Annotated in this window: 154 protein-coding genes and 4 pseudogenes; 84 read left to right on the top strand and 74 right to left on the bottom strand. The window is 66.8% G+C overall.

Annotation, left to right across the window (positions count from 1 at the left end; translation table 11 throughout):
* The 13 genes and pseudogenes from HZI36_RS12000 to HZI36_RS11940 form a co-directional block, all read right to left on the bottom strand.
* Positions 1–692 (bottom strand): aldehyde dehydrogenase family protein (locus tag HZI36_RS12000; protein ID WP_179402864.1); only part of this gene is annotated, 692 nt, incomplete at its 3' end.
* Positions 679–840: a hypothetical protein gene (locus tag HZI36_RS11995; RefSeq protein ID WP_179402863.1), complete on the bottom strand. Its 162-nt coding sequence runs from the start codon at positions 838–840 to the stop codon at positions 679–681. The genes HZI36_RS11995 and HZI36_RS12000, both read right to left, overlap by 14 nt.
* Before the next feature lie 138 nt (positions 841–978).
* A pseudogene (locus HZI36_RS11990) lies at positions 979–1344 on the bottom strand (dihydrolipoyl dehydrogenase); the annotation flags it as partial.
* Positions 1345–1622: 278 nt separating this feature from the next.
* Positions 1623–1826 (bottom strand): hypothetical protein, encoded by a 204-nt coding sequence (locus tag HZI36_RS11985; RefSeq protein WP_179402862.1) that lies wholly within the window; start codon positions 1824–1826, stop codon positions 1623–1625.
* Positions 1827–1964: 138 nt separating this feature from the next.
* Complete coding sequence (locus HZI36_RS11980) at positions 1965–3119, bottom strand: hypothetical protein (RefSeq protein ID WP_218883815.1); 1155 nt, start codon at positions 3117–3119, stop codon at positions 1965–1967.
* Positions 3120–3231: 112 nt separating this feature from the next.
* Complete coding sequence (locus HZI36_RS11975) at positions 3232–3987, bottom strand: lipoate--protein ligase family protein (protein WP_179402861.1); 756 nt, start codon at positions 3985–3987, stop codon at positions 3232–3234.
* A gap of 49 nt (positions 3988–4036) precedes the next feature.
* On the bottom strand, positions 4037–4822 hold the full coding sequence (locus HZI36_RS11970) for an SDR family NAD(P)-dependent oxidoreductase (RefSeq protein ID WP_179402860.1): 786 nt from the start codon (positions 4820–4822) through the stop codon (positions 4037–4039).
* 106 nt (positions 4823–4928) lie between these two features.
* Positions 4929–5996, bottom strand: a complete 1068-nt coding sequence (locus tag HZI36_RS11965; protein WP_179402859.1) for a 2,3-butanediol dehydrogenase — start codon at positions 5994–5996, stop codon at positions 4929–4931.
* A 17-nt stretch (positions 5997–6013) separates the two neighbouring features.
* Entirely contained in the window at positions 6014–7126 is a 1113-nt protein-coding gene (locus HZI36_RS11960) for an acetoin dehydrogenase dihydrolipoyllysine-residue acetyltransferase subunit (RefSeq protein ID WP_179402858.1), read from the bottom strand.
* Positions 7126–8142 (bottom strand): alpha-ketoacid dehydrogenase subunit beta, encoded by a 1017-nt coding sequence (locus tag HZI36_RS11955; RefSeq protein WP_179402857.1) that lies wholly within the window; start codon positions 8140–8142, stop codon positions 7126–7128. Before HZI36_RS11955 ends, HZI36_RS11960 begins: the two co-directional genes overlap by 1 nt.
* A gap of 48 nt (positions 8143–8190) precedes the next feature.
* On the bottom strand, positions 8191–9192 hold the full coding sequence (locus HZI36_RS11950) for a thiamine pyrophosphate-dependent dehydrogenase E1 component subunit alpha (protein WP_179402856.1): 1002 nt from the start codon (positions 9190–9192) through the stop codon (positions 8191–8193).
* A gap of 14 nt (positions 9193–9206) precedes the next feature.
* A complete protein-coding gene (locus HZI36_RS11945; protein ID WP_179402855.1) occupies positions 9207–10307 on the bottom strand; it encodes an ATP-NAD kinase family protein in 1101 nt (366 codons plus the stop codon).
* Between the two features lie 211 nt (positions 10308–10518).
* Positions 10519–12519: a sigma-54-dependent Fis family transcriptional regulator gene (locus HZI36_RS11940; RefSeq protein ID WP_179402854.1), complete on the bottom strand. Its 2001-nt coding sequence runs from the start codon at positions 12517–12519 to the stop codon at positions 10519–10521.
* A gap of 421 nt (positions 12520–12940) precedes the next feature.
* Between HZI36_RS11940 and HZI36_RS11935 the strand changes: the two genes are divergently transcribed.
* Positions 12941–13636 carry a PadR family transcriptional regulator gene (locus HZI36_RS11935; RefSeq protein WP_179402853.1) on the top strand — a complete coding sequence of 232 codons (696 nt, stop codon included), beginning with the start codon at positions 12941–12943 and terminating at the stop codon, positions 13634–13636.
* A gap of 77 nt (positions 13637–13713) precedes the next feature.
* On the top strand, positions 13714–14514 hold the full coding sequence (locus HZI36_RS11930; RefSeq protein ID WP_343050120.1) for a siderophore-interacting protein: 801 nt from the start codon (positions 13714–13716) through the stop codon (positions 14512–14514).
* Positions 14515–14574: 60 nt separating this feature from the next.
* On the opposite strand, the gene HZI36_RS11925 is transcribed toward HZI36_RS11930, so the two are convergent.
* Positions 14575–15153 (bottom strand): phosphatase PAP2 family protein, encoded by a 579-nt coding sequence (locus tag HZI36_RS11925; protein WP_179402852.1) that lies wholly within the window; start codon positions 15151–15153, stop codon positions 14575–14577.
* 422 nt (positions 15154–15575) lie between these two features.
* On the opposite strand from HZI36_RS11925, the gene HZI36_RS11920 reads away from it, so the two are divergent.
* The 5 genes from HZI36_RS11920 to HZI36_RS11900 all read left to right on the top strand — a co-directional run bounded on the left by HZI36_RS11920 (position 15576) and on the right by HZI36_RS11900 (position 20100).
* A complete protein-coding gene (locus HZI36_RS11920; protein ID WP_179402851.1) occupies positions 15576–16316 on the top strand; it encodes an acetoacetate decarboxylase in 741 nt (246 codons plus the stop codon).
* Positions 16317–16363: 47 nt separating this feature from the next.
* Complete coding sequence (locus tag HZI36_RS11915) at positions 16364–17149, top strand: 3-hydroxybutyrate dehydrogenase (protein WP_179402850.1); 786 nt, start codon at positions 16364–16366, stop codon at positions 17147–17149.
* Entirely contained in the window at positions 17146–18360 is a 1215-nt protein-coding gene (locus tag HZI36_RS11910) for a patatin-like phospholipase family protein (protein ID WP_179402849.1), read from the top strand. The genes HZI36_RS11915 and HZI36_RS11910 overlap by 4 nt, the downstream gene beginning before the upstream one ends.
* A gap of 60 nt (positions 18361–18420) precedes the next feature.
* A complete protein-coding gene (locus HZI36_RS11905) occupies positions 18421–18885 on the top strand; it encodes a hypothetical protein (protein ID WP_179402848.1) in 465 nt (154 codons plus the stop codon).
* A gap of 129 nt (positions 18886–19014) precedes the next feature.
* Positions 19015–20100 (top strand): tartrate dehydrogenase, encoded by a 1086-nt coding sequence (locus tag HZI36_RS11900; protein WP_179402847.1) that lies wholly within the window; start codon positions 19015–19017, stop codon positions 20098–20100.
* 114 nt (positions 20101–20214) lie between these two features.
* On the opposite strand, the gene HZI36_RS11895 is transcribed toward HZI36_RS11900, so the two are convergent.
* The 3 genes from HZI36_RS11895 to HZI36_RS11885 are packed head-to-tail and all read right to left on the bottom strand — an operon-like array spanning position 20215 to position 22970.
* A complete protein-coding gene (locus HZI36_RS11895; protein WP_179402846.1) occupies positions 20215–20694 on the bottom strand; it encodes a nuclear transport factor 2 family protein in 480 nt (159 codons plus the stop codon).
* A 31-nt stretch (positions 20695–20725) separates the two neighbouring features.
* Positions 20726–21757 (bottom strand): L-threonine 3-dehydrogenase, encoded by a 1032-nt coding sequence (gene tdh / locus HZI36_RS11890; protein WP_179402845.1) that lies wholly within the window; start codon positions 21755–21757, stop codon positions 20726–20728.
* A gap of 13 nt (positions 21758–21770) precedes the next feature.
* Positions 21771–22970, bottom strand: a complete 1200-nt coding sequence (locus tag HZI36_RS11885) for a glycine C-acetyltransferase (protein WP_179402844.1) — start codon at positions 22968–22970, stop codon at positions 21771–21773.
* Positions 22971–23121: 151 nt separating this feature from the next.
* On the opposite strand from HZI36_RS11885, the gene HZI36_RS11880 reads away from it, so the two are divergent.
* The 3 genes from HZI36_RS11880 to HZI36_RS11870 all read left to right on the top strand — a co-directional run bounded on the left by HZI36_RS11880 (position 23122) and on the right by HZI36_RS11870 (position 25351).
* On the top strand, positions 23122–23757 hold the full coding sequence (locus tag HZI36_RS11880; protein WP_179402843.1) for a helix-turn-helix domain-containing protein: 636 nt from the start codon (positions 23122–23124) through the stop codon (positions 23755–23757).
* Positions 23758–23886: 129 nt separating this feature from the next.
* Positions 23887–24261, top strand: a complete 375-nt coding sequence (locus HZI36_RS11875; protein WP_179402842.1) for a DUF2471 family protein — start codon at positions 23887–23889, stop codon at positions 24259–24261.
* A 76-nt stretch (positions 24262–24337) separates the two neighbouring features.
* The gene (locus tag HZI36_RS11870) at positions 24338–25351 is read left to right on the top strand and encodes a tyrosine-type recombinase/integrase (protein WP_179402873.1); all 1014 of its coding nucleotides are present in this window, start codon (positions 24338–24340) and stop codon (positions 25349–25351) included.
* A gap of 187 nt (positions 25352–25538) precedes the next feature.
* On the opposite strand, the gene HZI36_RS11865 is transcribed toward HZI36_RS11870, so the two are convergent.
* Complete coding sequence (locus HZI36_RS11865) at positions 25539–26720, bottom strand: DNA-binding protein (protein ID WP_179402841.1); 1182 nt, start codon at positions 26718–26720, stop codon at positions 25539–25541.
* Positions 26721–28488: 1768 nt separating this feature from the next.
* On the opposite strand from HZI36_RS11865, the gene HZI36_RS11860 reads away from it, so the two are divergent.
* Entirely contained in the window at positions 28489–29853 is a 1365-nt protein-coding gene (locus HZI36_RS11860; protein ID WP_179402840.1) for a replication initiation protein, read from the top strand.
* A 52-nt stretch (positions 29854–29905) separates the two neighbouring features.
* On the opposite strand, the gene HZI36_RS11855 is transcribed toward HZI36_RS11860, so the two are convergent.
* Positions 29906–30976 (bottom strand): ParB/RepB/Spo0J family partition protein, encoded by a 1071-nt coding sequence (locus HZI36_RS11855; RefSeq protein ID WP_179402839.1) that lies wholly within the window; start codon positions 30974–30976, stop codon positions 29906–29908.
* A gap of 23 nt (positions 30977–30999) precedes the next feature.
* Complete coding sequence (gene parA, locus HZI36_RS11850) at positions 31000–31662, bottom strand: ParA family partition ATPase (protein ID WP_179402838.1); 663 nt, start codon at positions 31660–31662, stop codon at positions 31000–31002.
* A 665-nt stretch (positions 31663–32327) separates the two neighbouring features.
* Here parA and arsC point away from each other — a divergent pair.
* A complete protein-coding gene (gene arsC, locus HZI36_RS11845; RefSeq protein ID WP_179402837.1) occupies positions 32328–32684 on the top strand; it encodes an arsenate reductase (glutaredoxin) in 357 nt (118 codons plus the stop codon).
* Between the two features lie 65 nt (positions 32685–32749).
* Here arsC and HZI36_RS11840 read toward each other — a convergent pair whose 3' ends face one another.
* Both HZI36_RS11840 and HZI36_RS11835 read right to left on the bottom strand, forming a co-directional pair.
* A complete protein-coding gene (locus HZI36_RS11840) occupies positions 32750–32956 on the bottom strand; it encodes a zf-HC2 domain-containing protein (protein ID WP_179402836.1) in 207 nt (68 codons plus the stop codon).
* Positions 32937–33548: an RNA polymerase factor sigma-70 gene (locus HZI36_RS11835; RefSeq protein WP_179402835.1), complete on the bottom strand. Its 612-nt coding sequence runs from the start codon at positions 33546–33548 to the stop codon at positions 32937–32939. Before HZI36_RS11835 ends, HZI36_RS11840 begins: the two co-directional genes overlap by 20 nt.
* A 351-nt stretch (positions 33549–33899) precedes the next feature.
* Between HZI36_RS11835 and HZI36_RS11830 the strand changes: the two genes are divergently transcribed.
* Entirely contained in the window at positions 33900–34454 is a 555-nt protein-coding gene (locus HZI36_RS11830) for an NADPH-dependent FMN reductase (protein WP_179402834.1), read from the top strand.
* Between the two features lie 22 nt (positions 34455–34476).
* On the opposite strand, the gene HZI36_RS11825 is transcribed toward HZI36_RS11830, so the two are convergent.
* A complete protein-coding gene (locus tag HZI36_RS11825; protein WP_179402833.1) occupies positions 34477–36762 on the bottom strand; it encodes a hybrid sensor histidine kinase/response regulator in 2286 nt (761 codons plus the stop codon).
* 62 nt (positions 36763–36824) lie between these two features.
* The gene (locus tag HZI36_RS11820; RefSeq protein WP_179402832.1) at positions 36825–37742 is read right to left on the bottom strand and encodes an alpha/beta fold hydrolase; all 918 of its coding nucleotides are present in this window, start codon (positions 37740–37742) and stop codon (positions 36825–36827) included.
* Positions 37743–37952: 210 nt separating this feature from the next.
* Here HZI36_RS11820 and HZI36_RS11815 point away from each other — a divergent pair, with 210 nt between their 5' ends.
* The 5 genes from HZI36_RS11815 (at position 37953) to HZI36_RS11795 (ending at position 43392) form a co-directional block, all read left to right on the top strand.
* The gene (locus HZI36_RS11815; protein WP_179402831.1) at positions 37953–38285 is read left to right on the top strand and encodes a hypothetical protein; all 333 of its coding nucleotides are present in this window, start codon (positions 37953–37955) and stop codon (positions 38283–38285) included.
* A gap of 293 nt (positions 38286–38578) precedes the next feature.
* Entirely contained in the window at positions 38579–39427 is an 849-nt protein-coding gene (gene hpnD / locus HZI36_RS11810; protein ID WP_179402830.1) for a presqualene diphosphate synthase HpnD, read from the top strand.
* A 9-nt stretch (positions 39428–39436) separates the two neighbouring features.
* Positions 39437–40693 carry a hydroxysqualene dehydroxylase HpnE gene (gene hpnE, locus HZI36_RS11805; protein WP_179402829.1) on the top strand — a complete coding sequence of 419 codons (1257 nt, stop codon included), beginning with the start codon at positions 39437–39439 and terminating at the stop codon, positions 40691–40693.
* Between the two features lie 11 nt (positions 40694–40704).
* Positions 40705–42684 carry a squalene--hopene cyclase gene (gene shc, locus HZI36_RS11800; RefSeq protein WP_179402828.1) on the top strand — a complete coding sequence of 660 codons (1980 nt, stop codon included), beginning with the start codon at positions 40705–40707 and terminating at the stop codon, positions 42682–42684.
* A 24-nt stretch (positions 42685–42708) separates the two neighbouring features.
* Positions 42709–43392 carry a phosphorylase gene (locus HZI36_RS11795; protein ID WP_179402827.1) on the top strand — a complete coding sequence of 228 codons (684 nt, stop codon included), beginning with the start codon at positions 42709–42711 and terminating at the stop codon, positions 43390–43392.
* A 47-nt stretch (positions 43393–43439) separates the two neighbouring features.
* On the opposite strand, the gene HZI36_RS11790 is transcribed toward HZI36_RS11795, so the two are convergent.
* The 4 genes from HZI36_RS11790 to hpnN form a co-directional block, all read right to left on the bottom strand.
* Positions 43440–44672: a type II toxin-antitoxin system HipA family toxin gene (locus HZI36_RS11790; RefSeq protein ID WP_179402826.1), complete on the bottom strand. Its 1233-nt coding sequence runs from the start codon at positions 44670–44672 to the stop codon at positions 43440–43442.
* Positions 44669–44995, bottom strand: a complete 327-nt coding sequence (locus tag HZI36_RS11785) for a helix-turn-helix domain-containing protein (RefSeq protein WP_179402825.1) — start codon at positions 44993–44995, stop codon at positions 44669–44671. Before HZI36_RS11785 ends, HZI36_RS11790 begins: the two co-directional genes overlap by 4 nt.
* A gap of 148 nt (positions 44996–45143) precedes the next feature.
* Entirely contained in the window at positions 45144–46001 is an 858-nt protein-coding gene (locus HZI36_RS11780; RefSeq protein ID WP_179402824.1) for an MlaA family lipoprotein, read from the bottom strand.
* Positions 45994–48627 (bottom strand): hopanoid transporter HpnN, encoded by a 2634-nt coding sequence (gene hpnN, locus HZI36_RS11775; RefSeq protein ID WP_179402823.1) that lies wholly within the window; start codon positions 48625–48627, stop codon positions 45994–45996. Before hpnN ends, HZI36_RS11780 begins: the two co-directional genes overlap by 8 nt.
* Before the next feature lie 251 nt (positions 48628–48878).
* Between hpnN and HZI36_RS11770 the strand changes: the two genes are divergently transcribed.
* Positions 48879–49475: an MlaC/ttg2D family ABC transporter substrate-binding protein gene (locus tag HZI36_RS11770; RefSeq protein WP_179402822.1), complete on the top strand. Its 597-nt coding sequence runs from the start codon at positions 48879–48881 to the stop codon at positions 49473–49475.
* A 58-nt stretch (positions 49476–49533) separates the two neighbouring features.
* Here the strand turns inward: HZI36_RS11770 and HZI36_RS11765 are convergent, their stop codons facing one another.
* The 5 genes from HZI36_RS11765 to HZI36_RS11745 form a co-directional block, all read right to left on the bottom strand.
* Positions 49534–51090, bottom strand: coding sequence for a sensor domain-containing diguanylate cyclase (locus HZI36_RS11765; RefSeq protein WP_179402821.1), 1557 nt, complete (start codon positions 51088–51090; stop codon positions 49534–49536).
* Between the two features lie 321 nt (positions 51091–51411).
* Positions 51412–53586 (bottom strand): malate synthase G, encoded by a 2175-nt coding sequence (locus HZI36_RS11760; RefSeq protein WP_179402820.1) that lies wholly within the window; start codon positions 53584–53586, stop codon positions 51412–51414.
* A gap of 364 nt (positions 53587–53950) precedes the next feature.
* Positions 53951–55309, bottom strand: coding sequence for an aspartate aminotransferase family protein (locus tag HZI36_RS11755; RefSeq protein WP_179402819.1), 1359 nt, complete (start codon positions 55307–55309; stop codon positions 53951–53953).
* A 211-nt stretch (positions 55310–55520) separates the two neighbouring features.
* Positions 55521–56039 (bottom strand): GNAT family N-acetyltransferase, encoded by a 519-nt coding sequence (locus tag HZI36_RS11750; RefSeq protein ID WP_179402818.1) that lies wholly within the window; start codon positions 56037–56039, stop codon positions 55521–55523.
* Between the two features lie 44 nt (positions 56040–56083).
* Positions 56084–56713, bottom strand: coding sequence for an outer membrane lipoprotein (locus HZI36_RS11745; protein WP_179402817.1), 630 nt, complete (start codon positions 56711–56713; stop codon positions 56084–56086).
* Positions 56714–57128: 415 nt separating this feature from the next.
* Between HZI36_RS11745 and HZI36_RS11740 the strand changes: the two genes are divergently transcribed.
* Entirely contained in the window at positions 57129–58328 is a 1200-nt protein-coding gene (locus HZI36_RS11740; protein WP_179402816.1) for an amidohydrolase family protein, read from the top strand.
* 3 nt (positions 58329–58331) lie between these two features.
* Here the strand turns inward: HZI36_RS11740 and HZI36_RS11735 are convergent, their stop codons facing one another.
* Together HZI36_RS11735 and HZI36_RS11730 are read right to left on the bottom strand one after the other, a co-directional pair.
* Positions 58332–59195 (bottom strand): LysR family transcriptional regulator, encoded by an 864-nt coding sequence (locus HZI36_RS11735; RefSeq protein WP_179402815.1) that lies wholly within the window; start codon positions 59193–59195, stop codon positions 58332–58334.
* 84 nt (positions 59196–59279) lie between these two features.
* The gene (locus HZI36_RS11730) at positions 59280–60308 is read right to left on the bottom strand and encodes a GlxA family transcriptional regulator (protein ID WP_179402814.1); all 1029 of its coding nucleotides are present in this window, start codon (positions 60306–60308) and stop codon (positions 59280–59282) included.
* 177 nt (positions 60309–60485) lie between these two features.
* On the opposite strand from HZI36_RS11730, the gene HZI36_RS11725 reads away from it, so the two are divergent.
* Positions 60486–61094 (top strand): cysteine hydrolase family protein, encoded by a 609-nt coding sequence (locus tag HZI36_RS11725; protein WP_179402813.1) that lies wholly within the window; start codon positions 60486–60488, stop codon positions 61092–61094.
* Positions 61095–61143: 49 nt separating this feature from the next.
* Here HZI36_RS11725 and HZI36_RS11720 read toward each other — a convergent pair whose 3' ends face one another.
* Positions 61144–62073, bottom strand: coding sequence for a phosphatidate cytidylyltransferase (locus tag HZI36_RS11720; protein ID WP_179402812.1), 930 nt, complete (start codon positions 62071–62073; stop codon positions 61144–61146).
* 43 nt (positions 62074–62116) lie between these two features.
* Positions 62117–62746, bottom strand: a complete 630-nt coding sequence (locus tag HZI36_RS11715; protein WP_179402811.1) for a lysophospholipid acyltransferase family protein — start codon at positions 62744–62746, stop codon at positions 62117–62119.
* A 411-nt stretch (positions 62747–63157) separates the two neighbouring features.
* On the opposite strand from HZI36_RS11715, the gene HZI36_RS11710 reads away from it, so the two are divergent.
* The 8 genes from HZI36_RS11710 to HZI36_RS11675 all read left to right on the top strand — a co-directional run bounded on the left by HZI36_RS11710 (position 63158) and on the right by HZI36_RS11675 (position 71388).
* Complete coding sequence (locus HZI36_RS11710; protein WP_179402810.1) at positions 63158–63763, top strand: CDP-alcohol phosphatidyltransferase family protein; 606 nt, start codon at positions 63158–63160, stop codon at positions 63761–63763.
* A gap of 87 nt (positions 63764–63850) precedes the next feature.
* Complete coding sequence (locus tag HZI36_RS11705; RefSeq protein WP_179402809.1) at positions 63851–65620, top strand: bifunctional alpha/beta hydrolase/class I SAM-dependent methyltransferase; 1770 nt, start codon at positions 63851–63853, stop codon at positions 65618–65620.
* Positions 65617–67029 (top strand): phosphatase PAP2 family protein, encoded by a 1413-nt coding sequence (locus HZI36_RS11700; RefSeq protein ID WP_179402808.1) that lies wholly within the window; start codon positions 65617–65619, stop codon positions 67027–67029. Before HZI36_RS11705 ends, HZI36_RS11700 begins: the two co-directional genes overlap by 4 nt.
* Complete coding sequence (locus HZI36_RS11695; protein WP_179402872.1) at positions 67029–67481, top strand: hypothetical protein; 453 nt, start codon at positions 67029–67031, stop codon at positions 67479–67481. The genes HZI36_RS11700 and HZI36_RS11695 overlap by 1 nt, the downstream gene beginning before the upstream one ends.
* Before the next feature lie 9 nt (positions 67482–67490).
* A complete protein-coding gene (locus tag HZI36_RS11690; RefSeq protein ID WP_179402807.1) occupies positions 67491–68501 on the top strand; it encodes a TIGR04222 domain-containing membrane protein in 1011 nt (336 codons plus the stop codon).
* A gap of 196 nt (positions 68502–68697) precedes the next feature.
* Positions 68698–69027 (top strand): hypothetical protein, encoded by a 330-nt coding sequence (locus tag HZI36_RS11685; RefSeq protein WP_179402806.1) that lies wholly within the window; start codon positions 68698–68700, stop codon positions 69025–69027.
* Positions 69024–69509, top strand: a complete 486-nt coding sequence (locus HZI36_RS11680; protein WP_179402805.1) for a hypothetical protein — start codon at positions 69024–69026, stop codon at positions 69507–69509. Before HZI36_RS11685 ends, HZI36_RS11680 begins: the two co-directional genes overlap by 4 nt.
* Before the next feature lie 166 nt (positions 69510–69675).
* Positions 69676–71388, top strand: coding sequence for a thiamine pyrophosphate-dependent enzyme (locus HZI36_RS11675; RefSeq protein WP_179402804.1), 1713 nt, complete (start codon positions 69676–69678; stop codon positions 71386–71388).
* A gap of 62 nt (positions 71389–71450) precedes the next feature.
* On the opposite strand, the gene HZI36_RS11670 is transcribed toward HZI36_RS11675, so the two are convergent.
* Together HZI36_RS11670 and HZI36_RS11665 are read right to left on the bottom strand one after the other, a co-directional pair.
* On the bottom strand, positions 71451–72383 hold the full coding sequence (locus HZI36_RS11670) for a sensor histidine kinase (protein ID WP_179402803.1): 933 nt from the start codon (positions 72381–72383) through the stop codon (positions 71451–71453).
* A 58-nt stretch (positions 72384–72441) separates the two neighbouring features.
* Complete coding sequence (locus HZI36_RS11665; protein WP_179402802.1) at positions 72442–73098, bottom strand: response regulator transcription factor; 657 nt, start codon at positions 73096–73098, stop codon at positions 72442–72444.
* A gap of 288 nt (positions 73099–73386) precedes the next feature.
* Here HZI36_RS11665 and HZI36_RS11660 point away from each other — a divergent pair, with 288 nt between their 5' ends.
* Positions 73387–74196 (top strand): acetoacetate decarboxylase family protein, encoded by an 810-nt coding sequence (locus HZI36_RS11660; protein WP_179402801.1) that lies wholly within the window; start codon positions 73387–73389, stop codon positions 74194–74196.
* A 61-nt stretch (positions 74197–74257) separates the two neighbouring features.
* On the opposite strand, the gene HZI36_RS11655 is transcribed toward HZI36_RS11660, so the two are convergent.
* Entirely contained in the window at positions 74258–74659 is a 402-nt protein-coding gene (locus HZI36_RS11655; protein WP_179402800.1) for a response regulator transcription factor, read from the bottom strand.
* Positions 74660–75057: 398 nt separating this feature from the next.
* On the opposite strand from HZI36_RS11655, the gene HZI36_RS11650 reads away from it, so the two are divergent.
* Positions 75058–75429 carry a BON domain-containing protein gene (locus HZI36_RS11650; protein WP_179402799.1) on the top strand — a complete coding sequence of 124 codons (372 nt, stop codon included), beginning with the start codon at positions 75058–75060 and terminating at the stop codon, positions 75427–75429.
* 150 nt (positions 75430–75579) lie between these two features.
* Here HZI36_RS11650 and HZI36_RS11645 read toward each other — a convergent pair whose 3' ends face one another.
* On the bottom strand, positions 75580–75987 hold the full coding sequence (locus HZI36_RS11645; protein WP_179402798.1) for a DUF3331 domain-containing protein: 408 nt from the start codon (positions 75985–75987) through the stop codon (positions 75580–75582).
* A 192-nt stretch (positions 75988–76179) separates the two neighbouring features.
* A complete protein-coding gene (locus tag HZI36_RS11640) occupies positions 76180–77730 on the bottom strand; it encodes a PAS domain-containing protein (protein ID WP_179402797.1) in 1551 nt (516 codons plus the stop codon).
* Positions 77731–78003: 273 nt separating this feature from the next.
* Here HZI36_RS11640 and HZI36_RS11635 point away from each other — a divergent pair, with 273 nt between their 5' ends.
* The 3 genes from HZI36_RS11635 to HZI36_RS11625 all read left to right on the top strand — a co-directional run bounded on the left by HZI36_RS11635 (position 78004) and on the right by HZI36_RS11625 (position 82123).
* Entirely contained in the window at positions 78004–78642 is a 639-nt protein-coding gene (locus HZI36_RS11635) for a response regulator transcription factor (protein ID WP_179402796.1), read from the top strand.
* Between the two features lie 108 nt (positions 78643–78750).
* Complete coding sequence (locus HZI36_RS11630) at positions 78751–79698, top strand: aldo/keto reductase (RefSeq protein ID WP_179402795.1); 948 nt, start codon at positions 78751–78753, stop codon at positions 79696–79698.
* A gap of 616 nt (positions 79699–80314) precedes the next feature.
* Complete coding sequence (locus tag HZI36_RS11625; protein WP_179402794.1) at positions 80315–82123, top strand: ATP-binding cassette domain-containing protein; 1809 nt, start codon at positions 80315–80317, stop codon at positions 82121–82123.
* On the opposite strand, the gene HZI36_RS11620 is transcribed toward HZI36_RS11625, so the two are convergent.
* From HZI36_RS11620 to macA, 4 genes and pseudogenes are all read right to left on the bottom strand, one after another.
* Complete coding sequence (locus HZI36_RS11620) at positions 82120–83565, bottom strand: efflux transporter outer membrane subunit (protein WP_179402871.1); 1446 nt, start codon at positions 83563–83565, stop codon at positions 82120–82122. The two genes, HZI36_RS11625 and HZI36_RS11620, sit on opposite strands and share 4 nt — an antisense overlap.
* 10 nt (positions 83566–83575) lie before the next feature.
* Positions 83576–84790, bottom strand: a pseudogene (locus HZI36_RS27505) (ABC transporter permease); the annotation flags it as partial.
* Between the two features lie 149 nt (positions 84791–84939).
* Positions 84940–85624 (bottom strand): annotated as a pseudogene (locus HZI36_RS27500) (ABC transporter ATP-binding protein); the annotation flags it as partial.
* Between the two features lie 2 nt (positions 85625–85626).
* On the bottom strand, positions 85627–86814 hold the full coding sequence (macA, locus tag HZI36_RS11610; protein WP_179402870.1) for a macrolide transporter subunit MacA: 1188 nt from the start codon (positions 86812–86814) through the stop codon (positions 85627–85629).
* 343 nt (positions 86815–87157) lie between these two features.
* Here macA and HZI36_RS11605 point away from each other — a divergent pair, with 343 nt between their 5' ends.
* On the top strand, positions 87158–87943 hold the full coding sequence (locus tag HZI36_RS11605) for an ABC transporter substrate-binding protein (RefSeq protein ID WP_179402792.1): 786 nt from the start codon (positions 87158–87160) through the stop codon (positions 87941–87943).
* Between the two features lie 23 nt (positions 87944–87966).
* Positions 87967–88818, top strand: a complete 852-nt coding sequence (locus HZI36_RS11600) for a phytanoyl-CoA dioxygenase family protein (protein WP_179402791.1) — start codon at positions 87967–87969, stop codon at positions 88816–88818.
* A 72-nt stretch (positions 88819–88890) separates the two neighbouring features.
* Here the strand turns inward: HZI36_RS11600 and hutC are convergent, their stop codons facing one another.
* Positions 88891–89628 carry a histidine utilization transcriptional repressor HutC gene (gene hutC / locus HZI36_RS11595; protein ID WP_179402790.1) on the bottom strand — a complete coding sequence of 246 codons (738 nt, stop codon included), beginning with the start codon at positions 89626–89628 and terminating at the stop codon, positions 88891–88893.
* Between the two features lie 263 nt (positions 89629–89891).
* Between hutC and HZI36_RS11590 the strand changes: the two genes are divergently transcribed.
* The 3 genes from HZI36_RS11590 to HZI36_RS11580 all read left to right on the top strand — a co-directional run bounded on the left by HZI36_RS11590 (position 89892) and on the right by HZI36_RS11580 (position 92082).
* On the top strand, positions 89892–90434 hold the full coding sequence (locus tag HZI36_RS11590) for a cysteine hydrolase family protein (RefSeq protein WP_179402789.1): 543 nt from the start codon (positions 89892–89894) through the stop codon (positions 90432–90434).
* 184 nt (positions 90435–90618) lie between these two features.
* The gene (locus tag HZI36_RS11585) at positions 90619–91602 is read left to right on the top strand and encodes a GlxA family transcriptional regulator (protein ID WP_343050116.1); all 984 of its coding nucleotides are present in this window, start codon (positions 90619–90621) and stop codon (positions 91600–91602) included.
* Between the two features lie 21 nt (positions 91603–91623).
* Positions 91624–92082: an NlpC/P60 family protein gene (locus tag HZI36_RS11580; RefSeq protein WP_246327051.1), complete on the top strand. Its 459-nt coding sequence runs from the start codon at positions 91624–91626 to the stop codon at positions 92080–92082.
* 9 nt (positions 92083–92091) lie between these two features.
* On the opposite strand, the gene HZI36_RS11575 is transcribed toward HZI36_RS11580, so the two are convergent.
* Both HZI36_RS11575 and HZI36_RS11570 read right to left on the bottom strand, forming a co-directional pair.
* Positions 92092–93297 (bottom strand): CaiB/BaiF CoA transferase family protein, encoded by a 1206-nt coding sequence (locus HZI36_RS11575; RefSeq protein ID WP_179402787.1) that lies wholly within the window; start codon positions 93295–93297, stop codon positions 92092–92094.
* A gap of 96 nt (positions 93298–93393) precedes the next feature.
* Positions 93394–94374, bottom strand: a complete 981-nt coding sequence (locus tag HZI36_RS11570) for a 3-hydroxyacyl-CoA dehydrogenase NAD-binding domain-containing protein (protein WP_179402786.1) — start codon at positions 94372–94374, stop codon at positions 93394–93396.
* 328 nt (positions 94375–94702) lie between these two features.
* Between HZI36_RS11570 and HZI36_RS11565 the strand changes: the two genes are divergently transcribed.
* Positions 94703–95662 carry an AraC family transcriptional regulator gene (locus tag HZI36_RS11565; RefSeq protein ID WP_179402785.1) on the top strand — a complete coding sequence of 320 codons (960 nt, stop codon included), beginning with the start codon at positions 94703–94705 and terminating at the stop codon, positions 95660–95662.
* A 109-nt stretch (positions 95663–95771) separates the two neighbouring features.
* Here the strand turns inward: HZI36_RS11565 and HZI36_RS11560 are convergent, their stop codons facing one another.
* Positions 95772–96746: a GlxA family transcriptional regulator gene (locus HZI36_RS11560; RefSeq protein ID WP_179402784.1), complete on the bottom strand. Its 975-nt coding sequence runs from the start codon at positions 96744–96746 to the stop codon at positions 95772–95774.
* A 133-nt stretch (positions 96747–96879) separates the two neighbouring features.
* Between HZI36_RS11560 and HZI36_RS11555 the strand changes: the two genes are divergently transcribed.
* Both HZI36_RS11555 and HZI36_RS11550 read left to right on the top strand, forming a co-directional pair.
* Positions 96880–97560: a DJ-1/PfpI family protein gene (locus tag HZI36_RS11555; RefSeq protein WP_179402783.1), complete on the top strand. Its 681-nt coding sequence runs from the start codon at positions 96880–96882 to the stop codon at positions 97558–97560.
* A gap of 127 nt (positions 97561–97687) precedes the next feature.
* On the top strand, positions 97688–98458 hold the full coding sequence (locus HZI36_RS11550) for a ParA family protein (protein WP_179402782.1): 771 nt from the start codon (positions 97688–97690) through the stop codon (positions 98456–98458).
* A gap of 66 nt (positions 98459–98524) precedes the next feature.
* On the opposite strand, the gene HZI36_RS11545 is transcribed toward HZI36_RS11550, so the two are convergent.
* Positions 98525–99601 carry a porin gene (locus HZI36_RS11545; RefSeq protein WP_179402781.1) on the bottom strand — a complete coding sequence of 359 codons (1077 nt, stop codon included), beginning with the start codon at positions 99599–99601 and terminating at the stop codon, positions 98525–98527.
* A 244-nt stretch (positions 99602–99845) separates the two neighbouring features.
* Here HZI36_RS11545 and HZI36_RS11540 point away from each other — a divergent pair, with 244 nt between their 5' ends.
* Together HZI36_RS11540 and HZI36_RS11535 are read left to right on the top strand one after the other, a co-directional pair.
* On the top strand, positions 99846–101177 hold the full coding sequence (locus HZI36_RS11540) for an MFS transporter (RefSeq protein ID WP_343050114.1): 1332 nt from the start codon (positions 99846–99848) through the stop codon (positions 101175–101177).
* A gap of 60 nt (positions 101178–101237) precedes the next feature.
* Positions 101238–102056, top strand: a complete 819-nt coding sequence (locus HZI36_RS11535; RefSeq protein WP_179402779.1) for an IclR family transcriptional regulator — start codon at positions 101238–101240, stop codon at positions 102054–102056.
* 3 nt (positions 102057–102059) lie between these two features.
* Here the strand turns inward: HZI36_RS11535 and HZI36_RS11530 are convergent, their stop codons facing one another.
* Both HZI36_RS11530 and HZI36_RS11525 read right to left on the bottom strand, forming a co-directional pair.
* The gene (locus tag HZI36_RS11530; RefSeq protein WP_179402778.1) at positions 102060–103295 is read right to left on the bottom strand and encodes an MFS transporter; all 1236 of its coding nucleotides are present in this window, start codon (positions 103293–103295) and stop codon (positions 102060–102062) included.
* On the bottom strand, positions 103295–103828 hold the full coding sequence (locus HZI36_RS11525; protein WP_179402777.1) for a MarR family transcriptional regulator: 534 nt from the start codon (positions 103826–103828) through the stop codon (positions 103295–103297). The genes HZI36_RS11530 and HZI36_RS11525 overlap by 1 nt, the downstream gene beginning before the upstream one ends.
* Before the next feature lie 245 nt (positions 103829–104073).
* Between HZI36_RS11525 and HZI36_RS11520 the strand changes: the two genes are divergently transcribed.
* From HZI36_RS11520 to HZI36_RS11495, 6 genes are all read left to right on the top strand, one after another.
* Positions 104074–104778 carry a YceH family protein gene (locus HZI36_RS11520; RefSeq protein ID WP_179402776.1) on the top strand — a complete coding sequence of 235 codons (705 nt, stop codon included), beginning with the start codon at positions 104074–104076 and terminating at the stop codon, positions 104776–104778.
* A gap of 46 nt (positions 104779–104824) precedes the next feature.
* A complete protein-coding gene (locus HZI36_RS11515) occupies positions 104825–105943 on the top strand; it encodes a 3-deoxy-7-phosphoheptulonate synthase (RefSeq protein WP_281376269.1) in 1119 nt (372 codons plus the stop codon).
* Between the two features lie 470 nt (positions 105944–106413).
* Complete coding sequence (locus HZI36_RS11510) at positions 106414–108492, top strand: carbon starvation CstA family protein (RefSeq protein WP_179402775.1); 2079 nt, start codon at positions 106414–106416, stop codon at positions 108490–108492.
* Between the two features lie 15 nt (positions 108493–108507).
* Positions 108508–108714, top strand: a complete 207-nt coding sequence (locus tag HZI36_RS11505) for a YbdD/YjiX family protein (protein ID WP_179402774.1) — start codon at positions 108508–108510, stop codon at positions 108712–108714.
* 122 nt (positions 108715–108836) lie between these two features.
* Positions 108837–110294: an NCS1 family nucleobase:cation symporter-1 gene (locus HZI36_RS11500; RefSeq protein WP_179402773.1), complete on the top strand. Its 1458-nt coding sequence runs from the start codon at positions 108837–108839 to the stop codon at positions 110292–110294.
* Between the two features lie 88 nt (positions 110295–110382).
* The gene (locus HZI36_RS11495) at positions 110383–110742 is read left to right on the top strand and encodes a DOPA 4,5-dioxygenase family protein (RefSeq protein WP_179402772.1); all 360 of its coding nucleotides are present in this window, start codon (positions 110383–110385) and stop codon (positions 110740–110742) included.
* 98 nt (positions 110743–110840) lie between these two features.
* Here HZI36_RS11495 and hpnH read toward each other — a convergent pair whose 3' ends face one another.
* Together hpnH and ispH are read right to left on the bottom strand one after the other, a co-directional pair.
* A complete protein-coding gene (gene hpnH, locus HZI36_RS11490; protein ID WP_179402771.1) occupies positions 110841–112001 on the bottom strand; it encodes an adenosyl-hopene transferase HpnH in 1161 nt (386 codons plus the stop codon).
* Positions 112002–112013: 12 nt separating this feature from the next.
* Positions 112014–112955: a 4-hydroxy-3-methylbut-2-enyl diphosphate reductase gene (ispH, locus tag HZI36_RS11485; RefSeq protein ID WP_179402770.1), complete on the bottom strand. Its 942-nt coding sequence runs from the start codon at positions 112953–112955 to the stop codon at positions 112014–112016.
* Positions 112956–113413: 458 nt separating this feature from the next.
* Between ispH and HZI36_RS11480 the strand changes: the two genes are divergently transcribed.
* Positions 113414–114604, top strand: a complete 1191-nt coding sequence (locus HZI36_RS11480) for a glycosyltransferase (protein WP_179402769.1) — start codon at positions 113414–113416, stop codon at positions 114602–114604.
* Between the two features lie 49 nt (positions 114605–114653).
* Here HZI36_RS11480 and HZI36_RS27495 read toward each other — a convergent pair.
* Together HZI36_RS27495 and hpnA are read right to left on the bottom strand one after the other, a co-directional pair.
* Positions 114654–115364 (bottom strand): annotated as a pseudogene (locus HZI36_RS27495) (RNA-binding protein); the annotation flags it as partial.
* A gap of 221 nt (positions 115365–115585) precedes the next feature.
* On the bottom strand, positions 115586–116593 hold the full coding sequence (gene hpnA / locus HZI36_RS11470; RefSeq protein WP_179402768.1) for a hopanoid-associated sugar epimerase: 1008 nt from the start codon (positions 116591–116593) through the stop codon (positions 115586–115588).
* Between the two features lie 141 nt (positions 116594–116734).
* On the opposite strand from hpnA, the gene HZI36_RS11465 reads away from it, so the two are divergent.
* Positions 116735–117031 carry an acylphosphatase gene (locus HZI36_RS11465; protein WP_179402767.1) on the top strand — a complete coding sequence of 99 codons (297 nt, stop codon included), beginning with the start codon at positions 116735–116737 and terminating at the stop codon, positions 117029–117031.
* Positions 117032–117038: 7 nt separating this feature from the next.
* Complete coding sequence (gene rarD / locus HZI36_RS11460; RefSeq protein WP_179402766.1) at positions 117039–117935, top strand: EamA family transporter RarD; 897 nt, start codon at positions 117039–117041, stop codon at positions 117933–117935.
* A gap of 43 nt (positions 117936–117978) precedes the next feature.
* On the opposite strand, the gene HZI36_RS11455 is transcribed toward rarD, so the two are convergent.
* Positions 117979–118188 carry a hypothetical protein gene (locus tag HZI36_RS11455; protein ID WP_179402765.1) on the bottom strand — a complete coding sequence of 70 codons (210 nt, stop codon included), beginning with the start codon at positions 118186–118188 and terminating at the stop codon, positions 117979–117981.
* A 113-nt stretch (positions 118189–118301) separates the two neighbouring features.
* Positions 118302–119801, bottom strand: coding sequence for a peptide MFS transporter (locus tag HZI36_RS11450; protein ID WP_179402764.1), 1500 nt, complete (start codon positions 119799–119801; stop codon positions 118302–118304).
* 321 nt (positions 119802–120122) lie between these two features.
* Here HZI36_RS11450 and HZI36_RS11445 point away from each other — a divergent pair, with 321 nt between their 5' ends.
* From HZI36_RS11445 to HZI36_RS11415, 7 genes are all read left to right on the top strand, one after another.
* On the top strand, positions 120123–120713 hold the full coding sequence (locus HZI36_RS11445) for a cupin domain-containing protein (protein WP_179402763.1): 591 nt from the start codon (positions 120123–120125) through the stop codon (positions 120711–120713).
* Between the two features lie 63 nt (positions 120714–120776).
* Entirely contained in the window at positions 120777–122393 is a 1617-nt protein-coding gene (locus HZI36_RS11440; protein ID WP_179402762.1) for an ABC transporter substrate-binding protein, read from the top strand.
* Between the two features lie 11 nt (positions 122394–122404).
* Positions 122405–123343 carry an ABC transporter permease subunit gene (locus HZI36_RS11435; protein ID WP_179402761.1) on the top strand — a complete coding sequence of 313 codons (939 nt, stop codon included), beginning with the start codon at positions 122405–122407 and terminating at the stop codon, positions 123341–123343.
* Positions 123344–123356: 13 nt separating this feature from the next.
* Complete coding sequence (locus HZI36_RS11430; protein ID WP_179402760.1) at positions 123357–124259, top strand: ABC transporter permease; 903 nt, start codon at positions 123357–123359, stop codon at positions 124257–124259.
* Position 124260: 1 nt separating this feature from the next.
* Entirely contained in the window at positions 124261–125250 is a 990-nt protein-coding gene (locus tag HZI36_RS11425) for an ABC transporter ATP-binding protein (protein ID WP_179402759.1), read from the top strand.
* Positions 125247–126269 (top strand): ABC transporter ATP-binding protein, encoded by a 1023-nt coding sequence (locus HZI36_RS11420; protein ID WP_179402758.1) that lies wholly within the window; start codon positions 125247–125249, stop codon positions 126267–126269. Before HZI36_RS11425 ends, HZI36_RS11420 begins: the two co-directional genes overlap by 4 nt.
* Before the next feature lie 151 nt (positions 126270–126420).
* Positions 126421–127917: an OprD family porin gene (locus HZI36_RS11415; RefSeq protein WP_179402757.1), complete on the top strand. Its 1497-nt coding sequence runs from the start codon at positions 126421–126423 to the stop codon at positions 127915–127917.
* A gap of 37 nt (positions 127918–127954) precedes the next feature.
* Here the strand turns inward: HZI36_RS11415 and HZI36_RS11410 are convergent, their stop codons facing one another.
* From HZI36_RS11410 to HZI36_RS11400, 3 genes are all read right to left on the bottom strand, one after another.
* Positions 127955–128944 carry a DedA family protein/thiosulfate sulfurtransferase GlpE gene (locus HZI36_RS11410; protein ID WP_179402756.1) on the bottom strand — a complete coding sequence of 330 codons (990 nt, stop codon included), beginning with the start codon at positions 128942–128944 and terminating at the stop codon, positions 127955–127957.
* Positions 128945–129075: 131 nt separating this feature from the next.
* Complete coding sequence (locus tag HZI36_RS11405; protein ID WP_179402755.1) at positions 129076–129345, bottom strand: hypothetical protein; 270 nt, start codon at positions 129343–129345, stop codon at positions 129076–129078.
* A gap of 225 nt (positions 129346–129570) precedes the next feature.
* A complete protein-coding gene (locus tag HZI36_RS11400; RefSeq protein WP_179402754.1) occupies positions 129571–130974 on the bottom strand; it encodes a GntP family permease in 1404 nt (467 codons plus the stop codon).
* Positions 130975–131294: 320 nt separating this feature from the next.
* On the opposite strand from HZI36_RS11400, the gene HZI36_RS11395 reads away from it, so the two are divergent.
* The 4 genes from HZI36_RS11395 to HZI36_RS11380 all read left to right on the top strand — a co-directional run bounded on the left by HZI36_RS11395 (position 131295) and on the right by HZI36_RS11380 (position 135258).
* Positions 131295–131822, top strand: a complete 528-nt coding sequence (locus HZI36_RS11395; RefSeq protein WP_179402753.1) for a BON domain-containing protein — start codon at positions 131295–131297, stop codon at positions 131820–131822.
* A gap of 71 nt (positions 131823–131893) precedes the next feature.
* A complete protein-coding gene (locus HZI36_RS11390; protein WP_179402866.1) occupies positions 131894–132169 on the top strand; it encodes a hypothetical protein in 276 nt (91 codons plus the stop codon).
* A gap of 102 nt (positions 132170–132271) precedes the next feature.
* Entirely contained in the window at positions 132272–132559 is a 288-nt protein-coding gene (locus tag HZI36_RS11385; RefSeq protein ID WP_179402752.1) for an H-NS histone family protein, read from the top strand.
* Between the two features lie 338 nt (positions 132560–132897).
* On the top strand, positions 132898–135258 hold the full coding sequence (locus HZI36_RS11380; RefSeq protein WP_179402751.1) for a GNAT family N-acetyltransferase: 2361 nt from the start codon (positions 132898–132900) through the stop codon (positions 135256–135258).
* A 526-nt stretch (positions 135259–135784) separates the two neighbouring features.
* Here HZI36_RS11380 and HZI36_RS11375 read toward each other — a convergent pair.
* Together HZI36_RS11375 and HZI36_RS11370 are read right to left on the bottom strand one after the other, a co-directional pair.
* Positions 135785–136336 (bottom strand): hypothetical protein, encoded by a 552-nt coding sequence (locus HZI36_RS11375; protein WP_179402750.1) that lies wholly within the window; start codon positions 136334–136336, stop codon positions 135785–135787.
* Between the two features lie 66 nt (positions 136337–136402).
* On the bottom strand, positions 136403–137224 hold the full coding sequence (locus tag HZI36_RS11370) for an IclR family transcriptional regulator (RefSeq protein WP_179402749.1): 822 nt from the start codon (positions 137222–137224) through the stop codon (positions 136403–136405).
* Between the two features lie 587 nt (positions 137225–137811).
* On the opposite strand from HZI36_RS11370, the gene HZI36_RS11365 reads away from it, so the two are divergent.
* Positions 137812–138660 (top strand): ureidoglycolate lyase, encoded by an 849-nt coding sequence (locus HZI36_RS11365; RefSeq protein WP_179402748.1) that lies wholly within the window; start codon positions 137812–137814, stop codon positions 138658–138660.
* Between the two features lie 72 nt (positions 138661–138732).
* Here HZI36_RS11365 and HZI36_RS11360 read toward each other — a convergent pair whose 3' ends face one another.
* Positions 138733–140106 (bottom strand): alkaline phosphatase family protein, encoded by a 1374-nt coding sequence (locus HZI36_RS11360; protein WP_343050109.1) that lies wholly within the window; start codon positions 140104–140106, stop codon positions 138733–138735.
* 197 nt (positions 140107–140303) lie between these two features.
* On the bottom strand, positions 140304–142367 hold the full coding sequence (prpR, locus tag HZI36_RS11355) for a propionate catabolism operon regulatory protein PrpR (RefSeq protein ID WP_179402746.1): 2064 nt from the start codon (positions 142365–142367) through the stop codon (positions 140304–140306).
* Between the two features lie 172 nt (positions 142368–142539).
* On the opposite strand from prpR, the gene prpB reads away from it, so the two are divergent.
* From prpB to HZI36_RS11325, 6 genes are all read left to right on the top strand, one after another.
* Positions 142540–143430 carry a methylisocitrate lyase gene (gene prpB, locus HZI36_RS11350; RefSeq protein WP_179402745.1) on the top strand — a complete coding sequence of 297 codons (891 nt, stop codon included), beginning with the start codon at positions 142540–142542 and terminating at the stop codon, positions 143428–143430.
* Positions 143431–143480: 50 nt separating this feature from the next.
* Positions 143481–144653, top strand: a complete 1173-nt coding sequence (gene prpC / locus HZI36_RS11345; RefSeq protein WP_179402744.1) for a bifunctional 2-methylcitrate synthase/citrate synthase — start codon at positions 143481–143483, stop codon at positions 144651–144653.
* A 76-nt stretch (positions 144654–144729) separates the two neighbouring features.
* Positions 144730–147324, top strand: coding sequence for a Fe/S-dependent 2-methylisocitrate dehydratase AcnD (acnD, locus tag HZI36_RS11340; protein ID WP_179402743.1), 2595 nt, complete (start codon positions 144730–144732; stop codon positions 147322–147324).
* Between the two features lie 78 nt (positions 147325–147402).
* The gene (gene prpF / locus HZI36_RS11335; RefSeq protein ID WP_179402742.1) at positions 147403–148593 is read left to right on the top strand and encodes a 2-methylaconitate cis-trans isomerase PrpF; all 1191 of its coding nucleotides are present in this window, start codon (positions 147403–147405) and stop codon (positions 148591–148593) included.
* 158 nt (positions 148594–148751) lie between these two features.
* Complete coding sequence (locus tag HZI36_RS11330) at positions 148752–149222, top strand: excisionase family DNA-binding protein (protein ID WP_179402741.1); 471 nt, start codon at positions 148752–148754, stop codon at positions 149220–149222.
* Positions 149222–149449 carry a hypothetical protein gene (locus HZI36_RS11325; protein WP_246327050.1) on the top strand — a complete coding sequence of 76 codons (228 nt, stop codon included), beginning with the start codon at positions 149222–149224 and terminating at the stop codon, positions 149447–149449. Before HZI36_RS11330 ends, HZI36_RS11325 begins: the two co-directional genes overlap by 1 nt.
* 2 nt (positions 149450–149451) lie before the next feature.
* Here HZI36_RS11325 and HZI36_RS11320 read toward each other — a convergent pair whose 3' ends face one another.
* Positions 149452–149895, bottom strand: a complete 444-nt coding sequence (locus tag HZI36_RS11320) for a PaaI family thioesterase (RefSeq protein ID WP_179402740.1) — start codon at positions 149893–149895, stop codon at positions 149452–149454.
* Positions 149896–150039: 144 nt separating this feature from the next.
* Positions 150040–151149, bottom strand: a complete 1110-nt coding sequence (locus HZI36_RS11315; RefSeq protein WP_179402865.1) for an AGE family epimerase/isomerase — start codon at positions 151147–151149, stop codon at positions 150040–150042.
* Positions 151150–151418: 269 nt separating this feature from the next.
* Here HZI36_RS11315 and HZI36_RS11310 point away from each other — a divergent pair, with 269 nt between their 5' ends.
* The 3 genes from HZI36_RS11310 to HZI36_RS11300 all read left to right on the top strand — a co-directional run bounded on the left by HZI36_RS11310 (position 151419) and on the right by HZI36_RS11300 (position 153328).
* Complete coding sequence (locus tag HZI36_RS11310) at positions 151419–152405, top strand: flagellar hook-length control protein FliK (protein ID WP_179402739.1); 987 nt, start codon at positions 151419–151421, stop codon at positions 152403–152405.
* Positions 152406–152594: 189 nt separating this feature from the next.
* Entirely contained in the window at positions 152595–152750 is a 156-nt protein-coding gene (locus tag HZI36_RS11305) for a hypothetical protein (protein ID WP_179402738.1), read from the top strand.
* 95 nt (positions 152751–152845) lie between these two features.
* Positions 152846–153328, top strand: coding sequence for a GNAT family N-acetyltransferase (locus tag HZI36_RS11300; protein ID WP_179402737.1), 483 nt, complete (start codon positions 152846–152848; stop codon positions 153326–153328).
* A 55-nt stretch (positions 153329–153383) separates the two neighbouring features.
* Here HZI36_RS11300 and HZI36_RS11295 read toward each other — a convergent pair whose 3' ends face one another.
* On the bottom strand, positions 153384–156137 hold the full coding sequence (locus HZI36_RS11295; protein WP_179402736.1) for a heavy metal translocating P-type ATPase: 2754 nt from the start codon (positions 156135–156137) through the stop codon (positions 153384–153386).
* Between the two features lie 282 nt (positions 156138–156419).
* Between HZI36_RS11295 and HZI36_RS11290 the strand changes: the two genes are divergently transcribed.
* The 5 genes from HZI36_RS11290 (at position 156420) to HZI36_RS11270 (ending at position 165377) form a co-directional block, all read left to right on the top strand.
* Positions 156420–157838 (top strand): DUF1254 domain-containing protein, encoded by a 1419-nt coding sequence (locus HZI36_RS11290; protein ID WP_179402735.1) that lies wholly within the window; start codon positions 156420–156422, stop codon positions 157836–157838.
* Between the two features lie 142 nt (positions 157839–157980).
* Positions 157981–161769, top strand: a complete 3789-nt coding sequence (locus HZI36_RS11285; protein WP_179402734.1) for a DUF748 domain-containing protein — start codon at positions 157981–157983, stop codon at positions 161767–161769.
* A gap of 172 nt (positions 161770–161941) precedes the next feature.
* Positions 161942–163609: an alkaline phosphatase family protein gene (locus tag HZI36_RS11280; RefSeq protein WP_179402733.1), complete on the top strand. Its 1668-nt coding sequence runs from the start codon at positions 161942–161944 to the stop codon at positions 163607–163609.
* Between the two features lie 151 nt (positions 163610–163760).
* A complete protein-coding gene (locus HZI36_RS11275; RefSeq protein ID WP_179402732.1) occupies positions 163761–165077 on the top strand; it encodes a type II toxin-antitoxin system HipA family toxin in 1317 nt (438 codons plus the stop codon).
* 15 nt (positions 165078–165092) lie between these two features.
* The gene (locus tag HZI36_RS11270) at positions 165093–165377 is read left to right on the top strand and encodes a helix-turn-helix domain-containing protein (RefSeq protein ID WP_179402731.1); all 285 of its coding nucleotides are present in this window, start codon (positions 165093–165095) and stop codon (positions 165375–165377) included.
* 209 nt (positions 165378–165586) lie between these two features.
* Here HZI36_RS11270 and HZI36_RS11265 read toward each other — a convergent pair whose 3' ends face one another.
* Genes HZI36_RS11265 through HZI36_RS11255 form a run of 3 tightly spaced genes read right to left on the bottom strand, consistent with a single transcriptional unit; the run spans position 165587 to position 168198 of the window.
* Positions 165587–165748, bottom strand: a complete 162-nt coding sequence (locus HZI36_RS11265) for a hypothetical protein (protein WP_179402730.1) — start codon at positions 165746–165748, stop codon at positions 165587–165589.
* Positions 165720–166727 (bottom strand): cytochrome d ubiquinol oxidase subunit II, encoded by a 1008-nt coding sequence (gene cydB / locus HZI36_RS11260; protein WP_179402729.1) that lies wholly within the window; start codon positions 166725–166727, stop codon positions 165720–165722. The genes HZI36_RS11265 and cydB overlap by 29 nt, the downstream gene beginning before the upstream one ends.
* Before the next feature lie 46 nt (positions 166728–166773).
* The gene (locus tag HZI36_RS11255; protein ID WP_179402728.1) at positions 166774–168198 is read right to left on the bottom strand and encodes a cytochrome ubiquinol oxidase subunit I; all 1425 of its coding nucleotides are present in this window, start codon (positions 168196–168198) and stop codon (positions 166774–166776) included.
* Positions 168199–168704: 506 nt separating this feature from the next.
* Between HZI36_RS11255 and HZI36_RS11250 the strand changes: the two genes are divergently transcribed.
* The 3 genes from HZI36_RS11250 (at position 168705) to ltaE (ending at position 170753) form a co-directional block, all read left to right on the top strand.
* A complete protein-coding gene (locus tag HZI36_RS11250) occupies positions 168705–169022 on the top strand; it encodes a hypothetical protein (protein ID WP_179402727.1) in 318 nt (105 codons plus the stop codon).
* Between the two features lie 14 nt (positions 169023–169036).
* A complete protein-coding gene (locus HZI36_RS11245) occupies positions 169037–169567 on the top strand; it encodes a hypothetical protein (protein WP_179402726.1) in 531 nt (176 codons plus the stop codon).
* 172 nt (positions 169568–169739) lie between these two features.
* The gene (gene ltaE, locus HZI36_RS11240) at positions 169740–170753 is read left to right on the top strand and encodes a low-specificity L-threonine aldolase (protein WP_179402725.1); all 1014 of its coding nucleotides are present in this window, start codon (positions 169740–169742) and stop codon (positions 170751–170753) included.
* A gap of 43 nt (positions 170754–170796) precedes the next feature.
* Here ltaE and HZI36_RS11235 read toward each other — a convergent pair whose 3' ends face one another.
* A complete protein-coding gene (locus tag HZI36_RS11235) occupies positions 170797–171696 on the bottom strand; it encodes a LysR family transcriptional regulator (RefSeq protein ID WP_179402724.1) in 900 nt (299 codons plus the stop codon).
* Between the two features lie 211 nt (positions 171697–171907).
* On the opposite strand from HZI36_RS11235, the gene HZI36_RS11230 reads away from it, so the two are divergent.
* Together HZI36_RS11230 and HZI36_RS11225 are read left to right on the top strand one after the other, a co-directional pair.
* Positions 171908–173152 (top strand): hypothetical protein, encoded by a 1245-nt coding sequence (locus HZI36_RS11230; RefSeq protein ID WP_179402723.1) that lies wholly within the window; start codon positions 171908–171910, stop codon positions 173150–173152.
* A gap of 52 nt (positions 173153–173204) precedes the next feature.
* The gene (locus HZI36_RS11225; protein WP_179402722.1) at positions 173205–174077 is read left to right on the top strand and encodes a pirin family protein; all 873 of its coding nucleotides are present in this window, start codon (positions 173205–173207) and stop codon (positions 174075–174077) included.
* 50 nt (positions 174078–174127) lie between these two features.
* On the opposite strand, the gene HZI36_RS11220 is transcribed toward HZI36_RS11225, so the two are convergent.
* On the bottom strand, positions 174128–174340 hold the full coding sequence (locus HZI36_RS11220) for a DUF1059 domain-containing protein (protein ID WP_179402721.1): 213 nt from the start codon (positions 174338–174340) through the stop codon (positions 174128–174130).
* Positions 174341–174484 lie beyond the last annotated feature (144 nt).

Genomic DNA, 174484 nt, shown 5'->3' with positions numbered 1-174484 from the left:
GTCGCGAGCGCCTCGCCCGCCTCCTTGCCGAAGCCGTTCACGATGTTGATCACGCCGGCCGGGAACAGGTCGCCGATGATCTCCATCAGCACGAGCACCGACGCGGGCGTCTGCTCGGCCGGTTTCATCACGACGCAGCAGCCGGCCGCGAGCGCCGGCGCGAGCTTCCACGCGGCCATCAGCAGCGGGAAATTCCACGGAATGATCTGGCCGACGACGCCGAGCGGCTCGTGAAAGTGATACGCGACCGTGTTGTCGTCGATCTCGGAGATCGAACCTTCCTGCGCGCGCACGCAGCCCGCGAAGTAGCGGAAATGGTCGACCGCGAGCGGCAGGTCGGCGGCCATCGTCTCGCGCAGCGGCTTGCCGTTGTCGATCGTCTCCGCGACCGCGAGCAACTTCAGGTTCTGCTCCATCCGGTCGGCGGCCGCGAGCAGCAGGTTCGAGCGCTCGGTCACGGACGTCTTGCCCCACTTGCGGCGCGCCGCGTGCGCGGCGTCGATCGCGAATTCGATGTCGGCGCCGCTCGAGCGCGGCACGCGGCAGAACGGCTGCCCGTTGATCGGCGAAACGTTCTCGAAATATTCGCCGTTGGCCGGCGGCACCCACTTGCCGCCGATGTAGTTGTCGTACTGCTGGCGATACGGATAGTCGACGTCGAGGCCGAGTTGCTTCAGATCAAAGGGATTCATTTTGTATCTCCTGTCCATGATGCTGGCTTGGGATATTTCGCTTCCTGAGCAAAACAGTTTGCGCCCCACCAAACCGGGAGCGGTTCAGTGTCAGCGGCACGTAGTTTTCGTCGTTGTGGCCGAGCCCTCCTTCGAACAATTGCGTCATGATTTTCGTTTCCTCATCTCACGCTGATGTCGACCGAACTTGGCGCATTAGCACCTGGTTCGGTCATATGCAAAACTGATTCTGGGCAGTCGGCATCGGTCTGATCCGGGTCGTCAGGCGTTGTGGCACCCTCAGCGCCTACTTCTTCCGCTGCGGCGGCAGATCGGTACAGACGCCTTCGTACAGTTCCGCAGCCATTCCGACCGATTCGCCGAGCGTCGGGTGCGGATGGATCGTCTTGCCAATGCCCTCGGCGTCCGCGCCCATTTCGACCGCTAGGCACACTTCACTGATCAGGTCGCCCGCGTTCAGCCCGACGATGCCGCCACCGATCACTCGATGCGTTTCCTCGTCGAAGATCAGCTTCGTGAAGCCTTCGTCGCGACCGTTCGCGATCGCGCGGCCCGACGCGGCCCACGGGAACACCGCCTTGCCGAACTTGATCCCTTCGGCCTTGCACTGCTCTTCCGTCTTGCCGGCCCATGCGACTTCCGGATCCGTATAGCCGCCGGGGCCGGCGCCGAGCATGTCGCACTCGATTACGTCGGCACCACTGAAGTCGCCGATGTCGGGTATTTGGACTTCAATGAGACTCATCGACTTTCCCTTCTTGGAGATGGTTTTAAAAATCCCTCAAAACTGCTGACAGCAGCTTGCCCAGAAAAATGAGCACCTTGCCAAGTGTTTAAACGCATGCAAGGAGAGTCATACTTACTGCCCGCCATCTCGCTTTCGCCTCACTTGTTTGTGCTCTGGGTGGCGCTCGCAAATACGAACATTGCTTAGATCGCACGTCTTAGCCGGAGGATATCCGGCAAACCGAAATCAAAGACGTTAGGTTGGACAAGACCTCGCGCAATAGCGACGTTGACAGCAATCTCATAGGCGACTGATCGTTCCCGCAACAATGCACTCAGCGCCTGCTCAATGATTTCCCGGTCTGCCGCTGACAAAGCATCCGGTTGAATAAGATCAACTCTGGACACGAAAATCTCCTGTAATACAAGTGCGAGCCGACCAAAAACGACTGTCCCATGTCGAATCAAAGAGGGACATCACACTTGTACGGGATGTCCGATTTCCTCCACCGATCCGACACTTTCTTGCCGCATCACCCCTGCAAATCAATTAGGCATTCTAATCTTTGAAATTCCAAAAAATTCAAAATAGACAACGTAGATCAACATGACGAAGTTAAGCAGGTCGACCCATGTGAGCGGGTCTCCACCAAAGCCGGGAACGATCGCTGACTCATGTAGGACGACCCCCGAAAACCAGCGTGTATAAATCACGAAAGAGATGACGCCCAGACTCCAGCATGCGATCGCACGGATCACCCGATCCGTGAAAGTGCCGAACCGATGCGGAAAATTGCCCGTCACGTTGGCCCAGAAGATCAGCCAGAATACGATCCACACACCGAGTTGCGCAGCCCAGCTCGGCAGCATCGATCCGATCTTTCCTAGCGCCTCGTCCGGAATCAGAATCGACTTTAGCAGCGCGAGATGTCCGAAATAGATTGCCGTCCCCAGCAGGAAATTGCCTGCAAACGCGGCAAATGCGATGTGACTTCTGTGCTTCAGCATGTTCCATGGCCAATTGTCGAAAATAAGAAAGGTCGTCAGCCACGCGACAATGACGGAATAAAACCAACCAATCACAACGGGTAGCGTCAGCAAGACTCCATGCGAAACGGAAGTGGATGACAGGTTGGGATAGACGAGTAGGAAATAGCCGAGCACAGTCAGACAACAACCATTTGCCAGTTGTGCGAATCCTCCTATCGCCGGGCTCAATCCGGCATCGGACCAGGGCCATCCACCCATTCCGGTAGCCACGATGCCGAAGCCGTAGAAACCAATTAGAACGATTAGGCCGGCTGCACCGTATCCGGCATTGCTTGCCGCGCTGAATGCAGGGTCCAGAAACCCGTAGCCATGCGCGATCGTGCCGGCAATGGCAAAGGCAAACAGCAGCGTCATACCCGTGGCGGCAAAGCCTCGCAGTGGTTGCTTCAAAGAGGAAAATCCGGCCATGCCGAAATTGAAGCCAATAAAGACGAGAACGAGGATGCCCCAAAAGAGGTACATGCCGAACGGTTGAGGGTAATACCGCCAGACCGCTATGGCGGGGTCGACGAACAGACGCCACACGCCAAGACTGACGACATGCACAATCAGAAATACCGCAATTGGAAATACAAACGGCCTGAACGTGATTCCCGCACGCCCCGTTGCGTAGGTCGACGGGGTATCGACGCTGGATTTGATGGGTTCCATATCACTCGTCTCCATTTGATTGTCAGCATGGGAAGTCGGGGGCGAGACTCGCAAGAGCGAATCGCGTGGTCGACAATCCTCGCTTCGTTGGCGCTATTCCCACCGGCTGCATTCAATCGTCGTTATCGACAGGCGGTGTCGTAGCCATCACGCTCGCGCGCAGCGCCGACATAACCGAGTCGATGAGCCCGTCAGACGGTGCCGCACCGGTTCGGGAAAGCGCCTGCTGTACGCTAACCACACGCCCGGCGTCGTAGCACCTTCCACTTTCGATGGCGTCCTCGAAAGCATTGGCACGCTGGTTGATCTCCTCAGGATCGGCGCTAACCAGCAGCACCGCGTGAGCTAACACGGCATGCATCGGCGCATGGGAGCCCGCACCCGATCGCACGCCACGCCAGTATTGCGCGGTACCAGCGAGCTTTCGTGCATCGCCCGGCGGACCCCAGGCAAGGTTGAAGCGTCCGTCGCAAAATGAGCCTTCCACCGCCTGCCAATGCGTCTGAAGTCCCAACGTGCCCAGCGCCTCGCGCAAGATTTCGCACAGATGCCTATAAACCCCTTCAGAAAGCGCCCCCACGGTGCCCCGCACCAGGTAGGCCAGGCTTAGGTTGAGAATGCCCGGCCCCTGCGGCACCAGCCCACCGCCAGACATGCGCAGAAAAACCGGGCAACCGCGCCGTGCGAACTCGGCGCGAGCGCTCTCCAGGGCGGCGAACCGCCGGTAACTGCGCGGCACCACCAGCGACAGCGGTGCCTGCCACATATGCGCGACGCACCGGCCTGTCTCGGCCAGCGACAGCAGCGCCGTCTCCGCAGCAAGAGGATCCGCGGCGCCGGCCTCGAAGTCGACGATGTCAAATGGCATAGGCTCACGAAATAGGCTGGCTCGAGGGAGCGGGGCGGCGCTTCGCTGCTTAGTGGAAGGTAAATCCGCCGTCCACGTTGACCGACTGGCCGGTGACGTTGTCCATCGTCGCGAAGAACAGCGCCAATCGCCCCATGTCCTGCGGCGTCTGTGCGCGACCTTGCGGAATGAGTGTGAGCTGGTGGCGAGCCCACGAGTCCTCCACCGATTCTCCGTCGTTCTTCCACTCGTCGGCCAGACGGTCCCACATGTACGTGCGCACGATGCCGGGACAGATGGCGTTAACTGTGATGCCCTCCTGCGCCACCTCCTTGGCCAGCGCGTTGGTAAAGCCCACCACAGCGAACTTGGAAGCACTGTAGTGCGCAAGGTTGGGAAAGCCTTCCTTGCCAGCGATAGATGCCACGTTGATGATGCGCCCCGACTGCCGCGCACGCATCGGCCCCAGCGCGGCTTTGCAGCCCAGGAAGGTACCTTTGGCGTTGACGTCCATGACGAAGTCCCAGTCTTTCTCGGTGAGATCCGCGACCGGGTGGATGTTGATGACGCCCGCGCAGTTGACGAGGATGTCCAGGCCGCCCAGTTCGGTCACGCTCTGATCGACCATGGCCTGCACCTGCGCGGCGTCGGTCACATCCACGCGGCGCACCAGCGCCTTGCGGCCCAGACTTCGCACGGCCTCCTGCGTGGCGCGCATGTCGTCCTCCAGCAGGTCGGCGATGAGGATGTCGGCGCCGGCCTCGGCCAGCGCCATGACGATGCCACGGCCGATGCCGCGCGCGCCGCCGGTCACGACGGCCGATTTGCCGGCCAGGGGAAGAGAAGCTTGCTGCATGAAAGTCTCCTTGGTATTGGTGCCTTGGCTTCGCCTCATCCGGCTACGGCCCAGCCGCCGGAGGCCCGGATAGGCAGATATGCTCCTCCCACGGAGGAGCCCATACTCACTTCATTCTGGGCTGAACGATGATTTTCACGGCTGATTCATTGTTGTGGATCAGGGTGTCAAATCCTTGCGAAATCAGGTCATCCAATTGAATGCGTTGGGTGATGAACGGCTCCAGATTGATCTTGCCGCCCTCTACCAGCTTGATGGTTTCCTGATGGTCGTTGCAATACGCGATCGTCCCGCGCACGTCCAGCTCCTTCATGACCACGCTGTGTACGTTGACGGTGGCCGGATGGCTCCAGATGGACACGATGACCACCACGCCGGTCGATGTGGTCGCGGCCACCAAAGTGTCCAGGACCTTGTTCACGCTGGAGCATTCAAACGCCACGTCCACGCCCTTGCCGCCGGTGATCTTCATCACTTCCGCGACCACGTCCACTTCGGTCGGATCCAGGATGTAATCGGCGACGCCGGATTCGCGGGCCTTTTCCTTGCGCGCAGCACTCAGCTCCGTGACGATGACGCTCAGGCCCTTGGCTTTCAGAATCGCTGACAGCAGCAGGCCAATTGGGCCGGCTCCGCCGACCAAGGCCACATCGCCAGCCTTGGCGCCGCTGCGGGTGAAGGCATGGTGGCCCACCGACAGGGGTTCGATCAGGGCAGCCTGATCCAGCGGAATAGCGTTGGAGATCGGGTGCACCCAACGGCGCTTGACGGCGATCTTTTCGGACAGGCCGCCGCCACGGCCGCCCAGGCCGATGAAATTCATGTTCCTGGACAAGTGATACTTGTCGCCCGGCCCCGTGGGCACGTCGTCGGCCACGATGTAGGGCTCCACCACCACATGCTGGCCGACTTCGATATCTGTCACGCCTTCACCCACGGCATACACCACGCCGGAAAATTCATGGCCCATCGTGATGGGAGCGGACTCCTTGGAGATCGGATGCGGATGGCCGCAAGGCGGAATGAAAATCGGCCCCTCCATGAATTCGTGCAGATCCGTGCCGCAGATACCGCACCAGGCCACGTCGATGCCGACGGTGCCGGGCTCCACGACAGGCTCGGGTATGTCTTCGATGCGGATGTCTCCGCGATCATAAAAACGTGCTGCTTTCATGGTTCGAATTCCTTGATTCACGGGTTCAGATGCCGGCGCAGCAGTGCATTCACCTCGTTGGCCTTCTCCATCTGCGGCATGTGGCCGGCGCCGTCGAGCAGTTCCACCTTCGCGCCGGCGGGCGCGGCCTTGGCATGGCTGCTCGGAATGACCCGATCCTGGCTGCCCCAGATCACCAGCACCGGCTTGCCGAAGCTGCCCAGCGCCTTGCCGGGCTGTTCGCTCTGCTTGCCGCCACCGAACAGTTGGGTGCCCAGCGCGCCGAGCGCTTCGGTCACGCCGTCCAGGCGCTTGTACTTGAGCAGATCGTCCAGCAGTTGGCGGCTCACCAGCGCGGTGTCGGCGAACAGCAGCTCGGCCACGGGCTTGAGTTCGCGGCGTGAATCGGTGCGCACGAAGCCGTCGGTGTAGTCGGCGTTGACCTCATCGCCGAAGCCGGCGCTGTCGATCAGCGCCAGCGAGGCCGCCTTCTGCGGCGCGTCCACTGCGATCTGCGCGGCCACGCCGCCGCCCATCGAGTGGCCGACCAGGTGCGCCGACGCCACGCCAATGACATCCATGAACTTGCCGACGAAAGCCGCCTGCGCCTTGAGCGTGGCGCCGGCCAGCTTGATCGTGGACTGCCCGTGCGCCGGCAGGTCCAACGCGATCACCGGGTGCTTCTCAGCCACCGCATCGAGGTTGAACAGCCAGTTGTTCAGGTCGCCGCCGAAGCCGTGGATGAAGAGCACCGGCGTGCCCGACTCCGCCCCGCGCCGCGCATAGCGCACGCGAATACCGTCCACCTCTGCATAGTCGAACGCAGGGCCGGCGTCTTCGTCGTCGCTGTCGGCGGCCGGCACCTCGAACGCGGCGATGTAGGCTTCGATCTCGGCATCGCTCACGTCCGTCTCCGCGAGCACGCCGAGCAGCGCCTTGACCGGCAGCGTCTCGCCGCTCTGCGCGACGATGCGGCGCAGCAGTCCGGCATCCGGGGCTTCTACCGAGTTGGAAATCTTGTCGGTATCCACATCGACCAGCGCCGTTCCGACTTCGATGCGCTCACCTTCCCGCACCAGCCAGTCCTGCACGGTGCCTTCGCGCATCTCCAGCCCCCACTTGGGCATCACGATCGGGGTAATCGCGGCCATCAGTTCTTCCCTCCGTTCATCGTGCGGCGCGCCGCTTCCGCGATCTGCGCGGCACTCGGGATGTACAGGTCTTCGAGCGCGGGCGAGAACGGCACCGGGGTATGCGGCGGGCAGACCATCTCGATGCCGGCCTTGAGCGCACCGAAAGCGTGCTGAGCAACCTGTGCCGAGATATCGGTGGCGATGTTGCAGCGCGGGCTAGCCTCGTCCACTACCACCAGACGGCCGGTGTTCTCGACCGTTTCCAGCACGGTGTCGATATCCAGCGGCGACAGCGTGCGCAGATCCACGATCTCGGCCTCGATGCCCTCCTTGGCCAGCGTCGTGGCGGCCTCCAATGCCCGATGAACCATCAGGCCGTAAGTGACAATCGATACGTGTTTGCCGTCGCGCACGATGTTGGCCTCGCCGAACGGAACCGTATACGAGTTCTCCGGCACCTCGCCTTCGAGGCCATACAGGTTCTTGTGCTCGCAGAAGATCACCGGATCGTTGTCGCGGATGGCCTGGATCAGCAGCCCCTTGGTGTCATAAGGCGTGGACGGGCACACCACCTTGAGGCCGGGAATGTGCGTGAACAACGGCGTAAGCATCTGGCTGTGCTGGGCGGCTGCCCGAAAGCCGGCGCCGACCATCGCGCGGATCACCACCGGCGTTTCGGCCTTGCCGCCGAACATGTAGCGAAACTTCGCGGCCTGGTTGTAGATCTGGTCGAAGCACACGCCCATGAAGTCGATGAACATCAGCTCGGCAATCGGCCGCATGCCGCACGCGGCCGCGCCGATTGCCGCGCCCACGTAGGCGGACTCGGACAGCGGCGTGTCGAGCAGCCGGTCGCCGTGCTTGGCGTACAAGCCCTTGGTCACGCCGAGCACGCCGCCCCACGCGTCCTTTTCGCCGTTCGCACCGGCGCCGCCGACGATGTCCTCGCCCAGCATGATCACGCTCGGGTCGCGGCTCATTTCCTGGTCGATCGCTTCATTGATCGCCAGCTTCATGCTCAATTTTCGGGCCATGGTTAAGTCTCCTGATTGGATGATTGGATCGGTCGTCGCGAAAGGATTTCAATAGCTGACGTAGACGTCCGCGAGCAGATCCTCAGGTCCCGGCAACGGTGCCGCCTTGGCTTCCACGACCGAATGCTCGATCAGCGCCGCGACCTCGCGATCGATCGCATCCAGCGCATCGCGCGAAATCACCTCCGCTCGCGTCACCGTGTGCGCGAACTTCTTGATGCAATCCTTGTTGCTGCGAATGTCGTCGAGTTCGCCGGGCGCGCGATAAGTCTGCGCATCACCTTCGAAATGGCCGTAGAAACGCACCGTCTTGCACTCGAGCAACGACGGCCCGCCGCCCTCGCGCGCGCGCCGGATGACTTCGCCCGCGGCCTCGTGCACGGCGAAGAAGTCGGTGCCGTCCACCGTCACGCCAGGGATACCGAAGCCAGCGGCACGATCGACATAGCTATCCACGGCGGTGCCGTATTCGCGCGCGGTCGATTCGGCATAGCCGTTGTTCTCGATCACGAAGATCACCGGCAAATTCCAGACTGCGGCCAGGTTCAGGCTTTCGAGAACGGTGCCCTGGTTCGACGCGCCGTCGCCGCAGAAGGTGATGCCAATCTCGCCTTTGCCGCGGAACTTGGCAGCCAACGCCGCGCCGCATATCAACGGCGCACCGGCGCCGAGAATGCCATTGGCGCCCATCATCCCCTTGGACAGGTCCGCGATATGCATCGAGCCGCCCTTGCCGTTGCAGGAGCCTCCCTTGCGGCCGTAGATCTCCTTCATCATCGCCACCGGGTCCACGCCTTTGGCGATGCAATGGCCGTGTCCGCGGTGCGTGCTCGCAATACGGTCGCCGTCACCCAGGTGGTGCAGAATGCCGACCCCGGTCGCTTCCTCGCCGGCATAGAGGTGGACGAAGCCGGGAATGTCTCCACGGCCGAAGTCGACGTGCAGCCGCTCTTCGAACTCGCGGATCGTGCGCATCTTGCGATAGACCGAGAGCAGCGTCTCCTTGTCGAGCGGCAGCCGACCCTGCCCTGCTGCGATGTCTGCTTCCATGTTTGTCTCCTTTTTCAGGTTTGGGGGGTGGGGGTGCGGAACTCGGAAGCGGGCAGGCTCGTGCCTGCACCGCTGCGCATCAGCTGCGCGCCTGCCGCATAGCTCATGCAGGCGGCCACGTCGATGCTGCGAAAGGCGTTCTCGTTCAAGGTCACGAAAACTTCGTCATGCTGATCGAAGGCAAGCTCGCGCTCGCCGTCGAGCGCGACGATGCCGGCACGCTGTTGCACACGCTGCGGCACGGCATGCTCGAGGCGGTGCCAGTAGGCGATCGGCACCGGCCGCATCAGTCCGGGCGCGATCGGCGCAATCAACTCGAAAGCGCAACGGCCCGGCCTGCCCAGCTCGATGGCCAGACCGCCGGGTTCGTCTCGGCCAATCGGTTCGAGAAGGCCGGCGATGGCAGACAGGCCGATTGCTTGTGGACTGGCATATGACACGTAGACCGCAGTCAGTGTGTCGGTCTTCCACACGGCACGCGCGCCGATGTACTGCTCGCGGGAGATGACCGCGTCCACCAGAGCGATATCGCGGCGCACCGCTCCGTTCGGCTCGCGAATCGTCACGTCCAGGCGCTTGTTGCTCGCGAGCGCGCACCATGCCGGGATACGCCCGCTCGCGAACAGGCCGGTCGCCAGCCCGGTGATGGTGGGCTCGCGCATTTCGGGAAAGGCATTGTTGGTGCCGGTGGAGAGGCCGACGATCGGTACGTCGCCGCACTCGCGAACCACGGCACGATGCGTCCCGTCACCGCCGAGCACCACGATGGCGGCTACGCCCGCCTCGCGCATCATGTGCGCGGCACGCAGCGTGTCGTCCACGCTGCCGGTGACCGGCATGTCCAGGTAGTCGACTGCCGCTATCGCGGCATCAGGCCCTTGCGAGCGCGCCAGATGCCGCTGCAGCATGACCCGCAGGCCTTCCCGGTCCGGCATCATCAGCACGCGGCCAACGCCGCCGGCGGCCAGCGCCGCCAGCAGCCGCAGGACGATATTCACGCGATCGGCCAGTTGCAGGCTGTTCGCGTTGGCGATCACCCGGCGAATATCGCGTGCCGAAATGGGATTGGCGATGATGCCAACCAGCGGAGGACGAACCAGGAAAGGTTCGCGCATGCCTGTCTCCTAATGTGCTTGTTCTGACAGGCGTATGTACCGCAACTTCCATGCCAGTGCCGCATCACACCGGATGAGCAGAAAATTTAGGGGAATACCCCGAAAATATGAGCATGAAATACAGAGTGGGGACGTGCGGCCGTGACAGATGTCACAGCTGCAGTTGCATCACGGTGGACAGGTGTATCGACCGGACGCGACGGCCGTGCATTCAGCGCCGGATATCACCTGCACCTGTGTCGCAGCGGTTTGGCGGCTGAATGCCATAGCGCGCCATGCGGCGGTACAGTGTCATGCGGCTAATGCCAATCTGACGCGCGACGGCACTCAGGTTCCAACCAGAGGCGCGCAAGTGCTGCATGAGCAACGCGCCCTCAGGCGGCAGCGTGTGCTGCTCCAATGCATCGGCCGAATTCACCGCTATGTCGGACACCACGCGCGCTTCAACAGTTGCTGCGGCTGTCTCGCCGACGCCTTCGGGCAGGTCACCCGCTTCGATGTGGCCATCGCTGCAAACCGCGCGCGCATATTCGAGTGCATTGCGCAATTCACGCAGATTGCCGGGCCAGCGATGGCGATGCAGCCGCTCACGCGCCAGTTCCGAGATCGTGAAACCGGGCGCGCCCTCCGGCACGGCAAGCACCTTCTGCACGAGCCAGTCTAGATCGGTGCGCTCGCGCAGCGGCGGCAGCACGAAGCGCGCACCGTTGAGACGGTAATAGAGGTCCTCGCGAAACCGCCCGTTGCTGATCAATTGATCGAGCGAGTGGTGAGTAGCCGAAATCACCCGGACATCGACGGGCACCGGACGCGAAGCGCCGATCGCCAGCACTTCGCCTTCGGACAGCACTCGGAGCAGGCGCGACTGTAACTCGCGCGGCATGTCACCAATCTCGTCGAGGAACAGCGTGCCGCCGTTGGCCTCCTCAATCAGACCACGCTTGGATCTGGAACTGGCACCCGAGAAGCTGTTCGGCAGATGCCCGAACAACTCGCTCTCAATCAGCGTTTCGGGAATCGCCGCGCAATTGATCGCGACGAACGGGCCATTGCGGCGTGAGCTCGCTCGATGAAGCGCCTTGGCCAGGAATTCCTTGCCACTTCCGGTCTCGCCGTTGATAAGCAGGTTGATGGGCGAATCGATCAGCTTGGCGGCACGTTGCAATTGCTGCTGCAATGCCGCATCTCCGCCGCATAGCGCCGCCAGCTCGGCCGGCAGCGGAGGCGACACGCTGTCCTGTATTCCATGATGCAAGACCAGCACCGGCGGCATAACGCTCAGGTAGAGCCATTTTCCGCTGTGGCTCAGCCGCACGACGCGCTGCTCGCTAGGTCGCGAATAGACGAACCGGCCCAGCTCCTCCGGACGCGCATCAAACAACGCCTCGAACCGCACGCCGAGCAGCGACGGTCCCATCGCATCAACACCCGGCTCGGCTATCAGCATTTGCTGAGCGCGGCGGTTATGGCCGGAGATTCGGCCGGCGGCGTCGAGTGCGATCAGGTACTCCGGATTGACTTCAAGGAATTCGGGCGCCGGACTGAGCTTGAGTATCCAGTCCTGTCGGTGCCGGCGCAGAAAATAAGCGTCCTCGATCTGGTTGACGTACATGCGCACCACTTGCAGCGCAAGCATCTGACTGTACTTGGCCTGCGGTGAACTCAGCGCGGAGATATCGAGAATCGCGTTGAGCTGGCCATACGAATCGAACAGCGGCGCGGCGGTGCAAGTCAGCGGAATATGCGTCGCATCGAAATGATCGCCCTGATGCACCGTCAAGGCCTGACCGGTCGCCAGCGCGGTACCCACAGCACAGGTGCCAGCGCCGTTCTCGCTCCATTCGGCGCCCAGATAGAGGCCGGCGCGACGCAAGGCTGCGTCCGCATTGGCATGGCCCAGGTAGTCGACGGTGACGCCGTCGGCATCCGTCAACAGTACCACGTAGCCCATCTCCCTCACTTGGCCGTACAGGGTTTCGAGGCCATGGCGGGCAATCCGCGTGAAATCGTCGATGCGTTGCTGGTGTTCGCGCAGGCGCATCTGCGGCAGGATACGCGCTTCCTGCATGCGGGCCGGATCAAGGCCGTACTGGTGCACGCAGCGCTGCCACGAGCTCTGGATGATCGCATCGTGCGCCCGCGCGGCTGCCGGCAACTCGCCGGTGGTCGTCAGGACCACGGTCTCGATGTGATCGCGTTGCCGCACGTCCATCGTTGTCTCCTGTGTCGATCGGAGTGAGCGCTTCAGCGCTTACTCCGATCCCATGGCGCGGTTGGCTGGAGTTGGCGCTTCAGCGCTTACTCCAGCCCCGCGGCGGTCCGAAGCGCCTCATGTTGGGCGCAACGGTACCGACCGGCGCGCGACGCCGGCTGGGTGCGTCAGGCGGCTCCTCCGGGAGCACCTGCCATTCCCTAGGTTGGGCCGCTAATGTAGCTGAGGGCACCGGATGTCGCAATACTGGCTGCGGCATCGCATCTCCATGCGTACAGGATCGGCGACAGGCAAATAAAGGCCACTTTTTTGCAAACCTACACACACCCGCCAACCACCCGACCCCCAATAAATCGCATTGACTTTGTATCTTTCGATATATATCTTTAGATATGTTTTCCGATATATATGGGACACGATCATGCGACACTGCTACCCCTACGGCCCGGCCGGTTGCACCGGTTACGGCCTCTACGGCTACTCGCCGCTGCTGGCGTTCTGGGAAGCGATCGGGCGCCATCGCCAGGACCGGCGCGGCGGTTCGTACGGCGGCGATTCGAATGGCTACGGCGGCTTCAGCGGCGGCGGCGACGACTCGCTGCCGCGCGGCCGCCAGTTCAGCGCCGACGACCTGCAACTGATGCTGCTCGCGCTGCTCGCCGAACAGCCGAGCCACGGCTACGAACTGATCAAGGCGCTCGACACCCGCTCGAACGGCTTCTACAGCCCGAGCCCCGGGATGGTCTATCCGGCGCTCACGTATCTGGAGGAAGTCGGCTTCGTGAACGTGCAGGTCGAAGGCAACCGCAAGCGCTACTCGCTCAACGACGCCGGGCGCGCGCACCTCGACTCGCAGCGCGAACGCGTCGAGATGCTGTTCGCGCGTCTCACGCATCTCGCGCGAAAGATGGAATTCATGCGCCGCGCGTTCGCGGGCGAAGCGCCGCGCGACACGCCGGACGACTTTCAGGGCTGGCTGCAGGAATTCGTCGACGCCCGCCTCGCGCTGAGGCGCGCGCTGCTGCGCCGCAGCGGTGCCGCCACCGACGAACAGCGGCGGATCGCGGAGATCCTGCGCCGCGCGACCGACGAAATCGAACGCCGTTCCGACGCGTGATCCACGCGAACGCAACCCGGAGAACCGATTTGACCCAGACACCCACCCCAACCCAAACCCAAACCACGCCCTCGTCCGTGGCGCGCGCCGTGACCCGCGTGCGCCACGCGATCAAGTTCCGGCTGCTGCAGGTCACGCGCGTGCACGCGGTGACGCCGCATCTGCTGCGCGTCACGCTGAGCAGCCCCGATCTGGCGGATTTCGAATCGTCGTCGTTCGACGATCACATCAAGGTCTTCTTCCCGCCGCCCGGCGCCGAGCGCCCCGCGATGCCGGAGATGGGGCCGAACGGCCCGGTGTTTCCGGAAGGCGAGCCGAAACCGGTCGCGCGCGATTTCACGCCGCGCCGCTTCGATCGCGCCGCGCGCGAGCTCGATCTCGAGTTCGTGCTGAATCATCCGGGGCCGGCGTCGCAGTGGGCCGCGCAGGCGCGCGTCGGCCAGTGGCTCGGCGTCGGCGGGCCGCGCGGCTCGTTCGTGATTCCCGACGATTTCGACTGGCACCTGCTGATCGGCGACGACACGGCGCTGCCCGCGATCGCGCGGCGGCTCGAGGAATTGCCGGCAGGCTCGCGCGCGGCGGTCGTGCTCGAAGTCGCGGACCGTTCCGCGCGGATCGCGTTCGGCACGCGCGCGCACGTGCATGAAATCTGGCGTTTTCGCGATGCAGCCGACGGCGGCGACGCGCTGCCGGACGCATTGCGCGACCTGCCGCTGCCGCCGGGCGACGGCTACGTATGGGCGGCCGGCGAGGCGCTCGCGATGCGCGCGGTGCGGCACCATCTGACCACGGAACGCGGCATCGACAAGTCGCGCATCCGTGCGTCCGCGTACTGGAGGCGCGGCGCGAGCGCGGTGCACGAAACGCTCGACGATTGACGCGACACGACGCGACGCGAAACCGGCGCGCGCCGCATCGAACTTGTTCGTTACGCGTCCTTACGCACGCCGATGCCCCGGAACGAGCGCATGCACGCTCTCGCCGATCCGCTCGAGCAGCGCCGTCACGGGCCGCCCGTACAGATGCGCGGCGAGCGCGCCCGCGGTGCCGACGAGCACGCCGCCCGCCATGTCGAACGGCCAATGCACGCCGACGTAGATCCGCCCCCACGCGATCGCCGCCGCGCAGAGCGCCATCACGATACCGGTCGCGCGCGTCGTGCTGCCGAGCAGCATGCCGACCGCGAGGCTCCACGCGAACGTCATGTGATCGCTCGGAAACGATCCGTCCGGCGCATGCGCGATCAGTTGCGTGCCGACGCCGGCCATGAACGGCCGCGGCGAAAACCAGAAGGTCGAGAACACCTGCCCGAGCGCGAGCGCGACGCACGCGCCGAGCCCGGCCTCGATCGCCTGGCGCCGCGTCGGCCGCGCGCCGCACAGCCAGGTCAGCAGCAGCATCGCGGGAATCGCATAAACGAGCCAGTCGGCCGCGAAGACCGCCAGCTTGACGACGCCGGGCTGCGGCGCCGGTCCCGCGTTGATCGCGGAAAAAAGGGTGAGATTGAGATTCTGCATGGCGGAACGGAAAACGTGGACGGGGCGAGCGCGCGGATACGCGTGGTCACCCGATGCTAGGGCGCGCACGCTTAAGCGATACTTAAGTGACAGTTGCGTGACGCTCGGCGGCGGCCCGAAAGGCTGCATTGCAGCACACTTTCACGAATTTGCAACATTTCGCGCGGAGAGTCTCCCGCAAACCCTCACCCATGTTCCCGAAAACCCTCACCTCAGCCCCGATCGTGTCACCATCCGGACCTGCAGCGATTGGCGTTTCGAGAACAGATCCCCCTATTGCGCGTTTCGAATCAACATTTGCACCGTCGATTCTCCGATTCGCGCAACAATCAATTCCAGCTGCGGCGTCGCACAATGCGCACGCGCAGGCATAGGATAGCGACACCCTCATCCACGACACGATCAACAACCAGGAGTCTTGCATGAAGCCGAGTGACGTCCGATCGAAGGCGTTTGCGATGCCGCTGACGAGCCCCGCGTTCCCGATGGGTCCGTACCGTTTCGTCGACCGTGAGTTCCTGATCATCACGTACCGCACCGATCCCGCTCGTCTGCGCGAAGTCGTGCCGGAGCCGTTGAAGATCACCGAGCCGCTCGTGCACTACGAATTCATCCGGATGGCCGACTCGACCGGCTTCGGCGACTACACCGAGAGCGGCCAGGTGATTCCGGTCGAATACGAAGGCCAGGCCGGTGGCTACACGCTCGCGATGTATCTCGACGACCATCCGCCGATCGCCGGCGGCCGCGAGCTGTGGGGCTTCCCGAAGAAGCTCGCATCGCCGACGCTCAACGTGAACACCGACCACCTGCTCGGCACGCTCGACTACGGCAAGGTGCGCGTCGCGACCGGCACGATGGGCTACAAGCACCGCGAGCTCGACATCGCCGAGCAGTCGAAGCGTCTCGCCGGCCCGAACTTCCTGCTGAAGATCATTCCGCACGTCGACGGCACGGCGCGCGTGTGCGAGCTCGTGCGCTACTACATGCAGGACATCGTGATGAAGGGCGCGTGGACGGGCCCCGCGTCGCTGAAGCTCGACCCGCACGCGCTCGCGCCGGTCGCCGATCTGCCGGTGCTCGAAATCGTCGAGGCGCGCCATCTGGTCGCCGATTTGACACTCGGACTCGGCGAAGTCGTCTACGATTACCTGGCTCAGTAACGTCTGCTGTCCTCTTTTCACCTTTCAAGTACGAAGGAAATTCGATCATGAGCAATCTGACTGGCAAAACCGCAGTGGTCACGGGCGCCGCGAGCGGCATCGGCAAGGAAATCGCGCTGGAGCTCGCGAAGGCCGGCGCGGCGGTCGCGATCGCCGACCTGAACCTCGACGGCGCGAACGCCGTCGCCGACCAGATCAAGCAGGCGGGCGGCAAGGCAATCGGCCTCGTGATGGACGTGACGAGCGAGGACGCGGTCAATGCCGGCATCGACCATGTCGCCGAAACGTTCGGCTCGGTCGACATCCTCGTGTCGAACGCCGGCATCCAGATCGTCAACCCGATCGAGAACTACTCGTTCGCCGACTGGAAGAAGATGCAGGCGATCCACGTCGACGGCGCGTTCCTGACGACGAAAGCCGCGCTCAAGCATATGTACAAGGACGATCGCGGCGGCGTCGTGATCTACATGGGCTCGGTGCACTCGCACGAGGCGTCGCCGCTGAAATCCGCGTACGTGACCGCGAAGCACGGCCTGCTCGGCCTCGCGCGCGTGCTCGCGAAGGAAGGCGCGAAGCACAACGTCCGCTCGCACGTCGTGTGCCCGGGCTTCGTGCGCACGCCTCTCGTCGACAAGCAGATTCCGGAGCAGGCGAAGGAGCTCGGCATCAGCGAAGAGGAAGTCGTGAAGAAAGTGATGCTCGGCAACACGGTCGACGGCGTGTTCACGACCGTGCAGGACGTCGCGCAGACGGTCGCGTTCCTGTCGGCGTTCCCGAGCGCCGCGCTCACCGGCCAGTCGTTCGTCGTCAGCCACGGCTGGTTCATGCAATGAAGCCGCGCGCCCGCACCGAAAAACAGGCCGTCGACGCGATGGAACTGCAACACGAGGCCGGCGCGCCTTCCGCGCCAGCGCTGCCCTACGAGACGATCGCGCTCGTGCTGCAGGGCGGCGGCGCGCTCGGCGCGTATCAGGCCGGCGTGTTCGAGGGGCTGCACGAGGCGGGCATTCCGCTCAACTGGATCGCGGGCATCTCGATCGGCGCGCTCAACACCGCGCTGATCGCCGGCAATCCGCCCGAGCGGCGCGTCGAGCGGCTGCGCGCGTTCTGGGAGACGATCTGCCAGCCGGCGTTCTTTCCGTCGCTGCCCGCGCCGGTCGAGTTCGCGCTGTTCAACAGCACCGACCAGGTCCGCACGCTCTTCACCGCGTCGCAGGCCGCGAGCGCGGTCGTGCAGGGCCAGCTCGGCTTCTTCGTGCCGCGCTTCCCGCCACCGATGCCCGGCGTGTCGAACGATCCGGACAAGGTCAGCTGGTACGACACGTCGCCGCTGCGCGACACGCTGCTCAAGTTCTGCGATTTCGACCGGATCAATTCGGGCGAGATTCGCGTGTCGGTCGGCGCGGTCAACGTCGGCACCGGCAATTTCATCTATTTCGACAGCACGCGCACGACGCTCGCGCCCGAGCACTTCATGGCGTCCGGCGCGCTACCGCCCGCGTTTGCACCGGTCGAGATCGACGGCGAGTATTACTGGGACGGCGGCATCGTGTCGAACACGCCGCTGATGGAAGTGCTGCGCGCGTCGCCGCGCCGCGACACGCTCGCGTTCCAGGTCGACCTGTGGAGCGCGCGCGGGCCGCTGCCGCGCTCGATGCCCGACGTCACCGAGCGCCAGAAGGACGTCCAGTATTCGAGCCGCACGCGCTTCGTCACCGACACGATGCAGCGCGAGCAGCGCTACCGCAACGTGCTGCGCCACGTGCTCGAGCAGGTGCCGGAAGCGCAGCGCAAGACCGATCCGTGGTGCATCGAGGCGCAGCAGATCGCGTGCGGCAAGAAGTACAACGTCCAGCACCTGATCTACAAGCAGAAGGCGTACGAGCATCACTACAAGGACTATCAGTTCGGTCTGCAGACGATGCGCGACCACTGGAGCGCCGGGCTCGCGGACATCCGCCGGACGCTCGCGGTCAAGAACGGCCTCGCGCTGCCCGACAACGACGCGGGCTTCGTCACGCACGACATCCACCGCAGGAAGTAGATCCGTCAGTCGTGCGGCCGGCGCGTGCGCCGGCCTTTTTCTTTTTTCGATTCGACCGTCATGCCGATTTTCATCGTCCTGTTCGCGCTGATCGCCCTCGGATGGGGCGCGGTTCAAACGTTCCACGCGATCGCCGCGCGCTTCGGCGAACCGGTCGCGGTGACCGCCGCCGTACTGGCCGCCGCGATCGTGATCGCGCTCGTCGCGTGGTGGATCAAGCGCGTTCGCGACGTCGCGCCGAACACGAAGGAAGAGGGCTGGACGCACGTCGCGCATCGCGCGTGGGGCGAACTGCGCGTATCCGCGACGCAAGGCCTGCTCTGGCTGTCGCACGACGGCACGGACGGCCGCTACACGCTGTCCCAGCTCAACGGCTGCGATGCCGAGACGATCGGCGGCCGCTGGCATCTCGTCGTGCGGGTTCGCGACGCCGCACGCGGCGAGTGGACACTGCCGATGACGAACAAACGCGACGCGCAGCGCTGGGCGCGCGTGCTCACGCTCGCGAAAGCGCAGCGGCTGTGACGTCCGCGCACGCGGGCGCGCGGGTGGAATGCGAGGTCCCGTAAACTCTCACCTTTGCGCGTTTTGCGCGACGGCGTCGCGCTGCGACGACACCACGACGATAGGGTTCGGTTCCAAAGGAGCATTCGCATGAGCGACAAGATTTATCGGATCGCGGTGATTCCCGGCGACGGCATCGGCCGTGAGGTGATGCCGGAAGGCCTGCGCGCGCTCGACGCGGTGACGGCCCGCTACGGGATTCGCTTCGATTTCACGCACATCGACTGGGCGAGCTGCGACTACTATGCGCAGCACGGCCAGATGATGCCGGACGACTGGAAGGCGCAGCTCGCGGGCGTCGACGCGATTCTGTTCGGCTCGGTCGGCTGGCCTGCGACGGTGCCGGACCACATCTCGCTGTGGGGATCGCTGCTGAAGTTCCGCCGCGAGTTCGACCAGTACGTGAACCTGCGGCCCGCGCGGCTGTTCGACGGCGTGCCGTCGCCGCTCGCCGGGCGCAAGGCCGGCGACATCGATTTCATGATCGTGCGCGAGAACACCGAGGGCGAATACTCGGCCGTCGGCGGCACGATGTTCGACGGCACCGAGCGCGAGATCGTCGTCCAGCAGTCGATCTTCACGCGGCACGGCACCGAACGCGTACTGAAGTTCGCGTTCGAGCTCGCGCAGCGGCGCGCGAAGCGGCTCACCGTCGCGACGAAGAGCAACGGCATCGCGATCAGCATGCCGTGGTGGGACGCGCGCGCGGCCGAGATGGCCGCGCGCTATCCGGACGTCGCATGGGACAAACAGCACATCGACATTCTGTGCGCGCGTTTCGTGCTGCAGCCGGATCGCTTCGACGTCGTCGTCGCATCGAACCTGTTCGGCGACATCCTGTCCGATCTCGGCCCGGCGTGCACCGGCACGATCGGGATCGCGCCATCGGCGAACATGAATCCGGACCGCACGTTCCCGTCGCTGTTCGAGCCGGTGCACGGTTCCGCACCCGACATCGCGGGCCAATTCATCGCGAATCCGATCGCGATGATCTGGTCGGCCGCGATGATGCTCGACTTTCTCGGGCACGGCGCGGGCATCGAGCGCGACGCACATGATGCAATCGTCGCGGCGATCGAGGCCGTGCTGCGGGACGGGCCGCGTACGCGCGACCTCGGCGGCCAGGCCGGCACGCGGGAAGTGGGGGAAGCGATCGCGGCGCGCATCGCGCGTTGACCGACGCGTGCCACGGATGCGCTTGAGGTGAGATTTTTCGGGAGCGTATCGATTCGGGAATCGGCTCCTGAATCGGCTCCCGTATTTCCTCACCGTCGAGCCGGGAACGACGCACTACAGTCCGAGATCGGACAGGCCCGGATGATCGTCCGGGCGACGTCCGAGTGGCCAGCGGAACAGGCGATCCGCGTCGCTGATCGGCAAGTCGTTGATACTCGCATGACGACGCGCCATCAATCCGTTGTCGTCGAACTCCCAGTTCTCATTGCCGTACGAGCGGAACCAGTTGCCGGCATCATCGTGCCATTCGTATGCGAAGCGCACCGCGATGCGATTGCCGCCGCACGTCCAGAGTTCCTTGATCAGCCGGTAGTCGAGCTCGCGCGCCCACTTCCGCTGCAGGAACGCGACGATCTCGTCGCGGCCGTTGACGAACTCGGCGCGATTTCGCCAGCGGCTGTGCGGCGTATACGCGAGCGACACGCGCCGCGGATCGCGCGAGTTCCACGCATCCTCGGCCGCACGGACTTTCTGCTTCGCGGTGTCGGGCGAGAACGGCGGAACGGGCGGACGGATTTCGTTGGAATCGGGCATAGCGCTCTCCAGCTCCAGGATGTCGAAACGCTCAGGCCGTCGTCCAGTCGAGAATCACCTTGCCGCTTTCTCCGGACAGCATCGCGGCGAAGCCCTTCTCGTAATCGTCGACCGCGAAGCGGTGCGTGATGATCGGCGACAGGTCGAGGCCGCTTTGCAGCATCGCGACCATCTTGTACCAGGTCTCGAACATCTCGCGGCCGTAGATGCCCTTGATCTCGAGGCCCTTGAAGATCACCTGATTCCAGTCGATCGCGGTCTGCGCGGGCGGAATGCCGAGCAGCGCAACCTTGCCGCCGTGATTCATCGCCTCGAGCATGCCGGTGAACGCGCTCGGCACGCCGGACATCTCGAGCCCGACGTCGAACCCTTCGTTCATGTGCAGTTCGGCCATCACGTCGCGCAGCGACTCGCGCGCGACGTTGACCGCGCGCGTCGCGCCCATCTGGCGGGCGAGGCCGAGGCGATAGTCGTTGATGTCGGTAATCACGACGTTGCGCGCGCCGACGTGCTTCGCGATTGCGACGGCCATGATGCCGATCGGGCCCGCGCCGGTGATCAGCACATCCTCGCCGACGAGATTGAACGACAGCGCGGTATGCGTCGCGTTGCCGAACGGATCGAAGATCGCGGCGAGATCGTCGGAGATCTCGGGCGGAATCTTGAACGCGTTGAACGCGGGAATCGCGAGATACTCGGCGAACGCGCCCTCGCGATTCACGCCGACGCCGATCGTGTTGCGGCACAGATGGCGCCGCCCCGCGCGACAGTTCCGGCAGAAGCCACACGTGATGTGACCTTCGCCGGACACGCGGTCGCCGATCGCGAAGCCGCGCACTTCCTGCCCCATCTCGACGATCTCGCCGACGTATTCGTGGCCGACGTGCATCGGCACGGGGATGGTCTTCTGCGCCCAGTCGTCCCATTTCCAGATGTGGATGTCGGTGCCGCAGATCGCGGTGCGGCGAATCCGGATCAGGACGTCGTTGTGCCCGACCTCGGGACGCTTCACGCGCGTGAGCGTCAGGCCGGGCGCGCGATCGAGTTTGGCGAGTGCTTTCATGTCCGGGCCTCCGTCAGACGATACCGAGCGACTGGCCGACGCGCACGAACGCGGCGACGGCCCGATCGATCTGCTCGGGCGTATGCGCGGCGCTCATCTGCGTGCGGATGCGCGCGCGGCCGCGCGGCACGACCGGGAACGAGAAGCCGATCACGTAGACGCCCTCGGCGAGCAGCGCATCGGCCATCTTCGTCGCGAGCTGCGCGTCGCCGAGCATCACCGGAATGATCGGATGCGCGCCCGGCACGAGCGTGAAGCCCGCTTCGGTCATCCGCTCGCGAAACCTCGTGCCGTTCTCGCGCACGCGCGCACGCAGCCGCGCGCCTTCGTCGCTGCCGAGCAACTCGAGCACCTTCAGCGACGCGGCGGCGATGCTCGGCGTCAGCGTGTTCGAGAACAGATACGGACGCGAGCGCTGGCGCAGCAGCGCGACGATCTCGCGCCGCGCGGCGACGTAGCCGCCCGATGCGCCGCCGAGCGCCTTGCCGAGCGTGCCGGTGATGATGTCGACGCGCCCTTCGACGCCGCAATGCTCGGGCGTGCCATGGCCATGCTCGCCGATGAAGCCGACCGCATGCGAATCGTCGACCATCACGAGCGCGCCGTAGCGATCGGCGAGATCGCAGACGCCTTTCAGATCGGCGATGATGCCGTCCATCGAGAACACGCCGTCGGTCGCGATCAGCTTGTAGCGCGCGCCGGCCGCGTCCGCTTCCTTCAGCTTCGCTTCGAGATCGGCGAGATCGTTGTTCCTGTAGCGAAAGCGCTTCGCCTTGCAGAGCCGGACGCCGTCGATGATGCTCGCGTGATTCAGCTCGTCGCTGATCACGGCGTCGTTCTCGTCGAGCAGGGTTTCGAACAGGCCGCCGTTCGCGTCGAAGCAGCTCGAATAGAGAATGCTGTCCTCGGTGCCAAGGAACGCGGCGAGCGCGGCTTCGAGCTGCTTGTGCACGGTCTGCGTGCCGCAGATGAAACGCACCGATGCCATCCCGAACCCGTCCTGATCGAGCCCGGCCTTCGCGGCGGCGACGAGACGCGGATCGTCCGCGAGCCCGAGATAATTGTTCGCGCAGAAATTCAGCACGCCGGCGCCGCCGGCGAGCCGCACCGCAGCCGCCTGCGGGCTCGCGATCTCGCGTTCGGTCTTGTAGAACCCGTCCGCGCGGATCTGGTCGAGTGTGCCGCGCACATGGGCGAGAAAGGCATCACGCATCGCAAAGCTCCTGACTGGATTTGCCGCCGCCGCGCTCGTGGCGGCGCAGCGGCCTGCTACTGTTATAGTCGGTCGCTCGATCGACCGCTCATTTCCGGTATTTCGAACTAAAATTCGAAATACCGAACAACTCTAAGCGAACGGAACTCAAATGGCAAGCTCCACGGGATCGCGTCGCGGCGCCGCGACGGCCGCTTCGACACCCGCTTCGACACCCGCTTCGACACCCGCCGCCGCGACGCCGCCGCGCGTCGGCGAACAGATTCAGCGCCTGCGCAACGAGCGCCAGCTGACGCTCGACGACCTGTCGCGCGCCGCGGGCGTCTCGAAATCGATGCTCTCCGAGATCGAGCGCGACAAGGCCAACCCGACGATCGCCGTCGCGTGGCGCCTGACCAACGCGCTCGGCATCACGCTCGACGAACTCTTCGCCCCGCCGCGCGCGCCGGAGATGATCCGCGTCGACGGCCCGCACGACATCCCGACGCTGTCCGGTCACGATGGCCGATATCAGCTCCGCGTATGGGGCCCGCTCGATCTCGCCGGCAAGTTCGAGTGGTACGAGCTGACGTTGCCGGGCGGCGGCGCACTCGTGTCGAATGCGCACGAGCCGGGCACGCGCGAGCATTTGACCGTGCTGCAGGGCGCGATCGAGATCGAGGCGGCGGCGACCGTGCGCCGGCTGAAATCCGGCGACACCGCGCGCTACGCGGCCGACGCGCCGCACGCGATCCGCAATCCGGGCAAAGCCGAAGCAAAGGCGCTGTTGATCGTGATCCATCGCTGACGGGACGTCCAGTCGGCCGAACGGCCAGTTGCGCTCTGTACTGTATATTTGTACAGTATACGGACACTCAGCCTTGCACGGGACCGGAACGGCCGCGCAAGCGCCCACGCTGACCGACAGGAGCCCGTGATGACCGAACAGGATTTGGCCGCCCTCAGCTTCAAGGCTGCGGCACACGATCTGGAGCAGATCGTTCGCCACGTTGCCGCGCGATACATCCGCCAGCGGGTTCCGCTGACCTGGCGCCTGCTACACGCGATCGAGGCGGAAGCACTGGCGGATCTCGGTTTCGCCAGCCGGCACGACGCCGGCATGCGGCAGTTGTTCGAGCGCCCGGCGGACATGGCTTTTCCGGAAACCGACGATCCGATCGATTTCGGGCGGTCGAATGCGTTGCCGGCCGTGTTCTCGTTCGCGGTTGCCGCATACGAAGCGGCGTCCGACGTCTCCGGCACACGCAAGCCGGCTCGATCGGCCCGGCCGGCGAAAGCATGGGGCGACTGAGCAACGCCGCCGCGATTTCTCTGGCGAACGTCGCTTTCGTGGGGCTACCATAGGCGCAACTAACGGAATAAATAGCATGTCTCCGCCGACACCCCCGAACGCTTCTCCAACGTCCGACGCGAAGGACTTGTTCGATCGCAGCGCATCCGACTGGCTCACCGCGCCGGAAGCCGCATTCGATGCCTGGTTGGCCACGCAAGACTTCCGCCGATCGTCGGCCGACGTCTACCGCGCGCAATGGGGCGCCTTCCTGACCTGGCTGCGTGCTCATCAAAAAAATCTGGTCACCGTCGATACCGCGTCGATCGCACACTTCGTCGGCGAGCTACCGATCAGGAAAACCCAGCGAATGCGTTACCTGCGGCTGATCGAGCGTGTGCTCGACCATATCCGCCGCATCGAGTTCGCGTCGACGAATCCCGCCCGTTTCATCGCTCAGGATGGCGAAGCGACCTGGCGAAAAGCGCGCGACAACGAGCCGACCGGATTCCTTTCGCCGTCTGAGCGCGCGAAGCTGATCGCGCATCTTTTTTCGCCGATCGCGGTGTCCGGCGCCGCGCATTGGCGGGAGCGTCGCGACCGCGCGCTCGTCGCCGCATTTCTCGGTGCGGGCGTGAAGACGGGCGAAGCGCGTGCGCTCACCATTAGTTGCATTACTTCGAGCGGCACGTCGTTGATCATTCCGTCGACGCATCCGGATTTCACGCGGGAAACGCATCTCGCGTCATTCGCGATCGCGCTGTTCGATGCATGGCTCATGGAGCGCAGGCATCAGGAGATACCGGGGGACCTGGTATTTCCTGCGTCGCCCGCCGGCCGTCCGATGCACAAGGCGACGATGCTGCGCGCCGTCGACGCGATCATCGAGGCGGCCGACATCACCGCCTCCCGTGCGGCGCGCGCGAGCCCGCAGACGCTGCGCAACACGTACGCGGCGGAGCTGTTCGAAAACGACGTTCCGGTGGAACGGGTCGGCAAATGGCTCGGGTTCATGCAGCCCATTTCGTCGCATCGTCTGCATCGGGCCTGGAAGAATTGGCGCGACGATCTGACGGACGGTGAGCCGGGCATCGCCGCGGACGCTCACTGATCCATTCGCGCAACCGGTGAGTCGGTGACGTGCGTTCCGCACGATACGTGAACGGCATGAGCGCGGCCCGATCACCTGTCTCAAAGCCTTGAGCGGTCGAACGCGGCCGTCCGCAGGCTCCCGAAAAATCTCACCTTGAGCCTCCCGTACCGGCTCACCTTCGATCGAATCGCCGGTCCGGACAGGGTCAACCGTGACGAAAACGCGAAACGGCCTCGAAGCGGGACGGCCTCGGTCCGGATGCATGCTCGCATTCCGGGCAGGACACTTCGAAACCGTCGGCACCGTGCGACAGTTCCGGTTCGCCGTCGCAATGCGGGCACGCGTCGGGCAACGGAACGTCTTGATCGAGTATGGTGCCGACGATGGAAAATGCATCGGCATCGAGCTTGCCGGTATCCGCGAGGCGCCGAATCAGCGTCGCGATCGCCGGATCCATCCCGCGATTCGCGCGCAATGTGCTCACTTCACGCGAAGTGGCATCCAGCTCGTCGCTTTGGGTGCGCAGTTGCTCTTCGAGGCGATCCGCGCGCGCCTTGGCCGCGCTGAGCTGCTGCAGAAAATCGAATTCCTTGCGCTGCACGTCGCGTTGCCCGGCCTGATAGGTGGACGCCATGCTCCTTAACGAATCGAGCTCGACGAGCATCGGCTTGACGCGCCGTTCGGCTTCCGCCACCGCATCCTTGATCTGCTGCGCATAGTGCTCGGTGCGCTGCTGGAGCTCGGCTTGCAGCGCGTCGATTCGGTCCCGCAGCGCGGCCTTCTGCGTTTGCTCGGTCTGGACGCGATCGGTCGCGGCCGCCAATTCCCTTTCCAGTCGGCTGACGGAGGTGAGTAACGTCGCCTCGTTGACCGAACCGTGCGTGGTTTGTGACGCGAGCTGCACTTCGAGTGCGGTGATGCGAGCCTGAAGCTGTTCGTTGCGGGCATCGCTGCGGGCAAGCGCCGCCTCGAGCGTTTCCTGACGAATCGTCGCATCGCGGAGTTGCTGCCCGGCATCGGCGATGTCGACCTGAATCTGCTCGCGATCCGCATCGAGGCTCTCGCGCGCGGCCTTCAGCGCTTCTTCATAGAGCGCACCAAGCAGTGCGCCGGCTTTGTCTTCGACGGACTTCGGAATGGCGGCCCCTTCGAGACGGACTTTCGATGCGGTGCGAATGCGTTCCCAGAAATGGTCGATGTCTTTCGGGATGTCGCTCGCGCTGCCAGTCTGGGTCAAGTCCCGGACGTTCGCCGCGGACGGACGAATACCGAGATCGAAAAACAGTCGCTTGCACGCGTGAAGCGAGAGTTCCTGGCGTCGCGCACCGGTCGTGCGCAGGGATTCCAGTTCATCTCGAATGACTTGGCGCATCTCGTCCAGGGTCATGACGGCACTCTCGGGCAATGGAACGTCTCGATCATAACGAAATACGTACTGTTCAATACTATTTTTCGAGGGTCGTTGTGATTTTGCGTCGACAGTGCCGGAAAGCCGCGCTGTGTGTGTCCGATTCCGTTCCGGTCTGGAGATTTCGTGAAACAAAGCGAAGAAACACGCCTAACCGTTTGTATCGATTGATTTTTTACGGCTGTTGGAAAGATTCGTCATTGTTTCACATGGCGGTGGGTGTCGGGTTGGAGGGGGTCTGTGGAAAACTCGTCGGGGTGAGTCTTGAGAGTATTAGAAGTAAACACCCTTGAACCCTTAGTTAAAAACGTTAACGCCACGGCACATCCTTGTCCAGCAAGGGTTTCCGGCCGGGAAGGTGAAGGTCTGCGGGATGCAAGGTGACCCTCTACAGGAGCCGAAGTGATGGGGTTCGGGGCATTGCGTGAGCCCTTCCGGGAAAGATCGTGAGCGGATTCGGGATCACAGCGGATCGAGGGTTTTCCCAAAGGTGAAGGTTTGCGGGACCTCACAGCCGGCAAGCGATTGCCAGACTTGCACAGGATCGACGCCTGTGCACAGCACAAAGGTGAGCGTTTTCGGGGCCTGTGCACAGCCTGGATGTTGCCCTTCTTTTAGGCAAAATTCATGAAAGGTGAGATTCCACGGGACCCGGCGCCACTTTGATGTGAGGATTTCCGGGAAAGAAGCCCACTTTGACGCCTCAAATGGGGTCGTCGGGATCCAAAGGTGAGGCTTTTCGGGAGTGGCATGCGGGTTTTCCCGGCAGGATCGACGAAAGGTGAGTTTTTTCGGGATTTCCTGGATGAACGCACCTTAGGCTCAAAGGTGAGATTGTTCGGGAGCCTATCTCGGCCGAAAAGACGCCATAGGTGAGCTTTTTCGGGACCAATTTTCAGCCATATTCTCCGAAAGGCCCGTCAGAACTACATGGCGAGCCTGCGGAGGCGATCGAATTTTTCGGAAAGGTGAGGTTTTTCGGGATTGAGCCGCCGGTCACCGCTGGCTCCGACACGCATCAAAGGTGAGAACATTCAGGAGCCGGCCGGTTCGCGGATCGCTTCAGCATCCGCACTTAAGTATCGGAGCGCATTGGGATTTTTGAATGCGAGGAAAGAATGGTGAGGTTTTTCGGGAGCAGTAGCCAATGCGCTTTCCCGCTCCTTTCCCGGCTAAGGTGAGATTTTTCGGGATGCTTTGGCTGCGGATTCCACGTGCGTCGGGCGTTTGTTCATCGTCGATGTTCCGAGCCGCGGTTGCCATTGGTGAGGTTTTTCGGGAGTTGGCTTCGACGACGCTCGATGCGCGGCCGCATCCGTCGCAAATCCGTGCCGGCCGACGTCGTCGCTGCCGCTCGATTCGCGCATTCCGGTCGAGGATTCGCGATCTGTATGGGCATACAGGTGATATCGTGCGTGTCCGAACGACTCACGACTCACGCGTGCTGGTGAGATACACGTGACGGCCGCGCAAGTCGTAAATTTGCGACGACGCGATAGGTGAGCCGATACGGGAGATGATTGCGCACCGGCGGCGGTGACGTGAACGCCGGCGTGCGCCGCGCCTGCCCCGATCTGTCGCGGTGAGCCCGATTGACGTGGATTCCGGAGCGGTGAGCATTTTCGGGAAACGGATCGGGTGAGCCGTGTTTTATCGGCGCGCTTCACCGGATATGGTGAGCATGCCGTTCTGGACGCGCATCACCACAAGCGCTATCCTTCCGGAAACTTCTCTTCTGACCCGACGCATGGCCACGAAGCGCGCCAAGAAAACCGATGTGGATGTGGTGAGTGCCAGTTCGGCCGAATTGCGTAAGGCCGTCGAGGCGATCGCGATTCAGCCGAAAAGCGGCAAGATCACCCTGCTCACGCGCAAGCTGTTCAACGTCCTGCTGGCCGTGGCGCAGCAGGCCGACGATTCGGGCGACACCTATCGCGCGCTGCTGTCGGACATCGTTGCGAACTCGGCGTTCGACTCGAACGACACGGCGCTCGTCAAGGAACATCTGCGGCGCATGGTGTCGGTGCAGGTCGAATGGAGCACCGGCACGTCGAGCCAGAAGCCGGGCCGCAAATGGGGGATCTCGACGCTGATCGCCGACGCCGAAATTCTCGAAGATCCGACGACGCGGCGCGTCTGGGTCGAGTTCTCGTTCGCGCCGAAGATCAAGAAAAAGCTGCTCGATCCGGTGCAGTACGCGCGGCTGAGCCTGCAGTTCCAGAGCCAGTTGCGCAGCAGCGCCGGCCTTGCGCTGTACGAAATCTGCGTGCGCTACCTGACGAACCCGAGCCATCTGACGATGCGCGAGCCTTGGGAGTGGTGGCGGCCGATTCTGTCCGGCACACCCGATACCGAGGCTGGCGACGAGGCGAAGCGCGAGTACAAGTACTTCAAGCGCGATTACCTGCGCCCTGCGATCGCGGAAGTCAACGCGGTGACCAACATCTTCGTCGAGCTGATCGAGCATCGGGAAGGACGGCGTGTCGCGGAGATTCAGTTCCGCGTGTCCGAGCGCAAGCAGCCGATGCTCGCGCTCGACGAGCATCCGAACGTGTTCGACAGCACGCTGGTCGACCGGATGGTGAAGCTCGGCATTCCGTTGAAGGAAGCGCAGACGCTGTATGCCGACAGCGAGGAGAACCGCATTCGCGCGGCGCTGCAGATGACGGAGCAGCGGATGCGCAGCACGTCGCTGCCGCCGGTGCGCAGCGCCGCGGCGCTGTTCAAGGATGCGCTGAAGAAGGGTTATGCGCCGCCGGTGGAGACGGTCGAAGCGTTGCCGAGCGGCACCCTATCCGCGAAGGGTGCGGCGGTGCAGCCGGACGATCTGAAGGCGCGCCTGTTGAGCGAGTACGCGGCGTACCGGCGCAAGGAGGCGAAGGCGCTATACGACGAACAGGGCGATGCGGAGCGCGAAGTCGCGCGCGAATCGTTCGAATCGGAGGCGCTGCCGTCGATGGGCTCGCATATGCGCGACGACTGGCATAAGCGCGGCCTCGATTCCAAACTGGCCGAGACGGCTTTTTTCGACTGGCTGGCCCAGAAGACCTGGGGCGCGCCGACGGATGGCGATTTGCTCTCCTTCACGTTGAATCAATCCCGGGCGGCATAAGCCGCCCGGTTTGTCTGCGCCCCCGACATCGACGCGGGGCCGCCACATTCCATCAGTCCGACGCCAACATCCGTTCGAGTTGCTCGAGCAGTGCGTCGCGCTTTTCCTTCGGAAGTCCGCGCAGACGCAGTTCGATGCGATCGTCGCCGTACGATTTCAGATCACCGATCGAGACGCCGTCGAGCTTGATTTCGAGACGCTGCGCGTATCGCTGGCGGCTCGCGGGCTTGGCGTTTTCCTGAGCGGCGGCCCTGCCCTTCACGATATCGGCGACCTGCCGCGTGCTCAGATCATCCGAGACGATTTTGTTGATGAGGCGCAGCGTCGCGTCGGTGCCACGAGCATTGTGATAGCGGCCGACCTGATAAGCCATGTTCGAGCCGAACCGGTCGGGGCGCGCAACCATTTCCTGCATGATCGCTTCGGGCAGCTTGCCGATCGACAGCGCCACGGCGACTGTCGATTCGTCGATGCCGAGTTGCTCAGCCAGTTCCTTCTGGCTCTGGAAATATCGCTCGTCGAGGAAGCGTCGCCAGACGATCGCGTTGTCGAAGACGGTTTGGGAGTCGCGCTGAACGTTCAGGTCGTAGCCGAGCTTGTAGCTCTGAATGCCGATCGGTAAATCGATGACGATCGCCTTGACCGTTTCCTTGTTCGCTTCCTTCAGTGCGCGAACACGTCGACCGCCGTCGCTGACGAAATACGAGCCGGGATGCTCGTAGTCGGGAATCACATGAATCGCCTGCTGCTGGCCCTGCTTCGCGAGATTGACGGCCAATTCGGCGATCGACGATTTCAGATAGAAGTGCCGCGGGTTGAACGGGCTCGGCTTGATGGCCTTCAGTGCCAGCTCGATGACTTGGCCCGGCGCGTAGCGATTCTCGAGGCGCCACGCACGGTATTGTGGCGATTCATCGGCCGGGGCGTCGATGGCGTTGTTGGCGACGTTGTCGGCGACCGGGGCCGGCCCTTCCTTTTTAGGGGCTTTGGCAGCGACGGGAGACGAAGCGTCCGCTTTGACGAGACCGTCGATCGCATTGAGCCGGTCGAGTGCGGTGCGTTTCTCGCTCGTCGTCGTGTCCGGCCGCGCCTGGAATCCTTTGGCGAATTGGGAGGGTTTCATGGGAGTCCTTTATGCGCATAAAGTCAGGGCAGCAGCGCGACGATCTCGTCGGCGCATGCGCGAATTTCCGTCGCCGCGAGCTTCGCACCGCGATCGTTCATCTGCAGCACGGTTTGACCGAGCGCCATCGCCTGCTTATACGCTTCGCGCGTCGGAATTTGCGTCTTCAGTAACGGGAAGCCGAGTTCTTCGAGCGCCCGCTTCAGTTCGCGGGTCAACATACGCTTCTCTTCGGTCTTGTTGAGCAGGAACACGGCGCGCAGATCTTCGTTCATGACCTGGGCTTGCTGGATCAGTTTGACGAGACCGACGCTCGACCAGTAATCGGCCGGAGACGACGACGTCGGGATAACGGCAATCGATGCGGCCAGCAGGACGACGCCCGAAACCTTTTCCGTGATCGACGGCGGGCAATCTACAACGATGATGTCGTAGTCGTTGATGAACTTCTTGATTTCGCGATGGATCTGGCCGCCGGCTTCCGCGAGATTGACGACGGGGAATGGAATCCCCGTTTCGCTATCGCCCGATGCGCTCGACCAATGTATCAGCGTGTTCTGACCATCGGCATCGACGACGAGGACACGCTTTCCTTTTTCGTGAAAAGCCGCGCCAAGATGCATGGCGATCGTGCTTTTGCCGACTCCGCCCTTTTGTTGAGTGACTGCAATGATTTCCGCTGCCAATTTTCACTCCTGTTTTGGGTCGTTGGAATTCTACAGGACGATATTTATATTTCAATGAATTTGTTGTTCGCTAACTACGTGTTAGCCATTTGGCCGACCTCTTTATGCGCATAAACCGGCGATGTGATGATGCCGCGCTGCGGAGACATGCTCGTGCGCTTGCGGACGTTCGGGCGCATGCATCGTGCGAGAGTCTCACTCGGTCAAGAAAGTGGCTCGCGCCGGGCTCCCGGCGAATGACGTGCGTCTTCGGATAAGTATTGCGAGCACGGCTCGAACTCACGCCGAGAGATTTATGCGCATAAAGAGCCCGCGCTCAAGGTGCTGGATCAGCGGTAGCAAGAATGGGTCGTCACCAGAGGTTGCTCGGGAGTGCCGGACGTGCCAAACCTCGAGCGTTTCAACAGCGCATCACGAGGGCGGCAACTCAACGCGAGGTTTATGCGCATAAAGTTGGCGGCCGGCCGATCCAATCCGACACCGCTCGCAGACAAACGACTGTCGCCACAGAGCCGATGGTTAGCCAGCCGGCCAGTCCGTTCCTTTCGTCAACTTCGTACCGAGGTCACGTTTTTCACCCGCCTCCATAGACCTGTCACGCAACTCGATCGGCCGAGCTCGCGGAATCGCTACAATACGTGGCCCCATCAGTCCAAGGTCGAACGATGATCACGATTTATCACAATCCCCGTTGCTCCAAGTCGCGTGAAACGCTGGCGCTTCTCGAAACGCTCAACCAAAGCGGCGCGCCGGTCACCATCGTCGAATATCTGAAAACGCCGCCGACGGTCGAGCAGTTGCAAACGCTTCATCGTCAGTTGAGTCGTCCGGTCCGCGACATGCTTCGCGACAACGAAGAACCCTACAAGACGCTCGATCTCGGCCGCGCCGATTTGACCGATGCCGAAGCCTATGAAGCGATCGCCACGCATCCGATCCTGCTGCAGCGGCCGATCGTCGTCTATAACGACAGGGCCATCATCGGCCGTCCGCCGGAAGACATAAAGGAATTGTTCGAATAAATTTTATATTTCTGATTCTTCGAATCCCGGAGGGTGCAATTCGTCCAGACAGCCCTCCGGCGGCCTCACTCCTGCGCGTCGTCCCGCCCGGTTTCTCCCCCGCCCGCAACCTTCGCCGCATCACGCAACAGCGCAATCTGCTTGCGATATTCTCGGCACCCGCCGCAAGCCGGCAGATGGATGCGCACGCGCACCCGCTCGTTCAGCGTCAACGCGCGATCGAGCGCATCCGACAGCAGGCGCGTCACGTCCTTACATTTCCCCAGTCCCATCGTCGCTCGTCAGCCCCTTCTCGGTCAGGCACGTGCGCAAGCGCGTACGCGCGCGATACAGCAGCACGCTGCAATGATTCGTCGTCAGCGTCAATTCCGTGCAAATGTCGGCGATCTCGAAATCGAGAAACTCGCGCATCATGAACACGCGTCCGATCTGCTCCGGCAGATGGTTCAGGCACATCTCGAACAGCGTCCAGAATTGCTGCTGCTGAAGCAGCGTCTCCGGCTGCGGCCATGGGCGCGGTTTCGCGTAGGGCGTCCAGTGACCGTTGTCCTTGAACAGTTCACGGTCGAGCGCCGATTCGCCGTCGAGCTCGGCATCGAGCGCCGACAGGCTGACCATGCGCTGCCGTACGCGCAGACTGTCGATCAGCTTGTTGCGCAGGATGCCGAACACCCAGGTCTTGTGGGCGGACAACCCCGCGAAATCGCTCGAATGCGTCCATGCGGCGGCCAGCGCTTCCTGCACCGCGTCCTCCGCCGCGTCAGTGTCACGTAGTTGCAGGCGCGCGAAGCGCAGCAGGTCGCGCCGCAATTGTGCGAGATAGGCCGGGTCGTCGTATGCGGCGTGCGAAGGCTGGATCGGCATGAAGGTCTCGAGTGGCGCCGGTCGCGACGTCGCCCGCGGCCGGTGCGAGCAGCTTACTGGGCAACGCGCGCGCCCGCAACGCACGTTCCGTCCCGAATGACATCAACACGCGCGGCCGCCTGCGCTATGCTTGCCGATACGCACATCGCGCGAACGGCATACGGCCGGACGGCCAATCTGTAACGGCGCGGCGAATCGACAGACTTATCCACAAATTCTGTGGAAAACTTTGTGGAAAGTCTGTCGCGCGGCCCCGCCGGGCGGCTCGCGGGCTGGCCTGCCTATAAACAGACCTTTACTGACTATCCCGAATCAATCGCTTCGATTCCTCACCACCGGAAGGAGAAATTCATGGCACATCGCATTGCGGTCGTCGTGGGCAGCCTGCGGCGCGAATCGTTCAACCGCGCGCTCGCGCACGCGGTGATCTCGCTGGCGCCGGCGGACTTTTCGTTCGAGTTCCTCGATATCGGCTCGCTGCCGCTGTACAGCCAGGATTACGACGCGGACTTTCCCGACGTCGCGAAGCGTTTCAAACAGTCGATCGAGGCGGCCGACGCATTGCTGTTCGTCACGCCCGAATACAACCGCTCGATGCCGGGCGTGCTGAAGAACGCGCTCGACTGGGGCTCGCGTCCGTGGGGCACCAACTCGTGGGCGCGCAAGCCGGGCGCGGTGCTCGGCACGTCGCCGGGCGCGACCGGCACCGCGCTCGCGCAGCAGCATCTGCGCAACGTGCTCGCGTATCTCGACGTGAGTCTGCTTGGGCAGCCCGAGATGTTCATCAAGCACGACGCGTCGCGCATCGACGCGCAGGGCAACATCGTCAGCGACGATACGCGCAAGTTCCTGCAGGGTTTCGTCGATCGCTTCGCCGGATGGGTACGCCAGTACGAGGCGGCCTGAACGCCCAAGCGCTGAAACTGCGCTACCGCGCGGCGCGGGCATCGCGCGCGTCGTGAATGCCGCGCAGGATATCGTCGAGCAGCGCGATATCGAATGGCTTCGACAGCACGCGCACGTTGACGCCGCGCGTGCGGTCGAGCTCCTCCGCATAGCCCGTCACGAGAATCACCGGAAGCCGCTGCGGCCGCCGCTCGAGCGCTTCGGCGAGATCGATGCCGTTCAGCCGTCCCGGCATGTGGATGTCCGAGATCACGAGATCGAAGTCGCCGCCGGCGGACGTTTCGTCGATCAGCTGCAGCGCGTCGTCGGCGTTCGCCGCGTAGGTCACGCGATGACCGAGCAGTCCGAGCAGCGCCTCGGTGCCGGCGGCGACTTCGTCGTTGTCCTCGACGAGCAGCACGTGCAGCCCGTCGGCCGCTGGCGCATCGCTCGCCGCCGGCGCGGCGGTGAGCGCCGGGTGCGCCGGACGCTCCGGTGCATCGTTCGCGTTCGCGCGCGGCAGATAGAGCCGCACCGACGTGCCCGCGCCGACCGCGCTGTCGATCGTCGCGAGCCCGCCCGAGCGCTCGCAGAACGCGAACACCTGTGGCAGCCCGAGCCCGGTGCCCATCCCTTTCGCCTTCGTCGTGAACAGCGGCTCGAACGCGCGCGAGAGCACGTCGGGCGCCATTCCCGAGCCGGTGTCGTCGAACGCGATCTGCGCGAAATCGCCGGTCAGCGGAAAACCGTCCTCGCGACGGAACGTCATGTTGCGCGCGCTGACCGTGAAGCGGCCGCCCGCCGGCATCGCGTCGCGTGCGTTGACCGCGAGATTGATCACCGCGAGCTCGAGCTCGGCGACGTCGACGCGGATCGGCCACAGCCCGGGCTGGATGTCGACGGAGAGCGACGACTTCAGCCCCAGCGACGTCTTCAGCAACTCGCGGCACGTGCCGAGCCATTGCGTGACGTCGATCGTTTCGCTGCGCAGCGGCTGCTTGCGCGCGACGCCGAGCAACTGGCGCGTCAGCGACTGGCCGTTCTTCAGCGCGCGCTCGATCGCGGCGAGCTCCCCGTCCAGATGCGCGCCGCCGCGGCGACGCATCAGCTGCACGTTGCTCGAGATGATCATCAGCAGGTTGTTGAAGTCGTGCGCGACGCTGCCGACCAGCGTACCGAGCGCCTGCATCTTGCGCGACTGCCGGTACGCGGATTCGATCGAGCGGCGCATCGATGCTTCGGCCTGCCAACGATCCCACGCTTCCTCCTCGGTCGCGAGCCGCTTCAGCGACAGCCAGATCACGCACCAGAGCACGACCGACGGCGCGAACATCGACACGAACAGCACGCTCAGGTGCTCGTACCAGTCGTGCCAGATCGCGGACGTCGGATACGCGCACGACACGTAGACCGGATAGCTGCCGACCTGCCGATACGCGACGATCTCGCTGTCCGAGCCGTGGCTGGCGCGCACGATGCCGGCGTGCGCGTCGCTCGCCGGCGTGCCGAACGGCGAGCGCTCGGCCTGCGCGGCGCCGCGCGCCGCGCCGGTGGCCGCGCCGAGCGCGGCGGACGGCGTTGGCGGGTATGACGCGAGCACCGCGCCGTCGGCGCGCGTGAGCGCCATCGTCATCGGCGTCTTCGAGCCGCCGAGCAGGTCGCGGTAGAACGCATTGAAGTACGATGCCTTCAGCGCGACCGACACCATTCCCGCGAACGAGCCGTCGCTGTGCCGCCGCGCGACGCCGGTATTGAACACGGGCGTGCTCGCAAGGCGCTGCGGCCCCGGCATCAGCCGCGAGATGTGCTCGATCACCTTGCCGTCGCGAATGCCGACGAAATCGTCGCGATTCGCGATCGATGCGTACGGCACGGGATAGTAGAGGCTGTTCGCGAGCAGCGCCCCGCTCGCGCCGAAGATCGAGATCGCGGCGACCTGCGGATAGCCGCCGCCGATCGAATCGAGCGCTTCGTGGATGTCGGATTCGTCGTTGCGCACGGTGGCGTCGTCGAGATCCTGGACGAGATCGACGATGCGTGCGTCGAGCGTCTCGTTCAGGTCGAATACCTTCAGCGCGTGCTCCTCGGCGACGCGCACGGTGCGCATCGTCACGTCGCTCGCGGCCGCTTCGCGCGTGCGCAGATCGTCGTACGCCATCACCGACACGTACGCGCACGGCAGCACGATCGCGGCGATCAGCAGCACGATCAACGTCACGCGGCGCACCGCGAAATCGTGCTCGGGCGCGCCGGATGCGTAGGGCGCGTCGTCCTGCCAGTCGTCGGCGGAGGTGGGAGCGCGGGGAGCGGCGGGCCGGTCGGACGTCATGAAAAAAGCGGGCGGGGCGAGACTCCCATCATAAACGACTTGCGAGCCGTGCCCCGGCGCCTTCAATCCTTCGCGATGTCGGCCAGCACGCCGGCCAGCACCGCCGGTTGCGACACGAACGGCGAGTGGCTGCTGTCGAGCAGATGCACGCGCGTCGGATTGGCCGGCACGAACGCGTCGGCTTCGTCGATGAAGCGCTGCTGCAGCGCGGGCAGGATCACGCGATCCTGCAGACACTTCACGTAATGACGCGGGATCGCGCCCCAGCGCGCCGCCGTCGTCGGGATCGCGGTCGCGAACGGCGCGGCCGGCACGTCGCAACTCATCAGGTTTGCGATCGCGTCGTAGTCCGCTTGCGATATGTCGTCGTACAGCGCGCGCTTCGCGCTCGCGCGATACGCGGCGTCGTCGCTGCGCGGATCGAGGCGCAGCGCGCCGGCCGTGCGCGGGCTCGCGAGCATCAACTGGCCGAGCATCTCGCCCTGATTTTCCGGTGCCCGCACGTAATCGAGCGCCGGCACACCCGATGCCGGCATGAACGCGGACAGATAGACGATCTTCGCGATTTTCTCCGGGATCTGCTCGGCGGCCGCGGTGATCGCGATGCCGCCCATGCTGTGCCCGACGACGACGACCTTGCCACGGCCGAGCGCGTACGCGTCGTCGATCGCCTGCATCACCTGCGTCGCATAATCGTCGAGGGTCGTGTTCGCCACCGGCGACGGCTCGGACGCGAACGCGTCCTTGTCGAGCGGCCGCTTCAGGTACGACGCGGGGAAGCGCGCGTTCAACCCGTGCGCGGGCAGGTCGCGCGCGATCGACAGATGGCCGCGCGCGGCGAGCGCGGCCGCGAGCGGCGCGTAGCACCACGCGCCGTGCCAGGCGCCGTGCACGAGCACGAAAATGGGGTGGGCGGAGCCGTCCGGGCGGGCGGCGGATTGCGTCGAGGCGGCTGAGGCGGCAGTCACGTGCGTCTCCATTCGAGTGTCGGACCGGCCCGCGGGCCGGTCAAACCGCCATATTAGTGACGATTGCCGATGATCCCAAGCCGTTCCGCATCGCGCGATGGCCGAAATACACCCCCGGGTTTGTCTCGTGCAGGCGACAATTCGTCCGATCCCGATTTGAAATCGGCGGCGATCGCGGTACTTTCGAGGTACTTTTTATGCTTTGACATCGAGCAGGTTCCCATGAACGTCGACTACCTGTTCTACCGGAAGCCGGACGCGCCCGGCCCCTATTCGCTCGACGATCTCGGCGACGTGCCGCCGTCGATCGGCCCGAGCGACGCGGTGCGCGCCGGGATCGCGCGGGTGTTCGCGCAGATCGACTGGCGCGAGTCCGACGAGGTGCCGGGCGCGTGGTTCGGCACCGGCGGCCCGGTGTTCCAGTTCACCGTGGAGCCGGACGGCCGCGTGACGAGCTTCATGGGCTCGCGGCTCGAGCGGCGGGCGATGCTGACACTTGCCCGCACGATGGGGCTGATCGCGCTCGACCTGCAGCGCGACGTCGTCTACGACTGACGCGCCCCGCGCCCGCCGTCCGCCCGTCCGCCCCTCCGTCCGTCCGCCCGTCCGCCCGTCCGCCCGTCCGCCCGTCCGCCCGTCCGCCCGTCCGTCCGTCCGCGCTTCCGCGCGGCGCCACGGGTGCGGCGGCAGTACGGTTCAAACATTGCTATACTTTCGGCCAATTCCGGGTTTACGCCGGTAATTTGTGCCTGTCTGCGCGCATCGTTCGCCCATCTCGCACGTATTTACCATCCCAGCCGGGCATGGCTTCTTCAATCGCCCAACGGGGCGCCTCAGTGGAGCTCGTCTTGGCCGTTTCCGATCTCGTCGTGGACGATCACGCAACCGATGCCGCTGCCGCCACGTCGGGCAGCTCCTTTTATCTCGCGATGCGCATTCTGCCGGCCGCGCAGCGCGACGCGATGTTCCAGGTGTACGCGTTCTGCCGCGCGGTTGACGACATCGCCGACAGCGACCTGCCGCGCGCCGAGCGCGCCGCCGGCCTCGACCGCTGGCGCGCGGACATCGACGCGTGCTTCGCGGGCCGTCCGCCCGCACGCCTTGCCGCGCTCGAGCGCGAGATCCGCGCGTTCGATCTGCAGCGCGACGATTTCCACGCGATGATCGACGGGATGGCGATGGACGCCGCCGAGGACATCTGCGCACCCGACGACGCGACGCTCGATCTGTACTGCGACCGCGTCGCGAGCTCGGCCGGGCGTCTGTCGGTGAGGATTTTCGGGATGCAGGAAGCGGCGGGGCGCACGCTCGCGCATCATCTCGGCCGCGCGCTGCAGTTGACGAACATCCTGCGCGACATCGACGACGACGCGGCGATCAACCGCTGCTATCTGCCGCGCGAATTGCTCGAGCGCGAACGCATCGCGCTCGCCGATCCGAAGACGATCGCGCGCGATCCGGCGCTGCCGCGCGTGTGCGCGACGCTCGCGGAGCGCGCGTTCGGCCATTTCGCGCAGGCCGACGCGGTGATGGACGCGTCGCCGCGCGCGTTGGTGAAGGCGCCGCGGATCATGTCGGGTGCGTACCGCTGCATTCTCGACGCGGCGCTCGCGCGCGGCTTCGACGCGCCGCGCGCGCCGATCCGCAAGCCAAAGGCGCGGATGCTGCTGATCGCCGCGCGCTACGCGCTGTTCTGAGCCGGGGCGATGCCGAGGACCGTCCATGTGATCGGCGCGGGGCTCGCAGGCCTGTCGGCCGCGCTGGAACTGCAGCGCCGCGGGCGTCGCATCGTGCTGCACGACGCGAGCGCGAACGCGGGCGGCCGCTGCCGGTCGTGGTTCGACGGCACGCTGAACGCGACGCTCGACAGCGGCCTGCATCTGGTGTTTTCGGGGCAGCGTGCGACGCAGCGCTATCTGCGCACGATCGGCGCGGCCGATCGGCTCGTCGGGCCCACGCATGCCGAATTCGCGTGCGTCGATCTCGCGTCGCGGCGTCGCTGGACGCTGCGGCTCGGCGGCGGGCGCTGGCCCGCGTGGATTTTCGATGCGGCCGCGCGCGTGCCGGACACGACGCCGCTTGATTACCTGTCGCTCGTGCCGCTCGCATTCGCGCGCACCGGCCGGTCACTCGGACAGACGATGCGGTGCGACGGCATTCTGTGGGACCGTTGGCTGAAGCCGATTTTTCTGACCGCGCTGAACGTCGAGCCGCGTCAGGCGACGGCCGAGCTGGTGCGCGCGTTCGTGCGCGACACGCTCGCGTCGGGCGGCCCGGCGAGCCGTCCGCTCGTCGCGCGCCACGGGCTCGGCAGCGCGTTCGTCGATCCGGCGCTGCGGCTTCTGCAGCATGGCGGCGCGGCGATCCGGCTGAACTCGCGGCTCGATGCACTGGAGTTCGGCGCGCACGGCAATGCGGTCGACGCGCTTCGGATCGGCGGTGCGCGCGTCGATCTCGAGCCGGGCGACGCGGTCGTGCTCGCGGTGCCGCCGGACGTCGCGCAGCCGCTCGTGCCGGATCTGCCGGCGCCGGACGCGTTCAGCGCGATCGCAACCGCCTATTTCGCGATCGAGCCGCCGGCCGGCTGCGCGCCGTACCTGAGCGCGATCAACGGCTCGATCGACGCGGTGCGCGCGGTCGACGGTCACCTCGTCGCGACGATCCGCGATGCGGCCGGCCGGCTCGATGCGCCGCGCGACGCGTTCGCGCGCGCGATCTGGCGGGACGTCGCAAGCGCGGTGGGTTTGACCGACGCGGAACCGATGCCCGCGTGGCAGCTCGTCGTCGAGCCGCGCGCGGCGTTCGCGGCGATTGTGCCGCAGGAAATGAAACGTCCGGCGTCGCGCACGCGCTGGACCAATCTGGCGCTCGCGGGCGATTGGACGGCCACCGGCCTGCCCGCGACGATCGAGGGCGCGATCCGCTCCGGCCTGCAGGCCGCGGACGTGCTCCAGACACGATAAGAGAGGGACCGATGAACGATCTCACCGATGTGCAAACGCTGGCGGCCGGTACCGCGCCGGCCGACCTCGACCTGGACGCCGCGGTCGCGCGCGCGACCGATGCGCTGCTCGCCGCGCAGAACGCGGACGGCCACTGGGTCTACGAACTCGAGGCCGACTCGACGATTCCCGCCGAATACGTGCTGCTCGTCCATTACCTCGGCGAGACGCCGAACGTCGAGCTCGAGCGGAAGATTGCGCGCTACCTGCGTCGCATCCAGCAGCCGGGCGGCGGCTGGCCGCTGTTCACCGACGGCGCGCCGAACATCAGCGCGAGTGTGAAGGCGTACTTCGCGCTGAAGGTGATCGGCGACGACGAGAACGCCGAGCACATGCAGCGCGCGCGCCGCGCGATCCACGCGATGGGCGGCGCAGAGATGTCGAACGTCTTCACGCGGATCCAGCTCGCGCTGTACGGCGCGGTGCCGTGGCGCGCGGTGCCGATGATGCCGGTCGAGATCATGATGCTGCCGCAGTGGTTCCCGTTCCATCTGTCGAAGGTGTCGTACTGGGCGCGCACGGTGATCGTGCCGCTGCTCGTGCTGAACGCGAAGCGGCCGATCGCGAAGAATCCGCGCGGCGTGCGGATCGACGAGCTGTTCATCAGCCCGCCGGTGAACACTGGTCTGCTGCCGCGCCAGGGCCATCAGAGCGTCGGCTGGTTCGCGTTCTTCCGCGCGGTCGATCATGTGCTGCGCGCGGTCGACGGGCTGTTCCCGACCTACACGCGCGAGCGTGCGATCCGGCAGGCGGTCGCGTTCGTCGACGAGCGCCTGAACGGCGAGGACGGCCTCGGCGCGATCTATCCGGCGATGGCGAACGCGGTGATGATGTACGACGTGCTCGGCTATCCGGAAGACCATCCGAACCGTGCGATCGCGCGCCAGTCGATCGAGAAGCTGCTCGTGATCCACGACGACGAAGCGTATTGCCAGCCGTGCCTGTCGCCGGTGTGGGACACGTCGCTCGTGTCGCACGCGCTGTTCGAGACCGGCGACGCGCGCGCGCAGCAGGCCGCGCAGCGCGGGCTGCAGTGGCTGAAGCCGCTGCAGATCCTCGACGTGCGCGGCGACTGGATCTCGCGCCGCCCGAACGTGCGGCCGGGCGGCTGGGCGTTCCAGTACGCGAACCCGCACTATCCGGACGTCGACGACACGGCGGTCGTCGTGATGTCGATGGACCGCGCGCAGAAGCTCGCCGGCAACGACGAATATCGCGACGCGATCGCGCGCGCGCGCGAATGGGTCGTCGGGATGCAGAGCAGCGACGGCGGCTGGGGCGCGTTCGAACCCGAGAACACGCAGTACTACCTGAACAACATTCCGTTCTCCGATCACGGCGCGCTGCTCGATCCGCCGACCGCGGACGTGTCGGGGCGCTGCCTGTCGATGCTCGCGCAGCTCGGCGAGACGGCCGAAACGAGCGAGCCGGCGCGCCGCGCGCTCGATTACCTGCTGAAGGAGCAGGAGCCCGACGGCAGCTGGTACGGCCGCTGGGGGATGAACTACGTGTACGGCACGTGGAGCGCGCTGTGCGCGCTGAACGCGGCGGGCCTCGGCCCGGACGATCCGCGCGTGAAGCGCGCCGCGCAGTGGCTGCTGTCGATCCAGAACAAGGACGGCGGCTGGGGCGAGGACGGCGACAGCTACAAGCTCGACTATCGCGGCTACGAGCAGGCGCCGAGCACGTCGTCGCAGACCGCGTGGGCGCTGCTCGGGCTGATGGCGGTGGGCGAGGTCGATCATCCGGCGGTTGAGCGCGGGATCGACTACCTGATCGCCGAGCAGAACGCGCACGGCCTGTGGGACGAGACGCGCTTCACCGCGACCGGCTTCCCGCGCGTGTTCTATCTGCGCTACCACGGCTATCGCAAGTTTTTCCCGCTGTGGGCGCTCGCGCGCTTCCGCAACCTGAAGCGCACGGGCGACACGCGCGTGACGGTCGGGATGTAACGGGTGACGTCTGCACGTACTGGCATGCAGCCCGTGATCGCCGTGACGGGGATGGCGTTCGAGGCGCGCATCGCGCGCGGCGACGGCGTCGACGCGGTGTTCGCCGCGCGCGCGGACCGGCTCGAGCGCGCGCTGTCCGAGGCGAGCGCGCGCGGCTGTGCGGGAATCGTCAGCTTCGGGACGGCAGGCGGCCTCGCGCCGGATCTCGCGCCGGGCGCGCTCGTGATCGCGGACGCGATCGACGGACCGTTCGGCCGCGTGGAAACCGACGCCGGCTGGAGCGCGCGGCTCGTCGCCGCGCTGCGCGACACGCCGGTGTGGCCGCGCGTGACGCGCGGTGTGATGGCGGCTGTCGGCGCGCCGGTCGTCGGCGCGCGGGAGAAGGGCGCGCTTTATCGTGCGAAGGGCGCGCTGGCGGTCGACATGGAGTCGCATATCGCGGGCGCGTTCGCGGCCGCGCGCGGCGTGCCGTTCGTGGTGTGCCGGGCGATCGTCGATCCGGTGTGGCGGACGTTGCCGCGCGCGGCGACGGCGGGGTTACGCGACGACGGCACCACCGCGATCCTGCCGATCCTGCGCGAGCTGGCCAGACAGCCGTCGCAGCTCGGCGCGCTGCTGCAGGTCGCCGGCGATGCGCGCGCGGCGCGCACGACGCTGATCCAGGCGCGGCACGCGTTCGAACGGGCGGGGGCGTTGAGGGTGGTTTGACGGGGGCGCGGCTTCCGGAGGCGCGATGGCCTGCGCGAGCGGCGGCTCTATGCGCCCGCGGTCATTCGCGCGCGATTGCCCTCAACGGCCTTGACGAGTAAAGAGACGGTTTCCGATCGGATCGGTAACGCCGATGCGAGCACCGACAGGCCGGCAGCATGTTCCGTGATTCGGTCGATGGTCTCGGCTGCCATTTTGTCGCCCAAGCCGCTCATTCCCGCAAGTTTCAGCAGGTGCGCTCGCGCGGGTGCGCGCGCTGCGCCGCAGATATCCATTTGATGCTCGCCCGCAGGACCGACGTTGAACGTCAGGTCGTACGCGGGCGACACTCGCCAGTGGCCGTCCCGTTCGAGCCTGAACGAAAAATTCTTCGCATGATCGTCGCGGTTGTTGAACACGACGTTGAATACGCACCGCTCGAACATTTTGCCGACTTCCCGCATGTCACCGGTCACGAAGCGGACCAGCCGCAGCAGATTCAGGTAATCGAGTTCCGGCATCCGGAAGTCGGCATGCGCGACGCCCGCCGCCGTATGGACCGGCACGCGCATACCGTCGCGGCGGTCGAAGCGTTCGATGCCGAACGCGGCGCCCGATTTGCCGAGATCGAAATGGCGGGTGGCCGGCATGTCGATGCCCGACGCGCGGGCCAGTTCCGCGTACAACGTCTCGATCGCGCATACTTCGCGATGCTCGGTTTGAGCGGGAAACTTGACCATCCACGGCACGCCAGGCGCCGCTTCGACGTTCCACATCCGGTTGCCGTCGAGATCGACGTTGACCAGCACCTTCGGGCGCGCACCATGTGGCGAGCCGCCCATCAGCAGCAGCTCGAGCAGCAGCGCTTCGCTGTCACCGGTCATCACGTCCTGGACTTCGGCCGCGATCGTGTGGAGGTCGACGTCGGCGAGGACGAGTGGGGCTTCGCTTTCGGGCGCGTAGGTCAGTGCGCCCATTCCGGTGTGGCCGATGACCGCGAGGCGATCGAGCGGCGATACCCGGGACGGTTCGATGCCACGCGAGCGAAACAGACGATCCATCAGCAGCATGCCCCAGCCATCGGGCAAGCTGTCGCTGACGAGGCCCGGCAGTCGGTGCTGGTGCGCCGGGAATTCGCCGAACGCCGCTGCCTGCAGCGGCAGCCTGAACGGAGAAAGCTGTAGACCGCGATCGAGCGCGGTCGGCGTGTATTCGAACAATAGCCGGCGACCGTCGTCGGCGAGCTGGCCGAGATCGAAGCGCTCGCCCCAGCCTTCATAGACGACCCGCAAGTGTTTCATCGCTTGTCCCCCGGAGTCGCCGCCGGGCGGCGGCGTGGCGCGCGCTGGCGTGTGCGGCTCGCTTCCTCCATCGCCCGAATCGAGTGCACCTTGATCTCCAGGATCTTTTCCAGGTCGGATGCGCGGCCCAGTGCCTGCGCGACGCGGAGAAAAGATTCCAGCGTCGCCTGACCGGTCGCTTCGAGGTTGCGCAGCGCGCGAACCGAGATGCCCGCGCGACCGGCGAGCTCCGCTTGCGAGAGCCCTTGCTGGAGCCTCAGCGCGCGCAGTCGCTGTGCGAAGGTTTGTGCGATTTCCGAGACCGAGGCGAGGTCGAACAGCATGACAATCCTCGTTTCACATAACAGGCAAAATTATACCTCTTAGGTAAAAAATGTGCCGTTAATGGGCGGAAATCTGCCTCATGCTGAAATTGACCTCATTCGATGCGCGATCCGATGCCGGGGGCGCGGCGCACGCCCGAGCCCTTATTCAGTTCGCCGCCGGGCTGCTGGCCGGCTCGGCTGCCCCAGTCCCCCCGGCCGGTGCCGCCGCGCCATCGCCCGGATCGTCGTACTTCGGCAGCCCCGGTGTTGCTGGTGCGTTGCCGGGCGCGTTCGCGCCGCCGCCCGAATCGCCCGGTTCGTTGTAGTTCGGCAGCGCGTTCGGCTCGGCGCCGCCGTGATAGGTCTGCGACTTGCGCTGCTGCAGATACGCATCGCGCACGAACGAATACTTGTCGAGCGCCGCCTGCTGCAGCAGGTCGGTCGCGCCGAGCAGGTCCGCGCGCGCGCTGACGAACTGCATCACGTACATCGGATTGCGCACGGCCGGCTCGATGTAGTTCAGCAGGTTGAAGCGCACGTCGACCGCGCGCCCGACGCCGTCGCGGAACGAGCTCGGCCCGAACACCGGCAGCACCAGATATGGCCCCGACGGCACGCCCCAGCGCGCGAGCGTGAGCCCGAAGTCCTGGTGATGTTTCGGCAGCCCGGCCTGCGTCGCGACGTCGAACAGACCGCCCACGCCGAACAGCGAGTTCATCACGACCCGCATCACGTCCTCGGTCGCGTCGGTGATGCGCAACTGCAGCAGGTTGTTCGCGATGTTGCCGAGATCGCCGATGTTCGAGAAGAAGTTGCTGATCGACGCGCGCACCGGCGTCGGCGTGATTTTCTGGTAACCCTTCGCGATCGGCACCGCGATGTGCGTGTCGACCGCGTCGTTGAACTTGAACACCGTGCGGTTCATCGGCTCGAGCGGATCGGCCGGGTCGCGGTTCGGGCCTGTCGCGCATCCGCTCAGCATCGCACCGGCGGCGAGCGTCGCCGCGAGAATTCGCTTATTCATGTTTTTCCTGCTTCCGTTGCGTGGCGCGCGCGGCGCGCGGTTTGCCCATCAGGACCGGCTGGAACACCACCGCGCCGATCAGCGTGCACGACAGCGCGAGCGCGAGCAACCGCCCCATGCTGGCCGTGCCCGGATGGTGCGACAGCCACAGGCTGCCGAACGCGGTCGCGGTCGTCGCAGCGCTGAACAGCACCGCATGCGTGAGGCTCGATTGCAGCAGCCCCGTCTGGCCGGCCCGCCATGCCATCACGAAATACACCTTGAACGCGACGCCGACGCCGAGCATCAGCGGCAGCGCGATGATGTTCGCGAAGTTCAGCGGCATCCCGAACAGCACCGTCAGCTCGAGCGTGACGACGCCCGACACGAGCAGCGGCACGAGCGTGCGCAGCACGTCGCCGAAGCGGCGCAGCGTGATCCACAGCAGGATCGTGATCGACAGGATCGACCACGCGGCCGCCTGCAGGAACGCGTGGATGATCGTGTCCGCCGAGTGCAGGATCGAGATCGGCCCGCCGATCGCGCTCGGCTCCGCAGCCTTCACCGCCTTCGCGAAGCGGCGCAGCATCACGTCGTCGTTCGGATCGACGCCCGCCGGCACCTTCGGCGAAATCTGCACGAGCGCCTGGCCGTCGGGGGCGATCCAGTCGCGCACGAGCTGCGGCGGCAGCGTGTCGCGCGTGATGTCCTGCGGCTGCAGCAGCAGCGCGAGCTGGCCGAGCGCAATGCGCAGCGGCGCCGAGAACGCGCGCTCCGCGCGCTCGCGCGTGGCGGCGTCGGCGGACGCGAGCTTCGCGAGCGATGCCGACAGATGCTGCGCGGCCGCCGCGCCCGGGCCCGGATGGTCCTCGGCCGCGTAGCCGAGCAGGTCCGACACGCGCTTGAGCGCGGCGACGCGCTGCGCGTCCGTCGCGCTCGGCGCGGCCGGCTGCGTCAGCGCGGGCGCCAGCTCGCTCGCGGCCGCGGCGATCGACGCACGCTTGTCGGGCTGATCGTCGGGGATGAACGTCGACAGCGTCGTCGTGCGGCCCACTTCGGGCAGCGCATCGAGCTTCTTCGCGGCCGCGTCGGCGGCGGCGAGCGACGGCGCGAGCAACGTCACGTCATTGACCGCCGCCTCCGGCGAATCCTTCAGCGCGAGCAGCGTCGCCATCGATTCGCTGTGCGGATCCTTCAGATGCAGCGGATTGAAGTCGAAGCGCAGGAACGCGAGCAGCGGCAGCGCGCCGATCACGACCGCGAGCGTGCCGATCAGGATCGGCTTGCGGTGCCGGGCCAGGTAGTCGTCGATCGGTGCGAGGCGCGGAAAGCCCGGCGCCTTCGCCTCGCCCGGCGGCGCGAACAGGCGCAGCAGCGCGGGCAGCAGCGTCATCGTCGTCAGCAGCGCGACGAACATCCCGACGCCCGCGATCAGGCCGAGCTCCGACACGCCGCGATACGCGGTCGGCAGGAACGAGAAGAAGCTCGCCGCGACGGCCGCCGTCGCGAGCAGCAGCGGCATCCCCATCGCGTGCGCGGCGCCGATCAGCGCATGGTCGATGCGCGGATCGCGAAAGCGCTCCTCGCGGTACTTCACGCCGTACTGGATCGCGAAGTCGACGCCCAGGCCGACGAACAGCACCATGAACGCGACCGAGATCATGTTCAGCGAGCCGACCATCATCAGCCCGAGCGCGGCGGTGACGACGAGGCCGACCGCGAGCGTGACGAGCACCGAACCGATCATCCGCTTCGAGCGCAGCGCGACCCACAGGATCGCGAGCACGACGAGCACGGTGCCGGCGCCGTTCAGCGCGGCACCGTCCTCGACGGACGCGAATTCCTCGTCGGCGAGCGGCTGCTCGCCGGTCAGCCGCACGGCCGCGCCGAAGCGGTGCTCGAGGTCGAGTGCGCGTGCGGTCGCGCGGATCGTCTCGCTGGTCTGCTCGCCGGCCTTCAGCGCGCCGTAGTTGACGACAGGCTGCACGGTCACGAACGCGCGCGCCGGCTGCCGCGCCGCGTCGGCGTCGACGAGCGCGCGCCACGAGAACGCGGCCGGCTTGCCGGCGAGCACGTCGTCGACGGTCGCGGCGCTGCGCGCGAGCAGCTTCGCCATGCCCGGCAGCTTCACCTGCCCGGTCTGCAGCGGCAGGCCGAGCGTGGTCGACAGCGTGGTCGCGAGTCCGGTCAGCGTCGGGTTCTTCGCGAGTTCGTTGACGAGCGGGCGCGCGCTCGCGAGCTGCTCGGCCGTCGTCGCGACCTGCTGCGGCGACAGGAACAGCAGCCCGTTGCGCTCGAAGAACGGCCCGCCGCCGGGCTCGGCGACCTGGCCGATGCGGCCGGCCGCGGCTTCTTTCTCGAGCGCGGCCGTCAGCGCGTGCGCGGCGGCGGCCGCGAATTCGGGCGCGGGCGCCTCGACGACCGCGAGGATCGTGCCGTCGCGCTGCGGGAACGCGCGGTCGACCGCGTCGCCGAGCGCCGCCCATTCGTGGTCGGCCTCGACGAGCTTGCTGATGTCGGTGTTGATCTTGAAGTGCTGCGCGACGTACACGCCGCTCAGCGCGGCGGCGACGAGCGACAGCACGACGACCCAGATCGGGCGCCGCACCGACAACACGACGAGCCGGACGAGAAGAGATGTCACCATGAGGCGGTGGAATGGGCCCAAAAACCAAAGTGCCCAAGTATACCGGTGCGTCGATCCGCCGGTCGCTTCGGCCGGACGGCCAGCGCCCGGCGGGCTTCGTCCAGCCTCGTCGGCCCCGTCCCGCCAGTGACAATCCCGCGTCAAAGGTAACAGTCGGTCACCGCGTGTCACGGCGCCGCCGGGCCCGGTATACTTGCCCGGGCCGGCCGCCGTGCCGCGCCGGCCCTTTTTTCCTCGAGTGCGATATCCGTATGAAACGTCATCTGTTTGCATTTCTCGCCGCGGCCACCGTATCCGTTTCCGCATTCGCGCAGAGCGCGCCGGTCGACGTCGTGCGCAACGCGGTCGAAGGCACCGTCACCGCGATGAAGGCCGATCCGGCGGCGCGCGGCGGCGACATGGCGAAGGTCACGCAGGTCGTCGAGGCGCGTTTCCTGCCCGCGACGAACTTCGAGCGCACGACGCGCATCGCGGTCGGCGACGCGTGGAAGCAGGCGACGCCGCAACAGCAGCAGGCGCTCTACGCGCAGTTCAAGCTGCTGATGACGCGTACCTATGCCGCGTCGCTCGCGCAGCTCGGCAGCCAGGACGCGAAGTTCTCGTTCAAGGCGGGCGGCGCGTCGGGTAGCGACGCGCTCGTGCAGTCGACGGTCACGACGCCGGGCGACAGCCAGTCGGTCGGCTATCGGCTCGGCAAGGTCGGCAACGACTGGAAAATCTACGACATCGACATGTCCGGCGCGTGGCTGATCCAGGTCTATCAGGGGCAGTTCAAGGCCCAGCTCGCGCAGGGCGGCATCGACGGGCTGATCGCGTTCCTGACGAAGCACAACGCGCGGACCAACTGAGCAACCGGGCGCCGCATCGCGCGGCGGTCGACGTGCGCGTAGGCGCGCTTTCGTACGCCTACGCGCGCTTACGCTCGTGCCGTGACTCGACCTGCACGACGATCTGATTGCGGCCACCCGCCTTCGCGCGATAGAGCGCGTCGTCCGCGCGCTTGAGCGCCGCCTGCACGCCGCCGCCCCATTCGGGCATGCAGGTGGTCACGCCGATGCTCGCGGTCAGCCGCGCGTACTCGCTCGCCGGATGCGGAATGTCGAGCGCGTGGATGCTCGCGCGGATCGATTCCGCGACCGCCACCGCGCTCTGCACGGTCTGGTCCGGCAGGATCACGACGAACTCCTCGCCGCCGTAGCGCGCCGCGTAGTCGGCCGGCCGGCGCAGGCAGCCCGCGATGCAGTGCCCGACCGCGGCGAGCGCGTCGTCGCCGGCCTGGTGGCCCTGCGTGTCGTTGTAGGCCTTGAAGTGATCGATGTCGACGAACAGCAGCGACAGCGCGTGCCGCGCGCGCGCGGCGCGGCGCCATTCGCGCACGAGCGTGACGTCGAGCATCCGGCGGTTGTCGAGGCCGGTCAGCCCGTCGGTGCGCGCGAGCGCCTGTAGCTCTGCCTCCGCGCGATGGCGCTTGCGCATCTGCACGTCGAGCAGCAGCGACAGCCCGACGAAGCCGATCGCGAGTATCGCCATCACCGAGCCGATCGGCACCGCGCGGTCGTACCAGGTCGCATAGATGTCAGATTCGGCCTCGGCCACCATGATGATCAGCGGCAGATTTTCCAGGTGCCGGAACACGTAAAGTCGCCGCACGCCGTCGATCGACGCGGTGTCCGAGAAGCTGCCTTCCGGCGCGTCCATGAAGCGCCGGAACGTGCTCGCCCGGCTGATGTCGCGCCCGATGATCGACGGGTCGTACGGCTGACGCATCACCATCAGGCCGTTCGTCTCGATCAGCGAGATCGAGCCGCGCCGGCCGAGCGTGAGGCGCGAGAACAGATCGTGGAAATATTCGAGCTTGATCGCGATCACCGCGGCGCCGCCGAACGAGCCGTCGGGCCGCGTGATGCGGCGGCTCAGCGAGATGCTCGGCGAGCCGCCGCGCATGTGCGAGCGGTACGGCGCGCTGACGAACAGGCCACCGTTCGGATGGTCGCGCTGGAACGTGAAGAATGGGTGATCCGCGAAGTTCCCCTCGCGCGGCTGGTCGACCGCGCCGTCGACGACGATGTTGCCATGCTCGTCGAGCGCGTAGATGCCGCCCAGATACTTGGCCGTCGTCGAGCGGTCGAACAGCACCTCGCGGCGCAGGTCCATCGGCAGCCGCTTGATCGCCGGATCGTTCTGCCCGTCGGCGATCGCTTGCAGCGACAGCGAATAGATCTCGACGTTGCGCTCGATATCCCATTCGGCCATCTGCGCGAGATTCTCGAGCGTCGTGCGCGCGCGCTCGCGTGCGTCCATCCGGCCCTGGTAGAGCAGGAGCCCGCAGAGCAGCAGCAGGATCATCGCGATGGCGAGACCGGTGTAGAAAATCAGATGCGGAACGAACAGCCGGTGCAGATGCGCGAATACGCGGCGCGTCGGGCCGGGCTCGCTGGGCATTGCATATTCGGTGTCTGCCATGTTCCGACGATCGGTGGGCTTCGCCGCCGTGCGACAGACGCAAGGCGGCGCGATGCGGTTGTATTCATGTGACTATCCGGGCGGCGATCCGTTTGGCGTTGCATGCCGGGCAGCCGCAGCCCTCGGTCGGGGCAGTATAGCGCGCGCATTGGCGCGTGGAGAACAGTAATCTGACGCTTTATTACGGGCGATATCACGGGATGGCGGAGGGGGTTTCGCAGTCGCGCGATGCCGGCGCCGGAACGAAAACGGGCGGCCCGTGGGCCGCCCGTCGAGTGCGCTGCGCGCGTGCGATTGGGTGTGTCGGTGTGTCGCGGTGCGTCAGTGCGTGTGCTGCGCGGCCTTGAACGCGAGGCGGAAGCGATGCAGCAGCGGCTCGGTGTAGCCGCTCGGCTGCGCCCGGCCCTGCAGCGTCAGCGCGAGCGCGGCCTGGAACGCGACCGATGCGTCGTAGTTCGGCGCCATCGGACGGTAGTTCGGATCGCCGGCGTTCTGCTCGTCGACGACGCGCGCCATCCGCTTGAACACGCCGAGCACGAAGTCCTCGGCGACGACGCCGTGACGCAGCCAGTTCGCGATGTGCTGGCTCGAGATGCGCAGCGTTGCGCGGTCTTCCATCAGGCCGACGTTGTTGATGTCCGGCACCTTCGAGCAGCCGACGCCCTGTTCGACCCAGCGCACGACGTAGCCGAGGATCCCCTGCGCGTTGTTCTCGATTTCGCGCAGGATCTCTTCTTCGCTCCAGTTCGCGCGCTCGACGATCGGCACGCTCAGCAGCCCGTCGAGCAGCGCGCCGCGCTCGCCCGCGTAGTCGATCTTCTCGAGTTCCTGCTGGACGGCCTGTACGTCGACGTCGTGATAGTGGAGCGCGTGCAGCGTCGCGGCGGTCGGCGACGGCACCCATGCCGTGTTCGCGCCCGCGCGCGGATGCGCGATCTTCTGCTCGAGCATCGCGTGCATCAGGTCCGGCATCGCCCACATCCCCTTGCCGATCTGCGCGCGGCCGCGCAGCCCGGCAGCGAGGCCGGCGAGCACGTTGCTGCGCTCGTACGCGGTAATCCACGCGGACGTCTTCATGTCGCCCTTGCGGATCATCGGGCCCGCTTCCATCGCGGTGTGCATCTCGTCGCCGGTGCGGTCGAGGAAGCCGGTGTTGATGAACGCGACGCGTGCCGCCGCCGCCGCGATGCACGCGGACAGATTCACGCTCGTGCGGCGCTCTTCATCCATGATCCCCATCTTCAGCGTGTTGCGCGGCACGCCGTACAGATCCTCGATGCGGCCGAACAGCTCGCTCGCGAACGCGACTTCCACCGGGCCGTGCATCTTCGGCTTCACGATGTAGATCGAGCCGGTGCGCGAGTTCCGCTTCGACTTCAGGTCGTGCAGCGAGCACAGCACCGTGACGACGGCGTCGAGAATCCCTTCCGGAATCTCGTGGCCGTCGCGGTCGAGCACCGCGCCGTTCGTCATCAGATGGCCGACGTTGCGCACGAACAGCAGCGAGCGGCCGTGCAGCGCCAGCGTGCCGCCGTCGGGCGTGGTGTAGGTGCGATCGGCGGCGAGCCGGCGCGTGAAGGTCTTGCCGCCCTTCGCGACTTCCTCGACGAGCGTGCCCTGCATCAGTCCGAGCCAGTTGCGGTAGAGCTGCACCTTGTCCTCGGCGTCGACCGCGGCGACCGAATCCTCGCAGTCGATGATCGTCGAGACCGCCGCCTCGACGACGACGTCCTTCACGTTCGCGAGATCCGAGCGGCCGATCGGCGTCGACGCGTCGACCTGGATCTCGATGTGCAGGCCGTTGTGCTTCAGCAGGATCGCGGACGGCGCATCGGCCGTGCCCTGGTAGCCGACGAACTGCGCGGGCTGCGCGAGGCCCGTTGCGCCGTTGTTCGTGTCGACGACGAGCTTGCCGCCGTCGACGCGATAGCGCAGCGCGTCGCGATGCGAGCCGGCCGCGAGCGGCGCCGCGCGGTCGAGCACGCCGCGCGCGTAGTCGATCACGCGCTGGCCGCGCACCGGGTTGTACACGGACGTGCGCTCGGCGCCGTCGTCCTCGGGCAGCGCGTCGGTGCCGTACAGCGCGTCGTACAGGCTGCCCCAGCGCGCGTTCGCGGCGTTCAGCGCGTAGCGCGCGTTCGACAGCGGCACGACGAGCTGCGGGCCGGCCTGCTCGGCGATCTCGCGATCGACGTTCTCGGTCGTCACCGACACGCTCGCGGGCACCGGCACCAGATAGCCGATCTTTTCGAGGAACGCGCGGTAGGCGGCGGGATCGCGGACCGGGCCGGGGTTCGCGCGATGCCACGCGTCGAGCTCCAACTGCAGGCGGTCGCGCTCGGCGAGCAGCGCGCGGTTTTTCGGCGCAAGGTCGTGCACCAGCGCGGAGAAATCGCGCCAGAACGCGTCCTTGTCGATGCCCGTGCCGGGCATCGCTTCGTTTTCGATGAACAGGCTCAGTGCTTCCGAAACCTGCAGTCCGTGATGGTCGATCATGTTTGCCTTCCGTGTGAAGAATATTCGTCGCGCGCGGATCGTGCCGCGACGCTTTGTATGCCAGGCCCGGCGGGGCGGGGCGTCCTGCGCGGACGCGACGCCGGATGCGGGCGGACCGTTCGGGCTGCCCGGCCGTCCGACGCAGGGGCTGGTTGCGTCAGGCAGGCCGGCGAACGGCGGCTAAACATCGATGATAACGTCATACGCGGCACTTGGGCGCCGGCATGCGTGGTGGGGAGGGTCTATCCGACGGGCGCAGGCGCGCGCAGGGGGCGGGGGAGGGGCGCGTCGCGCTCCGCCGGCCGGCGCTGGCCGGCGGAACATGCGTGCGGTATGGGTGTGTGATGCGTGCGTGATCCGGTCGTCAGGCCAGCTCGCCGATGCACGCGTCGAACTGCGCGACGAGCCGGTCGACGTCGGCCGCCGACGTGTCCGGGCAGATCAGCATCATGTTGTGGAACGGCGTGATCAGCACGCCGCGATTGAGCAGATACAGATGCACGATGTGCTCGAGTTCGCTGTCGAGCTGCTGCCCGGCGATCGTGCCGTTGCGCGGCGGTGCCGGCGCGAACTGAAACTCGGTGCGCGCGCCGATCCGCGTCACGCACCACGGCAGCCCGCGCTTCGCGATCGCCTGCTCGAGCCCCGACGCGAGGCGCGCGGCGAGCTCGAACATATGCGCGTACGCGGCGTCGGTCATCACCTCGGCGAGCGTCGCGCGGATCGCGTGCATCGCGAGCATATTCGCGGTCAGCGTCGTGCCGATACCCGAATGGCCGGGCGGCGCGTTCAGCTTCGCGTGCTTCGCGCGCTCCGCGAACGCGGCGCTGAACCCGTAGACCGCGCACGGCACGCCGCCGCCGATCGGCTTGCCGACGATGAGCAGATCCGGCTCGAGTCCGTGCGCGACCGCGTAGCCGCCGGGGCCGCTGCTGATCGTGTGCGTTTCGTCGATCGCGAGCAGCGTGCCGTAGCGGCGCGTGAGTGCGCGTGCCGCACGCCAGAACCCTTCGTCGGGCAGCACCATGCCGATGTTCGTCATCGCCGGCTCGGCGAGCACGCACGCGACGTCGCCGTCCTTCAGCGCGGCTTCGAGCGCGTCGAGATCGTTGAACTCGACGACGCGCGTGTACGCAAGCAGATCGTGCGCCTGGCCGAGCAGGCTGTCGCGCTGCACCGCGCGGCCGTCGACGAGATCGACGAACACGTCGTCGACGGTGCCGTGATAGCAGCCGTTGAAGACGACGATCGTCTTGCGGCCGGTCGCGGCGCGCGCCCAGCGCAGCACGAAGCGGTTCGCGTCGGTCGCGCTGAGCGCGAACTGCCAGTACGGCAGCCTGAAGCGGCGCGCAAGCTCGGCGGCGACCCACGCGGCGTCCTCGCTCGGCAGCATCGTCGTGTAGCCGCGCGTCGCCTGCTCGGCGAGCGCGCGGGCGACCGGCGCGGGCGCGTGGCCGAACATCGCGCCGGTGTCGCCGAGACAGAAGTCGACGTAGCGATGGCCATCGACGTCGGTGAAATGCGCGCCCTGCGCGTGATCGACGTACAGGGAGAACGGCGTCGACCAGTCCTGCATCCAGTGCAGCGGGACGCCGAACAGCAGGTGCTCGGCGGCTTGCGCGGACAGTGCGCGGGATTTCGGCATGGCGTCGGTGAACGCCTGGCGTTCGCGTTCGAGCAATGCGCGGGCGCGGGTGAGATCGACTCCGTGGCGAATCGGCAATTCAGGTTCCTCGGACGGGTGGTTGAATCACGGACTCCGAGCTTGTCATATTCCGCCGGCGCGGTCGATCCCGGTACGGTCGCGGACGGACGGGGTGCGATGCGAGTTTGTGCGCATAAAGATCGGGTGGCGTGTGAGGCTTTGGGTCAGCGGCTTGGAGTCTGCGGCTTTGGTAATGCAACTAACGGCCGATCCGCGCCGGCGCCACCCGTTACTTCAGCGTCTTGACCATGTATTCCTCGTCGTAGAATCGGCCGTCCACGAGGGTGGCGCGCGGCTCGGTGCCGAACCGGACGAATCCTTGCGCGACGTACAGGCGCTTCGCCGCGTCGTTGTTCGCGTTCACGCCGAGCGTCACCTGCACGCAGTGCCAGACGTCAGCCGCGTGCGCGGTCGCGGCGTCGAGCAGGCGTTGCGCGATGCCGCGGCCGCGGAACGCCGGATCGACGAACACGCCCCAGACGGTTGCCTTGTGGCGGAGTTGCGTGAGCGTCTCGCGGCGCACCCCGGTGATGCCGATCAGCGTATCCGCGTCGAATGCGCCGAAGACAGTCTGCGTGTCCGTCGTCCGGATGCGCGCTGCGACTTCGTCGAGAGAGCGGCTGTTTTCCTCGTCGCGGGTCGGCAGGAACGACGTCGGCGAGAGCTCGATCGCGCGCACGCGCAGCGCTTTGAAGCGGGCGGCGTCGGTGTCGTCGAGCTGGCGGATCGTGATCGTCGGAGTCGGCATATCGAGGCAGGCGGGATGAGGGTGGCCGAGCCGGTCTCGCGAGATCAATACCGCGAAAGCTGGTTGCCGTTGATCTGCACGCGATCGCCCGGCCGCAGGTCGCCCGGCGACTGCACGTCGAACGAGCGCATCGAGCCGTCGCTGACCTGCACGTCGATCCGGTAGCTGCTCGGCGGCTGCGCGGCGCCCATCTGCTGGCCGATCTGGTTGCCGGCGACCGCGCCGCCGAGCGCGCCGATCACGGTTGCCGCGTCGCGGCCGTGGCCATGGCCGATCTGGTTGCCGAGCACGCCGCCGATCAGCGCGCCGACGACGGTGCCCGCGACGCCCGACGGACCCACCGCGCCGCTGACCGGCTGGATGTTCGCGATCGTCCCGTACTGCGTGCCATACTGCGCAGCATACGGGTCGTTCGGGCCGCCGTTCGAGTACGGCGGCGCCGAGTTCTGCGGATAGCCGGGCGCGGGCTGCACGTAGCCCGGCTGCGAGTACGACGGTTGCGCGTATTGCGGCGGTTGAGCGTACTGCGGCTGCGCATACTGCGGCTGGGCCTGATAGCCCGGCTGCGCGCCGTACGGGGCATAGCCCGGCGCGACACACGCGGTCAGCGGAAGCGCCGCCGTGGCGACGAGCGCGGCGAACAGAACGGTTTTTTGAGTGGGTATGCGCATCATCGTGTTTCCTGCAACGGCATCGCGTTCGCGACGGGAATCGCCACTGGGCGAATGCGCGTGAGTATAAGGAAAGCCGGGATGGGCGTCCGGGCCGCGCGCGTAACAACGTGTAAAGTCTGTTGCCGCCGACATCCCGTTTGCCGCAAGGCCCGGAGCGCGCGAATTCACGGCCCCGAGCGCGGATTCGCGGTCCCGGGCGCGCACCGAAAACGCCGCCCGCATCGATGCCGCGAACTCCGCCCGGTGTCGTCGCGCACATCGCGGAATCGAATGCGTCGCATCGCAACATTTAATTGGTGCGGCCGGAGCGCGTCCGATATCGTGACCGCGATTCCCCAACACACGGCCGCGGCGCGCCGGATTCGCCATCGTGAATCGACGCGGCCGAAGGCCGGACATCACCGAGAGACTTCCCATGTTTGATCGCGTATTCATCAACGCCGTCGACCGAAACGGCCGCCCGCTGCATCTGGCCGTTCGGGACGGCCGCTTCGCCGCCGTCGGCGCCGAGCGCCCCGAAGGCGCCACCGCCGACACGGTCGACCTCGGCGGCCGGGTCGTGCTGCCCGGCTTCGTCGACGGCCACATCCATCTCGACAAGAGCTTCGTCGGCGACCGCTGGCATCCGCACGAGCCCGCCGCGACACTGCGCGAACGGCTCGCGGCCGAGAAGCGTCTGCTCGGCACCGCGCGGCCGATCGCCGAGCGCGCGGACGCGCTGATCGCACAGGCCGCTGCGTTCGGCACGGTCGCGATGCGCAGCCACGTCGACGTCGATGCGACGACCGGCCTCACGAACCTGCATGCGGTGATGGCGGCGCGCGAGAAGTGGCGCGGGATCGTCGACATCGAGCTCGTCGCGTTTCCGCAGGCCGGCGTCGTGTCGTGCGCCGGCACCGCGGACATGCTCGACGCGGCGGTGCGCGAAGGCGCGGGCGTCGTCGGCGGCATCGATCCGACGACGCTCGACGGCGACGCGGACGGCCAGCTCGACATCGTGTTCGGTATCGCGGAAAAGCGCGGCGCGAAGATCGACATCCATCTGCACGAGCCGGGGCAGCAGGGCATCGAGCAACTGCTGCGGATCGCGGCGCGCACGCGCGCGTCGGGTCTGCATGGGCGCGTCGCGGTCAGTCACGCGTATGCGCTCGGCGAAGTGCCGGCGGACGACGTCGCGCGCACGGCCGCGGCGCTCGCCGACGCGGGCGTCGCGATCCTGACGAACGCGCCCGGCGATTGCGCGTTCCCGCCGGTGCGGCAACTGCGCGCGGCGGGCGTGCACGTGTTCACCGGCAACGACAACATCGGCGACGCGTGGTGGCCGTACGGCAACGGCGACATGCTGCAGCGCGCGAATCTCGTCGGCTATCGGTCGGGCTTTTATACGGATGACGAACTGAACGTCGCGCTCGAAATGGCGACGCACGCGGGCGCGCGCGTGATCGGTAAGGATGGCTACGGAATCGAAGTCGGCTGCGAAGCGACGTTCGTCGCGGTCGATGCGCCGAACGCGGCGGCGGCGGTTGCCGGCGTGCCGGGCGCGCGCTGGGTCGTGCGGCGCGGCGTGCCCGCGACCGATGCGCCCGTCACGCCGAGGCTGAACTTCTTGCGGTGACGATCACCGCCGCTCGTGCTCGATCAGCTCGCCGAGCGCGAGCGCGAGCTCCTTGACGACCGGGTCGACCGTCGGCCGGTGCAGGATCGCGATGTCCATCGACTCGATCGGCACGAAGCCGTGCTTCGTCGTCAGCACCCTATGCTCGGCCGTGACCGCGCGCGCGGGCAGCAGGCTGATGCCGAGCCCGTCGGCGACCGCCGCCTGGACGCCGCTCAGGCTCGAGCTCGTGAAGCTGATCCGCCAGCGCCGGCCGCGCTCCTCGATCGCCTTGATCATGTCGTCGCGATAGAGGCCGCGCGGCGGAAACGCGACGATCGGAATCGGATCGAGCTCGAACGACGGCTGCGCCGCGCTGTCGATCCACTTCAGCTTCTCGGGCCAGCGCGCGACCGCTTCGCGGCTGTCGCGCCGCTGCTTGACGAGCACGAGGTCGAGATCGCCGTGATCGAACGCGTTGCTCAGATCGCGGCTCATGCCGCTCGTCACCTCGAGCTTGACCTGCGGATGCCGGCGCTTGAATGCGGCGAGCATGTGCGTCGTGCGGCCGGCGACGAAATCCTCGGGCACGCCGAGCCGCACCGTCAGCGCGACCGTCGCGCCCGATAGCGCTTCGAGAATGTCGTCGTTCAGCGTGAGCATCCGGCGCGCGTAGCCGAGCAGGATCTCGCCGGCGTCGGTCGGTTGCACGTCGCGCGTGCCGCGATCCAGCAACCGGTGTCCGGCCATCTCCTCGAGCCGCCGCACTTTCTGGCTGACCGTCGATTGCGTCGAATGGAGCCGCGCGGACGCGGTCGTGAAGCTGCCGCAATCGGCGACCATCACGAGCGCGCGCAGCAGGTCCAGGTCGAACAGCGGTCTAATCATCGTGTGTTTCGAAGAAGGCGGGAGTCGGTGTCGGCGCGGCGTGTCCGTCGCCGAAAGGGCGTCGCCATTGTGAGGCGGCTCGCGTCACTTTGAAAGCCCGACGAGCGGCTCGCTGAATTGCCCTCCGGATTGCGGACCGGATTGCGGACCGAATTGTCCATCGAACTGTCTACCGAATTGTCTACGATAGGCGCTCGGCGAAATCGAGAACGTGCTCGTGAAATGCTGGCGAAACGACACGGTCGAGCCGAAGCCGACGATGTCGGCGATGTGATCGAGCGACTTGTCGCTGGTCTCGAGCAGGCGCTGCGCGGCGTTCAGCCGATGCGTGAGGATCCACTGCGAAAACGATGTGCCGGTCTTGTCCCGGAAGCGTCGCGTGAAGTTGCGCCGGCTCATCCCGGCTTTCGACGCGAGCAGATCGAGGCACAGCGGCTGCTCCAGATGCTCGATCGCCCAGTCGAGCGTGATGCCGAACGTGTCGGTGCCCTCGGCGACCGGCAGCGGCGCCTCGATGTATTGCGCCTGATCGCCGTGACGCTGCGGCGCGACGACGAGGCGGCGCGCGATCCGGTTCGCGATTTCCGCGCCGTGATCCGAGCGGATCAGCTGCAGGCAGCAGTCGATCGCGGCGGCGGTGCCCGCCGACGTGAGGATGCCGTCGTCCTCGACGTACAGCGCATGGCGATTCAGCGTCACGCGCGGGAATTTCTTCACGAAGTCGTCGCTCCACGCCCAGTGCGTGGCCGCGGTGCGGCCGTCGAGCAGCCCCGCTTCGGCCATCACGAACGTGCCGAGGCACAGGCCGACGAGACGCGCGCCGCGGCGGCGCGCGTCGCGCAGCGCATCGAGCAGCGCGTCGGGCGCGCGTTCGTCGGGATCGCGCCAGGCCGGCATGATCACCGTATCCGCGTGATCGAGCGCGGACAGATCGTGCGTGATTTCGAGGTTGAATCCGGACATCGTCGACACGAGCCCGGGCCGTTCGCCGCAGACCAGCAGGCGATAACGTGGCGCGCCGAGGCGGGTGAGATCGTCGCCGAACACGATGCACGGCACGGAGAGATGGAACGGGCTGATGCCTTCGTAGGCGATCACTGCGACGGTATGCATGAGGTGCAAATCGGGCGCCGTTGCCAAGTTGGCCCGATCCTAGCACAACTTGTCCCGCGGGCCGCTTTCGCTGAACGTGCGCGCATTCGACACTGGCGCCTGTCTCGCATTGCACCCGGCACACGTTGTCATCCGGGCGACAGGCATCGCGAATTTCCCACGAATGAGGCTCAGACGATGAATCATCCGACTATCCGGACCCTCGCCGGCGCCGCCGCGCCGCATGCCATCGACGCTAAAAGCACCGCGTTGCTGGTGATCGATTTCCAGAACGAATATTTCGATGGCCGCCTGCCGGTGCCGAACGGCCTGCCCGCGCTGCGCAACACGCAGCGCCTGATCGCGTATGCGGATCAGAAGCGGATGCCGGTATTCCACGTGCAGCATCTGGCGCCTGCCGAGAGCCCGGTCTTCGCGGAGACGAGCAAGTCCGTCGAATTCCATCGCGAGCTGCAGCCCGCGCCGCATCACGTGGTGCTGCAGAAGACGTCGGTCAGCGTGTTTCCGACGACCGACCTCGACAGCCGCCTCAAGGCAAGCGGGATCAGGACGCTGATCGTCACCGGGCTGATGACGCATGCGTGCGTGGCCGGTGCGGCGCGCGACGCGGTGCCGCTCGGCTACGACGTGATCGTCGTCGACGACGCGTGCGCGACGCGCGACATCGATGCGCCGGGCGGTGTGATTCCGCACGACGTGCTGCATCGCTCGGCGCTCGCGTCGATCGACGACACGTTCGGCGCGATCGTGACGACCGACCAGTTGCTGAAGCTGCCGGCCGCGTAACGACACCGGGGGGCCGGGACGCCGCGCGGATCGCGCGGTTATTTTCGCGTTACACGTACAGATACCGGACGAGATGGAAGAACACCGGCGCCGCGAAGCAGATCGAATCGACACGATCGAGCATCCCGCCGTGGCCGGCGATCATCGAGCCCCAGTCCTTCGTGCCGAGCGAGCGCTTCACCGCCGACAGCACGAGCCCGCCGACGAAGCCCGCGATCACGATCGCGAGCGAGATCCCGAACGCGGCGCCGAAGCTGAACGGCGTCACGCGATACAGCGCGGCGCCGCACAGCGTCGCGAGCAGGCCGCCGCCGATGAAACCCTCGACCGTTTTCGATGGCGACAGCTGCGGCGCGATCTTTCGTCGTCCGAACAGCTTGCCGACGACGTACTGCAGCACGTCGCTGATCTGCACGACGAGCAGGAAGTAGAACAGCAGCAGCGCGTTCTCGCCCGCGTAGTGCGGAATGTCGAGGATCAGCACCGCGGGCGCGTGGCTCAGCCCGTACACGCAGACCATCAGCGCCCAGTTGATCTTCGCGTTGCGGCTCAGGAACTCGCGCGTATCCTGCGTGAGCGCCGACACGAGCGACATCGCGAAGAACAGATGCACCGGCACGAAGATCGAATACATCCCGTACCAGTCGATCGCGAGCAGCAGGTACTGAACCGGAATAGCGACGAAGAACGCGATGAACAGCGTCGTGTGGTCGCTCGCGGTGGTTGGTGTCAGCGTGATGAACTCGCGCAGCGTCAGATACGACAGCAGTGCGAATACGACGTAGGTCACGTTGTTGCCGAGACCGATCGCGATCACCATCACCGCGATCATCGCCCACCACGCGTGGATTCGCTGGTTCAGGTTGACGATCGTCGCGCTGTTGCCGCCTTCGCGCGCGCCGAGGATCGCGCCGACGACGGTCGCGACGGCCAGCAGGCCCGTGACGCCCGCGACCAGTTCCCAGAAGAGTGTTCGCATGTTCGTTGTCCGGATCGGAAGCGGATGGGGTGACGCGCGCCGCTCAGCCCACGGGCCGGTGCGGTGCGAGCGCGACGAGCGCGTCGCGCATGCGGGTGAGGAACGCGGGCTTGTCTTCATGCTCGCCGCGGGCTTCGGGCGCGCCGAAATACACCTTGCAGATCAGCGGCACCGGCCAGATCGCGCCTTTCGGCATGATCCGCTGCAGGTTCTCCAGATAGACGGGCGTCAGCGCGACGTGCGGGAATTCGTTCGCGAGGTGGAACAGCCCGCTCTTGAACGGCTGCGGCAGTGCGTCGGCGCCCCGCGTGCCTTCCGGGAAGAGGATGATCGAATGGCCTTGCGCGAGCGCGTCGCGCACCGGCTCGAGCGGATCGCCGCCCGATTCGTGGTGACGGTCGATCAGCACGACGTTCAGCAGGTTCTGCGCGATGTGCCGCTTCAGCTTGCCGCTGTCCCAGTAGTCGCGCGCGGCGACCGGCCGTACGACCGCGCGCACGTCGCGCGGCAGCGCGGCGAGAATCGCGAGCGTGTCGATGTGGCTCGTGTGATTCGAGAAGTAGAGGGTCTGCGTCGCGGTCGACGGCGGCCGCTGCCAGACCGGATACGCGCCCGCGACGAGCCGCACGATCGCGAGCAGGAAGTCGCGCTGCCAGACATGCCGGATCTTCATCCGCGACGCTCCCGATCGGATGCCCGCCGCGACGTCGCGCGCGCGAGGCGGTTGATTTCCCGGTATGCCGGCGCCGCGCATTTCGCGCCGGGCGGCCTCTCTTTAACGTCTTTCAAATGGATATATCCGCGCTGACGAATCGAGTCGACGAAAATCGGCTTTTTGCACGAGCGCGCGAATGCGATTCGGCGGACAGGCTTCGACGCACTCGAGCCAGCGGATTATCGCGAGTTTCCGGATAAAACTCCAGACCGCCGCGCAATGCCGGTTTGCACGCGGCGTGGGCGAAAATCACCGCTTTAAATCCGGCCGCTTGACGCAAGCGTGGCACTCGGCGAGGATGACGCAGTTCTTTTCACCGGCGCTTCAATCGATTTCGACGCGCGGCCCTGAAACGGTCGTTAAATAACGATGAGCCTCTACGCACTCAAACCCAAATTCCAGAATAAGCTGCGTCCGCTCACCGAATCGCTGGCCGAACGCGGCGTCACCGCGAATCAGGTCACGCTTTTCGCGGCTGGCGGCTCGATCGTCGTCGGCGCGCTGGCCGGGCTCGGCGTGTTCGCGCGCGTGCTGTTCCTGCTGATTCCGATCTGGCTGTTCGTCCGGATGGCGCTCAACGCGATCGACGGGATGCTCGCGCGCGAGCATGGGCAGAAAAGCACGTTCGGCGCGTATCTGAACGAGCTCGGCGACGTCGTGTCGGACGTCGCGCTCGTGCTGCCGTTCCTGTCCGCGCCCGCGCTCGCGCCGGCCGACGTGTGGCTGTTCGCGATCGCGGCCGTGATCGTCGAGTGCGCGGGGCTGATCGGCCCGCTCGCCGGCGCGAGCCGCCGCTACGACGGCCCGCTCGGCAAGAGCGACCGCGCGCTCGCGCTCGGTGCGTTCGCGCTGTGGATCGGCCTCGGATTGCCGGTCGGCGGGCTCGCGCGCGGGCTGTGGTGGCTGCTGATCGTGCTCGCGGTCGTGACGATCGTGCGGCGCGTGCGGGCGGGCGTCGCCGAAGCGGGCGGCTGACGCCGCGACGCCCAATGAGCGGCGTCGAAACCATTCGACCCGAGAGGCGGCGTCGAAACATTCGAATAACGAAACGAGAGAGATGGCATGAGCGTACGCGTCGCCCAGCAGGCGCATTTCGCCACGCACGACGGCGAGCAACTGTTCTACCGGCACTGGCCCGCGACGGGCGCGCGCTGCCGTGGCGCGGTCGTGCTGCTGCATCGCGGGCACGAGCATTCGGCGCGCGTCGCGCACCTCGTCGACGAGCTCGACCTGCCCGATTTCGCATTCTTCGCGTGGGACGCGCGCGGTCACGGGCTGTCGCCGGGCCCGCGCGGCTACAGCCCGAGCGCGGCTGCGTCGGTGCGCGACCTGCAGACGTTCGCCGAGCACATCCGCGACGTGCACGGCATTCCGATCGAGGATCTCGCGATCGTCGGCCAGAGCGTCGGCGCGGTGCTCGCGGCGACCTGGGTGCACGACTATGCGCCGCCGGTGCGCTGCCTCGTCGTTGCGTCGCCGGCATTCCACATCAAGCTCTACGTGCCGTTCGCGCGCCCCGGCCTGCGCGCGCTGTACAAGCTGCGCGGATTGTTCTACGTGAACAGCTACGTGAAGCCGAAATTTCTCACGCACGATCCGGTCCGCATCGACAGCTATGCCGCCGATCCGCTGATCACGAGGCCGATCGCGGTCAACATGCTGCTCGACCTGCACGACACAGCGAAGCGGATCGTCGCCGACGCGGCCGCGATCACGGTGCCGACGCAATTGCTCGTGTCGGGCGCGGACTGGGTCGTCCATCGCGGCCCGCAGGATCGCTTCTACGAGCATCTCGGCGCCGCGCGCAAGGAGCGCATCGAGTTGCCGGGCTTCTATCACGACACGCTCGGCGAGCGTGATCGCGCACAGGCGCTCGCGCCGCTGCGCGCGTTCGTGCTGCGCGAATTCGACGCGCCGAGCCCGCGCGTGTCGCTCGCGGATGCCGACCGGCGCGGCGCATTCCACGACGAGTACGCGGCGCTCGGCCGTCCGCCCACGAATCCGTTCGCACGCGCGTACTGGGCGGTGACGCGTGCGGGGCTGAGGGCGTCGGGCGCGCTGTCGGACGGGATCGCGCTCGGGCTGCGGCTCGGCTTCGATTCGGGTTCGACGCTCGACTACGTGTACCGCGACAGCGCGCAGGGCCGCTTCGGGGTCGGGCGGCTGATCGACCGCACGTACCTCGATTCGCCCGGCTGGGTCGGCATCCGGCAGCGCAAGGTGCATCTCGAGCAACTGATCGGCGCCGCGATCGCGCGGCTGCGGCACGCGGGCGCCGCGGTGCGGATCGTCGACGTCGCTGCCGGGCACGGCCGCTACGTGCTCGATGCGATCGCGTCGGTGGCGCGGCAGGACGGCATCGAACCGGACGACATCGTGCTGCGCGACTACAGCCCGCCGAACGTCGATGCGGGGCGCAAGCTGATCCGGCAGCGCAATCTCGAATCGATCGCGCGTTTCGTGCAGGGCGATGCATTCGACGAAGTGTCGCTCGCCGGGCTCGAGCCGCGCCCGACGCTCGCGATCGTGTCCGGCCTCTACGAGCTGTTCGGCGACAACGCGCTGATCGAGCGGTCGCTGAGCGGGCTGTCGCGGGCGGTGCCGCCGGGCGGCTATCTCGTCTATACCGGGCAGCCGTGGCACCCGCAGCTTGAATTCATCGCGCGCGCGCTGAACAATCATCGTGGCGACGCGACGTGGGTGATGCGGCGCCGGTCGCAGGCCGAGATGGACGAGCTCGTCGCGCGCGCCGGGTTCCGCAAGCTCGAGCAGCGGATCGACGAGATGGGCATCTTCACCGTCAGCCTCGCGCAGCGGGTCGACACGCGATGAGCGACGTCGGCTCAAACGCGCGAGACCTCGCCGCTCGCCGCGCGGCGAGCGCGGACGACGCGTCGCTCGCATTGCGCGTCGGCTGGCTCGCCGTGATGGGGGCGGTGTTCTTCTCGACATACGGCTTCGCGAACTGGCTCGCCGCGCATCGCGCGTCGGTGCCGACGTTCGCGTTCGGCTGGGAGCACGCGATTCCGTTCGTGCCGTGGACGATCGTGCCGTACTGGTCGATCGATCTGTTCTACGCGCTGTCGTTCCTGCTCTGGACGCGCCGCGACGATCTGTCCGATCACGTGAAGCGTCTGCTGACTGTGCAGATGATCTCGGTCGCGTGCTTCATTGCGTGGCCGCTGCGCTTCGGCTTCGAGCGGCCCGAGGCCGGCCATCTCGCCGGCGCGCTGTTCACGCTGCTCGCCGGGTTCGACAAGCCGTACAACCAGGCGCCGTCGCTGCACATCGGCCTGCTCGTCGTGCTATGGGCCGTGTATGCGCGGCATCTGCGGCGGACAGCGTCGCGCGTCGCGCTGCATCTGTGGTTCGCGGCGATCGGCGTGTCGGTGCTGACCACGTATCAGCATCACGCGATCGACGTGCCGACCGGCGCCGCGGTCGGTTGCCTCGCGCTGTTCCTGTTCCCGTTGCGCGACGCGGCAGCACGCATGCCCGACGTCGACGCGATGCCGGGCGCGGCGAGCCGCCGGCTCGCGCGGCGTTATGCGCTCGCGGCGCTCGTCGCCGCGCTCGGCGCGATCGCGTGCGTGCCCGGCGCGGTCGGCTGTGCGCTTCTGGCCGGGTGGGGCGCGCTCGCGCTTGCGTGCGTCGCGGGGATCTACTGGCGAGGCGCACCGGGCGCGTTCCGCAAAGACGCGCAAGGACACTTCCCACCGTACATGCGGCTGCTGCTCGCGCCAACGATCGCCGGCGCGTTCGTCAATTCGCGCGCATGGACGTTCCGGCGCCCGGTGCCGGCACGCATCGACGCGCGCGTGTCGATCGGGCGCGCGCCGACGACCGGCGAGTTGCACCGGCACGGCTTCGACGCGCTCGTCGACCTGACCGCCGAAATGCCGCGCTGGGCCGCGCGCGATGCGTCGCTCGCGTATGTGGCGGTGCCGCAGCTCGATCTCGTCGTGCCGTCCGCGCAGCAATTGCAGCGGGCGGTCGATGCGCTCGCGCGCCTGCATGGCGACGGCCGCGACGTGCTCGTCTGCTGCGCGCTCGGCTACGGGCGCAGCGTGCTGTGCGCGGCCGCGTGGATCGCGATGCGGCGCGGGCTGCGCGATGCGCGCGCGGCGCTCGATGCGGTGCGCGCCGTGCAGCCGCATGCGGTGTGGTCCGACGCCGTCGTCGCGGCGCTGCAGGACTGGATCGATCGCGGTGCCGCGGCCATGCGGAACGGAGCGGGATGATGCGCGATTCGTCGGTGCCGTTCCGGATCGCCGCCGCGCGCGGCGTGCTCGACGCGGGCTGCTGGGCGAACGCGGCGACGCTCGCCGCCGCCGGCGCCGGCTGGTGGATCGCCGCGAGCTGGGCGCAGATGCCGGTCGCGCGCGTGCTGCTCGCGATCGTCAGTACCACGTCGGGTGGCGTCGCGCTGTGGCTCGCGCTGCGGATCGCGATCGATCGCCGGCTGTTCGCGGCGCTCGATCGCGCCGCGTCGGACCCGGCGCGCGAGCACGGCGATGCGCTCGCCGCGCTCGATCGCGCGCTCGCCGATCTCGGCTGGATCGACGGCGCGAAAGCGGGCAGGGCGCTCGACGCGCGCGTGCGCGGGACCATCGGGCTGTGCCGGCGAAGCGTCGTGACCGCATTCGTGCAGGGGTTTGCCGTCGGGATCGCGATTGCGGTCGGGGGCTTTTGAGGATAACTGATGATGGGGGCGATCTCGACGTTCTCATGGCTCGTGGCCGGCCTCGGCGTCACCGCGTCAGGCGCATCTGCACAGGAATTCGACATGCTGAACTACCCCGGGCCGCTCTTTCTCGCTTTCTATCCCACCGTGTGCGTGATCGCGTGGCTGCTGATCGCCGGCCTGCATCGATTCGCGTATTGGCGCCGGCCGTGGGGTGCCGCCGACGGCGGCACGCCGCGCCGACTGGAACCGGACGAGGTCGCGCTGATCGCGGGCGACGCGTTGCGGATGACTCAGGTCGCGACGCTCGCGCTGCTCGACGCCGGCGCGATTCACATTGCGCGGCCGCCGAAAGGCGCCGCATACGTGATCGCGGAAGATCGGCAGCCGCTCGGCCGCCATGGGGACACGTGGATATGGCTGACCCGGCAGAGTCAGCGCCGCGTGCGGTGGACGAAATTCCGCGACCGGCTCGTCGCCGAGGCGTCCGTGATGGCGGACGCGCTGCAGCGCGAGGGATGGATATGGGCGCCGCACGCGATGCGCGGGGCGCGGCTGGCCGCGCGCGCGATCGTGCTGCTGGTGCTCGGGCTCGGCGCGGCGAAGGTGCTGATCGGCCTGTCGCGCGGCCGCCCGGTGATGTGGCTGCTGGTCGAGATGGCCGCGTTCGCGATCGCGTACCGGGCGCTGGCCGCGCAGTTGATCGGCCTCGGCTGCGGTGGGCCGACCGCGGCCGCCGGTGCGGCGCTCGACGTGCATCGCCGGCGCGGCGAGGGCTTGTCCGGCGGTGGCGCGGCGCCGGACAACCTGCTGTGGAGCGTCGCGTTGGCCGGCACCGGCGTGCTGGCCGGCACGATCTGGGCCGAGTACGAATCGGCGCTGGTCGCGTCGCCGATCGCGTCCGGCGCGTCGATCGGCTCGGGTTCCGGCGACTCGGGCGGCGACACGTCCGGCGGTGGCAGCGGCTCGAGCAGTTGCAGCGCCAGCAGTGGCGGGTCGAGCGGCTGCAGCGGTTGCTCGAGCAACTGACCACCCCGGGTGCGGCCATCGGAGCCGCAAAAGCGCACGCTTCCAATATCGAAACACTCCTCGAAAACGTTTGCGACTACGAATGTTATATTGATTACCGCGTTGCACGTGAACCGGCGTTCACAAGCTTTCCAAATGCTTTCGCCGATCGATGTGCGCGCAACGAAATGAAAAACACAAATAAGGAGAGAGAGCCATGTGGCTGGCAAGCATAGGGGTCGTGCTGAATCTGTTGGCAACGCTGGGCGTTCAGGCGCAGACGGCCGACCTTCCCGATTCGTCCGGGAAGATGATCCTGACCATCGTCGTGCTGGTGTGGGCGCTGTCGCTGCTCGGGCTGATTCTGATCGCCGCGGGCAAGAAGAAGGCCGGCGGGATCCTGGTGATCGTCGGGTCGATCGCGTTCGTGCCGCTGGGGCTCGTCGCGATGATCGGCGCACGCAACGTGATGAAGGCGGCGAAGGATGACCTCGCCGAGCGCCGTCAGCTCGCGTCGACCGACGGCGGCGCGCCGCCCGCCGCATGAGCGAGACGGCGGGCGGGCAGCCGGGCGCCGGCATTCTGGCGTTCCGCGCGGACCGGCAGGCGGTGCCGATGATCGTCTGCGGATCGGTGCTGCTGGTGTTGTGCGCGGTTCTCGGTCTGTTGGACGACCGTTCCGCCGGCATGGGTGGCGCGATCAGCGGCTCGGTGATGTGCATCGTGATCGGCGTCTGGCGGCGCGCCAGCACGTACGTGACGTTCGATTCGGATTGCTTCGAGACGAAGCTCGCGCCGGTCTCGGGCTGGCATACGGTGCTGTACAGCGAAGTGACGCGCGTCGACGTGGCCGGGAAGATGCTGACCGTCGACTATCGGCCGCACAACGCGCCGGCCGGCGCGAAGCCGACGCGGATCAGGATTCGTCTGTCGCCGTTGCGCGAAGCGAACCGGCAGCGCTGCATCGATGCGTTTCGCGCGCGGCTGCCGGCGGCGGCCTTCGCGGCGGCGGAGGAGGGCCGTCGATGAACCGGTGATGAACCTTCGATGATCGCGCCGCTCGTCACACGAAAGTATGGGGTGCGCATACCAAATCATGTGCGCCCCGCATCCGTCGGTACGATGTCCGCCGCTCCCGCCGCCGCTCTATCGTGAGCACTTCGACGTGCAACGAAGCATCGGACCGGAGACTCACATGGGCACGAAAGTGGCGGAAATCATCGTGGACGTTCTCGAACAGGCGGGCGTCAAGCGCTGCTACGGCATCGTCGGCGACACGCTGAACCTGATCGCGGAGAACCTCGATCGCAGCTCGATCGATTGGGTCAGCGTTCGTCATGAAGAGGCCGGCGCGTTCGCTGCCGGCGCCGAGGCGCTGCACACCGGCAACCTGACCGCATGCGCGGGAAGCTGCGGTCCGGGCAGCCTGCACTTCATCAACGGGCTCTACGAGACCAACCGGAACCATGCGCCGGTCGTGCTGATCGCGAGCCAGGTATCGATGACCGAGATGGGCTTCGAGTTCATTCAGGAAGTGGATTTCAAGTCGGTCTTCAAGGAATGCTCGGTGTTCTGCGAGATGATCCTGACGCCCGAGCAGGCCAGAAAAAAGACGGTGCTCGCGTGCCAGACCGCGCTCGCGAAACGGGGCGTCGCGGTGCTGATCGTGCCGGTCGACATTTCCCATTGCGAAGTTCAGGAGGATTTTCCGTACCGCGTTCATCACACCCGCCCGACGATCCGGCCGAACGACGAGGAGATCGCCGGGATCGCGCACATCCTCAATGCCGGCCGGCGGGTCGCGATTTATGCGGGGAGCGGCTGCGAGAACGCGCTCGGCGAAATCGTCGCGGTCGCCGAGCGGCTCAAGGCACCGATCGCGCATACGTCGCGCGGCAAGTGTTTCCTCGAGCCGGACAATCCGTACAACGTCGGGATGACGGGCATCCTCGGCAACGAGGCCGGATACAACGCGGTGCTCAAGTGCGACACGCTGCTGCTGCTCGGCGCCGATTTCGCGTGGCGCCAGTTCTATCCGGACAACGCGAACATCGTGCAGATCGACATCAATCCGATGCATCTGGGGCGGCGTCATCACATCGAACTCGGCGCGGTCGGCGACGTCCAGCCGACACTGCAGGCGCTGCTGCCGCACCTGAGACAGAAAGAGGACGCGTCGTTTCAGACGGCGTGCGTCGAGCGCTACGAGAAGGCGATGGACGCGCAGACGAAGGCGCTCGTGCCGGGCCGCAACGACTCCATTCCGGGTTCCTATCTGACGTCGGTGCTTGACGGCCGCCTCGCCGACGATGCGCTCGTCTGCGCGGACGACGGTTCGCCGATCGTCTGGGCGCTGCGCGTGATGAAAGCGAACGGCAAGCGGCGCATCTACGGCAGCCTGCTGCACGGCACGATGGCGTCGGCGCTGCCGAGCGCGATCGGCCTGAAGAAGACCTGCCCCGATCGTCAGGTGATCGCGATGTGCGGCGACGGCGGGCTGTCGATGCTGTTCGGCGAACTGCTCACGTTGATTCAGGAAGCGCTGCCGATCAAGATCATCGTGTTCGACAACGGCAAGCTCGGCTTCGTCGAAATCGAACAGAAGTCCGAAGGCATGCTCGATACATTCACGCGGCTGAAGAACCCGGACTTCGGCAAGGTGGCCGAGGCGATCGGCCTGTGGGGGAAGACGGTCAGGCAGGCTTCCGAGCTCGATGCGGCGATCGACGCGTGGCTGGCCGAGCCCGGCCCGGCGCTGCTGAACGTCCTCGTCAATCCGCTGGAGCTGGTGAAGCCGCCGTTCATCGAAGCGAAGCCGGTGCTGGGCATGGCGTTGTACTCGGTTCGTGCGATTCTCAACGGGCGTGGTGCGGACGTGCTGGAGATGGTGCGAGAAAACTTTCTGTAAAGCGATGACCTGCCGCGCGTGCTGAAGCGCGCCGAAGCGCGCCGCGCTTGCCTGGCCACGGGCTAGGTTGCGGCCGGGCGCGCGCGCGGCGCGGCGGCCGGGAAGGTGACCGTGAAGGTGGCGCCGTGGCCGGCGTTGCCGTGCACGACGATTTCGCCGCCGTGCGCTTGCGCGACGAACCGGCAGATCGACAGGCCGATGCCCGCGGCGCGCGTCTTGGTCGTGAAGAATGGCTCGAACACGCGCTCCCGATCTTCATCGGCGACGCCGGGGCCGTTGTCCGACAGCGCGATCGCGGGATCTCCCGATGCCGTCGTTTCCGTCGACACGATGATCGTCGGCGCGCGGGCCTCGATGCTGTCGTGGTCTTCGATGTCTTCGATGCCGCGCATCGCTTCGAGCGCGTTCTGCATCAGATTCATCACGAGCTGCTGCAGCAGGACCGGATCCGCGAGCACGTCCGGCAGCGCCGGCGCAAGCTCGAACGCGAGCCGCGTGCCGCACGCGGCCGTCTCCCGCTCCATCAGCGGCGCGAGTTCCTGAAGGACTTCATTCAACGCGACGCGCACCGGTTGCGGCTCGGCGCGCCGGACACGCGCGCGAATCCGCTGGATCGTCTCCGCGGTTCGATGGCCGTCGTCGACGATGCGCTCGACGCACTCGCGAATCTCGTGAAGCGGCGGGTGCGGATGATTCAGCCATCGCAGGCACGCCTGGCCATCGAGCACGATGGCCGACAACGGCTGAGCGATCTCGTGCGCGAGCGAAGCGGCGAGCTCTTCGACCGCGGTCGCGCGCATCTCGTCGGACAGCGATGCCCGCATGTCGCGGATGCGCGTGCTCTCGGACGCCGACCGGCGATGCTGCGCGTCGAGCGCGTCGCGCTCGGCCTTCAGCGTGCCGACGGTCGCACCGAGCGTTTTCGTCCGGTACGCGAGCCATGAAAGCGCAATCGCCGATAGCGACAACGCGCCAAGTGCGATGACGTCGTTCATGTCCGTTCGCCGAAACCCGTTCGCGATCCGTCGGCGCGTATCGCGCGACGCGCGCGCGTCAGTTCCACCGGAGCGGCGCGAGCCCGAGAAGACCGGCCTTCTGCACGAGGTCGGCGACCGATCGCGATCCCATTTTGTGCATCACCTGTCCGCGATGCATTTTGACGGTGACCTCGCTCAGCGCGAGATCGGCCGCGATCTGTTTGTTCAGCGAGCCGCGCAAAACGTGCGACAGCACTTCGCGCTCGCGTGGCGTCAGCGTCGCGTAGCGCCGCTGCAGATCCGCATTGAGCTCGACGGATTGCCTTCGCGCGGCATCGCGCTCGATGCCGGCGGCCACCGCGTCGAGCACCTCCTGATCGCGAAGCGGCTTGGTCAGGAAGTCGACGGCGCCCGCCTTCATCGCCTTCGCGCACATCCACACGTCGCCGTGCGCGGTCATGAAGACGATCGGCACCGGATCGCGCCGCTGCGCTTCCTGGGTCTGGAACACCAGCCCGCTGTAGCCTCGCAGACGCACGTCGAGAAGCAGGCAACTCGGCACCTCAGGCCGCTCGAATTGCAGGAACGCGTCGCATGACGCGAACGACTCGGCGTGCATGCCCGTCGAGCGGAACAGGCTGGATAGCGCGTGGCGCTGCGAATCGTCGTCGTCGATCACGTACACGATGGATCGGGACAGCGCGGGAGGCGGTTCATCGAGGACATGAGCCATGATTCTCCTTTGCTGATGCGGGGCGCGAAGCGTCATTATCACGGCCGGCATTCACGCACGCAGCGTAGGTAAGATTTGCCGAACTCGCCGTTTTCCCGTCCGACGTTCGCGGTGCATTCGATCCACGCACGCACCCGCCGGACATCGGTATGGCCGGGCTATCCGAACGTCGGTCCTTTCGGCATCCCGACGGAGAGTGGCCGCGAACCGGCGCCGCGGCTATCGTGAATCGGGCGCGGCGCGTTGTCGGCCCGGCGCCGATCGTATCGTCATTCAGTGGAGGTTCGCATGCTCAAGGGTTATATGGTCCCGCTGTCGCCGTTGGGAAAGGCGTCGCTGAACCCGCCGCCGCCGTGGCACTACTCCGGCGACGTGGTCGGCATCGAATATTGGGCGGACGCCGACGCGGCGAAGGCAGTCCTGCCGCGCGGCCTCGATCCGGATCCGTCGTCCCACGGCCATGCGATGGTGCTGTTCATCGACTGGCAATTCACTGGCGAGAACGAAGAGCATCTCGATCCGGCGCGCTATCAATACCGTGAATGCCTGTTCCTCGTCGATGCGCTGCATAAGGGGAGGCGGGTGATGTGGTGCCCTTATATCTACGTCGACAACGATGCCGCGATCGCGCGGGGCTGGGTGCAGGGCTTCCCGAAGAAACTGGCCGCCGTTCATCAGACGCGTACCTTCGCCGCGCCCAGTGCGGCAGCCGCGCCGCTGGCGCCGGGCTCCCGCTTCGGCGCGAGCCTGTCGGTGCACGGCGAGCGTGTCGCGCAGGCCCGGATCACGCTGCGTCAGCCGGTGTCGGATCCGAAGTCGCTGCTGACGCGCCCGACCGTCAATCGCCGCTTCTTCCCGAGCCTGGCCGCGGGCGCGCACGACAAGCCGGCCGTCGACGAACTGGTGCTGTCTGTCACCGACAACCTGACGCTCGCCGACGCATGGAGTGGCGATGCCGAATTGCTGTTTCCGGACGTCCGGGGCGAAGAGATTCATGCGCTCGGGCTCGTCAAGGTCGGCGCGGGCTTCCGGTTCTCGCTCGCCTATTCGGTCACGGATCTGCAACTGCTCGAGGATCTGACGCGAACGTCGACGTGACGCGAGCCACGATGCGAGCCACGATGCGAGTCGTGATGCGAGCCGATCCGCGGCGGCGAGCCTAACTCGCGCGCAGCGGCCACGCGTTGCCGGAACGCGGGCCCAGCGCGCGGACGATCGATTCGAGCAGGCACGAGCCGTCGAACGGTTTCGGCAACACGCGGCACCATCCGGCGAGTTCGGCCTGTCTGACATCGGGTTCGTCGTGGCTCGCGCTGATCAGGATCACCGGTATCCGCGCGTCCTTGTCCCTGACCTGATGAATCAGCTCGACGCCGCTCATCGCCGGCATGTCGAGATCGGTGATCAGGCATTCGGTCACGTCGAAATAGAGCGAGTGCAGGAAGGCTTCGGCGCTCGGGAACGTATACGCGAAATAGCCGCAGGATCGAACGAACCCGCCGATCGCTTGCCGGACCGATTCGTTGTCGTCGACCACGGCAATCACATGCGGCATGTTCATCGCGTTTTTCCGGCGGACGGGCCGCGGCCGGAACGCCGGAAGCCCCTGCCATCGACGATACAACCGCCCGGCCGAAACGGGCGTCACACCAACGTATGGGGTGTCGCCATGCGTGCATCTGGAGGTTGCGCGCGCATCCGGTTTGCGTCGACGTTGGTGCGCGGGCGGGGGGGGCGGGCGGGGGGGCGGGTGGGGGTGCGAATAGCCCGGACCTGTCGGGAATCAAATGAGTTAAAGTACACGAGCCGATTTCCCGGCAGCGGTGCGTGCACTGTGCATGAGCGGACGGTTGGCCGTATCGCCCGTGACGTCGGCGTCGAAGCAGCGAGAACGTAAAACACTGAGCCCACCCGGCGCGCGTGTTGCGCGCCCGGTCCCGAAGCCACAAAGGAGAGAGCATGAAGTCGATCGTGTTGAAAGCACTGGGCGCGGCGGCGCTCGCGCTGTGCGTATCCGGCAGCGTCTACGCGCAGGCGAGCGCGCCTGCATCGCCGGAGGCACCGGCCGCGACGAAAAGCGATGCGAAAGCTGCCGCGAAGGCCGCGCGAAAGGCCAACCGCAAGCTCAGCTACGCGGTGCGCAAGGCGATTGCCAAGGGGAACGGCGTCGACGTGTCGAATCTCGTCGTCCGTGCGAGGGGCGGCGCCGTGACGTTGTCGGGCAGCGTGCCCGACAACGCGCAGATCGAGAAGGCGGAGGCGGCGGCGAAGGGCGTGCCGGGCGTGACGTCGGTCAACAACAAGCTGACGATCACGAATTCCCCGGCTTGATACCCGGGGCATTGAAGCCGTCTGCGTCACGATGAAAACGCGCGGCCCGGCTCGATCGCCGGGCCGCGCGTTCGTTCGTTATCCGGAGCGGCGAAGTGGTGGAGTGGTGGAGTGGTGGAGCGGCGGAGTGGCGGAGTGGCGGCGCGCGGGTCAGCGGGCATTGCGCGGCTCGGCCGCATCTTTCAACGGAACGGCTTCTATCACGGAAGCGAGAATCATCGCGTCGAAGTTGCGCGGCACAGGATGGACGAGGCGAGGGCGGTATATCGGGTCGCCTTTCGCGATGCGTTGCCCGCTGATGGCGCAGACGCCGTTTCTTCTCGCGATGCAGCGCCGCCAGATCTGCTCGCCGTAGCAGCAGGCGGTCGCGTCCATCCACGCGACGGTCGCGCTGGTGGCGGCCTGGCGCTCCAGTATTCGGATCGAGCAGCCGTGGTACGCGTCACGGCGATAGCCGGCGTGAATGCGATCCCGCTGCGGTGCCGGCGGGCGCTCACCGGCGCCGACGAGCGCCATCGTGTTGCGCCAGACCCGGTCGATTGACACGGCCTCTTGCATTGCATGCTCCGTCACGCGGCCCATCGGGCGTTCGCGTCGTTGCGCGACTGATCGGCACCGGGCAGCAAGCCCGCCTCGACAGGATCCTAGCCGGATGAACGGGAGCCTGCCATTACATATTGCTGGTATGCGCGCGTCGGCCGTCGGGCCCTCGTGCCGTCGGCGCCGTCGGAGGTCAGCCGTCGGTGCCGCTCAGGCTTGCGTCACGTGCGGCGTCCCGCCGGATGCGACCGGCAGGATCACGCTGAACGTGGCGCCGACGCCGGCATTGTTGGACGCGGTGAGCCGGCCCTCGTGCGCTTCGACGATCGAGCGGGATACCGCGAGGCCGATGCCCATGCCTTTGGTTTTCGTCGTCACGAACGGGTTGAAGATGCTGTCGCGCTCGACGATGCCCGAGCCGTTGTCGACGACTTCGAGCAGCATGGTCTGCGTGTCGAGCGGTTTGGCGGTGACGATGATCCTCGGTGAGCGGCCCGTATTCTCGGCCGCTTCTATTCCGTTCGAGATCAGGTTGATGAGCACTTGCTGTATCTGGATCTGATCGACGAACACGGGCGGCAGATCGTCCGGAAATTGAAAGACGATGTCGGCGCCGCGCTTGTGCTCGTCTTCCCGGAGCAGCCGCACGGCTTCGCGCACCAGATTCCGGATGTCGCGCGCCTGCTTCTGGAACGATTGCCGCTTGAACAGCGCGCGAATGCTCTGCATGGTGTCGGCGGTGGAGCGGGCGTCGCGGATCAGGCTTTCGACCGACACCGTCGCCTCGGGCAGGTTCGGCGGACAGGCGGCCAGCCAGCGCCGGCAGGCCTGCGCATTCGCGATGACGGACGTCAGCGGCTGATTGAGCTCGTGCGCGATCGACGCGGACAATTCCGCGACCGTCGCGATTTTCGTCGCCCGGGCCAGCTCGGCCTGGGTCTGCCTGAGGCGGGCCTCCGCCATCTTCCGGTCCTGTATGTCCCAGCTCACGCCGACCCATCGGAGGATTTGTCCGCGGGTGTCCCTGACCGCGCGGGCCCGGCACAGAAACCAGCGGTAGACGCCGTCCGCGCGCTTCAGGCGAATTTCGAGCTCTCCCGGATCGTCGCCGGCCCGGAGGGCGTTCCAGTACACGCCGTGGGCGGCCGTGTCGTCCGGATGTACGGCACCGTGGTACGCGTCGCCCGGCCGCGTTTCATCGATGCCCGTGTAGTCGCGGATGCTCGGGCTCAGATAGTCGATGCCGCCGCCCGGCCCGGCGATCCACACGTGGCCCGGAAACAGGCTGCCGATGGTTTCGAGCGTCTGGTTTCGCTGGCGAAGCCGTTCCTGCAGGCCGATGTGCCGGTCGATGTTCCAGTGCATCCCGAATACGCGGACGACGTTGCCGCACCGGTCGCGCTGCGTGTTGAGCACGGCGGCGAACCATTCGTATTTTCCGGAGGCCGACCGGTAGCGGCATTGGTATTCCTGTGTTTCTCCGGTTTCTTTCGCGCGCGCGAATGCCTGGTTCGGGATGTCGACATCGTCGGGATGCGTCAGCGTAAACGGCGCACGGAGGTCGTCCAGGGTCAGGCCGCTGTAGTCCAGGATCGCCTGACTCATGTACTCGAGCTTGCCGTCGCCGGTTCTCGACCAGATATAACGGCTGAGCTGATCGATCGGAAGATCGAACGGCAGGTCCGCCGAGCGGGCCGTCGGGCGGGGCCGGCCCGGGCGCCGGGACGCGATTCCGGCGCACAGCCACGACGCGGCGGACACCGCGACCGCGATGGCGGCGACTCGAGCGGAAGGTGGGATTCGCATGGTAAGCAGGCTATCCTCGAGAGGCGCGGCGCATGGTTCCTGCGGTCGCCGGCGCCGACGCGGTCGATGATACGAGCTTTCGTGGGACATATGCCATCCCGCGATCCGCCGCCGCGCTTTCGGCCGTCGATCGTCATGCCTATAATTTTTCGGCATGCCCGCGCGTGCGACGTATTCACGGAACGTTGGCGCTCCGGGCCGGGTTGGCGCAGCGACAGAGGAAATCGCATGGAATCCGTCGATGAGTGGATTTACGTCGTGGACGACGACGAGCGCGTGCGCAATGCGCTGTCGGCATTGCTGCGCGCGAATGGCAGAAACGTCCGCTCATTCGCGTCCGGGCGTGAATTCCTGAGCGCGCCGCGCCCGGACGCCGTTGCCTGCCTGATTCTGGACATGAAAATGCCCGGCATGAGCGGGTTGGAAGTCCAGCGGTTCGTCACCGGCGATACGCAGATTCCCGTCGTGTTCGTCACCGGAAGAGGCGACGTCCCGTCGACCGTGCTGGCAATGAAGGGCGGCGCGGTCGATTTCCTGACGAAGCCCGTCGACGAGCAGGCACTGATGCAAGCCGTCGATGCGGCGCTCGCGAAGGCACGCGAGCTGCGTCGCGACGTGGCCGAAGCAACGGTCCTTCAGGCGCTTTACCTGACCCTGACGCCTCGCGAGCGGGAGCTTTTGCCGTTGCTCACCAAGGGCCTGCTGAACAAGCAGGCGGCTGGAATGCTTGGCATTACGGAATATACCGTCCAGATCCATCGCGGTCGCATCATGAGAAAGATGCGGGCGGACTCGTTCGCGACGCTGGTCAGGCAGGCGAGCAAGCTGCAACTCGACGAGCCTCCCGCGACCGCGTCCGATGCCTGACCGAACGGGCATCCCGATGACGACTGGCGGATGGCGAGGCAGGCAACGAAAGAATCTGGAAGAATGAGGCCGGTCGATTCGACGCAACGTAAAGACAGGAGACGAAAGATGTCACTACGCTCACTCGGCACGTCCGACATTCAGGTATCGGCGCTCGCGTTCGGCGGCAACGTATTCGGCTGGACCGCCGACGAAAGCACGTCGTTCGCGCTGCTCGACGCGCTCGCCGACACCGGCATCAACTTCATCGACACGGCCGACGTATATTCCGCATGGGCGCCCGGCCACAGCGGCGGCGAATCGGAGACGATCATCGGCAAGTGGCTGAAGCGTTCGGGCAAGCGCGAGCACGTCGTGATCGCGACGAAGGTCGGCTTTCTGGCGGCGCGCGCGGGGCTGTCGAAGGCGAACATCCTGAAGGCGGCCGACGATTCGCTGCGCCGCCTGCAGACCGATTACATCGATCTGTATTTCTCGCACGGCGACCTGGCGGACACGGCGCCGCTCGAGGAAACGCTTGGCGCTTACCAGACGCTGATCGACGCGGGCAAGGTGCGGATCGTCGGCGCATCGAATTACAGCGGCGAGCGGCTGCGCGAGGCGGCCGACGTCAGCCGGCGCAACGGCTTGCCCGCCTATCGCGTGATCCAGCCTGAATACAACCTGTACGACCGCGCGGCGTACGAGCGCGATCTCGAGCCGGTCGTCGGCGAGCTGAAGCTCGGCGTCGTCAATTACTACGCGCTGGCGAGCGGCTTTCTGTCGGGCAAGTATCGTTCCGAGGCGGACCTGAAGAAGAGCGTGCGCGGCGAGGGCGTCGCGCGGTATCTCGACGATCGCGGGCGCCGCATCCTCGCGGCGCTCGACGACGTGTCGAGCAAGCACGGCACGCAGCCCGCGGCCGTCGCGCTCGCCTGGCAGATCGCGCGGCCGAGCATCACCGCGCCGATTGCGAGCGCAACGACGCTGGCGCAATTGAAGGTGCTCGGTGAGGCGATGCGTGTTCAGCTCGATCAGGAGGATATCGGGCGGATTGGCGAGGCGAGTGCGGTTTGACGAGCGGGCGGGGCGGACGGCGGCAATGGCGCCGCCCGGAGGCGAGGGTGTGTCCCGTACTTTTGTGTCAGCGGATCCGTGATGGTGTTTCGACCGCGGATCCGCAGGTATCGCCGGTGAGTCTGTCAATGTTCCGTGCGATCGAGCGGATCGCGAAGTATTGACGCGATTCGCTCGGAAAAGTTGTCCGGATAAATTTGGAACATGTTTTCTCAAAAAGCGATCCGTGGATGCAATATAAATTGCAAAGTCGCCAAAATTATTTGATAGTCAATTCTCAAAAGTAATAGTCCTCATCGATAGTTTTCCAAAAATTGATCTTCCTATTGGCGTGACAGGAGGTGTGCGTTTTTGTCGCATCGGGCCAATTCTTGCCTGAAATGACGAGAGCCCTTCGAACTGTAGGGCTTCCGGCGTGGGCATCTCTCCTTTTCCGGTTCGTTTGCAGAAATTCGGCGTTTTTCTTTTCGCAATATTTATATATTCTTTCGTTTGTATTTCGATTGCGAAATCTGATCTCGAGACCTGGCTCCTGAAGTTCTCCGGAGCGCGATCCTCGATCGTCGAGCATTTGAAGTTTCGTCCACTACGTGCCCTTGCGGGCTGATTTGTCGCCATGAAAGCCACGAATACCCTGCGCAATCTCGGCGAGGCATTGTCGCTGCTATGGCGCGCGGCGCCGCGCGCGCTGAGTCTCGCGATCGTGTCGAATCTCGTCGTCGGCGTCATACCGAGCGTGCTGCTCTATCTCAACGCGCAACTGATCGAGCGCCTCACGTCCAATGCGGCCGCCGCTGCCGTCATGGCGCTCGTCATCGCCTACTTCATTCTCGGCGGCTTTCACGATGGATTGAACGCGATATCGAGTTTCATCGTGGACGCGCTGCGCGATTCGTCCCGGATGCTGTTGAAGCGGGATGTGAACGCGATCGTCGCGACGTTCCCGAGCCTCGATATCCACGAGGATGCCGAGTTGCGCGAAACAGCGATTCTCGCGGCCAACGCGAGCGACGAGGTGGGCGACCTCGTCCTGCATCTGTATGGCGTCTGCGTCGGGACGGTGATGATCGTTCCAATTCTGTTGCTGACGGGGCAGACGGCGTGGTGGATTCCTTTCCTGATGCTGGCCGGCATGGTGCCGACCGTATTGTTTCGCGCACGGGCCGAGCGCGAAAGCTGGGACGTTCAGGAGCATCATGCGGCGACGTTCAACGAACTGCGCATTCTCGAACGGATTCTGACGCAGCCCGAATTCGCCAAGGATATGCGCATCTATCGAATGCAGGAACGTCTGCTGACCGCGTGGCAGGCGCTCTACGGCAACTATCTGGAGACCATCAGGCGGGTGCGCATGCGCAACGCGCTCAAGCTCACCGCGACGTCGATGGTGGCGAGCATCTGCCTCGGCGTACCACTTTACGTCGTCATCGACGGATTCCAGCTCGGCCAGTACAGCATCGCCCAACTGGCGTTCCTGCTCGGCGCGCTCGTTCAACTGAAGGAAGGGTTGGCATCGGTCATCTTCAACTTCGGCGATCTGTTGCGCGTTTCATATGCCGTTCGTCCGTTCCGTACGCTGGTTGCGCTTCGCGCTGCCGAGCGGAAGCGGGCCGCCGACCATGCCTGCCGGCGGCCGACGACGCACGAAACGTCGGCGGCCGAATGCTGCGTGACGTTGCACGACGTCGGGCTGCGATACCGCGATGCCGAGTGCATGGCCGTCGACCGGATCAATCTGACGATTCGCAATCGGGAGATCGTCGCGATCGTTGGCGAGAACGGCGCAGGCAAGACGAGCTTGCTCAAGTTGTTGAGCGGGCTCTACGAACCGACGACCGGGAAGCTCGCATGGTCGACGGCAAATGATCCCCCGCGTGTGGTCGGCGTGTTTCAGGACTTTGCACGCTTTCCGCTCGACGTGCGCGAGAACCTCGTCGCGAGCGATGGGCGGCAAACGGAGGAATGTCTGCGAGCGGTTGGCCTCGAGTTCCTCGGCGATCGTCCCGATACACGTTTGACTACAGAAATACCAGGTGGAATCGACCTCTCGGGCGGACAGTGGCAAAGGCTGGCCATCGCGCGTGCGATGGCGCACGCCGGCGAGGCCGACCTGCTGGTCTTCGACGAACCTACATCGGCGCTTGATCCGGAGTCGGAGGCGGGCATCATGCGGCTTATTCTCGAGCTCGCCGAGCAACGGACTGCCGTGATCGTCAGCCATCGACTCGCGCTGACGCGGTTCGTCGATCGCATCGTCGTGCTCGACCATGGCCGCCTCGCCGAGGAGGGCACCCACGACGAACTCATCGCGCGCAACGGGAAATACGCGCGAATGTTTCATAGTCAGGCGATGTTCTATCAGGAGAGCGTGCAGGGTTCGGAGGTTTTTGTACGGCAGCGCTCCGAGAAACCTTGTAGAAATTAACCTGAATCGGGCCGGCGATCGCCGCCGCCCAGCGCCTTATATAAATTCATCCGGTTGTTGAGGCGACGCAAGCGGTTCAGTGCGTCGGCACCCTGCGCGTCGCGCAGCCGCTGCTGCGCGTCGAGCCACGGCTGCACGCTCGTCGCGCCAGCTGTGAATCGGGCTCGCGCGAGCGTTTCCGCGCGCCGTGCCTGCATGAGCGCCAGCGTGCGTTGTTCGCCTTCGCGCTCGAGTTGCACGCGTGCTGACAATGCGTTTTCGACCTCGCCTAGCGCGGTGTACAGCCGCTGGCGGAATTGGACGACGGCTTCCTCGTATTGCGTCTGCGATACCCTGATCTGCAACTGCATCGTGTTCCACTGGATGAACGGAAGTGCAAGGCCGAGGCCGAGCGTTGCGATCGGGTTCGATAGCACGCGCTCGAGATCCGCGCTCGATGCGTCGACCGAACCCGTCAGCATGAACGACGGGTAGAAGCGGGTACGCGTGACGTCGATGTTGGCGAGCGATTCGCGCAGCCGAAACTCCGCCGCGCGCAGATCAGGACGCCGTCCGAGCAGGTCGGCGGGTAGGCCGGCCGGCACCACCGGCGGAGGGAGGTCCGGCAGTGCGGCCGGCTCGGCGGCCCATGCCTGCGGCGGACGGTCGAACAGGATCGCGAGTGCATGACGGGTCTCGGTACGCTGCTGGATCAGTTGCGTCTGGGCCGCGCGCTGTGTGGACAGGCTTTGCTCGGCCTGCACGACGTCGAGCCCGGACGCCGCACCCGCCGCGTGGCGCGCGCGTATGAGTGCGAGCGTGCGTTTCGCATACGCGATGTTCGCGTCGCCGAGCGCGATTTGCTGGTTCAGATAGCCTGTCTGCCAATACAGCGCGGCCGTTGTGCCGATCAGCGAGAGTTGCGCCGCGTCGCGGTCGGCTTGCGTCGCATCGGCTTCCCAGCGCGCCGCGTCGCGCTGCGCGGCCAGCTTGCCCCAAAGGTCGAGCTCATAGTTGAGCGAGCCGGACAGATTGCTCGCGCGCGATGTTCGATGCGAATCGAGTGCGCGCAATAGGCTTCCGTTGCCGCCGAGTGCCGCGGCCGGCGTCAGGTTGGTGGCGACAAGGCCTGCTTGCAACTGCGCGCGATAGACGCGGATCGCGGCGGCGGCGAGGTCGTTGTTGGCGATAAGCGCGTCCGCGATCAACCGGTCGAGCACGGGGTCGCCGAAATCGCGCCACCAGAGGGTGGGCGCCAGTGCGGTTTCGGGACGATCGAATAGACCGAAGAGGGCGGACGGAGGTGTCCGTGCCGCGTCACCGGCCGCGTCGTGTACGGTCCAGTGCGCGGGCATATTCACGGTCGGCGGCGGCTGAACGCGTGTGTTCGCGCAGCCGGCGAGCAGTGCTGCGGAGCATGCGAATGCAAGCAGGCGGTGGGGGGCGGTCGGCGTGCGGAGCATCATGACGCTCTCAATCGCGCGAGAGCGCATCGATCGGATTGAGCCGCGCAGCGTTGCGCGCGGGTATGAAGCCGAACGCGACGCCGATCAGCGTCGAGCACAGAAACGCCGTGACGATCGGCGCGATGGAGTACACCATTTTCCATTGGGAAACGAACAGCGAGAAGATGAAACGCGTGCCGAACGACAGCCCGATGCCGATCGCGCCGCCGAGCAGGCACACCATGACGGCTTCGACGAGAAACTGTTGCATGATGTCGCTCTGCCGCGCGCCGACGGCCATTCGGATGCCGATTTCGCGCGTTCGCTCGGTGACCGACACGAGCATGATGTTCATCACGCCGATTCCGCCGACGACGAGCGAGATCACGGCGATCAGCGACAGCAGCAGTGTCAGCGTCCGTCCGGTTTTTTCCGCCGTTTTGACCACGTCGTTCACGTTGTACGTAAAGAAATCCTTTCGACCGTGGCGCTGCGTCATCAACTTCACGAGATTGTTTTCGGCGGCCGTGCTGGGTTGACCGTCGCGTACTCGGACGATGATGCCGTCGAAATGGCGTTGGCCGAACAGTCGGCTGCTCGCCGTCGTGTAAGGGAGCCAGACGTTCAGATTCTTCGCGTCGCCGAACGTGCTTTTCTTGTCCGCCGTGACGCCGATGACGACGCACGGAAGGTTGTCGATGAAAATCACCGCACCGAGCGGATTCGGATGGGTTCCGAACAGCTTGCGGCGCGCGTTCTGATCGATCACCACAACTTGCGCCTGACGACGGATGTCGTCAGGGCCGAAACCGATGCCTTGCGCGAAGCTCATTCCGCGCACCTGGAAATAGCGTTCGCCGACACCGTTTACGAGCGCGTTCACGTCGATGTTTCGGTAGCGCAGCAGAAGGCTGCGCGACGTCTCGGGCGTCACGCCGTCGATGTAGTGCTGCTCGGCGAGGGTGGTCACGTCGGCCGGTACGAGCGTCTGGATCATGTTCGCCTGACTGTCTCCCCAATCCTGGCCCGGATAGATGCTGATCGTGTTCGTGCCGATACTGGCGATCTCGTCCAGTACGTAGCGCTTCGCGCCTTCGCCGATCGCGACGATCGACACAACCGACGTGATGCCGATGACGATGCCGAGCATCGTGAGTATCGTGCGCAGCCGGTGCGACACGAGCGCCAGCCATGCGATCCGGAATGCATCGATGAAGCGGCCGACGCTGGCAGACCAGCGGCGCGTAAGCGGCGTGGGTGGCGAAAGCGGCGTGCGGGGAGAAATCGGTGAGTCCACCGCATCGGTTCGCGTTTCGCTTGCCGCGGATGCGCTTGTCGGCACCGTTGCATTGCCGGTCCGCGATACGGCGGCCGGGCTATCCGTGACCGGCGTGTTCGGCCGGTCCGCGACGATTTCACCGTCGTGGATTTCGATGATTCGGCGCGCATGTGCGGCGACATGCGCGTCGTGTGTGACGATGATCACCGTATGCCCGAGCGCGTTCAGCTCCCGCAGGATCCGAATCACGTCCTGACCGCTTTTCGAATCGAGCGCGCTCGTCGGCTCGTCGGCGAGGATCACTTCGCCGCCGTTCACCAGGGCGCGTGCGATGCTGACGCGCTGCTGCTGTCCGCCGGACAACTGGCTCGGCCGGTGCCCGGCGCGTTCCTCGAGCCCGAGTCGCGCGAGCAGGCGTTCGGCGTACGCGCGGCGTACGGTCGGCGTTTTGCCCGCATAGATGGCCGGCATCTCGACGTTCGCCGCCGCGCTCAGGTGCGGCAGCAAGTGATAGCGCTGGAATATGAAGCCGAAGCGCTCGCGCCGCAATTGCGCGAGCTCGTCCTCGCCGAGATCGCGGGTTTCGCGACCGCCGATTCGATAGCTGCCGGCGCTCGGATGATCGAGGCAGCCGAGGAGATTCATCAGCGTCGATTTGCCTGAGCCCGACGCGCCGACGATCGCGACGATTTCGCCCGCGTCGATCGACAGGTTGACGTTCTTAAGCACGACCACCTGCCGGTCGCCGGCGGGAAAGCGTCGCGTGACGTCGGTGAGTTGCAGCAGCGGTCGGGTCATCGTCAGCGCCCCGGGCCGGACGCGGTGTCCGCGATATCCGCCGCGTCGCCGATCACGACGCGCTCGCCCGTCTTCAGCCCTTCGCGCACCTCGACCTTCACGTTGTTGTTCAACCCTGTGAGAACCCGGCGCGTAACGACCTTGCCGTCGTCACCGACCACGCGCACTTCGTACCGCCCGTCCGGCGCCATCGCGCCCAGCGCGGCGACCGGAATGCTGAGTGCCTGCTGCACGGTGCCGAGCAGCACGCCGACCTGCGCGGTCATCGAGATGCGCAGCCGGTGGTCGGGATTCGGCACCTCGAACAACGCGTTGTAGAACACGGCGGTATTGGGCCTGGACGAACCGCCACCGATGCCGCCGAGCGCATTTTGCGCGTCGAAAAAGTTCTGCGGCGCGGGCTCGATCGCGCGCAACTTGCCGTAGTAGCGTCTGTCCGGTTCGCCGAGGATCGTGAAGTACGCAGTCTGGCCCGGACGCACATGCATCACGTCCGCTTCGGACACCTGCGCCTTCACGGTCATCGTGTCGAGCTCGGCGAGCTTGAGGATCACGGGCGCCTGCTGCTGCGCGATCACGGTCTGGCCTTCCTGCGTGACGATCGCAACGACCGCACCATTCATCGGCGCGACAATCCGCGTGTAGTCGAGGTTGGCCTGCGCGGTCTCGGTCTGGATGCGGGCCGCGCGAATTTGCGCGTCGAGCGATGCGAGGCTCGCATGCTGCACGTCGTGTGCCGCCTTCGCCGCTTCGTAAGCTTGCCGAGAGGTTGCATCGTCCCGCAGCATCAGCTGCTGGCGGTGAAACTCGAGGTCCGCCTGCACGAGCAGTGCAGCCGTCGCGCGTTTTTGCGCGGCGAGGTTTTGCTCATTGGTTTGCGCTTGGCGCAGCGCGTTTTGCGATAGCACGGGGTCGATTTCCGCCAGCCATTCTCCCTTTTTGACCTTGTCGCCGAGCCTAACCTTCAGCGATTTGAGTTGACCGGATACCTGCGCACCGACGTCGACCTGCTTGAATGCCTGCAGCGTGCCTGTCGCGAGCACGGCGTTCTCGAGGTCGCTGCGTTCGACCGTCGCGGTCAGGTATTGCGGATGTTTGTCCGACGCGAGCGAGCGCCAGGCGAGCGCGGCGAGCAGAACGACGACGAGGCCGGTCGCTGCGCGACGCCAACGGCGGGACGAATTCCTCATGGGCGTGATAGGTATCGAGCGGTACGGTTGGACGACAGTAATTAAATTGAAATTATGATGTTTGAATAATGAAATGTTGAAGAGTTCACTGTGGGCCGCGCCGGACGTCCCAGTCCAGCAGCATAGACCGCCATAAAATTCCACCACCAGGCGCCAAACACCCGCCGCGCCTATCCGCGTAAACATCACCCCACACCCGCTTGCGCACAAAATTTAAGCAGTCTAGACTGCTTTCCGGCTTCTCCAGAACCCCAACCCGTCGCGCATCGCGAACGCCAGTCGCGACAGCTCGATGAACCGGCCGCGCGCCCATCCGCCGCGCCGACACCACAAAGGAAAAAACATGAACCGGATCGCAAAGTTTCTCGCCGCCGCGCTCGCGTTGGCACCGCTCGCCTCGTTCGCGCAGGACACGTCGACGATTCGCTGGGGCATCGATCCGACCTATCCGCCGTTCGAGGCGAAGCAGCCCGATGGCTCGCTCACCGGCTTCGACATCGATCTGCGCAACGCGATCTGCGCGCAGCTGCACGCGAAATGCGTGTGGGTCGAGCAGGGCTTCGACGGCATGATCCCCGCGCTGACTGCGAAGAAGTTCGACGTGATCATGTCCGCGATGACGGCCACCGACGAGCGCATGAAGCAGATCGACTTCTCGAACAAGCTCTATGCGTCGCCGGGCGCGCTCGTCGCGCCGGTCGGCTCGAAGCTGCAGCCGACGGTCGCGTCGCTCGTCGGCAAGCGCATCGGCATCGATCAGGGCACGACGCAGGAAACCTACGCCAAGGCCGAATGGGCGCCGAAGGGCGTGACGATCGTGTCGTATCAGACGCAGGACCAGGTCTACGACGATCTCGTCAACGGCCGCCTCGACGCGACCTTCCAGGACAAGACGCAGGCCGGCTACTCGTTCCTGAAGACGCCGCGCGGCAAGGGCTTCGCGTTCGCCGGCGGCGACGTGACCGATCCGCGCATCACCGGCTACGGCGTCGCGATGGGGCTGCGCAAGGGCGATGCCGACCTGAAGGGCCGCCTGAACCAGGCGATCGCCGCGATCCGCGCGAACGGCACGTACCAGAAAATCGCCGCGAAGTATTTCGACTTCGACATCTACGGCGCGAAGCAATGAATTTATTTGACGACAGGCAAGCCATGACCATGAGTATTCGTGAACGCGTCGCGCAGGCGGTCACGCCCGAACTGATCGACGCGTTTCGCACCGAAGGCGCGGTGTGCATCAAGGGCATCTTCTCGCCGGACGAGATCGCCACGCTGAAGGGCGGCATCGACGACAATCTCGCGCATCCGAGCGTGCGCTCGAAGGTCGCGAGCCGGCCCGACGATCCGGGCTGGTTCTTCGAGGACTTCTGCAACTGGCGGCACAACGACGCGTATCGCGATTTCATCGCGCGCTCGCCGGCGCCGTCGGTCGCGGCGGCGCTGATGGGCGTCGACACGGTGCGGCTGCATCACGACCATCTGCTCGTGAAGGAGCCGGGCACGCGGCAGCGCACGCCGTGGCACCAGGATCAGCCGTACTACAACATCGAGGGCAGCGACAACGTCAGCATGTGGATCCCGGTCGATCCGGTGCCGCTCGAATCGACGCTCGAATTCGTCGCGGGCTCGCATCTCGGCCCGTGGCTGATGCCGCGCACGTTCATGGACAAGGAAGCGAAGTGGTTCCCCGAGGGCAGTCTCGCGGATCTTCCGGACATCGAAGCAAATCGCGACGCGTTCCCGATCCGCCACTGGGCGCTCGAGCCGGGCGACATGGTGTGCTTCCGGATGCTGACGCTGCATGCGTCCGGCGGCGCGCAGAACCGGCGGCGAGCGTTCTCGATCCGCTTCGTCGGCGACGACATCCGCCATGCGCCGCGGCGCTGGAAGACGTCGCCTGAATTCCCCGGGCTCGCCGACGAGCTGCCGGACGGCGCGCCGCTCGCGCATTCGCTGTTTCCGGTCGTCTGGTCGCAGCGCGATGGGCAGGTGAGCGCGATCTGAGCGATCAACGGCGCAGCGTCAAAGCGGCGGCGGCCCGGTTCGGGCTCGCCGCCGCTTTTCGTTGCGTGCGCATCAGGTCTGGCGGCGCGCCGAGCCGGGCTTGAAGCGCGAACCGAGGCGATAGCGGTTGCCGGGATGCACGAAGTGCACGAACGTGACCGGCCGGCCGTTCGTCCACGTGCGGCGCGTGAGCATCAGGCACGGCTCGTCGGTACGCATCTCGAGCAGCGCCGCCTGCGCGCTCGTCGGCAGCGTCGCGTCGACGACGTGCTCGATCTCGAGCTCGTGATGCGACACGTTGTTGTACAGATACTCGGACGGCGGCTCGGTCTGGAAATCCTGATCGATGAAGCCGGGCACGGCTTCCGGGTTCACGTAGCGATCCTCGAGCTGGATCGGTCGGCCGTTCTCCTCATGCACGCAGACGACGTGAAAGACCGGCGTGTTGACCGGCAGGCCGAACGCGGCGGCGACCTCGAACGACGCGGGCTCGCGCGCCTGGCTGATCACGTGGCAGCGATATTGATGCCCGCGCGCGCGGATCTCGTCGCGAATGTGCGCGATCATCAGCAGATTCGATTGCGGCTTGTCCTCGGCGACGAACGTGCCGACGCCGGACAGGCGCTTGAGCGTGCCTTCCTCGGTCAGCTCGCGCAGCGCGCGATTCACCGTCATCCGCGCGACGCCGAACTGCGCGGCGAGATCGAGCTCGGACGGGATGCGCTCCCCGATCTTCCAGTCGCCGGCCGCGATGCGCTGGCGAACGAGCGTCTTGATCTGCTGGAAAGGCGCGTCGGCCTTCTTGATCATCGGGTGTCCTTGTCGTCGGGCGGGGAAACGGGGGGATTCTATAACGGCTGCGATCCGATTTATATGATGACTGGCCGCGCGCCGGCGAACCGCGCGGGCCGCGCGTGCGCGGCGCGGCGCGCGCGGCGAAGCGGGGCGAAGCGCGCATCGGCGGGATGTCCGAAAACGTCCGGTGCCGGTCCGCTTCCGGCCTGTCGCGGCCGGCGCGCACGGCGTAGCATGCGGGAATCGTCCAATCGCTGAAATCATCCGGAGAAAACCCCATGTCCCGAAGCGCCCTGATCGTGATCGACGTGCAGGAATCGTTCCGCCATACGCCGGACTGGTCCGACACGGATCTGCCGGCCTTCCTCGAGCGGCAGCAGGCGCTGATCGACGGCTGCGTCGCGCGCGGCGTGCCGATCGTGCAGATCTTCCACGTCGAGCCCGACGGCCCGTTCTCGCTCGCGTCCGGCTGCGTGAAGGCGCTCGAAGGCCTGGCGATCGCGCCGACCGTCACGTTCCACAAGCACTATCACAGCGCGCTCGCCGGCACCGCGCTGCCCGCGTGGCTGGTCGCGAACGGCATCGAGCGCGTGATCGTGAGCGGCATCCGCACCGAGCAATGCTGCGAGACGACCACGCGTCACGCGTCGGACAGTGGCTTCGCGGTCGACTATGTGAGCGAGGCGACGCTGACCTTTACAATGACGCATCCGCGCTCCGGGCGCCGCTATACGCCGCAGGAGATCCGCGAGCACACCGAGCTCGTGCTCGAAGACCGTTTCGCGCGCATCGCGACGGTCGACGACGCGCTGAACGGCTGACCGGCGCTTTTTAAGCGGGGCCGGCCCGCGGCACGCTCGACACGCGCCGCACGCTTCGCACGACGCCAGACCCATGCCGCCGACACCCGCACCGACGCCAGCACCGACGCCAGCACCGACGCCAGCACCGACGCCAGCATCGACGCGATCACGATCGACCTCCGCTTCGCGCGCCGCGATTCCGGTGCTGTTCGTGCTGCTGCCGAACGTGCTGATGCTCGATCTCGCCGGGCCGGCCGAGGTGCTGCGCATCGCGTCGGAGCTGAGCCCGGACGAGGCCGGCGACACACCAGCGCGGTTCGAGCTCGGCTACGTCGGGCCGCTGCCGAGCGTGCGGACGTCGATCGGTCTGCCGCTCGCCGGCCTCGCGCCGCTGCCCGAATCACTGCCGGACGATGCGATCGTCGTGATCGTCGGCGTGAGCCCGGGCGGCGACGACGCGGCGTGCGACGAATCCGACGCGGCATCGGCGACGGTCGCGGACTGGCTGCGACGCATGTCGGCACCGCTCGCGCATCGCATCGTCTGCGTGTGCTCGGGCGCGCTGATCGCCGCGCGTGCGGGCCTGCTCGACGCTCGCCAGTGCACCACGCATCATGCGCTCTGCGATACGCTACGCACGATCGAGCCGCGCGCGAAGGTGCTCGAGAACCGGCTCTACGTGACGGACGGCCTGGTCAGCACGAGCGCCGGCGTGACCGCCGGCATCGATCTGATGCTGCACCTGATCGCCGAGCTGTCCGGGCCGCGCGTCGCGTGCGCGGTCGCGCGCGAGATGGTCGTGTACATGCGTCGCGGCGGCGCCGATCCGCAACTGTCGCCATGGATCGACGGGCGCAATCACCTGCATGCGGCGCTGCATCGCGTGCAGGACGCGATCGCCGCCGATCCCGCGCACGACTGGCGCGTCGAGCGGATGGCCGACATCGCGTGCAGCAGCACGCGGCATCTCGCGCGGCTGTTTCATCAATATGCGGGAATGAGCCCGCTCGATTACATTCATCGTTTGCGGGTCGCGATGGCGCGCGAGCTGATCGCGCAGTCGTCGCTCGACATGGAGGCCGTCGCCGAGCGCGCGGGCTTCGGCTCCGCGCGGCACATGCGGCGGATCTGGCGAAAATACGATGCGGCCGCGCCGTCTGACAGCCGGCGCGCGGACGCGGGCTGAACGATGGAGAAACCTCGACCGATGCAGACGCATTCCGACGAACGCCCGGCCGCCGACACGCCGGCGTGGATGCCGGTCGCGATCGGCGAGCGCGGGGTCAGGCGCTTTGCCGCCGGTGACACGAATCCGCGGATCGTCGAATACAACGATCAAACGAATCTGGTCGGCTACGACGACAAGATTTCGTGGTGCTCGTCGTTCGTCAACTGGTGCATGGCGAAGGCCGGGGTGCGCGGCACCGGGTCCGCGCTCGCGCGTTCGTGGCTCGACTGGGGAACGTCGCTCGAGCGGCCGGTCTACGGATGCGTCGCGGTGCTGACGCGGGACGACCCGGCGAGCTGGAAAGGGCACGTCGGGTTTTATCTGCGGCACGACGCCGAGTGCGTGTATCTGTTCGGCGGGAACCAGCTCGACGAAGTGCGCGAGCTCGCCTACCCGGTCGATTCGGTGATCGGGTATCGATGGCCGGGAACACGATGAATCACGCCGCTACAGGACGATCCTGCGCTCGCGCAATTGCGTGATCGTCGCGTCGTCGTAACCCGCGTCGCGCAGGATCTCGTCGCTGTGCTGGCCGAGCCCGGGCGCCCGGTGCGGCGGCACCTTGTCCGCGCCGTCCACGAAGAACGGGCTGTTGATCGTCAGCATCGATTCGCCTTCGATCGGCAGCAGCACGCCGGTTTCGATCATCTGCCGGTCGCCGGGCAGATCTTCGACCTCGGCGACGCACTCGAAGATGATGCCGGCTGCGTTCAGCCGCGCGCGCCAATCGTCGCGATCGCGCGTCGCGAACACTTCGTCGAATGTCGCGATCAGCTCGGCCGAGTGCGCGAAGCGGTCGGCCTGCTTCGCGTAGCGCGGATCGTCGATCAGGTCGGCGCGGCCGATGCAAGTCGCGAACGTCGGCCAGTCCCGCTCGTCGTTGATGATCACGAGCAGCAGCCAGCGTCCGTCGCGGCATCGGTAGTAGCAGCTGAGCGCGTTGAGGTTCTCCTCGCGCGGCGGGCGCGGCGTGAACGTCGCGCCGCACAGCGCGGCCTGCGCCATGATGCCGTTCGCGAAGATTCCGTTGGCGAGCAGCGACGAGCCGACCTGCGTGCCGCGGCCGGTGCGTTCGCGCTGATACAACGCGAGCGAGATCGCCGCGAACAGCGCGACGCCGGACGGATGGTCGCCCATGCCGGCGACCGCGCGCGCGGGCGGCGTCGCCGCGTCGCTGCGCACCAGATCCATCATGCCCGAGCGCGCCCAGTACGCGGTCGCGTCGAAGCCCGGCTTGCCGGCCTCGTCGCCGGTTTCGCCGTAACCGGTGAACGACGCGTAGACGAGCCGTTCGTTCAGCTTCGACAGCCGCGCATAGTCGATCGCGAGCTTGTTGCGCACCGTGAGCGGATAGTTGGTGACGAACACGTCGGCGCTTTCGACCAGCCGATGCAGGATCGCCTGGCCGTCGGGCTTGCTCAGATCGAGCGCGAGACCGCGCTTGTTGCGGTTGTCGAGCAGCCAGCCGTAAGGATGCTCGGCCTTCGGCATGCCCGGCAGCTTCGGCAGATGGCGCGACGGGTCGCCGCCGCCGGTCGGCGGCTCGATCTTGATCACGTCCGCGCCGAAATCGCCGAGCAGCGTCGCGGCGATCGGCGCCGCGATGAAGCTGCCGCAATCGATGACCTTCAGTCCTTCGAAGAGTTTGCTCATTGCTTCGTCTCCGTCGCCGTTGGCGACATGCGGGCCGCTTATGACTGCTGCTTATGGATGCCGCTTATGACTGCCGCTTATGACTACTGCTTATGACTACTGCTTCCCGCCCCGCGCGGCGAGCGCGGCTTTCGCGCGCAGCAGCGCGACCTGCGTATCGTCGCGCGTGCGTTCCATCTCCTCCATCGGCGTGCGTCCGAACGACGCCTCGGCCTGGGACGCGATCCGCTCCTTCAGCGCGTCGTCCATCACGACTTCGGGCCGGACCTTCCACGCTTGCGCCATGTTCGTGCCGAGCCCTTCGAAGAAGAACGCTCTCAGCCCGCCGGGCCCGCCGCCCATGTGGAACGAACTGAACGGGCCGTTCACGGCCCAGCGCAGCCCGATCGAGCTGGTGACGATATCGTCGAGCTCGTCGACGGTGACGACGCCTTCCTGCACCAGATAGCACGCCTCGTGCATGATCGCGCGCTGCAGCCGGTTCGCGACGAAACCGCGAATCTCCTTCTTCAGCACGCGCGCGACCTTGCCCAGCGCCTCGTAGAACGCGACGGCGTCGGCGATGGCCTCCGGCGCGGTGCGCCCGCCCGGCACGACCTCGACGAGCGGGATCAGATGCGGCGGATTGAACGGATGGCCGACGAGCATGCGGCTCGCATCCTTCATGTCGCGCGACTGCTCGGTCGCCGGACGCGCGGAGCTCGACGACAGCAGTAGCGCGTGCTTCGGCACCGCGCCTTCGATGCGCGCCCACAGCTTCTGCTTCCATTCGGGGTTCTCGGGGCCGTTCTCCTGAACGAGATCGGCACCCGCCACCGCGCGCTCGAGATCGGGCTCGAAACGCAGGCGTGCGTCGAACCCGTCGTGCGGCAGGCCGAGCGCCGCGAGCGTCGGCGCGGCCTTGCGCAGCAATTCGCGCACGGTGTGCTCGATGTCGGGATTCGGATCATTGACGACGACGTTCAATCCGTGCGCGAGAAACAGCGCCGCCCACGATGCGCCGATCACGCCGGCACCGATCACACAAACGTTTCGATAGCGGCCGAATATGGCCGCCTGATCCGCGGTCGATGACATGACGTCTCCTTCTGAGCGGGGTGGGGCGTTGCAGCGCTTTGCGCTTGCCGGGCAAAAATCTTCCTGCACCGGCATCGGCGAAAAAAGGTTAGTTTTGACCGCGAGCCGGGTGACTTCGAGACATTCCGGCCACCTCGGGTAACCACCAATCTGTGTCCGCGCGTACGGTTCGCTATGCTCGCGACGACCTTCCCCTATCGGATCGATCCCGGCCGTCGGCGTCGAGCGCAAACGTCCGGGCAGACGCTGGAGTCCCGTGTTTAGCCCGCCACCCGATTTTGAACCGCGTGTCTACGGGCCGCAAAGAATCATTGCCGTCGTCGAGACGATGGCGGAAGACGGCGTCGCGCCGTCGCTCGTGCTGGCCGGCAGCGGACTCGACGAGGCCGCGCTCGGCGATCCGGCGACGCGCGTGTCGTATCGTCAGGTCACGATCGTATTCGGCAACGCTGTGCGGCTCGCGCGCGATCCGGCCATCGCGCTGCGCGCGGGCGCACGCATGCGGCTGACCGCGTACGGGATATATGGCTACGCGCTGCTGAGCAGTCCGACGCATGCCGCGACGATCGACCTCGTCGTCAAGTACCACCGTGCCGCGGCGCCGGTGGCCGACCTGTTCCATACGCGCGACGGCGACGTCGAGTCCTTTCGCTACGACGTGCTGCTGTCGCAGGATCCGAACGATCCGCTGTACCGCTTCGCGCTCGAGTTCACCTGCGCGGCGCACCTGGCGATGACGCGCGACCTCTATGGGCGCGCGTTCGGCTGGTCGGTCATGCGCATCGCCTATCCGGCCCCCGGACACGCGAGCGAGTATCACCGGCTGCTCGGCTGCCGCGTGCAATTCGATCAGCCGGCGAACGAGGTGCAGCTCGACGCCGCCTGGCTCGACCGCCGGTCCGCATTGCCGGATTCGGTCACGCACGCGATGGCGCGCGAGATGTGCGAGCAGTTCCTGTCCGGGCTGATTCACGCGAGCGGCATCACGGGGCAGGTGCAGCGCATGCTGCTCGAGCAGATGCCGAAGCGTTTTCCGGACATCGATTCGATGGCGAAGACGCTGGCGATGACCGCGCGCACGCTGCGTCGCCGGCTCGAGGTGGAAGGCACGACTTACCGCGATCTGCTGGCCGGCGTGCGGCGCGATCTCGCGATCGAGTATCTGCGCAAGACGCGGATGACGAACGAGGAGATCGCGAACCGCCTTGGCTATAGCGATGCGGCGAACTTCCGGCACGCGTTCAAGGGCTGGACCGGGAAGAGCCCGCAGGAGTATCGGGCGGAGTGACGGCCGCGCGAAAATTCGCGCGCGACCGGCGACCGGCGACCGGCGACCGGCGACCGGCGACCGGCGACCGGCGGTGAAGCGTGGCTGAGCGTGGCTGATTGCCGGCGCGTCATTGAAACGAGAAACGCTCGCGGTACGCTTGCGGCGTCACGCGCAGCAGACGGACGAAGCAGCGGCGCATCGTTTCCTCGCTGCCGAACCCGCATCGGGTCGCGATCCGCTTGATCGACCATGAGGTTTCGCCGAGCAGCCGCTGCGCGGCTTCGATCCGGAGCTGCTCGACCGCGCGGGCGGGCGTGCGGCCCGTCCCCGCCTTGTAGTGGCGCATGAAGCTGCGTTCGCTCATGTGAAGCCGTCCGGCCAGCGTCGGCACGGACAGATCGGACGCGAGATGCGTCGCCATCCACGCATGCAATTCGCCGAACCGGTCGTCTGCCTTCTGCATCGACAGCATCGTGCTGAACTGCGACTGGCCGCCGGGCCGCTTCAGAAACACGACGAGCTCGCGGGCGATGTCGAGCGCGATCGCGCGCCCGTGATCTTCCTCGACCAGTGCCAGCGCGAGATCGATGCCCGCGGTCACGCCGGCGGACGTCCAGATCGTGCCGTCGCGAATGAAGATCGGATCGGTTTCGACGCGCAGCTTCGGATAACGCTCGGCGAGCTCGTCGCAGCGGGTCCAGTGCGTGACCACGCGCCGCCCGTCGAGCAAGCCGGCTTCCGCAAGCAGGAACGCGCCCGAGCACACGGACGCGACGCGCGCCGAGCGGCTCGCCTGCCGCCGCGCCCACCGGATCAGGCGCGCATCCGCCGATGCCGCGCCGATGCCGCGGCCGCCCGGCACGATCAGCGTATCGACCGGCCCTTTCACCGACCCTATCGAGTCGGCCATCAGCGCGAGGCCCGAGCAGGTCGTCACGAGCCCGGCTTGCGCCGCGACGACGCGAGGCGCATAGGGCTTGCCGAGCCCGCGCTGCGTGGCGAGCTCGTTGGCGGACGCGAACACCTGCAGCGGACCGCAGACGTCGAGCAGTTGAACGTCCGGAAACGCGAGCAGCAGGATCGATCGGGATGCGCGTGACATCGTTTGGCGGAAATCGATGGTGAAATGGCAATTTCGCCAAAGGCTACCTGCATAGAATCGATTCGTCCATCTCGCCAACCCATCTCGCTAACCGGCGGGCGCGAATCCGCTCCCCATCCGACAAGGTATTCCGATGACACTGCAAATCGGCTTTCTGGTGTTCCCGCAAGTCCAGCAACTCGATCTGGTCGGCCCGCACGACGTGCTTGCGTCGTTGCCCGGCACGTCGACGCAACTGATCTGGAAAACGCGCGAACCAGTGATATCAAGCAACGGGCTCGTGTTGACGCCGAGCGCCACGTACGACGACTGTCCGCCGCTCGACGTGATTTGCGTGCCCGGCGGAAGAGGGACGGTCGATCTGCTGAAGGACGCGCGGACGCTCGAATTCATTTGCCGGCAGGCCGCCGGCGCGCGCTACGTCACGTCGGTCTGCACCGGCGCGTTGGTGCTCGGCGCGGCGGGGCTGCTGCGTGGACGACGCGCGACGACGCACTGGGCATTCCAGTCGTTGCTCGAGCCTTTCGGCGCGATTCCGGCGCGCGGCCGCGTCGTGCGCGACGGCAATCTGATCACGGGCGGCGGCGTGACCGCCGGCATCGATTTCGGATTGACGGTTGCTGCGGAACTGATGGGCGCGGAGGAGGCGCAGGCGGTTCAGCTCGATCTCGAATATGCGCCGGCACCGCCGTTCAACGCGGGCGATCCGGAGCAGGCGCCGCGGTCGGTCGTCGAATTGGTGATGCGGCGAATGGAGCAGGGAATCGCCGCGCAACGCGGGGTCGTGTTGGAAATCGCCGCGAATCGGGCCTGATCGCGCGTTTCAATGATGCCGGGGCGGCTGACAAAAACCCGCTCCAGTCATCTTTCCATCGGCCCGTCTCAGGTATGCTGGACCCCTTCCATAGCACGGACCAACACGGAAACAGGGGAACGAAGACATGCGGCGCGTCGTATTCAACCAGAAGGGTGGCGTAGGCAAATCCACGATCGTTTGTAATCTCGCGGCGATCAGCGCGAGCGAGGGCCTGCGCACGCTGGTCATCGACCTCGATGCGCAGTCGAACTCGAGCCAGTATCTGCTCGGCGCCGCCGCCGCCGAAGCCACGCCGACCGTCGCCGATTTCTTCAACACCGCGCTGACCTTCAGCTTCAAGCCGGTCGACGTCGCGTCGTTCATCCATCCGACACCATTTGAAAATCTCGACGTGATGCCCGCGCATCCCGATCTGGACACGCTGCACGGCAAGCTCGAATCGCGCTACAAGATCTACAAGCTGCGCGACGCGCTGAACGAGCTCGACAACCAGTACGACGCGATCTACATCGACACGCCGCCCGCGCTGAATTTCTACACACGCTCCGCGTTGATCGCGGTCGACCGCTGCCTGATTCCGTTCGACTGCGACGACTTCTCGCGCCGCGCGCTCTACACGCTGCTCGAGAACGTGAAGGAGATCCAGCAGGATCACAATGCCGATCTCGCGGTCGAGGGGATCGTCATCAACCAGTTCCAGCCGCGCGCGAGCCTGCCGCAGAAGCTCGTCGACGAGCTCGTCGGCGAAGGGCTGCCGGTGCTGGCGGCGCGGCTGTCGTCGTCGGTGAAGATCCGCGAGTCGCATCAGCAGGCGAAGCCCGTCATTCATCTCGACCCGGCGCACAAGCTCGCGCACGAGTTTCGTGCATTGCATCTCGAGCTGAGCGGCGCGTGATGCGCGAAGGATGGATCACGGCGACGGCGGCACCCGCGCCGCCCGCGTCGCCGCCAAAACGCTCGATCAGAACGAATGCGTGATCCCGACGTGCGCGATGAGCTGCGACCGATTCGATGAATTACCGTTCGGATAGGTCGCCGCGGTCGCGCCGTTCCCGGACGCCTTCTGATACGTGAGCGTCGTCTGGATCTGCGTGCGCTTCGACAGCGAGAACAGATTGCCGGCCTCGACCGCGTTCCAGTGATCCGAACCCATCCGCGAATACGTGTAGTCGAGCGTCACGGCCTCGGCCGTCGTGAAGCGGTACAGCAGCCCGACGTCCTGGTTTTCCATATGCGTCGACGCGCTCGCGCCCTTGATGTCGGTGCGCGTGAACAGCGCGTTCACGAGCAGCGGCTGCGTGAGCTGATACGTGAGCCCGATCCCGAAGTTGTTCACTTCGTTCGACTGGAACGTCTTCGTCGCGGATAGCGTCTGGCCGAGGAACTGCGTGAAGCCGAAGTACGTATACATATCGAGCACGCGCCGCTTCGTCGTCATGTACGTGATGCCGGCCGACAGCGGGCCGCGGTCATACGTCGCGAACGCGCCGGCCGTGTGGCCGGTCGCGTCGGAGCCGGTGAAACCAACCATTCCGCCGACGTGCACGCCGTACAGATCCGGGCTGCGGTACTTCACAGCGTTCTCGATCTGGTAGCCGTTGGTCAGGCTGTCGAGGTTGCCCGCGTGATACGAGTACAGGCTGCGGTTCCAGAACGCGTTCGAATAGCGGATCGCGACGTCGTCCATCAGGTCCGACTGGCGGCCGAGCGTCAGCGTGCCGGTCGGGCCGTCGATGCCGACGTATGCCTGCCGGTCGAACAGCGTGTTCGGCTTGATCAGCGTGCCGGTGTTCACGTTGAAGCCGCTTTCGAGCTTGAACACCGCGCGATAGCCGCCGCCGAGATCCTCGCGGCCGTCGAGCCCCCAGCGGGTCGGCGCGCCGATGCCGGACGCGGTGCCGATCGTCGAGCCGCCTTTCTTGTTGCTCAGATACGTGAGGCCCGAATCGACCTGTCCCCAGAGTGTGACGGCGCTTTGCGCATGCGCGAGCGTGCCGATCAGCAGGCCGCAGCCGGCCAGTGCAAGGTTCTTTTTCATGTTGTTGGTGATGCTTCGATGGGTACGACGTGGGGGGCGGTCTTTCCGCGTCATCGGCGAAAATGACCACCTATGGTTATTTGTTCATTGGGTGGAAAAATCATAGGGTCAAGCGTCGCAGCCCGGCAAGCGCAAAATTTAATCGTCAGACCTTGACGTCGCTTTTTGGCCACCGCACCATTTTCCTCTGGTGGTGTATATGACCACCTATGGTCATAAGTCACCCCAACCTGAGAGACCTCGAATGTCCGCTGCCAAACCCACGCGCGTGCGCTTCCTGATGCTGTGGCTCGTGTTCATCGGAACCGTGATCAACTACGTCGACCGCGCGAACCTGTCCGTCGCGGTGCCGCTGCTCAAGCACGAGTTCTCGCTCGGCCCGGTCGAGATCGGCGTGCTGTTCTCCGCGTACTCGTGGACCTACGTGCTCGCGAACATTCCGGGCGGCTGGATCGTCGACCGCTTCGGGTCGCGCGTGATGTATGCGCTCGCGTTGCTGTTCTGGTCGACGTTCACGGTGCTGCAGGGCTTCGCGGGCCGCTTCGCGACGATCTTCGGGCTGCGGCTCGGCGTCGGCGTCGCGGAGGCGCCGACGTTTCCGATCAACAACCGCGTCGTGTCGATCTGGTTCGCGCAGCGCGAGCGCGGCAGCGCGACGAGCTTCTATCTGGTCGGCCAGTACATCGGGATGGCGGCGCTCACGCCGGGCCTGTACTGGATCGAGCACGCGTTCGGCTGGCGCGCGATCTTCTGGGCGACGGGGCTCGCGGGTGTCGTCTGGGCGGGTGTCTGGTATCTGCTCTATCGGGATCCGGAAGCGTGCCGCTGGGTCAACGAAGCCGAGCTGCGGCACATCCGCACCGGCGGCGCACTCGTCGGCGATGCGAAGGACGCGGCGGCCAGCCACAGCTTCCCGTGGCGCAAGCTCGCGATCGTGTTCCGCAACCGTCAGATCATTGCGATCTGCGTCGGCAAGTTCGCGTCGCTGTCTTCGCTGTACTTCTTCCTCACGTGGTTCCCGAGCTACCTGATCAGCGAGCGCCACATGACCGTGCTGAAGGCGGGCAGCGCGTCGGCGGTGCCGTTCGTCGCGGCGTCGATCGGCGTGCTCGCGGGCGGCGCGCTGTCCGACTGGCTGCTGCGTCGAGGCGCGAGCGTCGGCACCGCGCGCAAGACGCCGATCATCACCGGCCTGCTGCTCGTGCCGACGATGACCCTCGCGCTGCTGACGAACACGAACTGGGTCGTGATCGCGATCATGTCGTTCGCGTTCTTCGCGCAGGGCGTCGCGTCGGCGTCGTGGTCGCTGATCGGCGACATCGCGCCGAAGAGCATGATCGGCTTCACCGGCGGCGCGGTGAATTTCGCGGGCAATCTGTCGGGTATCGTGACGCCGATCGCGATCGGCTTTATCCTTCGCGAGACCGGTTCGTTCGGCTGGGCGCTCGGGCTCATCAGCCTGTTCGCGGTGCTCGGCGCGCTGTCGTATACGTTCCTGCTCGGCGAGGTGAAGCGCATCGAGATCGACGACGATGCCGATATGCCGCCGAGCGGCGCCGCGGCACGATCGGCCTGATGCGGGACCGGGCGCATCGAGCCCGTTATTATCGTCACCCCGGTCCTCACCTCGATTTCCATGTCCGAATCCGAAGACAGCGCCCTCGACGCCGCCGATCCGTACCTCGTCCCCGCGCTCGAGCGCGGCTTGCGGATTCTCGAACTGTTCAGCCACCACGATCCGGTACTCACGCCGAACGTGATTTCGCAGCGCCTCGGCCTGCCGCGCACGACCGCGATCCGGCTCGTGCAGACGCTGACGACGCTCGGCTATCTCGAGCGCGCGAACCGCGACCGCGATTTCCGGCTCGGCCCGCGCGTGATGAAGCTCGGCTTCGAATACCTGAGCTCGCTCGCGATCACCGACATCGGCACGCCGGTGATCGAGCGGCTGCGCGACGAGACCGGCTATGCGAGCCATCTCGTCGTGCGTGACGGGCGCGACGTCGTGTTCGTCGCGAAGGCGTGGACGCGCGACTCCACGCTGAGCACGATCAAGGTCAACGTCGGCACGCGGATTCCGGCGCATGCGTCGGTGCACGGGCACGTGCTGCTCGGCGATCTGAGCGAGACGGAGCTTGCCGCGCTGTTCCCGGAGTCGATGCTGCCGACCTATACGCCTCACACGCCGCGCACGGCGAAGGAAGTCTACGAACGCGCGCAGAAGTACGTGGCCGAAGGCTGCGCGGTCAGCGAATCGTCGTTCGAGCCGGGCATCTCGGTGATCAGCGCGCCGGTGCGCGACTGTTCGCGGATGATTGTCGCCGCGGTGACGCTGACCGTCGCGCGGCCGTTCCTCGAAAAGGCGATGGTCGATCAGGGGCTCGTGCGGCAGGTTCGGGACGCGGCGGACGATCTGTCGCGGCGGCTCAACTACTACCCGGACGAGCCGAAGTAAGCGTCAGCGCGTGACCGTGGCGCGGCGGCCGGATCGATCGCGGGGCGTCCGCCGCCGGCTGCTTCGGGCGCGCGCGGCGAACCCATGCCGCAGGCCGAACGCATACGCGCACGACGTCGCGCAGACGAAAGCGATCAGCCACATCAGCGCGTTCGCGCCGAAGCGCAGCATCGCGTGCGACGCGACGAACGGGCCTGCGATCGAGCCGAGCGTGAAGACGATCGAGATCGCGCGCATCAGGCGATCGAGGTGCGCGCGCGGCGCGGCCGCGACCGTGATGCACGCGAGCGTCAGCAGCGCGTGATTCGCGAGACCGAGCACGAACATCGCCGGAACCGCGACGCCGATGCTGCCGGCGGCGAGCGCGAGCGCCAGGCCCGCTGCGGCGCCGGCCAGCGCGCATCCGGCCGTCACGGTCGGCACGCCGATCCGGTCGACGGCCCAGCCGACCGGATATTGGCCAACGGTGCTGCCGAGCCCGAACACGGTCAGCAGCATCGCGCAGCTCGTCGCGTCGATGCCGTTGCCTTCGCCGAATTTGACCGCGAGACCGAAGATCGCACCGTCGCCGATGCCCGCCGCCGCGGCCACGACCCAGCCGAGGCCGATCGATGCGCATGCGTGCGATGACATTTCCGCCGGATCGCCCGCGTTGCCGTGCGTTGGCGTGGCGAGGCGATCGAGCCGCGCGGATGCCGCGAGCAGCGGCAGGCCGGCCGCCGCCGTGACGGCCGCGCCGATCCACAGCGCCGCCGCGTGCGCGGTCGCGCCGCGAATCGCGATCGCGGGCCCGAGCATCCCGGCCAGCGCGATCAGCGTTTCGTGCGCGCCGACGATGCGCCCGCTCGCTTCCTCCGGCACGAGCCGGAACAGCCAGGTCTCGTTCGCGATCCAGCGCACGCCGACGCCGAAGCCCGACAGCAGCGCCGGCAGCACCAGCGCCGGCCAGTCGAGCGCCGCGATCGTGCCGAACGCGGCGAGCGTCGCGAGCAGGCCGATGCCGACCGCGACGCGCGGGCCGCCACGCCGCGCGAGCGCCGGCGCGACGACGATGCCGGCGAGCATGCCCGTCCATTGCAGCGCCGCGAAGTCGCCGAGCCGGACGACGCCGAGCCCGCGATGCGACAGCCACAGCGGAATGACCGCGAAGCCGATCCCGAACTGCCCGAGCTGCGACAGCAGCGAGACGGCGTTCAGCGCGACGATCGAACGCCAGCGCGCGTCGAGTCTCGCGATCATCACGCGGCGCCGTCCGGCATCGGCAGCCCTTCCTCGCGGCACTCGACCGGGCAGCCGGCCGCGAGGCAGGGCTTGTCGTCGCACAGGCGGCACAGCTGCATCGCGTGCGCCGGGTCGCGCGTTTCGTGCCACAGGATCTTGACGAGCAGCGCGTCGAGCTGCGCGCGTTCGGTTTCGTCGAGATGGCCGGTCAGGCGTTTGAGCATGCGGTCGCGATGCGCGAGCGTGCGGTTCGCGGCGGCCCGGCCGGCCGGCGTCAGCGTCAGCGACACCGCGCGCCGGTCCGCGCTCGCCTGCTTCCTGACGAGCGCCGCATCGACGAGGCCGCCGACCGCGCGGACCGCCGCCGGATGGGACAGATCGACGGCCGTGCGCAACTGCTCGATCGTGCAGCCGGGATACATGCCGACCGCGTTCAGCATCGCGCGGGCGGTGAAGCCGAGGGTATCGGCGTCGCTCTGATCCGCGGACTGCAATTCGTCGACGATCAGCAGCGCAAGCACGCCCAGCAGGTTCTCGGGACGATCGGTCACGTGTCACTCCATATATATGCACGATGCATATATGCAGAGTAGACATATTTTGCGAATCGTCAAGGCTGCTTGAGTCATTTGAGTCATTTGAGTCGTTTGGGTCGTTTTAGCCGGCATGCCCGTGCCCGGATTGTGCCCGGACTACCGACCGCGGTCGCGGCGGCTTATCATATGCGCTCCGTCGCGCGCCGCCCGCCGGCCCGCGATCCGGTTCGACCCCGAACGCAACACCCCGCGACGCCACCATGAACGCCACGCCCGACGCACCTCCGCCGTCCTCGTCCCTTCGCCCGCTGACGCCGCTCGAAGCACGCGTGCTCGGCGTGCTCGTCGAAAAGCAGCACACGGTGCCGGATACCTATCCGCTGTCGCTGAACGCGCTGACCGCCGGTTGCAACCAGAAGACCGCGCGCGCGCCGGTGATGAGCGCCACCGAGTCCGACGTGCAGACGGCCGTCGACGGCCTGAAGCGGCTAAGCCTCGTGATGGAGGGCAGCAGCAGCCGCGTGACGCGCTTCGAGCACAACATGACCCGCGTGCTCGGCATTCCGAGCCAGGCGGGCGCGCTGCTGACGATCATGCTGTTGCGCGGTGCGCAGACGGCCGCGGAGCTGCGGATGAACGCCTCGCGCCTGCACGGTTTCGCGGACAACTCGTCGGTCGAGGCATTCCTCGACGAGCTTGCCGCGCGCACGCCGCCGCTCGTCGTCAGACTGCCGCGCGCGGCCGGCGAGCGCGAGAATCGCTGGGTGCATCTGATGTGCGGCGACGTCGACGTCGACGAGCTGGCCGCCGCGCGCGACACCGGTGACGATTCGGTGCCGTTCGCGGAGCTCGACGCGCTGAGGGCCGAGCAGAAGCGTCTTGCCGGCGAGGTGACGCGGCTGTGCGCGCTCGTCGAGCGGATGGCGGCCGAGCTTGGCATGTCGATCGATCCGCCGCAGGATTGAGCCCCGTCCCTTTACCCCATTCGCCCACGCATCCCCGGAGATTCCGATGAAAAACCTCGACAACCCTTCGCACGATCGCGAGGTGGGCGTTGCCGACGAGACGCAGGACACGATGCGCATCGACGACGTGCGCATCGGCGCGGTGCGCCCGCTGATTTCGCCGGCGCTGCTGCAGGACGAGCTGCCGGTGCCGTCCGGCGTACAGACGCTCGTCGAGAACACGCGCGCGGCGATCGGCGACATCCTGCACGGCCGTGACGACCGGCTCGTGATCGTCGTCGGCCCGTGCTCGATCCACGATCACGATCAGGCGCTCGACTACGCGCGGCGCCTGAAGGCCGCCGCCGACGCGCTGAAGGACGATCTGCTGATCGTGATGCGCGTGTACTTCGAGAAGCCGCGCACGACGGTCGGCTGGAAGGGCTACATCAACGATCCGCGTCTCGACGGCAGCTTCCGGATCAACGAGGGGCTGCACGCCGCGCGCCAGCTTCTGCTCGATGTGAACGCGCTTGGCCTGCCCGCCGCGACCGAATTCCTCGACCTGCTGAGCCCGCAGTACATCGCGGACCTGATCGCGTGGGGCGCGATCGGCGCACGCACGACCGAGAGCCAGAGCCATCGGCAGCTCGCGTCGGGGCTCTCGTGCCCGATCGGCTTCAAGAACGGCACCGACGGCGGCGTGCAGATCGCGGCGGACGCAATCGTCGCCGCGCGCGCGAGCCACGCGTTCATGGGGATGACGAAGATGGGGATGGCCGCGATTTTCGAGACGCGCGGCAACGACGACGCGCACGTGATCCTGCGCGGCGGCAAGCATGGCACGAACTACGACAGCGCGAGCATCGACGCGTGCTGCGCGGTGCTGAACAAGGCCGGGCTGCGCGAGCAGGTGATGGTCGACTGCTCGCATGCGAACTCGAACAAGTCGCACGAGCGGCAGATCGACGTTGCCGACGACCTCGCGCGGCAGCTGTCGGCCGGCGACCGGCGGATCGTCGGCGTGATGATCGAAAGCCATCTCGAGGCGGGCCGCCAGGATCTGAAGCCTGGCGTGCCGCTGCAGTACGGCGTGTCGATCACCGACGCATGCCTGAGCTGGGCGCAGACCGAGCCCGTGCTCGACACGCTCGCGCAGGCGGTGCGCAAGCGGCGGGGGGCGTGAATTGCGGTGTCGATGAAGGGCGGTTCATTTCGAGCCGCCCGATCAGGCGCGGTCATTCTTCCGCGCGATTGAAATCAATAAAATTCCCACTGTTACTCTATTCCCCCGTCTCGAATGCTTATGGGCCATATCGAGTACTGTGCAATGCCGCGTTATCGGGGCGAGTGGATTGCATATGCTCAGCGTGTGATCCTGGCATGTCTATAAGACTGGTCTGAAAATCGGCTATCGCAAAAATAAAACTTATCGCAGAACTTCGCGGAGCAGGCGGTTCCCACACTGATGTCCGATTTAGCGGCAGCCGACACAACAATTCCCCGATGATAAATAGTTTCGCGCACGGGTGTATTTCTAGCTACTCCGCTTAGGCGGTCATGCACTTGTAAGCCAGGCGCAAAACACGGAATATACGTGTCCAGTGTGCCGCTCCATGATGGTGGCGCACGACGCGTTGCCGACAAGGAGACTTTATGAATCGGACTTCCAGTTTTCTGATCTGGATCGCGGTCGCGCTGCTCGGCGCATTCGCATTCGGCACGATCGCGCTCGCGCACGGCGAGCGAGTCAGCGCACTCTGGATCGTGATCGCCGCCGTTTGCGTGTATCTGATCGCATATCGCTTCTACGGCCGCTTCATCGCGAGCAAGGTCGTGCAGCTCGACGGGCTGCGGATGACGCCGGCCGTGCGCCACAACGACGGCCTCGACTACGTGCCGACCAACAAGTACGTGCTGTTCGGCCATCACTTCGCGGCGATCGCGGGCGCCGGGCCGCTCGTCGGCCCGGTGCTCGCCGCGCAGATGGGCTACACGCCCGGGATGCTGTGGATTCTCGCGGGCGTCGTGTTCGCGGGCGCGGTGCAGGACTTCATCGTGCTGTTCATCTCGACGCGCCGCGACGGCCGCTCGCTCGGCGATCTCGTGAAGATGGAGCTCGGCACGGTGCCGGGCGTGATCGCGCTGTTCGGCACGTTCCTGATCATGGTGATCATCCTCGCGGTGCTCGCGCTGATCGTCGTGAAGGCGCTGACCGATTCGCCGTGGGGCACCTTCACGGTCGCCGCGACGATTCCGATCGCGCTGTTCATGGGGATTTATACGCGCTACGTGCGGCCCGGCCGGATCGGCGAGGTGTCGATCATCGGCTTCGTGCTGCTGATGGGCGCGATCGCGTTCGGCCAGTCCGTGCACGATTCGCCGACGCTCGCCGCGTGGTTCACGTTCAGCGGCACGCAGCTCACGTGGATCCTGATCGGCTACGGCTTCGTCGCGTCGGTGCTGCCGGTGTGGCTGCTGCTCGCGCCGCGCGACTACCTGTCGACGTTCCTGAAGATCGGCACCATCCTCGGCCTCGCGATCGGCATCCTGATCGTCGCGCCGGAACTGAAGATGCCCGCGCTGACGAAGTTCGCCGACGGCACCGGCCCGGTCTGGTCCGGCAACCTGTTCCCGTTCCTGTTCATCACGATCGCGTGCGGCGCGGTGTCGGGCTTCCACGCGCTGATCTCGTCGGGCACGACGCCGAAGCTGCTCGACAACGAGATCAACATGCGCTTCATCGGCTACGGCGCGATGCTGATGGAATCGTTCGTCGCGATCATGGCGCTCGTCGCCGCGTGCGTGATCGAGCCCGGCGTGTACTTCGCGATGAACGCGCCGGCCGCGGTGCTCGGCTCGACGCCGGACGCGGTCGCGCACACGGTCACGCAGTGGGGCTTCGTGCTGACGCCGGAGATGCTGACGCAAACGGCGAAGGCGGTCGGCGAGACGACGATCGTCGCGCGCGCCGGCGGCGCGCCGACGCTGGCGGTCGGGATGGCGCAGATCCTGCACCAGGTGATCGGTGGCCAGGCGATGATGGCGTTCTGGTATCACTTCGCGATCCTGTTCGAGGCGCTGTTCATCCTGACGGCGGTCGACGCGGGCACGCGCGCGGGCCGCTTCATGCTGCAGGATCTGCTCGGCACGTTCCATCCGGCGCTCAAGCGCACCGAGTCGCTGCCGGCGAACCTGACCGCGACCGCGCTGTGCGTCGCCGCGTGGGGGTACTTCCTGTATCAGGGCGTCGTCGATCCGCTCGGCGGCATCAACACGCTGTGGCCGTTGTTCGGGATCTCGAACCAGATGCTCGCGGCGATCGCGCTGGTGCTCGGCACCGTCGTGCTGTTCAAGATGAAGCGCGAACGCTACGCGTGGGTGACGATCGTGCCGACCGCGTGGCTGCTGATCTGCACGCTGGCCGCGGGCTGGCAGAAGGTGTTCGATTCGAATCCGAAGGTCAGCTTTCTCGCGCACGCGGCGAAGCTGCAGGCGGCGGCCGATGCGGGCACGGTGCTCGCGCCGGCGAAGTCGCTCGCGCAGATGCAGCGCGTGATTTTCAACGATTACGTCGACGCCGCGCTCGCGATGCTGTTCATCGCGGTCGTGCTGAGCATTGCGGTCTACGGCGTGCTCGCGGTGCTGCGCGCGCGCCGCGACGCGAAGCCGACCGTGCGCGAGACGCCATACGAGCCGCTGCCGGCCGCGCAGGCGCTCGGCAGCGGACGCTGACCGGGGGGGGCCGCGATGTTCTCCGATCTCGGCGGCGAATTGCGCAACGCGGGGCGCTATCTCGGGCAGGCGTTGCGGATGATGGTCGGCCTGCCCGACTACGACACGTATGTCGCGCATATGCGCGCGACGCATCCGGACCGGCCGGTGATGACTTATGAGGAATTCTTCCGCGAGCGTCAGAACGCGCGGTATGGGGCGGGGGCGGGGAAGTGCTGTTGACGCCGTGGGGTACTCGCTCGACGAAATGCAGGTGTGGGGGTCATAAGCATCTCGACCCGGGTTAACCCCTGCGGAACTGTTCGACAAAGTACGTACAGTTCTTGCATCAAAGGAGATGACAGATGGAAACCCGCACCCCTTCCCCCGGCCTCCACAACGAAGATCTCGCGCCCGCCACGGAGCGCAACTGGGGCGCCTTCAGCATTTTCAACGTCTGGACCTCGGACGTGCACAGCCTCTGGGGCTACTACCTCGCCGCGAGCCTGTTCCTGCTGTGCGGCAGCTTTATCAACTTCGTTCTGGCGATCGGGCTCGGCTCGCTGGTGATCTTCGCGCTGATGAACCTGATCGGTTTCGCCGGCGAGCGGACCGGCGTGCCGTACCCGGTGCTGGCGCGCGCCTCCTTCGGCGTGTGGGGCGCCAACCTGGCGGCGCTGGTGCGCGCCGTCGTCGCCTGCTTCTGGTACGGCGCGCAGACGGCAGCGGCGTCGGGCGCGCTGGTCGCGCTGCTGATCCGCAGCGACACGCTGATGGCGTTCCACCAGGGCACGCACTTCCTCGGTCACTCGGGGCTGGAAGTGATCTGCTACGTGATCATCTGGGCATTGCAGTTGCTCATCATCCAGAAGGGCATGGAGACGGTGCGCAAATTCCAGGACTGGGCCGGTCCGGCGGTGTGGGTCGCGATGCTGATTCTGGCGATCGGTCTGTGCGTCAAGGCCGGCGGCTTCTCGTTCAGCCACGGCATTCCGATGAACCTGCTGCTCGAGAAGACCAAGGACGCCGGTGTCAGCGGCGAGCCCGGCTCGTTCTGGGCGCTGATGGCCGTCGGGGCGACCTGGATCACGTACTTCGCGGCGCTGTACCTGAACTTTTGCGACTTCTCGCGCTACGCGAAGAACCGCGACGCCGTGAAGAAAGGCAATCTGTGGGGCCTGCCGGTCAACCTGATCGCGTTCTCGCTGGTCGCCGGCGTCACCACCATCGCCGCCTTCAAGGTGTACGGCGAAGTGCTGCTGCACCCCGAGCAGATCTCGGCCAAGTTCGACAGCTGGATATTGGCACTCGTCGCGGCGCTGACGTTCGCGGTCGCCACGCTGGGCATCAACGTGGTGGCCAATTTCGTGTCGGCGTCATTCGACATCTCCAACGTGTTCCCGAAGCACATCAGCTTCAAGAAGGGCGGCTACATCGCCGCGGCCATCGCGCTGGTGCTCTACCCGTTCGCGCCGTGGGAAGGCAATGCCGCGCACTTCGTCAACGCGATCGGCGCGACGATGGGCCCGCTGCTGGGGATCATCCTGGTGGACTACTATCTGGTGGCCAAGGGCAACATCAATGTCGCGGCGCTCTATCAGGAGCACGGCGAGTACCGCTACGAAGGCGGCTGGAACGTCAACGCGCTGGTCTCCGCGGCGGTCGGCAGCGTGTTTTCGACCTTCCTGCCCAACCTCACCAACCTGCTGCCGGCGTGGTGGAATACCTATGGCTGGTTCTTCGGCGTGGTGACCGGCGGCGGCACGTACCTGATCATGGCGACGTTGCGGCCGCGTGCCGCGATCGCACCGACCCGCGCTTGATGCCGCGCTTGATGCCGCGACGCGTGATAATGGCGGGTGCCGTCGGTTGCGATGACGCGCGTTATGTTTTCATCGACAGAGAATCGTCATGTCCCTCCTCAACGTTTCTTCCATCGAAAGCTGGCATGCCCACATCTACTTCGACGCCGCGAACCGCGACGCGGCGTGGGCATTCCGTCTCGCCGTCGAGCAGCGGTTCGGCTCGCACGTGCAGATCGGGCGCTTCCATGAACGCCCGGTCGGGCCGCATCCGGCGTGGTCGTCGCAGATCGCGTTCGATGCGAAGCACTTCGCGGAGGTCGTGCCGTGGCTCGTGTTGAATCACGGCGCGCTCGATCTGTTCGTGCATCCGAATACCGGCGACGAACTCAGGGATCATCGCGATTCGGCGATGTGGATCGGGCGGTCGTATACGCTGGATCTCGCGGCGCTGGCGAACGGCGGGTGATCGGGGCGCGGCGATCGGCCTGACCGTGACGTTGCCGATCCGCCCGCCGCGCCCGCCGGCTTAGTCCACCGCCGCCGGCTTAGGCCGCCGCCGCCGGCTTAGGCCGCCGCCGCCGGCTTCGCCGTCTTCTGCAGCTTGCCCTTGCCGGCCCGCTGAATTTCCTCGAGCTTGATCTCGACGTGCCGCGAGAACACGTACTCGGCCGGGCGTTGCTTGTCGATCGGAATGTCCGGCGCGAACGGGCCGTCGGTCTTCACGCCCTTCATGCTGACCTTCAGCGCCTTCAGCGGACTCGAAATGGTATCCATCACCGCCGTCGCCTCGAAGCCGCAGTGGACCATGCAGTCCGCGCACTTCTCGTAGTTGCCGACGCCGTAGTTGTCCCAGTCGGTCGTCTCCATCAGTTCCTTGAAGGTCTTCACGTAACCTTCGCCGACCAGATAGCACGGCTTCTGCCAGCCGAACACCGTGCGCGCCGGGTTGCCCCACGGCGTGCACTTGTACGTCTGGTTGCCGGCCAGGAAGTCGAGGAACAGCGACGACTGGCTGAACGACCAGCGCTTGCCGCCTTCGCCGCGCTTCAGGATCTCGCGGAACAGGTTCTTCGTCTTGTCGCGGTTCAGGAAGTGCTGCTGGTCCGGCGCGCGCTCGTACGCGTAGCCCGGCGACACCGTGATCCCGTCGACGCCGATCGGCCCCAGCGTGTCGAAGAACTTCGCGACGCGCTCCGGAACCGCATCGTTGAACAGCGTGCAGTTGATGTTCACGCGGAAGCCGCGGCGCTTCGCTTCCTTGATCGCCGCGACCGCCTTCTCGTACACGCCATCCTGCGACACCGAGTGATCGTGCATCTGCTGATCGCCGTCGAGGTGGACCGACCACACGAAGTACGGGCTCGGCTGGTAGTCGTCCATCTTCTTTTCCATCAGCAGCGCGTTCGTGCACAGATACACGAAACGCTTGCGCTTGATGATTTCCTGGACGATTTCCGGCATCTCGCGATGCAGCAGCGGCTCGCCGCCGGCGATCGACACGACCGGCGCGCCGCATTCCTCGACGGCCTCGATGCATTCCTCGACCGACAGGCGCTGGTTCAGGATCGGATCCGGATAGTCGATCTTGCCGCAGCCGTTGCACGCGAGGTTGCAGCGGAACAGCGGCTCGAGCATCAGCGCGAGCGGATAGCGTTTGTTGCCGGAAAAGTGCTGGCGCATGATGTACGCGCCGACACGGGCTTGTTGGAGCAGCGGAATAGACAAGAGTTGTCCTCCTTAAACTTCGCGGGCGACAGCTTGGGTGAGCTTCGCCGGCAGCTTGAATTCGACTTTTTCTTCACGGCCCGTCATCGTCGTGACCTCGACGGGCCCCAGCGCGCGCAGCGCGCCGATCACATCCTCGACCATCTCTTCGGGCGCCGACGCGCCGGCCGTGAGGCCGACCGTTTGCGCGTTCGCGAACCATTCGGCCTTCACTTCCGAGCCGTCCGCGACCAGATAGCTCGGCACGCCGCTTTCGGTGCCGATCTCGCGCAGCCGGTTCGAGTTCGAACTGTTCGTCGCGCCGACGACGAGCAGCACGTCGACCTGCTCGCTCAGCTCGCGCACCGCGGCCTGCCGGTTCTGCGTCGCATAGCAGATGTCGCGCGTGTCCGGCCCGACGATGTCGGTGAAGCGGCGGTGCAGCGCGTCGATGATCCCGCGCGTGTCGTCGACCGACAGCGTCGTCTGCGTGACGTATGCAACCGGCGTGTCGGCCGGCAGCGTCAGTTGCTCGACCTCGGCTTCGCTCTGCACGAGCAGCACGTCGCCCGGAATCTGGCCGATCGTGCCTTCGACCTCCGGATGCCCGGCATGGCCGATCAGGATCAGCCGGCGGCCGGCGGCGACGTACTGGCGCCCCTGCACGTGCACCTTCGTGACGAGCGGGCAGGTGGCGTCGAGCACGTCGAGGCCGCGCGCCTGCGCGTCGTGTTCGACCGACTGCGCCACGCCGTGCGCGCTGAAAATCGCCACCGCGCCGTGAGGCACCTCGTCGAGTTCCTCAACGAATCGAGCCCCTTTATCACGCAGATTGTCGACGACGTGCCGGTTATGCACGATCTCGTGGCGTACATAAACCGGCGCGCCATGCTGTTGCAGCGCGCGGTCGACGATCTCGATCGCGCGTACAACGCCCGCGCAAAACCCGCGGGGCTGGGCAAGGATGACTCGCATGTTTGAGCGAACTCCGGCAACGGATGCGGAGATCGACGAGGCCGGCAAGCCGGCCCGGTCGCCCCGGCTTCGAAATGGTGAATGCAGGAACGGCCCCGGCACCCCGAATAGATCGCGCATTTTAACCCTATCGGCCCGGGCTTGCTTTGGCGCTGTTTCGTTATGTTGCAATTGGTGCGACGGCCTGCTGTGGCGGCCCGCTGTGGTGGCCCGGCGCGGCGGGTTGGCGCAACTCGACGCCCGCGTTCGCGGAACCCAGTAAACTACGCGATTCCGTCGTCATTGCCTTTCGTTTTCCTGACGATGCGCTCGACGGCGTGCATTTCCAAAGGCCCCATTTCGATGAACCTCGATCATTCCGCGCACTCCGAGCACGGCGCTACGCGGCGCTCGCTCCATCGTTCCCCGATTGATTCCCACGCAGCCCGCGCGAACGGCGCGCGGCAGGAGGCGCGTCGATGATGCTCATCGGGGTGTTTCTGCTGTCCTGCCTGTCGCTCTGGATCTGGATCGGGCTGCTCGTCGCGCGCGGCGGCTTCTGGCGCGCGATGCCCGCGCGGCCGCTGCCGCCCGGCGCGCGCGGCGACGCGGCCGCGGCCGGCTGGCCCGCGGTCGTCGCGGTCGTGCCGGCCCGCAACGAGGCCGACGTGATCGGCCGCGCGGCGACGTCGCTGCTCGAGCAGGACTATGCGGGCCCGTTTCATCTGATCATTGTCGACGACCACAGTACCGACGGCACCGCCGACGCCGCGCGCGCGGCCGCGCTCGAGATCGGCCGCGCGGATCGCCTGACCGTGCTGGCCGCGAAGCCGCTGCCGACCGGCTGGTCGGGCAAGGTCTGGGCGCAGTCGCAGGGGATCGCGGCGGTGCGCGCGCTCGGCCTGCCGGCGGATTACCTGCTGCTGACCGACGCCGACATCGGCCATCCGCCCGACGCGGCGACGCAGCTCGTCACGCGCGCGCAGGCCGAGAACCGCGATCTCGTGTCGCTGATGGTGCGGCTGCGCTGCGATTCGTTCTGGGAAAAGGCGCTGATCCCGGCGTTCGTGTTCTTCTTCGCGAAGCTGTACCCGTTCGCTTGGGTCAACGATCCGCGCCGCCGGACCGCCGGCGCGGCAGGCGGCTGCATGCTCGTGAAGCGTGAGGCGCTCGAGGAGGCGGGCGGGATCGAATCGATCCGCGGCGCGCTGATCGACGACTGCAGCCTCGCCGCGAAGATCAAGCATCGCGGCACCGGGCGCCATCGGATCCGGCTCGATCTCGCGGCCCGCAGCGTGTCGCTGCGGCCGTACGACAGCTGGCGCGACATCTGGAACATGATCGCGCGCACCGCGTTCACGCAACTGCGCTATTCCGCGTGGCTGCTCGCCGGCACGCTGTTGTGGATGACGATCATTTATCTGGTGCCGCCGGTCGTGGCGCTCGTGTACGGCGCGCGCGCGTGGCCCGCGTGGCTCGCGTGGGCGGCGATGTGCGTCGCGTATGCGCCAATGCTGCTCTACTACCGGCGCTCGCCCGCGTGGGCGCCGGTGCTGCCGCTCGTCGCGCTGTTCTACGTCGGCGCGACGTTCGCGTCCGCGTGGCGCTACTGGCGCGGCAAGGGTGGCCAGTGGAAGGCCCGCGTGCAGGCGCCCGTGCAGGATCGCTGAGCGGGCACTCGCGCGATGCGACGCGGGCGCTGGGGCGGCGCCCCAGCGCTCACCGTTGCGTGAGCATCATGTACATCTGGATCACGACGTCCGGCGAGAACGTGAACGGCACCCAGCCGTAGCCGGTGTGTCGCGCGACCAGCAGACGGTCGCCGTTCGACTGCTTCTGCACCGCCATCATCGGATTCTTCGTCGACACGAAGCGCCAGCCCTGCGGGATGCCGGCCGGCGGTTCGGGCTGCATCGACGCGCGCGCGTGCGCGAGCTCCTCGATCAGCTGGCCGAGCTGGTGTGGATTCACCGTGATCGACTGGCCGTTGACCGTCAGCGTGAGCTCGTTCTGCGACGGGCGCGAGACTTCGAGTGTCGCTTTGTCGGCGGTGGCGGGTTCCGCGGCGGTCGCGGCGTCGGCGGCTTGCTCGGCAACGCTTGCCAGGGACGCGTCGCTCGCGGTCGGCTCCCCGGTCGCGGCTTCGCTCGGCGTAGCTGCCTCGTTCGCCGCAGCCGCTTCGTCCACTTCCGGCGTCGCGTCAGCCGTTGCCGTCGTGTTGTCGGCGGCCGGTTCGCTCGCGGCGGCGGCGATTCCTTCGGCGACGGCCGGACCGGCTTCGTCCGCCGGCGGCGTTTCAGTCTCGTCCGCCTGCGCGGAAACGGCCGTCTCGGTCACCTCGTGCGCGCGTCGTTCGGCCGCTTCGGCCCGGGCGGCGGCCGCCAGCGCGGCGGCTTCGGCGGCGTGCGCCGTGTGCTCGGCGGCGCGGGCCGCGTGGATGAGCTGATCGACACCGGCATCGAGCGTATCGATCTGATCGTTCAGATTCATGCGTGCGTTCTTCTCTTCGTAAGACCCGGGATTTTACCCGGTGCGCCGCAGCCGGTCCGACTGCGGCGTGTAACAAAATGCTGGATGCGTCGCCGCGCGCGTCGCCGCGCGCGTCGCTGAGCGCGTCGCGAGCGCATGGCCGCTCGTCTCAATCACGTCCGTCACTTCAGATACCCGGCCGCGCGGAACCAGTCGAGCGCATCGGCGAGCCCGTCGCGATAGGGCCGCGCGCGGTAGCCGAGCTCGCGTTCCGCCTTCGCCGACGTGAAGTACATCTTGTTCTTCGACATCCTGAGCCCGTCGACCGTCACGAACGGCTCGCGCTTCGTGAACTTCGCGACCGCCTCCGCGCCGAGCGCGAGCGGATAGAGCGGCCAGCGCGGCAGCGCGATCGTCGGCGGCTTGCGGCCCGTCATTTGCGCGATGTCCGCGAGCATCGTCTGCAGCGGCAGATTCTCGCCGCCGAGGATGTAGCGCTCGCCGATCCGCCCGCGCTCGAGCGCGAGGAAGTGGCCGAGCGCGACGTCGTCGACGTGCACGAGGTTCAGCCCGGTATCGACGAACGCCGGAATCTTGCCGAGCGCCGCCTCGACGATGATGCGGCCGGTCGGCGTCGGCTTCACGTCGCGCGGGCCGATCGGCGTCGACGGATTGACGATCACGGCCGGCAGCCCTTCGTCGGCGATCATCCGCTCGACCGCGCGCTCCGCGAGCACCTTGCTGCGCTTGTACACGCCGATCGCCTGGTCCGGCGCGAGCGGCGACGTTTCGTCGGCGGAAATGCCGGCGCTCGTCACCTTCAGCGTCGCGACGCTGCTCGTGTAGACGATCCGTTCGACGCCCTCCGCGCGCGCGGCGCGCATCGTCGCGAGCGCGCCCTCGAGGTTCGCGCGCTCGATCTCGAGCGGATCGGGCGCCCACAGCCGGTAGTCCGCGGCGACGTGGAACAGGTAGCGCACGCCGCGCAGCGCGGCGCGCATCGACGCCTCGTCGCGCATGTCGCCGGTGACGATCTCGGCGTCGAGGTCCGCGACGTTCGTGCGCGGGCTCGTCGCGCGCACGAGCACGCGCACCGCGAAGCCGCGCTGCTGCGCGATGCGGGCGACGGCCGAGCCGACGAAACCGGATGCGCCGGTGATCAGAACGAGATCGCGGGATGGGTCAGTCATGCGGGTCCTCATGGCCGCACGCGGGCGCGCGGCGGTTGTGCGTCGTGCGAGATTGTACGGGGGTTGGCGCTGCCCCGGCTTATCGCGCGCACCGCACGCGTCTACAATGCCGGGCTTGGACGTGGATCGACGAGGCGGGAGATGAGCGGCAACGAACTGGACGAACGGATCGAGACCTACTACGTGCGGGTGCGCGGCGTCGTGCAGGGCGTCGGCTTTCGGCACGCGACGGTGCGCGAGGCGCATGCGCTGAAGCTGCGCGGCTGGGTCGCGAACCGCGACGACGGCAGCGTCGAGGCGATGATCCAGGGCCCCGGCGCGCAGATCGACCGGATGCTCGCGTGGCTGCGGCACGGGCCGCCGTCCGCTCGCGTGACCGAGGTGACGTTCGAGGAACGGCGGACCGAAAAGCGCTTCGAGCGCTTCCAGCAACAGTGAGGGTGCGGTGACGAGCTATCCGGAGCAGGGGCGTGGGATGGCGCTGTCGGTGACGGCGTCGCTGTTGTTTACGCTGATGTCGGTCTACGCGAAGCTGCTCGCGCCGCTGACCGGGCTCGACATCTTCGCGTGGCGGGTGTTGTGGACGACGCCGGGCGCGTTCGCGCTGATCCTGCTGCGTGGCCGCTGGCCGGCGCTTGCGACGCTGCTGCGGCGCGCCGCGACCGAGCGCGAGGTGCTCGTCGCGCTGCCGGTTAGCGCCGCGCTGCTCGGCGTGCAGCTCTGGCTGTTCCTGTGGGCGCCGCTGCACGGGAAGATGCTCGACGTGTCGCTCGGCTACTTCCTGCTGCCGCTCGTGATGGTGGTCGTCGGCCGCTACTACTATCACGAGCGGCTCGATCCGCTGCAGTGGCTCGCGGTCGGCTGCGCGGCGCTCGGCGTGCTGCACGAGCTGTGGGTCACGCACGCGTTCTCGTGGCCGACGCTCGTCGCCGCGCTCGGCTATCCGCCGTATTTCGTGCTGCGGCGGCGGATCAATGCCGATTCGCTCGCGGCGTTCGCGATCGAAGTTTCGCTGCTGTGCCCGGTCGCCGCGCTGATGGTTGCGTCGAGCGACACGCGCGTCGCCGGCCATCCGCTGCTCGAGATCGTGCTGCTGCCGGGCCTCGGCGCGATCAGCACGCTCGCGCTGTCGACGTACCTGAAGGCGAGCCGGATGCTGCCGATGGCGCTGTTCGGCATTCTCGGCTACGTCGAGCCGGTGCTGCTCGTCGGGGTGTCGGTGCTGCTGCTCGGCGAGACGCTGTCGGTCCGGCAGCTCGGCACCTACGGGCCGATCTGGGTCGCGGTCGCGCTGATCGGTGCGCACAGCATGCTGACGCTGAAACGCCTGCAGTCGCGCTGATTGCCGGCGCGGCGGGCGCGCTGGTCGGGCGGATCGGGCGGATTCAGCGAGGTGAGCGGATACGGGAGCCGGGCGTCGCGGACGACTCGTCCTGCGAGCCTTCGCCGTCGTCCTCGTCGAGTTCCGGGTCGCGCGGTTCCTTCAGCGCGCGGTCGATTTCGGCGGCGGCCCGTGCGGCGCGCAACGCGGTGCAGCGCTGGGCGTGACGGATGTCGGCGAGCATACGCAAGATGCGCATTGTTCGATTCTTCATGGAACTCTCCCTGCGAATGCACGCCTTGTGCCGAGGCGTGATTCCAGTGTAGGACGGCGTTGCGCCGTCCGCAGGGACTGTGTGGGCGGCGCAACGCCGCCCGAGGGAAACTACTAGGCGGCGAGCACGAGCGCTTCGCGCTCCTCCGCACAGCCGAGGTGCTGGCGCGACAGCTTGCGCATCAGCGGCAGCAGCAGCAGCGCGATCACCATCCCGCCCGCCGCGAGCCAGCCGAGCCCTTCGAACAGCTGCGTGTAGAGCGGCAGCGACTGCGCGGCGTCGAGCTCGTGCGACGGCATCTGCGCGAAGTTCGCGACGACGCTGCCGAGATACTGCGACACGCCGGTCGCGACGAAGTACGCGCCCATCATGAAGCCGCTCATCCGCGCGGGCACGTAGCGCGCGATCATCGCGAGGCCGAGGCCGCTGACGAGCAGCTCGCCGAGCGAGTAGAAGCCGTAGCCCCACACCATGAACCACGACGACACCCGGCCGTCGACCGCGAAGCGTCCGCTGCTCGCGAACACGAGGAAGCCGGCCGCGACGGTGCCGAAGCCGAGCGCGTATTTCGCGGCGACGGGCAGATCGTGGCCGCGCTTCGCGAGCGCGTTGTAGATCACGACGAGGACCGGGCTCAGCACCATGATCCAGATCGGGTTCAGCGCCTGGAACTGCGCGGCGTTCCACGTGAACAGCGTATGGCCGAACACGATGAAGCGCGGATCGACGTTGCGCAGCGCGAACAACGTCAGCGACGTCGACATCTGCACGTAGAAGATGAAGAACAGGATCACCTGCGCGACGAGCACGAGTGCCGCGATCAGGCCCGCACGCTCCGCGCGCTCGGCCTTCGCGATCATGTACACGAAGATCGCGAGGATCGCGATCGCGGCGGTCCACACGCTCGCGACCGCGAGCGCCTTGTGCTCGAGCACGTGGGTCGTGACGAGCGCGAGCGCCGCGCCGCCCGCGACGACGCCGGCGAGGCGGCGCCACTGCACCGGCTCGCGGTCCGGCTGCGAGCCGATGTGCGCGAGCGTGCGGTGCATCAGCGCGAAGTTCAGGATGCCGAGCGCCATGCCCGCGCAGCAGACCGCGAACGCCGCGTGCCAGCCCCAGTGATCCTTGATCCACGGCGTCGCGAGGATCGACGCGGTCGAGCCGATGTTGACGGCCATGTAGTAGATCGTGAACGCGCTGTCGATACGCGCGTCGTCGCCTTCGTAGATCCGGCGCACGAGGTTCGCGGCGTTCGCCTTGAAGAGCCCGTTGCCGACGACGATCACGCCGAGCGACGCGTACAGATACGCGAGGCTGTCGTTCGGCAGCGCGAGCATCAGGTAGCCGGCGCAGAGCACGATGGCGCCGTAGCGCATCGTGCGGCGCGTGCCGAGGATCTTGTCGCCGATCCAGCCGCCGATCGATGGCGACGCGTAGACGAGCGCGGTGAACGCGCCCCAGGTCAGGTTCGCGCGGCCGTCGGCGAAGCCGAGCTTGTCGACCATGAACAGCACGAGGAGCGCGGCCATGCCGTAATAGCCGAAGCGCTCCCACATTTCGATGAGGAAGACCGTCGTGAACGATCGGGTTTGCGATACAGGTTGCATTGTCAATCTCGGGTTAAGGCGGTGCGTGACGTCCGCACCACATAGGGAAATCCCTTGTTTAGTAGAAGTCCTCTGGATCGTCTGCCTTGTGGGCCATTTGTAAAGATGCGCGTGCGCATCCGTTGCCGACTCGCGCAAAGCCGCATGCAGCCGGCCTGTGAGGGCGATGAGTCTGGCAAGATAGCGCGTTGATCCGGGCGTCTCGGGCGGCGTCGGCTGTGCCGAAGGTGCCGGCGACGACGCTCGAAAACCGCAAGACTAAGCGATATTGTTCTAACTTAGTTACTTCCCATCAAACTTTTTTTGACGATCAATTTTCGGCCTGCTATGGTTCGCTCCACTGAAAACACGCGGTCGGCCGATGCCGTCGACGCAGCCGTTGCGCTGGGCGGCAAGATTCGCGCGTTGCGCCAGCGTCTGAAGCGCACGCTCGACGAGACGGCCACGGCCGCGGGTATTTCGAAGCCGTTTCTGTCGCAAGTCGAGCGCGGGCTCGCGTCGCCGTCGCTGACGTCGCTGGCCGGCATCGCGCAGGCGCTCGGCGTGACGGTGCAGTATTTCGTCGATACGCCGAGCGAGGAGCGTTCGGTGTGCCGCGGCGATCAGCTGCGCTTTTTCGGGTTCGCCGATTCGGCCAACCTGTTCGCGCGGCTGACGAACGTGTCGGAAGGGCGTCAGCTCGAGTCGATTCTCGTGCGGATGCCGCCGGGGCAGAAACGCTCGGAAGTGACGACGCATGCGGGTGAGGAATTCCTGTATGTGATCGAAGGGGAAGTGTCGCTGACGCTGGAGGGCAAGTCGTTCGTCCTGCACGCCGGCGACAGCGCGCATTACCAGTCGACGGTCCCGCACAGCTGGGCCAACACCGCGAAGATCGAGTCGGTGGTGGTCTGGGTCGGAACGCCGAGGCTGTTCTAGGAAACGGATATTCCTTCGTGTTCGCGATGGAATATCCATCGTGCGACAAGTAAGGAATACTAAGTGAAAACTCTGCATGCCTATGCGGCCGTGCTGGCCGCGCTCGCCCTCGCGAATACGCAAACCGCGTCCGCTGTCACGGTTCCGTCGAACGTCGCGCTCGCCGCGCAGCAGGACCTGACGCGCCAGGTGCCTGCCGAAGTCGAATCGCTCGATCCCGCGCACATCGAGTCGTGGACGGGCAACACGATCGGCCTCGACCTGTTCGAAGGCCTCGCGCGCATCGACGCGGCCGGTCAGGTCGTGCCCGGCGTCGCGCTGTCGTGGGAGCGCAAGACGCCGACCACGTGGATCTTCAAGCTGCGCCGCGACGCGAAGTGGAGCAACGGCCAGCCGGTGACGGCCGCCGATTTCGTCTATTCGTGGCAGCGTCTCGTCGATCCGAAGACGGGTTCGAAGTACACGATCCTCGTCGAGTTCGTGAAGAACTCGAAGCAGATCATCGCGGGCAAGGCGGCGCCGTCGACGCTCGGCGTGCGCGCGGTCGACCCGACCACGCTCGAGGTGACGACCGACGTGCCGGTCGCGTTCTTTCCCGAGCTGACCGCGATGGCGCCGCTCGCGCCGGTCAACAAAGACGCCGTCGCGAAGTTCGGCGACACGTGGACGCGCCCGCAGAACATCGTCAGCAACGGCGCGTACCAGCTCGTCGACTGGCAGCCGAACAACCGCATCGTGATCTCGAAGGACGCGAAGTACTGGAACGCGTCGAAGGTCGTGATCAACAAGGTCACGTACCTGCCGATCGAGAGCGACGAGACCGCGATGCGCATGTATCAGGCCGGCCAGATCGACTACAGCTACTCGATTCCGGCCGGCATCTTCCAGCAGGTCAGCAAGCAGTTCGGCGGCGAGCTGCGTCCGGGCCTGCAGCTCGCGACGTACTACTACTATCTGAACAACAACGACCCGGCGCTGAAGGACAAGCGCGTGCGTGAGGCGCTGTCGATGGTGCTCGATCGCGACGTGCTGACGTCCAAGCTCACGCAGGCCGGCGAGAAGCCGATGTACGGGCTGATGCCGAGCGGCACGAAGGGCGTGCGGACGTACACGCCGGAGTGGGCGGCGTGGCCGATGGCCAGGCGCGTCGACTACGCGAAGAACCTGCTGAAGCAGGCCGGCTATTCGGACGCGAAGCCGCTGTCGTTCACGCTGACGTACAACACGAACGACCTGCACAAGAAGGTCGCGCTGTTCACCGCATCCGAGTGGCGCACGAAGCTCGGCGTCGACACGAAGCTCGAGAACGTCGAGTTCAAGGTGCTGATGAAGGAGCGTCACGACGGCAAGGTGCAGATCGCGCGCGACGGCTGGTTCGCCGACTACAACGACGCGATGACGTTCTTCGACCTGCTGCGCTGCGGCAGCGCGCAGAACACGGTCGCGTACTGCAATCCGAAGGTCGACGCGCTCGTCGACGAAGGCAACCAGAAGCTCGACGACCACGCACGCGACGCGCTGCTCACGCAGGCGTTCGATCTCGCGATGAACGATACGCCGATGGTCCCGCTGTTCCAGTACTCGGCCGACCGTCTCGTGAAGCCGTACGTCGGCGGCTACACGCTGACGAACGTGATCGACATGCGCGCGTCGCAGGACATGTACCTGATCAAGCACTGAGCGGAGCAAGCATGCTGGCCTACGCACTGAGACGCACGTTGTGGGCGGTGCCGACGATCCTCGCGGTCGTCACCGTCTGCTATCTGCTGCTGCACTTCACGCCGGGCGGTCCGTTCGATACGGAAAAGCAGCTGTCCGCCGCGACGATCGCGAACCTGAACGCGAAGTATCACCTCGATGCACCGCTGTGGAAGCAGTACCTGCTGTATCTGGATGCGCTGCTGCACGGCGATCTCGGCCCGTCGTTCCGCTACGTGGACTGGTCGGTGAACGATCTCGTGAAGAAGGCGCTGCCGGTGAGTCTCGGCGTGGGCGGCGTGTCGATTCCGATCTCGATCGGGTTCGGTGTGCTGCTCGGCACCGTCGCCGCGGTGCGCCGCGACAGCGCGATCGATCGTTTCGTGATGCTGATCGGCAACTTCGGCAACGTCGTGCCGCCGTTCGTGCTCGGGCCGGTGCTCGTGTGGATCTTCGCGATCCTGCTGAAGACGTCGGCCGGCAACGGCTGGCTGCCCGCGGGCGGCTGGGGCGACGGCGGCTGGCAGTACCGGCTGCTGCCGATCGTGCTGCTGACGCTCATCAACGTATCGCTGCTCGCGCGCGTGATGCGCGGCTCGATGATCGAGACGCTGTCGAGCAACTATATCCGCACCGCGCGTGCGAAAGGGTTGCCGGGCGCGACGATCGTGCTGCGCCATGCGCTGAAGCCCGCGCTGATGCCGGTCGTGTCGCTGTTCGGCACGATCTGCATCTCGTCGATCACGGCGGCCGTCGTCACCGAGTCGGTGTTCGCGCTGCCGGGACTCGGGCAGCTCGTCGTCAACGGCGCGATCAATCGCGACTACACGCTCGTGCTCGGCCTCGTCGTGCTGACGACCGTCGTCGCGGTGCTGTTCAACCTGCTGGTCGACCTCGCATATGCGTGGCTCGATCCGCGCATCCGTTATTGAGCGACGCGAATCCATGACGCCTACCCTGCCTTCCGTCGACCTGCCCGCGCAGGCCGACACGCCGCCGCGCTCGCGCACGCCGTTCGCGCTCGCGATGGCCCGCTTCCTGCACAACCGCGCGGCGGTCGTGAGCCTCGTGCTGCTCGCCGCGATCGCGCTCGCATGCTTCATCGGCCCGTGGCTGTTGCCGAGCGATCCGACCGCGAGCGACTGGTCCGCGATCAGCCTTGCGCCGACCCGCGCGGGGATGCACTGGTTCGGTACCGACGAGCTCGGCCGCGACCTGCTCGTGCGCACGCTGATCGGCGGGCGCGTGTCGCTCGACGTTGGCCTGCTCGGCGCGCTCGTGTCGGGGCTGATCGGCGTCGCGTGGGGCGCGACCGCGGGCTTCGCCGGCGGCCGTGTCGACGCGGCGATGATGCGCGTCGTCGACATGATGTACGCGATTCCGTATCTGCTGATCGCGATCCTGATGATGACGCTGTTCGGCCGCTCGTTCGTGCTCGTCGTGCTGACGATCAGCGCGTTCTCGTGGCTCGACATGGCGCGTGTCGTGCGCGGCCAGACGCTGTCGCTGCGCAACCGCGAGTTCGTCGACGCGGCGCGCGCGATCGGCGTGTCGCCGGCGTCGATCGTGCTGCGGCACATCGTGCCGAATCTGCTCGGCGTCGTCGTGGTGTACGCAACCGTCACGGTGCCGTCGATCGTGCTGACCGAATCGGTGCTGTCGTTCCTCGGCCTCGGCGTGCAGGAGCCGATGACGAGCTGGGGCGTGCTGATCCAGGACGGCGCGCAGAAGCTCGAATCGATGCCGTGGCTGCTGCTCGCGCCGGCGACGATGCTCTGCGTGACGCTCTACTGCGTGAACTTCATCGGCGATGGCTTGCGCGATGCACTCGATCCGAAGGACCGTTGAAATGCCTTTACTCGAAGTCGAAAACCTCGGCGTGCGATTCGCACGCAAGGACGCGCCGCCGATCGACGCGGTCAGCGGCGTGTCGTTCCACCTCGAAGCGGGGAAGACGCTCGGCATCGTCGGCGAATCCGGCTCGGGCAAGAGCCAGACCGTGATGGCGCTGCTCGGCCTGCTCGCCGCGAACGGCTCGACGAGCGGCGCCGCGCGCTATCGCGGCCAGGATCTGCTCGCGATGAACGCGCGCGCGCTGAATGCGGTGCGCGGCGACCGGATCGCGATGATCTTCCAGGATCCGATGACGTCGCTGAATCCGTTCCTGACGATCGAACGGCAGATGACTGAAAGCCTGCAACTGCATCGCAAGCTGTCGCGCCGGGAGGCGACGAAGCGCGCGATCGACGCGCTCGAATCGGTTCGGATTCCCGATGCCGCGCGGCGCATCCGCATGTATCCGCACGAGTTTTCCGGCGGGATGCGGCAGCGCGTGATGATCGCGATGGCGCTGCTGTCGGAGCCCGAAGTCCTGATCGCCGACGAGCCGACGACCGCGCTCGACGTGACCGTGCAGGCGCAGATCATCGATCTGTTGCGCGAGCTGAACCGCGAGCGCGGCACCGCGATCGTGCTGATCACGCACGACATGGGCGTCGTCGCAGGACTCGCGGACGACGTGATGGTGATGTACGCGGGCCGCACCGTCGAATACGCGCCGGCCGAATCGATTTTCGCGGCGCCGTCGCATCCGTACACGATCGGGTTGCTGAATGCGCTGCCGCGCCTGACCGACGCGGACGACGCGCCGCTCGTCGCGATTCCGGGCAATCCGCCGTTGCCGGGCCTCGCGCTCGGCGGTTGCGCGTTCGCGCAGCGCTGCGGTTATGCGCAGCACGCGTGCCGCGCCGAGCGTCCGGTGCTGCAGACGTACGGTGCGGCCGGCGCGGTGCGCGCGTGCCACCGTCCGGTGAACGACATGACGGGAGGGCTGCGATGAGCGTCATCGATCTCGACAATGAAGCATCGACGGGCGGCGAATCGCTGCTGTCGGTTCAGGATCTGAAAGTGCAATTCCGCGTGCCGCTCGGCGCCTATCCGTGGTCGCCGAAGGGCACGCTGCGCGCGGTCGACGGCGTGTCGTTCGACGTGAAGCGCGGCGAGACCGTCGGCCTCGTCGGCGAATCGGGCTGCGGGAAATCGACGCTCGCGCGCGCGCTGATCGGCCTCGTGCCGATGACGAGCGGCGCCGTGCGCTGGCGCGGGCAGGCCGTCGCGCCCGATCATCTGCGCGGCACCGCGATGCGGCGCGAAGTGCAGATGATCTTCCAGGATCCGCTTGCGTCGCTCGATCCGCGGATGACGATCGAGCAGATCGTCGCGGAGCCGCTCGTCACGCATCAGCCCGGCATCGGCCGCGCCGAGGTGCGCCGCCGCGTGCTCGCGATGCTCGAACGCGTCGGGCTCAACGCCCATCATTTGCTTCGCTATCCGCATGAATTCTCCGGTGGCCAGTGCCAGCGCGTCGGCATCGCGCGCGCACTGATCGCGGAGCCGAAGCTCGTGATCTGCGACGAACCGGTGTCGGCGCTCGACGTGTCGATTCAGGCGCAGATCGTCAATCTGCTGCGCGACCTGCAGCGCGACCTGTCGCTGTCCTATCTGTTCGTCGCGCACGATCTCGCGGTCGTGAAGGCGATCAGCCAGCGCGTGCTCGTGATGTATCTCGGCCGCGTAATGGAGTTCGGCGCGCGGCACGACGTGTATCACACGCCGCGGCATCCGTACACGCAGGCGCTGCTCGACGCGGCGCCGACGCCGGAGCCGGCGCGCGAACGCGCGCGCAAGCCGATGCTGCTGTCGGGCGAGATGCCTTCGCCGCTCAGCCCGCCGTCGGGCTGCGCGTTCCGCACACGCTGCCCGATCGCGATCGACGCGTGCGCGACCGGCGTGCCGTTGCCGGTCGTCCGGCACGGATCGCCGGCACGCGTCGCGTGCATTCGCGCGGGCGCGGCCTGACGCGTCGATTTTTGGGTTTGGCAGCAAAACGTGCGGCGCGAACGATCTTCGCGCCGCGGGGAAGGGCATGCCCGTAACCGGGCTGCCCGGGGTGGCGCCGGACGCGGATCGCGACCGCCGGCGTCGACGTCAACAGAAGAAGAGAACCGTAATGAAAAAACACCATTCGATCCGGAAGGTTTCGAAAACGATGCTGCTGGCCTGGGGACTGCCGGCACTCGCGAGCGCGGCACTTCCCGGCGTCGTCTTCGCCGACGAGCCGGTGCCGCTGACGATCGCGCAAGCGGCCCCGGTATCGGGCACGACGGCCGGTGCGACAGCCGGCGCCGCCGCCGGCACGACGGTCGCGCAGGACACGACGAACGCGGTGATCGGCGCGGAAGCCACGCAAGCCGTCACGCCGCCCGAGACGGTGTCGAGCCAGTCGAAGTCGCGCGGCCTGATCGCCGACAGCCATCTGGATTTCCTGTTCCGCAACTACGCGGACGTGCTCGACATGAAGGGGGGCCCGCACCGGCACGCGTGGGTGCAGGGCGTGATGGCGAACTTCGAGTCCGGCTACACGACGGGTCTGATCGGCCTCGGCTTCGACGCGTCGCTGTACGCGGCGCTGAAGCTCGACGGCGGCGCGGGCGCGGGCAGCATGGTGCACATCGCGAAAGGCGGCGGCGGTTCGGATCAGCTCGCGTGGGCGTATCCCGGCATCTACGACGTGAAGGCGCGGATCTCGAACACGGTGGTCAAGTACGGTCTGCAGGCCGTCGACAACCCGTTCCTCGAACAGCACGACAACCGCGCGCTGCCGCCGACGTTCCTCGGCAGCACGATCGTCAGCAACGAATTCAAGAACGTGATGCTCGAGGCCGGCAGCTTCACGAAGGTCGACGCGCGCGGCCACACGACGCTCACGAACCTGACGACGTCGTACGGCGGCACGCGCGTCGATCGCCTGACGTACGCGGGCGGCACGTGGGACTACTCGCCGAACGGCGAGCTGTCGCTGTACGCGGATCAGGCCGACGACGTCTGGCGCCAGTACTACGGATCGGTCAAGCAGAGCATCGGCAGCGCGCAGTCGGTCAAGTGGACGGGCTTCGCGAACCTCTACTCGACGCACGACACCGGCGACGCGCGCCAGGGCAAGATCGACAACAACGCGTACAGCCTGTCGCTGTCCGCGCAGCACGGCCCGCACGAGCTGCTGCTCGGCTACCAGCAGATCCTCGGCGACCAGTTCTTCGACTACCTGAACGAGACGAACGGGATCTTCCTCGTGAACTCGATGGACGTCGACTACAACGCGCCGCACGAAAAATCGCTGCAGCTGCGCTACACGTTCTACGGCAAGGAAGCGGGCCTGCCCGGCTTCAAGGCGATGCTGTGGGGCGTGACCGGCTGGGGCGCCGACGCGAGCGCGGGCGCGGCGGCGGATCCGACGCAATCGAGCATCTACTGGAAGGACGGCGCGCCGGTGCAGGGGCGCCACCACGAGTTCGGCTTCATCCCGTCGTACACGATCCAGGGCGGCCGGTTCAAGGACACGAAGGTCACGTTCATCGCGATGTGGCACGCCGGGTCCGCGCATTACTCGGACAGCACGAACCGCGAATTCCGTCTTGTCGTGAACGTGCCGGTGAAGGCTTTCTGAATTCGCGCGGCGCGCGTTGCTTCGGCGACGGATCGGGTCAGGCGGTTTTCGGGGTGCCGACGATCGCGCCGGCCGGCGGGGCGTCGCTCGCGAGCGACGCCAGCGTGCGGCCGGTGTCGCGCCATGCGTCGAGGCCGCCGCGCAGCGCGAGCGCGTCGATGAAGCCTGCGTTCTGCAGGCGCTTCGCCATCAGCGCGGCCGACACCTCGTTCGGGCACGAGCAGTAGATGACGAACTTCTGCGTGACCGGATAGCGCGCGACGATGTCGCTGATGTGACGTTCGTCCGCGAATTCCGCGCCGGGAATCGAGAACGGATCGACCTTGCGGAGCTCGGCGGAACGCACGTCGAGAATCACCGGCAGGGGCTCGGCGTTCAGCAGCGCGTCGAGCTCGTCGACGCCGATCCGCGCGCTCGAGAGCTGACGGATCAGCGCGCGGCGGCGCATCCAGCGCACGGCCGCGTAGGCGGCGAGCAGCGCGACGATGACGACGAGCACCGCGCGGCCGAGCTGGCTCGCGCCGGCGAACAGCCAGTCGATCTGCTGATGAAACACGAACCCGGCCAGCAGGCAGCAGACCGTCCAGAGCGCCGCGCCGAGCGCGTCGTAGCCGGCGAACGTGCGGTAGCGCGTGCCGAGCGCGCCCGCCATCGGCACGGACACGAGCGACAGCCCAGGAATGAAGCGGGCGACCGCGAGCACGCGCACGCCGTAGCGGCCGAAGAAGCGCTCGGTCTTTTTCACGCAACTGTCACGCGACAGCGACAGCCGGCAGATCGTCCTCAGCGTCGTGCCACCGTAGCGGCGGCCGGCGGTGTACCAGACGGAGTCGCCGATCAGTGCCGCGACGACGGACAGCCCGATCGCCGCCGCGAGCGGCGCGCCGATCAGCGCCGGGTGCAGCGCGACCATCGCGCCGAACAGCACGACCGTCGGCAGCGCGGGCACGGGCAGGCCGAGCGCGGATGCGAGCACGTTGACGAAGACGAGAAGCGGCCCGTACTGAGCGATGAGATCACGAAGCATGGCGTTCGGGTAAGCCGGATGCGCACGGGAAGATGAAGATGGGCCGATTATCGGCCATTTTCAAGAGGATGGTGGGAAGGGGGGATGGCGGTGAGCGCGCGCATCGCGCGCGGCTCACCGGTGAAGCGGATTCAGGTGGTGCTGCGCGCGAGCGACGCGGCGCCGTGGTTCTCGCCGGGCAATTCGGCGCCGTGCGAGCGGATCGCCGCGATCAGCTCGGCGGGCGTGATTTCATAGCGAATCTCACGATGAATGCCGGGCTTGCGCTCATCGATCTCGATCAGCAGCACGCTCTTGCCGTCGCTCGTTGCTTCCAGCCGAAGCGAGCGCAACTCGCGGCCGTCGGCCGGGTCGTGTTCGGTGAGCAGGGTCATTGCCCCGGATGAGCCGGTAGTGCGCATCGAACCTATCCTCGTGTCGTCAATACGAAATGTCGTTTTGCGAACTGCTGTGAAAGAGTGTAACGCGAACCGGCGGTGAATACGGAGCATTTTCATGCGCCGCGAATTCAGCGTGGCGCCGGCGATCCGTCAGAGGGTTCACGCCGGACGGGCGGGCTTCGGGAGGCTTGCCCGGCCGGCCGGGTGCGGATCCGTTGAACGCGGGCCGGCGGCGCAAGCCAATCGTCAGACGAGTCCGGTCGCGTAATAGACGGCGATCACGAAGAATACCGCGAGCGTCTTGATCGCCGTCACCGCGAAGATGTCGCGGTACGACTCGCGGTGCGTGAGGCCCGTCACCGCGAGCAGCGTGATCACGGCGCCGTTGTGCGGCAGCGTGTCCATCCCGCCGCTCGCCATCGCGACGACGCGGTGCAGCACGTCCATCGGAATGTTGGCGGCCTGCGCGGCCTTCACGAACGTGTCCGACATCGCACCGAGCGCGATGCTCATCCCGCCGGACGCCGATCCGGTGATGCCGGCGAGCGAGCTGACGGATACCGCCGCGTTGACGAGCGGGTTCGGGATGCTCCTGAGCGCGTCGCCGACGACGAGAAAGCCCGGCAGCGCGGCGATCACGCCGCCGAAGCCGTACTCGGACGCGGTATTCATCGATGCGAGCAGCGCGCCGCCGATCGCCGCCTTCGAGCCGGCCGCGAAGCGGTCGCTGACGCGCCGGTACGCGGTGGCGGCGACGAGCAGGATGCCGAGCAGCAGCGCGGCCTCGACCGACCAGATCGCGACGACGGTCTTGATCGACGTCGTGACCGGTGTGTGCACGCCGGGCAGCACGTCGGGCGTGACCGTGTACGACGCGGTGCCGTACCACGCCGGGATCAGCCGTGTGAGCGCGAAGTTCGCGACGCCGACGACGACGAGCGGCGCGATCGCGAGCGCGGGATGCGGCAGCGACTGCGTTTCGACGCGCTCCGGCTCGTTGACGAGCGACGTGCCGTAGCCTTCGCCGCGTGCCATCGCGGCGCGGCGGCGCCACTCGAGATACGCGAGCCCGACGATGACGATGAACACGGAGCCGATCGTGCCGAGCGCGGGCGCGGCCCACGCGGTGGTCTTGAAGAACGTGGTCGGGATGATGTTCTGGATCTGCGGCGTGCCGGGCAGCGAATCCATCGTGAACGAGAACGCGCCGAGCGCGATCGCGCCGGGCATCAGGCGCTTCGGGATGTTGCTCTGCCGGTACAGCTCGGCCGCGAACGGATAGACCGCGAACACGACGACGAACAGCGACACGCCGCCGTAGGTGAGGAGTGCGCAGACCGCGACGATCACCGCATTCGCGCGCGAGCGGCCGATGTAGCGGATCGCCGCGTGCACGATCGACTCGGAGAAGCCGGACAGCTCGATCACCTTGCCGAACACCGCGCCGAGCATGAAGACCGGGAAATAGAGCTTCACGAAGCCGACCATCTTCTCCATGAAGATGCCGGAGAACACCGGCGCGACGGCCGCCGGGTCGGTCATGAGCACCGCGCCGAGCGCGGCGATCGGCGCGAACAGGATCACACTGTAGCCGCGATACGCGGCGAACATCAGGAACGCCAGAGCGGCGAGAACGATCACGAAAGACACGGCAATCTCCGGTGGCCAGGGTTGTCGTTCGGTCGTGCGGGCGGCGTGCCGCGCTGCGGACCGGCTCGGCAATGTTCAGCGGATTGGATTCTACAGAAAATATGTGACGACACGAGATGCGTTATCCGAATGGATAGGTCGGATGCGTATTCCGATTGATTTCGACTCCAGTATTTCCGGATGTTCAAGAATTTGAAAATGCCGTGCGGGGTAATTTGCTTCGATCGCGATATCGCGTATAACGATAAAAATTATCGATGCTGTCATTTCGCGCGGTTAAGCATTTTTGCGTCGGGCGGCGCGAGTGGAAGGAGGGCACGATGACGCGAGCCCGCGTCGCCGGATGGCTGCTGCTGACGCTTGCCGGGCCCGTATTCGCGCAGGCGGATGCGTCGGGCACGCAGGCGGAGCGGCGCAACTGGTACGGCGATCCGTTCTTCGCGCTGTCGCACGACGTCGCTGATTGTCCGCTACCGCTCGGGCCCTGGATGACGCGTGCCGAGATGCGGGACGACGCGCATTACCGCGTCGAGCGCGGCACGACCTGCTGGCTCGCGCATCGCTGCACGAAGCCGAATTCGTATTTGTACGACGCGCCGATCGCCGAAGCGGCGAAAGCGCATTTCGCGGGCGATAGGCGGCTCGCCGGCACGAGCATCTGGCTCACCGTACAGCGGCGATTCATTTACGCGGAAGGTTGCGCGAATCCGTCGTTCGATCGCGATGCGTTGCGGCGTGGGCTCGAGGCGCTGCCCGACGTCGAGCAGGTTTTCATACGCATTACAGACGATCCGCACAGGACGCTGCCATACAGGATCCGCGCCCGGCCGGAGCGGGCGCCGGATTGACCTGCGCGTGGCCCCGCATGGCATACTCGCGAAGTTTCGAAACGGGATGGGCGGAAAAGACAATGAAGCAAATGCCTGATTGGGCCCGCCGGCGGCGCAATGGAGTGTTGCGGACAGTCGGGTTGATTGCTTTAATAGCGGGGCTCGGCGGCTGTGGGGGTAGCGCACCGCTCTTTACGTCGGACGGTCGGTCCACCACGCTCGTGCAGTGCACGGGCGATTCGTGGAACGACTGCACGGCCAATGCACAATCGATTTGCAATGGCGATATCGACGTGATTCAGCGTTCGGCCGACGGCAACGTGCGAAGTCTTCTCTTTGCATGCAAGAAAAAAAGTGGATATTGATGAATCGATTGCAGGGCGCGATAGCCGAGAGCCGCAAAAGGTACTATCCCATTTGCTTCGAGTCACCTATTTTTCATAAATAACCGACGGAGTCCCATCCATATGGCGACCTACAGGCAACTGACAGCGCAACTCGAAAAGCTTCAGCAAAAGATCGATAAGGAACGCGAAAAGGCGGTGACCGACGCGATTGCCGAGATCAGGGCCAAAATCGAGGAATTCGACATTACGCCGGAAGAACTCGGTTTTCGCACGGCGGCCCCGGCCAGGCCGAAGCGTCCGTTGCCGCCGAAATACCTGAATCCGAAAACCGGCGATACATGGAGTGGCCGCGGCCGCGCGCCGGCGTGGCTCGGCAAGAATCGCACGCGTTTCCTGATCCAGGACTGACTCCCGAAAAACCTCACCTTCGATGCGCTGACTGACGGTGCGTACGGCCCAACGGCCGTCGCACCGTTTTGTTTGCGTGCATGCGCGGCGCGGGCCCGATGGGCCAGCCGCTCTATTCCCGAATGTCCTCACCTCGACTCCTGTAAGTCCTCACCTTTGCCGGCCCCGCGTGCCGCATGGCGCACGAAATCATCATGCGCCGCCCGAGCGGTGCCGGATAGCTGGCCGTTCGGCATATAGGCAGTCGAACGGCGTTCGCCTATGCTTGGTATTCGCGTCGACCGGGCTCTGGTTCGCGAGGCCGAGACCGAATTTTCCCTTCACCGTGTGGAGCCGATGTGACCGTTCGCCATCTCGATGCGCTGTTCCAGCCCAAATCCGTTGCGATCGTCGGCGCGTCGTCGCGCGAGCGCAGCATCGGCGCGATCGTGTGGTCGCGCGTGCTCGAGGGTGCATTCCAGGGCGCCGTGTGGCCGGTCAATCCGAAGTATCGCGAGCTCGACGGCCACAAGGTCGTGCCGGACGTCGACCGGTTGCCCGCGCCGCCGTCGGTCGCGATCGTCTGCACGCCGCCGGCCACGTGGCCGGGTATCGTGCGCAAGCTCGGCGGCCTGGGTGCGCGCGTCGCGGTGATCATCGGCGAGGTGCGCACGAGTGCGGATCGTGTCGCGCTCGATCGCGCGCTTGCCGCCGCAAAACCGTTCGTCCTCCGGATCGTCGGGCCGGCCAGCGTCGGCGTGCTGTCGCCGGGGCGGCACGCGCATTTCGGCGCGCAGGCGTTCCCGGTGCGCGCGGGCGGCGTCGCGTGGGTGTCGCAGTCGAACGCGCTGACGAACGCGGTGCTTGGCTGGGCGCATGCGCGCGGGCTGGGCTTCTCGCACGTCGTCGCGCTCGGCGGCGAGGCGGACGTCGATGCCGGCGACGTGCTCGATTACCTGGCGAGCGATCCGGGCACGCGCGCGATCCTGCTCGAGCTCGACACTGTGAAGTCCGCGCGCAAGTTCATGTCGGCCGCGCGCGCGGCGGCGCGCAACAAGCCGGTGCTCGCGCTGCGCACCGGCCGCACTGATCCGGGCGACGGGCTTTACACGGCCGCGTTTCAGCGCGCCGGCATGGTGCGCGTCGATGCGCTCGACGATCTGCTCGACGAGATCGAAACGCTCGGCGTCGGCCGCGTCGCGACGCGCGGCGCGGCGACGCTCGTGACGAGCGACGTCGGCGTCGCGAAGCTCGCGGGCGATGCCGTCGTCGAGGTGCGCGACGTTCTCGCCGAGTGGCCGGCCGACGCGACGGCGGCCGTGTCGGCCGCGCTGCCGCATCTCGATGCGCCGGGCAATCCGCTGATACTTGGCGACACGGCGCGCCCCGAGCATTTCAGCGCCGCCATGCAGGCGCTCGCGCCGTTTTCGCAGACGGGCACGCTGTTCGTCGTGCATTCGACGTCGCACAGCGCGCCGGCTCACGAAGTCGCGCGCGTGTTGATCGAGTCGCGCAAGCATGCGCATCGCGGCGTGCTCGCCTGTTTCTTCGGCGTGGTCGATGAGAACACGCGCGACGCGCTGCATGCGAGCGGCATCCCCGTGTACACGACGCCGCAGCGGATGGCGCGCGCGTATGCGCGACTCGTCGACTACAGCCTCGGGCGCGAATTGCTGATGCAGACGCCGGAGGGCACGTCGCTGCAGCCGGCGGAAGCGGTAACGGCCGCGCAGGACGCCGCGCGCGGCATGCTCGAAGCGGGGCGGCACGAGCTCGCGGGGGAGGCGGCCGCGCAATGGCTCGCGCATTTCGGTCTGCAAACCGCGGCGTCTTCGTGCGACGAAATCGACGCGGCCATCGTCGATGTCGCGATCGACATGCACGACGACGCGAACTTCGGCCCGGTCTTTCGCTACGTGGCGCCGGCCGTCGACGGCGTGTCTGCGCCGTACGTCGTCTACGGGCTGCCGCCGATGAATACGGTGCTCGCGCGCGTGGCGCTGCAGCGCTCGCCTTATGCGCGCCGTGTATCGGTCGAGCCGGTGCTGGCGGCGCTGACCGCGCTGTCACAGGTGGTTTGCGAAGTGCGCGAGGTCGTCGCGCTGTCGCTGAAGCTGCGCGTGCTGCCCGAGCACGCGCTCGTGGTCGAGCCTCGTCTCACGTTCGCGGCGGGGCGCAGCCGGCTCGCGATCGTTCCGTATCCGCGCCGGCTCGAACAAGCGCTCGACTGGCATGGCGAAACGATGGTCGTCCGCCCGATCCGTCCGGAGGACGAGGCCGCGCACAACGAGCTGATCGGCGCAATGACGCAGGACGATCTGCGGATGCGTTTCTTCGGCGCGGTGCGCGGCTTCGATCACTCCCAACTCGCCCGCATGACGCAGATCGATTACGACCGGGAAATGGCACTCATCGCGACGGTGACCGACCCGGACGAGCGCTCGCATACGCTCGGTGTCGTGCGCGCGGTCACCGACCCGGATAACGACGAGACGGAGTTCGCGATCGCGATCCGTGCCGACCAGAAAGGCAAGGGGCTCGGCCGGATGCTGATGGCGCGGATCATCGACTACGCGCGTTCGCGCGGTACCGCGTGGATGGTCGGCGAAGCGCTGCGCGAAAACGCGCCGATGATTTCGCTCGCGAAGGCGTGCGGCTTCGAAGTCATGCCGACGGAGGAGCCGAGCGTCGTGGGCTTCCGGATGAAGCTGCAGCCCTGACATAAGGTGACGTGACGTGACGTGACGCGGCGGCGCCTTGGCGCGTTTGTGCGAATGCGATGCATGGGCCCGCTGTCGGGCCGCGTCGAAAGTGAGCTTTTGCGGGAAGTGCCGGTGAGCCTTTGCGGGACGGCAAGGTGAGCGTTTCCGGGGCGCGGCGGTGAGGGTTTCCGGGGAGCCCGGGTGAGTCTTTCCAGGACGCTTCGGTGAGCCTCTGCGGGAAGCGCCGGTGAGGCTCTCCGGGAGCGCGCGGTGAGACTCTTCGGGAGCCGTCATTGCGGCGTTGCAGGAGCCATCGATGCGGCTTTGCGGGAGCCATCGGTGCGGCCGTTGCAGGACCCATCGGTGAGGCCTTGCGGGAGGCGCGGGTGAGTTCTTTCGGGACAGGCCGGGGAGCCTTTTCGGGATGGGCTGGTGAGCTTTTTCGGGAGCTGCCCGGGAACGTGCCCCCGGGCAGCTCCGCGCGCATCGCGCCGCCGTCGCGAATCGCGCGACGGCGATACACGATCGATGTCGCGCGATTCGCTTATGCGGCGAGCTTCGTTGCCGCGTCGGCGATCTGCTCGCGCGAGATCGCGAGTTCGTCGAGGTGCGTATCCGCATAGACGGCGCCCGTTTCGAGCTCGAGCCGGGCGATCGTCAGCGCGCAGCGGGCGGCATCCTTCGGCATCGCGATGAAGCGCCTGACGGATTCGCCTGCCTTGAATGCGTCGAACAGCGCGGCGCGGACGTTGTCCGGCAACGTCTTCGTCCATTGATACGGCTTGCCGTTGAACGTGATCGACGGCGGCAGTGCGCGCTCCTTCTTCGTGGCCGTGATCAGCCCGTACGTGCGGGCCGCGTCGCCGATCTGCTCGGGCGAGAACAGCTCGTCCGGCGTGATGTCGAATTGCGCGATGTAGGCTTCGATCGCCTGCATCGCCGACGCGCGGTCGTCGCGCTTCTTCTGCGCGCGCGCGACGATGTCGCGCAACTCGTCCGCCTCGTCGGGCGTGATCGTGAAGCTCGCCTGCTTCTGCTGAAGTTCGGAAAAGCGCTGGAATTCGAGATCGGTCAGAAGTTTGGCCATGACATCCATGAGACGCGCCCGCCGCTGCGGCCGGCGGGCGTTGTTTTTGAGGGGCCGCTATTCTAGCCCGGTTCGTCAATTCGCCGCGGCGTGGCGCATCGACAGCGTGGTCGCCGTGTCGTGCAGGCGCTCGGCGACCGTCTCGATCGTCGGCGCGATGTGCGTGTCGATCCGGCGGATGTAAGGGCAGGTGAGCGCCGCGATCGCATGGCCGGCCGGGCCGAGGATCGGGAACGTCACGTCGGTGACGCCGAACGCCTGGCGGCTCTCCTGGCGCAGGAAGCCCGCGGCGCGGATCGACTGGCATGCGCGCGCGAGCTCCTGTTCGTCGAGCGCGGCCTCGCCCTTGACCCGGCGATGCTCGAGCAGCATGTGCGCACGCTGCTCGGAGGTCTGGAACGCCAGCATCACGCGGCCCGACGCGGTATCGACGAGCCCGACGCGCGAGCCGAGCCGGACCGACACACCCCACGGGCCCGGGCCGTCGATCTGCGCGATCACGAGCAGATTGCCGCGGTCATAGACGGACAGGTGGCACGACTGCTCGGCCACGTCCGCGAAGCGCTGCATCGGCGGCAGCGCTTCCGTGATCAGCCGGTTCATCGGCGGATGCCGGTGCGCAAGCGCGAACAGCTTCAGGCTCAGCGTGTAGCGGTCGCCGCCCGGCGAGCGCGTCACGTAGCGGCGCGCGACGAGGCGCTCGAGCATCCGGTAGATTTCGCTCGCGTTGCGGCCGAGCTCCTTCGTGATTTCCGTGCGGGTGAGCCCTTCCTTCTGCTCGGCCAGCAACTCGAGGATGTCGAGCCCCTTGTCGAGCGCGGGCGCGCGATAGCGTTCGATCTCGCCGTCGTCTTCCAGGGCATCGTGCGCGGAGCGCGAATCTCGCATCATGTCCATCGGGGGTGCATCTCGTCATTGGAAAGAGGGAAAGCGCTGCGGACCGGCTCACCGATCGCACCGCGCCGGGCGCCGCTTGTCTGCCGGCGAACGCGGATCGATCGAGCATGATAATAAACGAGCGATGTTCAATGCAGATTCGATCCGGCTGATTCCTGCCCAACCAAAACGCCTGTCGTGCGATTTCCGATGACAAACATGGCGGATTTGTGAATGTTTTGGCAGTACCGGTCGCGGTTCGGCCATTCGAGGTGGCCGATCGACATTTTTGCGCTGCCGGAACGGAGGGCGGGGCGGCTCGCCGCTCGCCCGTGCGCGCGCCGCGCTGCCCGATGCTGCACCGCAGCGTCAGCGTGCGCTGCAATAGTCGTTATGCGACGGCCGTCATTTCATGTCGGGCGCCCGGGTGGTACAAAGCTCGACAGGCAAGTGCGCCACCGATCGCCGTGTTCGGCGATCGGTGGCGCGCCGTCCGCGATGCGCATGACAGGAGCGCGCCCGGACGCCGCCGGAGATCCGGCTCGGGCACGGCGTCGCAGGATGCCGCGTCGATATCCTGTCGCAATCGATGAGAGAGGTGGAGTTCGATGAAACTGCTTCGTTATGGCCCGCATGGCCAGGAAAAACCCGGCCTGCTCGACGCGCAAGGGCGGATTCGCGATCTGTCGGCGCACGTGCCCGATCTCGCCGGCGACGTGTTGTCCGACGCCGGGCTCGCGCGCCTGCGCACGCTCGATCCCGCCACGCTGCCGCTGGTGCCCGGCGAGCCGCGCATCGGGCCGTGCGTCGGCCGGGTCGGCAAGTTCATCGGCATCGGCCTGAACTATGTGGACCACGCGGCCGAGACCGGGCAGCCGGTGCCGACCGAGCCCATCGTGTTCGGCAAGTGGACGAGCTGCATCTGCGGGCCGGACGACGGCATCGAGATTCCGAAGGATTCGAAGAAGACCGACTGGGAAGTCGAACTCGGCGTCGTGATCGGTGCCGCGTGCAAGAACGTCGACGAGGCGAGCGCGCTCGATTACGTCGCCGGCTACTGCGTCGTCAACGACGTGACCGAGCGCGAATGGCAGCTCGAGCACGGCACGCAGTGGGACAAGGGCAAGGGCTTCGACACGTTCGGCCCGATCGGCCCGTGGCTGGTCACGCGCGACGACGTGCCGGATCCGCAGCAGCTCGATCTGTGGCTCGAAGTCGACGGTCATCGCTATCAGAGCGGCAACACGCGCACGATGGTCTTCACGGTCGCGCAGCTGGTCGCGTATCTGTCGCGCATCATGACGCTGCAGCCCGGCGACGTGATCTCGACCGGCACGCCGCCCGGCGTCGGGATGGGCATCAAGCCCGCACCGGTGTTCCTGAAGCCGGGGCAAACCGTGCGGCTCGGCATCGCCGGGCTCGGCGAGCAGTTGCAGGCCACCCGCGCGGCCGGCTGACGGCCGCATCCGGCCGCATCCGGCTGAAGGCGGGCAGCCGGCCGCGTGCCGCGCCGCCCGCCCACCCGCTGACTAATTCGACTGCTGCTGCTGGAAGAAATCGACCGCGTGCTGCCGCGTGGTCATCGTCTTCAGCGTGGCGGCCGGATCCAGTCCGGCCTGCCGCGCGGCGCCCGTCACGAGACTCTTCTGCAGGTCGTTCAGCGGCAGCGTCGTCGCAGGCTCGACGAACGTCGCCGCGGGCGCGTCGACGTCGGGCAGATCGGTGCGCGGCGCGTCGAGCGTCAGCACTGGCGCGAGCGTCGGTGCTTGCGCGATGCGCTGGCTCTTCAGCATCTTGTCGGCAGGAATGCCGAGCCAGTCGCGCAGCGTAGCGAGGATCGACGTGTGATCGTACGGCGTCGCCGTCGGCGACCGGAACACCGTGCCCGACGCGATGTACGGCGACACGACGACGGCCGGCACGCGCACGCCGAAGCGGTCGAAGCCGAAGTTCTGGTCGCCGGGCGCGCTCGCGGAGTCCGGCGGCGCCGCGTTGCCGGGCGGCACCACGTGATCGAAGCAGCCGCCGTGCTCGTCGAACGTAACGACGAGCATCGTCTCCTTCCATCGTGGCGACGTGCTGACGGCCGTCCAGATCTGATGCAGGAACGCATCGGCCGCGCGCACGTCGTGCGGCGGATGCATGTCGTTCGCGCCGGCGAGGAAGCTCGGCTCGATGAACGAATACTGCGGTAGCGTGCCGGTTGCGCATGCGTCGACGAATGCTGGAAAACCCTTGAAGTTCGGGTTTCCCCACAGTTTCGGAAACATCACGCCCGTGAGCGGCGGCGCGATTACCGTGTCGTGATAGACGGCCCAGCTTGCGCCCACCGCGCTCAGCACGTTGAAGATCGTCGGCACGTCCCAGTCGAGTGGGTCGGGCGGACTGCCGTTGTCGACGTGACCGTTCGACGTGCCAGCGTGCACGAACGCACGGTTCGGCCAAGTCTGGCTCGGCACCGACGCGAACCACGCGTCCGACACCGCGTACGCGCGTGCGAGCGTCGCGAGCACAGGCAGTTGGGCCACGCTGTAGCACTGCATCACCTGCGTCGGGTCGGTCGTCGCCGTCGTTTCGTAGTTCCTGACGAAATCCTGCATCGGCGCCGGCGTGCCGTTGCCGTTCGGGCCGAGCAACTGCTGCGTGACGTTCACGAAGGTTTCCTGAGGATCGACGTCCGGCGTTGTGTAGCTCGCAGCGGATTGCGTCACATGGACCGGCACGCCGGCATGCGTCGGATTGATCATCGACGGATCGACGCCGTCGAACTTCGGCGGGCTGTCCGGCGGCAGCACGACGTTCGGCGCCGCGCCGTCGTAGAGCCAGCCTAGCATCGTATCGAACGAGCGGTTCTCGAACATGACGACGACGATGTGCTTGACGTTCGGAAGAATGGTCGGCACGGCAAGTCCCCCGGTTATTGTCGTCGGGACGCCATCGGCGCGGCACGGGCGCCGGATGCGCGTGGAGCGGTCTTTCTCTTGCGATCGCCCGGGGAGTATAGGCGTTGCGCGGCGATTTGCGAGGCGGGGAGCGCAATGTTGGCCATTCGGACGGCCATGCGGACCGGCGCGGCGAAAGCGCCGTCCACCGCCGTCCTTCAGCGCGCGTCCGGCTTGCGCTTGCCTGTCGCACCGTCCGCCGCGAGCTTGCGCCACAGCGTCGTCTTGCTGATGCCGAGCATCGCGCACGCGCGATCGCGGTCGCCGTCGCATGCGTCGAGCGCCGCGCGGATCTCGTCCGCTTCCGCGCGACGGCGGCGTGCATGCAGCGTCCGCCCATCGTCGGGACTGTCGGGGCCGTCGGGATCGTCGGGTTCGTTGCCGGCGCCGGACGGCACCGCGAACAGCTCGGGCGCGATCACGCGCAGCGCATCCGGGTCGAGCGCCGGCATCGGCTCGTCGTCGACGCCCGACGCGTTCGCGCCGCCGTCGTCCGCGTCCTCGGCGAGTTCCACCGCGATCCGCTCGATCACGTTCTGCAGCTCGCGCACGTTGCCGGGCCAGCGGTAGCGCATCAGCACCGCGTCGGCCGGCGCGAGCACGCGCGCGGCTTCGCCTGTGTCGCGCAGCCGGTCCGCGAGCCGCTGCTCGCGCCGCGCCGCCTGCGTGAGCAGCGCCGCCGCGAGCGCCGGAATGTCGGCCGCGCGCTCGCGCAGCGGCGGCAGCCCGATGTTCAGGATGTTGAGCCGGTAGTAGAGATCCGCGCGGAACGTGCCCGCCTCGACCGCCGCGAACAGCGGCCGGTGCGTCGCCGCGATCACGCGCACGTCGATCCGGATCGGCTCGGTCGACCCGAGTCGCACGACCTCGCGCTCCTGCAGCACGCGCAGCAGCCGGCTCTGCAGCGACGGCGGCATCTCGCCGATCTCGTCGAGAAACAGCGTGCCGCGATGCGCGGTTTCGAACAGCCCCGGCTTGCCGCCGCGCCGCGCGCCGGTGAACGCGCCTTCGTCGTAGCCGAACAGCTCGCTTTCGAGCAGCGCCTCCGGAAACGCGCCGCAGTTCACCGCGACGAACGGATAGCGCCGCCGCGCGGACAGCGCATGCAGGCTTTGCGCGATCATCTCCTTGCCGGTGCCGCTCTCGCCGAGCACGAGCACGGTCGCGTCCGATTTCGCGTAGCGGCGCACGCGCTCGCGCACGCGCGCGACCGCCGCCGACGCGCCGATCACGTCGTCGAGCGTGTAGCGCGCGGCGAACTGCTGCGTCTGCGGCTGCGAGCGCAGCGCGCGGTCGAGCCGTTCGACCGCGCGCGATTCCTGGAACGTCAGCACGCTGCCCGATGTGACGCCGCGATCGACGAGCGGCCCGCGATGCACGACGTAGCGCACGCCGCGCACGGTCGCGAGCGCGTCGCCGTCGTCGGCGCGCAGCGTGCGCAGGTCGGGCGTCAGCTCGGCGAGCGCGCGGCCGACCGCGTCGGCCGGCGCGACGCCGAGCGCGAGCGCGAGCCGTTCGTTGATCGCCTCGACGCGCCCCTGCGCATCGAGCGCGACGACGCCGTCGCGCAGCTGCTGCAGCAGGTTGTCGAGCCGCTGGCGGCGCAGCGCCTCCGCGTGCGTCGCGTACGCGACTTCGAGCGCGGTGTCGAACGCCGCGCGCAGCGACGCGTGCGAGTACAGGAACACCGCGCCCATGCCGGCGCTCGCCGCGAGATCGGTCACGAGGCCTGGGCCGACGACGGTTTCGATCCCGCGGTCGCGCAGGTCGTGCACGCAGTTTTCCGCTTCCTGCGCGGACTGATATGACGCAAACTCCACGTCGAGGCCGTACGCGGCGATGAAGCGGCGCACCTCGGGCGGCGTGTCGCCGACGCTGACGAGCGCGATGCGCGACGCGTCGCGCCGCGCGCGGGCGAGTGCGTGCATCACGTCGAAGCCGGTCGGCGTGACGAGCACGACGGGCATCGGCGCACGCGTTTTCAGATAGCTGCCGTTCGAGCCGGCGGCGACGATCACGTCGGGCCGTGCGTCGCCGGCCGCCGCGATCGCGGAGAGCGCTTCCTCGAAGCCGCGCGCGACGACCCGCAGGTCCGCGCGCTCCTCGTATTCGCCGGCGACTTCGCGAAAGAGGGCACGCAGCCGGCTGATGCCCATTGCCCAGATGCGGGGCCGGATCGCGCGTCCGGCGGGGTCGCGCGGCTTGATCGAGGTGATGTCCATGATCGCCGATTATGCGCGTGCGATTTCATTTTTGGAATCGATGATTTCCAAAATGAAATCGTCTGATGGTCGGCCCGCGCCGCGGGACGCTTAAGAATCAGGGGTTTAGCGCATTTGCACGAGCTGGCCCGGTAATTGCTGTTTAACGTCCGTTCCATTGAGGAGACGGTTCATGAGCAATCAAATCACGAGCGCGGGCGCGAAGTTCCGCGCGGCAGTCGCGGCGGAGCAGCCGCTGCAGGTCGTCGGCGCGATCACCGCGTACGCGGCGAAGATGGCCGAGGCGGTCGGCTTCAAGGCCGTCTACCTGTCGGGTGGCGGCGTCGCCGCGAACTCGCTCGGCATTCCGGACCTCGGGATCAGCACGATGGAAGACGTGCTGATCGACGCGAACCGGATCACGAATGCGACGTCGCTGCCGCTGCTCGTCGACATCGATACCGGCTGGGGCGGCGCGTTCAACATCGCGCGCACGGTCAAGTCGTTCATCAAGGCAGGGGTCGCTGCCGTGCATCTGGAAGACCAGGTCGGCCAGAAGCGTTGCGGCCACCGGCCGGGCAAGGAAGTCGTGCCGACCGAAGAGATGGTCGATCGCGTGAAAGCCGCGGTCGACGCGCGCACCGACGACCAGTTCGTGATCATGGCGCGCACCGACGCGGCCGCGGCCGAAGGGATCGACGCGGCGATCGAGCGCGCGGTCGCTTACGTCGAGGCGGGCGCGGACATGATCTTCCCCGAGGCGATGAAGTCGCTCGACGACTACAAGCGCTTCCGCGCGGCCGTCAAGGTGCCGATCCTCGCGAACCTGACCGAGTTCGGTTCGACGCCTTTGTTTACACTCGACGAGCTGCGCACGGCGGACGTCGACATCGCGCTGTATTGTTGCGGTGCGTATCGCGCGATGAACAAGGCGGCGCTGAACTTCTACGAGACGCTGCGCCGCGACGGCACGCAGAAGGCGGCCGTGCCGACGATGCAGACGCGCGCCGAACTCTACGACTACCTCGGCTACCACGCGTACGAACAGAAGCTCGATGCGCTGTTCGCGCAAGGCAAGAAGTGACGTGCGCGCGAGCGCACCGGCATGACATTGGAATACAGGAGAGCATCAACATGAGCGAGACGAAAGACGCAGCAGCACCGGCCGCCGCAGGCGCATTCAAGCCGAAGAAATCGGTTGCGCTGTCGGGCGTGACGGCCGGCAACACCGCACTCTGCACGGTCGGCAAGACCGGCAACGACCTGCACTATCGCGGCTACGACATTCTCGACGTCGCCGAATCGTGCGAGTTCGAGGAGATCGCGCACCTGCTCGTGCACGAGACGCTGCCGAACCTGACCGAGCTCGCCGCGTACAAGACGAAGCTGCGCGCGATGCGCGGCCTGCCGAACGCGCTGAAGGCCGCGCTCGAGCAGATTCCGGCATCCGCGCATCCGATGGACGTGATGCGCACCGGCGTGTCGGTGCTCGGCACCGTGCTGCCGGAGAAGGACGACCACAACCTGCCCGGCGCGCGCGACATCGCCGACCGCCTGATGGCGTCGCTGGGTTCGATGCTGCTGTACTGGTATCACTTCTCGCACAACGGCAAGCGAATCGAGACCGAAACCGACGACGACTCGATCGGCGGCCACTTCCTGCACCTGCTGCACGGCAAGACGCCGTCGAAGTCGTGGGTCGACGCGATGCACACGTCGCTGATCCTGTACGCGGAGCACGAGTTCAACGCGTCGACGTTCACCGGCCGCGTGATCGCGGGCACGGGCTCCGACATCTACTCGGCGATCACCGGCGCGATCGGCGCGCTGCGCGGGCCGAAGCACGGCGGCGCGAACGAGGTCGCATACGAGATCCAGAGCCGCTACCGCACGCCGGACGAGGCGGAAGGCGACATTCGCCGCCGCGTCGAGAACAAGGAAGTCGTGATCGGTTTCGGCCACCCGGTCTACACGATCTCCGATCCGCGCAACAAGGTGATCAAGGAAGTCGCGCGCAAACTGTCGAATGAAGCGGGCGACATGAAGCTGTTCAGCATCGCCGAGCGCCTCGAATCGGTGATGTGGGACGCGAAGAAGATGTTCCCGAACCTCGACTGGTTCAGCGCGGTGTCGTATCACATGATGGGCGTGCCGACCGCGATGTTCACGCCGCTGTTCGTGATCTCGCGCACGTCCGGCTGGAGCGCGCACATCATCGAGCAGCGCGTCGACAACAAGATCATCCGCCCGAGCGCGAACTACACCGGCCCGGAAGATCTGAAGTTCGTGCCGATCGAGAAGCGCTGATCGGAAGCAGGCGGCATCGGCCGCGCGAGCGCTGGCCGGTGCCGCCTGAACGTCATACTCCAGGTTGCCCCACATCATGAATACCGCCTACCGCAAACCCCTGCCCGGCACGTCGCTCGACTATTTCGACGCGCGTGAAGCCGTCGACGCGATTCAGCCCGGCGCGTACGACGCGCTGCCGTACACGTCGCGCGTGCTCGCCGAGAACCTCGTGCGCCGCTGCGATCCGTCGATTCTCGCCGATTCGCTGAAACAGCTGATCGAGCGCAAGCGCGAGCGCGATTTCCCGTGGTTCCCGGCGCGCGTCGTCTGCCACGACATCCTCGGCCAGACCGCGCTCGTCGATCTCGCGGGCCTGCGCGACGCGATCGCGGACGCCGGCGGCGATCCGGCGAAGGTGAATCCGGTCGTGCCGGTGCAGCTGATCGTCGATCACTCGCTGGCCGTCGAATGCGGCGGCTTCGATCCGGACGCGTTCGCGAAGAACCGCGCGATCGAGGATCGCCGCAACGAGGATCGCTTCCACTTCATCGAATGGACGAAGAAGGCATTCGAGAACGTCGACGTGATCCCGCCCGGCAACGGCATCATGCACCAGATCAACCTGGAGAAGATGTCGCCGGTGATCCAGGCGCAGAACGGCGTCGCGTATCCGGACACCTGCGTCGGCACCGACAGCCACACGCCGCACGTCGACGCGCTCGGCGTGATCGCGGTCGGCGTCGGCGGGCTCGAGGCGGAGAACGTGATGCTCGGCCGCGCGTCGTGGATGCGGCTGCCGGACATCGTCGGCGTCGAGCTGACCGGCAAGCGCCAGCCCGGCATCACCGCGACCGACGTGGTGCTCGCGCTGACCGAGTTCTTGCGCAAGGAGAAGGTCGTCGGCGCGTATCTGGAGTTTCGCGGTGCAGGCGCGTCGAGCCTCACGCTCGGCGACCGCGCGACGATCTCGAACATGGCGCCCGAATACGGCGCGACGGCCGCGATGTTCTTCATCGACGGCCAGACGATCGACTATCTGCGTCTGACCGGCCGCACCGATGAGCAGGTGTTGCTCGTCGAGACATACGCGAAGCAGGCGGGCCTGTGGGCCGACACGCTGAATCACGCGCAGTACGAGCGCACGCTGACGTTCGATCTGTCGGGCGTGGTGCGCAACATGGCGGGTCCGTCGAATCCGCACAAGCGGCTGCCGACGTCCGATCTCGCCGCGCGCGGGATCGCCGCGAAGTGGGAAGAAACGCCGGGCCAGATGCCCGACGGCGCGGTGATCATCGCGGCGATCACGAGCTGCACGAACACGAGCAACCCGCGCAACGTGATCGCGGCGGGCCTGCTCGCGCGCAACGCGAACGCGCGCGGCCTCACGCGCAAGCCGTGGGTCAAGAGCTCGCTCGCGCCGGGATCGAAGGCGGTCGAGCTGTATCTGGAGGAGGCGAACCTGCTGCCCGATCTCGAGAAGCTCGGCTTCGGGATCGTCGCGTTCGCGTGCACGACCTGCAACGGCATGTCGGGCGCGCTCGATCCGACGATCCAGCAGGAGATCGTCGAGCGCGATCTGTACGCGACCGCCGTGCTGTCCGGCAACCGCAACTTCGACGGCCGGATCCATCCGTATGCGAAGCAGGCGTTCCTCGCGTCGCCGCCGCTCGTCGTCGCGTACGCGATCGCGGGCACGATCCGCTTCGACATCGAGAAGGACGTGCTCGGCCACGACGCCGACGGCAAGCCGGTCACGCTGAAGGATATCTGGCCGACCGACGAGGAGATCGATGCGATCGTCGCGTCGAGCGTGAAGCCCGAGCAGTTCCGCAAGGTCTACGAACCGATGTTCGCGCGCGTGGCGGACGCGGGCGAGCGCGCGGCGCCGCTCTATGACTGGCGCGCGCAGAGCACGTACATTCGCCGTCCGCCGTACTGGGAAGGCGCGCTCGCGGGCGAGCGCACGCTGCGGGGCATGCGCGCGCTCGCGGTGCTCGGCGACAACATCACGACCGATCACTTGTCGCCGTCGAACGCGATCCTCGCGAACAGTGCGGCCGGCGAATATCTGGCGAAGATGGGCCTGCCGGAAGAGGACTTCAACTCGTACGCGACGCACCGCGGCGATCACCTGACTGCACAGCGCGCGACGTTCGCGAACCCGACGCTCGTCAACGAGATGGCGGTCGTCGACGGCGCGGTGAAGAAGGGCTCGCTCGCGCGCGTCGAGCCGGAAGGCAACGTGATGCGGATGTGGGAAGCGATCGAGACCTACATGAACCGCAAGCAGCCGCTGATCGTGATCGCGGGCGCCGACTACGGGCAGGGCTCGTCGCGCGACTGGGCCGCGAAGGGCGTGCGGCTCGCGGGCGTCGAGGCGATCGTCGCGGAAGGCTTCGAGCGGATTCACCGCACGAACCTGATCGGGATGGGCGTGCTGCCGCTCGAGTTCAAGCCCGGCGTGAATCGCACGACGCTCGGCATCGACGGCACCGAGACGTTCGACGTGATCGGCGAGCGCACGCCGCGCGCGGATCTGACGCTCGTGATCCAGCGGAAGAGCGGCGAGCGCGTCGAGGTGCCGGTCACGTGCCGGCTCGATACGGCCGAGGAGGTGTCGATCTACGATGCGGGCGGCGTGCTGCAGCGCTTCGCGCAGGATTTCCTCGAATCGTCGCAGGCGGCATGATCGCGCGGTAGCGAATCGTTTTCGGGTCCGTTCGCTTCATCGGTGAACGGACCCGAGTCACTTCAGGTTATCGAAAAAATGGCTCATATCCCTCAAATCAAGGTTCCGGCGACTTATCTGCGCGGCGGCACGAGCAAAGGCGTGTTCTTCCGTCTGCAGGATCTGCCCGAGGCCGCGCGGCAGCCGGGCGCCGCGCGCGACGCGCTGCTGATGCGCGTGATCGGCAGCCCGGACCCGTACGGCAAGCAGATCGACGGAATGGGCGGCGCGACGTCGAGCACGAGCAAGACCGTGATCGTCGCGAAAAGCAGCCGGCCCGATCACGACGTCGATTACCTGTTCGGCCAGGTGTCGATCGACAAGGCGTTCGTCGACTGGAGCGGCAACTGCGGGAACCTGTCGGCGGCGGTCGGGCCGTTCGCGATCGCGGGCGGGCTGGTCGATCCGGCGCGCGTGCCGAAGGACGGCACCGCGATCGTGCGGATCTGGCAGGCGAACATCGGCAAGACGATCATTGCGCACGTGCCGATCACGAACGGCGAAGTGCAGGAGACCGGCGACTTCGAGCTCGACGGCGTCACGTTCCCGGCGGCCGAAGTGCAGCTCGAGTTCATGGACCCGGCGGCCGAGGAGGAGGGCGCGGGCGGCTCGATGTTCCCGACGGGCAACCTCGTCGACGATCTCGACGTGCCGGGTGTCGGCACGCTGAAGGCGACGATGATCAACGCGGGGATTCCGACGATCTTCGTCGAGGCCGACGCGATCGGCTACACCGGCACCGAGCTGCAGGACGCGATCAACGGCGACGCGAAGGCGCTCGCGATGTTCGAGACGATCCGCGCGCACGGCGCGTTGCGGATGGGGCTGATCAAGTCGCTCGACGAGATCGCGACGCGGCAGCATACGCCGAAGGTCGCGTTCGTCGCGAAGCCGGTGGACTACGTCGCGTCGAGCGGCAAGCCGGTCGCGGCGGGCGACGTCGATCTGCTCGTGCGCGCGCTGTCGATGGGCAAGCTGCATCACGCGATGATGGGGACGGCGGCGGTCGCGATCGGCACCGCGGCGGCGATTCCGGGCACGCTCGTCAATCTCGCGGCCGGCGGCGGCGAGCGGCAGGCGGTACGGTTCGGGCATCCGTCCGGAACGCTGCGGGTCGGCGCTCAGGCGACGCAGGAGGGCGGCGAGTGGGTCGTCACGAAGGCGATCATGAGCCGCAGCGCGCGCGTGCTGATGGAAGGGTGGGTCAGGGTGCCGGGGGATGCGTTCTGAGGACGATTGAGGGCGGAGCGGCTGGGACCGCTCCGCTGCGGTGCACTTGTTTCGCTTATTGCATTTATTGCATTTGCTTCCGCCATCAGCTATGCTGGCGTGCATGCGCCATGCTTGGCTGACGGCGCTGTTGCGAGTTCTTGGAAGGAAACATCGACATGCGCACCGTAGATCGAATCCGCGAGGTTGCTCCTCCGCGAATGACAGAGCGCGAACAGGAAATGGCGCGCGTCGCACAGCGATGCATCATGGAGGCGCTTGATCACTCGCGTGCCGCAGCAATCACGCTCACGACGGACAACGGGGAGCACCCTTCCATCGACGTTCCGCCAGCAGCGCTGAAGCTCATTGGCCAGCTATTGGGCGCAATGAGCGAAGGACGTTCGGTTCTCCTGACATCGGCGAACCGGGAGTTCACCACGGTGGAGGCCGCGCATTTTCTCAATGTGTCGCGCCCATTCGTCATCAAGGAAATCGAAGAGGGCCGGTTGCCGCACCGAATGGTCGGCACACACCGACGGATCGCCTTTGACGATCTAGTCGCATACGCAAGCCGGATGCGGGAGAAGCAGGCCGCCGCTCTCGAACGCATGGCCGACAACGCTCGCGAGTTGGGACTGGATTACTGATGGCGGGATACGCACGCTACACCGCGCTGCTTGATGCGTGCGTTCTTTTTCCACTGGCCATCACGGACGCGTTGATGAGCCTGGCGACCGCCGGGCTTTATGCCGCGAAATGGACGCGGCAAATCGAGCAGGAATGGATTGCAGCGCTGGAGGAGCAACGGCCCGATCTCAAGGGCAGGCTTGAAACTCGACGAGACTGCATGCGTGAGGCGTCGGACCTGATCTGATATCAGGCCCCTTCCTCCGGCCCTCCCGCGACTTTCCCGTCTCCGACCCGATTGATCGTACCCTGCGCGATCGCGACGAGCCGCTCGTGATCGCCGTCGATCACGAACACGTGACACTGGCAGGTCGCCTGTTGCCGCCCCGCATGGACGAGCTTCGCGCGCGCGACGAGCGTGCCGTTCACGGCGGGCCGCAGATAATTGATCTTGTATTCGCCGGTGATGACGCGCGGGCCGAGCGCGAGCGCGCCCGCGAACGTCAGCGCGTTGTCGGCGAGATAGCTGATTACGCCGCCGTGCACGAAGCCGTGTTGCTGCCGCAGTTCGTCGCGCACCGGCAGGCACAGCGACACCTCGTTCTCGCCGATGTGCATCAGCTCCGTGCCGAGCAGCACGCTGAAGGGTTGCGCGCGCAACGCGCCGCGCGCGTGATCCACGATATCCGTCATCGCCTTGCCCCACATCGAGTGCCCGCTTGCGCTCCACTCTAGGAAGGGGGCCGCCGATAAGCAAGGAAATTCGCGCCGGGCATGCCGCGCAGCGCCGCCCGCCAGGCGGGCCAGGAAACCGGCGCACACACGCTTCGCTCGAGATTACGCGTCGGCCGGCAGCGCAGCGTAGGCGGTCGCGAGGTGGTAAGGCGTCGTCGACGGCATGTCCGCGCGCGACACGTCGCCCGCGGCCGTCCTGCATTCGACCCAGCCGCGCGGATGCAGAAAGCGCGCGGCGAAGCGCTCGATCTGTGTCGCGAGCGGCGCGGACGAGCCGGTGCCGCCGTGTGTTGCGAGCGCGCGCAGATATTCGGTCTGCGCCCAGATCCGCTGCGTGCCGTCGAGGCACGCGCCCCGCGCGTCGAGCGCGGCACTCACGCCGCCGGTCAGCGGGTCGACGCCGTGACGTTCCGCGAACGTGATCGCGCGCGACAGCGCATCGCGCAGCGCCGTCTGCGCGACGCGCTCGCCGGCCGCCTCGACCAGATAGAACCACTCGAACTGATGCCCGGGCTCGAAGCGGTTGCCGGCCGTGCCGAGCGGCAATTCGGCGACGCAGCCGGTCGCCGCGTCGACGAACGTGTGCTCGATCGCGCGCGCGGTATGCGCGAGCGCGTCGGCGAACGCGGTGTCGTCGAACGCGTCGTCGGCGGCGAGCCACGCCTCGGTCAGATGCATCAGCGGATTCTGCAGCGGCCCGCTGCCCGACGACGAGAAGTCGTCGTGACGCGCGGCGTCGAGCAGCGCGTCACCGCGATGCGGCGCGAAGCGGTCCCGGATCAGCGCGGCGGTTTCCTCGGCGACACCGCGCGCGTCGCGCTCGCCGGTTGCCGCGAAATGCGCGGCGCACGCGAACACGACGAACGCGTGCGTATACAGATCCTTCGTCGTGTCGAGCGGCACCCCCGCCGCGTCGACGCTGTAGAACCAGCCGCCGTGGCGCGGATCTCGAAAGCGCCGGCGCAGCGAATCGAACAGCGTCGCTGCGTGCTCCACGTCGCCCGCCTGCGCGAACACGAACAGCTGCCGCGCGCACGCCATCGCGCGATAGCGCGTGACGGGCAGCGGCGCGTGGGTTGCCGGATCGACGGCCTCGAACGGCAGACGCAACGTGCGGTCGAACCCCGAACCTCGCCAAAGCGGCAATATGACATCGGCGAAATGGCCGCGCAGCTTGGCGGCCTGAGCGGAAGCGGAATCTGGAACGGACATGGCGACGGTGGGCATCTGAATCGAATCGTGTCGGCGCGGCGCACACGCGCGAGCCGGGCTCAAGGATAAGGCATTCCGGGCGGCCGACGGCACAAAGGCGGCATTCCGATGCCCGGCAACATGGAACGCGTGATGCGGCGGCGGCTCGCGGACGGCCTCGTCGACGACGAATGCGTACGAATGAGTTGTCTCGTATGTCTCGCATGAGACAATGTGCGCTTCCGACCCTGTCCGCGGTTGCCCGCACGGTGTGCCGCGTTCCGATCTCGATGACCGATTCCGCCGCCTCCATTCGTCCCCGTTCCGATCGTCCGTCCACGAGGCCGCGCCGCCGGTCCGCCGCCACGGCGGCCGCGAGCCGAGCGCCCGCGCGGGCGGTCGCGCGGACGCAGCCTGCCGTCGACGCGCTGCCGGGCGATGCGTCGCGCGACGCGCACACGCTCGATCTGTTCGGCGACCGTCCGGTCACGGCGGGGGCTGACACGATCGACGTGGCGGAGAAGCCCGTGGAGGCGGATGCGCCGGTCGACGCTTCGACGGATCGGACCGCCGATGTGCCGGCGGACGGGGACGCATCGACGAAACCGGATACGGCCGTCGACGAGCCGGTGGAGCGCCGGCGCGAACCGGCGCGCCGCCGCGGCAGAACCGGCGACGCACCGGCCACGGCGCGCGCAGGTGCGCGCTCGCAGCCCGGAACGAAGCGGCGTCAGGCCGCCACGGCCGAAGTCGCACGCGAGCCGGACGCGCGCCCGGCGCCGCCAGCCACCGTTCAGGCCGCATCGTCGCAAGCGGCTGCTTCCGCCGAACCGTCCGAGCCTTCAGTGTCTCCCGCAAATGCGGCCGGGACGGCGCCTGCCGAAGCCGCGCAGGCGATCGACATCGACACGCATGTGCGCCCGCTCGCCGAGCGCCTGTCGGCGTTGCAGGTCGAGGCCGCCGCGCTACGCGCCGGCGCCGACCGGGAAATGCGGCGCGTGAATCGTCTGCTGCTGGCGCTCGGGCTCGTCGTGCTGATTGGTCTCGTTGGGCTGGTCCTCCAGACGATGCAGCTATCCCGCGCGAAACAGGATGTTGCGGCGCAACAGCAACGAATCGATCGTCTGACTGCGCTGCAGATGTCGCAGCAGGCGACTTTGGCGACGCTCGCCGAGCACGACAGCGCGCTGACCGCACAGATCGACCGTCTCGAACGCGCGACGGCACGTGAGACGGCGGCGGCGAAGCGCCTGCGGCGCGGCCGGGCGGGGCATTGACGAAACGGCCGCTAACGCTCCGTAAATGCTCCGCAAACGCCCCGTTTACGCTCCACCGAACCGGCACCTACCGGCCGCCTGCCGCCGGTGCAAAAAAATGTTGCGACGCACTAGGCAAATCTCGGGAAAACCCTTAGAATCGCTTCATGTTCTAGGGAAAACCCTAGTCAATCTTGCCAGGAGTCACACATGAGCTTCATTCTCGCCATTCTGAAAAAAATCGACGATATGTTCCCGGCCGCGATTCTGCCGCTGGACAACGATTACTCGTACCAGGCGCGCCGCGCCGAAATCGAGCGCCAGCGCAAGGCAAGCTTCCCGCCGGTCGATACGTTCGGTCGCTGATTCCCGAGTTGTTCCCGCTGCACGTCACGCCGTCGCGCAATTGCGCGGCCCGCTCGCTACACTGAAGCTTCCTTCAGGCTCCGGCGGGGCTCGCCATGTTGCAGATGCGGCCGATGACGGCCAGCGAATTCCGCGCCTACCGTGCGCGGGCCATTGCAGGCTATGCGCGCGATCTCGTCGCGTCCGGGCAGAACGATGCGGCTGATGCGCCGGTGCGCGCACAGGCCTGTTTCGATACGCTGCTGCCCGACGGCTTGCTGACCGAAGGTCAGACGCTGCTGTCGCTCGTCGATGACGCGAGCGGCGACGCAATCGGCGATCTCTGGTATGCGATCTTGACCGAAGGTCCGAATCGCGCGCTGTTCATCTACGACCTCGAAATCGAGCCGTCCCGCCGGCGCCAGGGCTGGGCGTCGCGCGTGCTCGACGCGCTCGATGCCGATGCGCGCCGTCGCGGCATCGCCGAGATCGGGCTGTCGGTGTTCAATCACAACGCGGCCGCGCGTGCGCTCTATCGCGCACGCGGCTTCGCGCCGATCACGACGACGCTGATCAAGTCCGTCGTTTCCTCGAGCTAGCGGCGTTCGCCGCTTCTGTCCGATTCTTTCCGATTCGATGCGTTGTGCGCATCGCTCACCGCACCCGACCCTTCCACGTCCGCAGCAGTAGCGCGTTCGTCACGACGCTGACGCTCGAGAACGCCATCGCCGCGCCCGCAATCACCGGATTCAGCCAGCCGAGCGCCGCGAGCGGCACGCCGATCAGGTTGTAGACGAACGCCCAGAATAGGTTCTGCCGGATTTTCCGGTACGTGCGCCGCGAGATGTCGATTGCGTCGGCGACGAGCGCCGGATCGCCGCGCATCAGCGTGATGCCGGCGGTGTGCATCGCGACGTCGGTGCCGGTCGCCATCGCGATGCCGATGTCGGCCGCGGCGAGCGCGGGCGCATCGTTGATCCCGTCGCCGACCATCGCGACGATCCCGCCGTGCGTCTGCTTCAGCGCCGCGACGACGCGCGCCTTGTCGTCCGGCAGCACCTGCGCGTGGAATTCGCTAATTCCGAGCGACGCGGCGACCGCCGCCGCGCTGCCGCGGTTGTCGCCGGTCACGAGCACGCTCACGATGCCGCGCGCGCTCAGCGCGTCGATCGCGGCGCGCGCGTGCGGCTTCGGCGTGTCGCCGAACGCGATCAGTGCGAGCACGGCGCACGGCGCGTCGGCCTGCATCAGCCAGGAGATCGTGTTGCCCGCGCGCTCGAGCGCCGCGGCGCGCGCGTCGAGCGCCGGCGGGACCGAGATGCCGAACTCGTCGCGCCAGCGCGTGCTGCCGAGTGCGATGCGCCGGCCGTCGATGCGCGCTTCGACGCCGCGTCCGGCGACGGCGCGGGCGTGGGTCGCGTGCGGCGTCCGCGGTGTCGCAGGCGTTTCAGTCGACGCAGGCAAATCGGGCATCGATGGGGGCGTCGGGGGCGTCGACGGCGCGATCGCCGCGGGCGTGACCTCGCCGTGCGGCGCGACAGCCGTGCGCGTTTGCATGTCATACGCCGCGACGACCGCCCGCGCGAGCGGATGATCGCTGTGCCGCTGCACGGCCGCGGCGAGCGCGAGCGCGTCGGCGCGCGCGATGCCGATGGCGTCGAACGCGGTGACGGCCGGCTTGCCTTCGGTCAGCGTGCCGGTCTTGTCGAACGCGATCACGGTCGTGCGTTGCGCGAGTTCGAGCGCCAGTGCGTCCTTGATCAGCACGCCGTGGCGCGCCGCGACGCCGGTGCCCGCCATGATCGCGGCCGGCGTGGCGAGGCCGAGCGCGCACGGGCACGCGATCACGAGCACCGCGACCGCGTTCAGGATCGCCGTCTCGGTGCCCGCGCCGGCGATGAACCATCCGATCAGCGTGAGCGTCGCGATCCCGAGGATCGCCGGCACGAACACCGCGCTCACGCGGTCGACGAGCCGCTGGATCGGCGCCTTCTCCGCCTGCGCGGATTCGACGAGGCGGATGATGCGCGCGAGCGTCGTCTCCGCGCCGATCGCGGACGTCTCGACGACGAGCGCGCCTTCTCCATTGATCGAGCCGGCCGTCACCGGCGCGCCGGGGTCTTTTGCGACGGGCAGGCTTTCGCCGGTGATCAGCGATTCGTCGACGTGCGAGCGGCCCGACACGATCTTCCCGTCGACCGGCACGCGCTCGCCGGGCCGGACGCTGACGATCGTGCCGACGCGCACGTCGGCGAGCGGCGCGTCGCGTTCGACGCCGCGCTCGACGATCCGCGCGCGATCGGGGCGCAGCGCGTTCAGCGCGCGGAGCGCGTCGGTGGTCTGGCGCTTCGCGCGTGCCTCGAGCCATTTGCCGAAGCGCACGAGCGTGACGATCACCGCCGACGCCTCGAAGTACAGATGCGGCGTCGCGCCGGCCGGCCCGCGCAGCAGCAGCCAGACACTAAGCCCGTACGCGGCCGACGTGCCGAGCGCGACGAGCAGATCCATGTTGCCCGCGCGTGCCTTCAGCGCATGCCACGCGGCGCGGTAGAAGCGTGCGCCGAGTCCGAACTGCACGATCGACGCGAGCGCGAGCTGGAGCCAGCCGGGCAGCATCAGGTCGAGGCCGAGCGGCGCGGCCAGCATGGGCGCGACGAACGGCGCGCTCAGCAGCGCGGATACGATCACGAGGTCGCGCTCGCGGCGCGCGGCGTGTTGCTTGCGGGCGTCGGCGCCAGCGGCGTCGGTGGCGGGCGACGCGGACGGCGGCGCCGAGCCGGCGCCCGGAGCCGGCGGCGGCTCGGCGGCGACGGGCGACGCGGTATATCCGGCTGCCGTCACGGCAGCGATCAGCGTCGCGGAATCGAGCGGGCCGCCGGCTTCGACCGTCGCGCGCTCGGTCGCGAGATTGACCGACGCGCGAGTGACGCCCGGCACTTTCGCGAGCGCTTTCTCGACCCGGGCCGAGCACGACGCGCAGGTCATCCCGTCGATGTCGAGTTCGACGGTTGCCGTTGCGGTCGCCTCCGGTACCGCTGCCGTAGCGGCGGACGCCGCCATCGCCGCCATCGCCGAACTCTCCGAACTCTCCGAACTCTCCGCGCTCCCCGCGCTCCCCGCGCTCCCCGACGCGGACGACGCTTCGCCGGCCCCCCCACCGCTTTGTTCAACGGCTTCCAGCCGCGCGCGATACCCGGCCTGCTCGACCGCATCGACGAGCCGCGCCGGATCGACCGCGTCCCGCACGGCGACCGTTGCCGCTCGCGCGGCCAGATCGACGGTCGCGTCGACCACGCCCGGCACGGCCGTCAGCGCGCGCGACACGCGGCCCGCGCATCCGCCGCAGTGCATCCCTTCGACCGTCAGCACGATCGTGCCCGTGTCGAGCGAAGCGGAATGTTCAGTCATCTCGGTTTCCCCAAGGCGCGGCCGAAACCGCCAACCTGTGCAGTATCGACATTCCCATCATGGGAAGGTCAAGCGCGGCCGTCGAGTGGACGGGCATGCGGCGCGCGTGCGTCGCCGGTGCCCGCACTGTCTTTGTCCGCGCGACGAAGGTAGGATACTGCCCATCCCGCAACGGGGCTTACCCGGCCGGCGCGCACGCTACGAGGATTGCAACACGCACGCGCCTGCCGTCGATCAACGCGTGCGGTCCGACCGCACGTCTGCGACGTCACGACCAATCAAATGACAACAATTCGCCGAAAAACGGCCTTTGCGGCGCGCGCATGCGTGCCGCTGGCCGTCGCCGCGCTCCTCGCGGGCTGCGCCGCGCGACCGGACGCGATCCCGCAACAGACCGGCTGGATGCGCGCGGAAGTATCCGATGCCTATCTGTATGCGTACCCGCTCGTGCTGATGGAAACCGCGATGGACGCCGCGACCGCGCCGGACGGCGACGGCGCGCAGCCCGGCCGCGCGCCGCTGAACGTGCTGCGTCACGCGCATGCGCCGGCGCCCGTCGGCGCGGCGAATCCGGCGCCGCCGGGTGTCGATACGCTCGACTCGACCGGCTGGCTCGACGTCGAAGCCGGGCCGGTGATCGTCACGCTGCCCGCGATCCGCGGCCGCTACTGGGACGCGCGCGCGCTCGACATGTGGACCGACGTGCTGTGGTCGTCGGGCGCGGCCGTTCACGGTGCCCGTGCCGCCGTCCGCCAGCAGACGATTGCGTTCGTCGCGAAGGGCTGGCAGGGCGAACTGCCGGCCGGCGCGACGCGCGTCGACGTGCCGACGCGCCACGCGTGGTTCGCGCTGCGGATTCGCTCGACCGGCGGCCGCGATGCCGCCGCGGTGCGCAAGCTGCAGAGTGCGATCCGGATCGCGTCGTCGGCGGCCGGCCCGTCGCCGGTCAGGGACCCCGCCCTGGGCGATGCGCCGCACGCCGGCACGCCGGCCCAGCAGGTCGCCGTGCTCGACCCGGCGGCATTTTTCACGCATTTTGCGCGGGCGCTCGCGGACGACCCCGCGCCCGGCGACGACCCGCATGCGCGGCAGATGCTCGCCGACATCGGCGTCGCGGCCGGCGCGCCGGTGCGCTGGTCGGGCGACCGGCTCGCGGCCGCGAGCGCGGGCGTGGCCGACGCGCGCGCGCGGCTCGCGTCGCCGCCGCCGAACCTGCTGGCCGCGAACGGCTGGCGCTGGCTCGGCGACGCGGCCGGCCGCTACGGCGACGACTACGTGCTGCGCGCGTACGCGGCGAGCACGCGGTTCGGCGCGGCGACCCGCGACGACGAGACGGTCGCGCTCGTGCGCGTCGACAGCGACGGCCATCCGCTGAACGGCGCGAACCGCTACGTGCTGCATTTCTCGCGCGCCGCGCTGCCGCCGGCGCGCGCGTTCTGGACGCTCACGCCGTACACGGCCGCCGGCGCGCTGCCGGACGTCGGCGCGCATCGCCGCTCGCTCGGCGACGTCGACCGGCTGCGCCGCAATCGCGACGGCTCGATCGACGTCGTCGTGTCGGCAGCCGCGCCGGGTGGCGCGCGCGCTTCGAACTGGCTGCCCGCGCCGCGCGCGGATTTCGCGCTCGCGCTGCGGCTCTACGCGCCGATGCCGAACGCGACCGACGGCACGTGGCAGCCGCCGGCCGTCGTGCGCGAATGAGCGTGCGCCGGCGGTGCGCGCCGGCGACGCAACCATCCGCATCGCAACCGGTCATATCGGGGACCTATACTTCGGGAAGCCGGCCGGCCGGTTCTTCCGATTCCTCAGAAACCCTGACAAGTCGTAAACAAGGCATTCCAGCATGGCAAGCCTCGATAAAGAAACCGTGACCACCACGCTTCATGCGCTCGGCGATGCCGCGCGCTCGCGCCGCGCGAAGCGGATCGGCCTTGGCGTGCTGATCTTCCTCGTGGTGTTCGGATTGCTCGGCTTCTTCGCGGCGCCGCCGCTGATCCGGCACGTTGCCGAGCAGCAACTGAGCCGCCAGCTCGACCGCCCGGCGACGATCGGGCGGATCGCGCTCAATCCGTACACGCTGAACCTCGAGGCCGACGGCATCCATCTCGGCGAGCGCGGCGGGCAGGGCGATTTCGTCGACATCGGCAAGCTGATCGTGCGGCCGTCGTGGACGTCGCTGCTGCGCGCCGCGCCGATCGTCGACGAGATCCGCATCGACGATCCGCACTTCCACATCGTTCGCTACGACGCGCAGCGCTTCAATTTCACCGACCTGGTCGACAAGTTCTCGACGCCGTCGCAGCCCGGCAGCAAGCCGACGCACTTCTCGGTGTCGAACATCCAGGTCGACGGCGGGCGGATCGACTTCGACGATCGCCTGCTGAACGAAAAGCACGTGATCGACGGGCTGTCGCTCGGCATTCCGTTCATCGCGACGCTGCCGTCGAAGACCGACATCTTCGTGCAGCCGAAGCTGCGCATGCGCCTCGACGGCAGCCCGATCGCGCTCGACGGCAAGACCAAGCCGTTCGCGCAGTCGCGCGAATCGGAGATCGCGCTGAAGTTCGACCGGCTCGACGTGCCGCAACTGCTGTCCTATGCGCCGGCGAAGCTGCCGGTCGCGGTGAAGGCCGGCACGCTCAGTAGCGACCTGAAGCTCAATTTCGTGATGGCCGGCGATACGCCGGCGCTGCGCGTGTCAGGCACCGTCGACCTGAACGGCGCGAAGGTCACGAGCGCGGCGGCCGAGCCGCTGTTCGCGGCGAGCGGCGTGCACGTCGCCGCGTCCGATCTCGAACCGCTGCGCGGCGCGCTCCACTTCGACGAGATTCGTGTCGACCAGCCGGTCGTCGATCTCGCGCGCGACCGCGCCGGCGTGTTCAACGTCGAGAAGCTCGCGGCCCGGCCGGCGACCTCTGCGTCGGGCGCGGCCGCCGCATCGTCTGCATCGTCCGCCTCGGGTGCATCTTCCGCTTCGGGCGCATCGTCCGTGTCGGCTGCGACGGCCGCCGACGCGAAGGCGGCGCCGCTCGACCTGTCGATCCGCCATCTCGCGATCGACGGCGGCACGATCAATCTCGATGACCACGTGCCGACGCCGGCCGTCGCGATGTCGCTGACGCACGTCGCGACGACGCTCGACGGCTTCTCGCTGCAGGACAAGACGCCGGCGCGCTATACGCTGTCGACGGCGCTGTCGAGCGGCGGCACCGTGAAGGCCGAAGGCACCGCGAGCGTCGCGGCGAAGCAGGCGGACGCGAAGCTGACCGTCGATGCGCTCGCGCTGCCCGCGCTGCAGCCGTATCTCGGCGAGGCGACGCGCGCGCGCGTGCTCGCGGGCACGCTCGACACGACGGTCAACGCGAAGGTCGACTGGGGGAAGGCGCCGCTCGACGCGCAGGTCGCCGACAGCGAGATCGGCCTGAAAGACCTGAAGATCGCGGCGCCGGACGCGAAGACGCCCGCGATCGCGCTGACCGACGCGCGCGCGAAGATCGCGAAGGTCGACCTCGCGGCGCGCGACGCGCAGATCGCGAGCGTCGACGCGACCGGTCTCGCGCTCGACGTGACCCGCCTGAAGAACGGCACGATCGATCTCGCCGCGCTCGCGGGCGGCGCGCATCCGGTGCCCGAGCGCACGGTCGCGCGCAAGGCCGAGGCCGCCGCGCCCGCGTGGCATTACCGGATCGATGCGCTGAACCTGAAGGATTCGGCCGCGAACTACACGGATCTGTCGACGCCGCGCCCGGTGAAGCTCGCGATCAAGCCGTTGCAGATCAGCGTGCAGAAGATCAGCGACGATCTGACGAAGCCGCTGCCGGTCCAGCTGCAGGCGACGCTGAACCGCAAGGGCACGCTGAACGTGTCCGGCGACGTGACCGCGCAGCCGCTGAAGCTCGGTTTGAAAATCAACGGCAACCGCGTCGACGCGGCCGCGTTCGAGCCGTACTTCGGCGGCATGCTGAACGCGACCGTCGCGAGCGCGCTGCTGAACGCGCAGGGCAACCTGACGTTCGCGCAGACGAAGGACGCGATGCACGCCGCGTATCGCGGCGACGCCGCGCTCGTCGACGTGCGGATGCTCGACAAGGCGACGTCCGATCCGTTCGCCGGCTGGCGCTCGCTCGCACTGTCGAATCTGAAGGCGACCTACGGCGAGCGCGGCACCGACGTCGACATTTCGCGCGTGACGTTCTCGAACTTCTACGGCCGCGTGCTGCTCGACGCGCAAGGCAAGCTGAACCTGAAGGACGTCGTCGCGAAGCAGAACGGCCCGGCGCAGTCGCTGACGCGCGACACGAGCAAGACCGAGCCGGTGCCGCTGTCGGGCGCGTCCGCAGCGTCCGCTGCTTCCGCACCCGCGAGCGCGGCGCAGGCCTCCGCGCCCGCGGCGGCCTCCGCGCCGGCGGTCGTGAAGGCCGCACCGCCGCCTCAGCAGCCGGTGCACGTGCGCGTCGGCCAGCTCGTGCTGCAGGGCGGCCGCGTGAACTACACCGACAACTTCATCAAGCCGAACTACAACGCGAATCTCGTCGCGATCACCGGCACGATCGGCGCGTTCGGCACCGAGTCGACGACGCCCGCGCCGGTCGACGTCGCCGCGCAGCTCGCCGCGAACGGCCCGATCTCGATCAAGGGCACGGTGAATCCGCTGATCGACAAGCCCGCGCTCGACCTGACCGCGACCGCGCACGACATCGAGCTCACGAACCTGACGCCGTACTCGGCGAAATACGCGGGCTATCCGATCACGAAGGGCAAGCTCAACGTCGATCTGCACTATCAGCTCGCGAACGATCAGCTCACCGCGAACAACCACATCTTCATCGACCAGCTCACGTTCGGCGATCACGTCGACAACGACACCGCGACGAAGCTGCCGGTGAAGCTCGCGATCTCGCTGCTGAAGAACTCGCGCGGCGAGATCGACGTGAGCATTCCGGTGTCGGGCTCGCTGTCGAATCCGGAATTCAGCGTCGGCGGGCTGATCTGGCGCGCGGTGCTGAACCTGATCGCGAAGGCGGTCACGGCGCCGTTCACGCTGATCGCGCACGCGTTCGGCGGCCAGGGCGGCGAGGATCTCGGCTACGTCGAGTTCGCGCCGGGCTCGGACGAGCTGACCGACGCGTCGCAGAAGAAGCTCGACACGGTGTCGAAGCTGCTCGCCGAGAAGCCGTCGATCCGTCTCGACCTGATCGGCCGCGTCGATCCGGCGACCGACACGCCGGGGCTGCGCGACACGTACGTCGACCACCTCGTGCGGCAGCAGAAGCTGAAGGACGTCGTCGGGCAGGGCGAGAGCGTCGATCCGGCGTCGGTGAAGGTCGCGCCGGCCGAGTACCACACGTATCTGACGCGCGCGTACAAGGACGCGGACTTCAAGAAGCCGCGCAACCTCGTCGGCCTCACGAAGACGCTGCCCGACGACGACATGAAGAAGGCGCTCGCCGATCATGCGCCCGTCGATGACGGCAGCCTGCGCTCGCTCGCGCAACAGCGCGCGCAGGCGGTCCGTCAGTATCTCGAAGGAAAGGTCGATCCGAGCCGCGTGTTCATCGTCGCGCCGAAGCTCGACGCGAAGGGCATCGAGGACAAGGGCGCGACGACGCGCGTCGACCTCGGCCTGCAGTGACGCTCGCATGACGCGCCGCCTGCCATCGAATCGCGACACCCTGATGACGGGTGCATTTCGTTACGTTTGACAGAGAACGGAAAGCCCCGCTTCATCCCGCCGACGTAATAGTCCGTCACATTCTGCGCGCTTGTCCGCAGTTCAACACTTATCGACGTGACGAGGTGGGGTGATGAATTCGTTTTTCGGGAAAGAGCGCAAGCTGACGATGATGGTCGCGGCCGCGATGGCGCTTGCGAGCACGGGCGCGTATGCGCAGCACAACGACGGCAATCAGGATCGTGAGCATCGCGCGGCGAAGCACGTGCTGCTGATCAGCATCGACGGCTTCCACGAGCAGGATCTCGCGCGCTGCGTCGGCGCGAACACGTGTCCGAACATCGCGGTGCTGTCGCAGTCGGGCATCACGTACACGAACGCGCATACGCCGGGCCTGTCGGATTCGTTCCCGGGCCTCGCCGCACTCGTGACGGGCGGCTCGCCGAAGTCGGCCGGCCTGTTCTACGACGTGTCGTACGACCGCACGCTGTACGCGCCGTCCGACACGACTTGCTCGGGCAAGCAGGGCTGGAACGTCGTGTTCGACGAGACGACCGGCATCGACGGGATCAACGGCGGCGCGCTCACGCACCTCGACGGCGGCGGCGCGTTCAATCCGCAGGCGATTCCAAACGCGCTCGTCGGCGGCAAGTGCGTGCCGGTCTATCCGCACAACTACGTGAAGACGAACACGGTGTTCGAGGCGGTGAAGTCGGCGATGCCGAACGCGCGCACCGCGTGGGCCGACAAGCACGCGTGGGGTTACGACTGGGTGAACGGGCCGTCGGGCACGGGCGTCGACGATCTCGCGCGCACCGAGATCAACTCGATCGATCCGGCAACGGGCACGTACTACCTGGACACCTACACGCACACCGAGAAGTTCGACGACTATCATGTGCAGGCGCTGATCAACGAGATCGACGGCAAGAACTCGACCGGCACCGCGAGCGCGCCGGTGCCGACCGTGTTCGGCGGCAACTTCCAGACGCTGAGCGTCGCGCAGAAGGCGACGGTCGCGACGGGCGGCGGCTACGCGGACGCGAACTTCACGCCGAACAAGCAGGTCGCGGGCGCGATTGCGTACGTCGACACCGCGATCGGCAAGATCGTCGCGGAGCTGAAGCAGCGCGACCTGTACCGGTCGACGGTCGTGATCGTCACGGCGAAGCACGGCCAGTCGCCGACCGATCACACGAAGCTCGTGAAGAACGGCGACACACTGACGAAGCAGCTCGAAACGAACAACTATCTCAATCAGAGCGGCAACTTCGGCCAGAACAACACGACGTCGGGCAACCTGAACGACGGCACGGGCCTCGTCGGTACCGGCTTCGTGCAGACCGACGACGTCGGCCTGATCTGGCTGCGCGATCAGACCCAGCGCGACGCGGTCGTCGCGACGCTGCGCGCGAACCTCGGCTGCAACGCGCCGGGGATCTGCGCGGACGGCCCGCAGGCGTACATCCTGACCGGCTCGGCGCTCGCGCAGCGCTTCGGCGATCCGGCGAAGGGCCGCACGCCGGACATCATCGTGCAGCCGAACCCGGGCGTGATCTACACGTCGAGCACGGCGAAGGACGAGGAACACGGCGGCAACGCGCCGGACGACAGCCATCTCGGGCTGCTGGTGTCGTCGCCGGAGATCCGTCACGGCCATTCGGTCGACGCGCCGGTGCTGACGACGCAGGTCGCGCCGACGATTCTGCGCGTGCTCGGGCTCGAGCCGCAGTTGCTGCATGCGGTTGTCGCGGAGGGCACGAAGGTGCTGCCGGGGCTGCGTGGCGAGCGGTTCGAATAAGCCGGCGTAGCGGTTGGGCCTGACGAGGCCGCGGCGCGTCGCTCCGGATGGGGGCGGCGCGCCGTTTTTGTTGGGTCGGCTGTATATTTCGGAGGAAATCTATATAATTCATTCAAGCTAAACCTGATGATTTATATAGATTTCTGCTGATATGACTCGCGCGTGCACTATCCAACTCCATGCCGGCGGTGTTTGGCATGACGTCGGCAGCGTCAGTCTGCTTGGGCAGGCGGAGGACGGCTGGCGGAGTCGCACATACACCGGATATGACGTCCGGTGGGCGGTCGAGCACCAGCCGGCGCGCGATGCACACGCGATGTCATGCCGCTACGCGGTCGGTCTCGAACCGCTTGAGCAACCGCATTGGCCGGTATTCCTCATCGATCTGCTGCCGCAGGGATTCGGCCGTCTCGAACTGCTGCGTCGTCTCGGACTGCCCGAAACGGCCGAGGAGCGTGCCGACTGGCCGTTGCTGCTGGCGGGTGCCGGCAATTCGATCGGCAATCTTCGCGTCAAGGAGGCGGCGCAATGGCTGGATGAACGGCAGGGGCCGCTTCAGGGCTTCACGGACGACGAGATTGCGATGCGCGGCGATGCGTTCAGCGAGTATCTCGCGACGCACGGTTTTTTTGTCGCCGGCTCGTCGGGTGTGCAGGGGGAATGGCCGAAGCTGCTGATGACCCGAGCCGACGACGGCCTTCTTTACCTCGATCACACGCTGCCCGATGAGCGCGCGGTGGAACACTATATCGTCAAGTTCGGGCGCGGGCCGAATGAGCGTCTCGCGCAAATTTTGCGGCACGAGGCACCGTATATGGCATTGGCGCAGCACCTCGGACTGCGCGTGCACGGGCCGCTGACACTGCATGGCCGCTCGTTGTTCATTCCGCGCTTCGACCGTCGGCACGGTGTGGATGGTGTCGTTCGACTGGGCCAGGAGAGCATTGCATCGCTGACCGGCCAGGGAGGTTTCGGTGCCGTGCCGAGTCACGATGAAGTGTGCTGGCAACTCGTGCGCCATTGCACGGATCCGCAAGCCGAGGTGAGCGAGTACTTGTGCCGCGATGTCGCGAATCTCGCGTTGGGCAACAAGGACAACCACGCGAGGAACACCGCGTTGCAGCGGGATTTCGACGGTCGGGTCGCGCTTACGCCGCTTTACGATTTCGCGCCGATGTACCTGCATCCGGACGGCATCGCACGGCGTATTCGTTGGCAGGGCAACGACGGCGGTCGTCCCGACTGGGCGCGCGTGCTCGATGCGGTCGTGCAGTCGAGCGAGCCGCGGCCCGGCGAAACGCATCGCGTGCTCGATCGTGGCGTGCTGGTGGCAAGGCTGCGTGATATGGCACCTCGCTTGCGCGACATTGCCGAGCACGGCGTGGAATTCGGTCTCGAACCGGACGTGCAGACGTATCTGGAGCCCGGGCTCTTGCGCCTCGCGGACGAATTGACGACGCTGCGCTGACGCCACGAACGACCCATGGACAAGCGCTACAACACGCTTTCGCTTCCGGACCAGCTTGCGCTTCGGCGGCAGGCGATCGAGGACGTTCTCGCGCATCCCGAATGGCCGCTGCGTGAATCCGTGCGCCACCTGAAGCGCACGATGCGGCTGACGAGCGCGGAAATCGCGAAGCTCGCCGGCGTATCGACGAAAACGATTCAGGACATCGAGCAGGGGCGCAGCGACGGCACCGTGCAGACGATGAACCGTATCTTCGGCATGCTGGGGCTCAAGCTCGGCGTGGTACGGCAGTCGCCGTAATGCGTGCCCGCCGGGGCGAGCACCTTCGACGCATCCCCCACCGGCAGCCTTGAATCCTCCCGCCCCCGCCCTCATATCGGCAAAACGGCGCCCGTCGCCGACGCACGAAGGAGGATTCCCATGCGCCTGATTCTCGCCCTGCTGTTGCCGTGGCTGCAGTTCTTCACGATCGGCCGCGCGTTCGGCGGCCGCCGCTGAGCGCCGCGCGCCTACTTCACCGCGAACAGCGTCAGATTCATGAAGAGCTTGAACGCGTAACCCAGCGCGACCGCGCCCGCGACGCCGCCGGCCCACAGAAGCACGAACCACGCCCAGCCGGGCAGGCGCCGCGTCGCGCGGCGGTCAGTGGTGGTAGCCGTTCGGATCGTCATGTCGCACCTTTCCTCGGAACACCCAGTAGCCCATCGTCGTGTACGCGATGATCACGGGCAGGATCACCGCCGCGCCGACTAGTGTAAACGTCTGGCTCTCGCGTGGCGCGGCGGCTTCCCACAGCGTCATGCTCTGCGGAATCGCGTATGGCCACAGGCTCACGAGCAGCCCGACGTAGCCGAGCAGCACCAGCGCGAGCGCGAGCACGAACGGCGTCATGTCGTGACGGTCGCGCACCGCGCGATGCATCCATGCCGCGCAGCCGGCGACGGCGAACGGCACCGGCAGCAGTCGCCAGAACAGCCCGTCGTCGAACCAGCGCGTGGCGATCGCCGGGTCCTGCAGCGGCGTCCACAGGCTCACGATCGCGATGAAGCCGAGCAGCACGACGGTCAGCGGCCACACGACGCGATGCAGCCGCCGTTGCAGATCGCCTTCCGTCTTCGCGACGAGCCAGCAGCAGCCGAGCAGCGCGTACGTCGCGACGAGGCCCAGGCCCGTCAGCAGGCTGAACGGCGTGAGCCAGCCGAACGCGTCGCCGGCGAACGCGCCGTTCTCGACCGGAATCCCCTGCAGGAACGCGCCGAGCGCGATGCCCTGGAAGAACGTGGCGCCCGTGGAGCCGCCGATGAATGCGAGATCCCACAGATGCTTCGTGCGCCGCGCCTTCGCGCGGATCTCGAACGACACGCCGCGAAAGATCAGGCAGATCAGCATGAACACGAGCGGCAGGTACAGCGCGGACAGCACGGTCGCATAGACGGTCGGAAACACCGCGAACAGCGCGGCGCCGCCGAGCACGAGCCACGTCTCGTTGCCGTCCCAGACGGGCGCGACGGTGTTCATCATCAGGTCGCGTTCCTTCTCGTCCGGAAAGAACGGGAAGACGATGCCGATGCCGAGGTCGAAGCCGTCGAGTACGACGTACATGAAGAGCCCGAGCGCGATGATCGCGGCCCAGATGACGGTGACGTCCATAAGCGTTCTCGTATTTCTCGTAAAGTTGCGCGAAGCGTGGGTCGGGTCACGCGGCGTCGATCAGCTCGCGCGCGGCGGACAGCGGGCGGCGCGCGGTGCGATCGGCGCGCATGCCGGATGCGTCGTCGGGCGCGTCGTCGGGCGCCGCGCCGGGCAGCGCGGGGCCGTGCTTCATCAGCTTCAGCATGTAGTAGATGCCGGTGCCGAACACGAGGAAGTACACGACGACGAACGTCAGCATCGAGATCCCGACCTGCTGCGCGGACAACGGCGACACCGCTTGCGTGGTACGCATCACGCCGTACACGACCCACGGCTGGCGGCCCACCTCGGTCGTCACCCAGCCGGCGAGCAACGACACGAAGCCGGCCGGGCCCATCGCGAGCGCGAAGCGCTGCAGCGCTTTCGATTCGTACAGCCGGCCGCGGCGGCGCAGCAGCCACGCGAGCGCGGCGAGGCCGATCATCGCGAAACCGAGGCCGACCATGATCCGGAAGCTCCAGAACACGACGGGCGAGTTCGGGCGGTCCTCGGGCGGGAAGCTCTTCAGCCCGCGGATCTCGCCGTTCCAGCTGTGCGTGAGGATCAGGCTGCCGAGATGCGGAACCGACACGCTGTAGCGCGTCGTTTCCGCGCGCATGTCCGGCATGCCGAACAGATTGAGCGCGGTGCCGCCGTGCTCGGTATCCCACAGCCCTTCGATCGCGGCGATCTTCGCCGGCTGATGCGCGAGCGTGTTCAAGCCATGCTGGTCGCCGACGACCGCCTGCAGCGGCGCGAGCACGAGCAGCAGCCACAGCGACATCGAGAACATCTTCTTCACCGCCTTGTCGCGACGGCCTTTCAGCAGATGCCACGCGCCGGTCGCGGCGACGACGAGCGCCGCGACGACGAATGCCGCGATCGCCATGTGCGCGAGCCGGTACGGGAACGACGGATTGAAGATGATCCTGAACCAGTCGACCGGCACGATGCGACCGTCGACGATCTCGATGCCCTGCGGCGTCTGCATCCAGCTGTTCGACGCGAGAATCCAGAACGTCGAGATCAGCGTGCCGATCGCGACCATCAGCGTCGCGCCGAAGTGCGCGCGCGGGCTTACGCGATTCCAGCCGAACAGCATGATCCCGAGGAAGCCGGCTTCGAGGAAGAACGCGGTCATCACCTCGTACATCAACAGCGGCCCGGTGACCGCGCCCGCGAAGCTCGAGAAGCCGGACCAGTTCGTGCCGAACTGGTAGCTCATCACGACGCCGGACACGACGCCCATGCCGAACGCGACCGCGAAGATCTTCGACCAGAACAGGCACAGGTCCTGGTAATAGCGCTTGCCGGTTTTCAGCCAGCGGTATTCGAGCACCGCGATGAAGCTCGCGAGCCCGATGCTGAGCGCCGGAAAGACGATGTGGAAGGAGACGGTGAACGCGAATTGCAGGCGGGCCAGATCGAGGGCCGAAAGAGCGGGTTCCATACGGGCGATACCAGTGAAGCGATGCTGACGTGATTCGCCGGCGGGCTGCCGGCGGCGGGGTTGGCTGAAGTATGGAAGCGCATGTTGCGCCGCGAAATGCGCCAACTCGTCGCAGCGTTTCAGATGTTGCACCTAGTTATCGGGATAAGACCTTGATTCGTATCAAGATCACGGTCGGCCGCGCGGGGGGGCGACGGGCGCGACCGGCTGCCGCATCTGCGTCAATATGGCGCGACGCGTCATGCGGCGGGGGCGCGTCGGGTTGTGCGCCGGGTTGCACGTCGGGTTGTGCGTCACGGCGGCGCGTTGCGCGCGCATCGATTTTTCGATCCGTTACCGGATAACGCGAACCGCGCGCCGAATCACGTGGCGCATGGATGTTTTGTCACAGACGTAATACGTCGCAAAAATGCCGCGCGTCCGTGTAATGGCTGGCGGATCGGGCACGACGTAGCGTTGCGTTATCCGGTTCGTCATCGGCGAGCCGAATTTTCGGAGAACGCAACGTGAATCAAACGAAGCTAGTGCTGGGGGCCGCCGCCGCGGTCGCGATGTGCGCGGGCGGCGCGGCGCACGCCGCGCGCGTCGGCGTGTTCATCGGGCCCGGTTATTACGATGGCCCGGTCGTGCCCGCGCCCTATTACTATCCGCCGCCCGTTATCGCGGTGCCGGTCGAGCCGTCGCCACCGGCCGAGTACGTCGAGCGGGGCGAGCCCGGCCAGGCCGACGGCGTCTGGTACTACTGCGACGCGGCGAAGCGGTACTACCCGTACGTGAAGGATTGCTCGTCCGGCTGGCGCGAAGTGCCCGCGCGGCCGCAATGAAGGAGGGCGCGACGATGAACGATCCGATTCGATATCTGCGCACGGGCGCGATCTGCGCGATGGCCGGCCTCGTCGGCGCGTGCGTATACATGCCGGTCGGCCCGACCGTGATGGCGCTGCCCGGCAGCGGCAAGACCTTCGACCAGTTTCGCGCGGACGACGCGAACTGCCGCCAGTACGCGTTCGAGCAGTCGGGCGGCGTCAGCGCGGGCCAGGCGTCGACCGCGAGCGCACTCGGCAGCGCAGCGGTCGGCACCGCGCTCGGCGCGGCGGCCGGCGCGGCGCTCGGCGGCGGACACGGCGCGGCGGTCGGCGCGGGCGCCGGGCTGCTGGCGGGTGGTGCCGTCGGCGCGGGCGCGGCGCAGGGTTCCGCATACGACGTGCAGCGCCGCTACGACTACGCGTATCTGCAGTGCATGTACGCGGCCGGCGATCGCGTGCCGATGCCGGGCGGGATGGGCGGTGGGATGGGCGGCGGCGCGCCGCGCGGTGCGCCGACCCCGCTTCCGCCGCCCGGCATCCAGCCGCCTCCACCGGGATACTGACGATCCGGCGATGACGGCGCGCGCCGCGTTCGGGTTCGCGCCCGAGTGCGCGTCCGGGTTCGTGTCCGGGTGAGCGAGCCGCCGCCGGCGCGCGCCGTGCGTTTTTGCGTACACTTTGAGTTTCGTTCGGCGGGGCGTGAATCTCCCGCCATCACTCAGGGATCCATCGACGATGATCGATTTGCGCAGCGACACCGTGACGCGCCCCAGCCCGGCGATGCTGGCGGCGATGATGAACGCCGAGGTCGGCGACGACGTCTGGGGCGACGACCCGACCGTGCTGCGTCTGCAGGCGGCCACCGCCGAGCGCGCGGGCAAGGAGGCGGGGCTGTTCTTCCCGAGCGGCACGCAGAGCAATCTCGCCGCGCTGATGGCGCACTGCGAGCGCGGCGACGAGTACATCGTCGGGCAGGCCGCGCACACATACAAATACGAAGGCGGCGGCGCGGCGGTGCTCGGCAGCATTCAGCCGCAGCCGATCGAGAACGCACCGGACGGCACGCTGCCGCTCGACAAGGTCGCGGCTGCGATCAAGCCGCTCGACAATCACTTCGCGCGCACGCGCCTCTTTGCGCTCGAGAACACGATCGGCGGCGTCGTGCTGCCGGACGGCTATGCGGAGCGGGCCGTCGCGTTCGCGAAGAGCCGCAGGCTCGCCGCGCATCTCGACGGTGCGCGCGTGTGCAACGCGGTGGTCGCGTCGGGTCGCTCGCTCGCCGAGCTGTGCGCGCCGTTCGACACGATCTCGATCTGCTTCTCGAAAGGGCTCGGCGCGCCGGTCGGCTCGGTGCTGGCCGGCAGCCGCGCGCTGATCGAGCGCGCGCAGCGCTGGCGCAAGGTGCTCGGCGGCGGGATGCGGCAATCGGGCATCCTGGCGGCCGCGTGCCTGTACGCGCTCGATCACAACGTCGAGCGGCTCGCCGACGATCACGAGAACGCGGCGCGCCTCGCCGAAGGCCTCGCGCGGATCGAACCGGTGAAGGTGCTGTCGCATGCGACGAACATGGTGTTCGCGCAATTCCCGGAAGCCGACTGCGTGCCGCTCGAGGCGTGGCTGAAAGCGCGCGGGATACTGACGCAGATGCTGTACGCGTCGCGTTTCGTCACGCACTGCGACGTGTCGCGCGCGGACATCGACGCATTCGTCGACGCGGTCGGCGCGTACTTCGCGCAGCGGCCGGCGTAAGTGGTGCCGTAAGCGGCCGGCGTAAGCGGTGGGCGAACGCCGCCTACCCCGCGTCGACGAGAAAATCGATGAACGTCCGCACTTTCGCGGGCACGTGCCGGTTGTCCGGATAGACCGCGGACACCGGCTGTGGCGGCGGCCGGAAATCGGCGAGCACTTCGACGAGCCGGCCGGTGCGCAACTCGTCGTCGACGGTGAAGTCGAGCAGCTGCACGCAGCCGGCGTCGGCGAGCGCCGCGGCGAGTGCGCCGAGCGGATGGTCGAACGTGATGCCTGGCCGGATCTTCACGTCGCGCGGCTGCCCGCCTTCCGAAAACGTCCACGGCAGCACGCGGCCGCTGTCCTGCATCAGCAGGCCGATGCAGTCGTGCTCGGCGAGCGCGTCCGGATGCGCGGGCGCCGGATGCCGCTTCAGATAGCCGGGCGACGCGACGACCCGGCTCTGCGCCTGATGCAGCGTGCGCGCGACGAGCCGGGAATCCGCGATCTCGCCGAGCCGGATCGCCATGTCGAAACCCTGCCGCACGAAATCCGTCAGTGCATTGCTCAGCGACACGACGACCTTCACCTGCCCGTGATGGCGCTCGACGTAGCGCGGTATGAGCGGAATCACGCGCTTGATCCCGTAGCTGTACGGCAGGCTGATGCGCAGCTCGCCGCGCGGCATCTGCTGCCGCGCGAGCGCGTCTTCGACGTCGCGGATGCTGTCGAGCGCGGCTCGGCAGGTGCGGTAGTACGCGAGGCCGTCGTCGGTCAGTCGGATCGCGCGCGTCGTGCGCTGGAACAGCTTCACGCCGAGCCGGTTCTCGAGCCGCTGCACGGCCTTGCTGACCGCCGACGGTGTCGTGCCGAGCGCGGCCGCCGCCGCGGTGAAGCTCTGCACCTTCGCGGCCGCGCAGAACATCTCGACCGTGCTCAGGCTGGCGATTCCCGATTCGTTCATCCGACCGATTCCTGACGATGCGGCGCGGCCGCCACGGCGCGCGCCGGCGAGGGAGGGTGCGGCGATTCTGCCGGACGGCCCGACCGGCGTCCAGCGATTGATGCCGCCGCGGCACAAATGAAGTGAGGCGCCACGCCTTCAACCGCGCGGCGCACCCGCCTACGATGCTGTCCATCGCCCGGGCGATTTCATTTCGAGGAGAGGACACGCCATGACCGCACCGCAAGCCGTTGTAGACACCCCGCAGGCACTGCAGGCCGCCACCCAGAACGCGCAGCATCGCGACATCGTCGTGCGCGGCGCGCTGTCGAATCTGCCGACGATCCGGCTCGCGCCGGGCCAGCGGCTCGTCGGCGAGGATGCCGATGCGGCGCTCGCGTTCGCGGCCGGCGTCGACGGCCTGCAACTGAGCGCCGACAACGAGATCGCCGGCCTGCGCATCGAAGCGTCGGCGGACCGGCGCGCGATCTTCAACGACACCGGCGTCGAGCATCTCGGCTGGATCCGGATCGCGCGCGTCGCGACGGTCGGGCAGGTGCAGATTCTCGTCGCGGACCGGATGGGCGGCGGGCACGTCGACGTCGACGGCCTCGACGTGATCGCCGCCGACGCGCGCGGCCGCGCCGATCGTCCGCAAGGCTATGGCGTGCACGTGACGCAGGGTGCGTTCACGCTGTGGAACATGCGCACGGACCCGGCCGTCGTCGTCAGCGCGCGGCTCGTCGGCCTGTCGGCGGGGCGCCCGAGCGCGCCGGTGCTCGGCAGCGGGATCTTCGTCAGCGGCACGCCGGACGGAGGGCGGCTCAGCGTGCCGCTGCTCGAGACGGGCGCGGTCTACAGCGACGGCCGCATCGCGCCCGGCACGCAGGACCAGATCACCGGCGGCGTGTTCACGGTGACGAACGCGTTCGTCGACGTCGTGCGCAATCGCGGGCCGGTCGTCACGTACGGCGTGAACGACATGGTGCTCGACAACTGGGGCACCGTCGACCGCTGGGACGCCGACGAAAAGCTCACGTCATATGGGCCGAGCGGAATCGGCTTCGTGAACTTCGGAACCGTGAACGAGTTGCGCGTGCATGCGCCGATCGAGACGTTCGGGCAGGGCGCGCGTGGCTTCAACGTGTATGACGGCACCGTGAACGTCGCCGAGTTCGACCGGATCACCACGCACGCGGACGGCGCGGTCGGCATCCAGATCAGCCAGCCGATCGGCCGGCTCGCCGTGCATCGCGGCATCGAGACGTTCGGCGGCACCGGCGATTCGCTGGTGAAGGGTGTCGTCGTGCGGCTGTCGGCGGTTCCGCTCAGCATCAAGCCGGGCGGCGCCGCGCGCGAGATCGACGTCGAAGGCGGCGTCGTCGCGCACGGCGAAGGCATCGCGCCGCTCGAAGTGCACGGCACGATCGGCACGCTGCGGATCGACGGCGTGGCCACCGCCGCCACCGTTGCGTAATCCGCGCGGTGATCGCCGCGATCGACCCATTCGAAGAAGAGGATGAAACATCATGACTGCACGACGCATTGAACGGATTCTGCCGGGCCATCGCGCGATCGACGACGGCGACATGCTGCTGTGGCGTGCGCTGCCGCTGTCGGAGCGCGTGTCGCTCGGGCCGTTCGTGATGCTCGACCACTACCGGCACGCGAGCCGGCGCGGGATCGGCGACCGGCCGCATCCGCACGCGGGCATCGAGGTGATCAGCTATCTGCTCGAAGGCGGCGTCGAGCATCGCGACAGCGAAGGCTTTCGCGACCGTCTCGGGCCCGGCGACGCGCAATGGATCCGCGCGGGGCGCGGGATCCTGCACGCGGAGCAGCCGACCGGCGGCCGGCACGGGCTGCAGCTGTGGACCAGCCTGCCGCCCGCGCAGAAGCTGATCGAGCCCGCGTATGCGTCGTTTCGCGCGGCGGAGATCCCCGAGCTGCAATGTGACGGCGCGCGCGTGCATGTTGTGGCCGGACAAGTGGTCGGGCAGATGGCCGGGCAGATGGCCGGACAACCGAGCGCATGTATCGGTCCGATGAAAACGACGACCGAAACCGTGTTCGCGCACGTGCATCTCGACGCCGGCGCGCAGGTGACGCTCGACGTGGCCGCACCCGAGCTCGGCGCGTACGTGCTCGACGGCAGGCTCGCGATCGCGGAAGGCGCCCCGGTGGGCCCGGGGGCACTGGTGGTGCTCGGCGACGGCACGCGCGTGACGTTGTCGAACGCCGGCGATGCGCCGGCCGACGTCGCGCTGCTCGGTGGCGCGGCGGCGCAAGGGCCGATCCTGTTCGGCGGGCCGTTCGTGATGGATACCGAAGAGCGAATGACGCAGGCGAAGCGCGATTTCGCGAGCGGCAGAATGGGGCGGCTCGACGGCGTGCCGTTCTGACGCCTGTCCGATGCGGATGCCTCGCCATCCGCATCCCGCGTCACTTCAACTCACGCCGCCTTCGGCGCGTCGACGGGCGGCGTGCCGTCGTGGAACAGCGTCTTCAACTGCTCGCGCAGCTCGGGCGAATCCGCATGCTGATGCACGGACACCGCGTGCTGAACCGCGGCTTCGAGCAGTTCGCCGTCGGAATCGGCGGAAATCGCGACCGAGCAGTGCATGTCGCTCGGAAACTCGCGGCAATCGATGTACTTGCGCGTCATGATCCTCTATATGAACGCGTCCCGTTTGCAACAGTTTTCGTGTGTTCCGACAGACAGGATGGGCTGCAGCTCTATATCCGGCCTTGTTGCAGGCGGTCGTGCCGCTGCGGGCCCGTATGAAATCCGCTGACTCGCACCTCATTC

Origin of the sequence: Burkholderia guangdongensis (assembly GCF_013403875.1) — a bacterium.
In the GTDB taxonomy this organism is placed as follows: Bacteria; Pseudomonadota; Gammaproteobacteria; order Burkholderiales; family Burkholderiaceae; genus Burkholderia; species Burkholderia guangdongensis.
This window is presented reverse-complemented; position numbering and strand designations above follow the sequence as displayed.

Excerpts from the sequence above, each read along its gene's own strand:
- HZI36_RS11430 (WP_179402760.1), top strand. The coding sequence starts at position 123,357 with ATGACGCCTACCCTGCCTTCCGTCGACCTGCCCGCGCAGGCCGACACG.
- HZI36_RS11420 (WP_179402758.1), top strand. The coding sequence starts at position 125,247 with ATGAGCGTCATCGATCTCGACAATGAAGCATCGACGGGCGGCGAATCG.
- hpnA (WP_179402768.1), bottom strand. The coding sequence starts at position 116,593 with ATGACTGACCCATCCCGCGATCTCGTTCTGATCACCGGCGCATCCGGT.
- HZI36_RS11965 (WP_179402859.1), bottom strand. The coding sequence starts at position 5,996 with ATGAAAGCAGCACGTTTTTATGATCGCGGAGACATCCGCATCGAAGAC.
- HZI36_RS11680 (WP_179402805.1), top strand. The coding sequence starts at position 69,024 with ATGAGCGAGACGGCGGGCGGGCAGCCGGGCGCCGGCATTCTGGCGTTC.
- hpnN (WP_179402823.1), bottom strand. The coding sequence starts at position 48,627 with ATGGTGACATCTCTTCTCGTCCGGCTCGTCGTGTTGTCGGTGCGGCGC.
- HZI36_RS11300 (WP_179402737.1), top strand. The coding sequence starts at position 152,846 with ATGTTGCAGATGCGGCCGATGACGGCCAGCGAATTCCGCGCCTACCGT.
- HZI36_RS11855 (WP_179402839.1), bottom strand. The coding sequence starts at position 30,976 with ATGAAACCCTCCCAATTCGCCAAAGGATTCCAGGCGCGGCCGGACACG.
- HZI36_RS11455 (WP_179402765.1), bottom strand. The coding sequence starts at position 118,188 with ATGAAGAATCGAACAATGCGCATCTTGCGTATGCTCGCCGACATCCGT.
- HZI36_RS11285 (WP_179402734.1), top strand. The coding sequence starts at position 157,981 with ATGGCAAGCCTCGATAAAGAAACCGTGACCACCACGCTTCATGCGCTC.
- HZI36_RS11385 (WP_179402752.1), top strand. The coding sequence starts at position 132,272 with ATGGCGACCTACAGGCAACTGACAGCGCAACTCGAAAAGCTTCAGCAA.
- HZI36_RS11670 (WP_179402803.1), bottom strand. The coding sequence starts at position 72,383 with ATGAACGACGTCATCGCACTTGGCGCGTTGTCGCTATCGGCGATTGCG.
- HZI36_RS11780 (WP_179402824.1), bottom strand. The coding sequence starts at position 46,001 with ATGAATAAGCGAATTCTCGCGGCGACGCTCGCCGCCGGTGCGATGCTG.
- HZI36_RS11975 (WP_179402861.1), bottom strand. The coding sequence starts at position 3,987 with ATGCCATTTGACATCGTCGACTTCGAGGCCGGCGCCGCGGATCCTCTT.
- HZI36_RS11375 (WP_179402750.1), bottom strand. The coding sequence starts at position 136,336 with ATGGATGTCATGGCCAAACTTCTGACCGATCTCGAATTCCAGCGCTTT.
- HZI36_RS11665 (WP_179402802.1), bottom strand. The coding sequence starts at position 73,098 with ATGGCTCATGTCCTCGATGAACCGCCTCCCGCGCTGTCCCGATCCATC.
- HZI36_RS11480 (WP_179402769.1), top strand. The coding sequence starts at position 113,414 with ATGATGCTCATCGGGGTGTTTCTGCTGTCCTGCCTGTCGCTCTGGATC.
- HZI36_RS11435 (WP_179402761.1), top strand. The coding sequence starts at position 122,405 with ATGCTGGCCTACGCACTGAGACGCACGTTGTGGGCGGTGCCGACGATC.
- HZI36_RS11815 (WP_179402831.1), top strand. The coding sequence starts at position 37,953 with ATGAACGTCGACTACCTGTTCTACCGGAAGCCGGACGCGCCCGGCCCC.
- HZI36_RS11790 (WP_179402826.1), bottom strand. The coding sequence starts at position 44,672 with ATGAAACACTTGCGGGTCGTCTATGAAGGCTGGGGCGAGCGCTTCGAT.
- HZI36_RS11820 (WP_179402832.1), bottom strand. The coding sequence starts at position 37,742 with ATGGAGACGCACGTGACTGCCGCCTCAGCCGCCTCGACGCAATCCGCC.
- HZI36_RS11955 (WP_179402857.1), bottom strand. The coding sequence starts at position 8,142 with ATGGCCCGAAAATTGAGCATGAAGCTGGCGATCAATGAAGCGATCGAC.
- HZI36_RS11925 (WP_179402852.1), bottom strand. The coding sequence starts at position 15,153 with ATGCAGAATCTCAATCTCACCCTTTTTTCCGCGATCAACGCGGGACCG.
- HZI36_RS11295 (WP_179402736.1), bottom strand. The coding sequence starts at position 156,137 with ATGACTGAACATTCCGCTTCGCTCGACACGGGCACGATCGTGCTGACG.
- HZI36_RS11945 (WP_179402855.1), bottom strand. The coding sequence starts at position 10,307 with ATGCGCGAACCTTTCCTGGTTCGTCCTCCGCTGGTTGGCATCATCGCC.
- ispH (WP_179402770.1), bottom strand. The coding sequence starts at position 112,955 with ATGCGAGTCATCCTTGCCCAGCCCCGCGGGTTTTGCGCGGGCGTTGTA.
- HZI36_RS11365 (WP_179402748.1), top strand. The coding sequence starts at position 137,812 with ATGAAACTGCTTCGTTATGGCCCGCATGGCCAGGAAAAACCCGGCCTG.
- macA (WP_179402870.1), bottom strand. The coding sequence starts at position 86,814 with ATGAGGAATTCGTCCCGCCGTTGGCGTCGCGCAGCGACCGGCCTCGTC.
- HZI36_RS11605 (WP_179402792.1), top strand. The coding sequence starts at position 87,158 with ATGAACCGGATCGCAAAGTTTCTCGCCGCCGCGCTCGCGTTGGCACCG.
- prpC (WP_179402744.1), top strand. The coding sequence starts at position 143,481 with ATGAGCGAGACGAAAGACGCAGCAGCACCGGCCGCCGCAGGCGCATTC.
- HZI36_RS11225 (WP_179402722.1), top strand. The coding sequence starts at position 173,205 with ATGACTGCACGACGCATTGAACGGATTCTGCCGGGCCATCGCGCGATC.
- HZI36_RS11645 (WP_179402798.1), bottom strand. The coding sequence starts at position 75,987 with ATGCAAGAGGCCGTGTCAATCGACCGGGTCTGGCGCAACACGATGGCG.
- HZI36_RS11370 (WP_179402749.1), bottom strand. The coding sequence starts at position 137,224 with ATGGACATGATGCGAGATTCGCGCTCCGCGCACGATGCCCTGGAAGAC.
- HZI36_RS11220 (WP_179402721.1), bottom strand. The coding sequence starts at position 174,340 with ATGACGCGCAAGTACATCGATTGCCGCGAGTTTCCGAGCGACATGCAC.
- HZI36_RS11330 (WP_179402741.1), top strand. The coding sequence starts at position 148,752 with ATGCGCACCGTAGATCGAATCCGCGAGGTTGCTCCTCCGCGAATGACA.
- HZI36_RS11915 (WP_179402850.1), top strand. The coding sequence starts at position 16,364 with ATGAGCAATCTGACTGGCAAAACCGCAGTGGTCACGGGCGCCGCGAGC.
- HZI36_RS11895 (WP_179402846.1), bottom strand. The coding sequence starts at position 20,694 with ATGCCCGATTCCAACGAAATCCGTCCGCCCGTTCCGCCGTTCTCGCCC.
- prpB (WP_179402745.1), top strand. The coding sequence starts at position 142,540 with ATGAGCAATCAAATCACGAGCGCGGGCGCGAAGTTCCGCGCGGCAGTC.
- HZI36_RS11905 (WP_179402848.1), top strand. The coding sequence starts at position 18,421 with ATGCCGATTTTCATCGTCCTGTTCGCGCTGATCGCCCTCGGATGGGGC.
- HZI36_RS11980 (WP_218883815.1), bottom strand. The coding sequence starts at position 3,119 with ATGGAACCCATCAAATCCAGCGTCGATACCCCGTCGACCTACGCAACG.
- HZI36_RS11875 (WP_179402842.1), top strand. The coding sequence starts at position 23,887 with ATGACCGAACAGGATTTGGCCGCCCTCAGCTTCAAGGCTGCGGCACAC.
- hutC (WP_179402790.1), bottom strand. The coding sequence starts at position 89,628 with ATGATCAAGAAGGCCGACGCGCCTTTCCAGCAGATCAAGACGCTCGTT.
- HZI36_RS11545 (WP_179402781.1), bottom strand. The coding sequence starts at position 99,601 with ATGAAAAAGAACCTTGCACTGGCCGGCTGCGGCCTGCTGATCGGCACG.
- HZI36_RS11275 (WP_179402732.1), top strand. The coding sequence starts at position 163,761 with ATGACTCGCGCGTGCACTATCCAACTCCATGCCGGCGGTGTTTGGCAT.
- HZI36_RS11555 (WP_179402783.1), top strand. The coding sequence starts at position 96,880 with ATGACACTGCAAATCGGCTTTCTGGTGTTCCCGCAAGTCCAGCAACTC.
- HZI36_RS11405 (WP_179402755.1), bottom strand. The coding sequence starts at position 129,345 with ATGCGCACTACCGGCTCATCCGGGGCAATGACCCTGCTCACCGAACAC.
- HZI36_RS11515 (WP_281376269.1), top strand. The coding sequence starts at position 104,825 with ATGAAAAACCTCGACAACCCTTCGCACGATCGCGAGGTGGGCGTTGCC.
- HZI36_RS11230 (WP_179402723.1), top strand. The coding sequence starts at position 171,908 with ATGACCGCACCGCAAGCCGTTGTAGACACCCCGCAGGCACTGCAGGCC.
- HZI36_RS11530 (WP_179402778.1), bottom strand. The coding sequence starts at position 103,295 with ATGATCGCGAGACTCGACGCGCGCTGGCGTTCGATCGTCGCGCTGAAC.
- HZI36_RS11500 (WP_179402773.1), top strand. The coding sequence starts at position 108,837 with ATGGAAACCCGCACCCCTTCCCCCGGCCTCCACAACGAAGATCTCGCG.
- HZI36_RS11830 (WP_179402834.1), top strand. The coding sequence starts at position 33,900 with ATGGCACATCGCATTGCGGTCGTCGTGGGCAGCCTGCGGCGCGAATCG.
- HZI36_RS11575 (WP_179402787.1), bottom strand. The coding sequence starts at position 93,297 with ATGAGCAAACTCTTCGAAGGACTGAAGGTCATCGATTGCGGCAGCTTC.
- HZI36_RS11760 (WP_179402820.1), bottom strand. The coding sequence starts at position 53,586 with ATGATCGACCATCACGGACTGCAGGTTTCGGAAGCACTGAGCCTGTTC.
- HZI36_RS11650 (WP_179402799.1), top strand. The coding sequence starts at position 75,058 with ATGAAGTCGATCGTGTTGAAAGCACTGGGCGCGGCGGCGCTCGCGCTG.
- HZI36_RS11235 (WP_179402724.1), bottom strand. The coding sequence starts at position 171,696 with ATGAACGAATCGGGAATCGCCAGCCTGAGCACGGTCGAGATGTTCTGC.
- HZI36_RS11715 (WP_179402811.1), bottom strand. The coding sequence starts at position 62,746 with ATGAAGATCCGGCATGTCTGGCAGCGCGACTTCCTGCTCGCGATCGTG.
- HZI36_RS11835 (WP_179402835.1), bottom strand. The coding sequence starts at position 33,548 with ATGCCGATCCAGCCTTCGCACGCCGCATACGACGACCCGGCCTATCTC.
- tdh (WP_179402845.1), bottom strand. The coding sequence starts at position 21,757 with ATGAAAGCACTCGCCAAACTCGATCGCGCGCCCGGCCTGACGCTCACG.
- HZI36_RS11535 (WP_179402779.1), top strand. The coding sequence starts at position 101,238 with ATGTCCGAATCCGAAGACAGCGCCCTCGACGCCGCCGATCCGTACCTC.
- HZI36_RS11940 (WP_179402854.1), bottom strand. The coding sequence starts at position 12,519 with ATGGACGTGCGGCAACGCGATCACATCGAGACCGTGGTCCTGACGACC.
- HZI36_RS11270 (WP_179402731.1), top strand. The coding sequence starts at position 165,093 with ATGGACAAGCGCTACAACACGCTTTCGCTTCCGGACCAGCTTGCGCTT.
- HZI36_RS11445 (WP_179402763.1), top strand. The coding sequence starts at position 120,123 with ATGGTTCGCTCCACTGAAAACACGCGGTCGGCCGATGCCGTCGACGCA.
- HZI36_RS11395 (WP_179402753.1), top strand. The coding sequence starts at position 131,295 with ATGACGCGAGCCCGCGTCGCCGGATGGCTGCTGCTGACGCTTGCCGGG.
- HZI36_RS11950 (WP_179402856.1), bottom strand. The coding sequence starts at position 9,192 with ATGGAAGCAGACATCGCAGCAGGGCAGGGTCGGCTGCCGCTCGACAAG.
- HZI36_RS11410 (WP_179402756.1), bottom strand. The coding sequence starts at position 128,944 with ATGCTTCGTGATCTCATCGCTCAGTACGGGCCGCTTCTCGTCTTCGTC.
- HZI36_RS11710 (WP_179402810.1), top strand. The coding sequence starts at position 63,158 with ATGAGCCTCTACGCACTCAAACCCAAATTCCAGAATAAGCTGCGTCCG.
- HZI36_RS11570 (WP_179402786.1), bottom strand. The coding sequence starts at position 94,374 with ATGTCATCGACCGCGGATCAGGCGGCCATATTCGGCCGCTATCGAAAC.
- HZI36_RS11700 (WP_179402808.1), top strand. The coding sequence starts at position 65,617 with ATGAGCGACGTCGGCTCAAACGCGCGAGACCTCGCCGCTCGCCGCGCG.
- HZI36_RS11560 (WP_179402784.1), bottom strand. The coding sequence starts at position 96,746 with ATGTCACGCGCATCCCGATCGATCCTGCTGCTCGCGTTTCCGGACGTT.
- HZI36_RS11580 (WP_246327051.1), top strand. The coding sequence starts at position 91,624 with ATGCAGACGCATTCCGACGAACGCCCGGCCGCCGACACGCCGGCGTGG.
- HZI36_RS11995 (WP_179402863.1), bottom strand. The coding sequence starts at position 840 with ATGACGCAATTGTTCGAAGGAGGGCTCGGCCACAACGACGAAAACTAC.
- HZI36_RS11770 (WP_179402822.1), top strand. The coding sequence starts at position 48,879 with ATGAAACGTCATCTGTTTGCATTTCTCGCCGCGGCCACCGTATCCGTT.
- HZI36_RS11505 (WP_179402774.1), top strand. The coding sequence starts at position 108,508 with ATGTTCTCCGATCTCGGCGGCGAATTGCGCAACGCGGGGCGCTATCTC.
- HZI36_RS11735 (WP_179402815.1), bottom strand. The coding sequence starts at position 59,195 with ATGATTAGACCGCTGTTCGACCTGGACCTGCTGCGCGCGCTCGTGATG.
- HZI36_RS11465 (WP_179402767.1), top strand. The coding sequence starts at position 116,735 with ATGAGCGGCAACGAACTGGACGAACGGATCGAGACCTACTACGTGCGG.
- HZI36_RS11390 (WP_179402866.1), top strand. The coding sequence starts at position 131,894 with ATGCCTGATTGGGCCCGCCGGCGGCGCAATGGAGTGTTGCGGACAGTC.
- HZI36_RS11740 (WP_179402816.1), top strand. The coding sequence starts at position 57,129 with ATGTTTGATCGCGTATTCATCAACGCCGTCGACCGAAACGGCCGCCCG.
- HZI36_RS11750 (WP_179402818.1), bottom strand. The coding sequence starts at position 56,039 with ATGCCGACTCCGACGATCACGATCCGCCAGCTCGACGACACCGACGCC.
- HZI36_RS11765 (WP_179402821.1), bottom strand. The coding sequence starts at position 51,090 with ATGGCAGACACCGAATATGCAATGCCCAGCGAGCCCGGCCCGACGCGC.
- HZI36_RS11620 (WP_179402871.1), bottom strand. The coding sequence starts at position 83,565 with ATGCTCCGCACGCCGACCGCCCCCCACCGCCTGCTTGCATTCGCATGC.
- HZI36_RS11415 (WP_179402757.1), top strand. The coding sequence starts at position 126,421 with ATGAAAAAACACCATTCGATCCGGAAGGTTTCGAAAACGATGCTGCTG.
- arsC (WP_179402837.1), top strand. The coding sequence starts at position 32,328 with ATGATCACGATTTATCACAATCCCCGTTGCTCCAAGTCGCGTGAAACG.
- HZI36_RS11675 (WP_179402804.1), top strand. The coding sequence starts at position 69,676 with ATGGGCACGAAAGTGGCGGAAATCATCGTGGACGTTCTCGAACAGGCG.
- HZI36_RS11840 (WP_179402836.1), bottom strand. The coding sequence starts at position 32,956 with ATGGGACTGGGGAAATGTAAGGACGTGACGCGCCTGCTGTCGGATGCG.
- HZI36_RS11510 (WP_179402775.1), top strand. The coding sequence starts at position 106,414 with ATGAATCGGACTTCCAGTTTTCTGATCTGGATCGCGGTCGCGCTGCTC.
- HZI36_RS11695 (WP_179402872.1), top strand. The coding sequence starts at position 67,029 with ATGCGCGATTCGTCGGTGCCGTTCCGGATCGCCGCCGCGCGCGGCGTG.
- HZI36_RS11540 (WP_343050114.1), top strand. The coding sequence starts at position 99,846 with ATGTCCGCTGCCAAACCCACGCGCGTGCGCTTCCTGATGCTGTGGCTC.
- HZI36_RS11795 (WP_179402827.1), top strand. The coding sequence starts at position 42,709 with ATGCAGCCCGTGATCGCCGTGACGGGGATGGCGTTCGAGGCGCGCATC.
- ltaE (WP_179402725.1), top strand. The coding sequence starts at position 169,740 with ATGATCGATTTGCGCAGCGACACCGTGACGCGCCCCAGCCCGGCGATG.
- HZI36_RS11290 (WP_179402735.1), top strand. The coding sequence starts at position 156,420 with ATGACAACAATTCGCCGAAAAACGGCCTTTGCGGCGCGCGCATGCGTG.
- HZI36_RS11690 (WP_179402807.1), top strand. The coding sequence starts at position 67,491 with ATGATGGGGGCGATCTCGACGTTCTCATGGCTCGTGGCCGGCCTCGGC.
- HZI36_RS11785 (WP_179402825.1), bottom strand. The coding sequence starts at position 44,995 with ATGCTGTTCGACCTCGCCTCGGTCTCGGAAATCGCACAAACCTTCGCA.
- HZI36_RS11660 (WP_179402801.1), top strand. The coding sequence starts at position 73,387 with ATGCTCAAGGGTTATATGGTCCCGCTGTCGCCGTTGGGAAAGGCGTCG.
- prpF (WP_179402742.1), top strand. The coding sequence starts at position 147,403 with ATGGCTCATATCCCTCAAATCAAGGTTCCGGCGACTTATCTGCGCGGC.
- HZI36_RS11320 (WP_179402740.1), bottom strand. The coding sequence starts at position 149,895 with ATGACGGATATCGTGGATCACGCGCGCGGCGCGTTGCGCGCGCAACCC.
- HZI36_RS11600 (WP_179402791.1), top strand. The coding sequence starts at position 87,967 with ATGACCATGAGTATTCGTGAACGCGTCGCGCAGGCGGTCACGCCCGAA.
- HZI36_RS11265 (WP_179402730.1), bottom strand. The coding sequence starts at position 165,748 with ATGACGATCCGAACGGCTACCACCACTGACCGCCGCGCGACGCGGCGC.
- HZI36_RS11720 (WP_179402812.1), bottom strand. The coding sequence starts at position 62,073 with ATGCGAACACTCTTCTGGGAACTGGTCGCGGGCGTCACGGGCCTGCTG.
- HZI36_RS11630 (WP_179402795.1), top strand. The coding sequence starts at position 78,751 with ATGTCACTACGCTCACTCGGCACGTCCGACATTCAGGTATCGGCGCTC.
- HZI36_RS11590 (WP_179402789.1), top strand. The coding sequence starts at position 89,892 with ATGTCCCGAAGCGCCCTGATCGTGATCGACGTGCAGGAATCGTTCCGC.
- HZI36_RS11425 (WP_179402759.1), top strand. The coding sequence starts at position 124,261 with ATGCCTTTACTCGAAGTCGAAAACCTCGGCGTGCGATTCGCACGCAAG.
- HZI36_RS11725 (WP_179402813.1), top strand. The coding sequence starts at position 60,486 with ATGAATCATCCGACTATCCGGACCCTCGCCGGCGCCGCCGCGCCGCAT.
- HZI36_RS11705 (WP_179402809.1), top strand. The coding sequence starts at position 63,851 with ATGAGCGTACGCGTCGCCCAGCAGGCGCATTTCGCCACGCACGACGGC.
- HZI36_RS11315 (WP_179402865.1), bottom strand. The coding sequence starts at position 151,149 with ATGTCCGTTCCAGATTCCGCTTCCGCTCAGGCCGCCAAGCTGCGCGGC.
- HZI36_RS11870 (WP_179402873.1), top strand. The coding sequence starts at position 24,338 with ATGTCTCCGCCGACACCCCCGAACGCTTCTCCAACGTCCGACGCGAAG.
- HZI36_RS11325 (WP_246327050.1), top strand. The coding sequence starts at position 149,222 with ATGGCGGGATACGCACGCTACACCGCGCTGCTTGATGCGTGCGTTCTT.
- HZI36_RS11495 (WP_179402772.1), top strand. The coding sequence starts at position 110,383 with ATGTCCCTCCTCAACGTTTCTTCCATCGAAAGCTGGCATGCCCACATC.
- hpnE (WP_179402829.1), top strand. The coding sequence starts at position 39,437 with ATGCCGAGGACCGTCCATGTGATCGGCGCGGGGCTCGCAGGCCTGTCG.
- HZI36_RS11865 (WP_179402841.1), bottom strand. The coding sequence starts at position 26,720 with ATGACCCTGGACGAGATGCGCCAAGTCATTCGAGATGAACTGGAATCC.
- HZI36_RS11310 (WP_179402739.1), top strand. The coding sequence starts at position 151,419 with ATGACCGATTCCGCCGCCTCCATTCGTCCCCGTTCCGATCGTCCGTCC.
- HZI36_RS11880 (WP_179402843.1), top strand. The coding sequence starts at position 23,122 with ATGGCAAGCTCCACGGGATCGCGTCGCGGCGCCGCGACGGCCGCTTCG.
- HZI36_RS11860 (WP_179402840.1), top strand. The coding sequence starts at position 28,489 with ATGGCCACGAAGCGCGCCAAGAAAACCGATGTGGATGTGGTGAGTGCC.
- HZI36_RS11900 (WP_179402847.1), top strand. The coding sequence starts at position 19,015 with ATGAGCGACAAGATTTATCGGATCGCGGTGATTCCCGGCGACGGCATC.
- HZI36_RS11910 (WP_179402849.1), top strand. The coding sequence starts at position 17,146 with ATGAAGCCGCGCGCCCGCACCGAAAAACAGGCCGTCGACGCGATGGAA.
- HZI36_RS11655 (WP_179402800.1), bottom strand. The coding sequence starts at position 74,659 with ATGAACATGCCGCATGTGATTGCCGTGGTCGACGACAACGAATCGGTC.
- HZI36_RS11245 (WP_179402726.1), top strand. The coding sequence starts at position 169,037 with ATGAACGATCCGATTCGATATCTGCGCACGGGCGCGATCTGCGCGATG.
- HZI36_RS11685 (WP_179402806.1), top strand. The coding sequence starts at position 68,698 with ATGTGGCTGGCAAGCATAGGGGTCGTGCTGAATCTGTTGGCAACGCTG.
- HZI36_RS11960 (WP_179402858.1), bottom strand. The coding sequence starts at position 7,126 with ATGGCCGCGATTACCCCGATCGTGATGCCCAAGTGGGGGCTGGAGATG.
- HZI36_RS11745 (WP_179402817.1), bottom strand. The coding sequence starts at position 56,713 with ATGATGCGCATACCCACTCAAAAAACCGTTCTGTTCGCCGCGCTCGTC.
- HZI36_RS11625 (WP_179402794.1), top strand. The coding sequence starts at position 80,315 with ATGAAAGCCACGAATACCCTGCGCAATCTCGGCGAGGCATTGTCGCTG.
- HZI36_RS11825 (WP_179402833.1), bottom strand. The coding sequence starts at position 36,762 with ATGACGTCCGACCGGCCCGCCGCTCCCCGCGCTCCCACCTCCGCCGAC.
- HZI36_RS11550 (WP_179402782.1), top strand. The coding sequence starts at position 97,688 with ATGCGGCGCGTCGTATTCAACCAGAAGGGTGGCGTAGGCAAATCCACG.
- HZI36_RS11520 (WP_179402776.1), top strand. The coding sequence starts at position 104,074 with ATGAACGCCACGCCCGACGCACCTCCGCCGTCCTCGTCCCTTCGCCCG.
- cydB (WP_179402729.1), bottom strand. The coding sequence starts at position 166,727 with ATGGACGTCACCGTCATCTGGGCCGCGATCATCGCGCTCGGGCTCTTC.
- HZI36_RS11565 (WP_179402785.1), top strand. The coding sequence starts at position 94,703 with ATGGCGGAAGACGGCGTCGCGCCGTCGCTCGTGCTGGCCGGCAGCGGA.
- HZI36_RS11730 (WP_179402814.1), bottom strand. The coding sequence starts at position 60,308 with ATGCATACCGTCGCAGTGATCGCCTACGAAGGCATCAGCCCGTTCCAT.
- HZI36_RS11885 (WP_179402844.1), bottom strand. The coding sequence starts at position 22,970 with ATGCGTGATGCCTTTCTCGCCCATGTGCGCGGCACACTCGACCAGATC.
- HZI36_RS11920 (WP_179402851.1), top strand. The coding sequence starts at position 15,576 with ATGAAGCCGAGTGACGTCCGATCGAAGGCGTTTGCGATGCCGCTGACG.
- HZI36_RS11935 (WP_179402853.1), top strand. The coding sequence starts at position 12,941 with ATGCGACACTGCTACCCCTACGGCCCGGCCGGTTGCACCGGTTACGGC.
- HZI36_RS11280 (WP_179402733.1), top strand. The coding sequence starts at position 161,942 with ATGAATTCGTTTTTCGGGAAAGAGCGCAAGCTGACGATGATGGTCGCG.
- prpR (WP_179402746.1), bottom strand. The coding sequence starts at position 142,367 with ATGGACATCACCTCGATCAAGCCGCGCGACCCCGCCGGACGCGCGATC.
- acnD (WP_179402743.1), top strand. The coding sequence starts at position 144,730 with ATGAATACCGCCTACCGCAAACCCCTGCCCGGCACGTCGCTCGACTAT.
- HZI36_RS11305 (WP_179402738.1), top strand. The coding sequence starts at position 152,595 with ATGAGCTTCATTCTCGCCATTCTGAAAAAAATCGACGATATGTTCCCG.
- HZI36_RS11255 (WP_179402728.1), bottom strand. The coding sequence starts at position 168,198 with ATGGAACCCGCTCTTTCGGCCCTCGATCTGGCCCGCCTGCAATTCGCG.
- shc (WP_179402828.1), top strand. The coding sequence starts at position 40,705 with ATGAACGATCTCACCGATGTGCAAACGCTGGCGGCCGGTACCGCGCCG.
- HZI36_RS11970 (WP_179402860.1), bottom strand. The coding sequence starts at position 4,822 with ATGCAGCAAGCTTCTCTTCCCCTGGCCGGCAAATCGGCCGTCGTGACC.
- HZI36_RS11635 (WP_179402796.1), top strand. The coding sequence starts at position 78,004 with ATGGAATCCGTCGATGAGTGGATTTACGTCGTGGACGACGACGAGCGC.